At 52.3% G+C, this 230,686-nt stretch carries 211 protein-coding genes, 2 tRNA genes and 1 pseudogene (1 of these 214 running past the window's edge); 80 read left to right on the forward strand and 134 right to left on the reverse strand.

The annotated features are described in order from the left end of the window. Positions 1-696: 696 nt before the first annotated feature. Positions 697-1,437 carry a 23S rRNA (guanosine(2251)-2'-O)-methyltransferase RlmB gene (rlmB, locus tag OCL06_RS07700; RefSeq protein WP_262993191.1) on the reverse strand — a complete coding sequence of 247 codons (741 nt, stop codon included), beginning with the start codon at positions 1,435-1,437 and terminating at the stop codon, positions 697-699. Continuing rightward, the gene (gene rnr, locus OCL06_RS07705; RefSeq protein WP_262993192.1) at positions 1,437-3,755 is read right to left on the reverse strand and encodes a ribonuclease R; all 2,319 of its coding nucleotides are present in this window, start codon (positions 3,753-3,755) and stop codon (positions 1,437-1,439) included. The genes rlmB and rnr overlap by 1 nt, the downstream gene beginning before the upstream one ends. A gap of 268 nt (positions 3,756-4,023) precedes the next feature. Here rnr and OCL06_RS07710 point away from each other — a divergent pair, with 268 nt between their 5' ends. Then, complete coding sequence (locus OCL06_RS07710; RefSeq protein WP_373318458.1) at positions 4,024-4,302, forward strand: PepSY domain-containing protein; 279 nt, start codon at positions 4,024-4,026, stop codon at positions 4,300-4,302. Next, the gene (locus tag OCL06_RS07715) at positions 4,303-4,827 is read left to right on the forward strand and encodes a cytochrome b/b6 domain-containing protein (protein WP_262993193.1); all 525 of its coding nucleotides are present in this window, start codon (positions 4,303-4,305) and stop codon (positions 4,825-4,827) included. A gap of 17 nt (positions 4,828-4,844) precedes the next feature. Here OCL06_RS07715 and OCL06_RS07720 read toward each other — a convergent pair whose 3' ends face one another. The 3 genes from OCL06_RS07720 to OCL06_RS07730 form a co-directional block, all read right to left on the reverse strand. Next, positions 4,845-5,426 (reverse strand): tetratricopeptide repeat protein, encoded by a 582-nt coding sequence (locus OCL06_RS07720; RefSeq protein WP_262993852.1) that lies wholly within the window; start codon positions 5,424-5,426, stop codon positions 4,845-4,847. Positions 5,427-5,539: 113 nt separating this feature from the next. After that, positions 5,540-5,785 (reverse strand): TIGR02647 family protein, encoded by a 246-nt coding sequence (locus OCL06_RS07725; RefSeq protein ID WP_262993194.1) that lies wholly within the window; start codon positions 5,783-5,785, stop codon positions 5,540-5,542. 19 nt (positions 5,786-5,804) lie between these two features. Next, positions 5,805-6,305, reverse strand: coding sequence for a hypothetical protein (locus tag OCL06_RS07730; protein WP_262993195.1), 501 nt, complete (start codon positions 6,303-6,305; stop codon positions 5,805-5,807). A 75-nt stretch (positions 6,306-6,380) separates the two neighbouring features. Here OCL06_RS07730 and ubiD point away from each other — a divergent pair, with 75 nt between their 5' ends. The 9 genes from ubiD to OCL06_RS07775 all read left to right on the forward strand — a co-directional run bounded on the left by ubiD (position 6,381) and on the right by OCL06_RS07775 (position 15,688). Beyond that, positions 6,381-7,865, forward strand: coding sequence for a 4-hydroxy-3-polyprenylbenzoate decarboxylase (gene ubiD / locus OCL06_RS07735; RefSeq protein WP_262993196.1), 1,485 nt, complete (start codon positions 6,381-6,383; stop codon positions 7,863-7,865). Between the two features lie 27 nt (positions 7,866-7,892). After that, positions 7,893-8,588 (forward strand): NAD(P)H-flavin reductase, encoded by a 696-nt coding sequence (gene fre / locus OCL06_RS07740; RefSeq protein WP_262993198.1) that lies wholly within the window; start codon positions 7,893-7,895, stop codon positions 8,586-8,588. Between the two features lie 173 nt (positions 8,589-8,761). Further along, complete coding sequence (locus OCL06_RS07745; RefSeq protein WP_262993200.1) at positions 8,762-10,144, forward strand: M28 family metallopeptidase; 1,383 nt, start codon at positions 8,762-8,764, stop codon at positions 10,142-10,144. Between the two features lie 239 nt (positions 10,145-10,383). Beyond that, positions 10,384-11,385, forward strand: coding sequence for a substrate-binding periplasmic protein (locus OCL06_RS07750; RefSeq protein WP_262993201.1), 1,002 nt, complete (start codon positions 10,384-10,386; stop codon positions 11,383-11,385). Between the two features lie 140 nt (positions 11,386-11,525). After that, complete coding sequence (locus tag OCL06_RS07755; protein ID WP_262993203.1) at positions 11,526-12,227, forward strand: LamG domain-containing protein; 702 nt, start codon at positions 11,526-11,528, stop codon at positions 12,225-12,227. A gap of 157 nt (positions 12,228-12,384) precedes the next feature. Further along, on the forward strand, positions 12,385-12,942 hold the full coding sequence (locus OCL06_RS07760; protein WP_262993204.1) for a GbsR/MarR family transcriptional regulator: 558 nt from the start codon (positions 12,385-12,387) through the stop codon (positions 12,940-12,942). A 10-nt stretch (positions 12,943-12,952) separates the two neighbouring features. Next, complete coding sequence (locus OCL06_RS07765) at positions 12,953-14,314, forward strand: cytochrome ubiquinol oxidase subunit I (RefSeq protein ID WP_262993205.1); 1,362 nt, start codon at positions 12,953-12,955, stop codon at positions 14,312-14,314. A gap of 9 nt (positions 14,315-14,323) precedes the next feature. Further along, entirely contained in the window at positions 14,324-15,334 is a 1,011-nt protein-coding gene (locus OCL06_RS07770; protein WP_262993206.1) for a cytochrome d ubiquinol oxidase subunit II, read from the forward strand. A 198-nt stretch (positions 15,335-15,532) separates the two neighbouring features. Then, on the forward strand, positions 15,533-15,688 hold the full coding sequence (locus OCL06_RS07775; protein ID WP_262993207.1) for a hypothetical protein: 156 nt from the start codon (positions 15,533-15,535) through the stop codon (positions 15,686-15,688). Between the two features lie 67 nt (positions 15,689-15,755). Here OCL06_RS07775 and OCL06_RS07780 read toward each other — a convergent pair whose 3' ends face one another. Both OCL06_RS07780 and OCL06_RS07785 read right to left on the reverse strand, forming a co-directional pair. Next, positions 15,756-16,937 carry an acyl-CoA dehydrogenase gene (locus tag OCL06_RS07780; protein WP_262993208.1) on the reverse strand — a complete coding sequence of 394 codons (1,182 nt, stop codon included), beginning with the start codon at positions 16,935-16,937 and terminating at the stop codon, positions 15,756-15,758. Positions 16,938-17,010: 73 nt separating this feature from the next. Further along, positions 17,011-17,484, reverse strand: a complete 474-nt coding sequence (locus OCL06_RS07785; RefSeq protein WP_262993210.1) for an Lrp/AsnC family transcriptional regulator — start codon at positions 17,482-17,484, stop codon at positions 17,011-17,013. 121 nt (positions 17,485-17,605) lie between these two features. Here OCL06_RS07785 and OCL06_RS07790 point away from each other — a divergent pair, with 121 nt between their 5' ends. Beyond that, complete coding sequence (locus OCL06_RS07790) at positions 17,606-18,586, forward strand: PLP-dependent cysteine synthase family protein (RefSeq protein WP_262993211.1); 981 nt, start codon at positions 17,606-17,608, stop codon at positions 18,584-18,586. On the opposite strand, the gene OCL06_RS07795 is transcribed toward OCL06_RS07790, so the two are convergent. After that, entirely contained in the window at positions 18,583-19,215 is a 633-nt protein-coding gene (locus OCL06_RS07795; protein WP_262993212.1) for a SurA N-terminal domain-containing protein, read from the reverse strand. The two genes, OCL06_RS07790 and OCL06_RS07795, sit on opposite strands and share 4 nt — an antisense overlap. A gap of 239 nt (positions 19,216-19,454) precedes the next feature. On the opposite strand from OCL06_RS07795, the gene OCL06_RS07800 reads away from it, so the two are divergent. Further along, positions 19,455-20,012, forward strand: a complete 558-nt coding sequence (locus tag OCL06_RS07800; protein ID WP_262993213.1) for a P-loop nucleotide/nucleoside kinase family protein — start codon at positions 19,455-19,457, stop codon at positions 20,010-20,012. 40 nt (positions 20,013-20,052) lie between these two features. Here the strand turns inward: OCL06_RS07800 and cspE are convergent, their stop codons facing one another. The 7 genes from cspE to OCL06_RS07835 form a co-directional block, all read right to left on the reverse strand. After that, positions 20,053-20,262 (reverse strand): transcription antiterminator/RNA stability regulator CspE, encoded by a 210-nt coding sequence (cspE, locus tag OCL06_RS07805; protein WP_262993214.1) that lies wholly within the window; start codon positions 20,260-20,262, stop codon positions 20,053-20,055. A 317-nt stretch (positions 20,263-20,579) separates the two neighbouring features. Beyond that, a complete protein-coding gene (gene ubiB / locus OCL06_RS07810) occupies positions 20,580-22,208 on the reverse strand; it encodes a ubiquinone biosynthesis regulatory protein kinase UbiB (RefSeq protein WP_262993215.1) in 1,629 nt (542 codons plus the stop codon). Positions 22,209-22,210: 2 nt separating this feature from the next. Further along, a complete protein-coding gene (locus OCL06_RS07815; RefSeq protein ID WP_262993216.1) occupies positions 22,211-22,852 on the reverse strand; it encodes a ubiquinone biosynthesis accessory factor UbiJ in 642 nt (213 codons plus the stop codon). After that, positions 22,852-23,640, reverse strand: coding sequence for a bifunctional demethylmenaquinone methyltransferase/2-methoxy-6-polyprenyl-1,4-benzoquinol methylase UbiE (gene ubiE / locus OCL06_RS07820; RefSeq protein ID WP_262993217.1), 789 nt, complete (start codon positions 23,638-23,640; stop codon positions 22,852-22,854). The genes OCL06_RS07815 and ubiE overlap by 1 nt, the downstream gene beginning before the upstream one ends. A gap of 94 nt (positions 23,641-23,734) precedes the next feature. Further along, a complete protein-coding gene (locus OCL06_RS07825; RefSeq protein WP_262993218.1) occupies positions 23,735-24,424 on the reverse strand; it encodes a DNA-3-methyladenine glycosylase I in 690 nt (229 codons plus the stop codon). Further along, a complete protein-coding gene (gene prlC / locus OCL06_RS07830; protein WP_262993219.1) occupies positions 24,424-26,460 on the reverse strand; it encodes an oligopeptidase A in 2,037 nt (678 codons plus the stop codon). The genes OCL06_RS07825 and prlC overlap by 1 nt, the downstream gene beginning before the upstream one ends. A gap of 94 nt (positions 26,461-26,554) precedes the next feature. After that, positions 26,555-27,613, reverse strand: a complete 1,059-nt coding sequence (locus OCL06_RS07835) for a hypothetical protein (RefSeq protein WP_262993220.1) — start codon at positions 27,611-27,613, stop codon at positions 26,555-26,557. A gap of 256 nt (positions 27,614-27,869) precedes the next feature. Between OCL06_RS07835 and gorA the strand changes: the two genes are divergently transcribed. Then, positions 27,870-29,219, forward strand: coding sequence for a glutathione-disulfide reductase (gorA, locus tag OCL06_RS07840; protein WP_262993221.1), 1,350 nt, complete (start codon positions 27,870-27,872; stop codon positions 29,217-29,219). Between the two features lie 143 nt (positions 29,220-29,362). Here gorA and OCL06_RS07845 read toward each other — a convergent pair whose 3' ends face one another. Further along, positions 29,363-29,626, reverse strand: coding sequence for a DUF7218 family protein (locus tag OCL06_RS07845; RefSeq protein ID WP_262993222.1), 264 nt, complete (start codon positions 29,624-29,626; stop codon positions 29,363-29,365). Between the two features lie 389 nt (positions 29,627-30,015). On the opposite strand from OCL06_RS07845, the gene OCL06_RS07850 reads away from it, so the two are divergent. Next, positions 30,016-30,654 carry a PEP-CTERM sorting domain-containing protein gene (locus OCL06_RS07850; protein WP_262993223.1) on the forward strand — a complete coding sequence of 213 codons (639 nt, stop codon included), beginning with the start codon at positions 30,016-30,018 and terminating at the stop codon, positions 30,652-30,654. A gap of 101 nt (positions 30,655-30,755) precedes the next feature. On the opposite strand, the gene betT is transcribed toward OCL06_RS07850, so the two are convergent. After that, positions 30,756-32,807: a choline BCCT transporter BetT gene (gene betT / locus OCL06_RS07855; RefSeq protein ID WP_262993224.1), complete on the reverse strand. Its 2,052-nt coding sequence runs from the start codon at positions 32,805-32,807 to the stop codon at positions 30,756-30,758. 608 nt (positions 32,808-33,415) lie between these two features. Between betT and OCL06_RS07860 the strand changes: the two genes are divergently transcribed. After that, the gene (locus OCL06_RS07860; RefSeq protein WP_262993225.1) at positions 33,416-36,742 is read left to right on the forward strand and encodes an amidohydrolase family protein; all 3,327 of its coding nucleotides are present in this window, start codon (positions 33,416-33,418) and stop codon (positions 36,740-36,742) included. 84 nt (positions 36,743-36,826) lie between these two features. Here the strand turns inward: OCL06_RS07860 and OCL06_RS07865 are convergent, their stop codons facing one another. Continuing rightward, positions 36,827-38,371, reverse strand: coding sequence for a hydroxymethylglutaryl-CoA reductase (locus OCL06_RS07865; RefSeq protein ID WP_308446001.1), 1,545 nt, complete (start codon positions 38,369-38,371; stop codon positions 36,827-36,829). Positions 38,372-38,821: 450 nt separating this feature from the next. Between OCL06_RS07865 and OCL06_RS07870 the strand changes: the two genes are divergently transcribed. The 5 genes from OCL06_RS07870 to OCL06_RS07890 all read left to right on the forward strand — a co-directional run bounded on the left by OCL06_RS07870 (position 38,822) and on the right by OCL06_RS07890 (position 43,777). Next, positions 38,822-40,075: an HlyD family secretion protein gene (locus OCL06_RS07870; RefSeq protein ID WP_262993226.1), complete on the forward strand. Its 1,254-nt coding sequence runs from the start codon at positions 38,822-38,824 to the stop codon at positions 40,073-40,075. Positions 40,076-40,077: 2 nt separating this feature from the next. Next, complete coding sequence (locus OCL06_RS07875) at positions 40,078-42,231, forward strand: peptidase domain-containing ABC transporter (protein ID WP_262993227.1); 2,154 nt, start codon at positions 40,078-40,080, stop codon at positions 42,229-42,231. A gap of 16 nt (positions 42,232-42,247) precedes the next feature. Beyond that, the gene (locus OCL06_RS07880) at positions 42,248-42,487 is read left to right on the forward strand and encodes a helix-turn-helix domain-containing protein (protein WP_262993228.1); all 240 of its coding nucleotides are present in this window, start codon (positions 42,248-42,250) and stop codon (positions 42,485-42,487) included. Between the two features lie 130 nt (positions 42,488-42,617). Then, the gene (locus tag OCL06_RS07885) at positions 42,618-42,800 is read left to right on the forward strand and encodes a hypothetical protein (protein ID WP_262993229.1); all 183 of its coding nucleotides are present in this window, start codon (positions 42,618-42,620) and stop codon (positions 42,798-42,800) included. A 44-nt stretch (positions 42,801-42,844) separates the two neighbouring features. Then, positions 42,845-43,777 carry an ATP-grasp domain-containing protein gene (locus OCL06_RS07890; protein WP_262993230.1) on the forward strand — a complete coding sequence of 311 codons (933 nt, stop codon included), beginning with the start codon at positions 42,845-42,847 and terminating at the stop codon, positions 43,775-43,777. 152 nt (positions 43,778-43,929) lie between these two features. Here the strand turns inward: OCL06_RS07890 and hslU are convergent, their stop codons facing one another. The 4 genes from hslU to priA all read right to left on the reverse strand — a co-directional run bounded on the left by hslU (position 43,930) and on the right by priA (position 48,893). Then, entirely contained in the window at positions 43,930-45,258 is a 1,329-nt protein-coding gene (gene hslU / locus OCL06_RS07895; RefSeq protein ID WP_262993231.1) for an ATP-dependent protease ATPase subunit HslU, read from the reverse strand. A gap of 57 nt (positions 45,259-45,315) precedes the next feature. Beyond that, complete coding sequence (gene hslV / locus OCL06_RS07900; RefSeq protein ID WP_262993233.1) at positions 45,316-45,840, reverse strand: ATP-dependent protease subunit HslV; 525 nt, start codon at positions 45,838-45,840, stop codon at positions 45,316-45,318. A gap of 183 nt (positions 45,841-46,023) precedes the next feature. Further along, positions 46,024-46,584: an SPOR domain-containing protein gene (locus OCL06_RS07905; protein ID WP_262993234.1), complete on the reverse strand. Its 561-nt coding sequence runs from the start codon at positions 46,582-46,584 to the stop codon at positions 46,024-46,026. Positions 46,585-46,718: 134 nt separating this feature from the next. After that, positions 46,719-48,893: a primosomal protein N' gene (gene priA, locus OCL06_RS07910; RefSeq protein WP_262993235.1), complete on the reverse strand. Its 2,175-nt coding sequence runs from the start codon at positions 48,891-48,893 to the stop codon at positions 46,719-46,721. A 286-nt stretch (positions 48,894-49,179) separates the two neighbouring features. Between priA and rpmE the strand changes: the two genes are divergently transcribed. Both rpmE and OCL06_RS07920 read left to right on the forward strand, forming a co-directional pair. Then, positions 49,180-49,392, forward strand: a complete 213-nt coding sequence (gene rpmE, locus OCL06_RS07915) for a 50S ribosomal protein L31 (RefSeq protein ID WP_262993236.1) — start codon at positions 49,180-49,182, stop codon at positions 49,390-49,392. A 305-nt stretch (positions 49,393-49,697) separates the two neighbouring features. After that, a complete protein-coding gene (locus OCL06_RS07920; RefSeq protein ID WP_262993237.1) occupies positions 49,698-50,939 on the forward strand; it encodes a malic enzyme-like NAD(P)-binding protein in 1,242 nt (413 codons plus the stop codon). A gap of 41 nt (positions 50,940-50,980) precedes the next feature. Here OCL06_RS07920 and metJ read toward each other — a convergent pair whose 3' ends face one another. Further along, on the reverse strand, positions 50,981-51,310 hold the full coding sequence (gene metJ, locus OCL06_RS07925) for a met regulon transcriptional regulator MetJ (RefSeq protein WP_262993238.1): 330 nt from the start codon (positions 51,308-51,310) through the stop codon (positions 50,981-50,983). Between the two features lie 144 nt (positions 51,311-51,454). On the opposite strand from metJ, the gene metF reads away from it, so the two are divergent. Both metF and OCL06_RS07935 read left to right on the forward strand, forming a co-directional pair. After that, a complete protein-coding gene (gene metF / locus OCL06_RS07930) occupies positions 51,455-52,336 on the forward strand; it encodes a methylenetetrahydrofolate reductase (RefSeq protein WP_262993239.1) in 882 nt (293 codons plus the stop codon). A gap of 312 nt (positions 52,337-52,648) precedes the next feature. Further along, positions 52,649-53,518: a virulence factor BrkB family protein gene (locus OCL06_RS07935; protein WP_262993856.1), complete on the forward strand. Its 870-nt coding sequence runs from the start codon at positions 52,649-52,651 to the stop codon at positions 53,516-53,518. A 46-nt stretch (positions 53,519-53,564) separates the two neighbouring features. Here the strand turns inward: OCL06_RS07935 and OCL06_RS07940 are convergent, their stop codons facing one another. Both OCL06_RS07940 and OCL06_RS07945 read right to left on the reverse strand, forming a co-directional pair. Continuing rightward, a complete protein-coding gene (locus tag OCL06_RS07940; RefSeq protein WP_262993240.1) occupies positions 53,565-54,215 on the reverse strand; it encodes a DUF2959 domain-containing protein in 651 nt (216 codons plus the stop codon). Further along, complete coding sequence (locus OCL06_RS07945) at positions 54,212-54,454, reverse strand: hypothetical protein (protein WP_262993241.1); 243 nt, start codon at positions 54,452-54,454, stop codon at positions 54,212-54,214. Before OCL06_RS07945 ends, OCL06_RS07940 begins: the two co-directional genes overlap by 4 nt. 86 nt (positions 54,455-54,540) lie before the next feature. Here OCL06_RS07945 and pip point away from each other — a divergent pair, with 86 nt between their 5' ends. From pip to purT, 4 genes are all read left to right on the forward strand, one after another. After that, a complete protein-coding gene (gene pip, locus OCL06_RS07950; RefSeq protein WP_262993242.1) occupies positions 54,541-55,518 on the forward strand; it encodes a prolyl aminopeptidase in 978 nt (325 codons plus the stop codon). Next, a complete protein-coding gene (gene dtd, locus OCL06_RS07955) occupies positions 55,515-55,952 on the forward strand; it encodes a D-aminoacyl-tRNA deacylase (RefSeq protein ID WP_262993244.1) in 438 nt (145 codons plus the stop codon). The genes pip and dtd overlap by 4 nt, the downstream gene beginning before the upstream one ends. 89 nt (positions 55,953-56,041) lie before the next feature. After that, positions 56,042-56,956, forward strand: coding sequence for a bifunctional GNAT family N-acetyltransferase/hotdog fold thioesterase (locus OCL06_RS07960; protein ID WP_262993246.1), 915 nt, complete (start codon positions 56,042-56,044; stop codon positions 56,954-56,956). After that, the gene (gene purT, locus OCL06_RS07965; RefSeq protein ID WP_262993248.1) at positions 56,953-58,152 is read left to right on the forward strand and encodes a formate-dependent phosphoribosylglycinamide formyltransferase; all 1,200 of its coding nucleotides are present in this window, start codon (positions 56,953-56,955) and stop codon (positions 58,150-58,152) included. The genes OCL06_RS07960 and purT overlap by 4 nt, the downstream gene beginning before the upstream one ends. A gap of 65 nt (positions 58,153-58,217) precedes the next feature. Here the strand turns inward: purT and rpoH are convergent, their stop codons facing one another. After that, positions 58,218-59,072, reverse strand: a complete 855-nt coding sequence (rpoH, locus tag OCL06_RS07970; protein ID WP_262993249.1) for an RNA polymerase sigma factor RpoH — start codon at positions 59,070-59,072, stop codon at positions 58,218-58,220. A gap of 355 nt (positions 59,073-59,427) precedes the next feature. On the opposite strand from rpoH, the gene OCL06_RS07975 reads away from it, so the two are divergent. After that, a complete protein-coding gene (locus OCL06_RS07975; protein ID WP_262993251.1) occupies positions 59,428-60,654 on the forward strand; it encodes an EAL and HDOD domain-containing protein in 1,227 nt (408 codons plus the stop codon). A 184-nt stretch (positions 60,655-60,838) separates the two neighbouring features. Beyond that, a complete protein-coding gene (locus OCL06_RS07980; RefSeq protein ID WP_262993252.1) occupies positions 60,839-62,080 on the forward strand; it encodes an EAL and HDOD domain-containing protein in 1,242 nt (413 codons plus the stop codon). A gap of 10 nt (positions 62,081-62,090) precedes the next feature. On the opposite strand, the gene ftsX is transcribed toward OCL06_RS07980, so the two are convergent. Genes ftsX through ftsY form a run of 3 tightly spaced genes read right to left on the reverse strand, consistent with a single transcriptional unit; the run spans position 62,091 to position 65,215 of the window. Further along, positions 62,091-63,071 carry a permease-like cell division protein FtsX gene (gene ftsX / locus OCL06_RS07985; protein ID WP_262993253.1) on the reverse strand — a complete coding sequence of 327 codons (981 nt, stop codon included), beginning with the start codon at positions 63,069-63,071 and terminating at the stop codon, positions 62,091-62,093. Beyond that, positions 63,068-63,757 (reverse strand): cell division ATP-binding protein FtsE, encoded by a 690-nt coding sequence (gene ftsE / locus OCL06_RS07990; protein WP_262993255.1) that lies wholly within the window; start codon positions 63,755-63,757, stop codon positions 63,068-63,070. Before ftsE ends, ftsX begins: the two co-directional genes overlap by 4 nt. Before the next feature lie 42 nt (positions 63,758-63,799). Next, positions 63,800-65,215, reverse strand: coding sequence for a signal recognition particle-docking protein FtsY (gene ftsY / locus OCL06_RS07995; protein ID WP_262993256.1), 1,416 nt, complete (start codon positions 65,213-65,215; stop codon positions 63,800-63,802). Between the two features lie 66 nt (positions 65,216-65,281). Here ftsY and rsmD point away from each other — a divergent pair, with 66 nt between their 5' ends. After that, positions 65,282-65,893 carry a 16S rRNA (guanine(966)-N(2))-methyltransferase RsmD gene (gene rsmD, locus OCL06_RS08000; RefSeq protein WP_262993257.1) on the forward strand — a complete coding sequence of 204 codons (612 nt, stop codon included), beginning with the start codon at positions 65,282-65,284 and terminating at the stop codon, positions 65,891-65,893. 12 nt (positions 65,894-65,905) lie between these two features. Here rsmD and OCL06_RS08005 read toward each other — a convergent pair whose 3' ends face one another. Next, entirely contained in the window at positions 65,906-66,490 is a 585-nt protein-coding gene (locus tag OCL06_RS08005) for a YjaG family protein (protein WP_262993857.1), read from the reverse strand. Next, positions 66,490-67,092, reverse strand: coding sequence for a YhgN family NAAT transporter (locus tag OCL06_RS08010; protein ID WP_262993258.1), 603 nt, complete (start codon positions 67,090-67,092; stop codon positions 66,490-66,492). Before OCL06_RS08010 ends, OCL06_RS08005 begins: the two co-directional genes overlap by 1 nt. Positions 67,093-67,296: 204 nt before the next feature. Between OCL06_RS08010 and OCL06_RS08015 the strand changes: the two genes are divergently transcribed. Continuing rightward, a complete protein-coding gene (locus OCL06_RS08015) occupies positions 67,297-67,479 on the forward strand; it encodes a helix-turn-helix domain-containing protein (RefSeq protein WP_262993259.1) in 183 nt (60 codons plus the stop codon). A 32-nt stretch (positions 67,480-67,511) separates the two neighbouring features. Here the strand turns inward: OCL06_RS08015 and pepB are convergent, their stop codons facing one another. Then, positions 67,512-68,795 carry an aminopeptidase PepB gene (pepB, locus tag OCL06_RS08020; protein WP_262993261.1) on the reverse strand — a complete coding sequence of 428 codons (1,284 nt, stop codon included), beginning with the start codon at positions 68,793-68,795 and terminating at the stop codon, positions 67,512-67,514. A gap of 70 nt (positions 68,796-68,865) precedes the next feature. Between pepB and sfsA the strand changes: the two genes are divergently transcribed. From sfsA to panC, 7 genes are all read left to right on the forward strand, one after another. Next, on the forward strand, positions 68,866-69,567 hold the full coding sequence (sfsA, locus tag OCL06_RS08025) for a DNA/RNA nuclease SfsA (RefSeq protein ID WP_262993262.1): 702 nt from the start codon (positions 68,866-68,868) through the stop codon (positions 69,565-69,567). 215 nt (positions 69,568-69,782) lie between these two features. After that, positions 69,783-70,232 (forward strand): RNA polymerase-binding protein DksA, encoded by a 450-nt coding sequence (gene dksA / locus OCL06_RS08030; RefSeq protein WP_262993263.1) that lies wholly within the window; start codon positions 69,783-69,785, stop codon positions 70,230-70,232. Between the two features lie 83 nt (positions 70,233-70,315). Continuing rightward, positions 70,316-71,230, forward strand: a complete 915-nt coding sequence (gene gluQRS / locus OCL06_RS08035) for a tRNA glutamyl-Q(34) synthetase GluQRS (protein WP_308446002.1) — start codon at positions 70,316-70,318, stop codon at positions 71,228-71,230. 102 nt (positions 71,231-71,332) lie between these two features. Beyond that, positions 71,333-72,658 (forward strand): polynucleotide adenylyltransferase PcnB, encoded by a 1,326-nt coding sequence (gene pcnB / locus OCL06_RS08040; protein ID WP_308446008.1) that lies wholly within the window; start codon positions 71,333-71,335, stop codon positions 72,656-72,658. Further along, positions 72,651-73,148 carry a 2-amino-4-hydroxy-6-hydroxymethyldihydropteridine diphosphokinase gene (gene folK / locus OCL06_RS08045; RefSeq protein ID WP_262993265.1) on the forward strand — a complete coding sequence of 166 codons (498 nt, stop codon included), beginning with the start codon at positions 72,651-72,653 and terminating at the stop codon, positions 73,146-73,148. Before pcnB ends, folK begins: the two co-directional genes overlap by 8 nt. Before the next feature lie 53 nt (positions 73,149-73,201). Further along, positions 73,202-73,996 carry a 3-methyl-2-oxobutanoate hydroxymethyltransferase gene (panB, locus tag OCL06_RS08050; RefSeq protein WP_262993267.1) on the forward strand — a complete coding sequence of 265 codons (795 nt, stop codon included), beginning with the start codon at positions 73,202-73,204 and terminating at the stop codon, positions 73,994-73,996. A 3-nt stretch (positions 73,997-73,999) separates the two neighbouring features. Beyond that, positions 74,000-74,860, forward strand: a complete 861-nt coding sequence (gene panC, locus OCL06_RS08055) for a pantoate--beta-alanine ligase (RefSeq protein ID WP_262993269.1) — start codon at positions 74,000-74,002, stop codon at positions 74,858-74,860. Between the two features lie 13 nt (positions 74,861-74,873). Here the strand turns inward: panC and panP are convergent, their stop codons facing one another. After that, positions 74,874-76,511: a pyridoxal-dependent aspartate 1-decarboxylase PanP gene (panP, locus tag OCL06_RS08060; protein ID WP_262993271.1), complete on the reverse strand. Its 1,638-nt coding sequence runs from the start codon at positions 76,509-76,511 to the stop codon at positions 74,874-74,876. A gap of 340 nt (positions 76,512-76,851) precedes the next feature. Between panP and OCL06_RS08065 the strand changes: the two genes are divergently transcribed. Further along, the gene (locus OCL06_RS08065) at positions 76,852-77,571 is read left to right on the forward strand and encodes an EAL domain-containing protein (RefSeq protein WP_262993273.1); all 720 of its coding nucleotides are present in this window, start codon (positions 76,852-76,854) and stop codon (positions 77,569-77,571) included. Positions 77,572-77,587: 16 nt separating this feature from the next. Here the strand turns inward: OCL06_RS08065 and trmB (OCL06_RS08070) are convergent, their stop codons facing one another. Genes trmB (OCL06_RS08070) through OCL06_RS08080 form a run of 3 tightly spaced genes read right to left on the reverse strand, consistent with a single transcriptional unit; the run spans position 77,588 to position 80,020 of the window. After that, positions 77,588-78,265, reverse strand: coding sequence for a tRNA (guanine(46)-N(7))-methyltransferase TrmB (gene trmB / locus OCL06_RS08070; RefSeq protein ID WP_262993275.1), 678 nt, complete (start codon positions 78,263-78,265; stop codon positions 77,588-77,590). After that, a complete protein-coding gene (locus OCL06_RS08075; protein WP_262993278.1) occupies positions 78,265-79,089 on the reverse strand; it encodes an ABC transporter permease in 825 nt (274 codons plus the stop codon). The genes trmB (OCL06_RS08070) and OCL06_RS08075 overlap by 1 nt, the downstream gene beginning before the upstream one ends. A gap of 1 nt (position 79,090) precedes the next feature. Further along, positions 79,091-80,020 carry an ABC transporter ATP-binding protein gene (locus OCL06_RS08080; protein ID WP_262993281.1) on the reverse strand — a complete coding sequence of 310 codons (930 nt, stop codon included), beginning with the start codon at positions 80,018-80,020 and terminating at the stop codon, positions 79,091-79,093. Positions 80,021-80,307: 287 nt separating this feature from the next. Between OCL06_RS08080 and OCL06_RS08085 the strand changes: the two genes are divergently transcribed. After that, entirely contained in the window at positions 80,308-80,907 is a 600-nt protein-coding gene (locus OCL06_RS08085) for a carboxymuconolactone decarboxylase family protein (protein ID WP_262993283.1), read from the forward strand. Here OCL06_RS08085 and pdsO read toward each other — a convergent pair. Then, positions 80,904-81,620: a sortase-associated OmpA-like protein PdsO gene (gene pdsO / locus OCL06_RS08090; RefSeq protein WP_262993285.1), complete on the reverse strand. Its 717-nt coding sequence runs from the start codon at positions 81,618-81,620 to the stop codon at positions 80,904-80,906. The genes OCL06_RS08085 and pdsO overlap by 4 nt on opposite strands. 352 nt (positions 81,621-81,972) lie before the next feature. Between pdsO and pdsR the strand changes: the two genes are divergently transcribed. Both pdsR and pdsS read left to right on the forward strand, forming a co-directional pair. Beyond that, a complete protein-coding gene (gene pdsR, locus OCL06_RS08095) occupies positions 81,973-82,665 on the forward strand; it encodes a proteobacterial dedicated sortase system response regulator (RefSeq protein WP_262993288.1) in 693 nt (230 codons plus the stop codon). A gap of 2 nt (positions 82,666-82,667) precedes the next feature. Beyond that, a complete protein-coding gene (pdsS, locus tag OCL06_RS08100) occupies positions 82,668-84,848 on the forward strand; it encodes a proteobacterial dedicated sortase system histidine kinase (RefSeq protein WP_262993863.1) in 2,181 nt (726 codons plus the stop codon). 136 nt (positions 84,849-84,984) lie between these two features. Here pdsS and OCL06_RS08105 read toward each other — a convergent pair whose 3' ends face one another. After that, positions 84,985-86,055: a CNNM domain-containing protein gene (locus OCL06_RS08105; RefSeq protein ID WP_262993290.1), complete on the reverse strand. Its 1,071-nt coding sequence runs from the start codon at positions 86,053-86,055 to the stop codon at positions 84,985-84,987. Between the two features lie 188 nt (positions 86,056-86,243). On the opposite strand from OCL06_RS08105, the gene OCL06_RS08110 reads away from it, so the two are divergent. After that, entirely contained in the window at positions 86,244-86,939 is a 696-nt protein-coding gene (locus OCL06_RS08110) for an esterase/lipase family protein (protein ID WP_262993292.1), read from the forward strand. 33 nt (positions 86,940-86,972) lie between these two features. On the opposite strand, the gene OCL06_RS08115 is transcribed toward OCL06_RS08110, so the two are convergent. Both OCL06_RS08115 and OCL06_RS08120 read right to left on the reverse strand, forming a co-directional pair. Further along, on the reverse strand, positions 86,973-88,175 hold the full coding sequence (locus tag OCL06_RS08115) for an SO_0444 family Cu/Zn efflux transporter (protein WP_262993294.1): 1,203 nt from the start codon (positions 88,173-88,175) through the stop codon (positions 86,973-86,975). Positions 88,176-88,277: 102 nt separating this feature from the next. Beyond that, positions 88,278-89,948, reverse strand: a complete 1,671-nt coding sequence (locus tag OCL06_RS08120) for a carbon starvation CstA family protein (protein WP_262993296.1) — start codon at positions 89,946-89,948, stop codon at positions 88,278-88,280. A 369-nt stretch (positions 89,949-90,317) separates the two neighbouring features. Here OCL06_RS08120 and OCL06_RS08125 point away from each other — a divergent pair, with 369 nt between their 5' ends. Further along, the gene (locus OCL06_RS08125; protein WP_262993299.1) at positions 90,318-91,163 is read left to right on the forward strand and encodes a VOC family protein; all 846 of its coding nucleotides are present in this window, start codon (positions 90,318-90,320) and stop codon (positions 91,161-91,163) included. 163 nt (positions 91,164-91,326) lie between these two features. Here OCL06_RS08125 and tuf read toward each other — a convergent pair whose 3' ends face one another. The 22 genes from tuf to OCL06_RS08235 all read right to left on the reverse strand — a co-directional run bounded on the left by tuf (position 91,327) and on the right by OCL06_RS08235 (position 118,209). After that, entirely contained in the window at positions 91,327-92,511 is a 1,185-nt protein-coding gene (gene tuf, locus OCL06_RS08130) for an elongation factor Tu (protein ID WP_262992368.1), read from the reverse strand. A 63-nt stretch (positions 92,512-92,574) separates the two neighbouring features. Then, the gene (gene fusA, locus OCL06_RS08135) at positions 92,575-94,677 is read right to left on the reverse strand and encodes an elongation factor G (RefSeq protein WP_262993302.1); all 2,103 of its coding nucleotides are present in this window, start codon (positions 94,675-94,677) and stop codon (positions 92,575-92,577) included. A gap of 27 nt (positions 94,678-94,704) precedes the next feature. Further along, positions 94,705-95,175 carry a 30S ribosomal protein S7 gene (rpsG, locus tag OCL06_RS08140; RefSeq protein WP_262993305.1) on the reverse strand — a complete coding sequence of 157 codons (471 nt, stop codon included), beginning with the start codon at positions 95,173-95,175 and terminating at the stop codon, positions 94,705-94,707. Between the two features lie 76 nt (positions 95,176-95,251). After that, entirely contained in the window at positions 95,252-95,626 is a 375-nt protein-coding gene (gene rpsL, locus OCL06_RS08145) for a 30S ribosomal protein S12 (RefSeq protein WP_014951037.1), read from the reverse strand. Positions 95,627-95,934: 308 nt separating this feature from the next. Continuing rightward, positions 95,935-100,113, reverse strand: coding sequence for a DNA-directed RNA polymerase subunit beta' (gene rpoC, locus OCL06_RS08150; protein ID WP_262993309.1), 4,179 nt, complete (start codon positions 100,111-100,113; stop codon positions 95,935-95,937). Between the two features lie 80 nt (positions 100,114-100,193). After that, on the reverse strand, positions 100,194-104,225 hold the full coding sequence (gene rpoB / locus OCL06_RS08155; RefSeq protein ID WP_262993313.1) for a DNA-directed RNA polymerase subunit beta: 4,032 nt from the start codon (positions 104,223-104,225) through the stop codon (positions 100,194-100,196). 290 nt (positions 104,226-104,515) lie between these two features. Next, the gene (rplL, locus tag OCL06_RS08160; RefSeq protein WP_262993316.1) at positions 104,516-104,890 is read right to left on the reverse strand and encodes a 50S ribosomal protein L7/L12; all 375 of its coding nucleotides are present in this window, start codon (positions 104,888-104,890) and stop codon (positions 104,516-104,518) included. Positions 104,891-104,946: 56 nt separating this feature from the next. Further along, positions 104,947-105,465 carry a 50S ribosomal protein L10 gene (gene rplJ, locus OCL06_RS08165; RefSeq protein ID WP_262993317.1) on the reverse strand — a complete coding sequence of 173 codons (519 nt, stop codon included), beginning with the start codon at positions 105,463-105,465 and terminating at the stop codon, positions 104,947-104,949. Positions 105,466-105,759: 294 nt separating this feature from the next. Next, positions 105,760-106,455, reverse strand: a complete 696-nt coding sequence (gene rplA, locus OCL06_RS08170) for a 50S ribosomal protein L1 (RefSeq protein ID WP_262993320.1) — start codon at positions 106,453-106,455, stop codon at positions 105,760-105,762. A 4-nt stretch (positions 106,456-106,459) separates the two neighbouring features. Then, positions 106,460-106,888: a 50S ribosomal protein L11 gene (gene rplK / locus OCL06_RS08175; protein ID WP_262993322.1), complete on the reverse strand. Its 429-nt coding sequence runs from the start codon at positions 106,886-106,888 to the stop codon at positions 106,460-106,462. Between the two features lie 111 nt (positions 106,889-106,999). After that, positions 107,000-108,157: a serine hydrolase domain-containing protein gene (locus tag OCL06_RS08180; protein WP_262993324.1), complete on the reverse strand. Its 1,158-nt coding sequence runs from the start codon at positions 108,155-108,157 to the stop codon at positions 107,000-107,002. A 239-nt stretch (positions 108,158-108,396) separates the two neighbouring features. Beyond that, positions 108,397-108,945: a transcription termination/antitermination protein NusG gene (nusG, locus tag OCL06_RS08185; protein WP_262993327.1), complete on the reverse strand. Its 549-nt coding sequence runs from the start codon at positions 108,943-108,945 to the stop codon at positions 108,397-108,399. Between the two features lie 3 nt (positions 108,946-108,948). Next, entirely contained in the window at positions 108,949-109,326 is a 378-nt protein-coding gene (gene secE, locus OCL06_RS08190; protein WP_262993329.1) for a preprotein translocase subunit SecE, read from the reverse strand. A gap of 60 nt (positions 109,327-109,386) precedes the next feature. Beyond that, positions 109,387-109,463 (reverse strand) — tRNA-Trp (locus OCL06_RS08195). Between the two features lie 211 nt (positions 109,464-109,674). Then, positions 109,675-111,516: an ABC transporter ATP-binding protein gene (locus OCL06_RS08200; protein ID WP_262993332.1), complete on the reverse strand. Its 1,842-nt coding sequence runs from the start codon at positions 111,514-111,516 to the stop codon at positions 109,675-109,677. A 178-nt stretch (positions 111,517-111,694) separates the two neighbouring features. Beyond that, positions 111,695-112,099 carry an ACT domain-containing protein gene (locus tag OCL06_RS08205; protein ID WP_262993334.1) on the reverse strand — a complete coding sequence of 135 codons (405 nt, stop codon included), beginning with the start codon at positions 112,097-112,099 and terminating at the stop codon, positions 111,695-111,697. 171 nt (positions 112,100-112,270) lie between these two features. Then, positions 112,271-113,647: an ATP-dependent RNA helicase DbpA gene (gene dbpA, locus OCL06_RS08210; RefSeq protein ID WP_262993336.1), complete on the reverse strand. Its 1,377-nt coding sequence runs from the start codon at positions 113,645-113,647 to the stop codon at positions 112,271-112,273. Next, positions 113,648-115,204 carry a substrate-binding periplasmic protein gene (locus OCL06_RS08215; protein WP_262993339.1) on the reverse strand — a complete coding sequence of 519 codons (1,557 nt, stop codon included), beginning with the start codon at positions 115,202-115,204 and terminating at the stop codon, positions 113,648-113,650. A gap of 12 nt (positions 115,205-115,216) precedes the next feature. Then, positions 115,217-116,260 (reverse strand): dihydroorotase, encoded by a 1,044-nt coding sequence (gene pyrC, locus OCL06_RS08220; RefSeq protein ID WP_262993342.1) that lies wholly within the window; start codon positions 116,258-116,260, stop codon positions 115,217-115,219. Between the two features lie 99 nt (positions 116,261-116,359). Continuing rightward, positions 116,360-116,923, reverse strand: a complete 564-nt coding sequence (locus tag OCL06_RS08225) for a PhnA domain-containing protein (protein WP_262993345.1) — start codon at positions 116,921-116,923, stop codon at positions 116,360-116,362. 73 nt (positions 116,924-116,996) lie between these two features. Beyond that, positions 116,997-117,542: a lipocalin family protein gene (locus OCL06_RS08230; protein ID WP_262993348.1), complete on the reverse strand. Its 546-nt coding sequence runs from the start codon at positions 117,540-117,542 to the stop codon at positions 116,997-116,999. Continuing rightward, positions 117,532-118,209 carry a cupin domain-containing protein gene (locus OCL06_RS08235; protein ID WP_262993350.1) on the reverse strand — a complete coding sequence of 226 codons (678 nt, stop codon included), beginning with the start codon at positions 118,207-118,209 and terminating at the stop codon, positions 117,532-117,534. Before OCL06_RS08235 ends, OCL06_RS08230 begins: the two co-directional genes overlap by 11 nt. A 138-nt stretch (positions 118,210-118,347) precedes the next feature. On the opposite strand from OCL06_RS08235, the gene OCL06_RS08240 reads away from it, so the two are divergent. Then, positions 118,348-119,298: an aldo/keto reductase gene (locus OCL06_RS08240; RefSeq protein ID WP_262993865.1), complete on the forward strand. Its 951-nt coding sequence runs from the start codon at positions 118,348-118,350 to the stop codon at positions 119,296-119,298. Beyond that, the gene (gene gloA2, locus OCL06_RS08245; RefSeq protein ID WP_262993352.1) at positions 119,298-119,687 is read left to right on the forward strand and encodes an SMU1112c/YaeR family gloxylase I-like metalloprotein; all 390 of its coding nucleotides are present in this window, start codon (positions 119,298-119,300) and stop codon (positions 119,685-119,687) included. The genes OCL06_RS08240 and gloA2 overlap by 1 nt, the downstream gene beginning before the upstream one ends. A 22-nt stretch (positions 119,688-119,709) precedes the next feature. On the opposite strand, the gene OCL06_RS08250 is transcribed toward gloA2, so the two are convergent. After that, entirely contained in the window at positions 119,710-120,600 is an 891-nt protein-coding gene (locus tag OCL06_RS08250; RefSeq protein WP_262993354.1) for an ROK family protein, read from the reverse strand. Beyond that, on the reverse strand, positions 120,590-121,807 hold the full coding sequence (locus OCL06_RS08255) for an MFS transporter (protein ID WP_262993868.1): 1,218 nt from the start codon (positions 121,805-121,807) through the stop codon (positions 120,590-120,592). The genes OCL06_RS08250 and OCL06_RS08255 overlap by 11 nt, the downstream gene beginning before the upstream one ends. Positions 121,808-122,186: 379 nt before the next feature. On the opposite strand from OCL06_RS08255, the gene OCL06_RS08260 reads away from it, so the two are divergent. Next, on the forward strand, positions 122,187-124,136 hold the full coding sequence (locus tag OCL06_RS08260) for an alpha-amylase family glycosyl hydrolase (protein WP_262993356.1): 1,950 nt from the start codon (positions 122,187-122,189) through the stop codon (positions 124,134-124,136). 246 nt (positions 124,137-124,382) lie between these two features. Beyond that, positions 124,383-124,592 (forward strand): hypothetical protein, encoded by a 210-nt coding sequence (locus tag OCL06_RS08265; RefSeq protein ID WP_262993358.1) that lies wholly within the window; start codon positions 124,383-124,385, stop codon positions 124,590-124,592. A 3-nt stretch (positions 124,593-124,595) separates the two neighbouring features. Here OCL06_RS08265 and folE read toward each other — a convergent pair whose 3' ends face one another. Next, positions 124,596-125,285 carry a GTP cyclohydrolase I FolE gene (gene folE, locus OCL06_RS08270; RefSeq protein WP_262993360.1) on the reverse strand — a complete coding sequence of 230 codons (690 nt, stop codon included), beginning with the start codon at positions 125,283-125,285 and terminating at the stop codon, positions 124,596-124,598. 160 nt (positions 125,286-125,445) lie between these two features. Between folE and folM the strand changes: the two genes are divergently transcribed. The 3 genes from folM (at position 125,446) to OCL06_RS08285 (ending at position 128,200) form a co-directional block, all read left to right on the forward strand. Then, positions 125,446-126,153, forward strand: a complete 708-nt coding sequence (gene folM / locus OCL06_RS08275) for a dihydromonapterin reductase (protein WP_262993362.1) — start codon at positions 125,446-125,448, stop codon at positions 126,151-126,153. Positions 126,154-126,246: 93 nt separating this feature from the next. Further along, on the forward strand, positions 126,247-127,326 hold the full coding sequence (locus OCL06_RS08280; protein ID WP_262993364.1) for an agmatine deiminase family protein: 1,080 nt from the start codon (positions 126,247-126,249) through the stop codon (positions 127,324-127,326). Beyond that, a complete protein-coding gene (locus OCL06_RS08285) occupies positions 127,307-128,200 on the forward strand; it encodes a carbon-nitrogen hydrolase (RefSeq protein ID WP_262993366.1) in 894 nt (297 codons plus the stop codon). Before OCL06_RS08280 ends, OCL06_RS08285 begins: the two co-directional genes overlap by 20 nt. A gap of 69 nt (positions 128,201-128,269) precedes the next feature. Here OCL06_RS08285 and OCL06_RS08290 read toward each other — a convergent pair whose 3' ends face one another. After that, on the reverse strand, positions 128,270-128,467 hold the full coding sequence (locus OCL06_RS08290; RefSeq protein WP_262993368.1) for a hypothetical protein: 198 nt from the start codon (positions 128,465-128,467) through the stop codon (positions 128,270-128,272). A gap of 164 nt (positions 128,468-128,631) precedes the next feature. On the opposite strand from OCL06_RS08290, the gene OCL06_RS08295 reads away from it, so the two are divergent. Continuing rightward, positions 128,632-129,585 (forward strand): sensor domain-containing diguanylate cyclase, encoded by a 954-nt coding sequence (locus OCL06_RS08295; RefSeq protein ID WP_262993372.1) that lies wholly within the window; start codon positions 128,632-128,634, stop codon positions 129,583-129,585. A 52-nt stretch (positions 129,586-129,637) separates the two neighbouring features. On the opposite strand, the gene OCL06_RS08300 is transcribed toward OCL06_RS08295, so the two are convergent. The 3 genes from OCL06_RS08300 to OCL06_RS08310 form a co-directional block, all read right to left on the reverse strand. Further along, positions 129,638-132,250, reverse strand: a complete 2,613-nt coding sequence (locus tag OCL06_RS08300) for a TonB-dependent receptor (RefSeq protein ID WP_373318460.1) — start codon at positions 132,248-132,250, stop codon at positions 129,638-129,640. Positions 132,251-132,525: 275 nt separating this feature from the next. Then, entirely contained in the window at positions 132,526-133,230 is a 705-nt protein-coding gene (pdeM, locus tag OCL06_RS08305; RefSeq protein WP_262993374.1) for a ligase-associated DNA damage response endonuclease PdeM, read from the reverse strand. Continuing rightward, complete coding sequence (locus OCL06_RS08310) at positions 133,214-135,697, reverse strand: ligase-associated DNA damage response DEXH box helicase (protein ID WP_262993377.1); 2,484 nt, start codon at positions 135,695-135,697, stop codon at positions 133,214-133,216. Before OCL06_RS08310 ends, pdeM begins: the two co-directional genes overlap by 17 nt. Before the next feature lie 151 nt (positions 135,698-135,848). On the opposite strand from OCL06_RS08310, the gene OCL06_RS08315 reads away from it, so the two are divergent. After that, complete coding sequence (locus tag OCL06_RS08315) at positions 135,849-136,913, forward strand: ligase-associated DNA damage response exonuclease (RefSeq protein ID WP_262993379.1); 1,065 nt, start codon at positions 135,849-135,851, stop codon at positions 136,911-136,913. Next, complete coding sequence (locus OCL06_RS08320; protein WP_262993381.1) at positions 136,913-138,508, forward strand: cisplatin damage response ATP-dependent DNA ligase; 1,596 nt, start codon at positions 136,913-136,915, stop codon at positions 138,506-138,508. The genes OCL06_RS08315 and OCL06_RS08320 overlap by 1 nt, the downstream gene beginning before the upstream one ends. A 46-nt stretch (positions 138,509-138,554) precedes the next feature. Here OCL06_RS08320 and OCL06_RS08325 read toward each other — a convergent pair whose 3' ends face one another. The 3 genes from OCL06_RS08325 to ubiG form a co-directional block, all read right to left on the reverse strand. After that, positions 138,555-139,214, reverse strand: coding sequence for a glutathione S-transferase family protein (locus tag OCL06_RS08325; RefSeq protein WP_262993384.1), 660 nt, complete (start codon positions 139,212-139,214; stop codon positions 138,555-138,557). Beyond that, entirely contained in the window at positions 139,214-139,822 is a 609-nt protein-coding gene (locus tag OCL06_RS08330) for a glutathione S-transferase family protein (RefSeq protein ID WP_262993387.1), read from the reverse strand. The genes OCL06_RS08325 and OCL06_RS08330 overlap by 1 nt, the downstream gene beginning before the upstream one ends. Before the next feature lie 165 nt (positions 139,823-139,987). Continuing rightward, the gene (gene ubiG / locus OCL06_RS08335; RefSeq protein ID WP_262993390.1) at positions 139,988-140,755 is read right to left on the reverse strand and encodes a bifunctional 2-polyprenyl-6-hydroxyphenol methylase/3-demethylubiquinol 3-O-methyltransferase UbiG; all 768 of its coding nucleotides are present in this window, start codon (positions 140,753-140,755) and stop codon (positions 139,988-139,990) included. Positions 140,756-140,899: 144 nt separating this feature from the next. Between ubiG and OCL06_RS08340 the strand changes: the two genes are divergently transcribed. Next, on the forward strand, positions 140,900-141,262 hold the full coding sequence (locus tag OCL06_RS08340; RefSeq protein ID WP_262993392.1) for a DUF2237 family protein: 363 nt from the start codon (positions 140,900-140,902) through the stop codon (positions 141,260-141,262). On the opposite strand, the gene OCL06_RS08345 is transcribed toward OCL06_RS08340, so the two are convergent. The 14 genes from OCL06_RS08345 to OCL06_RS08410 form a co-directional block, all read right to left on the reverse strand. Then, entirely contained in the window at positions 141,263-142,696 is a 1,434-nt protein-coding gene (locus OCL06_RS08345; RefSeq protein WP_373318461.1) for an aldehyde dehydrogenase family protein, read from the reverse strand. After that, the gene (locus OCL06_RS08350; RefSeq protein WP_262993396.1) at positions 142,693-144,348 is read right to left on the reverse strand and encodes an acetolactate synthase large subunit; all 1,656 of its coding nucleotides are present in this window, start codon (positions 144,346-144,348) and stop codon (positions 142,693-142,695) included. Before OCL06_RS08350 ends, OCL06_RS08345 begins: the two co-directional genes overlap by 4 nt. Before the next feature lie 177 nt (positions 144,349-144,525). After that, positions 144,526-144,978 carry a DUF4112 domain-containing protein gene (locus tag OCL06_RS08355; protein ID WP_262993399.1) on the reverse strand — a complete coding sequence of 151 codons (453 nt, stop codon included), beginning with the start codon at positions 144,976-144,978 and terminating at the stop codon, positions 144,526-144,528. Positions 144,979-144,981: 3 nt separating this feature from the next. After that, positions 144,982-146,061, reverse strand: a complete 1,080-nt coding sequence (gene hemH, locus OCL06_RS08360) for a ferrochelatase (RefSeq protein ID WP_262993401.1) — start codon at positions 146,059-146,061, stop codon at positions 144,982-144,984. A 170-nt stretch (positions 146,062-146,231) separates the two neighbouring features. Then, on the reverse strand, positions 146,232-147,833 hold the full coding sequence (locus OCL06_RS08365) for an AbgT family transporter (protein ID WP_308446003.1): 1,602 nt from the start codon (positions 147,831-147,833) through the stop codon (positions 146,232-146,234). 379 nt (positions 147,834-148,212) lie between these two features. Beyond that, positions 148,213-149,103: a protease modulator HflC gene (gene hflC, locus OCL06_RS08370; protein WP_262993404.1), complete on the reverse strand. Its 891-nt coding sequence runs from the start codon at positions 149,101-149,103 to the stop codon at positions 148,213-148,215. A gap of 6 nt (positions 149,104-149,109) precedes the next feature. Then, positions 149,110-150,258 (reverse strand): FtsH protease activity modulator HflK, encoded by a 1,149-nt coding sequence (hflK, locus tag OCL06_RS08375; protein ID WP_262993407.1) that lies wholly within the window; start codon positions 150,256-150,258, stop codon positions 149,110-149,112. A 77-nt stretch (positions 150,259-150,335) separates the two neighbouring features. Beyond that, positions 150,336-151,625 (reverse strand): ribosome rescue GTPase HflX, encoded by a 1,290-nt coding sequence (gene hflX, locus OCL06_RS08380; RefSeq protein WP_262993409.1) that lies wholly within the window; start codon positions 151,623-151,625, stop codon positions 150,336-150,338. 17 nt (positions 151,626-151,642) lie between these two features. Further along, positions 151,643-151,897, reverse strand: coding sequence for an RNA chaperone Hfq (gene hfq, locus OCL06_RS08385; RefSeq protein WP_262993411.1), 255 nt, complete (start codon positions 151,895-151,897; stop codon positions 151,643-151,645). A gap of 82 nt (positions 151,898-151,979) precedes the next feature. Continuing rightward, positions 151,980-152,915 carry a tRNA (adenosine(37)-N6)-dimethylallyltransferase MiaA gene (miaA, locus tag OCL06_RS08390; protein WP_262993414.1) on the reverse strand — a complete coding sequence of 312 codons (936 nt, stop codon included), beginning with the start codon at positions 152,913-152,915 and terminating at the stop codon, positions 151,980-151,982. Beyond that, a complete protein-coding gene (mutL, locus tag OCL06_RS08395) occupies positions 152,908-154,659 on the reverse strand; it encodes a DNA mismatch repair endonuclease MutL (RefSeq protein WP_262993416.1) in 1,752 nt (583 codons plus the stop codon). The genes miaA and mutL overlap by 8 nt, the downstream gene beginning before the upstream one ends. A gap of 25 nt (positions 154,660-154,684) precedes the next feature. Continuing rightward, positions 154,685-156,016 carry an N-acetylmuramoyl-L-alanine amidase gene (locus OCL06_RS08400; RefSeq protein WP_262993419.1) on the reverse strand — a complete coding sequence of 444 codons (1,332 nt, stop codon included), beginning with the start codon at positions 156,014-156,016 and terminating at the stop codon, positions 154,685-154,687. Positions 156,017-156,064: 48 nt separating this feature from the next. Beyond that, a complete protein-coding gene (gene tsaE, locus OCL06_RS08405; protein ID WP_262993421.1) occupies positions 156,065-156,547 on the reverse strand; it encodes a tRNA (adenosine(37)-N6)-threonylcarbamoyltransferase complex ATPase subunit type 1 TsaE in 483 nt (160 codons plus the stop codon). Positions 156,548-156,582: 35 nt separating this feature from the next. Next, the gene (locus OCL06_RS08410; protein WP_262993423.1) at positions 156,583-158,082 is read right to left on the reverse strand and encodes an NAD(P)H-hydrate dehydratase; all 1,500 of its coding nucleotides are present in this window, start codon (positions 158,080-158,082) and stop codon (positions 156,583-156,585) included. Between the two features lie 6 nt (positions 158,083-158,088). On the opposite strand from OCL06_RS08410, the gene queG reads away from it, so the two are divergent. Next, positions 158,089-159,228 carry a tRNA epoxyqueuosine(34) reductase QueG gene (gene queG / locus OCL06_RS08415; RefSeq protein WP_262993425.1) on the forward strand — a complete coding sequence of 380 codons (1,140 nt, stop codon included), beginning with the start codon at positions 158,089-158,091 and terminating at the stop codon, positions 159,226-159,228. Between the two features lie 16 nt (positions 159,229-159,244). Here the strand turns inward: queG and OCL06_RS08420 are convergent, their stop codons facing one another. From OCL06_RS08420 to nudC, 3 genes are all read right to left on the reverse strand, one after another. Beyond that, entirely contained in the window at positions 159,245-159,856 is a 612-nt protein-coding gene (locus OCL06_RS08420; RefSeq protein ID WP_262993427.1) for a hypothetical protein, read from the reverse strand. Between the two features lie 12 nt (positions 159,857-159,868). Then, positions 159,869-160,963 (reverse strand): uroporphyrinogen decarboxylase, encoded by a 1,095-nt coding sequence (gene hemE, locus OCL06_RS08425; protein ID WP_373318466.1) that lies wholly within the window; start codon positions 160,961-160,963, stop codon positions 159,869-159,871. Positions 160,964-161,309: 346 nt separating this feature from the next. Beyond that, entirely contained in the window at positions 161,310-162,137 is an 828-nt protein-coding gene (gene nudC / locus OCL06_RS08430) for an NAD(+) diphosphatase (protein WP_262993431.1), read from the reverse strand. A gap of 271 nt (positions 162,138-162,408) precedes the next feature. Here nudC and rsd point away from each other — a divergent pair, with 271 nt between their 5' ends. From rsd to OCL06_RS08455, 5 genes are all read left to right on the forward strand, one after another. Next, a complete protein-coding gene (gene rsd, locus OCL06_RS08435; protein ID WP_262993434.1) occupies positions 162,409-162,906 on the forward strand; it encodes a sigma D regulator in 498 nt (165 codons plus the stop codon). 66 nt (positions 162,907-162,972) lie between these two features. After that, the gene (locus OCL06_RS08440) at positions 162,973-163,446 is read left to right on the forward strand and encodes a transcriptional repressor (RefSeq protein WP_262993876.1); all 474 of its coding nucleotides are present in this window, start codon (positions 162,973-162,975) and stop codon (positions 163,444-163,446) included. After that, a complete protein-coding gene (locus tag OCL06_RS08445) occupies positions 163,436-163,900 on the forward strand; it encodes a chemotaxis protein CheX (protein WP_262993437.1) in 465 nt (154 codons plus the stop codon). Before OCL06_RS08440 ends, OCL06_RS08445 begins: the two co-directional genes overlap by 11 nt. After that, on the forward strand, positions 163,890-164,330 hold the full coding sequence (locus OCL06_RS08450; RefSeq protein ID WP_262993439.1) for a secondary thiamine-phosphate synthase enzyme YjbQ: 441 nt from the start codon (positions 163,890-163,892) through the stop codon (positions 164,328-164,330). Before OCL06_RS08445 ends, OCL06_RS08450 begins: the two co-directional genes overlap by 11 nt. 99 nt (positions 164,331-164,429) lie before the next feature. Next, complete coding sequence (locus OCL06_RS08455) at positions 164,430-165,650, forward strand: OmpA family protein (protein WP_262993441.1); 1,221 nt, start codon at positions 164,430-164,432, stop codon at positions 165,648-165,650. A 213-nt stretch (positions 165,651-165,863) separates the two neighbouring features. Here OCL06_RS08455 and dnaB read toward each other — a convergent pair whose 3' ends face one another. The 5 genes from dnaB to OCL06_RS08480 form a co-directional block, all read right to left on the reverse strand. Continuing rightward, positions 165,864-167,255 carry a replicative DNA helicase gene (gene dnaB, locus OCL06_RS08460; RefSeq protein WP_262993443.1) on the reverse strand — a complete coding sequence of 464 codons (1,392 nt, stop codon included), beginning with the start codon at positions 167,253-167,255 and terminating at the stop codon, positions 165,864-165,866. 177 nt (positions 167,256-167,432) lie between these two features. Next, complete coding sequence (locus OCL06_RS08465; RefSeq protein ID WP_262993445.1) at positions 167,433-167,948, reverse strand: hypothetical protein; 516 nt, start codon at positions 167,946-167,948, stop codon at positions 167,433-167,435. A gap of 329 nt (positions 167,949-168,277) precedes the next feature. Beyond that, positions 168,278-169,267, reverse strand: coding sequence for a DUF4097 family beta strand repeat-containing protein (locus OCL06_RS08470; RefSeq protein ID WP_262993447.1), 990 nt, complete (start codon positions 169,265-169,267; stop codon positions 168,278-168,280). A gap of 21 nt (positions 169,268-169,288) precedes the next feature. After that, positions 169,289-169,789 (reverse strand): hypothetical protein, encoded by a 501-nt coding sequence (locus tag OCL06_RS08475; RefSeq protein WP_262993449.1) that lies wholly within the window; start codon positions 169,787-169,789, stop codon positions 169,289-169,291. Next, positions 169,782-170,357 carry an RNA polymerase sigma factor gene (locus OCL06_RS08480; protein WP_262993451.1) on the reverse strand — a complete coding sequence of 192 codons (576 nt, stop codon included), beginning with the start codon at positions 170,355-170,357 and terminating at the stop codon, positions 169,782-169,784. Before OCL06_RS08480 ends, OCL06_RS08475 begins: the two co-directional genes overlap by 8 nt. 87 nt (positions 170,358-170,444) lie before the next feature. Between OCL06_RS08480 and OCL06_RS08485 the strand changes: the two genes are divergently transcribed. Then, positions 170,445-171,146 (forward strand): MOSC domain-containing protein, encoded by a 702-nt coding sequence (locus OCL06_RS08485; protein WP_308446004.1) that lies wholly within the window; start codon positions 170,445-170,447, stop codon positions 171,144-171,146. Between the two features lie 53 nt (positions 171,147-171,199). Here OCL06_RS08485 and rplI read toward each other — a convergent pair whose 3' ends face one another. From rplI to OCL06_RS08545, 12 genes and pseudogenes are all read right to left on the reverse strand, one after another. Next, positions 171,200-171,652, reverse strand: a complete 453-nt coding sequence (gene rplI / locus OCL06_RS08490) for a 50S ribosomal protein L9 (RefSeq protein WP_262993453.1) — start codon at positions 171,650-171,652, stop codon at positions 171,200-171,202. A gap of 26 nt (positions 171,653-171,678) precedes the next feature. Continuing rightward, positions 171,679-171,906, reverse strand: a complete 228-nt coding sequence (gene rpsR / locus OCL06_RS08495; protein WP_012519954.1) for a 30S ribosomal protein S18 — start codon at positions 171,904-171,906, stop codon at positions 171,679-171,681. 11 nt (positions 171,907-171,917) lie between these two features. Next, positions 171,918-172,316 (reverse strand): 30S ribosomal protein S6, encoded by a 399-nt coding sequence (gene rpsF / locus OCL06_RS08500; protein WP_262993455.1) that lies wholly within the window; start codon positions 172,314-172,316, stop codon positions 171,918-171,920. A 143-nt stretch (positions 172,317-172,459) separates the two neighbouring features. Beyond that, entirely contained in the window at positions 172,460-173,362 is a 903-nt protein-coding gene (locus tag OCL06_RS08505; protein WP_262993457.1) for a DMT family transporter, read from the reverse strand. A 127-nt stretch (positions 173,363-173,489) separates the two neighbouring features. Continuing rightward, positions 173,490-174,020, reverse strand: coding sequence for a DsrE family protein (locus tag OCL06_RS08510; RefSeq protein ID WP_262993459.1), 531 nt, complete (start codon positions 174,018-174,020; stop codon positions 173,490-173,492). 85 nt (positions 174,021-174,105) lie between these two features. Then, positions 174,106-174,834, reverse strand: a complete 729-nt coding sequence (locus OCL06_RS08515) for a 3-keto-disaccharide hydrolase (protein WP_262993880.1) — start codon at positions 174,832-174,834, stop codon at positions 174,106-174,108. Between the two features lie 83 nt (positions 174,835-174,917). Then, the gene (locus tag OCL06_RS08520) at positions 174,918-175,532 is read right to left on the reverse strand and encodes a gluconate 2-dehydrogenase subunit 3 family protein (RefSeq protein ID WP_262993461.1); all 615 of its coding nucleotides are present in this window, start codon (positions 175,530-175,532) and stop codon (positions 174,918-174,920) included. Further along, positions 175,532-177,217, reverse strand: a complete 1,686-nt coding sequence (locus OCL06_RS08525; RefSeq protein ID WP_262993463.1) for a GMC oxidoreductase — start codon at positions 177,215-177,217, stop codon at positions 175,532-175,534. The genes OCL06_RS08520 and OCL06_RS08525 overlap by 1 nt, the downstream gene beginning before the upstream one ends. Before the next feature lie 27 nt (positions 177,218-177,244). Further along, positions 177,245-177,415: pseudogene (locus OCL06_RS08530) on the reverse strand (hydroxypyruvate isomerase); the annotation flags it as partial. Positions 177,416-177,433: 18 nt separating this feature from the next. Beyond that, positions 177,434-178,651: a nucleoside permease gene (locus OCL06_RS08535; RefSeq protein WP_262993465.1), complete on the reverse strand. Its 1,218-nt coding sequence runs from the start codon at positions 178,649-178,651 to the stop codon at positions 177,434-177,436. A gap of 25 nt (positions 178,652-178,676) precedes the next feature. Next, positions 178,677-179,729 carry a sugar phosphate isomerase/epimerase family protein gene (locus OCL06_RS08540; RefSeq protein WP_262993467.1) on the reverse strand — a complete coding sequence of 351 codons (1,053 nt, stop codon included), beginning with the start codon at positions 179,727-179,729 and terminating at the stop codon, positions 178,677-178,679. Between the two features lie 9 nt (positions 179,730-179,738). Beyond that, complete coding sequence (locus tag OCL06_RS08545) at positions 179,739-180,902, reverse strand: Gfo/Idh/MocA family protein (protein WP_262993469.1); 1,164 nt, start codon at positions 180,900-180,902, stop codon at positions 179,739-179,741. A 293-nt stretch (positions 180,903-181,195) separates the two neighbouring features. On the opposite strand from OCL06_RS08545, the gene OCL06_RS08550 reads away from it, so the two are divergent. The 3 genes from OCL06_RS08550 to OCL06_RS08560 all read left to right on the forward strand — a co-directional run bounded on the left by OCL06_RS08550 (position 181,196) and on the right by OCL06_RS08560 (position 183,515). After that, a complete protein-coding gene (locus OCL06_RS08550) occupies positions 181,196-182,236 on the forward strand; it encodes a LacI family DNA-binding transcriptional regulator (RefSeq protein WP_262993471.1) in 1,041 nt (346 codons plus the stop codon). Next, positions 182,233-183,081, forward strand: a complete 849-nt coding sequence (locus OCL06_RS08555; RefSeq protein ID WP_373318462.1) for a sugar phosphate isomerase/epimerase family protein — start codon at positions 182,233-182,235, stop codon at positions 183,079-183,081. Before OCL06_RS08550 ends, OCL06_RS08555 begins: the two co-directional genes overlap by 4 nt. Positions 183,082-183,191: 110 nt before the next feature. Next, entirely contained in the window at positions 183,192-183,515 is a 324-nt protein-coding gene (locus tag OCL06_RS08560; protein WP_262993473.1) for a DUF3392 family protein, read from the forward strand. Positions 183,516-183,579: 64 nt separating this feature from the next. Here the strand turns inward: OCL06_RS08560 and acnA are convergent, their stop codons facing one another. Continuing rightward, positions 183,580-186,291: an aconitate hydratase AcnA gene (gene acnA / locus OCL06_RS08565; RefSeq protein ID WP_262993475.1), complete on the reverse strand. Its 2,712-nt coding sequence runs from the start codon at positions 186,289-186,291 to the stop codon at positions 183,580-183,582. A 384-nt stretch (positions 186,292-186,675) separates the two neighbouring features. Between acnA and gpmA the strand changes: the two genes are divergently transcribed. Next, positions 186,676-187,422 carry a 2,3-diphosphoglycerate-dependent phosphoglycerate mutase gene (gpmA, locus tag OCL06_RS08570; RefSeq protein ID WP_262993477.1) on the forward strand — a complete coding sequence of 249 codons (747 nt, stop codon included), beginning with the start codon at positions 186,676-186,678 and terminating at the stop codon, positions 187,420-187,422. An 84-nt stretch (positions 187,423-187,506) separates the two neighbouring features. Here the strand turns inward: gpmA and OCL06_RS08575 are convergent, their stop codons facing one another. Together OCL06_RS08575 and OCL06_RS08580 are read right to left on the reverse strand one after the other, a co-directional pair. Next, positions 187,507-189,897: a carbohydrate binding family 9 domain-containing protein gene (locus OCL06_RS08575; RefSeq protein WP_262993479.1), complete on the reverse strand. Its 2,391-nt coding sequence runs from the start codon at positions 189,895-189,897 to the stop codon at positions 187,507-187,509. A 178-nt stretch (positions 189,898-190,075) separates the two neighbouring features. Further along, positions 190,076-192,355, reverse strand: coding sequence for a TonB-dependent receptor (locus OCL06_RS08580; RefSeq protein ID WP_262993481.1), 2,280 nt, complete (start codon positions 192,353-192,355; stop codon positions 190,076-190,078). Positions 192,356-192,574: 219 nt separating this feature from the next. On the opposite strand from OCL06_RS08580, the gene OCL06_RS08585 reads away from it, so the two are divergent. Continuing rightward, on the forward strand, positions 192,575-193,249 hold the full coding sequence (locus OCL06_RS08585) for a haloacid dehalogenase type II (RefSeq protein WP_262993483.1): 675 nt from the start codon (positions 192,575-192,577) through the stop codon (positions 193,247-193,249). Between the two features lie 30 nt (positions 193,250-193,279). Here OCL06_RS08585 and OCL06_RS08590 read toward each other — a convergent pair whose 3' ends face one another. Further along, entirely contained in the window at positions 193,280-193,516 is a 237-nt protein-coding gene (locus tag OCL06_RS08590; protein ID WP_262993485.1) for a hypothetical protein, read from the reverse strand. Positions 193,517-193,876: 360 nt separating this feature from the next. On the opposite strand from OCL06_RS08590, the gene OCL06_RS08595 reads away from it, so the two are divergent. After that, on the forward strand, positions 193,877-194,263 hold the full coding sequence (locus OCL06_RS08595; RefSeq protein WP_262993487.1) for a hypothetical protein: 387 nt from the start codon (positions 193,877-193,879) through the stop codon (positions 194,261-194,263). Positions 194,264-194,391: 128 nt separating this feature from the next. On the opposite strand, the gene OCL06_RS08600 is transcribed toward OCL06_RS08595, so the two are convergent. From OCL06_RS08600 to OCL06_RS16205, 3 genes are all read right to left on the reverse strand, one after another. Then, positions 194,392-195,060, reverse strand: coding sequence for a PEP-CTERM sorting domain-containing protein (locus OCL06_RS08600; protein ID WP_262993490.1), 669 nt, complete (start codon positions 195,058-195,060; stop codon positions 194,392-194,394). A 717-nt stretch (positions 195,061-195,777) separates the two neighbouring features. Next, on the reverse strand, positions 195,778-196,812 hold the full coding sequence (locus OCL06_RS08605; RefSeq protein ID WP_262993492.1) for a tyrosine-type recombinase/integrase: 1,035 nt from the start codon (positions 196,810-196,812) through the stop codon (positions 195,778-195,780). Then, positions 196,813-197,046, reverse strand: coding sequence for a DUF4224 domain-containing protein (locus OCL06_RS16205; protein WP_373318463.1), 234 nt, complete (start codon positions 197,044-197,046; stop codon positions 196,813-196,815). Positions 197,047-197,899: 853 nt separating this feature from the next. Here OCL06_RS16205 and OCL06_RS08610 point away from each other — a divergent pair. After that, positions 197,900-199,090, forward strand: a complete 1,191-nt coding sequence (locus OCL06_RS08610; protein ID WP_262993494.1) for a nuclease-related domain-containing protein — start codon at positions 197,900-197,902, stop codon at positions 199,088-199,090. A gap of 454 nt (positions 199,091-199,544) precedes the next feature. On the opposite strand, the gene OCL06_RS08615 is transcribed toward OCL06_RS08610, so the two are convergent. The 3 genes from OCL06_RS08615 to OCL06_RS08625 form a co-directional block, all read right to left on the reverse strand. Continuing rightward, on the reverse strand, positions 199,545-199,979 hold the full coding sequence (locus OCL06_RS08615) for a hypothetical protein (RefSeq protein ID WP_262993496.1): 435 nt from the start codon (positions 199,977-199,979) through the stop codon (positions 199,545-199,547). 444 nt (positions 199,980-200,423) lie between these two features. Further along, a complete protein-coding gene (locus tag OCL06_RS08620; RefSeq protein WP_262993498.1) occupies positions 200,424-201,203 on the reverse strand; it encodes a hypothetical protein in 780 nt (259 codons plus the stop codon). 263 nt (positions 201,204-201,466) lie between these two features. Next, positions 201,467-202,336, reverse strand: a complete 870-nt coding sequence (locus OCL06_RS08625; protein ID WP_262993501.1) for a phage integrase N-terminal domain-containing protein — start codon at positions 202,334-202,336, stop codon at positions 201,467-201,469. A 669-nt stretch (positions 202,337-203,005) separates the two neighbouring features. Between OCL06_RS08625 and OCL06_RS08630 the strand changes: the two genes are divergently transcribed. Further along, positions 203,006-203,815: a hypothetical protein gene (locus tag OCL06_RS08630; RefSeq protein WP_262993503.1), complete on the forward strand. Its 810-nt coding sequence runs from the start codon at positions 203,006-203,008 to the stop codon at positions 203,813-203,815. 299 nt (positions 203,816-204,114) lie between these two features. Here OCL06_RS08630 and OCL06_RS08635 read toward each other — a convergent pair whose 3' ends face one another. The 6 genes from OCL06_RS08635 to mutY all read right to left on the reverse strand — a co-directional run bounded on the left by OCL06_RS08635 (position 204,115) and on the right by mutY (position 209,252). Further along, positions 204,115-204,828 (reverse strand): HEPN domain-containing protein, encoded by a 714-nt coding sequence (locus tag OCL06_RS08635; RefSeq protein WP_262993505.1) that lies wholly within the window; start codon positions 204,826-204,828, stop codon positions 204,115-204,117. A gap of 2 nt (positions 204,829-204,830) precedes the next feature. After that, positions 204,831-205,931, reverse strand: a complete 1,101-nt coding sequence (locus OCL06_RS08640; protein WP_262993507.1) for a DUF262 domain-containing protein — start codon at positions 205,929-205,931, stop codon at positions 204,831-204,833. A gap of 176 nt (positions 205,932-206,107) precedes the next feature. After that, positions 206,108-207,415, reverse strand: a complete 1,308-nt coding sequence (locus tag OCL06_RS08645) for a replication initiation protein (protein WP_262993509.1) — start codon at positions 207,413-207,415, stop codon at positions 206,108-206,110. 274 nt (positions 207,416-207,689) lie between these two features. After that, a tRNA-Phe gene (locus OCL06_RS08650) sits at positions 207,690-207,765 on the reverse strand. Between the two features lie 135 nt (positions 207,766-207,900). Further along, the gene (locus tag OCL06_RS08655; RefSeq protein WP_262993511.1) at positions 207,901-208,173 is read right to left on the reverse strand and encodes an oxidative damage protection protein; all 273 of its coding nucleotides are present in this window, start codon (positions 208,171-208,173) and stop codon (positions 207,901-207,903) included. 32 nt (positions 208,174-208,205) lie between these two features. Beyond that, positions 208,206-209,252 (reverse strand): A/G-specific adenine glycosylase, encoded by a 1,047-nt coding sequence (mutY, locus tag OCL06_RS08660; RefSeq protein WP_262993513.1) that lies wholly within the window; start codon positions 209,250-209,252, stop codon positions 208,206-208,208. 82 nt (positions 209,253-209,334) lie between these two features. On the opposite strand from mutY, the gene OCL06_RS08665 reads away from it, so the two are divergent. From OCL06_RS08665 to arcA, 6 genes are all read left to right on the forward strand, one after another. Next, positions 209,335-210,033, forward strand: coding sequence for an alpha/beta fold hydrolase (locus OCL06_RS08665; protein WP_262993515.1), 699 nt, complete (start codon positions 209,335-209,337; stop codon positions 210,031-210,033). Positions 210,034-210,126: 93 nt separating this feature from the next. Continuing rightward, positions 210,127-210,846 carry a tRNA (guanosine(46)-N7)-methyltransferase TrmB gene (gene trmB, locus OCL06_RS08670; protein WP_262993517.1) on the forward strand — a complete coding sequence of 240 codons (720 nt, stop codon included), beginning with the start codon at positions 210,127-210,129 and terminating at the stop codon, positions 210,844-210,846. Then, positions 210,843-211,931: a methyltransferase gene (locus OCL06_RS08675; RefSeq protein WP_262993519.1), complete on the forward strand. Its 1,089-nt coding sequence runs from the start codon at positions 210,843-210,845 to the stop codon at positions 211,929-211,931. Before trmB (OCL06_RS08670) ends, OCL06_RS08675 begins: the two co-directional genes overlap by 4 nt. A gap of 110 nt (positions 211,932-212,041) precedes the next feature. Continuing rightward, complete coding sequence (gene glgA, locus OCL06_RS08680) at positions 212,042-213,469, forward strand: glycogen synthase GlgA (protein WP_262993521.1); 1,428 nt, start codon at positions 212,042-212,044, stop codon at positions 213,467-213,469. A gap of 105 nt (positions 213,470-213,574) precedes the next feature. Further along, the gene (locus OCL06_RS08685; protein ID WP_262993523.1) at positions 213,575-215,206 is read left to right on the forward strand and encodes a sensor histidine kinase; all 1,632 of its coding nucleotides are present in this window, start codon (positions 213,575-213,577) and stop codon (positions 215,204-215,206) included. A 159-nt stretch (positions 215,207-215,365) separates the two neighbouring features. Then, the gene (arcA, locus tag OCL06_RS08690) at positions 215,366-216,073 is read left to right on the forward strand and encodes a two-component system response regulator ArcA (RefSeq protein ID WP_262993525.1); all 708 of its coding nucleotides are present in this window, start codon (positions 215,366-215,368) and stop codon (positions 216,071-216,073) included. A 78-nt stretch (positions 216,074-216,151) separates the two neighbouring features. Here the strand turns inward: arcA and pmbA are convergent, their stop codons facing one another. Beyond that, a complete protein-coding gene (gene pmbA, locus OCL06_RS08695; RefSeq protein ID WP_262993527.1) occupies positions 216,152-217,483 on the reverse strand; it encodes a metalloprotease PmbA in 1,332 nt (443 codons plus the stop codon). Positions 217,484-217,554: 71 nt separating this feature from the next. Between pmbA and yjgA the strand changes: the two genes are divergently transcribed. Then, positions 217,555-218,106: a ribosome biogenesis factor YjgA gene (gene yjgA, locus OCL06_RS08700; RefSeq protein WP_262993529.1), complete on the forward strand. Its 552-nt coding sequence runs from the start codon at positions 217,555-217,557 to the stop codon at positions 218,104-218,106. Further along, the gene (locus tag OCL06_RS08705) at positions 218,106-218,450 is read left to right on the forward strand and encodes a hypothetical protein (protein WP_262993531.1); all 345 of its coding nucleotides are present in this window, start codon (positions 218,106-218,108) and stop codon (positions 218,448-218,450) included. Before yjgA ends, OCL06_RS08705 begins: the two co-directional genes overlap by 1 nt. A 50-nt stretch (positions 218,451-218,500) precedes the next feature. Here OCL06_RS08705 and tldD read toward each other — a convergent pair whose 3' ends face one another. From tldD to OCL06_RS08760, 11 genes are all read right to left on the reverse strand, one after another. Beyond that, a complete protein-coding gene (tldD, locus tag OCL06_RS08710) occupies positions 218,501-219,943 on the reverse strand; it encodes a metalloprotease TldD (protein ID WP_262993533.1) in 1,443 nt (480 codons plus the stop codon). Further along, positions 219,936-220,754 (reverse strand): carbon-nitrogen hydrolase family protein, encoded by an 819-nt coding sequence (locus tag OCL06_RS08715; protein ID WP_262993535.1) that lies wholly within the window; start codon positions 220,752-220,754, stop codon positions 219,936-219,938. The genes tldD and OCL06_RS08715 overlap by 8 nt, the downstream gene beginning before the upstream one ends. Next, the gene (locus OCL06_RS08720) at positions 220,714-224,601 is read right to left on the reverse strand and encodes a YhdP family protein (protein ID WP_262993537.1); all 3,888 of its coding nucleotides are present in this window, start codon (positions 224,599-224,601) and stop codon (positions 220,714-220,716) included. Before OCL06_RS08720 ends, OCL06_RS08715 begins: the two co-directional genes overlap by 41 nt. 16 nt (positions 224,602-224,617) lie before the next feature. Beyond that, positions 224,618-226,084: a ribonuclease G gene (gene rng, locus OCL06_RS08725; protein ID WP_262993539.1), complete on the reverse strand. Its 1,467-nt coding sequence runs from the start codon at positions 226,082-226,084 to the stop codon at positions 224,618-224,620. Further along, positions 226,081-226,665 carry a Maf family protein gene (locus OCL06_RS08730; RefSeq protein WP_262993541.1) on the reverse strand — a complete coding sequence of 195 codons (585 nt, stop codon included), beginning with the start codon at positions 226,663-226,665 and terminating at the stop codon, positions 226,081-226,083. The genes rng and OCL06_RS08730 overlap by 4 nt, the downstream gene beginning before the upstream one ends. A 14-nt stretch (positions 226,666-226,679) precedes the next feature. After that, positions 226,680-227,159: a rod shape-determining protein MreD gene (gene mreD / locus OCL06_RS08735; protein WP_373318467.1), complete on the reverse strand. Its 480-nt coding sequence runs from the start codon at positions 227,157-227,159 to the stop codon at positions 226,680-226,682. Beyond that, positions 227,159-228,043 carry a rod shape-determining protein MreC gene (gene mreC, locus OCL06_RS08740; protein WP_262993545.1) on the reverse strand — a complete coding sequence of 295 codons (885 nt, stop codon included), beginning with the start codon at positions 228,041-228,043 and terminating at the stop codon, positions 227,159-227,161. The genes mreD and mreC overlap by 1 nt, the downstream gene beginning before the upstream one ends. Before the next feature lie 37 nt (positions 228,044-228,080). After that, a complete protein-coding gene (locus OCL06_RS08745; RefSeq protein ID WP_218309325.1) occupies positions 228,081-229,124 on the reverse strand; it encodes a rod shape-determining protein in 1,044 nt (347 codons plus the stop codon). Between the two features lie 210 nt (positions 229,125-229,334). Beyond that, positions 229,335-229,778, reverse strand: a complete 444-nt coding sequence (locus OCL06_RS08750) for a type II secretory pathway component (RefSeq protein WP_262993550.1) — start codon at positions 229,776-229,778, stop codon at positions 229,335-229,337. Beyond that, positions 229,762-230,610 carry a type II secretion system protein gene (locus OCL06_RS08755; RefSeq protein ID WP_262993552.1) on the reverse strand — a complete coding sequence of 283 codons (849 nt, stop codon included), beginning with the start codon at positions 230,608-230,610 and terminating at the stop codon, positions 229,762-229,764. Before OCL06_RS08755 ends, OCL06_RS08750 begins: the two co-directional genes overlap by 17 nt. Further along, positions 230,610-230,686: the final stretch of a prepilin-type N-terminal cleavage/methylation domain-containing protein gene (locus tag OCL06_RS08760; RefSeq protein WP_262993554.1), read on the reverse strand. It continues 475 nt past the right edge of the window; 77 of the gene's 552 nt are visible here — the last part of the coding sequence; its start codon lies off the right edge, out of view; its stop codon occupies positions 230,610-230,612. Before OCL06_RS08760 ends, OCL06_RS08755 begins: the two co-directional genes overlap by 1 nt.

The raw sequence follows: 230,686 nt of genomic DNA on the forward strand, positions 1-230,686 counted from the left end.
TTTCCCCCTGGCTCTCTTAACGGAGCTTAATTAGTTGGGGTATGTTCCTAACAGATATCGACAGGCCGGGTCGCTATTCACCAAAAAAAGTCCACATCCCTGTTATGCTTTTTCGACACGTTACCCGTGTACCTGGACATCTGGTGTTGACTGCTCATTTCTGATGCAGTGCCTTCCATACTACGGAAGCTGGTTCAGAGTAACGTATGCTGAGTTATTACCCGTGTATACAAAATTACTCGTTAATCAATGGGCTACCGTAGCTCCGGACACTGTCAGCTTGGGCTTCTTGCCCGTTAACCAGCCAAACCTACGACGCCTTTATTATTTACATTTATCTATATTATTAAGCGTAGCTGTACAGTATCTGAGCTTTTGTTATAAAAAAACCCCTATTATTAAGCAACGTTAATTCTGAGAAAGGGGAGGCAATAACACCGATCAACTGGTTCACCAGCTCACAGGCCTTATTGCTCATAGGCTGGGGGAAAGAAAATGGAACTTAACAACTTAACAAAACTTATTTTTTAAGAGGATATGTGTTTTATGAACTGCTTAAATTAGCAATATACATCACAACAAAGACTTACAAATAGCAGCAAGTGAGAGACATATTTTGCGGACAAAGATTTACTGAAAAGTAACAGCCGTGTGAGGAGAAACAGGGCAGCAACGCGTTTGCCGCCCTCTAGAAGTTTACTGGCTACGCTGACGAACGATTTCGTACAGGCAGACCCCAGTCGCCACTGAGACGTTCAGACTGGATACTGCGCCCGCCATGGGGAGTTTTACCAGTTCGTCGCAAGTTTCCCGGGTTAGCCGGCGCATGCCCTTCCCTTCTGCGCCCATAACCAGCACGGTGGGACCAGACAGTTTTGCATTGAACACCAGTTGCTCCGCCTCGCCGGCGGTGCCGATTACCCACAGCCCTTCCTGTTGCAAATGCTTCAGGGTGCGCGACAGGTTGGTGACCTGGATCAACGGAATGACCTCCGCGGCGCCACAGGCCACTTTTCTGACCGTGGCGGTGAGGCTGGCTGATTTATCCTTCGGCACAATTACCGCATGCACACCAGCTGCATCGGCGGTGCGCAAACACGCGCCCAAATTGTGCGGGTCGGTCACGCCATCCAGTGCCAGGATCAGCGGCTGCGAGTGAGCCTGCAACACCTTGTCCAAATCGTTTTCGTCCAGCACGCGGGCCGGTTTAGCCCGGGCCACCACCCCCTGGTGCTGTTCGCCTCGGACTTTGTCGTCCAGCACTTTACGCTGACAGAACTGCACACTGACACCAAACCTACGCGCCTGATTGACGATGTTAGTCAGGCGATCATCGGTGCGGCCTTTTAATACAAAAACCTCAATGACCCGTTCCGGCTCATTTTCTAATACCGACTGCATTGCGTGCAGACCGTATAACCATTCCTGTTGTGCCATTAGCGCTTTTTACCTTTATTAGAGGCTGGTTTCTTGCCCTTCGGCGGACCGGACTTTTTACCTGACTTGTCGTTGTTGTCTTTGCGTCGGCGGGGCTTTTTGGCAGTTTTTACCGCCACCTTTTTGCCTGACTGGGCACGTAACGTCTCGCTGTCCAGTACCAGATCTATTTTGCGTTCATCCAGATTTACTGCGGCCACTTTCACATCTACCGCATCACCCAGCCGGTATTGATTGTGCCCCTGATCACCCACCAGCGCCTGTTTCACATCGTCATAACGGTAGTAGTCATCACCCAGTGAGGTAATGTGCACCAGACCATCAATATGGTATTCGGTTAACCGTACGAACAGGCCGAAATTCGTGACTGAGCTCACTACGCCTTCAAATGAGTCACCAACGTGATCCAGCATAAACTCACACTTCAGCCAGTCGGCCACATCCCGGGTGGCATCGTCAGCGCGACGCTCGGTGGTGGAACACTGCTCACCCAGTTGCTCAATTTCTTCCGTGGTATACACCTTCGCGCCTGACACTTTCTGCTTCGGCGGCAGCTTTTTAAGCAAACCTTTTATCGCCCGGTGCACAACCATATCCGGGTAGCGGCGTATGGGCGAGGTAAAGTGAGCGTACGCCTTTAGCGCCAGCCCGAAGTGACCAATATTGTCACCACCGTATACTGCCTGCTTCATTGAGCGCAGCAGCATCGTTTGGATCAATTCCTGGTCGGGACGATTACGGGTTTTGAGCACCACATCGGTGAAATCGGCCGGCATGGCATCTTCGTTAATGCGATGCGGCACACCCACTTCGCCCAGATAACTGGTAAAGGCCGTAAGACGGTCGGCGTCAGGCTTATCATGAATTCGGTAGAGCGCAGGCGCTTCGTGAGTTTCCAGGAACAGGGCCGCACTTACGTTGGCCATGATCATACACTCTTCGATGAGCTTGTGGGCATCGTTGCGCACCACTGGCACAATGTTCTCTATTTTACGCTGGGCGTTAAATACGAACTTGCTTTCCTGGGTTTCAAACTCAATGGCGCCTCGTTGCTGACGGGCTTTTTTCATCGCGCGGTACATATCGTGCAGGTCGCGCAGATGAGGAACATGTTCTGCATAGCGCTCGTGCAGATCTTTGTCGCCTTCGAGAATTTTGCCCACCTTGGTATAGGTTAAACGGGCATGGGAGTTCATTACCCCTTCATAAAACTGGTAGGCGTCCAGTTTGCCCTGTGCAGTAATGGTCATCTCACAGACCATACACAAGCGGTCTACCTGCGGATTCAGCGAGCACAAACCGTTAGACAAGACTTCCGGTAACATGGGAATGACCTGCTCCGGGAAATACACCGAGTTACCGCGGTTTTGCGCTTCAGTATCCAGGGCCGTGCCGGGACGTACATAATGACTTACATCAGCAATGGCTACCCACAGCTGCCAGCCACCCTCATCCAGCGGTTCACAGAACACGGCATCATCAAAGTCACGGGCATCTTCACCATCAATGGTCACCAGCGGCAGCTGACGCAAGTCAACCCGTCCTTCTTTGGCTTCTTCCGGTACTTCTTCGGTGAGGTCTTTGACCTGACGGGTCACGGCTTTCGGCCACTGGTGGGGAATATCGAAGGTGCGCAGTGCCATATCAATTTCCATACCCGGCGCCATATGCTCACCGAGTACTTCAACAATTTTGCCCACCGGATTAATTTTGCGACGGGGACGCTGCACCAGTTCAACCACCACCACCTGGCCCATTCTGGCGCCGTTAGTGTGTTCGGGTGGGATCACAATCTCATGGTTAATGCGGCTGTCATCAGGAATAACTACCGCCATGCCCTCTTCCGTAAAGTAACGACCCACTATCGGCTCGCTGCGCGGCGTGATCACCTGAGTGATAAAGGCTTCTTTACGGCCCCGGCGGTCGGTGCCACTTTCCCGGGCTTCGACGATGTCGTCATGCAAAAACAATTGCATTTGGCCGCCGCTGATAAATAAATCGCCACTGCGATCTTCAGGGCGCAGGAAACCGAAGCCGTCGCGGTGGCCGATAATCCGGCCCCGGATCAATTCGTCCTGGTTTTGAACTACGTACTTTTTCTGACGGGTAAACTGCAACTGACCTTCTCTTTCCATGGCCCGGAGTCGTCGTTGGATGCCAATACGGTGGTCTTCTTCATGGGCATCTACGGCAGCACAAATTTCAAGAAAAGACAGTGGCTTATCATGCTCCTTCAGTACGCTAAGCAGATACTCTCGGCTGGCCACGGGATTGTCGTATTTTTCTTTTTCGCGCTGATAATGCGGGTCGTCACTCATGGAAAATTATTAGTTCCTTGTATTGCTGTTCAGATGCATCTGTATTGACAGATACCTTAATATTACCGCCAGTATAACAGTTAAATACTACAAAATATTTGCAGTCGTTACGATTCTGTGGGTTTTACGCACAAATTCGGCTTTGGATTACCCTGAATACCGGACAATACCAGCACTCAGCCCCCTAATTTTGCAAAAACTGTTGAACCAATATCACGAATGCTGCCACTATTAACACTCATCTGTAAGCAACCTGAAAGGAAAAGCAATGGGTATTAAGCATGTAGGAATGGCAGTAATCGCGGCAGCAACAATGTCAGGCTGTAGTGTGGAATCAGGTACTCAATGTACCACCGCGCCTGAGTCACAGTGGATGGATCAGACTGAATTTCAGGCTCAGCTGAAAAGCGACGGCTACACGATTAATGAATTTGTGGTAACCGATGGCAACTGCTATGAAATTTACGGCATGGATTCTGAAAACAAGAAAGTTGAAATTTACTTCAACCCGGTAGATGGCAGCATAGTGAAGAGTGAGTCACACTAAATGAGTAGCCGTGACATCAGGCTGTGGGACGGCGTAGTTCGCACGTGTCACTGGTTGCTGGTCACGGCCTTTGTGGCAAATTACTTTATCGTAGAACCCGGCGATCTGATTCATGAGATCGCCGGCTATGGTGCCGCTGCCATTATATTGGTGCGCATTTGCTGGGGTCTGCGTGACACTGGCTATGCCAGCTTTGCCACTGTCGATGTGTCGGCACAGGCGCTGCAGCAGCACCTCAATCAGCTCAGACTACGACGTGTCCCGCCCGACCACGGCCACAATCCGTTTGGTTGGTTAATGATTTTTGCCGTTATTGTGCTGTTTCTGGCGCTGGCGGTTACCGGCTTTATGATGCAGGAAATAGATGCTTTCTGGGGCAATCAGACCCTGGAATGGATACACGCTACCCTGGCACATGTCCTGTACGGCGCGGTCCTTATCCACGTGGCTGCAGTAGTACTAACGCAATGGTGGGGCCGGGTCTCTCTCATCCGCCCGATGATTACCGGCAGGCGCCCGCGTTAGCCTAGCTGAAATCATGCCTACTCGGTGGGTTTACGTGCCGCCCGCACCGCTTTCGGGTGCATCAGCTTTTCTAACTCTGTGAGATAGCCCGCAATTTTAGCATGCTGTTGTTTATCACTGGTCACCGCATTATATAACCAGCGGTAGGCATCTTCGTAGTCATACGGACTCCCGTAGCCCTCCAGAAATAATTCCGCCAGCTGCATCTTTGCTTGCAGGTTATTCAGCGCCGCGGCTTCACGTAAATAAACCACCGCCCGCTTTTTGTCTTCCTGTACCAGTGTGCCGCTAGCATAGTAGCGTCCCAGTTGTTCCAGTGCCGCGGCCAGCCCCTGATTGGCGGCGTCACGCATAAAGCTGATGCCGCGCTCCGGCGCTTCATCCACGCACACCCCCCAGGCCAGCATATCGCCCCATAAAAACTGATACGCAGGCACCCGTAGTACTTCGGCGCGAGCTTCAATATCCTGCACCAGCTGACAGCGATCTTCCACGACCCGGTTCAGGTGCGTGTTGCTGTTGATCATATTGATCAGTTCATCCTGTGAATACAGTTGTACGGCGCGGATTTCCTGCGCATTTAATGTGTGGCTGAACATGCTTATTGCAGTCGCCACAATCAGAGAGAGTCGAATATAGGGCATATCAGTCTGTCAGTAGATTAACGGGAACGTACCCTTAGTTTATCGGCGCGGTGCCGGAAAACTGAAGACTAATTCAGCTTCATCGACAGCGCCATTTGTATGTGGCGGGCGTGCTCGGCTATATCGATACCTAAGTCGGTAAGATAACCGCCATCCGGCTGGGTAATAAGACCCTTGGCATATAAGCGCTCAGCAGCATGCACCATACTCTGTGTCGCATCATGATGAATTTTAAGTCCCTGCATCAGACTTTTTTGTGGAAACTTTAAAATGAGGTTTAATTCTGCGGTCATTTCGTCATCAAATTGCTTCATGCTTCCACCCTAGGCAACGTTAATTAATTTTTCTGGAATAAATTCCTGTGAACAGGGTCCGCCAATTTTTTTGATCGGCGTTTTTCACCTGCCAGTGTTGTATCACACTCCCATTTTCCTCCGCCGTCCAGCTAATTTTATGAATTAGTGCGTTCACTGAAGTACCAGTCTGGCCGCGCAATACCATCGCACCATCAGTCATTCCGCCGCTCAGGTCAAGGCGCAACCCGGTTTTGTCACCCCATACCTGGTGCCACTTACCGGTAGTTTTGTCATACATGGTGATGCTGGAACCATACGGACCATCAGCATTAGTGTACCGTTCCGTAACCACGCACCCGTTATAGTCTTTTTCAATCAGGTTAGTACCCGCTTGCTTGCCATCAGGGGTCGTGACCGTCCATTCTCCCAGCCAGAAATCGAACGCCTGATACGCAGATGCACTGCAGGCACCGGTGGGCGCTGCAATCACCTTGGCAGCCAGCAGAGTCAGTATTATCCCGGCAATGAAGTTTTTCATGAGCGTCTGATCGCAGTACGCCTCTACATGGTATAATCTACCCAAAAGAGTAGTCCGCGGACCCTGCCCAAGCAAATGAAATATAAAGATTTACGCGACTTTATCCAGCAACTGGAAGCACGTGGTGAGCTGAAACGCATCACCCACACAATCGATACAGATCTGGAAATGACAGAAATCGCTGACCGCACCCTGCGTGCCGGCGGCCCTGCGCTGTTGTTTGAAAATCCGAAAGATCATGACATGCCGGTGCTGGCCAACTTATTCGGCACCCCTACCCGGGTGGCCCTCGGCATGGGTCAGGAATCTGTGACGGCACTTCGGGAAGTGGGCAAACTGCTTGCTTACCTGAAAGAACCCGAGCCCCCCAAGGGGCTGAAAGACTTATGGGATAAGCTGCCTGTGTTTAAGCAGGTGATGAACATGCCGGCGAAAACTGTCAGAAAAGCGCCCTGTCAGGATGTCATTCTCAGCGGGGATGAGGTGGACCTGAGCAAGATCCCCGTCCAGCGCTGCTGGCCGGGCGATGCGGCGCCGTTAATTACCTGGGGCCTGACTGTCACCCGCGGTCCGCATAAGAAACGTCAGAACCTTGGCATCTATCGCCAGCAGGTCATTGCCAAGAACAAAATTATTATGCGCTGGCTGTCTCACCGCGGTGGCGCACTGGATTTTCGGGAATGGTGCCAGATGCATCCCGGCGAACCGTACCCGGTTTCGGTGGCCTTAGGGGCTGACCCAGCTACTATATTAGGCGCCGTTACGCCGGTGCCCGATACGTTGTCTGAGTATGCGTTTGCCGGACTGCTGCGTGGCGATAAAACGGAAGTGGTGAAGTCAGTCAGTAACGACTTGCAGGTCCCGGCCAGTGCCGAGATTGTGCTGGAAGGATATATTGCGCAGGATGAAACCGCACCAGAAGGCCCTTATGGTGATCATACCGGTTACTACAACGAGGTAGATGACTTTCCGGTGATGACAGTGACCCATATTACGCACCGCAAAAACCCCATTTATCATTCCACCTATACCGGACGGCCACCGGATGAGCCGGCGATTCTGGGCGTGGCACTCAACGAAGTCTTCGTGCCTATTCTGCAAAAACAGTTCCCGGAAATTGTGGACTTCTACCTGCCGCCAGAAGGGTGTTCTTATCGTATGGCCGTGGTCACCATGAAGAAACAATACCCCGGGCATGCCAAACGGGTAATGATGGGCGTCTGGTCTTTTTTACGTCAGTTCATGTACACCAAGTTTGTCATAGTATGTGACGACGACGTCAATGCCCGTGACTGGAATGACGTGATCTGGGCCATTACTACCCGCATGGATCCGGCGCGCGACACGACGCTGGTCGAGAACACCCCTATCGATTATCTGGACTTTGCCTCACCGGTGTCCGGGCTGGGCTCAAAGATGGGTATGGATGCGACCAATAAAATGCCGGGCGAAACTGACCGCGAGTGGGGCACCCCTATTGTTATGGACGAGGCCGTAAAACAGCGTGTGGATGACATCTGGGATGAGCTTGGTATCATGGACGATTCTGCCGATAACTAGCAGCTAACTGGTAAAAGAAGAGATTACATGTCAGAAATTGAATGTCAGGTCACGCAAATAACGCCACTGACAGACACAGTGTACAAAGTCGAACTGGCGCCGGCCTTTCCGGTGTCTTTCAAAGCCGGGCAGTATGTACTGGTACACATGGGCGAAAACGACAAACGCCCCTTCTCCATTGCGAATGCCGCCTGGGACAACGACCGTATTGAGCTGCATATCGGTGCTGATGAGGGCAATGCCTATGCCACCGAAGTATTGCAGCGGATGCGCGAAGATGGCGCTATCCGGCTGAGCGGCGGACACGGCGAAGCTTATCTCCAGCCTAACGGGCAGCCCATTGTACTGATCGCCGGTGGCACGGGCTTCTCTTATACCTGGTCGATATTGCAGGAGTATCTGCACAGCGATCACCGTGCTCCCGTGACCCTGTACTGGGGCGGCCGTCACAGTGAAGACTTGTACCTGAACGACGAACTGACTGCCCTGGCAAACGAGCATGAGCATTTCACCTATGTGCCGGTAGTGGAATTTGCCAGAGACGAGTGGAATGGCCGGACTGGCTGGGTACACCACGCGGTGATTGCTGATCACACCGACTTCTCTGCTATGCAAGTCTACGTAGCCGGACGTTTTGAAATGGCCAAGGTAGTACGTGAAGATCTGACTCCCCGTGGTATGCAAAAAGACCGTCTGTTCGGCGACGCATTCGCGTTTATTTAAGCCGTCCTCATCACTCAGGCGGGTACAGGTTTGTCGCTACCCGCTGTTATTGCTTTCCATTTAGTTTGCATATTCTTTCTTCGACAGGATGTCGAATCGCCACGCTGACTTCGATTGTCGTTCCCTGCCGATTACCCTAACTTATACAGTCTTGGTAACAAACGGTCTGAATTATGAAATTTAGTAAACGTCTCGCCTTACTGGCGTTGACCGCCCTTTCCCTGTCCTATTCTCTGGCTTACGCTGATACGCCTAAAGCCGGTGACCAGCAGGCTATTCACGATATTGTGGCAGATATTTCCGCACAGCGGATCGAGCAGGACATCACCACACTGGTGAACTTTGGCACCCGCCATACCCTGTCAGAAACAGAATCAGACAGCCGCGGTATCGGCGCAGCCAGACGATGGATTAAACAGGAATTTGAGAAGATATCTGCCCAATGCGGCGGTTGTCTTAAGGTGTACTTTCAGTCGCAGGTCATCAGCGGCGAAAAACGCATTCCCAATCCGACGGACGTGGTCAGTGTCATCGCGGTTCAGCGCGGCACCACCGACCCTGATCGCTACGTCATCATGTCAGGTGACATTGACTCACGGGTGTCTGACGTGATGGATGCCACCTCCGATGCCCCCGGCGCAAATGATAACGCCTCGGGCGTGGCCGGCACCCTGGAAGCGGCACGGGTACTGACTCAGCACAAATTTAATGGCTCAATTGTATATGCTGCCCTGGCCGGCGAGGAACAGGGGCTGTTCGGCGGCAAGATAATGGCCGCGCAGGCAAAGGATGATGGCTGGCGCATCAAAGCTGTACTGAATAACGATATGATCGGCAATATTGAAGGCATAAATGGTGTGATTAATAACACCACCGCGCGAATCTTTGCCGAAGGCACACGGGTCACTGAAAGTGAGCAGGAAGCGCGCATGCGGCGTTTTACCGGCGGCGAAGTTGACAGTCCCAGCCGTAACCTGGCCCGCTATATTGACCGCATTGCCGATGAGTTCATTCCGAACCTGGATACCATGGTGATTTACCGGCTGGATCGCTACGGCCGTGGCGGCCATCACCGCCCGTTTAACGACCTCGGGTACCCGGGCATTCGCATTATGGAAACCAACGAGAACTATAACCGCCAGCATCAGGATCTGCGTACCGAAAACGGTATTAAGTACGGCGATACGCTTGACGGGGTAAATTTCGAGTACGCCGCGAAACTGACTTCATTAAATGCCGCCACACTGGCGAGCATGGCGTGGGCACCAAATCCCCCGGTAAACGTTGATATAAAGGGCGCGGTACAACCCTCTACCACACTGTCCTGGGATGCCCTGGATAGCGAACAGAACCCGCAACTGGCAGGATATAAAGTTTACTGGCGTCACACGGATGCCCCGCAGTGGGAATTCAGTCGATACGTGGGTAACGTCACCGAAGCCACGCTGGAAAACATTGTAATTGATAACTACTTTTTCGGTGTTGCCAGCGTCAGCAAAGACGGCTATGAAAGTCCGGTGGTTTACCCCGGCCCTGCCGGGAGCTTTGGCGAATAAACCCTGTTTTGCAGCTGCAACACCGCAGCTGCAGTCATTCCTCTGAGTTATATGACCTCGCAGAGATCGCGAGCTTTGTCACCTCTGGGCTCCGCGACTTTCATTCGGTGTTGCCTCAGTCCACCTCAACATTTACACCGTCCAGCTTCGCATTCTGTGGAAACAGGCAGACTCGGTTGTTTTCATGTAAGCTGAAGTGAGCACTAAAAATTTTACTCCTCACCACAAGAGAGCCTTATATGGGAAAGTTGGTTGCCGCGTTGAAAACTCTGGCCAGTGTATTACTGATCAGTGCAGTACATTTCATGCCGGCCCACGCCGTCACTCTGGGTGCTTCCCCCCTTGCTACCTACATCGATGATGAGGGAGAACCCGCCAGACTCAATGCCATCATGCAGGAAGCATTTTCCCGCATGGCAACTGAGCTTGAGCTTACCGTAATGCGCCGGGCCTTTTTAGGCAGCGGGCTGTTGTCTGGCAAACTGGACGGTGAGTATGCATTTCAGGATCTGGACAGTCAGCATGACAAGTTTGTTTACTCTGAGCCATACCTACCGCTTTACCTTTACGCCACCAGTAAATCGCAGAGCGTGACAGAAATTCGGCTTATACCGCATCTGCAAGATAGCCGGGTGGCGATAGAAAACCGTTTTGGTAATACCGACCGCTTCCGGTTACTCAAGGACATTAAATGGTCGCGTAACCCCACTACCTATGACGCGTTCCGGCAGCTGGCCGATGAACGGGCCCCTTACCTTATTTCTACCCGGTTGCTAATCGATGAGCTGAACCGGCTACTGCGGGATGACGGCGAAGAGCTCCTGCATTTTTCAGCCGCACCGCTAATCAGCTCCGGGCTGCGCATTTCTTTGAGCAAGAAGCTTCCTGATGCACAACAAACCATCGCCAGCTTCAACGAGACAATCGCGCAAATGCATAAGGACGGCACGTTCAATCAGCTACTGGGCGTAGCCTGGTTAAGCAAAGATATTGATGGTGACGGTACCGCTGAATACATTAGCTCTGCAGATGTGGCTCATGCGAAGATTGAACCTGGCATACTTGCGCTGGCTTTCTCACTGGACGGAGTACCGGCCAACGACAGTTCTGCGTTCATTATCGACGGCACCCGTTACGCCGACTGGCAGGCAGCAGCCGGTGCCCTTGCGGAAGTCACCCCTTCACTGCGCCCCAGCCTGTTAGATCCGGAAGTGTACAAGCGTATGATCAGACGCTGGTAAGCACCTTTCACTATTTATAACGTCAGAAAAATTTACAACCGCCTCGGAAGCTCATTTAATTACTATAAATATCAGCAACTTAAAAGTGGCCCGTTAGTTGCTTTAGTTTGGAGGATAACAATGAGACTTGAGGTAGTGATATGAAATTTTTAAAAGGGATTCTTTACTTAGGGCTGCTTTGCTCAGCAATGACTACAAACGCCGCGTTGCTGACTAGTTCAGATAGCTCGCTGGCCTTTTGGTATGATAACGATATTAACAACCGTGGCGGCATTGCCCTGGCCAACAACCAACTGTTAGGTACCATTAACCCTTACACGACTAATGCATTTACAGTGAGTTTTCACCTCAATATAACGGGCGCAAGAAGTGGCTGGTCGAGTATCTTGCATGTAGGTAATACTAATTTCCAACGGTGGCCTGGATTCTGGTTAACTCCCGGTAACACTGGTCTGCATTCCAGAATGAGTACCAGCTCAAGTTGGAACAATGGGTTCGCCGACACCGCGCCCTTACCTATAGGTCCCAACGCATGGACTCATGTAGCCATGATTGATGATGGTAGCGCCCTCAAACTTTATCTTAACGGAAGCTTATTTCAGACTATTGACGGCAGTGGCACGCCGTATAGCCCCAGTGGTCCCATTAATGTATATGCAGGCGACCCCTGGTATAATCCATCGTTGGGCTCGATCGACGATATTCGAATCTATAATCGTGCCGTCCAATTAAACGAGCTTCGAGTGACCCCTGCACAAGTACCAGCACCTGCATCTCTGGCGCTGTTCCTCCTTGGGGTAGCAGGAATCTCACTGAATAGACTAAATAGAAAACCTCTCTAACGGCCTTACGCGCCCTTTAATCTAAGCTACACACATCGCCTTTCTGCGGCGAGGTGTGTAGTTTATCCCACCTCATTTCCATATATCTTTAATTGACCCATGCTCGGTTTCACATTAAACTTTCACTAATTTCTGAAACTTCAATATGGTCAGCAATATGAAAATGACACCCCTTATTACCTCCGCCGTGATGCACTTTGGTGAAATGGGCAGCCGCTGGGGATTTAACCGCACTGTGGGTCAGATGCTGGCCTTAATTGCGCTTAACGAAGACCCGATTACGGCTCAGGAAATAGCCGATGCGCTGAATATTTCACGGGGCAACGTGAGTATGGGCCTTAAGGAGTTGCAGTCCTGGCGATTAATCAAAACGCAGATTGTCCCCGGTGAGCGTAAGGACTTTTTCGTGCCGGCCGGTTCAATTTGGGAATTGGCAAACCGCGTATTTGAGGAAAGAAAGAAGCGGGAAATTGATCCAACCTTGAGTTTATTACGTGACTTACTACTCGACACGCCGTCGAACAGCAATGAGGAACATGCACAGCAAACGCTGGCCGAGATACACGACTTGCTTGAGTCAGTCACGGCGTGGTCTCAGGAGTTGCAAACACTCGGTCCCGAAAAACTTAACACGTTGATGAAGCTGGGTGCCAGCGTGGGACGCATTCTTGAGTTTAAGGACAAACTAGTACCCGGTAAGACTACCGCTAATTGAGGAGGCCGTTGTGGACGCGTTTTTGTTGTCACGTTTACAGTTTGCGTTGAATATCAGTTTTCACATTCTGTTTCCTACCATCACCATGGCGCTGGCGTGGTTTTTGTTTTATTTCAAAATCCGCTCAGACACCACCGACAACCCGGTATGGATGCGTATGTATCGTTTCTGGGTACGGGTATTTGCGTTAACCTTCGCATTGGGTGTGGTGAGCGGGGTTACCATGTCTTTTCAGTTTGGGACCAACTGGCCGGGATTCATGGAAAAAGTCGGCAATGTGGCAGGCCCGTTACTGGGGTACGAGGTGCTGACCGCCTTTTTCCTGGAAGCCACTTTTCTCGGTATCATGCTGTTTGGCATCCGCAAGGTCCCAAACTGGGTGCATACCCTGGCTACGCTTATTGTGGCGGTGGGCACCAGCACCTCGGCATTCTGGATCCTGTCACTAAATAGCTGGATGCACACCCCGCAAGGCCATGAGGTAATCGACGGCGTAGTGTTTGCCAAAGACTGGAGCCAGATTATATTCAACCCGTCGTTCCCCTATCGCTTTGTCCATATGATGCTGGCGTCAGGGTTAACGGCCAGCTTTCTGATTGCCGGGCTGTCGGCGTACCGCATGTTAAAAGGTGATACCAAGGAAGCACCTAAGAAGTCTCTGAAAGTGGCGACCTACACGGCGGCTATTCTCATTCCTCTGCAAATATTTGCTGGCGACATGCACGGTCTGAATACCCTTAAACACCAGCCTCAGAAGGTTGCGGCGATGGAAGGGCTGTGGGACACAACCGAAGGTGCCCCGTTACTGTTATTTGCGATACCGGATGAGGACGCTCGGGAAAACCACTTCGAGCTGGCCATTCCCGGCGGGGCCAGCTTTATTCTTACTCATGATCTGCAAGGCGAAGTGCAGGGTCTGAATGACTTTAAGGGGAAGCACCCGCCAGTAGCTCAGGTGTTTTATAGCTTCCGGGTTATGATCGGCGTGGGGCTGTTGATGTTACTGGTGTCGTGGACCGCATCATTCATGCTATGGCGGCGAGGAGAGCTGCCATTGTGGATGAAAAAAGTCCTTGCCGGCATGGCTTTCAGTGGCTGGATTGCCACACTGGCGGGATGGTACGTGACCGAAATCGGCCGTCAGCCTTATTTGGTCACCGGAGTATTAAAAACCGCCGATGCTGTCACCGGGCTCCCCACCGGCAATGTGGTCTTTTCCTTCACCTTGTACGCCATCATTTATGCCGTGTTGCTGGTGTCTTATATGGCTACATTAATGCTGATGTGTCGCCGGGCCGTGGAGCTGGAGGAAATTACCAGCGAGGAGCGGGAAAAAGCGAAAGCCAGCAGAATGTCACCTGCCAATACCTAAGAGGTCACTATGCCATTTGAAAGTTTATCTGCAGAAACACTGGGGGATATCTATATTGGCCTGCTGGGCTTAGCCGTTTTGCTGTACGCAATTCTCGACGGCTACGACCTGGGTGTAGGGGTATTGTTGCCACCGCGGGAAGAAAAGTTCCGGGACGATATGATTGCCTCTATTGGCCCCTACTGGGATGCCAATGAAACCTGGCTTGTGCTGGCGGTGGGCTTGCTGTTATTTGCGTTTCCGGAAGCGCACAGCGCGTTTCTGCAAACTCTGTATATTCCTGCCACCCTCATGTTGATCGGGCTTATACTGCGCGGGGTGTCCTTTGACTTTCGCGCGAAGGTAGCCCAGGTTAAAAAGCGCAGCTGGGATCTCTCGTTTAAGTGGGGTTCGCTGCTTACCACGCTGGCCCAGGGATATATGCTGGGGATTTTTGTCACAGGCTTGCGAACTGACATATGGGCACAGGGGTTCGCACTGCTATCCGCACTCGGAGTGACCGCCGCATATGCGTTTATCGGCGCCTGCTGGCTTATCATGAAAGCCGAGAATCAGTTGCAGGAGAAAGCTTTCACCTGGGCGCGCCGTGGTTTGGTGGTTTTGGCGGCAGGTATTATCGGTGTGAGTATTGCCAACCTCACCCTGCATGACGATGTCCGCGCATTGTGGCTAAGTGCCCCCTGGGGCTATGCGCTAATGGCTATTCCCCTCACCTGTTTTACCTTATTGGTGTTGTGTGCCGTGGTGCTGAAAAAGCTGCCCCATGCTGACGGTCACGGTGAGTGGCTGCCGTTTTTGATAGCGCTGTTGGTGTTTGTACTGTCTTTCAGTGCATTTGCTATCAGTTATTATCCGTATGTGATCCCCGGGCAAATGACGGTGATGGATGCACTGAGCGACGCAAACTCGTTACGCTTCTTGCTGGTGGGGACCGTGATTGTGGTGCCCTGCATTCTGGCCTACACAGCCATGGTGTATAAGATATTTGCCGGCAAGTCAGAGAAGCTTAGTTATTACTGATGCGTGTGAAGATGACGGTATATGGCTAAGGGTGGGCGATTACTGCTTAGAACATTTTCTGCTCGAATTGATCTCTTTTATAGCTATTGCTGTATTTATTAGAAGAATCATCGTTTTAACCACATAATTACACATTAGACATATTTGTGTAATAAAGCTATGATGAATGAGGGTAATTCTAAGGAGGAGAAGACGCTCATGAATATTATTTCAAAAACTTTTTCACGCTTTTTCGAGCGCGCCCACCCTTATACTGTCGCGTTTTATCTGGGCAGAAAGAATACGCAGCGCATACTGGATTGTAAGATTAAGAAAAAATCTAAGCTTCAGCCAGAACAAGAAGACAAGAAATAACACTTTATAGTGAGGAAAAAATCAGGCCACGGCCTGATTTTTTTTGTTTCTGAACACCGTGTCCCCCTTAGAAAAACGCCTGCAGGCCGGTTTGCGCCCGCCCCAGGATCAACCCATGAACATCGTACGTCCCTTCATAGGTATTTACCGTCTCTAAATTGATCATGTGCCGCATGATATGGAACTCATCGCTGATCCCATTTCCGCCATGCATGTCACGGGACTGCCGGGCTATATCAAGTGCTTTACCGCAGTTGTTGCGTTTTATTAAGGAAATCATGGTGGGGTCGAACGCCTTGCTGTCGATAAGCCGGCCTACACGTAGTGCGCCCTGTAAACCTAACGCGATTTCGGTTTGCATATTGGCCAGCTTGGTCTGAAATAACTGCGTTTGTGCCAACGGCTTATTAAACTGTTTGCGGTCCAACCCATATTGACGCGCGGCATGCCAGCAGAATTCTGCCGCTCCCATTGCCCCCCACGCAATACCATAGCGAGCCAGATTCAGGCAGCTAAACGGACCCTTAAGACCTCTGCCACCAGGCAACACGTTTTCCTCGGGCACGAATACACTGTCCATAACAATTTCACCAGTAATAGAAGCCCGCAGGGATAACTTGCCGCTAATTTCCGGGGCAGTAAGACCGGCCATACCTTTTTCCAGCACAAAACCGGTAATACGATCGTCCTCAGCCTGATTCTTAGCCCACACTACAAACACATCCGCCACCGGCGAATTGGTGATCCACATTTTTGAGCCAGTCAGACGATAACCGCCGTCCACTTTCACCGCGCGGGTTTTCATTGCCGCCGGATCAGAGCCGGCATCCGGCTCGGTCAGTCCGAAGCAGCCTATCCATTCACCACTGGCCAGCTTTGGCAGATACTTCTGCTTCTGCGCATCGCTGCCAAACTTATGGATGGGATGCATAACCAGCGAGGACTGCACGCTCATAGCACTGCGGTAACCGCTATCGACGCGCTCCACTTCCCGGGCAATCAGGCCATAAGACACATAGTTCACGCCGGCGCTGCCAAACCCGTCGATGGTGGCGCCCAGCAGACCCATCTCACCAAACTGACGCATAATACCGGTGTCGAACTGCCCCTTGCGGTTCGCATTAATGATGCCCGGCATTAAGGCGTTCTGGCAAAAGTCATGGGCAGAATCACGAACCATACGCTCTTCTTCAGAGAGTTGGTCATTCAGCAGAAGGATATCATCCCAGTGGCTGGCGACATCAGACATGTTTCTTTCCTTCAATCCTGAGTTAACCTGAGTGTATCACAGCTTCAGATACGACATGGTTAGCTGGCGCTGCTTACAGATGGGTGAGCGGCACCGCAGTGTCGTACTTTATCTGCTCCATGGCAAAACTGGAGGTAACGTCCTGCAAATCAATGCCGTTTACCAGCCGCTTATAGAAATGGTCAAAACTTGCCATATCGGGGACCAGAACTTTCAACAGATAATCGTATTCACCGGACATCCGGTAAAACTCAACCACCTCTTCAAACGCCCCCGCATGGCGGGCAAAGTCCGCTAACCACCTGCCATCGTGCCGCGCTGCTTTCACCTGCACAATCACCGTGGTAGCCAGACCCAGTTTCTGAGCGTTGAGAAGTGCGACCCGCCGGGTAATAAACCCTTCACTTTGTAAGCGTTGTAAGCGCCGCCAACAGGGGGTTTGGGTCAGTCCCACTTGCTCTGCCAGTTCCGAAAGGGGCACATCGGCGTCCTGCTGTACCGAACACAATATTTTCTTATCTATGCTATCAAGAGCATTTTTTTTCATGTTTATCACTACTGCGCATTAATTTTCTAATACTAGCCAGCATAACCGGTAAATTTAGCAGTGTCATGCCACTCTCACAGCGCACAATAAAGTCACAGAAAACCAATAATGATATTTACGTATGTTTGACACCCTACAAACCGGCAGTGTGCACTTCCCTGCCCGAATATATGATGGTATTGATGAAACCATTGGCCATACCCCACTGGTGGCACTCAACCGCATGGCTAAACAACGCGGTTTTGTCGGCCGCATTCTGGCTAAAGTGGAATACATGAACCCGGCAGGCTCGGTTAAAGACCGCCCGGCCGCCGCCATGCTCCATCGCCTTATGGCGAGTCCGGACTTCACCGCCCGCACCGAGCTGATTGAAGCAACCTCGGGAAACAATGGCGTAGCCTGTGCCTGGCTGTGTGCACTGTACGGCATACCACTTACTATTGTTATTCCGGAACATATGTCAGTAGAGCGCCAGCAACTTATTCGGTTGTATGGAGCTAAGCTCGTTACTACCCCGAAATCGCTGGGCACCAAAGGCGCGATTGATGAGGCGGCCCGCAGGGTAGCGGCCAACCCGCACGCGCTGTCACTGGATCAGTTCGCCAACCCCGCAAATCCCGAGGCTCATATTCAGACTACCGCGCAGGAACTGCTCCATGACACGCAGGGCAATATTGATGTGTTGGTGGCCGGCGTAGGCACGGGGGGCACGATCAGTGGCCTCGCCGAGGCCTTGAAGCCCTCGTGTCCGTGGCTTGAAGTGGTCGCTGTGGAGCCTGCTCGCTGCCCGGTTCTCAGTGAAGGCCGGGCCGGGGTTCATAATATTCAGGGGTTAAGCTCGGGGCACGTGCCGAAGGTACTTAATCAGCAATGTTACCATCGGGTGCTGACGGTGGACGACGATGAAGCCATAGCCGAGGCCCGTGCGCTGGCGCGAACCGAAGGTTTGGCGGTGGGGATTTCATCAGGTGCCACCTTTGCAGTAGCTGCCCGGCTGGCTGCAGATGAACGCTACCGCAACAAGCACATAGTCATTATATTAGCCGACAGTGCCCAGCGGTACTTTTCTACCCCATTATTTGCTAGCGAGGCCAGTAGCTAATTCAGCCACCAGGGGGAAGAGAAGTCCACCTGCTCTGGTGGTAATTCAAATGAAAACGGCGGCTCGAACGCCTCCCAGAATACCGCCTGATAACTCTCCTGCAATATTTCGAAGTGGCCCTGCTGCTGATACTGCTTCAGTAACTTTTCGTAGGCGCCGGCAGGTAGCTGCGGGTTACCCTGCTGAAAAATTACGGCACCGCCAAACTCAGCGTATAAGGCCTTATCAATCAGCCACTTTTGAACCTGAGTTTCGGCAACCTCCCGCAATGAATGGTCTTCCTTACCGGCGTCGGGCGCCACCTGCATATCCGCCGAAAAACGCACCAGAAAGCGCGTAACCAATTGGTCGGACGCCCGTATTTCATGCTTATCTGCATAGTCCTGTAACACGGCTTCCACAATTTTGTCGGCTAAGGCGCCATGCCGGTAAATCGCCAGCGCCATGTCTTTCGATATAGAATGCGCCCGTGCGATGTCACTGAGTTGTTGCCGGTTTGGGCTGATGTCGGCCTCAGTCACCGGCTCGCCAAATAAGGTCGCCACCTGGGTTTGCTGGGCCTGTGCAACGCCACCGAGTAGCCAGCCAATCACTAGCAAGGCTGCATAAATGGGTCCGTTTTTAAGCACCTTCGTACTCCTTCCTTGTTACTTCGTGCCCACATTGCCCTATAACGTTATTAATAACACACTGAAAATCTGACATTATTATTCGTGGCATATTTCTCCCCTGAAGCTATCAGACTGATATATCGAACAATGGTTCACATTCGTGTAACGCGCCAGCTCGCCCAGTCGGGGTAGCGCACTGATGTCAGTCTGCCCACGTACTGGTACACTCATTACACGATAGCGCAACAGGGAAAGCAATGTATAAACACGGTATTTGGCTGGTGACTGGCTTGCCCGGGACCGGAAAGTCCACCTGGTCGGCGCATTTGGCCCACCGACTGCACGCCTGTCTGATTGATATTGATCACCATTTTTCGCCGGTAGTCAGTGCAGGGTTACAGCTGGCAGGTAACCCCAAAGACGATCGCGACTCGCCCGAATTTAAAGCCGCCTTTCGTGAGCCTATCTACCAAGCCATGTATGCCATGGCAGCTGATAATGTGAGGCATACCCCGGTAGTGATGAATGGCCCGTTTAGCCGTGAGTTACAATGTCCGGACTGGCATGCACAACTTACTGAACGATTTAATGCCGCGGTGGAAGTGATTTATTTGCACTGCCCGTCCAGGCTTCGCTTAACCCGGTTGCAGGCACGGGGCGCGGACAGGGATCGTCAGAAACTGATTAATTGGGAGCGGTATTCTGATCCGCAGGAAGACTTGCAGATCCCGGCGTGTAAGCACGCACGAGTAGATACTGGAGAAATAACAAAGGAATTATGGGTGGAACAGATACTAAAAGGGATGGGGGTGTAGCAAATAAAAACGGCGACTAATGTCGCCGTTTTTTGAATCTTTAGATAGCTTGCACGTTAGCAGCCTGAAGACCTTTTTGACCTTCTTCTACATCAAACTCAACGCGCTGACCTTCTGGAAGGGTTTTGTAACCGTCAGACTGGATAGCACGGAAATGAACGAAAACGTCCTTGCCGCCGTTATCCTGAGTTAGAAAACCATAACCTTTATCAGCGTTAAACCACTTAACGGTGCCTGTAACTTTAGACATGTCGTATAGACCTCAAATAGCAAATCAAATGCGCAAATGCGCGTGTAACTGTGTCTTTAATTGAAGCATGTTATTTGGGTCTTACTTACGAAAGGGGCAAACGTCTTACAACAAATCACAAAGTAACTTGCGTGGTTTTACATCCTGCAAATAAACAATAATCACGTCTTCAAAAAGACCTGTGACCCGAAGGCCATGTCCACTATACCACTGTGAGTACAGAATGATACAAATATTAGGCGCTTACCCGTGTTTATCCGTAAATATTCACACAACTGTCATATAACAATCTGCCAGACAGAAATGTGAATAAGTACTTACTGCCCCTTCTTCCAAGCGAGATACCAGCAGCCAACACCCAGCACTGCACTGCTGGCAGGAAATGCCCAGTGTAGCGCGTACGCGGGCAGGATCCCGGCCAGAATTACCCCGGTCGCACCAACAATACTCAAGTGGGTGGACTGGATTGACTTCGACTGCAACTCAATCATCTTCTGGTGGGTACGCTGTTGCTGCAACGGAATACGTTTGAGTTGCACCAGACTGTCGTGCAACAGGTCCGGCATCTCCGGCAGCTTTTCCGACCAGAATGGCAGATTTGCGTGCACCTTTTTGAGCATCGCCGTCACGCCTACCTGCTCACGCATCCAGTTTTCCAAAAAGGGCTTGGCGGTTTTCCACAAATCGAGTTGTGGGTACAACTGCCTGCCCAGGCCTTCAATATAAAGCAGGGTTTTCTGTAGCAGCACTAACTGTGGCTGCACCTCCATGTTGAATCGCCGGGCGGTATTAAACAACTGCAACAACACGTTGCCGAACGAGATTTCGGCCAGCGGTTTCTGGAAAATTGGCTCACACACGGTGCGGATGGCCATTTCGAATTCATCGATATTGGTGTCCGCCGGTACCCAGCCCGAGTCGGCATGCAACTGCGCCACCTTACGGTAGTCCCGGTTGAAGAACGCAATAAAGTTTTCCGCCAGGTAACGTTTGTCGTCCTTATTAAGCGTACCCACTATACCGAAATCAATCGCTATATACTGAGGGTTTGACGGGTTCTCGGTGGCCACGAAAATATTACCCGGATGCATATCGGCATGGAAGAAACTGTCCCGGAATACCTGGGTAAAGAACACCTCTACGCCGCGCTCCGCCAGCACCTTCATATTGGTTTTCTGCGCCAGCAAGGCATCAATGTTGGAGATAGGCAAACCATAGATGCGTTCCATCACCAACACGTTGTGGCGGCAATAGTCACTATAAATTTCCGGAACATACAGCGCATCCGACCCTTCAAAATTGCGGCGCAACTGAATACCGTTAGCCGACTCCCGTAGCAGGTCGAGCTCATCCACAATGGTCTTCTGGTACTCTTTAACCACTTCCACCGGGCGCAGGCGTTTGCCATCAGGCAACCATTTTTGCAGCACCTTGGCGAGGGTGTACAGCAGATCCATATCGGCATCTATGGTCACACGGATATCCGGCCTGAGTACTTTCACCACTACGTCTTGATTGGTGTGACGGAGTTTTGCGGCATGGACCTGGGCAATCGAGGCCGAAGCCAGCGGCTCGGAATGGAACTCACTGAACAGCTCATCCAGGCTGTGCAGGCCCAGTGAGGTTTTAATAATACCTTCTGCAAGATCACTGGGGAAAGGCCGCACTTTGTCCTGCAATAACGCCAGTTCATTGGCGATAGCCGGCGCCAGCAGGTCCCGCCGGGTTGACAGCATTTGGCCAAACTTGATGAATACGGGCCCCAGAGACTGCAAGGCAAGAGTGAGACGTTCACCGGCGTTATGGTGCTTGTGTTTATTACGGATCCAGAAAATCAGATGACGGGCGAGCCGGGCGTACCAGGGCATCCAGCGTTTCGGGATCAGCTCGTCAATACCATGCTGCAACAGCACTTTGTTTATCTTATACAACCTGACAATGCGCATGTTTATCTCTTCGTGAGTCGCTGTTCCAGTTTTTCCAGCCTGCTTTCAGCGCGGGCTACGTCGTCGCGCAGTGTGCTGACACTGTCGTTAAAGTGCATCACGGCCAGGCGGTGGGCGGCCAGCTGCTTCTCTTCTACTACCGCGTTACCCAGTGTCCGTGAAAACGTGCCTAACAAGCTGCTTACCCGCTCATGGACCTGGCGGCCAGTGGTGAAAGCCTGGTGGGCAATGACATCATTGGTAACCTGCGCCAGTTGGTCTTCCCAGTCAATATCCAGCTGCTGAAACAACGCACTGACCTGCTGGGCGATTTGCAGCTCGCCATCTACTGTCAGTTTTTGTTGCTGAATAAGCCGGGTGAGCTGACTGGTTTGCTGGAGTTCCGGCAACACGCTTAAGGAGGTTTGTATGCAACAATCTTTTTCAGTAAGTGCAGCAACCACCTCGGCGGGCGCTTCGTGCACGGCGTGTACGTCCACCTGCTCAGAAAAGCTGAGGCTCAGGCCAAATGGCAAAGGCGCCACAAAAGCCGTCAGACGGGCGCCAGACAACGCCTGTAGTCGGGCTGCGGAGTCCGGGTCGAGGGGCAATACGCGGTTAATCGCCTGTTCCAGCGTGGCGGTTAGCAGAGCACTGGCAGGCATTAAAACTTATAACCCCGGTGTAAGGCCACGATACCACCGGTGAGGTTCTGGTAGTCACACTGCTCAAAACCGGCCTGTTCGAACATCCCTTTCAGCGTCTCCTGATCAGGGTGCATACGGATGCTTTCGGCCAGGTACTGATAGCTGTCGGCATCGTTTGCCACCAGCTGCCCCATTTTCGGCAACACATGGAATGAATACATGTCATACAGCTTGCTGAGCTGCTCACTGGTTGGCTTAGAAAACTCCAGTACCAGTAAGCGTCCGCCGGGCTTAAGAACCCGGAATATAGAGTTCAGCGCGTTTTGCTTTTCGGTCACGTTACGCAACCCGAATGCCATGGTCACAATGTCAAAATGATTGTCAGGGAACGGCAATGCTTCTGCGTCAGCCTGTACGTAATCAATATTGCTGATAAGCCCACGATCACGCAGCTTATCCCGCCCTACTTTGAGCATCGACAAATTAATATCCGCTAGGGTTACTGAGCCCGTCGGCCCCACCAGACGGGAAAACTTGGCCGTAAGATCCCCGGTGCCGCCGGCGATATCGAGCACCTTATGGCCGGCGCGGGCGCCCGCGCAGTCGATAGTGTAGCGCTTCCATAAACGGTGCACGCCCATCGACATAAAGTCGTTCATAATGTCGTATTTAGCGGCAACAGAATCAAACACGTTGGCCACCAGCGACGCTTTTTGCGTTTTCTCTACCTGGCTGAACCCAAAGTCGGTTTTTTCCTGTTCTGTCTGTGCTGCCTTGACAGGCGTTGACGGTGCATTGTCGCTCATGGCTGTCCTGTGTTGAAAATGCGCTTATTGGAGAAGTGTAACGAAATAAGGCGGACAGCAACAGCGCTTTGCCATCCATAGGTAAACTAACTAATCAGGTCTCGCGGCGGTTTACGCCCCAGCTGAGGGCCAGGATCATGCTTAACTGAGCCAGCGGCCTGCCGCTTTGCTGCTGCCAGCTATCAAACTGGCCCGCTATAGTATCCAGGCTACGCTTCGTTTGCAGGCCGCCGTGGATGAGATCCTGTTTGCGGAAGTAATCTTCTACGTCCTGCGACAGCAAGAACGTATCTATCCCCAGCGAGCGTAGGGCGTAGGGGCCGGTATTACCACCCAGCCGGGCGCCCCGCTTTTTGAGAAACTGCCACAGCTGCACCACATCGCCGCCCTGAAACTCGGCCGCAAACGCGCCGAAGCTGCCATGCTCCCGTGCCACGTCTTTAATCATGATAGCGTTATCGCGCACCGTCATGACCTTCTTATAATTGCGCACGATGCGCTTATCCGAGGCTTTCTGCTCCAGCATTTCATCGGACATCAGCAGCACTTTTTCGATATCGAAACCAAAAAATACGGTTTCAAATTCAGGCCACTTCTTCTCAATTACCCGCCACACAAAGCCGGACTGGAATACCTTTTTGGTAAACGCGGCCAGCATTCTGTCATCCGGAATGGCTTTAACCTGCCCGGGTGTGAGCGTGGCAGGCAGCATGGCTTCCACCATGTCCGGCCCCCCTTTGCGCTCACAGGCCCGGGCGTAGATGGTGTCAAAGGTCTCCGCCATTAGCTGTGAATACCACTGTGTCTGAGTAATGCATCCACCTGTGGCTCCCGGCCACGGAATGCCACAAACAAGGCCATTGGCTCACGGCTGCCGCCCATTTCCAGAATATTCTGCAAAAAGTCCTTGCCGGTTTCCCGGTTGAAGATGCCATCTTCTTCAAAGCGGCTAAACGCATCCGAAGACAACACTTCCGCCCACTTATAACTGTAATAGCCGGCCGCGTAGCCGCCTGCGAAGATATGCCCGAAACTGTGCTGAAAGCGGTTGAATGAAGGTGGTGTCAGCACGGCCACTTCATCACGCACTTCATCCAGTGTTTGTTGTACATCGACACTGGCACCGTCACGCTGGTGCAACAGGAAGTCGAACAGACTGAACTCCAGCTGACGGGCCATCTGCATGGCCGACTGGAAGTTTTTGGCAGCCAGCATTCGCTCCAGCAGATCGCCGGGTAACGGGTCGCCGGTTTCGTAATGGCCGGAAATAAAGTTCAGAGCTTCTTCTTCCCAGCACCAGTTTTCCAGAAACTGGCTGGGTAACTCTACTGCATCCCAGGGCACCCCATTGATACCGGACACGCCCGCCACCGACATCTTGGTAAGCATGTGATGAATACCGTGACCAAACTCATGGAACAGCGTAACCACTTCATCATGGGTAAACAACGCAGGCTTGTCGCCCACCGGCGCATTGAAGTTACAGGTCAGGTAGGCCACCGGCAGCTGGATATCGCCATTGGGGAGCTTACGGCGTACGCGGCACTCGTCCATCCATGCGCCGCCCCGTTTTTTCTCACGGGCATATAAATCCAGATAGAAGCTGCCCCGCATTACATCGGCGCTGTCGGTAATCGTGAAGTAGCGCACGTCCTCATGCCAGGTATCGATGCCGGGCTGTTCGACAATTGACAACCCGTACAGTCGATGCACTACCTCGAACAGGCCTGACAACACTTTGTCTTCAGGGAAATAGGGGCGCAGCATTTCATCAGAAATAGTGTATTTTTCCTGTTTCAGCTTTTCGCTGTAATAAGGCACATCCCAGGCGGCCAGCTTGTCCACGCCATGCTGCTCACGGGCAAACGCCTGCACATCCTGCAGATCCTGTTCTGCCTGGGGGCGGGATTTGGCCGCCAGATCGCGCAGAAATTCCACTACTTGTTGGGGGGACTCGGCCATCTTGGTGGCCAGTGAGCTTTCTGCATAGCTGTCGAAATCCAGCATCTGCGCCGCTTCGGTACGCAGGGCCAGAATTTCTTTTATAATATCGGTGTTGTCCCATTTACCGGCGTTTGGCCCCTGATCAGAAGCGCGGGTACTGTAGGCCCGATACATTTCTTCACGCAGCTCGCGGTTATCGGCATACAGCATCACCGGCAGATAGGACGGAATATCCAGCGTAAACAACCAGCCCTGCAGGTCTTTCTGACGCGCGGCTTGCGCAGCTGCATCCCGGGCCGAGTCAGGCAAGCCAGCCAGTTCGGTTTCGTCGGTGATATGTTTCGTCCACCCCATGGTAGCGTCCATCACATTGTTACTGAAAGTAGACGATAATTCGCTGAGGCGGGCCTGAATTTCGGCATAGCGCTTTTTCTTATCGTCAGGCAACGCCACCCCTGACAGGGTAAAATCACGAATGGTGTCAGAGATGTGCTTTTGCTGCTCCTCTGACAGGTCAGCATATTCATCACTGGCTTTCAGCGCCTTATAGGCGTTGTAAAGCCCTTCATGCTGCCCCACCCAGGTACCATATTCGGATAACAGGGGCAGGCAACTGTCATGGGCCTCACGCAGGGCATCACTGCTTACCACAGAATTCATGTGTGATACTGGTGACCACATTTTACTGAGGTTGTCATCCACCTCTTCGATGGCCATTACTACTTTGTCGTAAGTGAACTCCCCTGAGGCCACTACTTCTTCGATTGTCGCCTTGCAGCGGGCAATCGCAGACTCGATGGCTGGCTTGATTTGCTCGGGAGTGATGCCTGAAAAAATCGGCAGGCCGTCGGTTTGTTCAATAGCAGTTGCTGTCATTCGGTTCTCACTTTATTTACGTTATGCAGTGAATGTAAGGATGGGCAGACCCAAAAACAAGGTCTGTACGACGGAATGGCCTGGCTCGCTCACTCTACCAGCGGTATTGTGTTTCCACCCGCAGCCGCACCGCCTGGGCATCCGGCCCTTCCAGCAGTTGCAGGTAACTGAATCGTGCGCCCCACCACCAGTGATCCTGCAGCGCATAGCGCGCCCGCATATCCAGCCCGCGGTAATTATGTGTCGTCAGCCGGCCCGTGGCATTCTGGGCAAATTCGGCAATCACGCCGTGCCGCTCCACCCGCAGCAGTCTTATGTATGCCTGCCAGTCATTCGCCACCTTGAGGGCGCCATAGCGGGCTTCCAGCGCGACACTGCTGCGATCGTCCCGGGACGCGTCAGTCACCTCATCCGGTAATGCTAAGGCGTAACCGGCATCCAGCCCAACCCGCCAGCTGTGATGTTGCAGGTAGGCACTTAAGCGCAGCGAGGTATGCGCGATATCGGTATCGCGACAGGCAAACCGGCACTGCGCGTCACCCGTGTAATGCACCAGCCAGGGCGCTAACTGCCACTGCCAGTTGCCCTCACGGCCGGTCAGCACCCCCTGTAGAGCGGCCAGTTCGCCGACGGTATTGGCGTTGCCATCCAGTGGCGCCACGGCCATTCCGATCACTGAGAACCGGTCCGTCACTTTGAACTGCCCACTTACCCCTATCGGGTTAAGGTCCCGGTCCCAGAACACATCAGTAACGTTGTTAAGTTGCCAGGGCAATTTACCCAGTCGTACCCGGGTAGTGTCCTGCTGATATTCCGCATAGGCCTGGGAGACGTAAACGTCGGCGTCGGGCGACGGCTGGTCCGTAAACCGGTACACCGTCATGGCAGGCACGTTTTGCTGGTTCTTCAAGCCGGTACTTAACCGTACCCGGTAGTGCCAGGAGGGTAAGAGCTGCCCCTGCACGCCGGCATGCCCAACCAGCCTTACCCGCTCCCGATCGACCACACCGGTTGTATTTATATCATTTTCATACCTAAGCAGCACCGACGCAAAGGGATCTACTGTGAGTGCATCAAATGCAGCTCCCGCCGCACTCGATACCATGCCAATTCCACTGGCTAACGCCAGGCTCCACCACACTACAAGGCGCATGCCTTTATCCCGCTATAAATTTTGGCGCAGTGTACGACCAGTCCGAAAATTGCGCAATTAGGATTTTGGATAATTTGCAGGGTTATTCAGGCCTTAACTAACGGCGATTTATCCTTACAGGTGGGCAGGCTGACGCCGGACAAACGGTGAACACAATCCGCTGTACCAGAGTACAAGTAGCATCCGTTAATTTTGTACCCCCATTTTATTCGTGCCAGAATGCAATGAGGAAGCAACCAGAGTAGATATCAGCCATATGAAAGAATTCGATTATATTTGTATTGGTGGCGGCAGTGGTGGCATTGCCTCGGCCAACCGGGCAGCAAAACACGGTAAACGGGCGGCCATTATTGAAGCTAAGCACGTTGGCGGAACCTGTGTGAATGTAGGGTGTGTCCCTAAAAAAGCCATGTGGTACGGCGCGCAGGTCGCAGAATCTATTCACCGCTATGCTGATGACTACGGCTTTGATGTGCGGGTAGACAACTTCAGCTGGGAACGCTTGGTCGCCAGCCGTGAGGCATACATTCAGCGCATCCATGCCTCTTATGACAAGGTATTGGCTGCCAACGAAGTGACCTTAATAAAAGGTTATGCCCGGTTTGTGGACGACCACACTGTGGAAGTCGATGGCGAGCACTACACCGCCAGCCACATTACCATAGCCACCGGCGGTCACCCGGTGATCCCAGACATTGAAGGCGCCCAATTCGGTATCGATTCCGATGGTTTCTTTGCACTTAATGACCAGCCTAAATCTGCAGTAGTGGTGGGCGCGGGTTACATCGGCGTGGAATTGGCCGGGGTGCTGGACAGCCTGGGTACCGACACGCACCTGGTGGTGCGCAAACACGCACCGCTGCGTAACTTTGACCCGCTTATTCACGAAACCCTGGTCGATCTTATTAATCAGGAAGGCCCTAAACTGCATACCTTCGCCTCAGTGGACAAAGTGGAAAAAGTGGCTGACAAGCATCTGAAGGTTCATCTGAGTAATGGTGAAACTATCGATACCGAGTGCCTTATCTGGGCTATTGGTCGTGCCCCGTCTACCGGCGATATTGGTCTTGAAAACACCGGTGTGGAACTGAATGACAAGGGTCAGGTCAAGGTAGATAAATACCAGAATACCACCGCGAAAGGCATTTACGCAGTGGGCGACATAACCGGGCATGCGGAGCTGACACCGGTAGCGATTAAAGCGGGACGCCTGCTGAGCGAGCGGCTGTTTAACGGCCAGGAAGATGCCCACCTTGATTATTCGATGATCCCCACGGTGGTGTTTAGTCACCCGCCCATCGGCACCATTGGTTTATCTGAGCCCGAGGCCAAGGCCGAGTATGGTGAAGAGGCTGTGAAGGTGTATACCTCCTCGTTTGCGTCTATGTTCTCTGCGGTTACCCGTCATCGTCAGGCGACGAAGATGAAAATTGTCTGTGTGGGTGAGAATGAAAAAGTGGTCGGACTGCACGGCATCGGGCACGGCATGGATGAAATTCTGCAAGGCTTTGGTGTGGCGCTGAAAATGGGTGCAACGAAAGCCGATCTGGATGCCTGTGTGGCTATTCACCCCACCAGCGCGGAAGAGTTTGTCACCATGACATAGACACTGCCCGCCCAGCGCCGGCTTGATCCGGTTGCCCGGGCGGCAATCCGTGTTCTTATCCTGGCCGGCTTCTTCTGTCTGACGCCGGCGGGTTTACACAAACTGGCAGCGCCCGGCGCCTGCCAGTTTTTTAAAGTCAGGCGTTAGTGATTGCGCAATGCATCTATCAGTTCATCTTTGCTCATATTGGAGCGACCCTCTATGCCTACGTCTTTGGCTTTATCGTAAAGCTCGTCTTTGGTCCATTTCTCGTATTTGTGGTGTTTGCCGCCTTTCTTTGAGGGATGCTGGCTGTCGTTAGCCTGCGCATTGGCAATTCTGGCCGCTTTCTCTTTGCTATAGCCCTTATCACGTAAGTCTTCATAGGTACTGTCATCTTTTATCTGGTTGCCATGATCTTTTGCCATCTCGTCCCTCCTCTCAATTAAATAAAAGGTGTCCGCGCGACGCAGCCGCGCATGTGTACTCTGGTACATTAATTAATCAGATTTAGTTTAGTCAGCGCCTCACTACACCAAGAGACAGGCAGGGAGTTTTATTCGCAGCGACGCTGTAACCTTTACAATTTATTATAATTTTTACAGACACTTAGCTTAAAACGCCCCACGCACAGCTATAACGCTACCTCAACAGGATGCCCGGCCTGGCTATACCCCTTGCCATGCCTGCCATACAAAATGTTAATGACAGGTTAAGGGCCTAAGGTGTGGTTATTGCTTACCCATCTGACCGGTTTCAGAAGCGTCACAGGAAGCCGGATTATTCGGAGATTCAAACAAATAAGTAAGGAATAACCATGTTGAAAAAAGTAGCAACCTACTCTGCCCTGGTGGCCTCAAGCTATCTTATGGCAGCAACCAGTCAGGCCGGTATCATCTCGTCAGTAAGCACAAACGACACCTCGGCTTCTTACACGCTCAATGAAGAATCGCTGATGAACGGATCATCGGCATTTTCAGATAGTGGCGAGACCTGGTTGTCTGTCCCGGAGTACCTGATGGGTGCGGACTACATTGAAACCGCGCAAACCGACAACAGCAACAGCGACCTGGAAGTCTCGGTCAGCTTTAACGGTGATGGCACCCTTTATTTCTTCCACGCCGATGAACTGGACCTGCCAGCGTGGGCGAGCAGTGCGTTTGCCGATACCGGCGATTCCATCACGCTGACGGGCCCGGTAGCCGGTTCATACAGTGTTTATTCTATGATGGTCTCTTCCGACTCTGATTTCACGTTCCTGGACAACGATCCTGATACCACCAACAGCGGTTTAATGTATGGCATTGCCGCAGTGGGTGATGGCTCTGGGAATACAGGCGGTGACAATGGTGGTGATAATGGTGGCGCTAACGAAGTATCTGCCCCCGCCACGTTTGCATTATTTTCATTAGGTCTTGCCGGCCTCATGTCACATCGCCGCAGCAACCATAAATAGCCTGCGCACTACACAGAAAAACGCCGTGACCATTACCGGGCACGGCGTTTTTTTATGGGTAAGAGAAAGTGGTCGCGCGGCGTCAGGCCGCGCGATACTGCTTACTCATTTTGCGGCTTGAACAGGGCCACGTCAGCACCTGGCTGTGAGCGCTGCGCATGCAGAAAGTGCATATGCCGCTCGAAGTGTTCAAGAATGTCAGCAATAACCTGAGCTTTGGAGTAACCCATCAGATCATAGCCTTGCCCCCCTTCGACCAGCATCACTTCAACGCGATAGTAACGATCACCGCCCTTCGCCGAACGGGTGGCAAATGAAGGCATGAGATGACGACTGGGGCGTAGCTCGTAGTAGAAGTCCTGCGCGCTGTGTAAATCCACCCGCAACGACAGATAATCGCCGGTGGTGTCGTCTCTGTCCACCAGGGCTACGGTGAGATCCCGGGCTTCCAGTTCCTGTTTCACATCTTCCATGGCCGGTTTGGCTACCCCGTCAAGAAACTGATGACACTGTTTCTCATTTGGAAAGCTTACCGCGCGCTGCAACCGTTCTGTCCAGTTCTGCGCCGCCTCGTCAGCATGTGGGTGAACCGGCAGGTTAGTGTCGATGCTCTGCTGCTTGAGACTTTCCACCCGTAGCGCTTTATACAAGCCCACCATCATCACGCACAGGACAAAGGCAAACGGCAACCCGGTGACCACCACGGCACTTTGCAATGCGGTTAACCCGTCGGCCAGTAACAGCGCAATGGTCAGCAGACCAATGATACTGGCCCACATAATGCGCATCCATGATGGCGCGTCACTGTACGGGTCTTTGAGAATTGACGTAAGGTTAGACAACACCAGCGAGCCGGAGTCACCGGAGGTCACAAAGAACACGAAGGCCAGAATACTTACCACGATGGTGGTTAGCCCGGCCCAGGGGAAGCGTTCCAGGAACATATAGATAGCAGAGCCGGGATTATTCATGGCTTGCTCACCGAATTCCTGGGCGCCGGACATGACCATCTCAATGGCGCTGTTACCCATAATGGACATCCACACAATCATGAAGGTCAGTGGCAGAATCAGGGTGCCGGCCACGAACTCTGCAATGGTACGGCCACGGGATATCCGCGCCAGGAATAAGCCTACGAACGGACCCCAGGCAATCCACCAGGCCCAGAAAAACAGGGTCCAGCCATTCAGCCAGTCAGTAGGTGGATCAAAGGCATAGGTTTCAAATGACAGGGCGATAAAGCCCGAGAAATAATCACCAATGTTGGTAACCAGCGCATTTAACAGGAAGCGGGTTTCGCCCACAAACAGCACGAACAACATGAGCAGGATAGCCAGCACCATGTTGAACTCCGATAGCCGACGGATGCCTTTTTCAACCCCGGTAACGGCCGATATTGCGGCAAATACAATCACCACTATCGCCAGTGCAATTTGCGTTGTCAGCCCCTCGGGAATGCCGAACACATGATTGAGGCCGTAATTAAGCTGGATTAACCCTATCCCTAAACTGGTGGCCAGGCCGAAGACCGTCCCTAACACAGCAGCAATATCCACCGTATGTCCGATTGGGCCATAGATGCGTTTACCAATTAGCGGATACAGCGCAGAACGAATGGCCAGCGGCAGCCCGTGGCGGTAGCTGAAAAATGCCAGCGTCATGCCGACCAGGGTATATACCCCCCACCCGGATAAGCCCCAGTGGAATAAGGTAAGCTCAATAGCGTTGCGGGCGGCCGCTGCTTCCGTGCCCATCGCCACAGGCGGCGCAAGGAATTGCGTCACTGGCTCAACCACACAGAAGAACAACAAGTCGATACCGATACCGGCAGCAAACAACATGGCTGCCCAGGTGAGCACATGAAACTCCGGTCGGGTGTGATCCTGCCCCAGGCGTATTTTTCCCCATGGCGACAGCGCGACCACTATGACAAATAGCAGATACGCCACCACAGCGATAAAATAGAACCAGCCAAACGATGAAGAGATCCAGCCAAGGGCCTGACCTATCACGCTGCTGGCACTTTCAGTAAAGAACATTGCCCACAAGGCAAACACGGTAATTCCAATTACCGAGCCGTAGAAGGGGATAGGATTGACGAGCACTTTCTCCTCGTCGCTATCCGCTAGCGTTTTATCATTATTTTCCGACATCGCATAATCCTCGTTAGATTTTGCTGCGTTTTTTTACTTAACACGCCCAACACAGGTATTCGCACACTTTCTATGCATAGCTACCCGCCACACGGTTAACTGAGTATAGAAAACAAACGAAATTTGTATAAAGCGAACAAAGGGTAAGAAGAAATATTTATTAGCCAGGGACCTGCAGTAAAGGGATAACTCCGGCCCCCCCTGACTACGTTGTAGCAATGGCGTTGCAAGTGACGGTCACTGTCTGATGCGTGGGTTTTACTACCACGTAAAATGCATCGTTCACCCCATTCCATGCCGCCTCGCCAGTAACATATTATTAATGTTTAAGGTCTGTACGCAGGTTAAGTGCTATTTGGATTGTTTTAGGAAGAAGATACCTGTTTTGTTCGGACACTCCTCGCCAGAATTATAACTTGTTGGTATGGTTATCGGTTGTTACACCTCATCCTGCCCTCCACTCGTCACAACCAGCCCGCGGCTAATCGTTTTTCTGCTCGCATTTACCGGTAATTCCTTTACGATGACAACCATTTGTAGCAGAAATGTTACTAACCGCGCGGGTGACGCCGGCGAAGCATTAATCTATTAGAAGTTGGATTCCTACCATGATAACTACTCCAAAAACGCTGCTTGCGGCAGCAATAATGGGCCTGACATTTGGCCCGGCCACTGCTGTCGCGCAGGAAACCACCAGCTCAACTGACTACAACACGGAAGAATGGGATGTCCTGAATCCCCCGTTTGCGCTGAATGAAGTGACCATTAATACCAACGAAACCACCTGGTCCAGCCTGGATATCGCGCCATCCGGCGACTACATAGTGTTTGATATGCTGGGCGATCTATACCGGGTACCGGTGGATGGCGGCGATGCATCGCCACTCACTCAGGACTTTGCCTGGAATATCCACCCGGCCATTTCGCCCGACGGTAATCACATTGCTTTTATCTCCGATCGGGGGGGCGTATCGAACGTCTGGGTAATGGACAGCAACGGTGAAAATCTGCGCCAGGTGACCAAAGAAAAGAATAATCTTATTCACTCCCCGAAATGGAGTCCGGACGGTGAGTATCTGGTGGTTACCAAAGGCATTATGTCCAGCCGCAGTATTCCGGCCGGGGAAATCTGGATGTATCACCGCAATGGCGGGGATGGCCTGCAAATTAAAGCACGGGTGAACGGTAAGCGTGACCAGCAAAACATCACCGACCCGGCATTCTCACCTGACGGCAAATATATTTATTACACTCAGAATACCGTACCGGGCAGCCAATTCGAATATAACCGGGATCCGCTTGAAGGCATTTTTGCCATCACCCGCTTCGATCGTGAAACCGGCGAAGAAGAACGCTATATCAGCGGCACAGGCGGTGCGGTAGTCCCCACGCCTTCTCCGGATGGCAAGTACGTGGCGTTTGTGCGCCGGGTGAAAGACCGCACAGGGTTGTTCATTAAAGACGTAGAAGCCGGTACCGAAACTCCGCTTACCCTTGCGCTTGAGCGGGATATGCAGGAAGGCTTTGGTACCGAAGGCTATTTTGCCTATTTTGACTGGATGCCAGACTCCTCCGCGATTGTGTACTGGACCGGCGGTAAATTCCATAAGACCTCGCTAGCGGATAAGACCGTGTCAGCTATAGACGTGGAGGTAGAGGCCACGCTTCAGTATGCCGATGCTTTGCGGTTTGACGTCGATGTTGCGCCCGACAAAGTTGATGTGCGCATGATCCGCTGGTCACAGGCTTCGCCTGACGGCAACAGCGTGTTGTTCCAGGCACTGGGTAAGCTGTATATCCGGGATCTGAAATCAGGCAAAGTTCGCCGCCTGACCAGTCAGGACAGTCACGATGAGTACTATCCTCGCTACTCTAATGATGGAAAATCCATTGTGTACACTACCTGGAACGATCAGGAACTGGGCAGTGTACGCGTCATTCCGGCGTCCGGCGGCACCAGCAAAGTGATTACCTCGCAGCCTGGTCATTATATTGAGCCGGCATTTGCCACTGACGGCAGCAAAGTGGTTTACCGTAAGTTTACCGGTGGCTATTTGCTGGATCCGAAATATTCAGTGGATCCTGGCCTGTATGTCACCGATCTGGCCACGGGTGAAACCGAGCGGGTAGCGAAAAGCGGCCGCAATGCCCACTTTGCCGGCGACAACAGCCGGGTATTTTTCACCGAATCAGTAGGTGGCACGCCTTACCCGGAAACCCAGCTCAGCAGTGTAAACCTGCAAGGCAATGATAAACGCACTCACCTTTATGGCGGTGATGAAGTCAGTGAGTATCGCCTTTCCCATGACAAGCAATGGGTGGCGTTTGTTCATCAGTTCAACACCTACGTGGCACCGTTTGTTGAGAACGGCAAGAAGATTACGGTAGGCCCGAAAATGACCTCTTTGCCGGTGACGCAGCTGTCGGCCCGCGCCGGTGAGTACCTTACCTGGTCGGCGGACAATCAGCGGGTGGGCTGGTTCCATGGCCCGTATTACTTTGAACGCAGTCTGCAGGACGCCTTTGCCTTTGTCGACGGTAGCCCTGAAACCCTGCCCGAACCGGAAGACAAAGGGCTCGACCTGTCTTTTGAGGTGGATGCCGACAAGCCTTCTGGCTACAAGGCGTTAATTGGTGGTCAGGTTGTCACCATGCGTGACGCTGACAATATGCAGGAAATTATTGATGACGGGGTGGTCCTGATTAAGGACAACCGCATTGAAGCCGTGGGTAAAGTGGGCGAAGTGACCATTCCGGACACCGCCATGCGCATCGATACCAGCGGTAAAACCATCGTGCCGGGGCTGGTCGATACTCATGCCCACGGCGCCCAGGGCCGCAATGAGATTATCCCTAACCAGAACTGGAGCCAGTATTCCAATTTAGCCTTCGGGGTAACCACTATTCATGATCCTTCGAATGACACCACTGAAATCTTTGCCGCCTCCGAGCTGCAGCGTGCCGGTGATATTGTTGCTCCGCGCATCTACTCCACCGGCAAAATCCTGTACGGCGCCGAGGCGCTCGGCTACAAAGCCATTATCGACAACTACGACGATGCCTATTTCCATGTGCAGCGTCTGAAAGACAGCGGTGCTATTTCGGTAAAAAGCTATAACCAGCCCCGTCGTGACCAGCGCCAGCAGGTGCTGTGGGCCGCCAGCAATCAGGACATGATGGTAGTGCCTGAGGGCGGCGGTAAGTACCAGCAGAATATCTCTATGCTGGTAGACGGCCATACCGGACTGGAGCACAGCCTGCCTATCCCCCGCGGGTATGATGATCTTACCCAGCTATGGAAAGCCACCGACTTCGGCTATACCCCCACCTTCGTGGTGTCGTATGGCGGCATGATGGGTGAAGAGTACTTCTATGACCGTACCGAAGTGTGGAAGAACCCACGTCTGCTGCGCTACACCCCGTCGTTCATTCTGGACAAACGGGCCATTCGCCGGCCTACTGCCCCGGATAACCAGTACAACCACCAGAACGTGGCCAGCTACGCCAAAACTCTGCGCGATAATGGCGTGAGCGTCCATATTGGTGCTCACGGCCAACGTGAAGGGCTGGCGGCCCACTGGGAAATATGGATCATGGAACAGGGTGGCTTCACTCCGTGGGAAGCATTACGGGGCGCGACCATCGACGGTGCCAGCCACTTGGGCATGGGCGATGATATCGGCAGTATCGAAAAAGGTAAGCTGGCCGACCTGGTCGTGATGGATGGTGAGGTACTGAACAACCTGCGACGCAGCGAGTACGTTGAGTACACGGTGATCAATGGTCGGGTATATGAAGCTGCCACCATGAATGAGGTAGGCAGCAAAACCGAGCGTAAGCCGTTCTTCTTCGAAAAGGATAATGCCACCTTTATGCCACAGGATACTGCTGTAGAAGTGGAAGCGAAGGCCCATAAGTATCACTGGGAGCATTAATTCGCTGGCGCCATACCGGCACCGCAATAATTAAAAAAGGCCGCAGGGGAAACCCGGCGGCCTTTTTTTGTAGTAACTACGCCGTTAGCGGTTACGGCCGTACTGTTCGTGAGAGGACACCCAGTCAGAGGACGAAATAGCCGACGCCAGCGAAATCTCGCCGGCCAGGGCTACCGCGCCGACGATCTCAGCAAACTTGAGCACCCGGTCGCGGCCATAACAATCCATCAGTTCCAGGCATTCCCGCTGCGTACCAATACCAGTACCTCCGCCATAAGTGGCAACGATTAACGACGGAATGGTAATAGACAGATACAGATCGCCTTCGTCGGTAAGCTCAGAGTACAAAATGGCCGCTGACGATTCCGAAACATTTGCCACATCCTGACCAGTGGCAATAAACATTGCGGTGATCCCGTTGGGCGAATGCAACCCGGTATTATTCACCCCGGATAAAAACGAGCCCACCCCTGCCACTCGTCCGTGGTAATCAATTTGCTTGGGATCGACCCGCATTACTTTAAGCAGATGCTCACGCTTGATGGTAGCTTCAGCGGTCACCCGCTTACCCCGGGTACGCATAATATTAATTTGCGAGGCTTTTTTATCGGTGGCGAAATTCGATTCCAGATAAAAATTCTCGATACCCTCGTAATGGTCCAGGATCCAGCCACACGCTGCGAAGGTAGCCCGTCCCACCATATTTTGGCCGGCCGCATCGCCGGTTCGGTAGTTGAAGCGCAAAAACGCAAACTTGTTCGACAGGTAGTGATCGATATAGGTGAGCTTGGCCACACTCGACGTGGCTTCGGCCTCTTCGCGGATTACCCCTATGTTCTCTTTCACCCAGGCCACAAAGTCTCTGGCTTTGCGGGCATCGGAAAAGACAAATACCGGTGCGCGCTGCATGGCGTCATCCACCACCGTCGATTTCACGCCGCCACTCATATTCAGTAATTTCATACCGCGGTTATACGAAGCCACCAGCGTGCCTTCGGTAGTGGCCAGTGGCACCACAAACTCGCCGTTAGCATACTCGCCGTCAATTTTAAGTGGCCCGGCGATGCCAATAGGCACCTGCGCCACCCCAATGAAGTGCTCGATGTTCCCTTTCAGTTCGTTCGGATCTATCGAGTACTTGCCGACGTGATCGATACGGCCACCAGTCTGACTCTCAAAGTATGCCTGGCGCTTTTTAATGATATCCGGGCCGTAGTCATCGTGGGCATCACGGGGAATATGCACGTCCTTGTCTGACGGTTCGGTCACGTTATCCACCACATCGAATTTCAGCTTACCGAACGGCGAAGCCACAAAGGAAATGCCAATCTTGCGCTTTTCCGGGCTGACTGATTCATCGATTTGTAAGTACACGGTGATTACTTGCTTCAAATCGAAGGGGGTTTCCCCCGCCGCATTTAACTCGCTGACACTCAATAACGTGTCCCGGCCTACCTGCAGAGTAATTTTATCTTCCGGGATCTTTTCGCCATCCAGGGAAATCCACTTGAGTTCTTTTAAAGTGGCATCCTTTAAGCGGTTCTTCAGCATAAACGACAGACCGTCCTCCGTTTTCGTCAGGCTGCCGTGGGTATATAGCTGTTTTAACAAAATGCTGGGTACAAACATGCGGGTTCCTTCACTGCTTTTTATCGTTGCTCGAATATGAACTTTTTATCTCCGTGATGAATGTTATAGCACAGTCTTTACACAACTGCGGCCTTTGATGGCCTTCTGATAACCGGTATAAACTTGGCTTATTTACCTTCGCTAAGTGCTGAAAATGCACACCGCCTCCCACTTTCAAAAATGCGCCAGCCGCTTTAAATAACGGGTCATGCCCTGTGCCCCGTGGGCTCCAGAAGTTACTGGCCGCGGCAAAATTGTCGTTCATCGCAGGCCAGCCTAATTTAAATTCCGTCAGCAAGGATGACTGACATTACTCAGTGGGTACCCGGCCAGCAACCAAAAGGAGGCGTCAGGGATTACGATGCCAGGGATTGGACAGTCTGCATGGAAGAGACAGGCCGGGTACCACATTGAGCCCTATTTCACTTACTCAGGATTTGCCCGAACACTATGCGCAATACGTTATTTCGGCCCCAGGCAATTGAGCATCAGCGCCAGCGTCTGACAGGATCGGTGCTGATTACACCCAGCCTGCCCGCTCAGGTGATTACACTGCTGCTGTTGATATGGCTTGCGGTGGTGGTCATGTTTCTCGCCACTCAGCAGTTTAGCCGCAAAGAAACCGTGAACGGCTGGCTTGAGCCTGCCGGTGGTGCGTTGCGTGTGCATGCGGCGGGCAACGGTGGCCAGATCAGCGAGATACTGGTACGGGAAGGCCAGCAAGTCAGTGCGGGCACTCCGCTGGTAAAACTGAACACTGCCACCAGCAGCACCCATGCAAAATCAATGGAACACACGTTACTCGAAGAATATCAGGCTCAGTTGAACCGGGTAGAGGCACGCCTGCAACGCAGTGAACAACGCCACACGGAGCAACAGGAAAGTCTTCGCCAAACTATAAACTCCTATCAAAGCGACCTCGCCCAGCTTACTAGGCTACTGGAGTTGGCCAATGAGCGGCTTGCGCTCGCGCAGGCCCAACACCGACAACTGGCACCGCTGGTCGCTGAGGGGTTGGCGCCCCAGCAGGACCTGCAGACGCTGACCGCCAGTCAACTGCAAATTCAGCAAGAGTTACACCAGCTGCAACGAGACGTACGACGCAGTCAGCAGGCCTTACATGACAATCAGGCACAGCTACGTCAGTTACCCCGCCAACACCTGGATGCGACTGCTTCATTACTGGATGACCAAAGTACCCTCCGTCAACACATTGCCAGGCTGGAAGCGGCCGCCGAGGGGCTCATCCGGGCGCCCATCGATGGGGTGATAAGCTCGCTCACTGCCCATGTCGGTCAGTTCACCCAGGCCGGGGTGCCGTTGATGACGCTGCTGCCACAAGGCACCGATCTGGAAGCGAGATTGCTGGTGCCGGTGCGGGCGGCAGGGTTTGTAAATGAAGGACAGGCGCTCACCATTCGCTACGATGCGTTTCCTTACCAGAAGTTTGGCATGCAGGCAGGCGCAATCCGCACCTTTTCCGCGGCTGTGGTGTTACCCGGCGACCTGCGTGATGCACCGGTGACGGTAAATGAGCCCGCCTATCTGGCCCGTGCCGTGCTCGCCAGCAAACACCTGGCGGCTTATGGTAAACCCGTCGCACTCCGGCCCGGTATGACGTTTACCGCCGACGTCCAACTCAGCGAGCGGACGCTGGCTGAATGGCTGTTTGAGCCGCTGTATTCACTGGCCGGGAGACTATAATTGTGAACACACTGTCCCCTTCTCTGCCCGCCCTCGCACTGCCTTTACGTCTGCGTCGGTCGGTCCCCGTGATATATCAAAGCGAAACCGCAGAATGCGGCTTAGCCTGCCTGTGTATGGTGGCGAACTTCCATGGAGCCGGCCTGGATATGACCAGCCTGCGCCAAACCTACGGGGTCTCCCAGCGCGGCGCTACTCTGAAAAACCTGATGGATATCGCCACAGCTCTTGGCCTTTCTGCACGTGCACTGAAAGCCGAGCCAGCCGATTTAAAGCAACTGCAGTTGCCGGCCGTCCTGCACTGGGATTTACAGCACTTTGTGGTATTAACCAGGGTGACCAGACAAGGTGTCACCCTGCACGACCCCGCAGTAGGCGAACGTAAACTGGACTGGGAGGCGGTTGACCGGCACTTTTCCGGGGTCGCCCTTGAGGTGCAGCCCGCCAGTGATTTTCAGCCAGCCCCTGCCTCTCCCCGTCTGTCGTTCCGTTACTTCTGGCAACGCATCACCGGACTGAAACGGGCACTGGCTGTACTGCTGGTGTTATCCGTGTTGTTACAGGTGTTCTCGATTGCTTCGCCTTACTATATGCAGACGGTGATCGACGATGTATTACTGCGCCAGCAACAGGATTTACTGATGGTGCTGGCCCTCGGTTTTGGCTTACTGCTGTGTGTGGAAACCTTTACCAGCGTGGTCCGCCGGCTGGTCATTTTGTCTGTCTCTTCCCGGCTGCAATTGCAAATGTCGGCCAACGTGTTCCAGCATCTGCTAAAGCTGCCGCTGGATTATTTCGCGAAACGGCACGTGGGCGATATTGTGTCCCGCTTTGGCTCGCTGGCTAAAATCCGTGAGTTTCTTACGACCGGACTGGTCACTGCGGTGCTCGACGGTGTGATGGCTCTCGTGACACTGGTGGTCATGGCCATATATTCACCGCTCCTAACCTGGGTTGTGTGTGGGTTTGTGGTGTTGTACGTACTGAGCCGAATAGCGTTAACGCCGGTTCTCCGTAAGTTAACCGCACAACGCATCGACATGGCGGCGAAAGAACAAAGCCATTTCATAGAGTCGGTCCGGGCTATTCAGCCGGTGCGTATTTTTAACCAGGAGGGGCGGCGACAAAATCAGTGGCAGAACCGGCTGGTGTCTACCCTCAATACCGATATCCGGCTGGGGAAGTGGGATATTGGTGCCTCTACGCTTAATCAACTGCTGTTCGGCCTGGAGAATATCGTCATCATCTATCTGGCCGCCACACTGGTCATGGCCAATACGTTTTCAGTGGGTATGCTGTATGCGTTTATCGCGTATAAGAGCCGCTTCACGTCATCGGTAGACAGCCTGGTGACCCATGTTATTGAATTCAGCATGCTGCGGGTACACTTCGAGCGGTTGGCAGACATGGTTTTCACGCCCACTGAGCCCCGCCAGGAGGGCACCGCAACGCTGCCCTCCTGTGCCACCGCCGAAGGCACGTTGCAGGTGTCCCAACTGGCATTTCAATACAGCGCCGCTGATAAACCGGTTTTCGAGCATGTCTCCTTCACCGTGCCCCAAGGTTCACTCATTGCCATTGTGGGGGCCAGCGGTACCGGCAAATCCACACTGCTCAAGTGCATGATGGGGTTATTCGCGCCTTCCCACGGCACCGTTACGCTGAACGGCAACTCGGTATTCGGCACCCATTGGTACCGGGCACATGTCGCGTCAGTGATGCAGGACGACTGTTGCCTGGCCGGAACGATTGCCGACAACATCGGCTGCTTTGAGGAAGCCATCGATCTGGACCGAATGGTGGCGGCCGCGCGCATGGCCTGTATTCACGACGACATACTGCGTATGCCAATGCAGTATCAGACGCTGGTAGGTGACATGGGCAGTGCGCTGAGCGGTGGCCAGTTACAGCGGGTGCTGCTGGCCCGCGCGCTCTATCGCCAGCCCGCGATCCTGTTTCTTGATGAAGCCAGCAGCCATCTAGATGTGGCTAACGAACAGGCTATTAATGCCAACCTGCGGGCACTGAATATTACCCGCATTATCGTGGCCCACCGGCCGCAAACCATCGCCATGGCCGACACGGTTTACTCGCTGACGTCAGAAGGACTGACGTTGGTACCACCCCACACCGGCAACCCGCCGGAACCATCATAATGTAAGGAAAACACCTATGTCTGATATTGCACCGCTGGATGAAAAACTCACCCACTTGTCGAAACGGGAGCTCCAGGTAGCTCATAAGATAATGGAAGGCCTGCCCAATAAAATCATTGCGTCGCAGTTATTTATTAGTGAGCGCACGGTAAAGTTTCACTGTGCCAATATTTACCGGAAATTGGCCATCCGCAACCGTTCGGCACTGATGGCGAGGTATTTTCGCCTGCTTTACCAGCCGGTGAGCCCGGTATAACCCCGTTACCTGAAGCACCGGCGGTATGCGATTCCCGCCCCCGGTACAGGCGACAACTTATTTGAATCACGTAAACTGACTTATCACTGCAATGGATGCAGTGTGACTAAACCACTACAAGGAATGTACTATGAACAAGCAAGCTACCCTATCAGAACTGACCGACATGGACCCGCAACACGTCAGCGGCGGACAGATCCCGTTCCCTCTGCCCGGCGCGCCAACCATGCCACTGCAGCCGGTCACCCCGCCGGTATATATTACGCTCGCCATTGGTGAGGGTGGTGGCGATTTACCTGATATGCTGTCCTGATAGCGGAAGACAGGCGCCGACACACGGCGCCTGTGCATCTACTTATGAAAAATGTCGTATTGCTGGGACAAGCCAGCGACCCCCAAATTCAGCACCTGCACCGTGCCATTGAACACACCCGGTATACCCCCTGGGTAGTAGATACCGGCTTGTTTGGCGGCCAGTTACAACTAAGCTATGACCCCGGTTACGATGACGGCATGCTGCATATCAATGACCAGACCGTGCCGTTTTCACAAATTACTGCCGCCTACTGGCATTTGTATGCCACACCGCACAACTGTCAGTCAGACGACGCCTTTGCCAGTCAGGTCGCGCGGGAGCAGGCCGGTACCCTGCAAAGCTTTTTTCTGTTTAAAGAGATCCGCTGGGTAAACGGAATTGAAGCCATTCGCGGCCATCAGTGTAAGCCAGTGCAACTCAGTCTGGCGCGCCGACTGGGCGCCACCATACCGGATTCATACATTGGCAATGAACGCCGGATAGCCAGAGCGTTTGCGCACCACTACCCCAACGTGATCCTCAAGCCCGTACGCGGTGGCCAGACGGCCCGGTTATTGTCAGAAGAAGAGCGCACCCCCGCTGCGCTGATGGCATTGCTGGATAGGACACCGGGCACACTGCAGGAATACATACCCGGCACCAACGTACGCAGTTATGTATTCGGTACGGATGTAGTCAGCGTCCAGATAGATGCCAGCACAGTGGACTTCCGGGATGATCCTGACGTGACCATACTCAACACGCCCACCCCGAAACCGGTGCAAACCCTGGCCAGTCGCATATGTCGTGGATTTGGCATGGCCTGGTGTGCCATTGACTGGCGCCGCCGGCCCGATGGCTGCTACTTTTTTCTGGAGGCTAACCCCTGCCCGTATTTTCTCGCTGTAGAGGCAAAGACCGGCGCGGATCTGACCGGCCGTTTACTGGCGTTATTGCTACCCGACCAGGCAACTATGCAAACACAGCAGTCGTAATCCGCCCTGCTACGCGACAACAGCAGGTGTGGCCAGCGACAAATAAGTGAGTGTGTCGATATCACTTTGCGTCTGAATGATGACCATAAAAAAGCCGCCTGTGCATAGGCGGCTTTGAATAATGTGGCAGTATGTCTGCCAGTTTTTGGGTGTTACAGAATGAAGCGCGACAAGTCTTCGTCGTCTACCAGAGATTCCAGATGCTTATTCACGTAATCCATATCGATAGAGAACGACTCACCGGCTTTCTCGGAGGCATCATAAGAAATATCTTCCATCAAGCGCTCCAGCACCGTGTGCAGACGACGAGCACCGATGTTTTCGGTCCGCTCATTCACCTGCCAGGCAGCCTCGGCAATACGCTGAATACCGGTGTCGGTGAAGGTCACGTCCACCCCTTCGGTTTTCATCAGTGCGGTATACTGTTCGGTGAGTGATGCACTGGGCTCGGTAAGAATACGTTTGAAGTCTTCCACTTTCAGCGCCGCCAGTTCTACCCGGATAGGTAACCGTCCCTGCAACTCAGGGATCAGGTCTGAAGGCTTGCTCATCTGGAATGCACCAGAGGCAATAAACAGAATATGGTCGGTCTTCACCATGCCGTGTTTAGTCGACACCGTCGAGCCTTCCACCAGCGGTAGCAAATCCCGCTGCACACCTTCACGGGACACATCACCGCTCTGGTTACCTTCCCGTTTGCAGATTTTATCAATTTCATCCACAAACACGATGCCATGCTGCTCTACCGCTTCAATGGCTTTTTCTTTCAGATCTTCCTGATTGACCAGGCGCGCCGCTTCTTCTTCAATCAGCAGCTTCATTGCCTCTTTTATTTTCAGCTTCTTTTTCTTGGTCTGCGAACCGGACAGATTCTGGAACATGCCCTGCAGCTGGTTGGTCATCTCTTCCATACCCGGCGGAGCCATGATCTCTACGCCCATCTGCTGCTGTGCCACATCGATTTCAATCTCTTTGTCATCGAGCTGACCTTCCCGCAGTTTTTTGCGGAAATTCTGGCGGGTACCGCGATCTTCCACCTCTTCCTTTTTGCCCCAGGCGTCTTCAGGCGGCGGCAGTAAAACATCCAGAATGCGCTCTTCCGCAGCTTCTTCAGCACGGAACTTCACCTTCTGCATTTCCTGCTCTTTGGTCATTTTCACGGCAATATCCACCAGGTCGCGGATAATGGTTTCGACTTCCTTACCCACATAGCCCACTTCGGTAAATTTGGTGGCTTCTACCTTGATAAACGGCGCATTGGCCAGTTTCGCCAGACGCCGGGCAATTTCGGTTTTACCGACCCCGGTGGGTCCAATCATGAGGATATTTTTTGGTGTTACTTCCTGACGCAGCGTTTCGTCCAGCTGCATGCGGCGCCAGCGGTTACGCAGTGCAATAGACACGGCGCGTTTCGCTTGTTGCTGACCGATAATGTGTCGGTCTAGCTCATGAACAATTTCACGTGGAGTCATTTCAGACATGGAAAACCCTTTTCTTGATAGGTGCCTGACGGCACACCGACAGCCCATGGCTGACGGTTAATAATCTAGTGTCTCGACGGTTTGGCACTGGTTGGTATATACGCAGATATCACCCGCAATGCCCAAACTTTTCTCTGCGATATCTTTAGCCGACAGTTCGGTATTGGCCAGCAATGCCGTGGCCGCGGCCTGGGCATACGGACCGCCCGAGCCGATAGCAATCAAATCGTTTTCCGGCTGCACCACATCACCGTTACCGGTAATAATGAAAGACGCGGTCTCGTCAGCTACTGCCAACAATGCCTCTAAACGACGTAATGCCCGATCGGTGCGCCAGTCTTTCGCCAGTTCTACGGCCGCTTTGGTCAAATGACCCTGATGGGCTTCCAGTTTTGACTCAAACCGTTCGAACAAGGTGAAGGCGTCGGCGGTGCCCCCGGCAAACCCGGCCAACACTTTGTTGTGGTAAAGACGGCGAACTTTCTTGGCGTTACCCTTCATCACGGTATTGCCCAGCGATACCTGGCCATCACCGGCGATCACCACCTGATTGTCTCTTCTCACTGATACGATAGTAGTCACGTATACTCCCGTTAACTTGGGTTTGCACCCGAAGGTGTAAAGGATTGATGAAAACGAAATGGGGCGGGCGGGATAGTTTTCAAGTGCTGGCGCCAGACATTTATGCCCGGCCTGCCAGTACCTGATGAATTCAGGAAAGAAAATGCAGTTTTCTGCGCTGCCCACAGGCAGCACAGACAGGGATCAGAGGTTCCAGTACCAGATTTGGCAGGTGGAAATATTAACTTTACGCAGGCTGTGTTTGGCGCGCTCGGCATCGCGCTTCGCGTCGAACGGGCCGAGGATCACCCGAAACCAGTCGCCATTGCTGCCACTGCTTGGCCGGATTTGGGCTTCTAAACCCTGAAACGCGATCTTGGCTTTCATTTCTTCGGCCTGCGCCCGGGTGCGGAATGAGGCGCATTGCATCAGATAGCGTTTGTCTGATTTTTCCTGCTCCGCCACGTCTACTTCCACTTCATAGCCGGGCAGGGTTTTGATGTATTCCCACTCTTCTTCAGGCAGTTCCGGCAACTCATCCTCGGCGGGCGCCACTGAACGGGTAACCGGAGCATCCGGCTGGGTATCGGCGGCGTCCTTGATGGACCACAGGAACACCGCAAAGCCAATGAGCAGAAGAATGACAATCGCCAGCTTCACCCGTGCATAGGGCGTAATAGGATTACCTTTCGCTGGCTTCCTGCGTTTCGGTTGTTGTTTTTTCTGCGGCGCGCGGCCACGAGAGACATAATCACGTTGTGCCATAAACGGCGTACTTTCCACTACTTAATTTGAGACTTCAGCGACCCCACGGCCATCACTGACCCTGTTCGCAACACTGTGCTCAGTGTACCCGCATTCAGAGAGAAATGCTGCTTAGTTTATACCCGAAAATACGCTTAACTGAAATCAGTGGGGTCAATATCCACCGACCACCGCACCCGGTTAGCCAGCCGGTGACTGGCAAAGTATGGCATGGCCAGGCGCAACGCATCGTGCAGGGGTTTTCGCCGGTCATGCTGGCATACCAGCATAAACCGGAATCGTCCCTGCCGCTTTTCCATCAGCGTGGGCATGGGCCCGATCAGTGTTACCGAGCCGTCCTGTTGCAACACCGTACGACAAGCCATCAGGTAATCATATGCCTGCCGACCGTCGGTGGCTTCCGCGCGAATTACAATCTGACTGGTGAACGGCGGTAAGGCGGCCATCTGGCGCTCTGCCAGCGCCTGACGCGCAAAGTGGCCGTAGCCATTGTGTACCAGATCCTGCAGTAAGGGATGATCCGGGTTGTGGGTTTGCAACCACATTTCCCCGGGTTTACTGGCCCGCCCGGCCCGACCTGCCAGCTGTGTTACCAGCTGAGCCAGCTTTTCCGCAGCCCGGAAGTCGGCACTGAAGAGCGCACCGTCACAATCCAGTACCACGACCAGTGTGACGTGAGGAAAATGGTGCCCTTTCGAAAGAATTTGAGTGCCAATTAATATCTGATATTCCCTGGCGTTCACTTTTTGCAGGGTATCCTGCAGCTTGTCTTTGCCGCGCACCGAATCGCTGTCTATACGCACCTGCGCCACATGGGGAAATAAGGTGGCCAGCCCGGACTCTACCTGTTCGGTACCGACCCCGCTGGTTACCAGCTCCTGACTCCCACAGCTCTCACAGCGACCGGGGATGGGCCGGGTAGCGGCACAATGATGGCACTGCATGCGGTTAAAGCTGCGATGCACGGTAAACGGCCGCTCGCAGCGCTGACAGGTTTCCGTCGCTCCGCAATGGTGACATAACAAGGCAGGCGCGAACCCCCGGCGATTGACAAACACCAGGACCTGATTGCCCTGTTGTAAATGCTGACGCATGACCGTGAGCAAGCCTTCGGCAATGCCGTGACGCAACGGCTGATCACGAATGTCGAGTACATGCTGGCGGGTGGACTGGGCGCCACCGGCACGCCGGGTGAGCTGCAAGTGATGATAACGGCCGGCCAGGGCATTATTGAGGGTTTCCAGCGATGGGGTCGCGGTCCCCATTACCAGCGGGATCTGCGCGTCTTTGGCACGCAGCACGGCTAAATCCCGGGCATGGTAACGCAACCCGTCCTGTTGCTTGAAAGACTCGTCATGCTCTTCATCGACTATCAGCATGCCGGGGCGCTTCAGGGGAGTAAAAATGGCCGAACGGGTCCCTATGATAATACCCAGCTCACCTTCCCGTGCCTGCTGCCACACTTTGAGCCTGGCGGTATCGGTGAGTTGTGAGTGCAGCACGCCGACGGCAATCCCGAAGCGGTTTTCGAAACGCCGGACAGTTTGTGGCGTCAGACCTATTTCCGGCACCAGGATCAGCACTTGTTTGCCATCCCGCAGTACCGGCTCGATGGCCTGCAGATACACTTCGGTTTTGCCGCTACCGGTCACCCCTTCTAATAAAAAGCTGGCGAAGGCGTGACGCTGGCTGGATATGGCTGCAATGGCTACGGCCTGCTCTTTATCTGGTACCGGCGCACCCTGGACGTGCAGCGCGTCAACAAAATGAAATGGGCGGGGTTGCCAGGGTTGGCGGACTTCTTCTATCAGCGATTTGTCTGCCAGTGATTTTACCACTGCCGCTGAATAGGCGCTGGTAACGTCGCTGCGAGGCTGCGACTGTTCACGCAGCCAAGCCAGACAGGCCTGCTGTTTAGGCGCCCGTTGCAATTCGCTCAGTGAGCAGTTCTGCCCTTCTGTGGTAGCGGTGAGCAAGACAATATCATCCGGAGTAGCCCGCTCCCCTTTACGCAGCAGTACGGGCAATACGGTATGTAATACCTCACCGGGCGCATGATGATAGTACTGCGACAACCAGCGGCACAATGTCAGTAGCGAGGCGTCCAGTACCGGGGTGGTATCCAGCACCGTGGACACCGCTTTGAGCTTATCGGATTCCGTAGGCGCCGCTTCTCCCATCACAATCCCCACCAACTGGCGATTGCCGAACGGCACTTTCACCCGCACACCGGCCGGTAGCACGGTATCGCAGGTGTAGGTGAAGGTTTGTCGAAGCGGAACCGGCACCGCCACATCAATAAGCGCCATGCTATGCACAAGCTCCTTGTTCGCCAGTGAAAAATATCCAGGGCACAGATAATTCAGGCATTGTAACTGCTGATCGACGCGCAAGAATAGTCAATCCTGCGAAGCCCTGATTTTAGTGGCTCTGATCAGGTTAATAAACACACAAACCGCTTGATCCCGGCGGCAAGTTACATTAATATGCGCCGCTCTTTACGGCAAGGCCATGCTGCCTTGCACTAATTATTAGTTGCGTATGGTGTTCAGCTTCGGGCTGGATAGCGATACGGCCTTATGACTGAGGTAACCCATGAAACAAGGTATTCACCCCGATTACGCGGAAATTACTGCAAACTGCTCTTGCGGTAACACCATTAAAGTTCGTTCTACACTGGGTAAAGACGTGAACCTGGATGTTTGTTCAGCTTGTCACCCTTTCTATACTGGTAAGCAACGTAACGTTGACACCGGTGGCCGTGTAGACCGCTTTAAGAAACGCTTCGGTGCTCTGGGCAAAAAGTAAGTCCGGCTTCCGAATCCAAAAAGCGCCGCATGGCGCTTTTTTTGTGCCTGCAATTCCTGACCGAACAAAGCTTACTCCCCCATCATCCTGCGCTATGCTGACTATTTCCTGTGCACTCTGGAGGTACCGGTCAGTTGTCGTTAAATTAACTATGCACAACCTGATCAGATATGTACTGCATTAAGGGCTGTGATAAAGTTGCGCGAAAAAGCAACGACAAAAGCGTTATGCTTAGGTCAACAGCCCTTTGACAACAACATCGTCAAGTCTAACCTCAAACCCTACACTGAAGGACACTTGCAATAATGTCAGATTTTAGACAACGCGCCCTCGACTACCACGAAAAGCCCACTCCCGGGAAAATTCGCGTAGAACTGTCCAAGCCGGCCGAAGGCGTGGATGACCTGGCCCTGGCGTATAGCCCTGGCGTCGCCGAACCTGTGCGCGAAATTGCCAACGACCCGGATGCCGCTTACCGGTATACCGCGAAAGGAAATATGGTGGCGGTTATCAGCAACGGCACTGCTATTCTGGGACTGGGGAACCTGGGGCCGCTCGCCTCCAAGCCCGTCATGGAAGGCAAGGCACTACTGTTTAAGCGCTTTGCAGGTTTGGACGCCATCGACATCGAAGTTAAGCACCGTACCACCGAAGAGTTTATTAATACCGTCGCCAATATCGCAGATACCTTTGGTGGTATTAATCTGGAAGACATCAAGGCCCCTGAGTGTTTCGAAATAGAGCAGGAGCTGATTAAACGCTGCCGTATTCCGGTATTCCATGACGATCAGCATGGTACTGCTATTGTCACCGCAGCCGGCATGCTCAACGCGTTGGAAATTCAGGGTAAAACCATCGAAGATGCGAAAATTGTGTGCATGGGCGCGGGTGCCGCGGCCGTTGCCTGCATGGAGCTATTAATAAAATGTGGCGCCCAGCGCGAAAAAATTTATATGCTGGACCGCAAAGGCGTGATCCACACCCGCCGCGACGACCTCACTGAGCACAAAGCCCTGTTTGCTAACAACACCGACAAGCGAACCCTGGACGATGTGATGGACGGGGCCGATATCTTCGTGGGCGTATCAGGACCCGATTTATTGCCACCGGAAACGTTACGGTTAATGGCCGACAATCCCATTGTGTTTGCCTGTTCCAACCCCGATCCGGAGATCAAACCGGAACTGGCCCATGACGTACGCAGCGACCTGATTATGGCCACCGGGCGTTCGGATTATCCGAACCAGGTGAACAATGTATTGTGTTTCCCGTTTATCTTCCGTGGGGCACTGGATGTTCGCGCAACAGCGATAAATGATGAAATGAAGGTTGCGGCTGTGGAAGCCATTCGGGAAATTTCCAAAGAACCGGTTCCGGATGAAGTACTTAAAGCCAGCAAAAGCGAATCACTGACATTTGGTAAGCACTACATCATCCCCAAACCGATGGATCCCCGTTTGTGTAGCCGCATCGCCAAAGCTGTGGCGCAGGCAGCGCTGGACTCAGGGGTAGCGCGACTGGACACGCTCCCTGCCAGTTACAAATAATACCAGCCTCAGGCGGGGGTAGTTATCCGCCGCCTGCGGCCCTACATTTCCTGTTCTTCTTCCTGCTCTTGCGGGTCCATACCCATGGCTTCAATAATTTTCCGTGCCTCTTCGGGGATGCGATTCGGATTGTCTTTACGCAGGTCGTCATCGTTAGGCAACGGCTGCCCCGTGAAAGCGTGTAAAAAAGCTTCACACAATAACTCAGAGTTAGTGGCGTGACGTAAATTGTTAATTTGCCGACGGGTACGTTCGTCAGTTAATACCTTCAGTACATTGATAGGGATAGAAACAGTGACCTTTTTCACTTGCTCACTTTTCTTACCATGTTCTGCGTAGGGATGAATATACTTTCCGTTCCAATCTGCCATTAGAATTCTCAGACTACTTTTTTATGTTATGAACAGAAATTCTAAACAATGTACAGAAAAGGTCAATTGAGCAGTGTAAACCTCTTGACGTCTAGACATATATCACATAGTTTGGACGTCTAAACGTCTACAAGGGTTGCTACTATGGTTTCATACGCACAGGGCATCGATGCACTGAACCAATCGCTTTCTGAACTTCGCGATATTGATGTGTCATTTGAGTTTTTTCCGCCTAAGTCTGAGCAGATGGAAAAAACACTGTGGAAGTCGGTAGAGCGACTGGCTCCCCTCAAGCCCAGCTATATGTCGGTGACATATGGCGCCAACAGCGGCGAACGTGATCGCACCCATGATGTAGTAAAACGTATCCATCAGCAAACTGGTGTGTCTGCGGCTCCGCACCTGACCTGTGTGGATGCGTCAAAAGAAGAACTGAGACAGATAGCCCAGGATTACTGGAATTCCGGGATCCGCCGCATCGTCGCGCTGCGGGGCGACTTGCCTCCCGGCGTGGATAAAACGGAAATGTATGCCTCAGACCTGGTGGCGCTGTTGAAAGACGTTGCCGACTTCGATGTATCGGTAGCGGCCTACCCTGAAAAGCACCCCGAAGCACCCAATGCTCAATTCGATCTGCTTAATTTGAAGCGCAAGGCAGAAGCAGGGGCCAGTGAGGCTATTACACAGTTTTTCTTTGATACCAGCCTGTTCCTGCGTTTTCGCGATCGCGCCGCCGCAGCCGGTATCGATCTGGATATCGTGCCGGGGATCCTGCCCGTCACTAATTACCAGACCCTGGTCAAGTTTGCCGGATTCACCAATGTTCATGTGCCGGGCTGGTTACATAAAATGTACGACGGACTGGATACGGATGACCAGACCACCCGTAACCTGATTGGTGCCAACATTGCCATGGAGCAGGTAAAAGTACTGGCCAAAGAAGGCGTAAAGCACTTTCATTTCTATACTTTGAACCGCAGTGAACTGAGCTACGCAATTTGCCATATGCTGGGACTGCGCGCTTAAGTCTCCGGGCAGGTACCCCGAGGTTTAGCCCAACCTAGCGGCAGACAACCAGTAAACTTCTCTCTATTGTCTGCCCGCTTTCCTCGCAGCCAGGCCAGCTTCCACTGCGCCCCAGTGATGAAATTCGCGTACCCAACCCTCCCAGTTTTGCGCATAGCCGGCCAGTCAATTACGGCTGGCGCTATCGCCCGCCAGTCAGAAAAACAGTCAGACGAAATCGGAAAACGCGTTGCTGATTAGCAACATGGGGTATACCATCAAGCTGGTATGGAACAGAAAAACTGACGGGAGTGAAGGGTGAGTACAAACCGACTGGTGGCAGCCTGGAAGCAGGCGCAACCGCATGTAGGCAATTTTGGGAAGATTTTTGTTGCGCGCTGCCAGCAGGACAACATTACCATTTCCGCCGGCCACCTGGCTTATGTCACCCTCCTGTCGCTGGTCCCGTTTATCATGGTGACCTTCACCATCATGTCGGCCTTTCCCGCGTTTGCATCAGTACGGGGCAAGCTCGAATATTTTATCTTTAATAATTTTGTACCCACTGCCAGTGACGTCGTGCACGAATATATGACGCAGTTTGTGGGCAATGCCAAGGAAATGGGCGCCATCGGTATTTTATCCCTGCTGGTAGTGGCGCTGTTGCTGATCTCCAATATCGATAAAACCCTGAACCGTATCTGGCGTACCCAGAGTGATCGACCGCTGGTTTATACCTTTGCGATTTACTGGATGGTCATCACGCTCACACCCCTGTTAATAGGCTCCAGTGTGGTGGTCAGCTCCTATCTGGTAGGCATTGCCAACTTTGCCGAAGAATATACGCCCGGCTTAGGCACGTTTTTACTGAGTATGGTACCCACCGTCGCCACCATGCTGGCGTTCGTGATCCTTTATATGGTGGTACCCAACCGCCGGGTAAACGGCTATCACGCCCTCGCCGGTGCCTTTCTGGCCACACTGGCGTTTGAAGGTACGAAGAAAGGTTTTGCCCTGTATGTCACTAACTTCCCGTCTTACGAGCTGATATACGGTGCCCTGGCCGTGGTGCCCATCTTATTTCTGTGGGTGTATTTGTCGTGGGTGGTGGTCTTGTTGGGTGCGGAATTTACCTGTTCTCTGGCAGATACGTTTGAAGACAAGCGGGCGCAGGATGCCCCGCGTAAAGTTCCTCAGGAATAGCAGCCAGGCGGGGACGTTGCCGACGGCGACGCCGTCGGCAGACAATTTAACTTTTTAATGAGTCGATAAAGGCATCCGATTCAGCAATTGCCGCATTCATTTCGCGGATAAGTTGTTGAATGTCACCTTCAATTTCACTGAATTCGCCTTGTAGCGCACCAATGGCACTGGCATTGAGGTTGTGCTTCAGGTACAGCACATTATCCTGAAACGCCCGCAGGATAGGTTCCATACGGCCTTCAGCCTTACGCATGGCCGTGATCATGGTTTCATAACGCCGCCGGGTATCCCGCAGTTTGTTTTCACTGTCGCGACGCAGCGACGCATTCTGGTATTTCTCCAGCTCATTTTCCCACTCATCAAACAGCGCTTCTGCCACACTTTCCACTTTGTCGATGCGGGCATTCACATTTTGGGCAGCCGCTTTACTGTCTTCGAACTCATCGTTAAGCCGGTTGTAAATCTCTTCCAGTTCGCCGCCATCAAAATTAATCAGCGCACTGAACTCTTCGAGGGCCGAGCTGAATTGCTCCTGAGCATCTTCCTGTGAATCTTTGGCATTCTCAACACGGTCTACCAGAATATCCCGTTTTTCGACGCCTACCTTTTCCCAGGCAGCGTAATAAGCTGACTGACAGCCACTGAGACTCACCGCTGACACAGACAGCAAGCAAAATAGAAGGGGGGTAAATTTCATAACGATTCCCTGCCGCGAAAACGTGCGGCACTAATAATTGACCAGATGTGAAGAATTACGCCTAATGGCCAGAAAACGATCGCCAGCACCACGGTAGCGGCCAGCGCATAACTGACACCCACCGTAACAAAGAAGAACAACGCACCTAGAATACGCCCCTGTACGAGGTGCCCTAAGCCCGGGATAAAAAAGTTACAGATTGCAGCAATAACGTTGCCACCGGATCCCTGTCCAGACATATTAACTTCCTCGCATTTAGACTCAGAATATGATTCATTATGTAAACTAAACTAAAAAACTCAGTCACACAACGTACTGAAATAAAATGAAACGACTTTATCCTGACATTGGATGTTCTGATGATGGTTACCTGGAAACCGGTGATGGTCATACACTGTATTATGAGGTAAGCGGCAACCCGGACGGCATCCCGGTATTGTATCTGCACGGTGGTCCGGGGGCCGGACTGTCACCAAACTACAAACGTTTTTTTGATGCTAACCGCTACCGGATTATTGGCTTCGAACAGCGCGGCTGTGGTCGTTCAAAACCCTTTGGTAACCTTGAAAACAATACTACCGCCCATAGCCTGGCCGACATACAGCGGCTGCGACGGCACCTGAATATCGACCAATGGGTGGTATTCGGCGGCTCCTGGGGGGCGACGCTGGCGTTGTTAGCGGCGATAGACCAGCCGGAGACTGTGCAGGCGCTTATCCTGCGCGGCGTGTTTCTGGGTCGTCAGCAGGACCGGGACTGGTTTCTTTGCCCTGACGGGGGCGGCGCGCAATTTTTCCCGGAGTATTACGAACAGTTTGTCAGCCGGGTGCCTCCTCCCGTCACCACGGAAGCCATCTGTGCGCACTATCAGCAGGAGTTTGCAGGCAACAGTGATGTCAGCCGGCTCGCCGCCCTGAAACGCTGGTATGTATGGGAAGAACGGTTGTCGCGGGTAAATTTACCACCGGGCACCGGCGATATTACCGCCCACTACCCGATCCCGCTGATGACCAGTCTGGCAAAACTCGAATGCCACTACCTCGCTAACCACTGTTTTATTGCCGAAAATTTCATTCTTGATAACCTGCACCGCATCGCCCATATTCCGGGCACCATCGTCCACGGGCGTTACGATATGATCTGTAAATCTGATGCAGCCTATCAGCTGCACAAATCATGGGAATGCAGCGACCTGCTGATTGTCCCCGAAGCGGGACACAGCACGTCCGAACCGGGTATTGCCTATGCGTTGTGCCGCGCCACCCGGGACATGTCACGATTTATACGGGAACAGAAGAAATGATTGGATTGGTACAGCGGGTATCGCAGGCAGCCGTGGCTGTTGAAGGTGAACAAATTGCGCACATCGGTAAGGGCATGCTGGTATTGCTGGGTGTGGAGCGGGAAGATGGCCAGCCGCAGATTGACAAACTGGCGAAGAAAATCAGCCAATACCGTATGTTCAGTGATGACGCTGGCAAGATGAACCTGAATGTTCAGCAGATAGAAGGCAAGGTGCTGGTAGTCTCCCAGTTTACGCTGGTGGCTGACACCCAAAAAGGCAACCGTCCCGGCTTTTCCCGGGGCGCCACCCCCGCCCATGGTGAGCAATGTTATTACGATTTTATTGCAGCGCTTAAAAACCTGGGGGTGCCGGTGGAAACCGGCAGGTTTGGCGCGGATATGCAGGTTTCGCTGGTCAATGATGGCCCGGTGACCTTTCAGTTCCAGATCTAACTCACCGCAGTCATTCAAGAATTTCCCTTGTGGGGCGACGCGCCTTGCGTTTAAATGGAGATTGATTCACTAACACAGAGCGCCTTGTTGTGTTCAAAGTTGTTACCCCAAAAACCGAGCAGGAATTCGACGCCTATTTCCACTTTCGCTGGGAGTATCTGCGTCAGCCATGGAATTTCCCGCCTGGTTCAGAAAAAGATGAATATGAGCAGGTGGCTGAGCATCGCATGATTGTCGATGGTCAAAACCAGGTGGTGGCCTGTGGCCGGGTGCACATGAATACCGCCGAAGAAGCACAGATTCGCCATATCGCCGTGCACGCTGATCACCAGCGTAAAGGCCTCGGTCAGATGATGCTAGATGCGCTGGAAAACGTGGCCCGTGAACAGGGTGCAATCCGGGCGGTAACCAACAGCCGCGAAGGGTCTATTCCATTTTTCACCGGCTGCGGGTTTGTGGTAGAACGGGAAGCGCCCAACGAACTGGGTCTGCTGAAGCGTCAGCAGATGGTAAAGAAGCTGGCCATAACGGACGCCCTGGTACTACACCCCAAGTGGTGTCAGCAGCTGCAGCAGACCTGGTCCGATACTATCCCCATCACCGAACATATGGGAATAAAACTGCATCAGTACACTGGCCGGACGCTGGAAACCCGGGCCTCACTGAATAAAAACATTAATGTGCACGGCACCATGTTTGCGGGCAGTATTTTTTCACTGGCTACCCTCACCGGATGGGGGATGTTATATCTGCAACTGAAAGAGCGGCAACTCGACGGTGACATTGTGCTGGGCGATGGTGACATCCACTACCACAAACCCATCACCATGAAACCGCGCGCGGTGTGCAACATTGAAAGCTTATCCGGCAAGTATGCCCTGCTGGAAAAGCGCAAGAAATCCCGCTTTACTATCCACGTTGAAATTCTCGATGACGACAAGCCCGTGGCGGAGTTTAAAGGCGTGTATTACGTACTGCCACCCACCGCTAAGGAACCCACATGAGCACTCTCGGCACGCCGTTTACCAGTTCTGCCACCCGCATTTTATTGCTCGGCAGTGGTGAGCTGGGCAAAGAGTTCGCCATCGAATGTCAGCGACTGGGTTGTGAAGTAATCGCCTGTGACAATTATCCTCACGCCCCGGCTATGCAGGTGGCCGACCAGGCGAAAGTATTCTCTATGCTTGATGCAGCCGCGCTGCGTGCCGCCGTTGAAGAGGTGCAGCCTGACTTCATTGTGCCTGAGGTAGAAGCCATCGCCACTGACGTGCTGGTGGAGATGGAACAGAAAGGGTTTTGTGTGGTGCCCAGTGCAGAAGCTACCCGGCTCACCATGAACCGTGAAGGTATTCGTACGCTGGCCGCCGAAGTACTGAACCTGCCCACCTCTGATTATCGCTTTGCCAACGACTACAGCAGCTTCTGTAATGCGGTAACCAGTGTGGGTTATCCCTGTTATGTAAAACCCATAATGAGCTCCTCCGGTAAGGGACAAAGCAAAGTCGATAACCCGGAACAACTGCGTGAAGCCTGGGAGTACGCCCAACACGGCGGCCGGGCCGGTGCCGGCAAAGTCATTGTTGAGGCGCAGGTAACATACGACTATGAAATTACGTTGCTGACCACCCGCACCCGGGAAGGCACGGTGTTTTGCGCGCCTATCGGACATGTTCAGCAAGACGGCGACTATCAGCATTCCTGGCAACCTCAGCCTATGTCGCAACCTGCCATGGATGAGGCGCAACGCATAGCGGCCACTGTCACCGAGGCACTAGGCGGCTACGGTCTGTTTGGCGTCGAGTTATTTGTCAGTGGCGATAAAGTGATCTTCAGTGAAGTGTCCCCCCGTCCCCATGACACAGGGATGGTCACCCTGATTTCTCAGAACCTCTCAGAGTTTGCCTTGCACGCCAGGGCGATACTAGGGTTGCCGGTGCCCACCGTGACCTGCGAAAGTCCCAGTGCGTCGGCCGTCATTACCGCTCATGGCCACAGCCAGAATCTGAAATATCACGAGCTGGCAGCGGCATTGAGTCAGCCGCATACTGAGTTACGGTTGTTTGGCAAGCCAGCGGTGTCCGGCAGTCGCCGTATGGGAGTCGCACTGGCCAAAGCCATGACCATTGAACAGGCTATTGAGAAAGCCACCCGCGCCGCTGCGACGGTGCGCATCGAACTCGCCGATAACGACCCATCATAAACTAACCAGCCAGACACAAAAAAAGCGCCAACCGGCGCTTTTTTTCTATTCGTGACCCGAAACTATCAGGCGGTCATGGCTGCCTGCAGTTTTTTCATGGCATTTTTCTCTATCTGACGAACACGCTCTGCCGACACTTCATATTTATCAGCCAGGTCCTGCAACGTAATTTTCCGATCGGCCAGCCAGCGGGTTTCAATAATGTGCTGACTCCGTTCGTCCAGCGTTTTGATGGCTGAATACAAGCGCTTCGAGGCGTTTGAATCCCAGTCGGAATTAATCACGTCCATTTCGACGTCAGTGGTTTTATCTTCCAGAAACTGGACCGGTGCGAAGTTGCTGTTGTCATCATCATCAGCGCCTAAATCGAAGGCCTGATCCTGACTACTCATCCGCGCTTCCATTTGCAGCACTTCTTTTGTGCTTACGCCCAGCTCATCCGCCACTTTCTGTACTTCATCATGGGTAAACCAGCCCAGACGCTTCTTTGCTTTGCGTAAATTGAAAAACAGTTTACGCTGAGCTTTGGTGGTGGCCACCTTCACAATTCGCCAGTTTTTCAGTACGAACTCATGGATTTCAGCTTTTATCCAGTGCACAGCAAAAGATACCAGACGTACACCCACAGCCGGGTCGAAGCGTTTTACCGCTTTCATCAGGCCGATGTTACCTTCCTGAATCAGATCCGCTTGTGGCAATCCGTAACCTGAATATGACTTGGCAATATGCACAACAAAGCGCAGATGGGACATTACCAGCTTGCGCGCGGCTTCCAGGTCTTCATCTTCACGTAATCGAATAGCCAGTTCACGCTCTTCATCAGCGCTCAGCATATCAATGCTGCTCACAGCCTGAATGTAGCCTTCAATGCTACCGCTGTGAGGCACCGACAGGGCCAAAGATTGCATGTTATTGCTCATATTCACCTCTTTAATTAAGCGCACCATTTTACCAAATAGCCAGCGCGCTTGCGAGTCCTTTTCATTTTACAGACCTTACTCGCAAACAGTCTATATAGCGACGAAAATCTTCAGATCAAGACTGCCCTGAATTGAAAAAGTTCATTTTAATCGAAAACAATACGTGCAAATATAGGACGAAGATTATACTAAATCAGTAATTAATCGTGGCGTCGACAATTTTGTTAATAAATACGCCGACTACGTGCCATAATGTGACGAGTCACGGGATAATAGCCTGTCAGAGTATCGCCCAGGACGCTGCGTAAGACGGTATCCTGAAACATATAATAATAAGCTTGTTACAGAGGATGTAATGTTCGCATACGTTGCCCGACAGCCCATTTTCGACATCAATCGCAAGGTGCACGCCTATGAGATCCTGTTTCGTGATGGCGAGCAAAACTGCTTCCCGGACATCGCGCCCGATGAAGCGACCTCAAAAATCCTGACCTCTACTCATCTGAGCCTGGGGATTGAGGAAATCACCAATAACAAGCCGGCCTTCATTAATTTCCACCGCGACACCCTGATGTTTCGCTTCCCCACTTCCCTCGACCCGTCTGCGGTAGTCATTGAAATCGTCGAAACGGTGGACGTAGACGACAAACTGGTGGCGGCCTGCCAGCAAATCAGCGAAATGGGCTATAAGCTGGCGCTGGACGATTATGACACCAGCGGCAAATGGGATCCTTTTCTGCCCTATGTCAGTGTGATTAAAATAGACATCACCACCGTCGATCACGCCACTATCCGGGACGTGGTACCGCTGCTTCAAAAGCAAAATATTAAGCTAGTCGCAGAGCGCATCGAAACCTACGAGGAATTTAACACCTTCAAAGACATGGGCTTCGATTACTTTCAGGGGTACTTTTTTGCGCGGCCGGAAATTGTCCGTCATCGCAAGCTGGGTGCCAGCAAACTGGCCATGCTGGAACTTATTGCGGCCAGTTCGTCTGAAAAACTCGATTTTGCGAAACTCAGCGCCATCATTGAACGGGACCCGTCGCTTACCTACTTGTTACTGCGCTTTATTAACAACCCACTGTTTAACAAGCGCCATCAAATCAGTTCACTGAAACACGCACTTAATTACATGGGCGAAGTGGAAGTGAAAAAATTTGTGGCCTTGCTGGCGCTGGCGAATCTCAGTGACGGTCAGCCCAGTGAGTTGATGCAGATGTCGCTGTTGCGTGCCAAATTCTGTGAACTGGTTTCTCTCGAACTACATTTAGAAGAGAACCCCCCTACCGGCTTTCTCACCGGCCTGTTGTCGATGATGGACGCCATGATGGAACAGGACATGGAAGGGCTGATGCAAAAAGTGCCAGTGGCCGATGAAGTAAAAGATGCGCTGTGCGGCCGCCAGAACCTGTTGTTCGATTGTCTGGCCGTAGTCCAGCATATCGAGCACGGCAACTGGGCGGGTATAAAGCGGTTTTCAGCTAAACACCAGTTAAAGCAGACGCTGGTTCATCACTTTTATAACGAAGCAATAAAGTGGGCCAGAGCCATGCATAGCAGTGTAAATTCAGATGGCTGATACGTTCGTCGGCACCGGCAACGACCGTTAAGTTGCCAGGGAGAGTGATCTCCTGTGAACGTTACCGACTACAATTTTACTGTGCGGTAAAGGTAACTGCCTGCCGCAGGCATGGCTGTGACCATTACGCGCCCATTGCCAAAAACAATAATAACTTTAACCTGTGAAGGATAACCCAGGCCCCATGTTCGCTTTTATTGCCCGTCAACCGATTCTGGACCGTGACAAAGATGTGTTTGCCTACGAACTGCTGTTTCGTGACGGCAATAACGGGACGTTTCCTGACATCGACAGCGACAAAGCTAAATATATCGCCAGTCAGTTTCATACCCTGGGACTGGATGATATCAGTGGCGAGAAGAAATCATTTATCAGCTTTAACGCAGATACGCTGATATCCCGCTTTCCGACAACGCTCAATCCGGAAACCGTGGTGGTTGAGCTGGATGAAAACCCTTGTCTGCAAAAAGGCTTGCTGGACGCCTGTCAGCATATCAAACAGCTGGGCTTCAAGCTGGCTATCGATGATCCGCTGATGATGAGTGGCCAGCACGAAATCTTCCCGCTTATTGATATTCTTAAAGTGGATGTCACCAAAGCCCGCTTTGACGTTATTGAAAAGAACATTCCCCGCTTTCTTGACTCAGAAATCAAGTTGGTTGCCGAGCAGGTCGAAAACCACAGTGACTTTACCACCTGTCGGGACCTGGGCTTCGACTTTTTCCAGGGCTACTTCTTTGCCACCCCGGAAGCCCGCATTCAGAGGCAGTTGCCAGCTTCGAAAATGAATCTGGTAGAGCTGATGGGGGAGAGCTCAAGCAGTCACTTTGATTTAGCCCGCATCAGTCAGATTGTGGAGCGTGACGCAGCGCTGAGCTTTTTATTACTGAAATTCATTAATAACCCCACCATCAACAAGCGCTACCAAATCACGTCGTTGAAACACGCGCTGGCCTACATGGGTGAGGTGGAAATTAAGAAGTTTATTGCGCTGTTATCATTGGCCAGTCTGGGTGACGATAAGCCGCTGGAGCTTATCCACATGTCGCTGGTCAGAGCCAAGTTTTATGATTTACTGGCACAGGAACGGGGACTTAAAAACGACCCACCAATTGGCTTTTTAATTGGCTTGTTTTCGTTACTCGATGCGCTGCTCGACCAGTCGATGCCTGATGTACTCAAGCAGTTACCGCTCAGCGAAGACGTCAATACCGCCTTATTAGGCAAGTCCGCCGAGTTTAACCATTACCACACGTTGGTCAGAGCCTTTGAAAGTGCGTTATGGCTGAATGTCATCAAGCAGTCACGGGCGCTGAACATTGACCAGAAACAACTACACGGGCTGTATAATCAGGCCATTTCATGGGCAAACGGCGTACGCAATACGATCTCGTCGTATTTCCCCCGCCCGGTGATCAAGAGCTAAGTAAACAGGGTTACCTTGGCTCTATCTCCCGGACATGCCGTTGCACCGAGATCATAGAGCCCACCAGTCCCAGTAACACCGACAGCCCGAGCATGCCGAACAGCGCCCCGCCGGTCAGGCCGGTAATCGTAAAGTCTTTCTGGTAGAGGGCCGCAAAAGCCTGAATGCTACTGTCCATCCACCACAAAATCAGTATCACAGCTACCCAGGCAATTAAGCCCCCCAGCAAACCATACCAAAACCCCGTGTACAGGAAGGGCCGGTGAATAAAGGCATCGGTGGCACCCACCAGCTTCATCACCAGAATTTCATCCCGCTTATTGGAGATGTTCAGCCGGATGGTATTGCCAATGATCAGCACCACGGCCACAAATAGCAGTAAGCCAATCAGGGTGACCAGGTCACGCACAATATCCAGCAGCGCGTAGAGGCGTTCCAGCCACTCAATATCCAGTTTGCCGATATCCACTTCCCGCTGCTGCTTGAGTTTATCCAGCAGTAATTGTGCTGCCTGAGGCGTAGCGTGCTTGTCGGTAGGAGTCACCAGCACCACATCCGGCAACGGATTACTTTCCAGATAAGCAATGGCATCGCCTAAACCGGATAAGTGCTGAAACTCTTGTAACGCCTCGTCGGCCGGAATGAAGGTCAGGTTATCGACTTCGGGCCAGGTAGACAGTCGGGTAAGTAATTGCTGGGCACCGGCGGCGGAGGTGTTTTGCTTGAGAAATAAGGAGATCTCAGACGCCTGCTCCCAACCCGCACTGATTTTCTCAGTGTTCTTTACCATGATATACAGCGTGCTTGGTAAGGTGATACTCAGCCCGAGCACACCGATAGTCATAATGGAGGCCGCCGGCTGACGCCATAACTCACCGAGACTGCCCAGCGCCTGTCTGACATGACTGATAAAAAATGCAAGTACCGACTGCACCAGCCCCACTCTGGCGTCACTCGCGCCATGGGAACGGCCCTTAAAAAGCAGACTCATGACCACGCCTCCCCGTCAGCTTCCGATAAACCGTCTGTTATCATCTGGCCCTGACGCAGGGTGAGCGTGCGGTATTTCATCCGCGCGATCAGTCCCAGGTCATGGGTCGCGATGAACACCGACACGCCGGCCTGATTGAAGTCTTCAAACAGACGAATGATTTCCATTGATAATTTGGGATCCAGGTTACCGGTAGGTTCATCGGCCAGTAACAGCGGCGGCTTGTTCACCACCGCGCGGGCAATGCCCACTCGTTGCTGCTCGCCGCCGGACAGCATAATTGGCAAGTTACGGGCTTTATCCCGTAAGCCCACCATTTCCAGTGCCGCATGTACCCGTTTGGTGGTCTCTTTGTGGGTATAGCCTTCAATAACCAGTGGCAGTGCCACGTTATCAAACACGGTTTTATCCATCAGCAACTGATGGCTTTGAAATATCATGCCGATGTCACGGCGGATATAAGCAATCTGACGACGGGAAATCTTATTAAGATCATGACCATTAATCAGCACCCGGCCCACCGTCGGGCGTTCCATAATACTGATTAATTTCAGCAACGTACTCTTACCGGCGCCGGAATGTCCGGTCAGAAAGGCCATCTCCCCGGGCTGGATATGAAAATTAACCTTACTGAGCGCGCGCTGGCCCCCGGGATACGTTTTGCTTACCTGCTCGAATTTGATCATATCCTGGTCCTGCTGTGATCACCGGGGCGACGTGAGTTATTATTATTGGTCTTTATCGGACTCGCTGAACAAGGCATCAATGAACTGCGCGCTATCAAATGTACGCAAATCGTCAATGCTCTCCCCTACCCCTATGTAGCGAATAGGAATGCCGAATTTGTCGGCAATGGAAAAGATTACCCCACCTTTTGCGGTACCGTCCAATTTAGTTAGCGTGATACCCGTCAGACCTACCGCTTCGTTAAACAGCTTCGCCTGACTGACCGCATTCTGGCCGGTGCCCGCATCCAGGGTCAGCATTACTTCATGGGGGGCATTCGGGTTAACTTTCTTCATCACCCGAACCACTTTTTTCAGCTCTTCCATCAGGTTATTTTTATTTTGCAGCCGTCCGGCCGTATCGGCAATTAACACGTCCATTTTCCGAGACTTGGCGGCTTCCAGTGCATCATAAAGCACCGACGCACTATCTGAACCGGTAGGCTGGGCGATAACCGGAATACTGTTACGCTCGCCCCAAACCTGAAGCTGCTCTACGGCTGCGGCACGGAAGGTATCCCCCGCCGCCAGCATGACCCGTTTACCGTCCTGCTGGAACTGCTTAGCCAGCTTCCCGATAGTGGTGGTTTTACCGACGCCATTGACGCCCACCATCAGAATGACAAATGGTCCTTCCTGACTATCGTGTTCGTTCATCACATCAGGCAGCGGCTGATCTACCTGTTGCAGCATTTCACCCATTTGCCCTTTCAGGATTTCCACCAGCGCTTCGGCGTCTTTTAACTGCTTACGGTGAGCACTGTCGGTGAGCTGGCGGATAATTTTCTGGGTAGTGTCCATCCCCACATCGGCTACCAGCAGCTGAGTTTCCAAATCCTCGTACAGCTCATCATCAATGGCTTTACCCTTAAACAGACTGACAAAACCACTGCCAAGGTTAGCTTTAGTCCGCGACAGGCTGGCTTTAAGGCGCCCGAACAGAGACGGCTTCTTATTTTCAGTCGGGGGTTGCTCAGCAGGTTCAGCAGCCGGGACCACTTCTTCTTCCGGCGCTGGCGCGACTGGTTCTGCCGTTACCTCTGCGTCTGCAGGCGTGACCGATTCAGTGCGGGTAACTGCTGGCGTCTCAGCCGGCGCAGGGACCTCGTCTTCCTCCACCACACTGCCCTGAGCCACCGCTGGCGTGTCCGCCGGTTCCGCGGGGGCCACGGTGACGTCAGACTCTGTAGCCTGGTCGTCTTCCCGGGTAGGTGTTGCTGTTTGCGGCTCAGACTCGCGGGTCGCCTCATCAGCGTGCGTCTCTTCGACAGGCTCCTGAGATGCGGGAATATCCCGCGCTTGTTGCAAGTCTTCCGGCAGCGACTCTGCCTGCTCCGTCGTAGATTGAGCAGGTTGTTCGTCTTTGGTAGATTTATCGGTGTGCTTGTTCTTGCTGAACCAGCCAAAAAGTTTCGACATTGTGAGGACAAATCCTTATAAAAACAGAGCAAATTCGGCTAAACTGGCCGGCTATTGTAAGCAGCCATGATAGCATTGTCAGCCATTATGAAGCGAGTTTCTCAGTCATCCCGAAAGGCCTCGTCAAAAGTGGGCCAAATACGTATTATTGCCGGCCAGTGGCGGGGGCGTAAGTTACCTGTTGCCGATGTGCAGGGTCTTCGTCCCACCACCGACAGAAACAAGGAAACCCTGTTTAACTGGCTTATGCATGATCTGCATGATGCACGCTGCCTGGACGTATTCGCAGGTAGCGGGAGTCTGGGCCTGGAAGCGCTGTCACGGTACGCCGCATTTTGCCAGTTCTTTGAGCAGGACCGCCGGGCTGCGACCACACTCACCAACAATTTGCAGACGCTTAACGCCGAGGGCAGTGTTCTGCAGGGCGATGCACTGGCCTATTTACAGCAAAAACCGGCTTCGCCGTTCAATATAGTGTTTGTAGACCCGCCCTTCGGGCAGCAACTGATTAATCCGGCGTTACAGGCTCTGTGCGACAAGGAGTGGGTGACAGCCGGCAGTCTGGTGTATGTGGAACACGAGCCCGATGCGCCGGCAGTCAGTTTCCCGGTGCCGGTGAACTGCCGTAAAACCAAGCGCCTGAATCAGCTTCACTACCACCTCTTTGAAATCAGCTGAGGCACTGCGGGTTTAGGCGCTGAGGTCTATGCCAATGTTTGAAATGCCTTCGTCTAACGCCAGCGTGCGCAGCTCAGCCGCGGTTGCCGCCGGCTTACTGCCACTTTCCACGCACTCCAGCAGCGCATGCTGTGTCGCTATTTCAAATTGCATCAGCGGGTGGTCCCTGACGGTATCATCTGTGGCTTCGCCGCTGGCAAGCAAATACGCCTCCACACTGCCCTGAGATAGCTTGCTTACCACTACGGCACCCTGTAAGTCATCCTGCCTGACCAGATTGATGGTAGCCGCCAGTGCAATGGCAGCATCAATGGCGGGATAAACACCAAAGTTATCGTAATCGCTGGTATCCGGAGTCAGGGCTTCCACTTTTTCCAGCTGCACCGCAAAGTTAATTTTGCTGCGGGGCGCGCACACCGATTCCCAGATGAGGTCCAGACTGTTACGACAGGTCTTGCCGTCATCATATTCCGTCAGCTCACAAAAAAGCTGGTAATTCGGCAGCATGCGTTCCAGCAGCGCTGCGCTGAATGCGACCGCACGCCATCCTTCTAAGGCGCGCACCCGGGCAAAGGTGGTTAATTTTTGTTGTGCCATCATAGCGCTCCGGCAGTATGTGTGAAGTAATTAGCGACACCATCCAGAAACATCTGAATAGCAATCATGACCAGGATCATACCCATCAGGCGTTCCATGGCAATCAGACCCCGCTCACCCAGCAACCGGTGAAAGCCACTTGAGAACATCAGGATCACTGCACTCACCAGCCAGGAAGCGCCTAGGGCAATCGACCAGTCCACCATGCGATCCGGGTTTTGGTTAGACATCAGGATCAGTGCCGCCAGGGTAGAGGGGCCGGCAATCATGGGAATAGCCAGGGGCACTAGGAAGGGCTCTTCGCCCACCGCCAGGCCACTGGGATTTCCGGACTGCGGAAAAATCATTTTCACAGCTATCAGAAACAGGATTATCCCGCCGGCAATACTCACCGTTTCCTGTTGTACATTAAGAAAGTCCAGCACAGCCTGCCCGCTAAACAGGAACAGGAACAGAATAGCCAGTGCAAATAAGAGTTCACGCACCAGGATAAACCGTCGGCGTTTGGGTTCGATACTTTTCAGCACGGACATAAACACGGGCAAATTACCCAGCGGATCCATGATTAAAAACAACATGACGGCGGCGGACCATGTATCCATTGTAAGTACTCACTCCTGCTATTCTTATTGTGGTGCTGATATTGTGTAAATCACATCTCGGACCCGCAGTAACGGTTCAGTAATTCGGACGCGTACGATTGGGCGACACTGGCGTCCGCCTTCGTATCGGGGCCTGCGAAAATGCTCGCAAATTGTCGCATTTACGCTTAAATTTTACTATCAACAATAATAAGGAAGCGCTAAATGAGCTTTATGACAGTGAAAGAAGTGGCCTCATTTTTAGACATTCAGGAAGTCAGAGTGGAGCGGCTGGAACGGGAAAGTTTACTTATTTCGAAAGAAAAGGATGTTGACGGCAAGCCTTTGTTCGATCGCACAGACGTTGAGAACTATAAAACCCTGGCGGAACGACTAGGCGGTTTGTAACGGGCAGCGCTACTGCGCTGCCCCGGTGTCACTTAGTGGTCCATGACCATGCGGGCAATACTCTTGACCCCCGCGGCTGAGGCACCCACCGGCATTTCAGCACTGCCATTGCCATGGTAAGCGGCTGCCAGGTCAAGATGAACCCAGCCGGTACCGTCCGGATTAACGAAGCGGGCCAGGAAGCCTGCGGCATTCGAGGCACCACCACCGCCGCCGCCTTTTTGCGGCCGGCTGTTAGCGGTATCGGCAAAGGCCGATGGGCAGCGATCCTTATGCCATTGCTCTAAGGGTAAAGGCCAGAACCGCTCACCTTCGGCTGCTGCTGAAGCCAGCATCTTATTACGCGCGTCCTCGTCCATGCTGAATACCGCATGGTAGTCAGAGCCCATGGCAACCACGGCCGCGCCGGTCAGGGTGGCGGCATCAATAATCAGCGGCGCACCGGTTTCAGTTGCCCGCATCAGGCCATCGGCCAGCACCAGACGACCCTCTGCATCAGTGTTTACCACCTCCACAGTCACACCATTTTTGTACGTCAGTACATCGCCTAGTTTGTAGGCGTGACCGGAAATCAGGTTTTCGGCGCAGCATAAAATCAGCTTAATGCGCTTATTCGTGCCTTTCATGATGGCCAGCCCCAGTGCTCCGGTCACCGTAGCCGCGCCGCCCATGTCACACTTCATATCCAGCATGCCTTCACTGCTTTTAATACTGTAGCCGCCGCTGTCAAAGGTAATGCCTTTGCCCACCAATACCGCATCTACCGGTGCGCTGTCACTGCCTGACGGGTTGTAGTCCACTTCCAGCATGACTGGCGGACGCACACTGCCGCGGCCCACATTATAAATGCCGATCCAACCGGCCTTCTGTAAATCTTCACCGACCGTCATCTCGATACTGACATGGTCACCACCCAACTCTTTTATCCAGTTACCGGCGCGGCGGGCAAGGTTTTCCGGCGACAGATCTTCCGGGGTGTCATTGACCAGCTGGCGGGTAAACAGCATGGCCGCGTAATCCCGCTCCAGGTCGGCTTTATCTTCGGTATCCGCCCAGTTAATGGCGGCCGGATTACGGGCACGGGTAAAGCTCATAGCAAACGCCCATTGCTGCTCTTTGGTCCAATCACCGCCCAGGGTAGCGGCCGGAATATTCAGGCTGTCCAGCTTCCGGGCTGCCTGTTGTATCACCCGCAGCGGATCACGGGTTTCAGCTAAATGAATGGTGGCGCCGGCTTTATCAAAAGTGAGGCGATTATTTTCGCCCCAGTAATCAGCCGCTTTTTCCTGTGTCAGGGTGACGGTAAATTCGGTCATAACAAATGCTTCCTCACTTGGTACACTAGCGCCCATTGGCTAGTTTTTTTGCTTATACGAATGGGTGAATATGCAGTTCAGCAGCCCGCTGCTTCGCGGCACTTTAATAAAACGCTACAAACGCTTTTTGGCCGACATTGTACTGGACGACGGGCGTACTATCACCGCGCACTGCCCTAACACCGGTGCGATGACAGGCTGTGCCGAGCCGGGGTTTACCGCCTGGGTCAGTCAGTCTGATAATCCTAAACGGAAACTCGGCTTCACCTGGGAACTGGCCCAGACTCCAGCGGGTCACTTTATCGGTATTAACACCCACAATGCCAATAAGTTGGTAGCGGAAGCACTAAATAACAAGGCCTTGCCGCAATTTAAACATATCAGCCGCTGGCGAGCGGAGGTTACTCCCCCTGGCGCAGAAAGCCGCTTTGACTTCGCGCTGGCAGAGGATGACACCACCCATTATATGGAAGTGAAATCGGTGACTCTGGCACGGCAGTCACAGGGCTATTTTCCTGATGCAGTGACGGCCCGGGGCGCGAAACATTGCCTGGAGCTCGCCCGACTGGCAAATACTGGTATCCCCACTACACTATTATTCTGTGTGCAGCACAGTGGAGTGAAAAGTGTGCAACCAGCCAGTGACATTGATCCAAAATACGCCGACGCACTATCCATTGCGGCGAACGCAGGTGTTCAGATACTGGCCGTGGCGTGTGAAATTAACGAACAAAAAGTCGTCATAAATCAATCACTCCCACTTATTTTGTAAAAAATAAGTTGATTTTTTTGCTGTTAACGCCATATTTGCGCCTTGTTTTGCCTTTGCGGTGCCCGTGGGGTACCAAAAATTGCGCGTGCCGTTGCCCAGTATTGGCGCGCATTAGAAAGGTTACTGAGACACCGCGTTGCCTGTCCGGGTCGATTCTGTTATAGATACCGGCTTAGCCAGACATGATGGGTGTCGTAGTGAAGGAGATGTGGCACATGCCAACAGGAAAAGAAGCGAAATCCCTGGGACTATTAGCGTTAGCCGGACTGGAGCCATACCAGCCTAAAGCTGACGAAGAGTATATGAATGAGCCGCAAACGGAACATTTCCGTTTGCTATTGAAAGCATGGCGTAATCAGCTTCGGGAAGAAGTCGATCGCACTGTGACGCACATGAAAGACGAAGCCGCGAACTTCCCTGACCCTGTAGACCGGGCTGCCCAGGAAGAAGAGTTTAGTCTTGAGTTGCGCACCCGCGACCGCGAGCGCAAGCTCATTAAAAAGATTGAAAAAACCCTGAAGCGTATTGAAGAAGATGATTTCGGGTTCTGCGATCAGTGCGGTATCGAAATTGGTATCCGTCGTCTGGAAGCACGTCCCACAGCCGATCTGTGCATTGACTGCAAAACCATGGCGGAAATCAAAGAAAAGCAAATGCAAGGCTAGCTCACCCGCCTTGTCTGTAAGCAAACCTGCCTGGTGTAACATCGCAGGTTTGCTTTTTGTTCCTGCCAAACCCGGCGTTTAGCATGTCTAACCTGCACTCTTATACCGGCAGATTTGCCCCTTCCCCTTCTGGTCCGCTTCACTTTGGTTCTTTACTTGCCGCCCTGGCGAGTTATCTGGATGCGCGCGCACATCATGGTCGCTGGCTGGTTAGGATAGAAGACATTGACGCGCCACGGTGCGTTCCCGGCGCTGCTGACGATATCCTGCGTACGCTCGACACCTATGGCTTGCACTGGCAGGGCGAAGTTATGTATCAGTCTGCCCAGCTGCCCCGTTATCAGGCGGCGGTGGACGAACTGCTCGCATCAGGCTTAGCCTACTATTGCACCTGTACCCGGAAGATGATCAAAGCCCTGGGCGGGGTTTACCCGGGCACCTGCCGTCATCGGCATCACCAGGGCGATGCACCATCGTCGATCCGCATTATGCTGACCGAGCCGGTGCAACAGTTTGACGACCGTATCCAGGGCACAACCCGGATCAATGCCCCACATGCGCTGGAAGACACTATTATAAAACGGCGTGACGGCCTGTTCGCGTACAATCTGGTGGTGGTGCTGGACGACCATGCTCAACAGGTAACACACATTGTACGTGGCTCAGACCTGCTTGACACCACGGCCACACACCTTAGTCTGGGGCGCCTGTTAGGGCATGCGCCGCCACGCTATGCGCATATTCCGGTGGCATCTGTGACGCCGGGGCGTAAACTGAGTAAACAAAACCATGCGGCGGCGTTGCCAAAAGACTCCGTGACAGGCACCCTGCTCAAAGCCATGCAGTTGCTGGGATTACCCATCGACAACCAGCTTTATTATGGCACCCGGGATGAGGTGTTGAGCTGGGCGATTACACACTGGGACACAAAATTGGTACCCAAAAACGGCGAAATTATTGTCGATAGTCACGAATCCACTTATCATAGCGAGCCTTAACCTATTCGGGGAGTAAACATCATCATTAATCGCGTGTTCAAATCGGTAAAAGGCGTGTTCAGCCGGGACAAATCGTCTGACCAGGAAATTCAGGGGGTAGTGATCCCACGTGCCGAACACGGTATTTCCCGTGACGATATCAGTGACAATGCCCTGAAGGTACTTTACCGACTGAACAAAGCGGGCTTCCAGGCATACCTTGTGGGCGGCTGCGTACGCGATCTGATGTTAGGTTTGCACCCCAAAGATTTTGATGTGGTCACCGACGCTACCCCAGAACAGATCAAAGGGCTATTCAGAAACTGTCGCCTGATTGGCCGCCGGTTCCGCCTGGCCCATATTGTCTTTGGTCGGGAAATTATTGAAGTCGCCACCTTCCGCGGCCACCATGCCGATGGCGGCAACGAAGATCCCGACGGCAACGATAAGAAAGCGCTGGGTAAGCAGGATGAACACGGTCAGCTGCTCCGCGACAACGTCTTCGGCAGCATCGAAGAAGATGCTGAGCGTCGCGACTTTACGTTTAATGCCATGTATTACAGCGTGGCAGATTTCGCGGTGACTGATTTCGCCAACGGCATAGATGCTATCCAGAAACGGGAAGTACGCCTGATTGGCGACCCCGAAACCCGCTACCGTGAAGATCCGGTACGGATGCTGCGCGCCGTCCGCTTTGCCGTCAAGCTGAATATGACCATCAGCAAGCCCACGGCCACACCTATTAAGTCGCTGGCACATCTGCTGGGCAACATTCCTGCGGCTCGTTTATTTGAAGAAACCCTCAAACTGTTTTTGTCTGGTCAGGGCGAAGCCACCTTTTTGATGTTGCGTGAATACGGTTTACTTACGCCTTTGTTTCCGCAACTTGAGTCGCTAATCCGTGATGAAAACAGCCGCGAAATGCAGTTCATCCGGGCGGTACTGCGCAACACAGATGACCGCATCAATAATGACCAACGGGTAACGCCCGCGTTCCTGTATGCCGCCCTGTTGTGGTACCCACTGGAAGAACAGAGTCAGAAACTGCAGGCCGAGTCCGGGCTTAATGCCCATGATGCGCTGAACATTGCCATGGGCGAAGTCATCAGCCGCCAAACCAAGCACATTATGATCCCGAAGCGTTTCTCCACCGTGATGCGCGATATCTGGATCCTGCAGCAACGGTTGCCTAAACGCTTTGGTCGTCGCGCCTTCCAGCTGCTCACCCATCCGAAATTCCGGGCAGGTTACGATTTTCTGGCCGTACGTGGGCAGATAGAGGGTGGCGAAGTGCTGGAGCTGGCCGACTGGTGGACCCAGTTCCAGCAGGCCGACAACGGTAAACAGAAACAGATGCTGAAAACCCTGCGCCAGCGCGAGGGCGGCGATAAACCTAAACCGCGCCGACGCCGTCGCAAGAGCCCTAACAAGCAAGCCGATCATGACTAAAGAGCACGCATATATCGGGCTGGGCAGCAATCAGGGCGAATCACAATCGTTAGTGCAAGACGCATTGAACGCAATAGGTGCGCTGGACGATACCCGTTTGCTGCAAACGTCTTCTTTGTACACCAGTTCGCCCATGGGTCCGCAGGATCAACCGGATTACCTCAATGCGGTATGCCTGATTGAGACTGCGCTGAGTCCCCACGCCTTACTAAAAGCGCTACAAAAAATAGAACAGCAACATGGCCGGGTGCGTAAAGCTGAACGATGGGGGCCACGTACTCTGGATTTAGATATATTACTGTATGGGGCACATACAGTGGATAGCGCGGATCTCACCATACCCCATTACGGCATGGCCGAGCGGGAGTTTGTAATGGTACCCTTGTTTGAAATTGCACCTACCATGGTTATGCCTGACGGCAAACCGATTGCACAGTGGGTAGCCAATTGCAGCCTGGACGGCCTGCGCCGTCAGCGCGCTTCCAATTAATGTCGAAATCCGTATAGTTCGCTCTTCAACCTACCGACACTGGGATAGTTGCTATGAAAACCGTCACGGTCTCTGGCTTACTTGCCAAAAAACAAGCCGGTGAAAAAATTACCGCACTGACTGCCTACGATGCCAGTTTTGCAAAAATGTTCGATGAACAAGGCATTGACGCCATGCTGATTGGCGACTCGCTGGGCATGGTGTTACAAGGTGAGGCTGACACCCTGCCGGTTACGGTAGAAGATATCGCCTATCACACCCGGGCGGTGCGCCGGGGTACTCAGCGAGCGTTTGTACTCGCCGATATGCCCTTCATGAGCTACAGCACGCCCCCTTACGCTTACCGTAACGCCGCTACCCTGATGGCAGCGGGCGCCAGCATGGTAAAACTGGAAGGTGGCAGCTGGCTGGCAGAAACCGTCACCGGGCTGGTGCAGCGGGGCGTACCGGTATGTGCGCATCTGGGCCTCACCCCACAGTCGGTCCACGTGTTTGGTGGGTTTAAAGTGCAGGGACGTGAACAGGACAAAGCCGATACCCTGCTTAAGGAGGCGCTGGCGTTACAGGAAGCCGGTGCTCAGTTGCTGGTGCTGGAATGCGTACCGGCTGCGCTGGGTAAAGCGGTGGCAGACAAGCTGACCATTCCGGTGATCGGCATCGGTGCCGGCAAAGACACTGACGGTCAGATCCTGGTGATGCACGACATGTTCGGCATCAGCGCCAACTATATGCCGAAGTTTTCAAAAAATTATCTGGCAGAAACCGGCGATATGCGCAAGGCCGTAAAAAAATATATCGACGACGTTCACGCCGGCGAATTCCCTTCTGCCGCCCACAGCTTTGAATAAACTATGCAGCTCTATACCGACATACCCTCACTGCGCGATTGTCGCGCACAATGGCACCGCGACGGTCTGAATGTAGGCTTTGTCCCCACCATGGGCAACCTGCATGACGGTCACCTGAAACTGGTGCGAGAGGCCAAGCGCTACTGCGATAAAGTGGTGGTCAGTATCTTCGTCAACCCCATGCAGTTTGGGGCAAATGAAGATTTAGATGCGTATCCCCGCACCCTGGATGAAGATCGGGAAAAGTTAGCGGCCCTCGAGGTCGATGGCTTGTTCCTGCCCACCGTAGCCACCATGTATCCCAAAGGCTTGGCTGAACAGACATTTGTGGAGGTGCCCGGCATTTCCGACATGGTTTGTGGAGCCAGCCGCCCGGGTCACTTCCGGGGTGTGGCCACGGTGGTCACCAAGCTGTTTAATATGGTACAGCCGGATCATGCGTTTTTTGGCGAGAAAGATTATCAGCAGTTGCAGGTCATTCGAGCGCTGGCAGAAGATTTGTCGCTGCCGGTGACTATTCACGGTGTGCCGACTGAGCGTGAAACCTCGGGACTGGCGCTCAGCTCCCGCAATGGCTACCTGACAGCAGAACAACGCACTACCGCGCCTGCCCTGTACAAACACATGCGTGCGTTGGCTACAGAACTGGCCCACGGCGATCGTAATTATGCCGGGTTAAGCGAAAAATACACTGCGGCACTGAATGCCAGCGGCTTTACTACCGACTATGTGGAAATACGCAACGCGGTGAATCTGGCACCGGCCACCCGTGACGATAACGAACTGGTGGTACTGATAGCCGCATTTTTGGGCCGCACCCGCCTGATTGATAATACCCGGGTGACGGTTACCGGCTCAGACTAAGCCAGTAGCGCGGCTACCCGCGAGAGGCTTCGGTCAGCGGGCTATCCTGGTTAACCAGTGCCTGCCAGTCGCTGGTTTGCTTGGCCAGCAGGTGTTGTTCGGCCAGTATTGCGGCTAAGTCGTTGTGGGTGGTGAGTGGGTTGGCCAGTACAACCCGAAATACGGTAATCGACTGGTCAGGATAATCCGGGGCTTCCAGACGGGTCCGGGAAACAAACGATTTCCCCGCTTCCCGTTGTTGTTTCTGTACCTTTACCACCAGCTTATCGACTTTCTCATTGAGCGCTTCCCGCGTGTGTTTATCCACCTTGCCCAGTGCTTCCTGAACACTATCCGGACATACCCGGTAAGTAAGTAATGACAAACGCGGAGAAGTAACCAGTTCGAAATCCGGATGGCGGCTGATCATGTCCGCAAAGGTGCGGGCTTTTTCAATGCTTTGATCAATAAGCAGCTCGTAACCCCTACGGCCAAATATGTGCAAGGAGGCATACACCATCATGGCCATGCCGTTGCGAGAGCCTTCCAGGGTAGTCGCCCCCAGATCTTTGGAGCCTTCCCGTAAAATATACTGAGCGTGATGACGCACGGTATTGGCGTCTTCAGCGTCTTTAAACAAGGCCATGCCCGCGCCCATTGGCACGTACATTTGTTTATGAGCGTCGATGGTCACCGAGTCGGCCCGTTCGATGCCCTGTAAGCGGTGGCGATACCGCTTGGAAAACAGCGTGGCGCCACCCCAGGCCGCGTCCACATGGAACCAGCAACCCAGCTCTTTAGCTACGTCGGCCAGTTCATCAAGGGGGTCGACATGTCCGGTTTCAGTGGTACCGCCAATCCCGACGATAGCCAGCAATTTGTTGCCTTGCTCCTGATAGCGCTTGCCTGCGGCCAGTGCTTCTTCCGGGCGCAGGGTCTGCTCCGGGCACGGCAGCGCCAGCAACTGATCGCGGCCAATGCCGAGGGCATCTACCGACTTTGATAACGAGTAGTGACCCCGCTTCGAACACATTACGCCAACATTGTTAACGTCATACGCGCGGTAGGCAGCAGGGAGTCCCGCCCGGGCGACGCCGGCAAAGCCCGGCTTCGGACCCAGCATCTTATTTCTGGCTACCCACAGGGCAGTAATATTCGCCACGGTGCCGCCTGAGCAAAACGCTCCCAGCGCATGTCGGGCACTGTGCAGGTGCTCAGTGTAATAACTATCCGGACGGTCATAAATGAGGTTGTGCATCATACCCAGCACCTGGCGCTCCAGGGGAGTAAATGCCTTGGATGTCTCGATCTTTACCAGGTTCTGATTCAGTCCCACCAACAGTTTAGCCAGCGGCAGATGAAAGTAAGGTAACGCCGAGGTCATATGACCAATAAACGTAGGCGAGTAGGTGTTTACCGAATGCGCCACCAGTTTATCCAGCAGCGTTTCCGCATGCGAAGACACAAACTCCGGCGACTCGGGAACTTTGGGATCAGAAAAATCCTGCTCGATTTCTTCCAGCGAGGTCTTTTTGGTCACCACATGCTGAGACAGAAAATCCAGAATATTGTCTGAAAGATGCTGCTCAATCTGGGCCAGTTTGGAGTCTTTGTGCTCAGGTTTGGTAAAAACCCGAAACAAGTGCTGCAGACTAACTTGCGCTTCACCCACTCAACACACCTCATTAATTGCTGACGATGTTAGTCAGTCTGACTAACGTTGCCGGCTTGCATTTTGCCACCGATGAACGAATTGACAGGCGTTTGGTAAACTTAGCAGCCGTCTTACAAAGAGGCGAACTTTACCTCAGAACAGCCCTGACGCCAAGATCCATTCACCTGTTGCCACCACAAAGTGACCCGGACCGGCCATAGTACACCGTATTTTACTGTTCTGCAGGAGGCAGCGACTAATTTTAAGGGACGGATGAGACGCAGTACCCGTGTTCCTGTATTGGTATTTCCCTTGCCTCTGCTATAGTCACTATATTGGGAACTCAGGAACATGGACCATGCCTATACGAGAGGTCACCGAGGGCGTAGCGCTCGATAATATCGTACCGTATTTTCAGCCCATTCTGGATTTACAGAACCAGCGCGTGTGGCGATACGAGTGCCTGGCACGGCTAATCACACAAAGTGATAAAACATTTTTACCCAGCGAATTTCTGTATCTACTGGAACGTAACAACCACGTGCATGAGCTTACCGAAACCATGTTTTGCCAGAGTGCAAAATATTTTGAGGAAGTGAACATGCCCTGGAATATCAATCTGGATGCCACCGATCTTGCCAACAATACGTTAACGCAGAAACTGATGGCCCATTTAGCCAATTACCCCAATGCACACCGGGTCAGCGTCGAGGTCAGTGCCAGTACCGCCATGAAAAACCTGCGCCAGCTGGAGACCTTTCTTGATCGCAGCCTGCATAGTGGTCTCGGCGTGTTCATTGATAACGTAGGAAACTCACCGGGCAATATTAAGACCCTGTTGAATCTGCCCATTCGGGGGATAAAGCTGGCCGGTGGTCTCATTCGTCACTATGGCGCGCACAGTGAAGTCAGGGAATTTGTCGATAATGTGCTGACGCTGTCCCATGAGCGTAGCATCAGTGTGGTAGCGGAGCACATAGAGACCGAAGCAGAGCTGGAACAGGTGCGACAGTTACCCATTCGCTATGCGCAGGGCTATTTGTTCAGCAGGCCGGCGCCCACTCCCACCCGGCACTAGCGAGCGGGTTCGCCGCTCACTCGCTTTCTTCCGGCTGACAGGTCAGTTTCCAACAGGTCTGGCCGCTACGCTGATACTTTCGTTCAAACGGGGTAAAGGCGTCGTCATCGCGCACTTCGCTGAGTGTGGAGGCCAGCCCGTAATGGGCGCTGGCCTGCGCAAACTCCATCAGATACAGCGGCCAGTTGCTGCGTACCTCAACGTAAGGACACAGAGCCATCAGATCAGCCATGGCGGCACAGGCATACCAGCGCTTCTGAATGTGTGCACGTTTAGGGTAAGGGTTCGGATAAAGCAGATAATGCCGGGCCACTGTCCAGTCAGACTGGCGCAGTAACCGCCAGAAGTCATTGACATCGGCGCGGATCACCCGGTAGTTGTCGCAACCGGCCGCGTAGCTGGTATGTTTATCGACTCGTTGGGCGGACTTGTCCAAACCCAGTATACGGTAATCAGGAAACTGTTCCGCCAGCCGTGCCGTGCTCTCTCCTACCCCGCAGCATGAGTCCAGAATGAGCGGGCCGCGGTAATCTCCCAGCCACGCACAGGCTTCGTCGAACGCTGCCTGCGTATGTGCACCGATCGGCTTTTTATTTTCAGCCTGTTGGTAGCGCAGTACCAGCTCATCGAGTTTTTCGTGGATCCCGGTCTGGTTAGTGGTGATACTGCGTGAATTACCGCCTTCCCCGCTCATCAGCTACGAATTCCCTTGCCGGTTTTAAGCAGGTAGTAAGCTACACTGAACAGCAGCGCGTTAAAGCCCACCAATAGCGTCAGCGAAACCACAATCCCGACATCAGACACGCCCAGGAAGCCATAACGGAAACCATTCACCATATACACAATGGGGTTTGCTTTACTGACCCACTGCCAGAACTCCGGCAACAGGGTAAGCGAATAAAATACGCCCCCCAGGTAGGTCAGTGGCGTCAGCACAAAGGTGGGCACCATACTTATGTCGTCAAAGGTTTTTGCGAACACCGCATTAATTAACCCCGCTGTGGCAAACAGGGTGGAGGTCAGAATGAGCGTGACCACGATCACTGCCAGATTGTGAATTTGCACATCCACAAAGAACAACGAGACCAGTGTGACAATAATACCGATGAGTATGGCCCGGGCCACACCGCCCCCGACATACCCCAGAATAATCACCGTGGTAGGCACGGGCGCCACCAGCAGCTCTTCAACGTTACGCTGAAACTTGGCACTGAAGAACGAGGACGACACATTCGAGTAGGAGTTGGTGATTACCGACATCATGATTAAGCCGGGGACAATGAATTCCATATAGGTAAAGCCGCCCATCTGGCCAATCCGATCCCCTATCAGGCTACCGAATATAATGAAATACAGGCTCATGGTAATGGCCGGTGGTACCAGTGTCTGAACCCAGATGCGCAGGAACCGGGTACATTCTTTTATCCAGATGGTAGTCAGCGCTACCCAGTTCTGGGCAAACCAGCCTTTACTGTCGGCGTGCTGGGCCGGCTGTGAATCAGTGTTTGGTTGTGACATTTTACGCCTCCTTCAATGCGGCTTCGGCGTCTTCAACAAGTCGCACAAATAACTCTTCCAGACGGTTTGCTTTATTACGCATACTCAGCACCTGGATCCCCTGCTCAGTGAGCTGAGTAAAGACCGGGTTGAGCCCCTCTGATTTTTCTACATCTACCTCCAGCGTATGCGCATCAACCAGTCGGTATTCGAACCCGTTCAGGCTAGGCTGAGACTGGGTCTCACTGATGTCTAATATAAAGGTTTCGATGTTCAGTTTGGCTAACAGTGACTTCATACTGGTGTTTTCGACAATTTGCCCTTTGTTAATGATGGCAATATTGCGGCACAGCATTTCCGCCTCTTCCAGATAGTGGGTGGTGAGAATAATGGTAATGCCCTGACGGTTAATCTCTTTTAAGAAGCCCCACATGGAACGGCGAATTTCGATATCCACACCGGCTGTGGGCTCATCCAGGATCAGGAGACGGGGCTCGTGCATTAGTGCTCTGGCAATCATTAAGCGACGCTTCATGCCGCCGGACAGCTCCCGCGCCCGGGCATCCCGTTTTTCCCACAGATCCAGCTGGGCAAGATATTTTTTGGCCCGCTCTTTAGCCAGGTCGCGGGGCACCCCGTAATAGCCAGCCTGATTCAGGACAATCTGCAACACGGTTTCAAACTGGTTGAAGTTAAATTCTTGAGGCACCAGGCCGATGCAGGCTTTCGCCGCTTCTTTTTCAGTGTGCAGGTCGTAACCAAACACTTTAGCCTGACCCGCAGTGGGGTTCACCAGCGAACTGATTATGCCGATGGTGGTGGACTTACCTGCGCCATTCGGCCCAAGCAGTGCGAAGAAGTCACCCTCTTCTACCGTGAGGTCGACACCTTTAAGCGCTTGCACGCCACCTTTATAGGTCTTGGCTAACCCCGAAATATCTAATGCTTTCATTCACAAACCTGTAGATGTGTTACTGAACGTCGTAATGCCTACGTACCGGTTGCTTTATTGACCAGTTTCGCAGCGCTATGCAGCCAGACAGAAAATTTGTCGTGTGTAAGTGCGACCGAACTGCCGGTTTTCAACCCCACCGGCCCGGATGACTGGCATGGCCCTGACGGGGGATGTTATCCCTGACAGGACTGGGCTACACTGGGTTACCGTGGTCGGGCGCAGTCTGTCTCTGACAGGCCTGACAAAAACAACAATAACCGACTTTCCACGACAGCGAGGACATTATGGCACATTTATCCCCCCTTCCGGCAGACACCACCGACGAACTGGCAGACGATTTCGCCGTGTTTATCGATATTCTGGGCTTTGTGCCCAATAGCCTGCTCACCATGCAGCGCCGCCCAGAGATGGTAAAAGGGTTTGCGGCGCTGACCCGCGGCGTGATGGCACCGGACAGCACGGTCGATCTTGGCTTTAAACGACTGCTTGCGCATTTTGCCAGCCGCGCCGCCGGCTGCCAGTACTGTGAAGCACATTCGCTGATTGCCGCGGGCCTACATGGCGTGAGCGATGAGAAGGTCGCTGCGGTGTGGGAGTATCAGACCCATCCGGCATACACTGAGGCAGAGCGGGTGGCGTTAGACTTTGCGCTGGCGGCAGGCAGCGTACCGAATCAGGTCGATGACGCGTTAATGGCCAGAATGAAGGCGCACTGGGATGAAGGCCAGATTGTGGAAATTCTGGGAGCTGTAAGCCTGTATGGTTTTCTTAACCGCTGGAATGATTCGCTGGCTACAGAGCTGGAGTCCACCCCCGCCGAGCTCGGCCGACGCGTGCTGAGCAAGGGAGGATGGACAGGGGGTAAACATGTGTCGTCGGATTAACGCTGAGCGGTAAGGGTTTCGCCTTCCTCAGCAATGTGGAGTACTACGCGGCGGTCAAAGAACGTGTCCTCATAGGATTCTGCCCGGCTCTCCTGTTCGCCCACCGCCACGGTGAGGATCTGGTTGGCCGCCACACCCTGACCGGTGAGATACTTTTTCACGCTCAGTGCACGCTGCATGGACAATGCCTGGTTAAATGCAGCATCCCCACGGTTATCGGCATGCCCGGTTAGTCTGATGGTCAGGCTGGGATGTTGTGTGAGTGACTTAGCGATACGGTCAAGCTGCCCCTCAAACTCAGGCTCAATGGTCACAGAGCCGGTTTTAAACTGCACACTGCTCTCCAACGCCAGCACTTTATACTCTGGCTCAGCCTGGTAATTCACCCGGGTGAGACGGGCTTGCTGCTGCATGCCGGCAAGTTCATCATGCATCGCAAATAACGCTTCCTGGGTTTCGTTTAATGCTTCGCGGGACGCGGCCAGCTCAGCATTTTGTACCTGGTCATTGCCAATCATGGCGCCGAACACCGCCGCTACGATCGCGCCGGCCGGACCGGCAATGATGGTGCCGACCACCGCGCCGGTCCCCAGCCCGATAGCCACTTCTTTGTCGCCGCGGGTGGTCTCCTTAGCCGCCGCAGCAGGCATGGATAACGCCACTGAAAGCAGGCCGGCAGTCAGTAAAGAGTGGGAAGATTTTATTTGCAACATGTTAACGCTCCTGAGAAAAAGGCACTGCACACCGGGTTAATGTGTGTGCAGTGCAACGGGTCTATGGAAGGTATTACACAGGGCAATTGCGTCTTGTTGATGTGAAGGTTAAGGCAATACGATGAACAAACCGGGCGCTTTATGACACATTCAGGCCACCAATCCATCCTTTATAGCGTGGCAATAGGTGACGGGCGCCTGTCAGCGAATGCTCAAGAGGTGTAATCGTGCCGGGTCACCTCGAAAGATTGTGGCAGAATAGTGGCATCATTCTGGATTTTATGCCGAACTCAGGCGGGCAGGATGACTCTTAAGGTATAGTGTCGGCACAATAAGACGTGAAGGAAGTAGCATGCCAAGAACCATCGCCTTAGTCGAAGACGATCCGGCCATCCGCGAAAATTACGTGGCGGCGCTGAAGAATCAGGGTTATGAAGTAAACGCGTTTGCCGACCGGCCCAGTGCCTCGGCGGCGTTTGCGCAGACATTACCTGATCTGGCTATTATCGACATTGGATTACAGGAGGAGATGGAAGGCGGGTTTGTACTCTGTCAGCAACTACGTCAACTCTCCCAGTCGCTGCCCATTATTTTCTTTACCGCCCGGGACAATGACGTGGATACCATCAGTGGCCTGCGCATGGGTGCTGATGATTACCTGACCAAAGACATCAGTATGGCACATCTGCTGGCCCGGATAGCGGCGCTGTTTCGGCGTACGGATCTGCTGGCTGCACCTAAGCAACAGAGTGAACAGGTGCGGGTGGGCCACTTGCAGGTAGATGTCAGCCGCATGACCGTCAGCTGGAAAGGCCAGCCGGTGGCGTTGACAGTCACCGAGTTCTGGATGCTCCACGCCTTAATCAAACACCCCGGCCATGTCAAAAGTCGTCAGCAACTGATGGATGAGTCCCGAATGGTGGTCGATGACACCACTATCACCTCACATATCAAGCGCATGCGCAAAAAATTCCTTCAGCTCGATGACACCTTCGATCATATAGATACCGTGTACGGTATGGGCTACCGCTGGCAAAATCACTGATGATGCGTGTGCGTTTTTCTATTCGTTTACAGCTCTTGCTGTTGTCGCTGTTCCTGTTTGCTATCCCCTGGCTGGGTTATAAGTATGTGTGGGAGCTGGAGCAGTATCTGAGAACCGGTCAGGAGCAGACCATGGTGGGCACCGCACGCGCGGTTGCCACGGCATTGCATGAGCGTCCGGCTCTGTTTGACAGTCAGTCGTCGTATTTACAAACCGTCAGGCCAGGCACCGACTTATACGCAGCCCCGATTGACGCCCCTGTCCGGCTTGATGGGGAACTCACCGACTGGCAGCAGTTCACACCGCTGGCGCAACAGTATGGTGACGGGCAGGTGGTGAACTGGTTTCAGTCTACTTTCCCGCGTCCACCGGTTAGTCTGTCGTTTCAGCACATGGTCGGTCGCTATGGACAGTATCTGTATGCCATGTTTGCCGTTACCGACGATCGGGTTGTGTGGCGTGGTAAGAATAGCCTGAGCATCGACCGAAGTGATCACTTACTCATTGGACTGACGACAGACAGTGGCAAGCTCCAGCGCTTTATTATTGCGCCGTTCGACGCCGGTTGGGTGAACGCCTACCGGCTGGATGACGACTTAAGCCGCTACCGTGCCGCCGACAACGAACTGCGGATCCAGGGGCGCTGGGTGCGCACGGAAGACGGCTACAACATTGAGTTGCGCTTCCCCCTGGAAATGACGTCCGGCGCACTGGCCTTCGCCGTAGTGGACGTAGATGACCCGGCGAGCCGTACGAAGCAGTATGCCATTGGTACCGCCAACCCCAACACTTCAGATGGTCTGGGCACAGTAGTCACGCCGTCTCCGGAAATAGAGCGCATACTGGCAGGCCTTAAATACGCCGACTCCCGGGTTTGGGTAGTCGATAAACATAAGCGGGTGCTGGCCAGAGCGGGCGACCTGCAATCGTCGGCTGGGTTTCGAACCCGCCAGCGCCCTGCCAGCGAGAATTCCTGGTGGCGCTGGATTGAACAGACCTGGTTGCTGCCCCTGTACTATCACATTCTGACTAAACCCCCGGCAGAGTTTGTGGATGACATGGCCGATGCCTACGCGCTGGCAGGCAAAGATATTACGGCTGCGCTCAACGGTGAGCCCGACTCCCTGTGGCGTCTGACCCCCGATAATAAGGCCGTGGTGTTATCTGCGGCCTATCCTATTTACATTGATGACACTGTCATGGGCGCGGTGGTGGTCGAACAGACTACCCACGGCATCCGCACCCTGCGAAACCGGGCCCTGGAAGAGTTGTTTCACGTTATTTTGGCGGTGATGCTGTTGGGCACTGCCGGCCTGCTATTGTTTGCAAACCGCATTTCGTCACGCATTCGCAAACTACGGGACGACACCGAAGCGGTGATTGACGATAACGGAAAAATTGTCGGCACACTGGCGCCGGCCAGACAACGGGATGAAATTGGTGATCTCTCCCGGGCCTTTGCAGATGTGCTCTCCCGTCTGCAGCAATACAATTCATACCTGGAAAATATGGCCTCGCGACTGTCCCATGAACTGCGCACCCCTATCGCCGTAGTGAAGTCCTCACTGGATACCCTCGCACAGGTAGATGACCGCCTGGAGCAGGCTGTCTTCGTACAGCGTGCGCAAACCGGTATCAGCCGGTTAAGTACAATTCTGAACAGCATGAGTGAAGCCACCCGGCTGGAGCATGCCATTGCCCAGGAAGACATTGAAACCTTTGATGTCACCAAGGTGCTGTCGGGGTGTGTGGCCGGATACCAATACGCCTACGCAAACCGGCCCTTTCAGCTGAAAGGAGCTGAAGAACCGATGCTGATAAAAGGGTCTCCGGAACTGTTTGCACAAATGCTGGATAAAATTGTGGCCAATGCTACTGAGTTCAGTAACACCCAGGACAGTATCGTGCTAAACGCGTGGCGTGATGGCAAGTCAGCGCACGTAAGTGTGACCAATTCCGGCCCCACCCTGCCCGATGGCATGAAAAGTCAGTTGTTACAGTCCATGGTATCGGTACGTCCCGAGGGCAGTCGTCAGCAGGAAACCGCCCATCCGCACCTGGGACTGGGGTTGTATATTGCCAATATGATAGCCCAGTTTCATAAGGGTAGCCTGACGCTGAACAACCTGCCTGACAATACCGGCGTATGTGTGGTCATTACCCTGCCACTGAGCGCACCCTAACCCTGATTCTGTTTGCCGGCTGACCAGCATGCCTGAGGTCAGTGGCGAGTTACGCACCAACAGCACCCATCATTTAGGTATGTGGAAAAGCTTACTGGCTGAAGTGCCAGAATAGGGTCCCTTGGGCCTGCCCGGCTTACCCGCCTTTCAGCGCATCATCCGGCGCATTTTTCACCATCATCCGCTCGCGACGACGGTTCATCATTTTGGCCAGCCGGCGCATACTGACGGTGGCGTCTTTCTCATCGACAATATCCACTCCCAACAGCCGCTCCAGTAAATCTTCCAGCGTGATCACGCCCTCCAGGCCACCGTACTCATCCACTACCAGCAACATATGCACCCGCTTATTCAGGAAGTGTTCGAAGGTGCCTGACAGCGGCATACTCCCCAGTATAGTCACCATGTCTTTTGCATACTCACTGAGTGGCTTATCGGTATTGCCCCGGGCCTGGGCTACCAGCAAGTCAGATCGCATGACATAGCCGGTGACCTCTTCAGAGTCATTGTCGGCGTAGACCGGAATACGGGAGTATTCAATGTGGGCATGTTTATGAAAGAACGCTTCTACCGACATTGTTTCCGGTACCGAAAACATGGCTGTGCGGTGGGTGATGGCATCTTTTACCTTAAATTCATGCAGGGTCAGCAAACTCTGCAGGAATGCCGCTTCATGGTTGGCCAGTTGCCCTTCCTGACTGGATAATTCGGCCATGGCCTGGAGTTCGTTTCGGCTGAGACCGCGCAGCGGGCTGTCTTCTTTAAAGCCCCGGGTAAGCAGCTCGGACATGACCACAAACGGCTTTAGCACCATGGTCAGGTATTTAAGGAAATAGGCAGTGACCGGTGCCAGCGCACGCCAGTATGTGGCGCCCAGTGTTTTGGGGATGATCTCAGAGAAAATCAGGATGAGCAGGGTCAGTACGGCAGAAATCACGCCCAGATAGGCGTCGCCGAATACCGCTGCCGCCTGAGCACCTGCGCCTGCGGCCCCCATGGTATGGGCAATTGTATTCAGGGTAAGAATGGCAGACAAGGGACTGTTTATATTATCGGTCAGGCGACGTAGTAACGCACCGCTGGGGCGCTTTTCTTTTTCCAGCACCGAAATATAGGCTGACGACACACTAAGAATGACCGCCTCGGCAATAGAGCAAAGAAATGAAAAGCCCAGTGCAATAAGCACGTACACAATCAATAAAAACATGGATCCCTTTTCGCTGTCAGCGATAACTGAGTGAATGTCTATTATGGGGGACTGAGCGGGATGTACAAGTCCAGTACGTCGAAAAGCGTTGATTCCCTTTCCCTGTTACAGCACCAAAGTACTATGGAGAGAACCCGCTGTAGCACCTAGCCTTGTTAACAAGTTTATAACAACACCCAAGGTGGTCTATGCGCACTCTGTTACGTTGCCTAATTATAACCCTATTACTGACTGCAACCAGTCATGTTTACGCGCAGTGTCGTGATCCTGTGGTGCTGGTGCATGGCAATACGGCCACCCCGGCGAGCTGGGATAACACGGTGGCGGCGTTAACGGCAGCGGGCTACCGCAGCAGCGATATATACCTGCCTGACTGGGGCTCTAAAGCATGTGCAGCATGCAATAATCACTACGGTAGCGAAGAAACGCCAGTGCGCCAGGCTATCAGTGATGCCATTAATGCGTCCTGCAGTGGTCAGATTGATGTCATCGGCCATTCCATGGGGGTGACGCTGGCAGCGCAACAAATTGATAAGCTTGCCGCCGCCAGTTACGTCGATGCGTTCATTGGCGTGGCCGGTGCGGCCCGCGGTCTGTGGAGTTGCGGTGTGTACCCGTATAATGTCTGGAGCAGTACCTGTGGCTACTATGGCCTGTCAGTACAGAGCCCGTTTCTGGACAGCGTGTACGGCGTAGCGTTAGGTGACCGGGTATACTCAATAAAAAGTTATATGGACCAGATTGTCTGCAGCACCGGGACCTGCACGGTAGGCGGCATTCACAGCAGCCGGCTGTGGAACGAAGATGCCTCCTTCACCTATGCACTGGGTCACTTTGGCTTACAAACCGATACCAGCAACAAACAGGTGCAATTGCTGGATTAGCAGTGAGTGCACCGCTCATTCAGCAGACGCTGCTTACGAGCAGCAGTCCTGCTGATTCGCCGGGGTCCTGCGAGCTATCCGTTGCCACACGTTACGCATCATAAGCGCCATTAGCATCACCGCACTGAGCGCATACACCGTTTGCCAGGTTGCTGAATGAAGATGACCGGCGGCAGAGCCAATGATGTACTGCTGCCATTGCAGGGCGTCTGCCAGCCAGTTCAGGGCGTAGCCGCTGACCATGCTCATGCTCACCACGGCAAATAAATACAGCGCTAGGGTACGTCTGCCCATCTCCTGATAAATCATGCCCATGGTGGAGATATTGGTGGCCGGTCCGGCCATCAGGAATACCAGGATCGCCCCGGGGGAAAGCCCGGCTGCCAGAAACCCTACCGCTAGAGGCGTCGAGGCGGTGGCACAGATATACATCGGGATCCCTACCAGCGCCATCACCAGCATCGCCAGAAAGCCGTCGCCCCATTGCGTAAGAAAGTCGGCGGGCACCCAGGTTTTTATCGCAGCCGCCAATGCCAGGCCTACCAGTAACCACACGATGATGTCGTCCAGCAAATTGCCAGTAGCATAGTTAAATACATCAGCCAGTTTGCGCTGTATACCACGCCCCCTGCCGTCCTCTGCTGAGCCACAACACGCTGCGTCTGACTCGCTGGCAGGCGGCCGGGGCGCGCAGCAATCACGTTGCTGCTCGGCTTGAGCCTGACCTGCACTGTCGCAGCATGTGTCTGCGGCTCCTGGGCTCACCCGGGGCTGACTGCCTTCGCAACAACCAGGGGGCTGGGGTTGTTTGGCTGAGCGTTCAGCGCCGCCAAATAAGCGTACCAGTACGCCTGCATAGACAGCACTGAGCACGGCGACCACTGGTCGCACTACGGCGAATACCGGACCTAATAACGCATAGGATACTGAAACACTGTCTACACCAGTTTCAGGGGTGGAGACCAGAAAGGAGACCGTGGCCGGTTTGGATGCCCCGCTTCTGCGCAGCCCCACCGCGGCAGGAATGACACCGCAGGAACACAGGGGCAGCGGAGCACCAATCACCGCGGCTTTGCCGATAGCAGAGAAGCTGGCACTTCCCATGTGCTTTTGCAAAACAGACACAGGAACCCATTCGTGCATTACACCGGCCACGAATAAGCCCAATAACAGCCAGGGTGCCGATTCAATAAAAAGCGCAAGAAAGTTGTTCAGTAACAGCGCCAGGTCAGCCATACGTCTCCGGATAATGATAACTAAGCGGGGGATATTGTAACAGAGATGAACGGGGAAAATCGCCACTGCGCGCTGTTCCGCAGTGGCGATTGCGATGATTACTTAATTAGATTCACTCCGGCGGAACCGCGCGATCACAGACCAGGCTTCCAGCATAACCAATACCGATACTACCAGTACTATCGCATCCAGAAATACCAGCAAGTAGTTTTCCGCCAGCCAGTATTCCTTGAGCTTAATAAGACCGGCAAAGAACGCCATAACCAGCACGAACAGCATGGGGATGAGGGTATATCGGGCTGGGCGTTTCATTTTAATCAGCATTACCGAGACGACCAGCAGTGTCAGACTGGCCAGGATCTGATTGGTGGATCCAAATAACGGCCAGATAATCATCCCGCCACTGCCTGACGCACCGCCGGCACCAAACGCCAGCAACAGACAACTGCCCACCGCCACAAACGTCGCTACCAGACCTTTTTTCAGCGCCTTAATATTATAAATCTCACCCCATTCCTGGATGATATAGCGCTGCAGACGCACGCCCGAGTCCATGGTGGTTCCCGCGAACAGCACCACCATGACTGCCAGAATGGTGGAAGAAAACTCCACCGGCAATCCCCAGCCTTGCTGAATAAGATTAGCACCGCCGGTAATAAAGGCATCGACACTCCCTGCGCCCAGGTGGCTGTAAATCTCATGCCATTCCTGGGGCGAAGCCGCCAGCGCTACTCCACTTACGGCCACAATGGTAATGAGAGCTAATGAGCCCTCGCCCACTGCACCCAGATACCCTACAAAGCGGACATCGGTTTCTTTATTTAGCTGTTTGGAACTGGTTCCCGACGACACAATGCCGTGAAAACCGGACACGGCGCCACAGGCAATGGTGACAAACAACAACGGGATGATACTGGGGGTATCCATGGCTGTCTGGGTATTGAATGCCGGGGCGGTAATATCGGGCATGGCGAAGAATACCGCGCCGTAGAGCAAAAACAATCCGACCAACAGCTGCATACCATTGATGAAATCGCGGGGTTGCAACAGCATCCACACCGGCAGTAATGAGGCGATTGCCGCATAGATAAACAGAATAATAATCCAGTTGGCCGTATCAGCCAGTCCAAACATGGACTCTGGCAAGCTCAGCGGAATGTAACTGCCTGCATAGACAGAGGCATAAAGCACCAGTATTCCCACCATACACAGCGGGATAAGGGCAAAATTGCGTTTCAGTAACTGTCCGATAATGAGCGCCACTGCGATAGCCGTCCAGGCCGGGAACACGGCGGTGGGTTGTGAAACGAAAGAGTTGGCGATAACCACCCCAAATACGGCATTGACCATCAGCAACACCAGGAAAACCACAATCATAAACAGTGCGCGGGAGCGCTTGCCGATAACGCTTTCGCTCAGGGCACCCATGGACTTACCTTTATGCCGGACACTGGCCCACAGGGCGCCCATATCATGGACACCGGCAAATAAGATTGTACCCAGCACGACCCATAATACCGCCGGTACCCAGCCCCAGTATACCGCAATGGCCGGGCCTACAATGGGCGCTGCACCCGCGACTGAGGTAAAATGGTGACCCCACAACACCACCTTATTGGTAGGCACATAATCTTTGCCATCCTGAAGTTCATGGGCGGGCGTGGTAAAGCTGTCATCGAGTTTAAAGATACGGGCAGCAATAAACTTCGAGTAGACAAACCAGCCCAACAGCATGCCGGCAATACCCAGAAGAACAATTGTAATTGACTGCATAGTTATCGTCCGTTTTGTTTGTTAGCGATTAGATTAACGAATTCACTGATGCCAGGTGGCAGCCAGCGCGTGTATGTCGCCCGGTGAACACTCACCGTGGCGCAATGAATACTGCACGCAGTAAGCCCGCTATTACATCATGGCCGGGCTAAGCTGGTCGAGCTTATCAGACAAAAGTCGTAGTAGGTATTAGCCGGTAAAGTGGTAGTGCCAGTAGTGGCATCTCGCACCCGCAGTACGCCACCCGTTTCTCAGGGCATAGGTATAACATCTGCCAAACCTGTTTGCTTCCCCCACCCGCAACGACACGTCCCTGAACATACTCTATAGTTTTGTATAAGTTTGCTCCCGATCTCACAGGAAGATGACATGAAAATAATGGTTATGGTGCGCTCCACTGCCGCCTCTGAAGCGGGCACCCCTCCCACCGCGAAAATCGTCAGCGACATGAATGTATTCAATGAAAAATTACGCGAGGCTGGGGTGTTACAGCACGCAGAAGGTCTGCGCCCCAGTGAACAGGGTGTTCGGGTAGCCATTGATGGCGGCGACCGCCGGGTGGTGCACGGCCCTTTTCAGCCAGCTGATGCGCTTATTGCCGGCTACTGGGTATGGGAAGTTACTGACATGGACGAGGCGCTAGACTGGATCAATCAAAGCCCGGTGCCCATGGACGAACCCTGTATAGTAGAGCTCAGACTCTGTGAAACCACAGAAGACTTTGCCGGCATTGAAGATGCCGAAAACACGCAGAAGAACGAGGGCGAGCACGCTTACTCCCGAGCGATGCGCAACGCCACTAGCAACCCCTACCTGTTTTACGATGGCTGCTGTGAAGCGGCATTTGACTATTATGAACAGCATCTGGGTGCTGTGCGGGGTGAGTTAAACCGTTTTGCCGATAGCCCGGAGTCTTTTCCGGAAGGCATGCTACCCGATAACTACGACCAAAAAATTATGCATGCAGAATGCACTGTGGGTGATACCACTATCTACGCCTGTGACGGCGGTGGCAAAGATGGGCCTATCAGCGGCATGAGCCTGGCAGTGACCGTGGCCGATATGGACATTGCTACACGGGCGTTTAACGCACTGGCTCACGACGGGAACATTCTGATGCCCTTACAACCTGCATTTTGGTCGCCGTTATTCGGGCAGGTAAAGGATGCATTTGGCGTCACCTGGATGATAATGGTAGCTGGCCGGCCTGAGTAGCTGTAACAGATAAAACGCCATGGCTACTGGCTGGCAGAACTCAGGCTGAAACAGCCACCAAGGGACACGGCGATAATGTACCGGAACCGCCCGATACATTGCTACAGACATAAAAAAAGGCCACCGAAGTGACCTTTTTCTTGTTAAGTGCTAATCAGCGATATTATTCGATGATTTTGGCTACAACACCAGCACCTACTGTACGACCACCTTCACGGATTGCGAAGCGCAGACCTTCGTCCATCGCGATAGGCGCAATCAGTTCAACTTCGAACTTCAGGTTGTCGCCAGGCATTACCATTTCAACGCCTTCTGGCAGTTGAACAGCACCGGTCACGTCAGTTGTACGGAAGTAGAACTGTGGACGGTAGCCTTTAAAGAATGGCGTGTGACGGCCACCTTCGTCTTTGCTCAGTACGTATACTTCTGCTTCGAACTTAGTGTGAGGCGTGATTGAGCCTGGCTTCGCCAGTACCTGACCACGTTCAACTTCATCACGCTTAGTACCACGCAGCAGAACACCAACGTTCTCACCAGCACGGCCTTCGTCAAGCAGCTTACGGAACATTTCAACGCCGGTACAAGTTGTCTTGGTAGTGTCTTTCATACCAACGATTTCAACTTCTTCACCAACCTTGATGATACCCTGCTCTACACGACCAGTTACAACAGTACCACGGCCTGAGATTGAGAATACGTCTTCGATAGGCAGGATGAACGGCTTATCAATGGCACGCTCTGGCTCTGGAATGTATGAATCCAGTGCTTCGCCCAGCTCGATGATTTTCTTTTCCCACTCGGCGTCGCCTTCCAGTGCTTTCAGAGCAGAACCCTGAACTACTGGCAGGTCATCACCTGGGAAGTCGTACTCGCTTAACAGCTCACGTACTTCCATTTCTACCAGCTCAAGCAGCTCTTCATCATCTACCATGTCACATTTGTTCATGAATACGATGATGTAAGGTACGCCTACCTGACGACCCAGCAGGATGTGCTCACGAGTCTGAGGCATAGGACCGTCAGTCGCGGCAACTACCAGGATCGCGCCGTCCATCTGTGCGGCACCGGTGATCATGTTTTTAACGTAGTCAGCGTGTCCAGGACAGTCTACGTGCGCGTAGTGGCGAGTAGGAGTGTCATATTCTACGTGTGAAGTAGAGATGGTGATACCACGTGCTTTTTCTTCAGGCGCGTTATCGATTTGATCGAATGCCTGAGCTGAACCACCGTAAGTCTTAGACAGAACTGTAGTGATTGCTGCAGTCAGCGTGGTTTTACCGTGGTCAACGTGGCCGATTGTACCCACGTTTACGTGGGGTTTCGTACGTTCAAACTTTTCTTTTGCCATTTTTCTCGCTTCCTAAGTTAAAAGTCCGACCCAATATAGACCGGACCGAACCTTCATTAAGATTTAGATTCTTGCTTCAATAATAGCTTGCGCCACATTGTTCGGCGCCTCGGAATAATTGAAGAACTCCATTGAGTAAGATGCTCTGCCCTGGGTTTGTGAACGCAGATCAGTAGCATACCCAAACATTTCTGAAAGTGGCACTTTGGCACGAATAATCTTAATGCCTGCCACACCTTCATCCATTCCTTCGATCATGCCGCGACGACGATTCAGGTCACCTACGACATCACCCATCCAGTCTTCAGGAGTCGTTACTTCAACTTTCATCATAGGTTCAAGCAGGACCGGATTTGCTTCCGAGCAGCCTTGCTTAAAGCCCATTGAGCCGGCGATCTTAAACGCCATTTCAGAAGAGTCAACATCATGGTATGAACCATCGAACAGCGTTACCTTGACATCAAGTACCGGGTAACCTGCAACCACACCGTTTTGTAGCTGCTCCTGAATTCCTTTATCTACCGCCGGGATGAATTCCTTCGGAACTACACCACCCACGATATCGTTAACAAATTCGTAGCCTGCGCCTTCTTCCTGTGGCTCAATACGAAGCCACACATGGCCATACTGACCACGGCCGCCAGACTGACGAACAAATTTGCCTTCCACTTCCACTTTCTTGCGGATAGTTTCGCGGTATGCAACCTGTGGTTTACCCACGTTACATTCCACTTTAAATTCCCGCTTCATGCGATCGACAATGATGTCGAGGTGAAGTTCACCCATTCCGGAAATGATTGTCTGACCTGACTCTTCGTCAGTCTTCACATGGAAGGACGGGTCTTCGGCAGCCAGCTTACTCAGGGCCATGCCCATCTTCTCCTGGTCAGCCTGCGACTTTGGCTCTACCGCAATCGCAATCACCGGATCCGGAAACTCCATACGCTCCAGCGTAATGATATTGTTGGGGTCGCACAGGGTGTCACCGGTGGTGACATCCTTCAGACCAATTGCCGCTGCGATGTCGCCAGCACGAACTTCCTTAAGCTCGGCGCGATCTTTCGAGTGCATCTGTACAATACGACCAAAACGTTCCCGTTTGCCTTTTACCGGGTTGTATACGGTATCACCGGTATTCACCACGCCAGAGTAACAGCGGAAAAAGGTGAGCGTGCCCACAAACGGGTCGGTGGCAATCTTAAACGCCAGCGCTGAAAACGGTTCGTTATCGTCGGCATGACGCTCGGCTTCGGTTTCATTTTTGTCGTCGAGTACGCCGGTTATCGCCTTCACTTCTGTAGGCGATGGCAAATACTCAACCACGGCATCCAGTACCGCTTGTACGCCTTTGTTTTTAAAGGCACTGCCACACAGGGCCAGTACAATTTCGTTATTCAGGGTACGGATACGTAATCCCTGACGGATTTCCTCTTCGCTCAGCTCCTGGCCGTCGATGTACTTGTCCATCAGTTCTTCGGAGGCTTCCGCAGCAGCTTCTACCATTTCTGAACGGTACTGCTCGGCTTTCTCCCGGTATTCTTCTGGAATTTCTTCATAGGTAAACGTCATACCCATGTCTTCCGCGTTCCAGTTAATCGCCTTCATTTTCAGCAGGTCGATTACGCCACGAAAGTCTTCTTCAGTGCCAATGTTCAGTTGGATCGGAACACAGGTGGCACCTAAACGCTTGCGGATTTGGCCCACAACACGCTCAAAATCGGCGCCTGCCCGGTCCATCTTATTGACGAAAACCAGACGAGGCACCTCATATTTGTCAGCCTGTCGCCAGACTGTCTCTGATTGAGGCTCAACCCCGGAAGACCCACAAAAGACGACAACAGCGCCGTCCAGCACACGCAGGGAACGTTCAACTTCAATGGTGAAGTCTACGTGTCCTGGTGTATCGATGATATTAATACGATGCTGGTCGAATTGCTGCTGCATTCCAGACCAGAAGCAAGTTGTGGCGGCAGAGGTAATAGTTATCCCCCGCTCCTGTTCCTGCTCCATCCAGTCCATGGTGGCTGCGCCATCATGCACTTCACCTATTTTATGTGACAAGCCCGTGTAAAACAGAACACGTTCCGTGGTTGTGGTTTTACCCGCATCCACGTGTGCCACAATACCAATATTACGATAACGCTCAATTGAGGTCTTGCGAGGCATACGTCTCTCTCAGTTATTAAACGTTGATTACCAACGGTAGTGTGCAAACGCTTTGTTTGCTTCGGCCATACGGTGCACGTCTTCACGCTTCTTAACCGCAGAACCTTTGTTGTCAGCTGCATCTAACATTTCAGCAGCCAGGCGCTGAGCCATTGACTTTTCACCACGTTTACGAGCAGCGTCTACCATCCAACGCATACCCAGGGCGTTACGACGTACTGGACGTACTTCTACTGGTACCTGATAAGTAGAACCACCTACACGACGAGACTTAACCTCTACGGTAGGACGGATGTTGTCCAGCGCATCTTCAAACACATCCAGGTGTGCCTTGCCGGTTTTTTCAGCAACAATATCAAGCGCACCGTAAACGATTCGTTCAGCGACTGACTTTTTGCCGTCGAGCATTACGACATTCATGAATTTCGCAAGCAGCTGTGAACCATATTTTGGTTCTGGTAGGATTTTACGTTGACCTACGACTCTTCTTCTTGGCATCTTCTATTCTCCGTATGAATTCAGGGAATCCCCAAAACTCTAATTACTTCAGTTTGGCCTTACTAACGGAGAACCGTTAAGACTTAGGCTTCTTCGCGCCGTACTTAGAACGGGCTTGTTTACGATCGTTAACACCTGCGCAGTCAAGCGTGCCGCGAACTGTGTGATAACGAACACCTGGCAGATCTTTAACACGACCGCCACGGATTAATACAACACTGTGCTCTTGCAGGTTGTGGCCTTCACCACCGATGTATGAAGAAACTTCAAAACCGTTGGTCAAACGCACACGACATACTTTACGCAGTGCAGAGTTTGGTTTCTTTGGCGTAGTAGTATATACACGAGTACATACACCACGTCTTTGCGGACAAGCTTGCAGGGCAGCAACGTTGCTTTTTTCAACGGGCTTTCTGCGAGGCTTGCGCACTAACTGGTTAACTGTTGCCATTAACTAGCTCCTGATTAAAAACTACAAAAACCCGAGACATGTGTCCGGGTCCATTTATGCGATAATTCGCTGTTATCCAACACTGTGCTCGTCAGTATTGGCCAGACTTTAATGCAAAAAACCGCGCCCTGTTTCTGCTGTCTTTTCAGACTAACCAAAAATCGGGTCGCGGAATATTAATGATCAAAGCCTTACCTGTCAAGCTGTACAAACCATAACCAGTCAATTTACTGACGGCTGCTGGCAACTTAACCGGTCATTCCCGGAGGAACAGGTAAGCGGGGCAGCCAGGCTACCCCGCTATATACTTACTCGTCAGTAGATTGTTCGCCGCTGGCGTCAGCATTCAATGCTTCAGTCAGGGCCTGTTCGGCTTCGGCAGCCGATACTGACATTTCTTCGATCTCTTCTTTGCGCTTCTGGGCACGACGCTCGTGATAAGCGAAACCGGTACCGGCCGGGATCAGACGTCCCACGATAACGTTTTCTTTCAGACCACGCAGGTCATCTTCTTTACCCTGTACTGCCGCTTCGGTCAGTACCCGCGTTGTTTCCTGGAACGAAGCCGCAGAAATGAACGACTCAGTAGACAGCGACGCTTTAGTGATACCCAGTAACTGAGTTTCATACTCGGCGCCCATCTTGCCATGACGTTCAAGTTCACGGTTAGCCACTTTCACGTGGGCTACCTCAACCTGCTCCCCTTCCAGGAACTGGCTGTCGCCAGGGTGTGTGATGATGCACTTACGCAGCATTTGGCGGATAACCACTTCAATGTGCTTGTCGTTAATCTTAACACCCTGCAGGCGGTAAACTTCCTGTACTTCGTTCACGATGTAGTTGGACACCGCGCTGATACCACGCAAACGCAGGATATCGTGTGGTGACTCTGGACCGTCGGCGATAACTTCGCCTTTTTCCACTTTCTCACCTTCGAACACGTTAAGCTGACGCCACTTAGGAATCATCTCTTCGTAAGCATCACCCTCTGCAGGTGTGATTACCAGGCGCTTCTTACCTTTGGTCTCTTTACCAAAGCCAATGGTACCTGAGATTTCCGCCAGAATGGCCGGCTCTTTTGGCTTACGCGCTTCGAACAGGTCAGCAACCCGTGGCAGACCACCGGTAATATCCCGTGTCTTCGAGCTTTCCTGCGGAATACGTGCCAGTACATCACCTTCGTTAGCCATCTTGCCGTCAGAGGCTTCAATGGTGGTAAAGCTGGGCAGACGAATTTCCTGCAGACCGAACTCGTCGCTCTCCAGAATAAGCTTAGGCTCTTTAGCGTTAACCTTGGCCAGGTCTTTCACCACGATACGGGTCAGACCGGTCAGCTCATCCTGCTGCATTTCGGTGTTCGAGTCGTCAACATCGGCAAAGCTGATCTTCGCTTTACGCTCAGTGATGATGGGGTGACTATGCGGGTCCCAGTTCGCGACAACATCGCCGGCAGACACTGCTGCGCCGTCATCCACGGTCAGGATCGCACCGTAAGGCACTTTATAGCGCTCTTTCTCACGGCCCTGATCGTCAATCATTGTCAGTTCGGTTGAACGTGAAACGATAACCACTTTGTCGTCAGAGTTACGCACATATTTAGCGTTATGCAGCTTCAGACTACCGGTGGTTTTCACCTGTACACTGTTCTCTGCGGACGCCCGTGATGCCGCACCACCGATGTGGAACGTACGCATGGTGAGCTGGGTACCCGGCTCACCGATTGATTGCGCCGCAATAACACCCACAGACTCACCGCTGCCAACCATGTGGCCACGGGCAAGGTCACGACCGTAACATTTCGCACACACGCCGTAGTCATTATCGCAGGTGATAACAGAGCGAACCTTAATCTGATCAACAGAGTTGGCTTCCAGCATGTCTACCATGGCTTCGTCGAGCATCACGTTACGTTCTGCCAGAACTTCGTCAGTCCCCGGCTTCAGTACGTCTTCGCACACAACACGACCCAGTACACGCTCACGCAACGGTTCAACAACATCACCACCTTCAATCAGCGGCGCCATGTCAACACCTTCAAAGGTGCCACAGTCGACATTGGTAATAACCAAATCCTGCGCGACGTCTACCAGACGACGTGTCAGGTAACCCGAGTTCGCTGTTTTCAGTGCCGTATCGGCCAGACCTTTACGGGCACCGTGAGTAGAGATGAAGTACTGGAGTACGTTCAGACCTTCACGGAAGTTAGCGGTAATCGGCGTTTCGATGATCGAGCCATCTGGCTTAGCCATCAGACCACGCATCCCGGCCAGCTGACGAATCTGAGCCGCACTACCCCGTGCGCCAGAGTCGGCCATCATATACACCGAGTTGAACGATTGCTGCTCTTCCTCTTCGCCATCTTTGTTGATAACGATGTCAGTCTTCAGGTTGTCCATCATGGCCTTAGCAACTTTTTCGTTGGCATTTGACCAGATATCGATAACCTTGTTGTAACGCTCACCCGCTGTTACCAGACCGTTCTGGAACTGTTCCTGAATCTCGATAACTTCGGCTTCAGCAGCTTCCACGATGTCTTTCTTTGCAGCCGGGATAACCATGTCATCAATACCTACTGACGCACCCGCAATCATTGCGTAGTGGAAACCAGAGTACATGATTTGGTCGGCAGCGATTACTGTGTCTTTCAGACCCAGGGCACGGTAACACTCGTTAAGCAGTTTCGAGATCTGCTTCTTACCCATAGACTGGTTGATCAAATCAAACGGCAGGCCTTTAGGCAGGATCAGTGAGAAGATGGCACGACCTACGGTAGTGTCAGTCAGCGTCACTTTTTCAGTTTTGGTGCCGTCTTCTGCAACGTCGAATTCAGTGATACGCACTTTTACCCGCGAGTGCAGTTCAGCATTACCGGTACGGTACGCTTTTTCCGCTTCGTTCGGGCTGGTGAATACCATGCCTTCGCCTACACCGTTTATTTTCTCACGGGTAAGGTAATACAGACCCAATACAACGTCCTGTGAAGGTACGATAATGGGTTCACCGTTCGCCGGTGACAGAATGTTGTTAGTCGACATCATCAGCGCGCGGGCTTCCAGCTGCGCTTCAATTGTCAGAGGTACGTGAACCGCCATTTGGTCACCGTCGAAGTCGGCGTTATAAGCCGCACAAACCAACGGGTGAAGCTGAATGGCTTTACCTTCAATAAGGGTAGGTTCAAATGCCTGGATACCCAGTCTGTGCAGCGTAGGTGCACGGTTCAGCAGTACCGGGTGTTCACGGATAACTTCGTCCAGAACGTCCCATACTTCCGGCGCTTCGCGCTCTACCAGTTTCTTCGCTGCTTTGATGGTAGTGGCCAGGCCACGTCCTTCAAGCTTGCCGTAAATAAACGGTTTGAACAGCTCAAGTGCCATTTTCTTCGGCAGACCACACTGGTGCAGACGTAGCGTCGGACCAACGGTGATTACAGAACGGCCTGAGTAGTCAACACGTTTACCCAGCAGGTTCTGACGGAAACGACCTTGCTTACCTTTGATCATATCGGCCAAAGATTTCAGTGGACGCTTGTTCGAACCGGTAATTGCACGGCCGCGACGACCGTTGTCCAGCAGCGCATCAACGGCTTCCTGCAACATACGCTTTTCGTTACGTACGATGATGTCAGGGGCAGCCAGGTCGAGCAGACGCTTCAGACGGTTGTTACGGTTGATAACACGACGATACAGATCGTTCAGATCGGATGTGGCGAAACGGCCACCGTCCAGCGGTACCAACGGACGTAAGTCTGGCGGCAGAACCGGCAGCACTGTCATGATCATCCACTCTGGCTTGTTGCCAGACTGTTGGAATGACTCAAGCAGTTTCAGACGCTTAGTGATCTTCTTACGCTTGGTTTCTGAGTTGATGCTGGGCAGCTCTTCACGCATGGCAGCAACATCGGCGTCCACGTCCAGTACTTTCAGCAGGTCAAATACCGCTTCGGCACCCATCTTGGCGTCGAACTCATCGCCATGCTCTTCCAGTGAATCCAGGTATTCTTCTTCACCCAGCAATTGACCGCGCTCAAGCGTAGTCAGACCAGGTTCAGTTACCACATAAGATTCGAAATACAGCACACGTTCAATATCACGCAGCGTCATGTCCAGCATCAGACCGATACGAGACGGCAGTGATTTCAGGAACCAGATGTGCGCAACCGGGCTGGCCAGTTCGATGTGACCCATACGCTCACGACGTACTTTAGTCAGTGTAACTTCAACGCCACACTTCTCACAGATTACACCGCGGTGCTTCAGGCGCTTATATTTGCCACAAAGACACTCATAGTCTTTTACCGGGCCAAAGATACGCGCACAGAACAACCCGTCACGCTCTGGCTTGAACGTACGGTAGTTAATGGTTTCAGGCTTCTTTACTTCACCGAATGACCATGATCGGATCATGTCAGGCGAAGACAGACCAATTCGAATATTATCGAATTCTTCGGTCTTATTTTGTTGCTTTAGAAACTTTAATAAGTCTTTCACATTACTCTCCCAGCGGAGTCAGTCTCTAGAACCCGGCTCGAAAGCCGGGCCATCTTAGTCAATACGTGGCGATTGCCGTGTTACTTTTTCTCTTCCAGCTCGATGTTAATACCCAGCGAGCGGATCTCTTTAAGCAATACGTTGAAGGATTCAGGCATGCCTGGCTCCATTCTGTGATCACCATCGACGATGTTCTTGTACATTTTGGTACGGCCGTTCACGTCGTCCGATTTCACTGTCAGCATTTCCTGCAGTGTGTAAGCCGCGCCGTATGCTTCCAGTGCCCACACTTCCATCTCACCGAAGCGCTGGCCACCGAACTGTGCTTTACCACCCAGAGGTTGTTGAGTAACCAGACTGTACGAACCGGTAGAACGGGCGTGCATCTTGTCATCAACCAAGTGGTTCAGTTTCAGCATGTACATGTAACCCACGGTTACCGGACGTTCAAATGCGCGGCCGGTACGACCGTCAAACATGGTGATCTGACCGCTTTCTGGTAGATCTGCCAGTTTCAGCATTTCTTTAATTTCCGATTCCCGGGCACCGTCGAAGACTGGCGTCGCCACTGGAACACCTTTACGCAGGTTGTTCGCCAGGCGCTTAATCTCATGATCCGAGAAGCTGTCAATGTCAACTTCCTGGTGATTCTCGCCCAACTCGTAAACTTCTTTAAGGAAGTTACGCAGTTTCGCCATTTCTTCCTGCTCTTTGAGCATGCGGTCGATCTTCACACCGATACCATGGGCAGCCATACCCAAATGGGTTTCCAGAATCTGACCGATGTTCATCCGCGAAGGTACACCCAGCGGGTTCAACACGATATCGACTGGTGTGCCATGTTCATCGTAAGGCATGTCTTCAACAGGCTGGATAGTCGAGATAACACCTTTGTTACCGTGACGACCGGCCATTTTGTCGCCTGGTTGAATGTGGCGTTTAACCGCCAGATAAACCTTAACGATTTTCAGTACGCCTGGTGCCAGATCATCACCCTGGGTGATCTTGCGACGTTTGATTTCGAACTTCTTATCAAACGCTTCCTTGGTTTCGGCGTGCTGGTCAGCAATCTGATCCAGCTCTAACTGCGCATCTTCGTCTTTCAGCGTGATCTCAAACCACTTCTCGCGTGGCAGACCTTCAAGCTTAGACTCTTCAATGCCGTTGCGAGTCAATGTGTTCTTGGCACGGGCAAAGATGCCGTCAGCCAGGATATTGAACTCGTCAGACAGGTCTTTCTTAACCTGACGCAGCTGCATGTCTTCGATTTCCAGCGCGCGCTTGTCTTTTTCAACACCGTCGCGGGTAAACACCTGAACATCAATTACCGTACCGTGTACCGAGTTAGGTACGCGCAGTGAGGTATCTTTAACATCAGATGCTTTTTCACCGAAGATTGCTCTTAACAGTTTCTCTTCTGGTGTCAGCTGGGTTTCGCCTTTAGGCGTTACCTTACCTACCAGAATGTCACCGCCTTTCACTTCCGCACCGATGTAAACAACACCAGATTCATCCAGTTTGCTCAGTGCAGACTCACCCACGTTAGGAATATCAGAAGAAATCTCTTCCGGACCTAATTTGGTATCCCGGGCAATACAGCTCAGTTCCTGAATGTGAATAGTAGTGAAGCGGTCTTCCTGAGCAACACGCTCAGAAATAAGGATTGAATCCTCAAAGTTGTAACCATTCCACGGCATGAATGCGATACGCATGTTCTGACCCAGTGCCAGGTCACCTAAATCCGTAGACGGACCGTCGGCCAGCACGTCACCAGTAACAATCGGGTCGCCAACACTACAGGTAGGCTTCTGATTGATACAGGTGTTCTGGTTAGAACGGGTGTACTTGGTCAGGTTGTAGATATCGATACCGGCTTCACCTGCCAGCATTTCATCTTCATTTACCTTGATAACAATACGGCTGGCATCTACGTAATCAACCGTACCGCCACGTTTCGCTACCACAGTCACACCAGAGTCAACCGCAATGGTACGTTCCATACCTGTACCTACCAGCGGCTTGTCTGCACGCAGTGTAGGAACGGCCTGACGTTGCATGTTGGCACCCATCAGTGCACGGTTAGCATCATCGTGTTCCAGGAACGGAATAATACTGGCCGCGATCGACACAATTTGTTGTGGCGACACGTCCATGTATTTGATGTCTTCTTTTGGCATCAGCGTGGTTTCACCACGGTGACGACACGGAATCAGGTCATCGACCAGTTCACCGCCTTCGGTCAGGGCAATGTTTGCCTGTGCGATAGCGTACTGACCTTCTTCGATGGCTGACAGGTAATCGATTTCTTCGGTAACCACGCCGTCTACGATACGACGGAACGGAGTTTCCAGGAAACCAAAGTCATTGGTACGCGCGAAGCTCGCCAATGAGTTGATCAGACCGATGTTCGGACCTTCCGGTGTTTCGATTGGGCACAGACGACCATAGTGAGTCGGGTGTACGTCTCGTACCTCAAAGCCTGCACGTTCACGGGTAAGACCACCCGGACCTAATGCCGAAATACGACGCTTGTGCGTGACTTCTGACAGCGGGTTGTTCTGGTCCATAAACTGTGACAGCTGTGATGAACCGAAGAACTCTTTAACGGCAGCAGAAATTGGCTTGGCGTTGATCAGATCCTGCGGCATGGTGTTATCCAGGTCACCCAGGCTCAGGCGCTCTTTAACAGCACGCTCAACACGAACCAGACCTACACGGAACTGGTTTTCAGCCATTTCACCGACAGAGCGGATACGACGGTTACCCAAGTGGTCGATATCGTCCACTTCGTCTTTACCGTCACGGATTTCGATCAGCTGCTTCATGACTGCCACGATATCATCGCGGTCTAACGTACCACTGCCAATCAGCTCTTCACGGCCAAGACGACGGTTGAACTTCATTCGGCCTACTGACGACAGGTCATACCGTTCTTCTGAGAAGAACAGGTTGTCGAACAGCGTTTCCGCAGCGTCTTTTGTTGGCGGCTCGCCAGGACGCATCATGCGGTAGATTTCTACTAACGCTTCCAGACGGTTAGTGCTGGAGTCGATACGCAGCGTATCGGAAATGTAGGAACCGTGATCCAGTTCGTTAATGTACAGCGTTTCGAATTCTTTGATTCCGGCCTGGCTCAGTTCTGCCAGAGTTTCCAGAGTCAGCTCATCGTTCGCATTAACGATAACTTCACCGGTGTCTTCGTTCACGTAAGTCGCGGCGAATACACGGCCAATCAGGTACTCTGCCGGCACTTCCAGTTCGGTGATGCCAGCTTTTTCCAGACTGCGAGTATGACGCGCTGAAATACGACGACCGGTTTCCACCAGGACGTTGCCTTCGGCATCCATGATGTCGAACTGGGCAGTTTCACCACGCAGGCGATCCGGCACCACTTCCATCATTACACGGTCTTTATCTATACGTACCTGAACTTTCTCGAAGAACATCTCAAGGATTTCTTCGGTAGTCATTTCCAGTGCACGCAGAATAATAGTGGCAGGCAGCTTACGACGACGGTCGATACGTACGAACAGGTTATCTTTCGGGTCGAACTCGAAATCTAACCATGAACCACGGTATGGAATAACCCGCGCGTTATACAGCACTTTACCTGACGAGTGGGTTTTACCCTTGTCATGGTCAAAGAACACACCTGGAGAACGGTGCAGTTGCGACACAATTACCCGCTCAGTTCCATTGATGACGAACGTACCGTTCTCGGTCATCAGTGGAATTTCGCCCATGTACACTTCTTGTTCTTTAATGTCTTTTACGGTACCTGGGGCGGCTTCTTTGTCAAACAGGACCAACCGCAGTTTTACTCTTAGTGGAGCTGAATATGTGACGCCGCGAATCTGACATTCTTTGACGTCGAATACAGGCTCACCCAGACGGTAACTAACATACTGTAGTTCTGAGTTGCCTGAATAGCTTTTGATGGGGAATACTGAACGGAAAGCTGCTTCCAGACCGTATTGTCCATCTGAATCGATTTCAATAAATTTTTTGAAGGAATCAAGCTGAATTGAAAGAAGGTATGGAATTTCCAATACCTGTGGGCGTTTGCCAAAATCCTTACGGATGCGTTTCTTTTCGCTATAAGAGTAAACCATGGGTTCCTCAGCCTGCTGATTTATGACCCAACCTGCCGTTCGATATGTGTTAAACAAATACCAAACAACAAACTTCCACGACCCTTTTCCGGGCAATTCAACCAGCATACAACAAAATTTAACCAATTATTAGTTAACTTGTTGGTTTACTGCTTTTTTTATGAATTACCGGGTGCGCATTTGATAGTACAGTAAAGGGTTAAAAACTGTACACCCTACAGCGCAAAAAGGCTGGTGGTCAATAATAACCACCAGCCTTGCCGTCTCAGGCAGGTAATCTGAATGTCAGATTACTTGATTTCTACTTCAGCGCCAGCTTCTTCAAGCTGCTTCTTCAGCTCTTCTGCTTCTTCTTTGCTTACGCCTTCTTTGATAGCTTTAGGAGCAGATTCAACTACTTCTTTCGCTTCTTTCAGGCCAAGACCAGTTGCGCCGCGAACTGCTTTGATTACCGCAACTTTGTTGCCACCGAATGAAGTCATTACAACGTCAAATTCAGTTTGCTCTTCAGCAGCAGCAGCTTCGCCGCCAGCAACTGGAGCAGCAGCAACGGCTGCAGTAGCTTCTACGCCGAACTTTTCTTCAGCTGCTTCGATAAGCTCAACCAGTTCCATAACTGGCATTTCAGCAATCGCGTTCAAGATATCTTCTTTGGTTAGAGCCATTTCTCTAAACTCCTGGGTTTAATAAGTTAAAAAATTCAATATGCCAAAAACGAAAATTACTTTTCGTCTTTGATCGCCGCCAATACACGCACAAATTTGGTAGGTACTTCGTTGATTGTCTGAACGAATTTGCCAACCGGTGCTTTGAAGGTTGCAAGCAGTTTTGCAAGCGCTTCGTCGCGGGTCGGAAGTGACGCCACTGCATCCAGTTTTTCTGGACCAAGTAGACCACTACCAATAGACAGTGCAGTAACTTTCAGCTTATCGTTTTGCTTCCCAAAGTCTTTAAACAGACGCGCTGCACCGCCCGGTGCATCGATTGAGAAACCGTAGATAAGCGGACCTGTTAAGGCGCTATCCAAGTCTGCAAATTTGCTGTCTGCCAGCGCGCGCTTTGCCAGTGTGTTACGTACTACTTTCAGGTAGACGCCTTGTTCACGGGCCTTAACACGCAGGTCAGTCAGTTCTGCAACTTCCATCCCACGGTATTCAGCGACGGCAACGGATAGAGCGCGAGATGCAACATCGGAAACCTCTGCTACAATCTCTTTTTTTGCTGCTAAACCTAGTGCCACTGAGTTCACCTCTTTGTATCTGACGTTGGTTGCGAATCCTCGCTTCCGCAGTCAGGGTTCACAGATTGATATCGCCAACTCGCGCTGGTGATACCGCTCTACGGTGTTTGTTACCCCAGAGAGTCTGAGTCAAACCACCGTCTGCGCAGGCTGTTGGATTAAGTTACGCATTGAATGTAAAAGTTCTCTTACCTCTTTTACTGCGTAACACCTGCGGTCTTGGACGGGAGCTGTGTCAACACAGCTCCAACCCATAACCTTTAAGAGAAACCGGTGAGTATCACCGATTGGGAATTACTGGCCTACGCTGGCTTTATCAAGTGCAATACCGGCACCCATAGTGGTGCTCAGGCTTACTTTCTTGATGTAAGTGCCTTTCGCAGAAGAAGGCTTGGCTTTCTTCAGTGCTTCAAGCAGCGCTTCCAGGTTTTCCTGAATTTGGTTTGCTTCAAAAGCAATCTTACCAATGCTGGCGTGAATGATGCCGTTCTTGTCGTTTCTGTAACGAACCTGACCCGCTTTTGCATTTTTAACTGCAGTCGCTACGTCTGGTGTAACAGTACCCGTTTTCGGGTTTGGCATCAGGCCGCGAGGACCTAAGATTTGACCCAGTTGACCAACAACACGCATCGCGTCAGGGCTGGCAACCACTACGTCAAAATTCATTTCGCCTTTCTTAACCTGTTCTGCCAGGTCTTCCATGCCGACTACGTCAGCACCGGCTTCTTTCGCTGCATCAGCGTTGGCACCCTGAGTGAACACTGCAACGCGAACGTCTTTACCAGTACCATTTGGCAGTACGGTAGCACCACGTACGTTCTGGTCAGATTTCTTCGCATCGATACCCAGGTTAACGGCTACGTCAACGCTTTCTGCGAACTTGGCAGTGGCCAGTTCTTTCAGCAGCGCTACGGCTTCGTTAATTTCGTATTCTTTAGTCGCGTCTACTTTGTCGCGGATCAGGCGAGCGCGTTTCGTTAATTTAGCCATTCGATTAGTCCTCTACGTTCAAGCCCATTGAGCGAGCAGAACCCGCAATAGTGCGTACTGCTGCGTCCAGATCAGCGGCTGTCAGGTCCGGCTCTTTTGTCTTGGCAATTTCTTCCAATTGAGCACGGGTAACAGTACCCACTTTCTCAGTGTTAGGACGGCCTGAACCACTCTTAACTCCCGCAGCTTTTTTCAGCAGGAAAGAGGCCGGAGGCGTTTTAGTTACGAATGTGAAAGAACGATCTTCGTATACCGTGATTTCTACTGGTACCGGAGCGCCTTTTTCCAGGCTTTCTGTTTTCGCGTTGAACGCTTTACAGAATTCCATGATGTTCACACCATGCTGACCCAGTGCAGGACCAACTGGTGGACTAGGGTTTGCAGCGCCTGCTGCAACCTGAAGCTTAATTAAGCCAGTTACTTTTTTAGCCATTTTACTAACTCTCGTGTTTGGGTCTAACGCCTCGCAAATATCGAGAATATTTGCTCTAACGGCTCCCCGTTCCGTTGAAAAGGGCGCGTAATGTACAACAAATAGGCACCCTTAGCAAGCCTTGCAATGGGTTATTTTTGACATTCCGGCATTTGCTGCTACCGCCTCTTCTAAGAAAGCTCTGGCCAGCGGTGACTTAACTATTTCAGCCTTCGTCAGACTATTGGCCCAATAAAGACTTTCAGTGTTAGCCAGCACAATCAATGTCAGCTTTCGATCCGGGATACGCAAATACATGGCTGAATAGCCATGTTCAGGATCCCAGCCACTGTGCCACATCAGCGTTTCCTGTTGGTACTTTTCAAAATACCAGCCGTAGCCGTAAGGTGCCGCGCTGCCATCTTCAAAGGCAGGCCAGGCAGACAGCTTATTCGTGACTTCATCGGGCAACAGGGTTCCCAACATGACATGACGTTCAAATTTCACCAGGTCGTTAATGGTGGATACGACCCCAGCGCCGCCAGCAATGTGCTTCTCAGGTTGCGGGAGTTTTTGTCGCTCGCCGTTAGCATTTACCCTGAATCCATCCGCTATTTGTTGCAACACGCCTGCTTTAGCGGGGTCCCACATACTGGCCATTGTTTTGTTCATGCCTGCCGGTGTGAGTATATAGGATTCAATCAGTTGCCCGAGCCGGTTGTGGCGCCCTTCGACTGCATCCACGCCTTCTCCCAGCTTATGCTCCAGGTGTCTGGACAAGCGGGAATACAAAATAGGGTTGTACATAAACGTGGTGCCAGGCACGGCGTTGGTTTGATGTTTGAGGATATGTTCTATCGTAATCTCCCGGCTACACGTCATGCCTTTTGCAAACGGGATTTCGGTACTGGCCAGCCAGGTACACAAACTCTGAAAATTTGGTGTCTTATGTGCTTTTTCTGACAGCGCTACCTTGCCCTCATGTTCCAGCAATAAGTAAGTCAGGCCCACGAAGGGTTTTGTTACCGAGGCTATCCAGAACGGTGTATCAAGGCTAACGGGGATTTCATTATTGGCTTCGCTGTAACCGCGGGTATATGACCATACAATCTGACCCTCCTTTACGACCGCGGCTGCCATACCCGGCATGCCATTTTCTTTGGCATGTTGTTCAAAGGTGGTTTCTAAGTCACTCCATTTTCCACCCCGGTCGCTGGCAGTCTGGTTAGCACCAAACGCATTCAGACTCATTAGCAGCAACAATATTGGGGTCAAAATTTGCAGATACATGGTGTTACTAAAGTCAGATTAAGACGCTCTAAGCTACGCAACCGGCAAGCGCAGAGCAAGTGGTTATTTTGTAAGCAGATGTAATGACGGGTATAAAGCGAGCCCTACCCGACCGGGGTGGTAATGACGGTCAACCCTCTCGCTAAGGTTTGTCAGTGATGGAACATTCTGGTTCGCGCTGGCTGGCAGACACAAAAAAAGCGGCCGAAGCCGCTTTCCGATATTACTTAAAATGGGGCTTAGCCCTTTTCGACCTGACCGAATTCCAGGTCCACCGGGGTAGAACGACCGAAAATAAGCACCGATACTTTTACGCGGCTCTTTTCGTAATCCACTTCTTCCACCACGCCGTTGAAGTCGGCAAATGGCCCATCGGTAACCCGAACCACTTCGCCTGGTTCGAACAGGGTTTTTGGTCTTGGCTTATCCACCGACTCTTCCAGCCGGTTCAGAATAGCGTCAGCTTCTTTCTGTGAAATTGGCATAGGGCGATCAGATGAACCACCAATGAAGCCAAGTACACGGGGAACGCTTTTCACCAGGTGCCATGAATCTTCGTTCATCGCCATTTCTACCAGTACATAGCCTGGGTAGAACTTGCGCTCTGACTTACGCTTCTGACCCGCGCGCATTTCAACCACTTCCTCAGTCGGTACCAGTACCTGACCAAAGTAGTCTTCCATATTGTGCATCTTGATGTATTCAAGAAGGGTCTTTTTTACCCGTGATTCGTACTGTGAATAAGCCTGTACCACGTACCATCTTTTTTTCACTTCTTCTTCAGACATACGTTACGCTCCTATTCCAGTCACAAAACTAACCAATCGCACCATGATGCCATCGATGCCCCACAATATTAGGGCCATTACCAGTGTAGCAGCCAGTACAATCAGCGTCGTCTGATTAGCTTCCTGACGCGTTGGCCATACTACCTTGCGTACTTCCATACGCGAGTCTTTGGCAAAGTTCAGAAACGTGCTGCCCTTCTCTGTGGTGGCGGCAATAAACCCGGCTATTACCACTACTACTACGGCTACCAGCGCACGATACAGTACGGAAATTTCCCCGTAAACTGTGTTGGCGGTAACCAGGCCTGCCAGTAATGCAAAGACTACCAGCCATTTGAACATGTCCAGTGGATTGGACTGTTTTTCCGTTTTTTCGCTCATGTCACGATCCTAGCACTACAGCGTCGTTTGAAATTTACCGCTCACCGGCAAACAATAATCTGGCAGGGGTGGAGGGACTCGAACCCCCAACCATCGGTTTTGGAGACCGCTGTTCTACCAATTCGAACTACACCCCTTTAGTGTCATCAACGATGACAAAATACACTTACACTGCCCTTGTGATAGTAGCGTCATTTCTGAGGAAAGTGCGGTATCGCAAGGGAGGGAGGCGTATTATACTTAACCGCCCTTGAGATACAAGCGCTTTATGGTAAGCACATTGGCCGGATACGTATGCGGGGTGTGCCATTACAACAGTCAGCTGACCCCGCTTTTCTGGGAGTTACCCTACTCCACGCCGATAAATCCACCGGTCTGGTGGGCCCATAACTTAGCGTATATGCCATTTTTTGCCACCAGTTCACTGTGGGTGCCAGCTTCCACAATCTTGCCTTTATCCAACACCAAAAGACGGTCCATCTGGGCAATGGTCGACAACCGGTGGGCAATGGCCAGTACCGTTTTATTTTCCATCACGGTATTCAGGCATTGCTGAATGGCGGACTCTACTTCCGAGTCCAGCGCCGATGTGGCTTCATCGAGGATCAGAATAGGGGCATCCTTTAACAGTACCCTGGCAATGGCAATACGCTGACGTTGCCCGCCAGAAAGCTTCACGCCCCGCTCGCCAACGTGAGCGTCGTAGCCTGTGCGCCCTTCGTTGTCTGACAGCGATAAAATAAACTCATGCGCTTCGGCTTGCTTGGCTGCGGCAATCATTTCTTCTTCGGTGGCATTGGTGCGCCCGTACACGATGTTATCCCGTACCGACCGATGCATCAGCGACGTATCCTGCGTTACCATGGATATTCGCGCCCGCAGTTCTTCCTGAGGCACATCGGTAATCCGTTGATCGTCCAGCAGAATATCGCCTTGCTGGGCGTCGTAAAAGCGCATCAGCAAATTGACCAGCGTCGATTTACCGGCGCCGGAACGGCCCACCAGTCCGACTTTCTCACCGGGTTTAATCTGAATATTCAGGTTGTCGAACACTTTAATTGGGGTCGCGTCGCTGCCCGCGTAGGCAAAGTGCACATCGCGGAAAGTAATGCCGCCCCCCCGTACCTTCAGCGGTTGGGCGCTGGTTTTGTCGGTGACACTGACGGGTTGGGCCAACGTATTAATCCCGTCCTGTACCGTCCCCAGGTTCTCAAACAATGCTGTTACCTCCCACATGATCCAGTGGGACATGCCATTCAAACGCAGACACAGACTGATAGCCACGGCGATATCTCCTGGCGAGACGATATTGTGCATCCACAGGTACACTGACATGGCCCCCACAGAGAAAATCAGTATGGCGTTGGCCATTTCCACACAAAATTCCAGTACCGTGACCAGGCGCATCTGGGGATAGACGGTAGACAGGAAGCGACCCATACTCTCGCGGGCATAGTCCGCTTCACGCTGGCTGTGGGAGAACAGTTTGACGGTGGTGATGTTAGTGTAACTGTCTACAATACGCCCGGTCATGATGGAACGGGCATCGGCCTGCCGTTGCGAGACCTGCTTGAGCCTGGGTACCAGTACTTTAAGAATGCCTACATACACAAAAAACCACACGATGAGCGGTGCAGCCAGCCGCCAGTCGGTGCTGAATATCAACACCACCATGGAGATGAAGTAGACGCTGATATACACCATCAGATCGAGTAACTTCATTACGGTTTCCCGCACTGACAGCGCGGTCTGCATGACCTTGGTGGCCACCCGCCCGGCAAATTCGTTCTGGAAGAAACTCAGGCTTTGCCCCAACAAATAGCGATGCGCCTGCCAACGTATTCGCATGGGGTAATTCCCAAGCAAAGACTGGCGGGAGAATAACGATCGCAACAATATAAAACCGGGGATCAGCACCAGCACGGTGAAGCCCATCAACACCAGCGTCAGCTTTTCCTGTTGCAGGAACGTGGCACGGTCATGTTCTGAAAACCAGTCGACCATCTGTCCAAGGAAACCGAATAAGGCGACTTCCAGCACCGCCACGATGGCACTGAGCAACGACACGACCAGGATAATTTTCCACATACCCTGCGTGTAATACCGGCAGAATGCCAGCATACCACTGGGTGGCTGGGTAGGCGTGGCATCGGGAAAAGGCTGGGTGAGGCGTTCAAAAAAAGAAAACATGGCGTCCCGCTATGACTGATAAAAAATAAATAAGACCGGCTAGCCTGACGTCGTACCCTACCCCGGTATCATACAGAATCTCATCCGGCGTAGCGCTGCAACTTCTTTATACCGGCATGCCCACGGAAAGGTTTGCGTGCGATGCTTTCGTAGGACGATACCGCACAATGTCGGCAGGTTAGCGTTCCACCTGCAAACTGGCCAGGGCGGCTACCGCATCGTCTGCCCGATGGGCCGGTACAAAAATATGATCATGATAATAGGCGGCTACAACATTGGCACTGATCCCTTCGTGGGTCAGTACCGCTGACATGGCGGCTGTCATGCCAACCGCTTCCAGACTGGAATGCACCTCACAGGTGATACACCGGAAGGTGCCTTCATAAGACAGCTGATGCTTGTCGGCATACTCCTGCTGAACAATCAGAGTGGTGCCTTCCCGCTCGCGGAACATACCCTTAATGTCATCAACCCGGCAATCTGGCATGTCAGTGGGATCCACGGTGACAAACACATAAGTAGGGGTATCCAAAACGGGCATAAGATTATGTAACAACGTCGATAAGGCGTCTTCACCCGACATTCTGTTCTCCTGAGCTGGTATAATACAACCCCGCCCGGACTCCGACAGTCCGGTATCCGGGGACTGTTATCAGGCGCTGAGTACGCGCTGCTGCGGGGGGGATTAAGATGTTTCGCTGACCTCTGAAATTATCATAGCCGCGGCATACAGGCAATGTGCATGCCGCATCGGCTACAGGCATTTTGCCCGGATCCGTTTCCCTTTAATTTTGCCTTCCCTGAACAGCTTCATAGCCCGTTTTACACTGCGTAACTTAATGGCTACGTAGCTTTGGCTGCTTTGTACCTTGATATTGCCAATATCTTCACCCGGAATATCGGCATCTTTGGTTAAGGCGCCTACCAGGTCTCCGGGCCGTAATTTCTGCTTCTTACCCGCATTCAGCACGATACAATTGTAATCCGGCTGCACAATACGATTCTTATGGAACCGTAACGCCTGCGCCCCTTTTTCGGGAATGGCAGTGGTAAACATAGCCGTGATCTTCTTCCAGTGACCCACATCCGGTGGCGTAAGCAGGGTGATGGCGATGCCCTGCTTGCCCGCACGGGCGGTCCTGCCGATACGGTGTACGTGCGCTTCGGGCTCTTCGCTTACGGTGTAGTTGATAACACAGGCCACATCTTCTATATCCAGCCCGCGTGCGGCCACATCGGTTGCCACGAGGACGTTCATGGCATCACTGGAAAAGCGCATCAATACGTCCGTTCGCGCCTGCTGTTCCATTTCCCCCTGCAACCCTCCGGCGTTAAAGCCTTCATCTATGAGCTCGTCAACCACTTCCATGACGTCTTTGCGCGTATTACAAAACACAATTGCACTGGCCGGCTGGTAGTGAGTAAGCACCGCTTTCAGCGTCTGCAAACGGGTATGGGGCAGCGTTTCGTACGCCACTTGCTCGATATCCGGTGTGTGGCTTTGTTCAGCGGTGACATCCACCTGCACCGCATCGCGCAAATAAGCTTGGGCTACCGCCTCGACGGCCGGCGTGTAGGTGGCCGACATCAGCAAGGTCTGCACCGTGTCCGGCACCTTGGCGAAGATCACCGCCAAATCGTCTTCGAAGCCCATATCCAGCATTCTGTCTGCTTCATCCAGCACCCGGCACTTCAGCGTATTGAGAATAAGCCGTCGACGCTGGACATGATCCATGATGCGCCCCGGGGTGCCCACGATGATATGGCCGCCGTGTTTAAGTGACTGGATCTGCGGGCCCATGGGCTGACCACCACACAGGGTCAGCACTTTCAGGTTGGGAATATAGCGGGCGGCCATGCGCACTTGCTCGGCCACCTGTTCTGCCAACTCCCGGGTGGGACACAGGATTAGGGCCTGGGGATGAGGTTCGCGGGTATCCACAGCCTGAATACAAGGGATAGCGAAGGCCAGGGTTTTACCGCTCCCCGTCTGCGCCTGGGCCATCACGTCCTGCCCCGTTAACGAAGCAGGCAGCGAGGCTTTTTGCACCGGTGATAATGTGTGTATGCCATTGTCTTTCAGGGCGCGGGCGATGTCGGCGTGCACCGCCAGACCTTCGAAATCACTCAATTATTCGTCCTTATTCCATAAATTTACCACGCCTTCATCGACGTGTTGTTCAAGGTTGTGTCGTTGGCGCATTTGTTGTGACCAGGCGCTGACCCAGCGCTGAAAACCCGCTGACGACTTTACATTTCGTGCAGAGCGTTTGAGACGTTCTGCCAGGATTGGATTAGTGTCTGCCTTAGAGAGCACCACATAGGTTTCTACTGCCTGATAATTGTATACCCGGGAGATATCAGTACATTTGCGCTTTAACTGTTCACACCCCAGGCGTACGGCAAAACGTGAACCAAACAGATAATCGGCATCGCCTTTCAGCAACGCGTCTACCACCTCCGGCCAACTGTCATAGGCCAGGGTTTTTAACCCGGCCTGGCGGGCCACAACAGCCCGAAAGTCATTTCGCAGCACCGCCACCACGGCAGTCTCGGCCACATCGTTCAGCGACTCGATGGCCTGTTCCCGGGTGCTGAAAAGTCCATGCCGGTTGCGGGTTATGGGAGTTATCCAGTGAAAAAGGTGTTCCCGTTCTGGGGTTCGCGCAACCGGAAAAGCCACCACGTTGGGGTGACGGGCGGACTCACGCAACACCCGCTCCCAGGGCGCAGTAAGAATAGGCTGTTTTACCTTTGCCTCACTGAGGATCGCTTTTACTAAGTCAGCGGCATAGCCGGTGACCTCAGTCCCCTTGTCCTGCTCACTGAAATAAGGCACATCTGCAGCAATCACCCACAAATTATCGGCCGCCAGTTCCAACGGACGGGTAAAGCTTATTACGCCATCCTGCACTGCGACCGAAATCTTTCTATCCTTCAGCTGTGAAACGGTACGGTGTACCAGCTCCTCGAATTCATTACTGGCTTTGTACCGCGCCGCTGCCTCGGTCAACTGCACTGCCAGCGCCGCATTGCCGGGGTGCTTTTTGAGCGCCAGATAGTTGTATGATGTGCTCCAGTCTACGATGGGGACCAACCCCGAGCAGCTGAGTTGTGCCTGCTCGCATACCATGTGTAACCCAATATGTGTAAAGAAAACACCATCCACACTGCCACTCAGCACGGCCTCAATCGCCTCGCTCCAGGTATCAAACGCCACCACCCGGCTGCGGGAGTTGTCTTTTGCCAGCGCAAAACGATAGTCCTTCCTGACGGTGGCGATGCTCTCTACGTCGGACAAGCCCACATTATCCCGGGCAGCTACCGGATGCAGACGTGGCACAAACAGCGCTATGTGACTGGCGGTGAGGGGCGTAATCCAGTGATAATTGTGCTCATTGTCCGGGGTTCTGGGAATGGATGCGGCCAGCAAGGTGGGATCACTGGCCTGGGCGTGTGCCACGGCGCTGAAGGGGACATCCTCCAGCCTGACCTGCAGGCCCGCTGCAGCCGCGATCCCCGTGACTGCCTCCACATTAAAGCCGCCAGCCTGTTCTTCATTAAATGTATTGAATATGGGTACCGGCGCAACCGCCAGCCCAACCTCATCAACCGGCTGCGCGCTAACCTTGTGGGCGATCACTGCCACAAACAGCACTATCCATGCGCTCAAGGTTTTACTTCTCACAAGTGGGCTCCATCAGACAAGGGGGGTATCCAGTTTCCATGCAAGGGTTTGCCCGGCATAAAACGGCACAATATCGGTGCCGTCTGGCAGGGCTACGGTCTCCGGCACCTGCCAGTCCTGTCTGACCAGGGTGATGGTGCCTGTATTACGCGGCAAGCCATAAAAGTCCGGTCCGTTTTCACTGGCAAACGCTTCCAGGTGTGTCAATGCACCCAGCTGGTCAAAAATCTCAGCATACAGTTCAATAGCACTCCAGGCACTGTAACAGCCGGCACACCCACAAGCGTTCTCTTTCTTGTGGCGGGCGTGAGGGGCGGAGTCGGTGCCGAGGAAAAACTTACGGTTGCCGCTGGCTACTACCTCCTGCAACGCTTGTTGGTGGGTATTGCGTTTGAGCACCGGCAAACAGTAATTATGTGGCCGGACGCCCCCTACCAGTAAGTCGTTGCGATTCAACAGCAGGTGTTGAGGAGTAATTGTCGCGGCTACATTATCACTGGCCTCCACTACGAACTGTGCTGCGTCCGCTGTCGTGATATGTTCAAACACCACTTTCAAACCGGGAAATGCCGCTACAATAGGCGCCAGCTTCTGTTCAATAAACAGCTTTTCACGGTCGAATATATCTACATGGTTATCGGTCACCTCTCCGTGGATCAGTAACAATAAACCTTCTTCCTGCATGGTCTCAAACACCGGATAGAGGGCTTCAATTCCCGACACCGCAGCGTCAGAATTGGTGGTCGCGCCAGCCGGATACAACTTACAGGCGACTACGCCGGCGGCTTTGGCTTCGCGGATATCTTCGGGCGTGGTGGCGTTGGTCAGGTATAAGGTCATTAGCGGTTCAAACTGACTGCCCTCTGGACGTGCATCCAGAATGCGCTGTTTATACGCCATCGCCAGTTGTGCGTTGGTAACCGGCGGCACCAGATTCGGCATAGCAATGCCGCGGGCGAAACAACGCGCAGTGGCAGGCACTGTCTCTGGCAGCATGTCGTCATCGCGAAAATGGAGGTGCCAGTCGTCCGGCGTTCTGAGAGTTAACGTCTGCATGAAATCTCGCTCTATTCTTTACTTACTGATTTATTTTTCTAACCAAGCCAGACTGGCGTTATTATAACCACTGGCCGGCTGCTGAGTGCATTAAATTTGCTAACTTTTCTTGGTATACGCTGCGGTAATCACGATGCGCGTGCCATTCACCCGACCTTCTATCTGCGCCGGATTGTCGGTCAGACCGATATTCCGGACGGCGGTCCCCCGCTTCGCATTGAACGTCGCGCCTTTCACCGGCAGATCTTTAATGAGGTGCACTGTGTCACCGGCCTGTAAGGGGGTGCCGTTATTATCCAGGGTCGGCGCTCTGCTGGCGTCCGCCAGACCCGCTTCAGCAAGGTTACGCACGCCGTCATCCAGGTAAACTATATCCAGTAAGTCCTGTGCCCACGGCTCTCCAGACAGTCGCGTTAACATTCGATATGCCTCAGCCTGAACACCCATTACCGGGGACCAGATAGCGTCATTCAGACAGTGCCAGTGATTAACATCAGTGATATCACCCGAACTCATCTGGCTGCGACAGGTGTCACAGGCCAAAAATACGGTGTCGGTATCTTCGGTAGCTGCAGCGCTAACCGTGTGTAATTGCAGCTCCTGCGGTTGACCACACATTTCACAGGCACCATTTGCCCGCGTGACGACTCTTTCTTCCAGCACCCTTTCTGCCTCATTACGTTATTTCTGGCAGTATACCATGCCGCAAACGAAGCTGCCGCCAACGATTAACCAGTCACTTGCTTACCGGCGGATCCTGCTGGTCTACATAAATAAGCTCGTCCACGGGATAGCCTTTTTGTGCGGCGAAAGCCACCAGCTCTTGTACTACCGGCTCAGGTAATTGCGGGGTGCGTGACAGGATCCATAAATAATCTTTATCCGGCCCGGTCACCAGCGCGTGTTGATAGTTGTCATCGAGCTGCATAACGATATAGCTGGCATAGAAGGGGCCGAAAAATGAAACTTTCAGGTGGCCGGTGTTGCTGTCGTTCACAAAGAATGCCTTGCCATTGGCCTCTTCCCAGGCACTTTCTGCCTGATTGAACCCACGGTTCGTGACCGTGATGCCGCCTTCTTCCCGGGGGCGGTATTCAGCGGTCACGTGGGACAGACCTTCCTCAAACGAATGTGGCAACCGGGCTATTTCGTACCACTTGCCCAGGTAGCGCGGTAATTCAAAACTGGTTACCGGCTGGACATTGTCAGGTTTGCCGGTACACCCCAACAACCCCAGGCTCATCAGGCAAACACATAAAAACCACGGCAGTCTAATTGGCATAATTTTCCTCCAGATGTAATAAGTGACCGGTTTTAAATAACAGGGTGGCGCCTGCAGGTCCGGCGTGTAGAAAGCGTGCGTCGTGACTGGCAAATCGCAACCAGCTGAGTGCCGGGTAAGGTTGGTCTGCTAACCGCAGCTCCCCCTCAAGCACCAGAATCTCTCTGCCACTGGCGGTGTGCGTAAAATCCCACTGGGTGTTGGGCGCCAGAGTAACCAGGGTCGTTACCTCCCGGTGAAACTGATGTAACGGAAACACTTGTTCATCATTGTTTTTACCCTGCTGCCAGCCGAGCTGCTCACGCTGCAGCACTAACTGACGGTTATCACCTTCCCGGAAATAACACAGTTTTACAAACAGCGTGCAGCCAGAGTCGGAATAGGGACTGTGGGCGGTGCCAGGGGGATTACGAAAATAACTGCCAGCCGGATAGTTGCCCGTCTCATCACTGAATACCCCGTCAATCACATAGATTTCCTCGCCCCCGGTGTGGACATGCTCGCTGAAAACCGAGCCGGGTTCGTATTTCACGATGGACGTAGCCCGGCCGCTTTCAGCACTCTCCCGTTCGAGTTTTTTACGCCACACTCCTGCCATGGGTGAGGCTTCCCACTCGAGCTGATTAACGTTGATACTCACGCTCTCAGAATAATTCTGGTTCAGCACATTACTACCCCTTCCTTACAAACTCATTCGTGCGCCCCATTCTCCCTGAACTGCCTATAGGCTTTCCCCCGAGAACGACGCTTATGCTAGGCTGTCCGGTAATTTTAGATAATAAATACCCCACGGACACCTGTTATGATGAAAAACACGTTTTCAAATGCCAGCCAGCTCGTATATGGCTGTATGGGATTAGGCGGTAGCTGGGACGATAGCCAGCTCACTGCCGCCCACATAAAACAGGCTCGCACTGTTATCGATACTGCCTTTGAGCAGGGTATTACAGTATTCGACCATGCCGATATTTATACCCTGGGTAAAGCTGAGTCGGTGTTTGGCCAGGCATTGAAAGAAGCGCCTTCCATGCGCGACGATATGATCTTGCAGTCAAAATGTGCCATACGCTTTGCCGATGAACTTGGACCAAAACGCTATGACTTTTCAGCACACTGGGTCACTGAGTCGGTCGACAACAGTCTGCAGCGCTTAGGCATCTCTCACCTTGATATACTACTGTTGCACCGTCCCGATCCATTAATGGAACTGGACGAACTCTGCACCACCCTGATGCAACTGCAACAACAGGGCAAAATACGGCATGTGGGCGTGTCGAATATGAACAGTCACCAGATTGCTTATCTGCAAAGTGCGCTGGATACCCCCATTGTGGCCAATCAGCTTGAGATGAGCCTGGGCTTTCGTGACTGGCTTGAAGACGGTATCACCACAGGTAGTCCGGCTAACCGGCAAATGGGCTATGCGCCGGGTACGCTGGAATATTGCATGCAAAACAAGGTACAGCTTCAGGCATGGGGCAGCCTTGCCCAGGGCCGCTTTAGCGGGGGTCAGGCGCAAGACAGCACCGACAGTGCCGTGCAGCAGCTGGTCGCCAGACTGGCCAGTGAGTATGAAACAACACCAGAAGCCGTTGTGTTGGGCTGGCTGATGCGTCACCCGGCAAACATTCAGCCGGTAATTGGCACCACCAACCCGGACCGTATTGCCGCCTGTGCCAGAGCCACCGATATTATACTTTCCAGAGAGCACTGGTATTTGTTACTGGAAACCGTTCGCGGCGAGGAAGTGCCCTGATGAATACACTGGCAGGTATCCACCATGTGGCCGTGATCTGCAGCGATTATCCGGTGTCGAAACATTTCTACACCCATATTCTGGGTCTGACTGTACTCGATGAGAATTATCGTGAAGCACGGCAGTCGTATAAATGCGATCTGCGCTTACCCGACGGCACGCAACTGGAGTTGTTTTCGTTTCCTGGCGCTCCGCAGCGGCCTTCAAGACCTGAAGCACAAGGCTTGCGTCACCTGGCATTCCGGGTGGCTGACCTGGATGAAGCTATTGCGCACCTGGCCGATCACGGCGTTAGCTGTGAGCCGGTGCGGGTAGATGAGTACACCAGTAAGCGCTTTACGTTCTTTGCCGACCCCGACGGGCTCCCGTTGGAGCTCTACGAAGCCTGACCGCACGGATTGCAGGCCGTGGTTACTGACCGGCCTGCAACAACGCCAGTGCGCCAAACAGCCCTGAGCGCGTCCCCAGCCCTGGGAGAACCAGTATGTCCTCCAGCGACGTACCGGCAGGGAATACAATGTAATCGTTGAGTGACTGCCGGGTTTGCGCAATTATTTTGTCCAGTAAGCCCGGGGTTTCCATCACCCCACCGCCGAAGACAATTTTTTCAGCACTTAACGTCACTAACAGATTATGACTAAATTGTGCCACCACCTGCGCGAAGCCATCCCAGGCGGGATGGGTGTCGCCAAAGGTATGGGCAGGCTGTTGCCAGATTTTGCCTAACGCCGTGCCCGACACCAGCCCCTCCACACAGTTAGCATGAAAGGGACAGGTTCCTGCCTGACCAGCGGGCGGTGTTACCAGCATATGGCCCATTTCCGGGTGTACCAGCCCCTGCACCGGCGCACCGTTTACCACCAGTCCACCGCCGACCCCGGTGCCAATCGTGACATAAACCGCCACCCGGGCCTGCTGTGCCGCACCCCATTGGTATTCCGCCAATGCGGCGGCGTTAACATCAGTATCGATAACCACTTCACACTGCAAGGCATCAGTAAAGTAGTCAGTCAACGGCGTGTGGCTCCAGTGGGGCTTAGGCGTTTTCGTAATACTGCCAAACTGCGGCGATGCGCGGTTGAGATCCAACGGCCCGAAGCTGGCAATCCCCATCCGCGTAAATGCATAGCCTGCTTCACGCTGTTGCCTGAAAAAGGCGACACATGCGGACAGGGTTTCATCCGGGGTGGTGGTGGGCACGCGTAGCTCAGCAATAATCTGTCGCTCGTCAGTGACTATTGCACAGTTAAACTTAGTACCGCCGGCCTCAATGACCGCAAAGTAAGAGTTGTTAGCTGCCATATTCTGAAGCCTCAATTTCAGTTAACCGGGTTTCGGTCGGATTGCGCAGGTAGTTATACACCAGTCCCACAAACAGAATGGCCGCAAACACCGTCGCTACAATGAAACCGTATTTTGCATCGCCACCCATACTGTCACTGACCACCCCCATAATGAACGGTCCGGAGGCCGCACCTGCGGCAGTGAAAAAGAGGATAACGCCCGCCACACTGCCATGCTGATGTCGGGGGAAGCAGCTGATCCCTTTGGAGTTAAACGTGGGGTATATCACCGACATAAAAATGCCGCTTAACGGGAACAGGTACAAGGCCACCTGCTTGCCCCCGACCAACCCCAGGGCAAAGCACACCACAATGGCCCCACTGAATAACATCAATACCAGGGCCCAGTTAAAATGCGACATCATCCAGATCCCCACAAAGCGGCCCGCCGCCCGCAGGATAAAAAACGCGGTCACCGAGTAAATGGCCAGCGTTTGCGCCATGCCCTCTGAGTAACAGTCATAGGTTGCCCGCAGTGTGGTCGCGTCACATACCAGGTAGCTGGGCATCCACACGTAGATTGCGCTTTCCGCGGCGACATACAGAAATGCCCCCACAGAAAAACCCAATGCATAGGGGTTTTTAATCAGTGTCAGGCTTTTCAGTAACGACACTTTTTCGACGTCGTGCTTATGTGAACGCACATAACTGGGATAACGCACCGACAACGCCACCACGATGAGTAACGTACATACGCCGCCGGCAATCACATACAGCCACTGCCACGCCACGCCCTGATGAATAAGATAGGCCACAATTAATGGTCCAATGATTGCGCCCACGCCGAAAAACGCCTCGGCACCGTTCATGGTCGCGGTGTGTTGGCGGGTGGAGCTGGAAATATCACCGATAAGCGCCAGCGCTCCGGTTTTAAATACCCCCACGGCAATCCCGGACAAGGTCATCAGACTAACGATAAACACGAAGTCGTTGGCAATAAGGAAGCTGTAGCAAGCAACTCCGAATACGGCAAGGCCAAGAATGATGGTTGGTTTGCGGCCCATCTTATCGGCCAGAAAGCCCAGTAGCAGCCCCGACATGGCAATCCCCAACATGGGTAGTGAGTGCATCAGACTCGCCTGGGCATTTGTCACCGAAAACGCCACTTTTACTTCTTTTATGATTTCGCCCACTGAGTCTGATGTCATCGCAAACATCATAAACATCAGGTAGGTCAGCCAGCGTATTAACTGACTGTTTGACTGGGTATTACTCATGCTCGTGTCCTGTCCTGTCCTGAGGGGTGTGGGGTAGCGCTCGTTACCATTCATTAACACGGCGTACCGCCACACTCTTTATTACACTACATTAACAACAATTCCTGCACACCCAGCTCATCAGCGTTACACATCCCGGCTAATATCAAGCGTACAGACCTTTAAAATAAGGCTCTCAACGATTATTAGAGAATTTATTTGAAATTCCTACTTAATCGTTTAAGATAAAAAAATTAACAGAATAGAAATATCGTGTAAACCTATTTCGCCTGCTTTTTTGTTAACAATTGCACCATTTATTTTTACCCAGCCTGCACGGGAGCGCACAATGAACTACTCTGCTGACAGTCAGCGTTGTCTGGAACGCATTTTAAGCAACCTTGATTTGGGAGGCTTATCTAAAAAAGATGCCTCGCTGTTCACCAAGCGGCTGCGCTGCCATTTTCCCGAGCTTTTTCAACTTTACACTGCTATCTACGGTCACCAGTATGACTGTCACTGGCACCTTCATCATTTAGTGGAAGTATTGATGCAAGGGGTGCAATCGCGCAAACCCGCGCTGAAGAAGCTGGACGTGCAACGCGAGCGAGACAGTAACTGGTATCTTGACGAGAACCAGGTAGGGATGGCCTGCTATGTGGATCTCATGGGCCCCACATTACGGGATCTCAAAGATAAAATTCCTTACTACCGTGAATTGGGCATCACCTATCTGCATCTTATGCCGCTGTATGATGCCCCTGCCGGTGACAGTGATGGCGGATATGCGGTATCAAATTACCGTAAGGTAAACCCCCAACTGGGCAGTATGACGGACCTGCGTGATCTGGCCGTGGCGTTGCAGGAAGCTGGTATCAATTTGGTTCTGGACTTTGTATTTAACCATACCTCCGATGAACACCCCTGGGCTAAAGCCGCACTGGCCGGCGACCGTGACCATCAGAATTTTTACTACACCTTTGACGACCGGACATTGCCCGACCAGTATGAACAGAATCTGCGGGAAATTTTCCCGCAGGTACGCCGGGGCAGCTTCACCTATAACGACACTATGCAGAAGTGGGTATGGACCACGTTCAACAGCTTCCAGTGGGATCTGAACTACGCTAACCCGGCGGTATTTAATGCTATCACTGAAGAAATGTTGTTTCTGGCGAACGTCGGCAGTGCCGCATTGCGGCTGGACGCGCTGGCGTTTATCTGGAAAGAAATGGGCACCAACTGCGAAAATCAGCCGAAAGCCCATACCCTTATTCAGGCATTTAACCGCTGCCTGCAAATAGTGGCTCCCGCGGTGGTGTTTAAGTCTGAAGCCATTGTCCACCCGGATGAAGTGGTCAAGTACATTCACAAGGACGAATGTCAGTTATCCTACAACCCATTATTGATGGCGCTGCTGTGGAACAGCTTGGCTACCCGCAAAACCCGTTTACTAACCCGCTCTATGCAAAAGAGTTTTACTATCCCTAACGATTGTACCTGGGTGAATTATGTCCGTTGTCATGACGATATTGGCTGGACGTTTGATGATGCTGTTGCCCAGGACCTTGGCATTAACCCCTATGACCACCGCTACTTCCTGAACCAGTTTTATACCGGCAGATTCGATGGCTCGTTTGCCAATGGGGTGCCGTTTGCAGAAAATCCATCGAATGGGGATTGCCGGGTCTGTGGCTCACTGGCGTCGCTGTGTGGACTGGAAGCCGCGCTGGCCAGTAAGGACCAGCGTGCCATCGATGAAGCTGTCAGCCGAATGCTGTTGATGTACGGGATCACCTTTAGTATCGGCGGGATCCCGCTTATCTATTCCAGTGATGAGCTGGGATTGTTAAACGACTACAGCTACCGCGAGGACGAAAACAAGTGTCATGATGACCGCTGGGTAAACCGCATTGCAGTCACCAATGAGCATGTGGATCTGGTGATGAACGATAGCACCTCTGAGCTAACGCTACAGCAGCAGACTCAGCTTCGGGTTTTCAGAGGATTGAAAGCGATGCTGGACGTACGCCGTCAGCATCGGGTGTTTGGCCCTGCGGCCACCCAGATCCTTGATACCGGTAACGTGCATTGCTTTGCGTTTGTCAGACAGCATGATGAAGGTCAACACTTGCTGGTGATAGCCAATTTCAGTGAGGCTGTACAACAAATTAACGGCGAGATTTTGAATGCACTTGGCCACCAGTCCTGCCAGGACCTGTTATCCGGTGCCAGATTGCAGGGCGACGAACCCCAGCTGACGCTGATGCCTTATCAGCAATGCTGGTGGCAGGCTTAATACTTTTCCAGAGGTGCTGCCCTTGGCGTCGGGTGTCCCGGCAGCACTTTTTTTTTTAAACATCTCTTCGATGCCCTGTTCCCCATACCTTCATTGTCGAATTCATACTTTGGTATGAGGGCAGAAAAAAACGCGCTAGTTATAATCCAATAACGCGTCAGCGGCTTATCCATTACAGCACTAGCCTTTCTGCGCGCAAGCGTGAGGTTGCAGGATGCACTCACCAGTAACTCTCAAGGATTATTTATGACGGCAAAGCGTGACTTAGAATATCTCTGCCCTCACTGCGGCCATGTTAATGCCATAGCAGAACACGCCGTGCGTGACATGTACAAAGAGCAATACACCGAGTGTGTACACTGTCGGCAGCAATTGGAAATTGTCCCGGCATGCGGGATTGGCGATCAGATCAATCTGGTCGTGTCAGTTGCGGCGCAGGATACACCGCAACGGTAAGGATTACGGTTTTGAGAAAAACTCGCGACGCAAATCTTTGTCTGCCAGGAATTGACCGCCCAGCGCAGATGTCCGTGTGTATGAACTGGTGTCCCGAATGCCGCGTGCTTTTACGCAATAGTGGGTCGCATTAATCGACACCGCCACGTCCTCAGTACCCGCCAGCGTTTGCAATGCAACCAGCACCTGTTGGGTTAATCGCTCCTGCACCTGCGGGCGCTGCGCGAAGAACCCCACCAAGCGGTTAAGTTTAGACAGGCCAATCACGGTATCCTTCGGGATATAGGCAATATCAGCCACACCATCAATGGTCACAAAATGATGCTCACAGGTCGATGTCAGACTGATATCCGAAACCTGCACCGGCTCCAGGATCTGCATTTTATTTTCAATTTGGGTAATTTTTGGGAAACGCTTGTAATCCAGCCCGCCAAAAAGCTCACTTACATACATTTTGGCTATCCGGTCTGGGGTATCCGCTAAACTGTCATCAGTAAGATCCAGTCCCAGGGTGTTCATAACATCCTGCATTGCTACCGCGATACGCTTGCGTTTCTGATCGTCAGACAAGCCGGTCTCCACCATCGGCGTTTCCAGCCCTCTGGCTACCAGCGCATCGCGTACCATGCGCGCTTCCGGAGAAATTGATGGGTTCAGTGCATCACGCACCACTACCGCTTCATTTGCTAACATTGACACTTCCGTCTTTACTGCTTGATTCCAGCCAATACGTTTTCAACCGAAAGGCGGGATTACTAATGATAACTATATGACATAATCTTAATAATGCACATTCGAACTCGTTATAAGCAATGCGCGTAACCATCAGATTATTATCGACAGGAGAATCCGTTTGAGCCACCCCGTGTTAATTACCGGAGCCAGCCAGCGCCTTGGCCTGGCTATTGCCAACGACTTACTCTCGCGATCTGTCCCCGTCATTATCACCTATCGAACACCGAAGCCAGCTGTCACCCAGCTTGAAGCGGACGGGGCGTCCACAATTCAGGCGGATTTTAGCACTGCACAAGGTATTGATCGAGCAATCGATGCAATTCAGGCAGCAACGTCAGGTTTACGGGCCATTATTCATAATGCGTCTGATTGGGAGCCTGAATCAGAACACCGCGATTACCAGTCTTTGATTGAAACAATGATGCAGGTGCATGCTATCGCGCCTTACCGGCTCAACCTGGCGCTACAGTCGCTTCTGCAGGGCCAGGGGAGCACCACCGACATTATTCATATGACCGATTATGTCCAACTGACCGGCAGTCAGAAGCACGTGGCGTACTCTGCCAGCAAGGCCGCGCTGCATAATCTAACCCTGTCATTTGCGAAAATGCTCGCCCCCGACGTGAAAGTGAATAGCATCGCCCCTGCCCTGCTCATGTTTAATGATGATGACCCCCAAGCGTACCGGGATAAAGCGCGTAAAAAATCATTGCTGGAAACGGTGCCGGGTGCGCAGGAGGCAGTAAAAGCGGTCAATTACCTGTTAAGCAGCGATTACATGACCGGCCAGACACTTCATCTGGATGGCGGCAGACACCTGAAATAATGTTCTTGTACGAACACATTCGACAAGAATTGTTTTGGTTGTGTTATTGATGCTCGCTATACTTTGCGCCATTGCCGTTTAGCGAGATTTTCAATGCAAACTACCCGAATGCTGTTACCTGAATGGGTGCATGTGGATGCGGTGTTACTGGCCTGGCCACACGCCGACACTGACTGGGCGCCATGGCTGGAGCCGGCCCGCGCCACTTACCTGAACCTGATTGCTGCCATTAACCGCTACCATGCGGGTGTCATCATCTTGTGCGCACCAGAAGATGTTGAGCAATTGCAGCAACAATTGCCGGCATCAGCCAGCGTGTTGATAGTGCCGGCTAACTATAATGACACCTGGATACGGGATTATGGTTTTCTGTCCTGTGGCAGTCTGATGTCAGACGACAGCACCTGTACTCCGGTTGAGTTCAGCTTTAATGGCTGGGGACAAAAGTTCGTTGCGGCAGACGATAATCAGGTTAACCAGAAATACCTGGCGGGTATGTGCAAATCACTGCTACGCAGCAGCCCGGTGGTGGCGGAAGGCGGCGCACTGGAAATCGATGATCATGGCCGGCTACTGACTACGGCGCAGTGTCTGCTGAACCCTAAGCGCAATGGCGAGATGTCCCTGGACGCCTATCGTGAGACGTTTACAGAAATGTTGGGGTGCCGGGAAGTTATTGTGCTTGAAAACGGCCACCTCGAAGGTGACGATACAGACGGTCATATCGACACGCTGGTAAGGTTTACCCCCGACAACGGTCTGGTCATTCAGGCCGCCGACAATCGCCCTGATGACAGTCACTACCCCAGCTTGCGCGCGCTGTGCGAGGAATGTGCCCGGCAGTTACCGGAACATCATCAGTATCGTCTACCCTTACCCGATATGCGTAACAGTGCCGGAGAACGGCTACCTGCGTCCTATGCCAACTTCCTGATCTGCAACCGCGCCATCCTGCTCCCCGTCTATGGGCAGCCGGAAGATGCGCAGGCCATAGAAATTTTAAAGAACGCTTACCCCAATCACGTTGTCGAACCTATCGATTGCGCGGTACTGGTCCAGCAATTTGGCAGTTTGCACTGCATTTCCATGCAAGTACCCGGCAATACTTTGAAAGATGACGTTTTACATGCACTGAAAAAAGGAGTGTCTATCTATGCAATCAACCTCGCTTAAGGTGGGTCTGGTGCAACAGGCTGTTGCAGACAACGACAAAGCCACTAACTGGCAAAAGAGTGCTGAGCAAATTGCCAGCCTGGCCGCCGAGGGCTGTGAATGTATTTTATTGCAGGAGCTGCACAGCACGCTGTATTTTTGTCAGCAGGAAGACACCGATGCCTTTGATTTAGCCGAGCCCATCCCTGGCCCGGCCACCGATTTCTTTGGTGAACTGGCCGCTAAACACAATATTGTGCTGGTCACCTCGCTGTTTGAAAAGCGGGGCTCGGGCTTGTATCACAACACTGCTGTTGTGTTTGACCGCAGCAAAGAAATTGCGGGTAAGTATCGCAAGATGCACATACCGGACGACCCGGGTTTTTACGAAAAGTTTTACTTTACCCCCGGCGATATGGGCTTCACACCTATTCAAACCAGTATCGGAAAACTGGGGGTGCTGGTGTGCTGGGATCAGTGGTATCCCGAAGCGGCCCGCCTGATGGCCATGGCCGGTGCCGATTTACTCTTTTATCCCACGGCTATCGGCTGGGACATGCGTGATGACGAGGACGAACGAGCACGTCAGTTTGGCGCCTGGCAAACTATCCAGCGCGCTCACGCGGTGGCCAACTCGGTGCCGGTCATTGTAGCTAATCGTACTGGTTTCGAGGCCTCGCCGGTAGCAGGCGACCCGGGTATTCAGTTCTGGGGACAAAGCTTTATTACCGGCCCTCAGGGAGAAATCCTGGCGCAGGCGGACAGCGACAGTGAACAAACCCTGTCTGTAGAGCTGGATATGTCGCGTACCGAAGCGGTAAAGCGGATCTGGCCTTATTTCCGTGACCGCCGTATCGACGCGTACGACGAACTGACTAAACGCTGGCGCGACTAATACCTATGCCCCGGATATCCGGGGCTTTTTATATACGCCAGTATCGAGACTTACTGGTAGCCAGGTTAATCAGGGTTTCGCCGGCGCGTCTTTTAGCATGTTGATAATATTCTGGTTGCCGTTCACCTCGGCAAGATCAATCAGATAGCTCTTTTGTAGTTCATCCAGTACCTGGTCGGTCAGTAACTGTTTCACCCGGTTTTCCTCGCCATTGGCAATCGCCGTTTTGATGGCTTCCATATTGGCAATTTCATGCTGCATTGACATACATTATCCTCCTGAGCTGGATTGTTTGCGTTCCCTACGTTTGGCTGCAGGTAAAAACCACTCACCCGCCAAGCCCGATTACTGCTTTCTACATACTTTGTCTAATTGAAGGATCACGAAGACGTGTTATACCTTCCTACAGATAAATAACCGGACGTACCATTGTGATCACCCCTTTATTCCCTGAATCGGAAAATGCCCGTTTGGAAACCCTGCGCGCACTAAAAATTCTCGACACCGCACCAGAAGAACGCTTCGACCGAATTACCCGCATGGCAAAAAGAATGTTTGGCGTACCCATCTCTCTGGTCAGCCTGGTGGATAGCGAGCGCCAGTGGTTTAAATCCGCCCAGGGACTCGATGCTTCAGAAACTCCCCGCAACGTGTCATTTTGCGGGCACGCTATTCTGGGCGATGACCTGTTTTATATTCCCAATGCACTCGACGATAAACGCTTTTACGACAACCCGTTAGTGGTGAATGCACCGGAAATTCGCTTCTATGCAGGTAGCCCTTTAAAAGCCGCCAACGGTCATAAGGTGGGTACACTCTGCCTGATCGACAGTAAACCTCATGAACTGGACGAAGAAGATAAGCTGCTGCTAAAAGATTTGGGCGCGATGGTGGAGCAGGAAATTGCAGCGATGCAGCTGGCGACCATGGATGAGCTGACGCACATCTCTAACCGCCGGGGTTTTAACACACTGGCCACCCATGCACTTTCAATGTGCCGGCGAAACGACATCAGTGCCACTGCACTGCTGTTCGACCTCAACAAATTTAAGCCTATTAACGACACCTTTGGTCATGCTGAAGGCGACCGGGCACTGAAAACCTTTGCTGATTTACTGAAGCAGGTATTCCGTGATTCGGACGTATTTGCCCGCATCGGTGGCGATGAATTTGCTGCCTTGCTCACCGGCACGTCAGAAAGTGAAGCGCATGTGGTCATCGAGCGGTTCCGGAACGCGGTCAGTACTTATAACAAAAAAGCAAAGCGTGGTTATGACATTGAATTCAGCGTGGGCACGGCTGAATATATACCCGATGACACGGTAGAAACGTTACTGGATCGCGCCGACAGCGCCATGTATTCGAATAAACGTAAAGAACGCTGAAACCCATAAAAAAAGGCCCCGAAAGGGGCCTTGTGCTTAAGTAAAGGTACGTTTAGAAGCGGTAGTTCGCTTGCACGTACATGAAGCGCCCTTGCCCGCTATGCACGGTGTTCACGAAACCATAGAAGTCGTGATGACTGTACGGCGGCTCTTCGTTGAACAGGTTAGTGGCACCAAATGTGAGGGTGGTGTCTTCCAGACCCATATAAGTAACCGTGGCATCTACCGTGGTCCATGCATCTACCGTTTTGTCACCAAAGCCTGCATCTGCATCGCCAGAGAACTCACCCACGTAGTTCACCATCAGGGAAGCAGCCAGGTCGTCCTGCGCCCAGTCCATGCTGGCTGTCCAGCGAACTTCCGGTTGCTCGAAATCACCGGCTTCTGCATTCAGCCGCACACCACCGTCCGCGCCCGGACGAAACTCTTCATACTCCAGTACATAGTTCATGATAAAGCCGAACCCGAACTGCCCGTACGAAGATTCCAGGCTGTAGTTTACATCCATATCCAGACCCGATGTTTCCAGATCACCCAGGTTTTGGAATGAATCGAAAACCCTTACAACCTCACCCGGGTCGCCTTCAATACCAGTAGGGAGCCGCTCTACTACATCAGGGTCGCCCCCAAATGTGCTAAACACAAACTGCGTATCGGCATCAATAATATTTTCGATGTCATAGCTGTAATAATCTAGCGAGATATCCAGGTTTTCAGTGAATTCATAAATTACACCCAGGTTGTAGCTGCTTGATTCTTCAGGCTCCAAATCCGGATTACCTTCGAATACCGCAGTGTATTCCATAGGATCACAGGCCAGGCCAACGGCGTCACAACGAACCGTATCTACCAGGTTCGGTGATTCATCGGTACGCCCCAGACCAATCTGGTGCAGCGACGGCGCGCGGAATGCGGTGCCGTAAGAACCACGAATAGACAAGGTGTCGGTAGGTGTCCACAGGAAAGAAACTTTCGGATCGGTAGTAGTACCGAAATCGCTGTAGTCTTCATAACGCACGGCCAGCTGAACTTCCAAATCTGGCATCAGTGGCACCCCTAACTCAGCAAATAACGCCGTGCTGTCGCGCGAGCCATTCGCCTGAGTGGCCTCTGTACCAAACACTTCGCCGCGCAGGAACTGATCATCCGGGTTATCACTGATCGTCTCTTCACGGTAGGTCGCGCCCACTGCCAGCATCATGTCGCCCGCGTCCAGACGCGCAACCGGCCCTGACGTTACAAAGTTAAGCGCACGGTTGGTAGATTTACCCACCCGTGTGGTGGTCGTTTCAATGAAGTCCAGTGCTTCCTGGCTGTTCTGAGAGGGTTCAAACGGGTTCCACAGTTCGCTGTCGATAGCTTCCTGAGTCCGGCGAGAATTAGGGAAGCCGTCCACGCCCCGCTCCACTGACTCACTCTTGATGTAGTTATATGCTAATTCCCAGGTCCAGCGGTCCCATTGTCCTTCGAAGCCCAGAATGGTGCGGTAGTAATCCGAATCTACACGCTTTTCCCGGTTGCCAATGTCCACCGTGCGGCGACGCATGGTCAGGTCTTCTCCGAAGAACGGATGAGTAGGGTCGTCGGCAAACGGATGGAAGGCATTATCACCGGCCATGAACAGCTCATTGAAGCTGGGGCTGCCTGCACCCCGGACAATTGATTTGGAGTTCTGTCCGTTCAGCTCTACAAAGGCGCTCAGGTCAGGGTTAATTTCATAACGCCCCATGTAGTTAAAGCTGAAACGCTCAGCATCCGGGATCATCGTCATATGCGGCGCATAATCATATCGGCACAGAGTATTAACACGGTCAATTTGGTCTGCCGGACAGGAATCCTGACCAAACTCGTCAATAATCCGGTTGGTAGGATCAGCACGTAATGCGATAGTACCGGGAATGCCCGATGAACTGCGGAAATCTACCGCATCTGGGTCATTGGGACGCAACGCGGCCTGGTTTGCAGAACGTGAGTAGTCTCTGTCGGAGTACATGATTTCTTCACGGTCGAAGTAATCCAGGATAAAGGTATGGCTGGATTTCTCGCCGGTATTACCAAATACCAGGCTGATATTCTGCTCTTCACCGCCACCATCGGCGGTATCGCCGTATTTAGCTGAAACCTCAAAACCATCAAAGTCGTCTTTGAGGATAATATTGATTACCCCGGCAATGGCATCAGAGCCGTAGGTTGCAGACGCGCCGTCTTTCAGAATATCTACCCGCTTAATGGCGGCCAGTGGAATGTTATTGATATCCACGAAGGCTGTATCGATCCCTTTTGCAAAAGGCGAGACCGATACCCGGCGACCGTTCACCAGGATCAGCGTAGAGTCTGCACCCAGACCCCGCAGTGAGACGCTTGAACCACCGTTGGCAGTATCGTCAGAACTGTTGCCCTGGGTAGAGAATGTGCCCTGTCCGGAGATAGGCAGTTTTGCAAATAGTCCAATCAGGTCAGTGACACCAGTATCCGCGATGTCGCCAGCATCCAAAGAAGTGATAGGTGACGGACCTTCCATATCGGTACGGCGGATGTGCGAGCCCGTTACCTGGATTTTTTCGATGGACTTGCCCTCATCCTGTGCAACCACAGGCTGAGCACTGAGCGCCATTCCCACCGCCATTGCCGGAACGGCAAGGCGAAATGCGTGCTTGTGAATCATTGTATTTCCCTTTTTTGTATTTTCTTTACTTGTTGTTATGTCCTGCGCAGGTAACAGCTCCGCGTCGGCGTGATGTCTCAAAGACGATATTGTCTCTTCACTGCCACAGGGAGCTACTATTCAAACGCTGGTTAAACTTATAGACAAATGTAAATATAAAATCCACTACGGAAGTTGTAAGATTATTTTAGTTGTGAAGTATTTTCGTTAAGCACGCTAGAGATGCGGGTACAAGTTGTCGATAGGGAGTTACCCCTATCCAGTGGGGATATTAATTATTTCGATGGAAAGATTCGTTGGTCATACAGCAGAAAAGCGCGCCGTCTGGCAGGAGGTGCCAATGCCAGCAACACCTCATGGTCAATGTCCAGTCCGCCGGTGTACTGACCAAACGCCGGCATAATGAATAGGGTCGGGGTAGCAAGAAAACACGGCCCGCGATAACGGTGGCGCTGAACGGTGCGTTTACATTTCGGATGAAAGTGACCAATAACCTGATGTGGTGCGCCAGCCACAGGTTCGTGTGCAAACAACACCTCCTCGATAGTGAGGGTGGGACAAGACCTTCCACCCAGTGCAGCGGGAATAACCGGGTCGTGATTACCCTGCACCCACACCCAGTCCGCCACCTTCTTTTGCATGCTCGCCAGCGTGTCTCTGGTTGCTTCAGTCATGCGGGCAAAGCTGTGTTTGTCATGAAAACTGTCGCCCAGGCATATCAGCCTGGCAGGCTGATAATCCGCCACCAGCTTTTGCAATCTATCCAGCGTGGCAAGGGTATCAAGCTGGGGTAACGGGTTGCCGAAGCTGTGCAGGAAGCTGGCTTTCTCCAGATGCAGATCACTGACCACCAGCGTATCATGACCGGGCAGATACGCACTGCCGCGGGCGTCCAGCAATATGGTCAGTGCCGCCAACTTTGCGGGCAGCAACTGGCCTCTGCTATGTTGAGTATTCAGCCAGTCAGTCGTGATTGCCACTAAGCAGTGCCCTCACATCATCCAGCATGGTTTCGGCTTCCGCATACAAATCGGCCTGCTCCATAATAGAATGGGCGCCGGCGCCTTTTACCTGCTCGCTGCGCACATCCAGTACAATGGGGATGGCCATGGGCGAGACTTTCGGTAAGTTGATTAACCGGGTGCGGCCTACAAACCGAATGAGTGTGTCTGCCAGACGGCGCAAATCCAGCAGTTCCCGCTCGGCATCAGCCCGCGCCACGGCCAGTAGCACATGATCGGGATCGTGCTCCCGCAAGGTGTCGTAAATTAAATCGGTAGAAAACGTCACCTGCTTCATGGTTTTCTGACTACTGTGATAGCGCTGTTCGGTTAAGCCGCTGACCACGGCTACCTGCCGGAACGAGCGTTTAAGCATGGGCGCCTGTAACATCCAGTCTTCCAGTTCGTCACCCAAAATATCGGGCTGAAACAGTGCATCAAGCTGATTAGGCGACACCGGATTGACGCTGCATACTGACAAGCCATAGTCGGTCACACTGAAACTCAGTGGCTTAATGCCGTACTTTTCCATGCGCCGGGTAAGCAACATGCCCAGGGTCTGGTTGGCTTTGCGCCCTTCAAAGGTATAGTACAGCGTATACCAGGCCTCACGGTAAGGAAACTGCTCCACCTGCACGTTGCCCGGCTGAGGGATTTGAGAAAAATCCTGCTGCAATGATAACCACTCCTGCACCTGTGCCGGTAACTCCCGCCACCGTGCAGGGGTCGCCAGAATGTGCCGCACCCCGTCAGCAAGAAACGTAGACAGGGGCAACTGACCACCTGCATAGCTGGGAATTTTCGGCTCACCGCCTTTGGCTGCACGGGCGTGCACCTGCATATCGCGAATGGCTTCAAACCTCAACACCTCGCCGGCAAACAGGAAGGTGTCTCCGGCCACCAGCTGCGACGCAAAGTATTCTTCCACTTCACCAATAATCTTACCCTGATTACCCCGCCGAATGCGTTTCACCTTGAGACGTCCGGACTCCACGATGGTACCGATATTTTGCCGGTGACGCTGGATAACCCGCTTATCTGCGGGCGCAAACCGGCCATCGTCTGACGGCACCAGACGCTGGTAGCGGGCGTACCCCCGCAATGCATGACCACCATCCACGGTAAACTGCCACAGTTTATCAAAAGTTTCCCGGTCGGTGCCCTGATAAGGTGCCGCCTCAAGGATTAACGCATACAGATTGTCCGCCGTGTCCGGTGCGCTGCACAAACAGTTGAGAATAAATTGGGGCAAAATATCCAGTGCGCCGGACTGCGGCTTGTCGCCATCCAGCTGCCCCTGCTCAATGGCATCCAGCGCCGCCTGACACTCCAGCGCCTCAAAGCGGTTCGCCGGCACCAGTAACGCACGACTGGGCTCATCCATACGGTGATTGGCCCGCCCTATGCGCTGCAACAACCGGCTGACGCCTTTTGGCGCACCCACCTGAATAACCTGATCCACATCGCCCCAGTCAATTCCCAGCTCCAGAGCCGAGGTACACACGATGGCGCGTAACGCCCCCTGAGCCATCAGACTTTCGGTTTTACGGCGCTGCTCCTTACTCAACGAACCATGGTACAGCGCAATCGGATGAGCGGCTTTGTTCTGCTCCCACACCATTTGAAACAGCAGTTCCGCCTGAGCGCGGGTATTGACGAACACCAGTGTCGTGGCGGCCGCACAGATAGCCTGATAAATATCGTCTATGGCATAACGGGCCATAAACCCGCCGAATGGCATACGGGCGTCGGTTTTGAGCAAGGTAATCACGGGTTTAACCGTGGCCGGCACCTGCAGGATCCCAGCCGGGTCGTCGGTACCTCCCAGCCAGGCAGCCAGCAGTTCAGGCCAGGCTATGGTAGCTGACAATCCCACCCGCTGGCAGTGAGGGGACAAACTCTGTAAGCGAGCGAGAGCCAGCGCGGTAAAGTCGCCCCGTTTATTGGCCACCAAACTGTGCACCTCATCAACTATCACCCGTTTCACGTTACCAAATATGCGATCGGCATCGGCGTAACTTAGCATCAGCATGAGCGATTCGGGTGTAGTAAGCAGTAAATTTGGCGGTCGCTTTCGCTGTCGCTGGCGTTTGTGCGAGGGCGTATCGCCGGTGCGGGTTTCTACGCTGATCGGCAAGTCCATCTCTTCTACTGGGGCTAGCAGGTTACGATGAATATCCTGCGTTAACGCTTTTAGCGGTGATATGTATAGCGTATGCAGGCCTTCCTGCGGCTGTTCAGCCAGCTCCGTGAGCGACGGCAGGAAGCCGGACAGGGTCTTGCCGGCCCCGGTGGGCGCAATTAGCAGCGTAGACCGTTCGGTTTTACTCCGCGACAGCATGGTGTGCTGATAGTCACGCAACTGCCAGCCTCGCGAGGCAAACCAGCGCGCAAAGCGGGCCGGTAACACGTTGGATGGGCCTGTTACTGGTGGCGAAGCAGGCATTGGGTAGGGCGGATTCCAGATTTCATAGCCTTGATATACGCAAGGCCAGCGTTAACAGATTGCTGGCAGGGAGATGGCACTACCATGAAAGATTCGAAAACGGTGTTTACAACCAAACGCCGTTGTCATGCGTAGCAAGCAGACACTTACTATGCTGTTTACCGCAACGGGTTCAGATAACGGAGGCCAGGTGCACCCCAGTGAATGGATAACCGTGAACGACACCGGGCTGTATTGTCAGCCCGCAGACACCTATATCGACCCCATGGTGCCGGTGGCGCAGGCCATCATTACCCACGGTCATGCCGACCATGCACGGGCCGGACATCAGCGGGTGTACGCTACCCCCACCACAATACGTATTATGACCACCCGCTACGGTGACGACATGGCTGAGCAGCACTACCCGCTGACGTACCGTGAGTCTGTTTCACTGGGCGACCCGGATGATCCGGTGAAGCTGACATTCTACCCGGCGGGACATATCGCCGGTTCGGCGCAGGCCCTGCTTGAGTACAGAGGTGGGCGAATTGTAATTTCTGGCGATTATAAGCGGCGGCCCGACCCCACCTGCGAACCCTTCGAAGTGGTGCCCTGCGATGTGTTCATCACTGAAGCCACGTTTGGCCTCCCGGTGTTTCGCCACCCGCCAATCGAGCGGGAAATTCAGAAGCTGCTGCATTCCCTTAGTGTGTTCCCTCAACGTTGCCACCTGGTCGGTACCTATGCGCTAGGCAAGTGTCAGCGGGTGATCCTGGCCCTGCGTGACGCCGGCTATCACAAACCGGTTTATTTGCACGGCGCATTACTGAAACTGTGCGAACTCTATCAGACCCTGGGGGTATCACTGGGCACGCTGATCCCGGTTAGCGAAGTGGAAGACAAACAATCTCTGGCCGGGGAGGTGGTGCTGGCGCCCCCTTCCGCACTGGCTGACCGCTGGTCCCGCGCGCTGCCGGACCCGCGTACTGTAATGGCCTCAGGCTGGATGCAAATCCGTGCTCGCGCACGTCAACGTCAGGCCGAGCTGCCATTAATTATCTCGGATCATTGTGACTGGCCGGAATTACTGCAAACACTCCGGGAAGTGGATGCACCTGAAGTCTGGGTAACCCACGGACGTGAAGATGCCCTTATCTATCAGGCCTCGCAGATGGGCTATCAGGCCAAAGCGCTGTCGCTGCTGAGGTTTGACGACGAAGATGAGCCTGCCTGATGCACGCATTCAGCGAACTCCTCGACCAGCTTTACTTTACCGCCGGCAATAACGCCAAAGCCGCGATTATTACAGACTACCTGGCTCACACCCCCGATCCGGACCGGGGGTGGGCCATAGCGGCGCTGGCCGGCACCCTTAAGTTCGACTTTTTCAAACGCAACACGGTGAAAAAGCTGATGCTGGAACGGGTGGACCCCGAACTGTTTGCCCTGAGCTATGACTATGTTGGTGAGATGAGCGAGACCGTGGCCCACCTGTGGCCGCAAACCTCTTCCAGTGAACAGGACGCGCTGCCGTCGCTGGCAGAAGTGGTGGAACAATTTCAGCAATGCAGTCGCAACACCGTGGGGAAGCTGCTGGCCGGGTACCTGGACAGTATGACCGCCGCACAGCGCTGGGCGCTGATTAAACTTGGTACCCGGGGCCTGCGGGTAGGAGTGTCAGCCCGCACCATAAAGCATATTTTAGCCAGTTACGGAAATGTGGATGTAGCAGAGGTAGAAGCCATTTGGCATGGTGTAGCGCCCCCCTATACCTCACTGCTGGCCTGGCTCGAAGGGCGTGCCGACAAACCGGATATCCGCGGGGAAGTCACCTTTCATCCAGTTATGCTGTCCCACCCACTCACTGACGGTGACCTTAACAGCTGGTCACCGGCGGACTGGCAGGTGGAGCACAAATATGACGGCATTCGGGTTCAGCTGGTGTCTACCAACAAGGGAAAAGCCCTATTCAGCCGTACCGGAGACGATATCAGTAGCGCGTTTCCGGATGTGCTTGAAGGGCTGACATCCCACGGGGTAGTAGACGGCGAGTTGCTTATCATGCACGGTACCCGGGTAGATACGTTTAACACACTGCAACAGCGCTTAAACCGCAAGTCCCCCACCAAAAAACTGCTGGCCGAGTATCCGGCGGGCATCATATTGTACGACATTTTGATCCAGGGCGAAGACAGCGTGACTGAACAGCCACTCAGTCATCGCCGTAAGGTGCTTGAAACCTGGTTGTGCGAGCAAAACGCCAGCCATTTACATATCTCGCCAACGCTCGCTGTGGACAGTCTGGAGGAGCTGAATGACCAGTATGCGCGAGCATCTGAGGATGTGGCAGTAGAAGGGTTAATGCTAAAACGGCGTGCCAGCCAGTATGTGGCGGGCCGACCTAAGGGGCAATGGTATAAATGGAAACGACAGCCGAAGCTGGTCGATGCCGTGATCATGTACGCCCAACGCGGTCACGGCAAGCGTTCCAGCTTTTATTCAGACTTTACCTTCGGCGCCTGGCAGGGAGACCAGTTATTGCCCATAGGCAAAGCCTATTCCGGGTTTACCGATGACGAACTCAAAAAACTCGACAACTGGGTGCGCCGGCATACCGTAGGCCGTTTTGGACCGGTCAAAGAAGTTAAGAAGGAACTGGTGATTGAAGTCGCCTTCGATGCTGTGCATCCGTCCACCCGACATAAATCGGGTATTGCCCTGCGCTTTCCTCGCTTTCACCGCATCCGCTGGGACAAGCCCGCGCGGGAAGCCGATTCACTGGACACCGTAAAAGCACTCATTGATACACCAGCATCACGCAAATCCTAACGCACGCCCTCTACGCTTCGCGCTCGTCCCAGATTCATAGCAGGGATCAGCGGGTCACCACGCGGCTGGCACCGCGCAGTAACGCTTCTTGGTCTATTTTATGGGGGATGGCCACCCCTCTGCGAGCCGCCGGGCGAGCTTCAATACTGTTTTTCCATCGCCGCAGATTATCCAATCCGTCAATACTGACCCCTGACCAGGCGTAAGTTCTTACCCAGCACCAGTTGGCCATATCGGCAATACTGTAGCTGCCTGCCAGATAGTCCCGGTCTGCCAGGTGTGTATCGAGCACCGTAAACAGCCGGCGTACCTCATTATGATAGCGGTCGATAGCCACAGGGATCCGTTCGTCCAGATAACGGTGAAATACGTTGGCCTGGCCCATCATGGGTCCTACTCCTCCTATCTGAAACATCAGCCACTGAATAGCCTCACTGCGTTTCAGAGGATCGTCAGGCAAAAACTGACCCGTTTTCTCGGCCAGATATAGCAAGATGGCACCTGACTCAAACACCGCATGGTTGTGGTTATCATGATCGACAATGACCGGAATACGCCCGTTAGGGTTCAATGCTTTAAACCCGGGTGTATGTTGTTGCCCTTCCATGAGATTGACGGCTTCGGTCCGGTAGGCCAGCCCCATCTCTTCCAGGGCCACCGAGGCTTTCCAGCCATTAGGCGTTGCGGCGGTGTACAGGGTAATCATCAGGCCTGCGCACTCTCACGCTGGCTTACCCGGGCATACCATTCGTGCAGGTTGCGGTGTTGCTCCTGCAGACGAATATCCACTACCCGGCCAAAATCAATGGCGCACAGCGCGGTTATATCAGCGATGCTGAATGCGGGACCGGCAATGAAGTCATTTAATTCAAGACGACGCTCCAGAATATTCAGGTATTTCGACGCATTGATACCTGCTTCTTTACCGTACTCAGGCACCGGCGTCATACGGTCTTTAAAATACCCGGTAGTGTGCTGAAAGCACATGCCGATTTGCAGCAACAGCGCCATTTCAACCTGCCGCTGCCACATAGCAATGGTGGCTTTTTCCAGGGGCAGTGTGCCAAGTAACGGCGGATCGGGGTGCAGGGCTTCAAAATAGGTACAGATGGCGTCGGTTTCTGCGATACAGGTGCCGTCATCCAGCTCCAGCACAGGCACTTTTCCCAGCGGGTTTCTGGCCCGCATTTCTGCGGTGAGGTTTTCACCTTTGAGAATATCTACTTGCTGGTATTCCATGGGAATGCCTTTTTCTGCCAGAAACATGCGCACTCGTCGGGGATTGGGGGCGGTTTTGGTTTCGTATATTTTCATGGGCGCTCCGTCGGCCTTGCCTGCTTTGATTTTCAGCGCCCATCCCCCACTAATCCACGGGACAGGGACGCATTTCTAATTCAGCATAAGCTGACAAAGGGCCGGGTGCAAATCACCACAGATTTGCAATAACTATCAGCAGGCTGAATGCCGGCTCAGGTGGCGTCAGTCGACCGCTGCCTGTTTGCGGTAACCTTGCAGGAAATTAACGGCGGTACTGCGGGTACAGCGCCAGTTACGGGTAAAGGGATTCATCGCCATGCCCGTTTCATGGCACAGCGTGAGCGCCTCGCCGGTCCAGCTATTCAGCTCGGTGGGTTTGACAAATTTGCGCCAGTCGTGGGTTCCCACGGGCAAGTAGCGCATGACATATTCGGCCCCGACGATTGCCACCACGAAACTTCTCAGGGTACGGTTCAGCGTGGCCAGAAACAGTAACCCGCCGGGTTTGACCATGGCGGCGCACTGCCTGATCAGCGCGGCCTGGTCCGGAACATGTTCCACCACTTCGGCGTTAATCACAATGTCGAACTGGCGCTGTGTCGCAGCCATGTCGTCGGCCAGCATATGCATATATTCAATGTCCAGTCCCTGCGACCGGGCGTGCCGTTTAGCCACCTCCACACTGGTGGCGCTGGCGTCGATGCCCGTCACGCGGGCGCCACGTCTGGCCAGCGGCTCGCAAATCAGGCCGCCGCCTGAGCCCACGTCTAACACATGTTTCCCCCGCAGCAGCGCACTGTTGTCGGGGCGCTTCAGCTCCCGGGATAACACCGTTAAGATCTCTGCTACTCTGGCATTATTAAATTCCAGTGCGGTCTGATATTTGCCGTCTGGATCCCACCAAGACTCAGCCAGTGCGTCGAAACGCGCAATTTCTTCATCAGACTTGTTGTGTGGGGCCGGTTTACTTAAGCGACTTTTATCTAACATAGAGACCTCATTACAATGCCAGCTTATGCGGCATAACGGACACGGATGGTGGCTCCGTAAACTCAGATCCGTGTCTGACAGAGGTGGATACACCGATTTCGTACTATGATACGGTGAACAGAAGGTAAAGATCCGGGGAGAACTATGGCGAATGCAAAAAACGTGTACGGACAGCCCCTGCAGCTGTGTTGCGGCAACGGCGGATTCACCCGCGAGGGGTTCTGTTATGTGCCCCACGGTGATGTGGGAAACCACAGCGTGTGTGCGGTTGTCGATGAAGCTTTTTTAGCCTTTTCCAATAGCATGGGGAACGATCTCACCACCCCTCGTCCTGAGTTCGCGTTCGCCGGCCTTGCGCCAGGAGATCGCTGGTGTTTGTGTGCAGCACGATGGATGCAGGCCTATGAGGCTGGGGTGGCGCCAAATGTAAACCTGGCTGCCACCCACGAAAAGGCGCTGGATATTATTCCGCTGGCTATTCTGGAGCTATACGCCCTGCCCGCGTAGTTACGCTTTATGCGGGTTGCGGATAACCAGTAAGCGGGTCTCCATCATATCCTCGATGGCATAGCGGATCCCCTCCCGGCCGAGACCAGAATCTTTGACCCCGCCATAGGGCATATTATCTACCCGCCAGCTGGGTACATCGCCAATAATTACGCCGCCCACATCCAGCTCGTCCCAGGCCTGTTGGGCTTTATAGATGTCACGTGTGAAGACGCCAGCCTGCAGGCCATAGCGGCTGTTGTTGACTTCTTTGAGCGCTGCGCTGTAGTCATCGAAGGGGATCAGCACGGATAAGGGACCAAAGGCCTCTTCGGCACTGGCATCACAGCTGGCCGGCACGTTTTCCATCACGGTGGCCTGTAACATAGCGCCGTCCCGTTCGCCGCCACACAGGATATCGCCCCCCGCACTGGCGGCTTCTTTGATCCAGGTTTCCAGCCGCTCGGCCTCACCCTCTGAAATCATCGGGCCAATAAAGGTGTCTTTATCAGACGGGTCCCCGGACACCAGATTTTTTACCCGTTCCACATAGCGCTGCTTAAACTCATCGTAAATTTTGCTGTGCACCAGCAGGCGCTGCACACTGATACAACTCTGCCCGGATTGATAATACGCACCAATGATGATGCGGTTAATGGCATCTTCAATATCGGCATCCTCGTCCACCACACAGGCGGCATTACCACCCAGTTCGAGTACCACAGGCTTCTTGCCGGCTTTAGCTTTCAGTGCCCAGCCCACATCTGGCGAGCCGGTAAAGCTTAGTAGTTTCAGGCGATCATCAGTGGTGAACAGATCAGCACCGTCCCGGCTACAGGGCAATATAGAGAATGCGCCTTTAGGTAAGTCGGTTTCTGCCAGCACTTCACCGATAATCAGTGCGCCTATTGGGGTTTTTGAGGCAGGCTTGAGTACAAAGGTACAGCCTGCTGCGATGGCCGGCGCCACCTTATGTGCTGCCAGATTCAGCGGGAAGTTAAACGGCGAGATAAACGAGCAGGGGCCAATAGGCACCTTTTTGGTCATACCCTGGTAGCCTTTCGCCCGTGAGGATATCTCCAGGTTAATCACTTCACCATTTATGCGTACCGATTCTTCCGAAGCAATCCGGAAGGTATCAATTAGCCGGGTGACTTCGCCTTTCGCATCGTTAATCGGCTTACCCGCTTCAATACACAGTGCGTCAGCCAGTTCATCGGCACGTTCTTCAAAGCGCTTCACACAATGGTCCAGCACAGCCTGACGCTCATAGGGCGTGGTTGCCGCCATGGCGCTTTGCGCACGCTCGGCGGCGGCAATGGCCTGGTCAATCACGTCAGCATCGGCCATGGCTACCCGGGTAGCCACCTCGCCGGTGTATTTGTTGGTCACATCCAAATCAGTATTGGCAAACACGGCTTCACTTGCCAGGTAATAGGGATAGCTATCCTTCATGATTTGTCTCCTTGCAGTTGTTGGCTGAGTTTGCGGATAGTACGGTTAAGGGTTTCATCGTTCATACTATAGTCCACCGGGCAATCCACCACATGCACGCCCGGGGTATCCAGACAATTTTGTACAATGGGCATTAACGCATCAGTGGCATCAACCCGCCAGCCCTGGGCACCATAGCTTTCTGCGTATTTCACAAAGTCAGGGTTGCCATAGTCCAGCCCGAAGTTATCAAAGTGCATATGACTCTGTTTCCACTTAATCATGCCATAGGCATCGTCACGCAGTATGACAACCACCAGATCCAGCCCCAGTCTGACAGCAGTTTCCAGTTCCTGACTGTTCATCATAAACCCGCCGTCACCGCACACACTGAGCACTTTACATTCGGGGTTAACCAGTTTGGCTGCGATGGCTGACGGCAAACCTGCTCCCATGGAGGCCAGGGCATTATCCAGCAACAGGGTGTTCGGCATATATGCCGGATAGTTGCGGGCAAACCAGATTTTGTAGACGCCGTTATCCAGCGTCACAATGCCGTCTTCGGGCATGACTTTGCGGATATCTTTAACAAAACGCTCTGGCAGAATCGGGAAACGGTTATCGTTTTCCGCCTCGTCACGATGCTTCACATAGGCTTCGTGCACATCCAGATAGAAATCCAGTTTCCAGTCCGGTTGAGGCGTAATACCCTCTTTGATTTGCCAGACGCTGTTGGCGATGTCGCCCACCACTTCCAGCTGCGGGAAGTACACAGGATCCACGGCGGCAGGTTCAAAGTTGATGTGAATCACCTGCATGCCGTCGTGGTGCATGAAAAACGGCGGTTTTTCCACGACATCGTGACCCACATTGATGATCAGGTCGGCGCGGGAGATGGCCTGATGCACAAAATCGCCATCAGACAGCGCGGTATTGCCGACAAAGAGCTTATCACGCTCGTCGAGCACCCCTTTACCCATCTGGGTAGTGATAAACGGGATGCCGGTTTTATCGACAAATTCGCGCAGCATTTTGGCCGTCAGTTTACGGTTAGCGCCGGCGCCTATCAGGATCACCGGTGACGTGGCCTCCTGAATCATATCGATGGCTTTGTTGATCGCTTTGTATTCCGCAATGGGGCGACGGGCCATACTCTGTTTAAGCAGCGGCTGACTGGTATCTTCCGCAGCAATATCTTCAGGCAGTTCAATATGTACCGCCCCCGGGCGTTCTTCATGCGCCACTCTGAAGGCTTCTCTGACCACCGAGGGTATACGGTCACCACTGACGACCTGCGTGGTGTATTTGGTAATTGGCCGCATCATATCGACCGCATCGATAACCTGAAAACGGCCCTGCTTACTGGTTTTGATGGGTTTCTGGCCGGTAACCATCAGCATGGGCATGGCGCCCAACTGTGCATACGCAGCGGGCGTGACCAGGTTAGTGGCGCCGGGGCCTAAGGTAGATAAGCATACTGCCACTTTGCCGGTCAGGCGTCCGTAGGTCGCCGCCATAAAGCCTGCACCTTGTTCATGGCGGGTAAGCACCAGCTTGATATTGGATGTACGCAGTGACTCCAGCAGGTCGAGATTTTCTTCGCCGGGAATGCCGAAGATGTATTCCACACCTTCTGCTTCGAGGGCCTTTACAAAAAGATCTGAGGCTTTCATTGCAGTAAACACTCCTTTTTACACGCGCTTGAAAAGATAAAGCTCAGTGTCACCCGCTGTGGGGAATGCACTGAAATAAGAAACACACGCGTTATTTGCTTAGTATCCGTACGGGAAGCTATGCCTTTTCGTTTACCCCCAAACTAAAAAGCCAGTGTAAACACTGGCTTTTATTCGCTACTCACGTTGTTCCCGCTCGGCTTCGGCAAGCTTTTCCTCCCACCTTACCAGCTTCTGCTGGGTTGCACTGTCTACCCGGGCTTTGTTTTCTTCTACCCACCAGCGTTCCATCAGGCGTACATTCTTCTGATTGGCCTTATAGAAAATATCCACCACATCACCCACCACAGGGATAAAGCCCAGCCCGAAGTCGATGGCGGCGTTTCGTACCATACTGGTAAGTAACGGTTTGGGCACGCCCATACTTTTGGCCAGCCAGATAATACGAAATGACGCACCGAGCATCAGGGCATCACCGGCACCCGGGATCAGGCCAATCAGGGAATCCAGACCCACCCGAATCGGAATGATTGGCAGCTTTACGGCTGTATCCAGCAAGTTGGCCATTTTCTGCGCTTTTCGCAGCGCTGCTGGCGCCTGCACCTCATTATTCCCTGTGTCGTGTTTCACCCGTTACTCCTTCGCTCCCTGAGCGCGGGCCAGTGCGGCCCGCTCCTGACTGTTATGGTCGATACGCCAGCCTGCTAAATTTTGCTCAACTAACGTGTGTAAAAAGTGAATGTGGGCATCGTCATCATTCAGCGCGGCAATATATTCATAACGCTCGCCACCCGCTTGCATAAAGTATTCACGGTTTTCTTCACCAATTTCTTCTATCGTTTCCAGACAATCGGCCGAGAACCCCGGGCAAAATACCTGCACGGCTTTAACGCCCTGCGCCGGTAATGCTTTGAGCGTATGGTCGGTGTAGGGTTTTAACCATTCTTCCTGTCCAAAGCGTGACTGGAAGGTGGTCATGTAGTCGTCTGGTCCCAGTCCCAGTGCCTCGGCAAGGAGTCGCGATGTTTTATGGCATTCGCAGTGATACGGGTCGCCATTTAACAGATACCGTTTGGGGATACCGTGATAGGAAAACAGCAGTTTATCGGCACGGCCTTCGGTAGCCCAGTGCGCACGGATCTTGTCAGCCATGGCGTTTATATAACCCGCCTCGTCATGGTAATGGTTGATAAACCGCAACTCCGGGATCCAGCGCCGTGAGGTGAAATCTTTAGCCAGTGCATCGAATGTCGACGCCGTGGTAGACGCGCAGTATTGCGGATACAGCGGGAGCACCACCAATTTCCGTACACCCTTTTCCAGCATCCGGTCCAGCGCAGACTTGATCGACGGGTTCCCATAGCGCATGGCATAGTCTACCACCACGTCATCGCCGTGGGTTTCAGCCAGCCGCGCCGCCAGCTTACGGTGCTGGGCTTTGGTAATAGTTAACAGTGGCGAGCCTTCTTCTGTCCATACCGTTTTGTACGCCTCTGCCGAACGTTTCGGCCGGATATTCAGGATCACGAAATTGAGAATACACCACCACAGGGCACGCGGCACTTCCACCACCCGGGGGTCGGACAGAAACTCACGTAAATAAGGTTTGAGCGCGGCCTTGGTGGGGCTCTCGGGCGTCCCCAGGTTGGTTATCAGCACGCCCAGCTTATCGGCTTGTGCGTGGGTAAAATTGGGACTGCCTTGATACTTCATAGTTGCCTGTTGTGATAAGTAAATAGAAGAAACTTAAGCGTTAGTATACTGAATACTCAGTGGTTTTGATCGTCCATAGCTTTAATTATTGTTCATCTGGCTGGCATTGCTGAGTGTCAGTGTCTACCTTTTACGGATATAAAAAAACGGCCCGCAGGCCGTTTTTGTTATCAGGGTTGGTAGTAGGTCGCCGCACCAGGGCCCACCGGCATACCGAGCAGGAACACCCAGGTGAAGAACAGCAAGGTCCAGCCCAGGATAAATACCATAGAATACGGCAGCATCATGGCAATGAGCGTACCCATGCCTAAGTTTTTCTGATACCTCGCGGCCATGGCCAGGATCAGACCGAAATAGCTCATCATGGGTGAGATAACGTTCGTTACCGAGTCACCAATACGGTATGCCGCCTGGATCACCTCTGGGGCATAGCCTATCAGCATCAGCATAGGTACGAAGATAGGTGCTGTTACTGCCCATTGCGCAGACGCACTGCCCAGCGACAGGTTAACCACCCCACACATCAGAATAAACAGGATGAACACCGAGGGACCGTCCAGGCCTACGGCCTGCAACATAGCCGCCCCTTTCACCGCCAGCACGGTGCCAAGGTTCGTCCATTTGAAGAAGGCTACAAACTGTGCAGCAAAAAATACCAGCGTAATGTACAAGCCCATGGCGCCCATGCTCTTGGACATGGCATCAATAATGTCGCGGTCGTTCTTCATGGTGCCGGCCACACGGCCATACACAAAGCCCGGGATCGCAAAGGTAATAAAGATAAAGGCCACAATCCCTTTCAGAAACGGCGAACCCGCCACTTCACCGGTTTCCGGGTGACGTAAGATACCGTTCTCAGGTACTACCGTAAGCGCCAGTACGCCACACACCGCCACAAACGCCAGACCTGCCATCTTCAGCGCTTTCTTTTCCTGCGCTGTCGGCGCTTCCATAGACTGCTTTTCCAGCTCTACAGATGCGTCCTCTTCATTAAATTTGCCAAGCCGCGGCTCAACAATCTTTTCCGTCACCAGGGCGCCCATTGTGGCCACCACAAAGGTACTGATGAACATGAAGTACCAGTTGACCTCCGGACCTACGCTGTAGTCCGGGTCAATCATATGCGCGGCGGCTTCGGTGATCCCCGATAACAGCGGATCCACGGTACCCAGCAGCAGGTTCGCGCTGTAACCGGCGGAAACACCGGCAAATGCAGCCGCCAGGCCTGCCAGCGGGTGACGTCCTAATGAATGGAATATCATGGCGGCCAGTGGAATTAATACCACGTAACCTAATTCTGAGGCGGTGTTAGACACGATACCGGCAAATACTATAGCGAAGGTCACCACCCGCTTTGAGGCGTTCATGACCAGAGCCCGCATAGCGGCAGACAGCAAGCCTGAATGTTCGGCCACCGACACACCCAGCAAGGCGACTAACACGGTGCCCAGTGGCGCGAAGCCGGTAAAGTTAGTGACCAGGCCGGTCACAATACGTTGTAAGCCTTCGGCACTCATCAGTGAGATGACTTCAATCATGCCATCAGCGTCACGGCCTTTCGCGCCTTCCGGGCGGGGATCGGCCACGGCAATATCAAAGTAACCCAGTATCCCACTGAGCAGAACGATAAATACCGATAGCATTGCGAACAGGGTAACCGGATGCGGTAACAGATTACCCAGCCACTCGACGGTGGCCAAAAAGCGTGAAAACAGACCGCCCTGTTGGGGTTCCTGGGGCCTGTCCTCTGTGTTTACATTTTCAGAAGCCAAAACTTTCTCTCTGTGGTTAACGGATCCGGTCAGTAACAGGGTCTCATGAATACGGGCAAGGCCCGTCCTGCACAGCGCAGGTAAACGGATGCGCCTGCGCCAAAACCGGATCTCAACTACTTAAGCGGCGCAATTCTACCTGATTCTGGGGTTGTTTTGCAGTCGGACGCTGAATAATTCGACGGTGGATGTAAAGCAAAGGTAAATAGTTGTAACCTTCGGCAAAGCGTCGCCACCGATTTCGGACGGAGCATAGGCCGGTTTCCTCACGTCCCTCCTTCACTGAGCGGTTCCTGTCGGCGCGTTAAACCATCCCCTGGACATAAAAAAAGCCGGTCTGAGACCGGCTTTTTACTGTGTTGTTTTTTAGTGTTATCACTTACTGGTCGGAACGACCACCTTTAGCATTCATATACCGGAAGAACTCGCTGTCCGGCTCCACAACCAGGATATCCTGCTTGCTGTTGAAGCTCTGTTTATACGCGTCCATGCTACGCAGGAAGCTATAAAACTCAGGGTTTTGTGAATACGCATCAGCGTAAATTTCTGCAGCCAGTGCATCACCTTCACCACGCACCTGACGCAGGTTACGTTCGGCGTCGGCCAGCATAACGGTGACTTTCGCATCGATGTCCGCTTTGATCACTTCCGCCTGTTCCTGACCTTCTGAACGGTGCTCCCGGGCCACCGCGGCACGTTCTGCACGCATGCGCTGGAAGATGGAGTTGCTGACTTCGGTAGGCAGGTTAATTTGCTTAACCCGCACATCCACAATCGCAATGCCCAGCTCGTTAGACGAGGTAGAAGCCTGCTTCATTGCCTGGTCCATCAACGCCGTACGTTCACCGGAAACAATCTGCGAAATAGTACGGGTACCGAATTCAGAACGCAGTCCGTTGTTCACTTTCTGCTTTAACAGCGCTTCTGCCTGCAACTTATTGCCGCCGGTAGACAGGTAATAAGTGGCAAAATCTTCAATACGCCATTTCACATAAGAATCAACGATCAGGTCTTTTTTCTCCGCCGTTACAAAGCGATCAGCCTGGTCATCCAGAGTCTGGATACGGGCTGGCAACTTTTTAACCGAGTCAATAAACGGTATTTTAAAGTGCAGGCCAGGTTCAAAGACCACGGTTTCACCGCTGGCTTCATCGCGCTGAACTTTACCAAACTGAATGACAATGGCGCGCTCACCCTCTCTCACCTGAAACAGTGAGCCGGTGGCCAGCACAGCCAGAATTACCAGGATAATAATCGATAAATTTTTCATGCGTTATTATCTCCCTTCCCGTGAACTGCCACCGCGTAAACCAGGTGACGGATTGGAGTTACGGTTGCGCTGCATATTGTCATTATTTTGATTTTGAAGCCCTTCCAGTGAGTTGCGACTCGCTTTCGTCGCGCTGCCTGACTGGCGTTCCATGATTTTATCCAGCGGCAAGTACATCATGCTGTTGCCATTCTGGCTGTCCACCAGGATTTTGCTGGTGTTGCTGAACACCTCTTCCATGGTTTCCAGGTAAATCCGTTCGCGGGTAACTGTTGGCGCGCGTTCATACTGGGGCAGTAGCTCAGAGAACCGGGCGACTTCACCCTGCGCTTCCAGAATGACTCGCTCTTTGTAAGCCTGGGCTTCTTCGTTCATACGATTCACCTGACCACGGGCGCGGGGTTCAATTTCCCGGGCGTAGGCTTCGGCTTCACGGATGAAGCGCTGCTCATCTTCCTGTGCGGAAATAGCGTCATCAAACGCATCTTTCACCTGATCCGGTGGCCGCGCGTCACGGAAGTTCATATCTACAATAGATACGCCCATGTTGTAGGGTTCCAGAATAGCCTGAAGCTCTTCCCATACACGTTGACGGGTTACTTCACGACCATCCGTCAGCACATCGTCCATAGTAGAGTGACCTACTACGTAGCGAATGGCACTGTCCAGCGCCTGGCTCAGGCTGGTTTCCGGATTTTCCACGGCAAAGGTCCAGCGATACGGGTCAACAATACGGTATTGCATCTCCATCTGAACCTGCACCACGTTTTCATCTTCTGTCAGCATTGAACCTGAAGACGACTGATCGCGAATAGACTGCACGTCTACCGGCACCACTGAGTCAACAAAGGTGGGTGCCCAACGCAGGCCCGGCTCAACCTGTTCGTGATAATCACCAAACCGCAGTACAACCCCGCGCTCAGCTTCACGAATGGTATAAAACCCGCTGATAAACCAGATAATGACCAACAGGCCAACCAGTATACCTGCACCAATGCCACCCAGGTTCTTACCTGAGCCGCCATTGCCGCCCTTCTTTCCGAATTTACCGAAGAGATTTTTGAACACATCGTCCAAATCCGGGGGCCCCTGATCGCGACCACCACGGTTCTTCCAGGGGTCATTATTATTGCCACCCGGCTCATTCCAAGCCATGCTGATACTCCATAAATGATTAATAATTCTTCTTATCGAAGCTGCTACGTCGTTGCATTATCCGTAATGTATAGCAATCAGTGACGTACCACAAAGTTCGACAAACCTTCATCCAGCCTTTTTTCCAGACGGTTCCAGTCTGCAGATGGCATACGCACATCTACAACCCAGTCGCCATCGTCGTCGTATGATTCGTTGGATATACAATTGAGCTCATACAGCACCCCGATCAGGTTGCTCTGAGCCGGTGGTATCCGCAGCGTGTAGCTTACCATGCTTTGCGCCAGACATTCTGTCAATGCCTCGCTCAGCAGTTGCGTACCTTCGCCAGTCTGAGCTGATAACCACACACGAATCGGGACACCGTCTTCGTTTCTGTCTATACGCGGTGCGACGTCGTCGAGTTTATCAATTTTATTACAGATAACGAGTTGTTGTATGTCACCTGCCTCAATTTCGTCCAGTACGTCGTTTACTTCGTCCATGGTTTCCCGGTAACCGGCATCGGCTACATCCACCACGTGCAGTAACAAGTCGGCTTCCTGCGTTTCCTGTAGTGTGGCTTTGAACGCTGCCACCAGGTCATGGGGCAAATGACGAATAAAACCAACGGTGTCAGCCAGGATTGCCGGGCCCACGTCTTGCAACTCCAGCTTACGTAGCGTGGGGTCCAGCGTCGCGAACAGCTGATCGGCAGCATATACGTGGGCATTGGTTATGGTATTGAACAAGGTCGATTTCCCGGCGTTGGTGTAACCCACCAACGAGACCGTAGGAATTTCCGCCCGCTTGCGCGACCGGCGGCCCTGCTCACGCTGCCGCTGCACCTTTTCTAGCCGCCGCAGAATAGATTTTATCCGCCCCCGCAATAAGCGACGGTCAGTTTCCAGCTGGGTTTCACCTGGTCCACGCAGCCCGATCCCGCCTTTCTGTCTCTCGAGGTGGGTCCAGCCGCGGATAAGGCGGGTAGAAATGTGCCGTAATTGCGCGAGCTCAACCTGTAGCTTACCTTCGTGCGTACGGGCGCGTTGCGCGAAAATATCGAGAATAAGACCAGTGCGGTCCAATACCCGGCATTTACATACGGATTCGAGGTTACGCTCTTGTGACGGCGACAATGAATGATTGAAGATCACCACATTGGCGTCATGGGCTTTGACTGCCGCTGCAATTTCTTCAGCTTTTCCGGAACCAACGAAATACTTAGCCTGCGGGGCGTTGCGCGATGTGGTAAGCACATCCACCGCATTCACCCCGGCAGAAGATACCAGCAATTCTAGCTCTGCCAGATCTTCCTTACTGTTTTCGTCAGTAAAGTTTACATGAACGAGTATCGCCTGTTCACCGGCCTCATAACGGTCAAACAAGCTGTGTACCTTTCTGTTTATTCACTTTTAGTATTTTCTGTATCTCCTTGGGTAGCGCTCGGCATTGTAATTGCTCTGGCTGGGACAACCGTAGAGATGGCATGTTTATATACCATCTGGCTCACTGTGTTTTTCAACAGAATGACAAACTGGTCAAATGATTCTACCTGACCCTGAAGTTTAATTCCGTTAACCAGGTAGATAGACACAGGAATACGTTCCTTTCGTAACGCATTTAAAAATGGGTCTTGTAATGATTGCCCTTTAGCCATTTGAAATCCTTAGTTTTTATTATTTCAGTAACGAACAATGCTGCTTGCTACCGCGCGTCTAATATATATCACACTGTTTATATTAAAGTGTGACTTTTGCTGTAATTTTAGTCAAATTATCTTTAGCAAATGTGTCAAGCCAGGTTGCCCCTTGCCATCCACGCAGCCAGGTTAACTGCCGCTTGGCTAATTGGCGGGTAGCAATAATACCCCGCTCGCGCATTTCCGCATAGCTAATTTGCCCATCCAGATACTGCCATGCCTGTCGGTATCCCACAGAGCGTATAGAGGGTAAATCCTCATGCAGATCACCCCGGCGGTGAAGTTTTTCCACCTCGGCAATAAATCCACTCGCCAGCATCTGGTCAAATCGTTCGGCAATACGCTGGTGTAACACCGCGCGTTCTTCGGGGGCAATCACAAACTGTGCAATGTCGTATGGACACTGTTGCCCCTTTTCCTGTTGCCACGCCGTCAGCGTTTTACCGGTACTGCGGTACACTTCCAGTGCCCGCGTGATGCGTTGTGGATCATTAGGATGTATTCTGTTCCCACTGACCGTATCAACGTCACAAAGTTCCGCATGCAATGCCTGCCAACCGCGTTCTATGGATTCCTTTTCTATCTGCGCACGAATTGCTTCGTCAGACTTAGGTAATGGCGAAATTCCATTTATCAAGGCATTGAAGTACATCATTGTTCCGCCCACCAACACCGGCACCCGGCCACGGCTATGAATTTCGCCAATCAACCGCACCGCATCAGCGACAAACTCTGCCACAGAATACGACTCCGAGGGGTCCAATGTGTCAATCAGCCAGTGCGGAACCGCCGCCTGCTCTTCCCCAGTTGGCTTGGCCGTGCCAATGTCCATGCCCCGATACACCAGCGCGGAATCGACACTGATAATCTCGCAATCTACCTGGTCAGCCAGTTGTAATGCCAGCCCGGTTTTACCTGAGGCGGTTGGCCCCATAATTGCCACCACGGGCGCTGCATCTTTTGTGCCACTAGCCATTATCTTGTTCCATAAATGCGCATACTGTTTCTGCAGTGCGGACTTTACCAAACTCAGTTATCCATTCCCACTGGTCCGCCACCGCCTGCGCATCAAACCACTGCCACACAGCGGTCATGACGGCGTCGTCCTGTTCGCTGACGACTTTCGCCAGTGCCGCAATGATGTCTGCCCGACTGGCTACCTCTGCATCCACCAGCGCGCTAAACCACGCCAGCCAGGGCCAGTGACGGGTGCCTGCGGGCACCTGTTGTAAGCGTATTTTGCCGGCTACCCTGTCCACCGCTAAATTCACTTCGGCCAGCGCCCGCAGGGTCGTGTCGGTTACCTGGCTGGCGGTTATCGATACGGGCATTAATAGTGGCTGCGAGGTGCTAGCCCCGCTAAGCGTTTCGGTAAGCCAGGGACGGGCCAGGTCGTGGACCTGCAGTAAAATAACCTGCTGGTCACGGGCATATAACCGCGACGACGGGCTTATGGTTAATGCAGAGCGACTCGATGAGGGAGTTTGCAACGTGTCGCCAGTTGGCGTCATCAATTGCTGATAGTTGGTCTGGGACTGACGGTCGCTTACCTGCCGCGACGGTGATGACATGCCGCCGCGGGGTCCGGCACTATGACCCGCCCCGTGCTGCGGCGGGCTCATGCGTGGCGTGCGGCTGGCAGCGGGTGCGTCCGGTATGCTCGACAGCGGACGTATGTAGTCGTGGGTCACAGGGCTCTCTGCGGCACCCGCTGATGCATAGTCTGACTGGGGCTGCAGAGCATCAGCCACCGTTTTACTGATAAAATCATGCACCAGACGGCTCTGCTGGAAGCGTACCTCGTGTTTGGCCGGATGCACATTCACGTCTACATCACTTGGGGGAACCGTAAGGTATACTACAAACGCCGGTTGCTCGACGGTGCCCCAGGCTGACTCATAGGCCTGACGGATGGCATGCAAAATCAGTTTATCGCGCATCCCCCTGCCGTTGACAAAGCTGAACTGACAATCGGTACTGCTACGCAGCACATGCTCATTGCCAAGCCACGCCTCCAGCGTTATGCCATGGTATTCACTGTGACAGTACACCGCATTGCGAACAAATTTTTGTCCGGCCACTGCCGCGATACGGGCGGCAAAATCTGTTTTATCCACGGCCAGAAAACGGCGCATGACCTTGTCGTTATGCCGCAAAATAAACGTGACTTCAGGATGGCTGAGGGCAATGCGCCGGATTACATCATCGATATGCTGAAACTCGGTTTTTTCGGCACGCAGGAATTTGCGGCGGGCGGGTGTATTGTAGAACAGATCCGCTACATCAATGGTAGTGCCATCGGGGTGGGCGACCGGATTCAGCTTTACTGCCATCTCCCGGCCTTCACAGTGGGCCTGCCAGGCTTGCGCCTGGCTGGCCGGCTTTGAAGTAAGGGTCAGCCGGCTGACCGAGCTGATACTGGCCAGCGCCTCGCCCCGAAAACCCAGCGAAAGAATTTGTTCCAGATCATCCAGCGTACTTATTTTACTGGTGGCATGGCGACTGAGCGCCAGCTCCAGCTCCTGCTTATCAATGCCGCAACCATTGTCGCGCAATCGAATACGCTTGTGCCCGCCCTTTTCAATATCAATTTCAATTTTGCTGGCACCGGCGTCCAGGCTGTTTTCAACCAGCTCTTTCACCACCGATGCGGGACGTTCTACCACTTCCCCCGCGGCAATCTGGTTGGCCAGCCGGGGCGGCAAGAGTTGTATTGGCAAGACGGTATCCGTTATTTGTGGGTTGTCAGGTACTGGGAATGGTCAGCACCTGACCAATCTGTACCACATCGTTACGCAGGTTATTGGCTTCTTTAATGCTGCTGACTTTGACGTTGTAGCGTTGTGCCAGCAAGGATAAAGACTCGCCGCTGCGGACCTTGTGTGTGCGGTTGCGTTCTTTCTGGGCCGCCCAAAGCGTCCCGTCCGGCGGTACCTGGCGGAAATAGCGCTTGGCGGCGCCAAAAATAGAGTTTGCCAGCCGCTCCCGGTATGCCGCCCAGTTAAGGTTTTTCTCTTCCTGGGGATTGGAAATAAAGCCTACCTCAACCAGAATCGACGGAATATCCGGGGCGGTCAATACTGCCAGGCTGGCCGCCTGCGGTCTTTTCTTATGCATTTTCGTGACTTTACCCAGTTCCTGAATAACTTTGTTACTTAGATCGTAACTGGCTGCCATGCTGTGATCCATCGACAACCCCAGAATAGTTTCAGCCAGATAGCGCTCACTGGCTTTGTCGGTGATTACTTCAGCAGCACCACCCAGTAACTGAGAGTGTTGTTCAGTGCGCTCCATCCAGCGGCCTAACTCGGTATCTGCACGACCGGTAGAAAGCACCCATACCGAGCCTCCCCGAGGCTGCGGCTGATGAAACGCGTCGGCGTGAATAGACACCAGCAAATCCGCCTTTTGCTGCCGCGCAATGGCCGGGCGTTTATTCAGTGAAACATAATAGTCACCGGAGCGGGTCATGATGGCGCGCATCCCCGGCTCCCGGTTTATCCGTGCTTCCAGCTTTTTCGCGACGCTTAGCGTAATATGCTTTTCGTAGGTGCCAGACGGGCCGATTGAGCCCGGATCCTCGCCGCCATGGCCGGCATCAATGGCAATAATAATATCCCGGTCACGCTGGTTGCTGAGACTGTCTTTAACTACCTCTGACTGATTACGCGACGACGAGTTAACAGTGTCTTCCAAATCGATGACCAGACGGTGTCCATAGGGTTTGGTGGGTGTCATGGCGAACAGATTAGGAGAGGCTTTGCGGGTCATATCAATCACCACCCGGGCCGACTGATTATTCTTCGGGGTGGAGTAACGCACCCGGCGCACCAGTTCGCCGCTCTTATCGATAGCCGGTAAGTCAGCGCTGTCGGAGGTATTGGCCAGGTCAATCACCAACCGCTCAGGGTTAGAGAGGGTGAAATAGGTAAACTCAGGTGCCTGCTCGAGATCCAGTACCACCCGGGTACTGCCCGGCGATGGCCACACCCGCACGCCATCGATGGCATTTTGTGCCGCATGCACGGCCAGGCTCACCAGCCACAGGCAGCTGATGGAAATCAATACGCGTATCATGCTTTGCCTTTTTGCTCTTCTCATGGTCGCCTTAAGGCCAATGTGGAACTATATGCGCTTACAGTGCTGCAAACATTTACTGCCGTGCAGAGTCTTGGCCTGCACCTGAAAACGCCGCCCCTCACCTTCTATGGCTATACTAATCACTAAATCTGCGGATGCCAAGCAGCCCGCGCCCTTTTCCGCCCACTCCACCAGACACAGCGTTTTATCGCTAAAATAATCCCGAATTCCCATGAATTCGAGTTCTTCCGGATCGGCAAGCCGGTATAAGTCAAAGTGGTACACTGAGACCGCATCCAGCTCATAGGGTTCAACCAGGGTATAGGTAGGGCTTTTCACGGCACCTGTGTGACCCAGAGACTGAATAAAATGACGGCTAAAAGTGGTTTTGCCGGCGCCAAGATCGCCTTCAAGGTAGATCACTGACGATGCGGGTAACAACCCCCGCATCGCTTGTGCAAGGTCCCGGGCCAGCGCCCGGGTATCATCTTCAGAGGCGGCAAAAAATGTGCTGTGTGGGTACGACATGACAGTTATTCTCTACAACTCGGGCCACGCGGACGCTATTGATTAATCAGGGCGCGTACCGCTTCAAACAAATCACTGGCTATCATACCACGTTGTCCGTATAGCCGGGCCACTTCGTCACCGGCTTTTGCATGCAGCGTCACACCATATTTGGCCGCCATGTCCCGATCCAGTCCCTGGGCCAGCAACGCCCCTAAAATGCCGCTGAGCACATCACCGCTACCCGCTGTAGCCATACCGGGGTTGCCATGGCGGCACACCCAGGTTTGTTCTTCGTTATCAATGATCGTACCCGCCCCCTTCAATACACTGGTGGCATGAAAGCGCTGGGCGCACTGTCGGGCATAGTTAAAGCGCTCGGTTTCCACGTCTTCCACAGACACGCCCAGTAACCGCGCGGCTTCGCCAGCGTGAGGCGTTAATATACACTCATCCAGGGTGAATGCCGTGGCCTGTTTACCCAGCAAATTCAGCGCGTCGGCATCGATGACCACGGGCTTATTTTCAGCCTGACAATGCTTAAGTGTGGTGGCAAAAGTCTCCTGAGCCCACTCATCCTGACCGAGCCCCGGCCCAATCACCACACAGGTGGCCCATTCCAGCGCTTCGTCGAGGTCCTGGTCCGCCACCATAAGTTCCGGGCGGCCGGCACTCACCTGTATGGTAGACGCCTCATGGACATACACCCTCACCATACCAGCGCCACTTCGTAGTGCTGCTTCACTGCTTAGCCGAATAGCGCCTGCGGTGCCCCGGTTTCCGCCCACACAGAGCAAGCGGCCATAGGTGCCCTTGTGGGAATGTATATCCCGGGGTCCCATGCCACCAAACTGCTGTATATCCAGCAAACTCGCACACGGCTTTGCCAGTTGACTGAAGGCTTTACCAATTCCCAGATCATCGAATGCCAGCTTGCCACAGGATTGTTTGCCTGCGCCGGTGGTCAGCCCGGGTTTTATGCCCACAAACGTCACCGTAACATCAGCCTGTATACAACGTCCCAACGACTGCCCTGTGTCCGCATCCAGGCCGGAGGGGACATCTATACTCACCACCGGCTTGTCCGACTGATTAACCGTATCAATAATGTCGGCAAATTCATTGCGGATATAACTGTTAATGCCAGTGCCCAGTAAGGCGTCCACCACTACCTCCGCTTTTTCCAGCAAGGCTTCACTGAAAGGGTGTATGGCGCCACCACTGGCACGCCAACGGCGCTGGGCCTCGCCGGCATCACCGCTCAGTTCCCGTTCAGGCTCGACGGCACAGACGTACACCTGCTTGCCCGCCTCGCGGGCATGGGTGGCAGTAATATATCCGTCACCGGCATTATTTCCCTGCCCCACCAGCACCAGAAAAACCTCGGTATTTGGCAGCAAATCCTGGCACTGACTGAACACGGCTTTGCCGGCACGCTGCATGAGGGTAAACATGTCGCAGCCGCTTTGCCCGGCGGCGGTCTGCTCGTTTTCCCTGACCTGATCGGCGCGATAAAGTTTGTATGGTAAACTTGCGGTGAGTTGAGTATCTAGCATGAGCGTATGTCCAGTTTACAGTCAGTCGATTTAGTACGATTTACAGACGATATCAAGGCTTGGGGGCGGGCGCTAGGCTTTCAGCACGTTGGCGTGAGCGATATTGATTTAGGTCGCCATGAACAGTACCTGCAGCGCTGGCTGGAAAATGGCTACCACGGCGATATGCAATTTATGCAAGCCCATGGCACCAAGCGTTCCCGCCCCGAAGAACTGGTACCCGGCACGGTGCGGGTAATTTCTGTGCGCATGGATTATTTACCGCCGGATGCGTCCTTTGCCCGTAACCTGTCCGACGGGAGCCTGGGCTATATCAGCCGGTATGCGCTGGGCAGAGATTATCACAAGGTACTGCGCAAGCGACTCAAACAGCTCGGCGACAAAATCACCGCAGCACTGGCAGACACTGCCTTTCGGCCGTTTGTGGACTCGGCCCCGGTACTGGAGCACGCCATTGCAGAGAAAGCCGGGGTGGGCTGGACCGGTAAACATTCGCTGACGTTATCCAAAGAGGCCGGCTCGTGGTTTTTTCTGGGCGAGTTATTTATCAATTTACCCTTACCCACAGACACTCCGGTAGAAGAAGGCTGCGGCAGCTGCACCGCCTGCATGACCATCTGTCCCACCCAGGCCATTGTGGCACCCTATACGGTTGATGCCAGAAAATGTATTTCCTATTTAACCATTGAGCACGACGGAGAAATTCCGGAGGTATATCGCAAAGCAATGGGCAACCGCATCTATGGGTGTGATGACTGCCAGCTGATATGCCCGTGGAACCGGTATGCCGATATCACCCGCGAGTCCGACTTTCATCCTCGCCAGGTATTACATGGCCAATCATTACTGACGTTATTCAGCTGGGATGAAGCCACCTTTCTTCACAACACAGAAGGTTCACCCATTCGCCGGATTGGGTTTGATAAGTGGCAGCGCAATATTGCGGTAGCGCTGGGTAATGCCCCCTATGACGAAGCGGTCGTCACCGCTCTGCGGGAGGCGTTGCCACATGCCACGGCGTTGGTACGCCCGCACATCGAATGGGCGCTGGCGCAACATCATGATAAGAAATCGCAGGATGGACAAAGCCGCCAGTTACAGCGGCTTACCCGGGCTGTTACGAAAGGGTTGCCCCGGGACGCGTAAGCGCCGGCCATTCAAGCTAACGGCGTAGTTCGGTAAGAAAATAGGTGTGCTGGTTGTGCTGGGACGTATAGGTTTTTATGGTTGCTTGCCGCCAATCCGGCTGCTCTTTGAGGCCACCTAATAGTTTCCCCCACTGTTCCGAATCACCGTCTGATTCGCCAATCAGCAGACAGCGTGTCTGCTCGCAATGCATGGCATGAAACGCTACCTGACCGGCGCTGGCATGATCCGCAAAGTAACGCGCGAGCCGCCCGCGGGTGGTGAGATCGGCTTCACCGGTGGTCAGCCATTCGCTGCCATCCTCACTCAGAGGCACCCTTATCTGGCTGGCGTCAGGGTTAGCCTGACGAATGCGCCGCACAGTGTCTGCCACAGCCTGTATCTGTAACGGCGCTGAACCAGAATAGGAAGCCACGGGCGCGCGATCTGCCGGGCGGGCAGCACTCGCTGACGCCACCACCGGCACAGCGGTCAACGCCTCATCGAGAGCCTCAATGGAGTTATCTGACAAGGTGTCCTGTGGTACCTGTACAGACGGACTGTCTGCCAGTTTGGCGCGGTAATATCCAAACTGGTAGCCCGCGATCCCTATAAATATGACTAACGGAAGCAAGTGCCAGGTTTTCATAAGTGGTCGTAGTTATTCCTGGTGATACTGTCGGCTCAGCTCATGCACCGCTTTGACGAATACGCCAGCGTTCTCCGGCGGTACATCCAGGTGGATACCGTGGCCCAGATTAAATACATGCCCGCTGCCGTTACCATAACGTTGCAGGATAGTCGCCACTTCTTCACGAATACGTTCGGGCGAGGCATACAGCATGGAGGGGTCCATATTACCTTGCAGGGCAACTCTGTCGCCGATACGCGCCCGGGCTTCGTCGAGATTAGTCGTCCAGTCCAGACCCACTGCATCACAGCCGGTGTCGGCAATAGATTCCAGCCACTGCCCACCATTTTTGGTAAATAAGGTAACCGGTACCCGACGGCCATCCGCCTCCCGGGTCAGGCCATCAACAATTTTGGCCATGTATTGCAACGAAAATTCCTGATAGTCCCGTGGGGACAAGACGCCGCCCCAGGTATCAAATATCATCACTGATTGCGCGCCTGCGGCTATCTGGGCATTCAGGTAACTGATCACGGAGTCGGCCAGTTTATCCAGCAGCAGGTGCAGCGCCTGCGGGTCCGCAAACGCCATCTTCTTGATTTTTGTGAAGGCTTTACTTGTGCCACCCTCCACCATATAGGTGGCCAGTGTCCATGGACTGCCAGAAAAACCGATGAGGGGCACCTCACCTTTTAACTCCCGGCGAATAGTGCGAACGGCATTCATCACGTACTGCAATTCGCCCTCGGGATCAGGGATCCCTATTTTTTCTACGTCGGCGCGGCAGGTAATGGGATTACGGAAACGCGGGCCTTCGCCGGTTTCGAAATACAGGCCCAGCCCCATCGCATCCGGGATGGTAAGGATATCGGAGAACAAAATAGCCGCATCCAACTCAAACCGACGCAATGGCTGCAAGGTAACCTCACAGGCCAGTTCGGCATTTTTGCACAATGACATAAAATCACCGGCTTCCGCCCGCGTTGCCTTGTACTCAGGTAAATAACGGCCCGCCTGGCGCATCATCCACACTGGTGTGGCATCTACCGGCTGCTTGCTGAGCGCACGCAGGTACCGGTCGTTTTTTAATGGTGGGCGCTGGGGGTTCGCTGGAGTTGTCGACATCATATCCTCTGCTAAAATCGCTTACCTGATTCGGTGTGGCCGGAGTATATCAATAATCTCAGTCATTGGCGCGAAAAGCACAGCTTATAGCGGTGAAAATCCCTCCGACTGGCAGTCCTTAGACCTATCTTGGCTATTTAGATCACCTCCCCCATTTCCCTTTAAGGGTCTCAAAAAATGCGACAGTATGAAAAATTTACACGATGAACGGAAATTGAGCTTGCGGGATTAGTTAGTGTTTGCTACTTTTAAAACCAGCAAAGACAAAGAAGCCCGCCTACGGGACCGAACGTTAACTATTAAAACCCTGCACCTTGCAGGGTTTTTTGTTATGGGCGACCGGATATCAGGAAAGCTGCTTTATAACCGCATCGATTAATTGCCCGGCAATGGACAGCTTAGGAGGCGTGTCCGGCAGCGCGTCGAGTGAAAACCATTGGGCATCGTCAATTTCATGTTCGTCACACACAATGTTTCCGCCGTCATATTCAGCCAGGTAACCGACCATCAGAGAGTGGGGAAAGGGCCACGGCTGACTGCCGAAATATTGCAGGTTTTTCACCCGCACACCGACTTCCTCGAATACTTCCCGATGAACCGCCTGTTCCAGGCTTTCACCGCTTTCCACAAAACCGGCAAGTGTAGAATACATGTTAGTTTCGCGATGGCGCACGCCGCGGGCCAGTAAGATCCGTTCATTGTCGTGAATGGCCACAATAATGCAGGGCGACACCCGCGGGTAACAGCGATGCTGACACTGTTGGCACTGCATGGCCATCTCCCAGTCTATCTTGTGCATTGCGCTGCCACACTGACCACAGAAGCGGTGGGTACGCAGAAAATGAACATACTGCCAGGCACGACCGACCACACTGAATGCGCCCACCGGCGTGTTCATCAACACGTTGCGCAGTGACACCTCTTCCCACTCGTCGCTGTCTACCGCTTCCGCCCCCATATCCACGACAAACGTGGGCTGCTCTTCCTGAAGATGCGCTTCCAGGGGCGTTAACTGGTAAACGTCCTGCTGATAGGCTGCTAAAAATGGTAACGACGAAGCATCGGTCACCGGGGGTTGTGTATCACCACTGGCTACCAGTAATTTACTGCGGGAAAAAATAAGCCAGCGGGCAGCACCTTGTTTCAGCTGGTGCGAGGGGACCTTTTTCATCATAGCGTTCACCTTTACGTGCCCTGCCGGTGCGACCCGTTGTCGCGACCTCGTGACTCTGCCGGTAAGCTTACCGATCCTGGTCTCCGCACACAATAACCTGCCCGTGGTCAGATATGCCCGCGCAGGTGCCTGGCTGCATAATGCTGTGTGCATAGACACGCAGGGCTTTTGGCCAAGCCGGGACGTGCTGCATTTGTACTGTGTCTTTGCGGTGTTATACTGAAATTATTAAACCAGCACAGCCCCGTATAGGGTAATCAGGCAACTACGCATGTTAAATCAACTGGAACAGGTTAAAGGAAAGTGGGGGGGCCAGCTGGCTACCATAGACAACTGGTTGCAGGCTCGCCAACGGTTACTTATCCAGTACTGTGAACTGGCCGGCCTGGCTCACCACGACCATCAAAATGGTAAGCAAGCTAACCCGCTTCCGGACCCGGCCGCTATTGATGCATTTTGCGAGGCCATGATGGACTACATGTCAGCCGGGCACTTCGAAGTGTACGATATGCTGGTCAGCGATGACGCACAGGGAAAAGCCCTGAAACAACAGCTTTATCCGGATATAGCTACCACCACAGACAGCGCTCTGGCCTTCAACGATACATACACCGATGTGGTGTCAGAGCAGCAGGCTGCGGCGTTTGACAGTCATTTACAGGCGCTGGGAGAAACCCTGGAGGCACGCTTCGCGCTTGAAGACCAACTGATTGCACACATGTACGAGACGCAGAAGCGCAAAGCGCCCGCAGAGGCCGATTCTCAATGACCCTGCGTTGTCTTCGGGTCAGGTATGACTCGTCGGGCATTGATAACATTAAATGGTAGTTTGTTGATGAACAATGCGACACTAATCAGTAAAGCCCGCGCCTATTGCGAGCAGCGCAATGCACGTTTCACACCGTTGCGGGAAAAAGTATATCAAATCCTCTTAAGCAAGCATGGGCCCATGGGGGCCTATGAATTGCTAGATGCGCTCAAGGAAACCGAGTCCGGAGCGAAACCGGCGACAGTTTACCGGGCGCTGGATTTTCTTCTCGACTTTGGCTTTATTCACAGGCTGGAGTCCACAAACGCGTTTGTTGCCTGTTATCATTTCGGCTGTCACCATCCGGTACAGTTCCTTATTTGCGACAGTTGCGGTGACGTAGCAGAAATTCAGTCTGAAGGGTTAAAAGAGACCCTGGACAAACAAGCTAAAGCGCATGGCTTTAGTGTATCGAAACAAACTATTGAAGCACACGGACTGTGTGCGGATTGTCAGGAAACAGATGTGCCTGTTTCAAAGGAGTCATCTCATGAATGCTGATTTCGTTAACCCTTTTATTAGCGGGTTACTGAATGTGATGGAAACTATGGCGCAGACCAAACTCACCCCGGGCAAGCCCAAACGCAAGCAAAGCGATATCGCGAAAGGTGATGTAAGTGGTCTTATCGGTATGGTGGGTCCAGAGGTAAGAGGCTCAATGTCGATTACCTTTGACGAGCAGCTGGCATTGACCATTATGCAGCGCATGGTAGGTGAGCGTCCGCCTAAAATTGATGCCGAAGTGGGTGACATGGTGGGTGAGGTAACCAACATGATTTGCGGGAATGCTAAACGTGATTTAGCCGAGCGCGGTTATGAATTTGGCATGGCTACCCCTATCGTAGTCTCCGGAAAGCAACATAGCATCAGTCACCAGGTTGATGGTGCTAAGATAATCCTGCCGTTTATGTGTGATGAAGGGCTGGCTCATTTGGAAATCTGTTTTGACAAATAATCCTTTCTGGCATTCTGACACTATAACCCTGCGCCCTTATCCTCGGGGCTTTCACCTGATTACCGATGAAATCATAGGTGCCTTGCCGCAGATACGCGAAGTAGAAGTCGGCCTGTTGCACCTCTGGTTACAACACACCAGCGCCAGCCTGACCATCAATGAAAATGCCGATCCGTCAGTCAGAACTGATCTCGAATCCTACTTTAACCATACTGTAAGAGAAGATTCTTCTTACTTTATTCACACTTATGAAGGTAGCGATGATATGCCAGCGCATATTAAATCGAGTATGATGGGATGCGAGGTCACCTTGCCAATTCAGCAAGGTGAGCTTCAATTAGGTACGTGGCAGGGAATAATTCTTGGCGAACACCGTAATCAGGGAGGCGCCCGCCGTATCGTTGCAACCCTACAGGGCATGGCCCGGTAAACTCGAAACTATTGCCTGCGCAGTATTATGGCATGAAGTGTGCTTAAGCTCGCATTATCAAAAATTTGGTAATCACTCAACGTTATACAGGATGTGACTATGAAAAAAACATTTACTTTAGCTGCACTCTCACTGGCTGTGCTGTCTGCAAACAGCTATGCACAGGAGTCTTCCACCCCGGCTTACGACAATTGGATTGGGTTATTTGGTACCAAATACAACGTTGACGTTGAGCGTCCGCTCCCGAACGGTAATTACGAAGAAGGTGAAGGCTTCGGTATGGAAGCTGGCTTCCGCTTTACCCAAAGCTGGGCTGCCCGTCTGGAATATACCGCCCTGGAACTGGACTACCTGGATTTTAATGGCTCTGACCGTGATGACAGTGGTCACATGATTGGTGCAGATGCTATGTGGTTTATGCCTGACGATTGGTGGTATCTGTTTGCCGGTGTGAAGCACCAGAACATGAACGACACCACGACCCTGGGTAATATCGGTATTGGTAAGCACTGGGACATCAGCGAAAAGGTTAAGTTAATCACCGAAGTAGCCGCTTATGAAGATTTCGGCGAAGACTACAACGATTACAGCTTTAAGCTGGGTCTGGCGGTAACTATTGGTAATAACGATACCTCGCGCCCTGCCACCCCACGCGACAGCGACAATGACGGTGTAGTAGACGGCCGTGATCAGTGCCCTAACACACCAGCCGGTGTAACCGTGGATGCCCGTGGTTGTGAAGTTAAATCGATGGACAGCGACAACGATGGCGTTATGGACAGCAAAGACCAGTGTCCTAATACGGCGGCCGGCGTTGAAGTAGATGCCCGTGGCTGTGAAGTTAAAATGAAGGACAGCGATAACGATGGCGTCGCTGACCAAAACGACAAGTGTGCTGATACGCCAGCAGGCAACGAAGTGAACAGCGATGGCTGCACAGTATTTGACGAAGAAGAAGTGTCAATTACCCTGCGCGTACTGTTCGACAGCGAAAGCTCTGTAGTTAAGCAACCTAACGACCCTGAGATCCGTGAGTTTGCTAACTTCATGAAGCAATATCCTGAAACCACGGCAACCATTGAAGGTCACACTTCTGCGCCAGGTACAGAGTCGTACAACATGCAATTGTCACAGGCCCGTGCCGATGCATTCCGCGATGTACTGGTTAATCGTTACGACATCGATGAAAGCCGTCTGAGCACTGTAGGCTATGGCGAGACACAGCTGCTTGATGAAGGCAACGATGCCGAAGCGCACCGTGTTAACCGCCGTATCTCAGTAACTGTAAGCGGTACAGCGAAGGTTCCGGAGAAGCGTTAATCGCTGACTGAAACAACCCGAAAGGCGCCGTGAGGCGCCTTTTTTATTGCGGCAGTGATAATTGATTTGCACGGATACTGTTACGGCGTCATCGCAGGATAATAATGACCCGTGGCGAAAACCAAAAAAGTGTTTGAGGCAGGTATTAGTTACATCATAGTCGTGCTGCGTAGCTGATATTCAGCGAGCAGCAATTATAGTGACCACGCCTGGTTAGTAAGCGTCATCCATCGCCGGACCGGCATAGTTATCGAAGCGCGAGAATTGGCCCTGGAAGGTAAGCCGACTGGTACCGATGGGACCGTTACGCTGCTTACCAATAATAATTTCGGCAATGCCCTTATCTTCACTGTTTTCGTGATACACCTCATCACGGTATATAAACATGATTAAGTCGGCATCCTGCTCGATAGAGCCGGATTCACGCAAGTCTGAGTTGACCGGCCGTTTATCCGCACGTTGTTCCAGTGTTCGGTTAAGCTGGGATAGCGCTACCACCGGGACTTCCAGCTCTTTCGCCAGTGCCTTCAGTGAGCGTGAAATTTCCGCAATCTCTAACGTCCGGTTGTCACTTAGTGACGGCACCCGCATCAACTGCAGGTAATCGATCATAATCATACTGATGCCGCCCCGCTCGCGCGCCAGCTTACGGGCACGGCTACGCACATCCATAGGAGTGAGACCGGAAGAGTCATCCACAAACAGGTTATCGCTGTCTTTCAGCATGGCCATGGTGTTGGAGATACGAGCCCAGTCTTCGTCGTCTAGCTGCGCTGTACGGATTTTTGTCTGGTCAACCCGGCTCAGTGACGCCAGCATACGCATCATGATTTGTTCTGACGGCATTTCCAGTGAGAACACCAAGACCGGCTTCTCTTCTGCCATCATGGCATTTTCTACCAGGTTCATGGCAAAAGTGGTTTTACCCATTGAAGGTCGGGCGGCCACGATGATGAGGTCTGAGGGCTGCAATCCACTGGTTTTTTTATCCAGATCAGTGAACCCCGTGGTAACCCCGGTAACCTCTTTGTTGGTTTTAATTAACGCTTCCAGCCGGTCGATGGTTTTACCCAGGACCGACTCTACGTTACGGGGGCCTTCATTATCGCCGGTGCGCTTTTCGGCAATTTCAAATACCCGGCTTTCAGCAAAGTCGAGAATATCGGCGCTGTCACGGCCTTCCGGATTGTAGCCAACTTCAGCAATTTCGTGGGCGACGCCAATCAACTCACGGGTTACCGCCCGCTCACTGATAATTTTCGCGTACGCCACCACGTTGGCAGAACTGGGCGTATTTTTTGCCAGCTCGCCAAGGTATGCAAAGCCGCCGGCGTCGTCCAGCTCATCATGCTTTTCCAGTTGCTCCGACACGGTGATGAGATCCACCGGCAGGTTGTCGCCCAGCAAACGCATAATGGCGCGGAAGATAATTTGGTGAGAACGGTTGTAGAAGTCTGACTCGGTAACCAGTTCGGCCACTTTATCCCAGCTTTCAGGATCAATAAGCATACTGCCAAGCACAGACTGCTCCGCCTCAATGCTATGAGGAGGCACTTTAAGCTTTTCAATATTTTTATCTTTAGGGGCCTGGGACGCGTCTTTCACAACTACCAAACTACTTAATTAAACGGCCAGATATTATGCGCTATTTGCGCCGCAATTGCAGTATTCGAGCGAAAAAATCTGTGGCAGAGAATGCTGTGACGGTAAGCCCGGACAGTTCTGATCCGAGCCGGGAAATGAGGGGGGCAGCCCTCTTAGCTTCGGGACTGACCAGGGTAATTAAATCGCGCCTCGCACGTCAGCGGGCAACGCTTCTGGTACAGACTGCAGTGGCTTGCTCTTCTCAAGACGCAGAAAGACACCGTTCCACGCCACATAAGCAGCCTGATTATTCTGATACAACAGGGTTTGGCCGGGCACGCTGGCATCCGACTCACAGGTAATTCTTACCTGGGTGACCGGACCGGCGTGGAAGTCCAGATGACGTAGATCCACACGGTAGGTTTTTTCTACACTGGCTTCATCCAGGGTTTCCTCGGTGTACTTGGGAAGCAGGCAGCCATTCTGAGCCAGTTGGGCGCGATCAGGCTGGTAGCTGAAGGTTTTACCCAGCCACAGCGTAACATCGTCATGGCTAACCGTGGTGGTTGCAGCTCGGGCACTGTCTGTGACGACCCAGGTGCCCTCAATAGACTGCGCACCACCGACCCCACAGCCGGCCAACAGCCCTGCCGCGATACCTGTAAGTGCCAGACGTGACACGCACTTGCGTAAAAATCTCGACCCTGTCTTCATTGCTATCTCCTTCCGGCGGTATTACGCCGCCTGTTCTGTGGTCGCGTAAGTAGCAGGCTGTGCCTGTACAACCTCGCACAGGGGCGGTGCACTGGGCAGCGAATTAAGCCTAAGGGGTACGATAGTATACCCTGCTACAGAACGGCCTTAGACGTGCCCTGCGGGCACGGGGGCGTTACTTTATTTATCACTACCACCGATAAAGCTAAATATGTGCCAATGTTTACTTTATTCCCGCAAAAGGAGATTGGTGGCGGACATTACAATTATGTAGGGAAGGAAGAAGAGTATGCCAAAGCCCGTTTTACACGGGCTTTGGCAAAGGGAGGTTACTGGCGGTGGGTAGTTAGTTTAACCCGTCCACTGACCGTGGAAATATCAACACTGGCGTCACCGCCCTGGTTGGCAAATTTCAGCCAGCGGCTGGGTCCGTATTTGGCTTTCTGCATTTTGTCGGACGTAAGATCGTTAATAATATTCCCGCCGGCATGGGCCTCAATATTAAATCGCGCTGAAACATTTGGCTGAAAGGCCAGGTTCAGACTGCCGCCCACTGACGACGCCCGCACATCGCCATTGTTGTTGAGCGTCAGGCTGGCGTCTACTCTGCCGTTGACCGTTTCTATGCGCAGTTCAGAGACGGCCTGCATAGTAAGTTCAATATCACCATTAACGGTTTCTACACCGACGTCAGGACTGCTGGTGATCACATCGATGTCACCATTCACGGAGTCGAAACGGGCGTCACTATCACCGGTGTGATTGCCGCTGATATCACCGTTTACAGTTTCTACATTAATGTCTCCGGATACATCCTCAAGCGTTATATCCCCATTGACCGCTTCCAGCTTTACTCTGCCGGCCAGCGACCGGGCACGAATATCACCATTGACCACGTCGGTACGCACCGAATGAGTGAGGTCCGTGAGCGTGACATCGGCGTTAATGGTTTCATACGTCACCTGTGCGCCATGAGGAACATAAATGGTCAGTTCATCCCCGTCATGGCTGGCCCAGTCCCGCCAGTCGCGGTTACGCCGCCGGGTTTCCACTTTAATTACCACCGCATTACCATTCTTCTCGAAGATAAATTCTTCGGTCTGCTCGCCCAACTCTCCGGTGACCCTGATTTCCGCTTTGTCCCAGCCGATGATATCCGCGGACCCGTTCATATGTTCTACTTCCACAAACGGCGCGTCGCTGGTTTGCAGGGTTTTGTCCACCTTCTCTCCGGCCACTACCGCACTACTTAGCGCTAACAGGCCAATGCTCAACAGGGACCGGCCCGAAAAGGCCATTGCTTGAATTACTGATGTCATTTTGTCACTCACCTATTGAAGTTAAATTTGTTGCCATTGCGGCGCATGTACCCGTTCTATGAGGGTAATTTGTTGTTGGTGGACCTGTTGCAACATGCGCAGCAAGGCCCCGTTATTTGGATCTTCTTTTAACGCCGCTTTAATCGCGCTGGCAGCCTCGTCCAGTTCAGCAAGCTGCGCCTCCCAATTCTCCGTCATCGCCGGCGCGTCGGTGTACTGCACCAGCAACGCCTGCTTCTGCTGTTCATGCTGATTACTCAACGCCTTTACCAGGGCCTGCCCGGTTGGGTGGTCAGTAGCCGGTACCGACGTCTGCTGAATGCCATACCAGCTGAGGCTCACAACAAGGGCCACACTGGCTGCAACAGCCGCCAAGCGGCGGTGGCGATTCTGGGGCACAGTACCGGTGTCGTGTTGGTGTTCTATACCTAATTCAATTCCACGCCATAAGTCTCGCTGCGGGGCTTTTTCTTTCGCCAGATCATGCAGCTGCTGGTTCAATTGCTGTTCGAATTTACTCATCGGTATACCCCATCCACTCTTTCAGCAGGTGTTTGGCACGGTGAAACTGTGCCTTACTCGACCCCACTGCCATATTCAGCATGTTGGCTATCTCCTCATGCCGGTAACCTTCAATTGCATGGAGCACAAACACCATGCGGGCCCGTTCAGGTAAACGCACTATGTACGCCTCCAGGTCTACATCGCCAGCCGAACCTTCTGCTGTATGATGCTCGGCAGCACTGCCTTCTATATTGAACATACGGTGTACCCAGCCCCGCTGCTTGCGCATGTAACTCACGGTGATATTCGCGGTCACACTATGCAGCCAGGTGGAGAATTTACTTTTGGCATTATAATTATCCAGCTTACGCCACAACTGAATAAACACTTCCTGGGTCGCATCTTCAGCTAACCCCTGATCAGCCGTCAGCCGATAACTCAGGGCATGTACGCGCCCCACATAGCGGTCATACAATTGCCGGTAAGCCTGTTTATCACCGGCCTGCGCTGCTTCAATCAACGCCTGCTCACGCGCCATTGTAAACGTGTCCTGTGCATCTACTACGCTACGGTGCGTTGTCTCCATGGACTCTCATTACCTGTCTGTCAGCCAGCTAAGGGGCTTATTGTTGTTCTTAAGAGGTTAGTCGTAGCCTAAGCTACAAAGGTTTAAATGCGAAAAGTTTTTTTGTCGGCCATTCACTGGCATCATAGTCGTACCCTTGTTGTTCAGGACAGACCCATGCATATCGATGCCTTATACGCCGGCAAACCTGCCCCATTCGGCCCCCGTGGTGCGCCAAGCAGCATCAGAAAAACACCGCGCGATAGCCTTACCGTTTATACCCACGGCACCGCCGAGGACGAACAGGGCAACAAGAAGCTACACGGCGGTCCGGAAAAAGTGCTGCACCACTTTAGTCTCGCCAGCTACGCCACATTGCGCGAGCACTTCCCCGAGGTCGATTTTGCGCGAGGCAGCATTGGCGAAAATCTGACAGTGCCCGGTATGCATGACGATGCAATTTATATCGGTGATGTGTGGCAGCTCGGTGAGGTGCAGGTACAGGTAAGCGCCCCACGGGCACCCTGTAATAAAATTTCCCACCGCTATGGAGTAAAAAATCTCGACCGTTTTGTTGGCAGTGCTGGCATTACCGGATGGTATTACAGGGTAATCACACCGGGCCAGATTAAGGTGGGTGACGCAGTGCGCAGACTCTCCCGGGAAACAGACACGGTGTCAGTACAGGCGCTGATGCGCTGTGTGTATAACAAAACCGATACCGAATCAGCCCGTCGCTATGCTCAATTGGCCGTTCTGGATGATGAATGGAGAGAAAAATGTGAGCGGGTAGCCAGTCGTCAGACATAAAAAAACCGCTGCGTGTCGGCAGCGGCTTTTTCTGTCATTACAAAGCGGCGCGATTACGCTTCTTTGATAATGATAACCTTGATAGAGGTGACTACATCAGAGTGCAGTTGCAGGTCGATGTCATACTCGCCTGTTTCACGCAGTGTACCAGTAGGCAGTTTAACTTCTGACTTTTCTACTTCTACACCTGCCGCGTTAATCGCGTCAGCGATATCGCGGGTACCGACAGAACCGAACAGCTTGCCTTCTTCGCCAGCAGGTGAAGCAATAGTAACTTCGCCCAGCGCGCGGATTTTCTCGGCACGAGCTTCAGCAGTCTGCAGCTCTTGAGCAATCTTCGCTTCCAGTTCGGCACGACGTGCTTCGAACTTCTCGATGTTGTCTTTAGTTGCAGGTACTGCTTTACCCTGTGGGAAAAGGAAGTTACGTGCAAAACCTGATTTTACATTAACCTGGTCGCCCAGACCGCCAAGGTTGGCGATTTTATCTAGTAGGATGATATCCATCTATGCTACCCCTTAAACTTCGCCAATTACTTATGTGAATCAGTGTACGGAAGCAGTGCAAGGAAACGTGCACGCTTGATCGCAGAAGACAGCTGACGCTGATACTTTGCGCTCGTACCAGTGATACGGCTAGGGACGATCTTACCGCTCTCAGTGATATAGTTCTTCAGAGTAGCGATATCTTTATAATCAATTTCAGTCACACCTTCTGCAGTGAAACGGCAGAACTTACGACGTCTGAAAAAACGAGCCATGGGTATTCTCCTTAAGCGTTGTCTTCAGTGGTTTCAGTTTTCTTTTCTGCACGCTCTGTACGAGGAGCAGAATCATCACGACGCTCACGACGCTCTTCTTTCATCATCGGAGAAGGCTCAGTTACTACGTCTTTAGTGCGCATAACCAGGTTACGCAGGATGACATCGTTGAAGCGGAAAGCATTTTCCAGTTCGTCAACCGCTTCAGCCGTAGCTTCAGCATTGATAAGAACATAGTGTGCTTTATGCAGCTTCTCGATTGGGTATGCCAGTTGACGACGGCCCCAATCTTCTAAACGATGAATCTGACCACCGTCTTGCTTCAGGATTGTGGTATAACGCTCGATCATACCAGGTACTTGTTCACTCTGATCAGGGTGAACCATAAATACGATTTCGTAATGACGCATTAAACGCTCCTTACGGTTGTAGCCTCGGCAGTACAGCCACTCTGCATAGAGACAAGGAACTAGGTTTGGTTGGCTGTAAGGGCGCGCATTATACGCACACAATTGCCGCTGCACAAGTAGTAAGCAGGTATTTTATACAGCGGTTAATGAGTGGCACCGTTGCCGGTAGAAACCAGCACCGCCACACCCAGTAATGCCGCCAGCGACCAGATAAGCACCCGCCACGTAAAGCGCTCCCCCATTATCCAGGCCACCCCCAGGCTCATAATGGCACTGGTGGCGATAAGCGTCTGCACGACGGCGGCCTTGGCATGGGCAAACGCCAGCATTTGCAGAAAAATCGCTGCGGTGGTACCCAGCAGCGTGGCGATGACAAATGTGGGCCATAGTTTACCCGCTGACGGGGCGACCACATCGCCTTGTCTGGGTAGCAGTCGGGTGCGGGTTGCCACGATGAGCAGGGCCACCAGCACCAGACCACCAATCAGCCGGTACATTGCGGCGCTGGCTGCATCAATATCACCCCCGACCAGAATATCGCGGCTGATAACGGCACCAATGGCCTGGCATATGGCCGCGCCCACACCAAACAGATATCCGCTCGATGCTACAATATGCGTGGCGCTGCGCTTGTTGCTCTTGATGACCATGTCCACTGAAAACAAAATCATGCCCACGCCCAGCCATTGCTGCCAAGTGATCCACTCCGCAATCCAGGCCATGGCAAGCAGCGCGGTGAAGATGGGGGCCAGGGTTTCCGCCACCAGTACCGCCTGACTGTCACCAATGCTGGTGAGCGCCTTGAAGAACAGTGTATCGCCGATGCCAATGCCGATCACACCGCTCAACAGCAACCACAGTAAGGTGTCTGTACTAACCGACTGCGCGGGCGACAGCCACAGGGTCACCCCCAGCAGCAACACCACTGAAATGAGCCCCTTCCAGAAATTCATGGCCAGCGGTGAGAAAACCTGACCACTCCCCCGAAACAAGCGGGCGGCAATGGCCCAGCATAAAGCGGTGCCCAGGGCGGCGAATATTCCCATGCGAATTTCCGGTTAATCAGTTAATAGTGAATAAGTGACGTTATGCGCCGGCAGGCGGTAGCGCTGCCGGGCAGAAAAGCGCGCTAGTGTAGCCAGTGATGGCCGTTACGCGCAACCTAAAGGCGGGTTAAAACGGATTAAGTGTATAGCCGTGCTGTTGCAGCAGCGCATGGGCGGTCATGGCTGAGAGCGACAGCGCCACGCCATCAATCAGCATATCCCGAGACAAACCGTGCCCCATAAACGACTGGCCACACATTATCACTGTGACATTATGCTCAAGCAGGGCCTTAACCAGCTGAATATTGGCATTTACTCCCTGCTGCTTTTGTTTGTAGGCCTGGGGTTTGAGTAAATCCAGACTCGCGCCGCCATGCACCACTAACGCAACCTGAATATTGTCTTTGGGGATCCCGTTGGCCACATGCATATTGATAAACCGGGCCACAGAATCGAATTGCTGGTTCACCTTGCCGGGCTCTGCGGCTGATACGGCATCAAACGCCACTTTAAGGCGCGTTGATGACTCCATTTCCACGCCGGGTACCGCTGCATGTTTACCGTATTCCGTGAACACCGGTCCCGCCACAAAGTCGCTTCGATCCGCGCTGGCCTCCCAGCTGCACACCAGCATTAAAATACTTATGAATCGCCACATAATTGTTCCCTGATTGCTGTTGTTGGCGTTATAGCATCATGACCGGATTACCCGTGCAAGGGGTATTTGCACGGGCAATATCCTGTTAAAGCTCCCGCACCCAGATATTTCTGAAACTCACCGGGTTTGAGTGGTCTTGCAATTGCAGTGGCGCACAACCATGGGCGGTGTAGGACGGCGCGCCAATCCATTCGGTTTTGCCTTGCACCTCGGCGTGATGTTGTATAACCACGCCATTATGCAGCACGGTGACGTAGGCAGGCTCTATCAGCTTATCACCCTCAAATTCCGGCGCAGTAAACAGGATATCGTAGGTTTGCCATTCGCCCGGTGCACGCATGGCGTTGACCAGCGGGATGTGCTGCTTATAGATTGCGCCCGCCTGGCCATTCGGGTACGTCTTGTTATTGTAGGAGTCCAGGATTTGCACTTCATAGCGCTGTTGCAGAAATACTCCACTGTTATTGCGTTGCTGGCCGTCCAGCCCGGTGACATCCGTCGGTGTTTTCCATTCAAGATGCAGTTGTATATCGCAGAACGCTTGCTTGGTAGCGATATCGCCGGTGCCGGGCTGCACAGTAAGCACACCGTCCTGCACGGTCCAGTTGGCCGGTCCACCTTTCACTGATTCCCAGGCCGTCAGGTCGTTACCACCGAACAGCACCACGGCGTCGGAGGGTGGCTGACCGGGTTTGGCTTTCACCACAGGCGGCACCGGCTCCCAGACTTCGGTTTTCGCAGCTTGCTGCTCCCGGGTTAACTCACGGTTTTCATCAGCCACCGCAGGTTGTGTGATACTGAATGCGCCGATCATCATACCGGCAATGGCGAATGTTGAACGTGTCATGGTCGCTCCATTATAAGCTCTACTGAAAAAGGTTGGTTGAATGGCTCTCATCACGTGGCCCAGGCCTTATCACCCTTTTTATAGGGCAGGTCCCCATCGTAATAACCGGGCACGGCGACGTAGCGCAGCACTTTTTTCGCTCCGGTTTCCGAGGTAAAAAAGGCGTACAGAGTGAGCTGCTTAATAAGCGAAAAGGCGTGGGGCAACGGCAAGTCGGTACCTGGCTCGCGGCTACTGGGCTTGTCTCTGACCACGTAGGTCGTGCCCTGCTTCGCATTAAAAGCCAGCGCCTCTTCATTCAGCGTGGTCAACAAGGCAGTCCGCTCGTCACTGCTTAGTAGCAAAAAGGGCTTACCGAAGTCAGCCTTTGCTCGGATATCGATGTCTTGCAGGCCTTGCCGGAACTGTTTGCGTTGTGCCTTGGTGTAGCAGTCTGCCGCAATCACGGCCATGGTCGCACCTACATTAGCGGCTTTCGCGCCCGGCGTGTCGGTCTGGGGCAATATGACTTCAGCCACTTCATTCATAAACGCCACATCGTCTTTACTGAAGGGTGTGTCGGAAAGTGGCACCGGTGGAATTTTTTCATAGCCCAGCGCCGGGGCACCGACCATGGCGGTGCCGGTGGCCAGCATGATCATCTTTAATAAGTCACGACGTTCCACTAGATGTTCCTCCGCTTAAGTTCTTCTACGGCATGCCTGGCGGCTCTGGCCGTCAGTGCCATATAGGTCAGCGAGGGATTCACACACGAGCCCGATGTCATGGCAGCACCGTCGGTCACATACACGTTCGGTGCATCCCACACCTGATTATGTGCGTTGAGTACCGAGGTTTTCGGATCGCGCCCCATTCGGGCCGTGCCCATTTCGTGGATACCCATACCCGGCGCGTAATCGGCTTCGTAGCCCTGTACGTTTTTAATTCCGGCCGCCTCAAACATAGCAACTGCATCCTGTTGCATGTCCTTGCGCATCCGTATTTCGTTTTCTTTAATTTCCACATCCATGGCCAGCACCGGCAGGCCCCACTTATCGGTGACTTTGTGGTTAAGGTAAATCCGGTTGCTGTGTTCGGGCAGCATTTCACCGAAAGCAGTCATGCCAATCTGCCAGCTACCCGGCTCGCTGATGGCGTCTTTGAATTCGCCGCCAATTCCCAGTTCGGCCACCTCACGGCGCCAGCCCTGACGACTGGCAGACCCCTGATAACCAAACCCGCGCAGGTAATCACGTTTATCATCCCCCCAGTTACGGAAGCGAGGCACATAAAAACCGGTGGGCCGGCGGCCATAATGGTACTTGTCATCATAACCTTCCACTTCAGCCCAGGCGCCCACTCGAAAGTGGTGGTCCATGACGTTATGTCCCAGCTCGCCGCTGCTGCTACCCAGCCCGCCTTCCCATACGTCGGTAGCAGAGTTCATTAACAGCCAGGCGGAATTCAGTGCCGAGGCGTTTACAAAGATAATCTTGCTGTTAAAAACATAGGTTTCGTTGGTTTCAGCATCAATTACTTCCACACCCGTTGCCCGTTTGCGATCTTTGTCGTACAGGATTTCTTTTACGATTGAAAAAGGTCGCAACGTCAGATTGCCGGTTTTCATGGCCGCAGGCAGCGTCGATGACTGGGTACTGAAATAGCCGCCGTAGGGGCATCCATGCCAGCACTTGCTGCGGTACTGACAGCTCACCCTGCCTTCCTCGGGCTTAGACTGGGTCATGTTGGAGGTGCGTCCGGGGATGAGGTGCCGTTTTCCCCCGAAAGCCTTTTGAATTCGTGCGGCGACGTCTTTTTCCACACAGTTGAGCGGCATAGCGGGCTGGTACTGGCCGTCTGGCAAGACATCGAGACCATCGCGGTTGCCGCTGATCCCGGCAAAACGTTCTACATAATCATACCAGGGCGCTAAATCCTCATAGCGAATAGGCCAATCCACAGCAATGCCTTCTTTAGCATTCGCTTCAAAGTCGGCCTTATTCAGGCGGTAGCTTTGCCGTCCCCACAACAGTGAGCGCCCACCCACATGATAGCTGCGAAACCAGTCGAAGCGCTTCTCCTCGACATACGGGTTATGTTGATCACTGGCCCACATACCCAGGGTAGACTCATTAAGCGGATAATCCCGTTTGAGAACCGGGTATTGCTCTTTCATCAACTGGGTGGGCATATCACGGTGAGGGTAGTCCCAGGCTTCCTTTTGTGCATTGTGGTAATCCTTTACGTGTTCAATGTTTTTGCCACGCTCCAGCATTAGCACTTTAAGACCCTGTTCAGTCAGCTCTTTGGCTGCCCAGCCGCCGCTTATTCCCGACCCGACCACAATCGCATCGTAGGTGTTATTCGCCATGCTTAGTCCCCTTCAGCACGTAATTATTCAGACGTCACAAAGCTGTATCGCTTCCCTTAGTGATTCAGCTTTGCCTGTCGGTGTAGGCGGCGTAGGAATAAACTCCTGCGCCAAATACCCTTTAAAACCAGTATTTACGATAGCCCGGGCAATCGCCGGATAGTTAAGCTCCTGGTTAGCGCCAATTTCATGTCCTGAACCCACGGACGTCGTGTTTCATTTTGCATCCGGACTGACCTTCTCACCTTTAAATAACAAGACAAACAGCACCAGCACCACCGCGGCGAAACCCGCCGGATACAACCAGATGTCGGCCCAGCTATGACCCGCATCCAGCGTGTAGGTATCAGTGATTTTCCCGGCGACCCAAAAACCTATCAGCATACCCACGCCGTACGTGGCCAGAGTGATGAGGCCCTGGGCAGCACTTTTAACCGCTTTACCCGCCTTGGCGTCGGTGTAGATTTGTCCGGACACGAAAAAGAAGTCGTAACAAATGCCGTGCAGTGCGATGCCTACGATAAGCAGTGCGATGCCTTCGTCTGCATTGCCATAAGCAAACAGCACATACCTCAGCACCCAGGCTGCCATACCGATTAATAAGGTAAGCTTGATGCCGAACCGGTTAAGAAACACCGGCAGCGCGAGCATAAAGACCACTTCAGATACTTGCCCGAGCGTCATTTTGCCGGTCGCATTCTCAACGCCAATTTCAGTCAGAAACGGATTGGCATTCTGGTAGTAAAACGCCAGTGGAATACAAATCATCACCGAGGAAGCGAAGAACACCGCAAAGTTACGATCTTTCAACAGCGCCAGCGCGTCAATGCCAAGCACTGCCTTCAGTCCGCTCTGGGTGTGGTTGTTTTTGGGTGGCGTGGCCGGCAGGGTAAAACTGAACAGACCTAACACCAGCGATGCGCCTGCACCTAACAGGAAAGTATTTTTCAGCATGCCCTGTGCGATGGCATCGCTGGCGTCCCAGGAAAACACATAACTGATCACCAGACCGGCAACTATCCAGCCCACGGTGCCCCATACCCGAATTTTACCGAACTCTTTCGCCGGGTCCTGCATCTGGCCGAATGACACCGAATTGACCAGCGCTAGGGTGGGCATATAGGCAATCATGTAGGCCAGTACAAACGGATAAAACTGGGTAAAATCCTGCGCCTGATACAGCATATACATGCATACTGCGCCCACCAGGTGAAGCACACCCAGAATGCGCTCAGCATTAAAATAGCGATCGGCAATCAGGCCAATAATAAACGGCGCAATAATGGCGCCCCATGACTGGGTAGAAAATGCCATCCCTATCTGCCCGCCCGAAGCAGACAGGGTATTTGCCAGATAAGTGCCCAGGGTGACAAACCATCCTCCCCAGATAAAAAACTGGAGAAACATCATAATGCTGAGACGAAGCGGTATCATACTGTTGTCCTTATGCGGCTAAGGGTTAGTCCGTTAAGCCTAAAATACGCCGGTTGCGCTCAGAGCTGCTGCTGTTTCCGGCAAAGTCATCAAACGCTTTGTCAGCCCGGGTGATCAGATGCTGTGCGATAAACGGCGCCCCTTCGGCCGCTCCTTGTGCTGAATCTTTCAAACAACACTCCCATTCCAGCACTGCCCAACCGTCAAACCCGTACTGAGTCAACTTGCTGAATATGGCGTTAAAATCTATCTGGCCGTCGCCCAGTGAACGGAACCGCCCCGGCCGGTCAACCCAGTCCTGATAACCGCCGTAGATACCGGAACGACCGTCCGGATTGAATTCTGCGTCTTTTACATGGAAGGCTTTGATCCGCGAATGGTAACGGTCAATAAAGGCCAGGTAGTCGAGTTGCTGCAACACAAAATGGCTGGGGTCGAACAGAATATTCGCGCGGGGATGCTGGTCCACGGCGTCAAGAAAACGCTCGAAGCTGGCGCCGTCGTGTAAGTCTTCCCCCGGGTGAAGCTCGTAACACACATCCACGCCCGCCTCATCAAACGCATCCAGAATAGGTCGCCAGCGCGCGGCCAGCTCTTTAAAGCCTTCTTCCACCAGACCGGGCGGACGCTGTGGCCAGGGATACATCAGATGCCACATCAATGCCCCTGAAAAAGTTGCATGACTGCGCAGCCCCAACCGCTGACTGGCTTTCGCAGCACATTTTAGCTGGTTCACGGCCCACTCGGTTCGCGCCGCCGGGTTGCCGCGCAGCGACGCTGGCGCAAACCCATCAAATAATTCATCGTAGGCCGGATGTACCGCCACCAGCTGGCCCTGTAAATGCGTCGACAGCTCGGTGATAGCCACGCCTGCGTTCTCACACATCGCTTTAATCTCGTCGCAGTATTGCTGGCTGTCTGCCGCTTTTTCGAGATCGAAGAGCGCACCGGTGGGCACCTGAATTCCCTTATAACCCAGTGAGGCTGCCCAGGTTGCCATGTTTTCCAGTGTATCGAACGGGGATTCATCGCCGGCGAACTGAGCCAGAAATATTGCCGGTCCTTTGATATCAGTCATACAGGTTCCTTAAGGTTGCGTGGTGGTAGGGACGGTATGCCACTTGGTATCGCTGTCTGCGCCGGCAAGCATGGTGTCAATAAACGCCATGCCCCGCCGGCCTTCATGGATCCCCGGTACGCCCGCAGCAGTATGGGTGTCGCCATTGCGAATCGCCTTCGCAAAATCGGTGTACAGGTTGGCCATCGCTTCCAGGTAACCTTCTGGGTGCCCGCCCGGAATACGACAGCGGCCTATTGCCGCGTCACACAAGCCGGGCTGCCCCAGTCCCGCGCGCAGCACCTGGTATGGCTGCCCTACCGGCCGGTAAATAAGCGAGTTAGGCTCCATCTGGTGCCATTCCAGCCCGCCCTTGTCACCAAACACACGTATTTTTAGCGCGTTTTCTTCACCCGCGCAGACCTGACTGGCGATCAGCACACCGCTGGCACCTTTGTCGGTTTGCAAAAACGCTGCGCCATCGTCGTCCAGCTGCCGCCCGGGTACCACCGTACGCAAATCGACATTCAGTTTGACGATGAGATCGTCCAGTACAAACTCAGCCAGACCAAACGCATGGGTGCCTATATCACCCATGCAGCCGCTGCCGCCTGCCTGTGCCGGATCGGTGCGCCAGGAGGCTTGTTTGTTATGCTGCTCTTCCGGTGCCGACAACCAACCCTGCGGGTACTCCACAAATACTTTGCGCACTTCACCAATAGCCCCACTGGCCACCATGTGGCGAGCCTGCCAAATCATGGGGTAACCAAGATAGGTGTGTGCCAGTCCATACAGGCAGCCAGACCCGGCCAGTACATCGGCCAGCTCATTCACTTCTGATAAGGAGACCGCCGCGGGCTTCTCACAGAACACATGGAAACCTTGTTTCAGCGCACTTTTCGATACCGGCACATGCAGGTGATTGGGGGTCACGATCACCACCACTTCCATGCGGCTGTCTGCCGGCAAACTGGCTTCCTGGGTCAACATAGATTCCCAGCTGCTGTAGGTGCGTTGCTCGTTCAGGCCCAGACTTTGCGCGGTACGCCTGTTGTTGTCTTCATCGCGACTGAAAGCACCGCATACTAATTCGTAATGACCATCGAGCGCGGCAGCGTGCCGATGCACGGCACCAATAAACGCGCCTTCCCCGCCGCCGATCATTCCCATTCTGATTTTCTTTGTGACTGGCATATCAGGCCTCTGTCGTAGTAATTACAACGCGCCACGTAATTGGCTTGTTGCAGATTTGTAACTTATTTAACCAATGTAACGGATTACATTTTACAATGTCAATGGCATTTCCGCTCAACATGTCTTGTAACCGCCATAAGTGTGGCATTAGCTTTGTAGAAATGTTAACAGACCATCTGATTTTAGGCATGAATCTCACTTTTTGCTGGTAATTCTGCTTATCCGCGGTATTATTTTTGATATAAATGTTAACGGTTACATTTGTAATCCACAGTCTAGCGGTGGCGTATACCATGCCTAATATTCGAGAGGTTGCTGAGTACGCAGGGGTCTCAGTGGCGACAGTATCCAGAACTTTACAACAACCTGAACGGGTGTCGCCAAAAACCCGCTCCAGAGTAATGGAAGCTGTGCAGGCCACCGGCTACAAACCCAATTTGATGGCGGTAAAATTCCGTTCAGGGAAAACCCACAATCTGGTGGTGTTAGTACCCACCGTGGCAAATGTTTTCTTTGCCCGGGTTATCAGCGGCATGCAGGAAGCTGCGGCGGAACAGGGTTATGCATTGTTACTTGCTAACACCATGGGCGACAGCCGGGTGGAAGAGGATTATGCCAAGATGGTGCAAACATCACAGGCTGACGGCCTGATCCAGTTACGCGCGTTTAACCCCTTTGATGACGCCATGGCGAATGCGCAGGGACTGTTGCCAATGGTGAATGCCTGTGAAGTGCTTGATGCGGTGCCCTGCCCTACGGTCACGCTGGACAACCGCGCGGCGGCGCGGGCGATGACCGAGCACCTACTGTCACTAGGGCATACCCGTATTGCCATGATCAAAGGCCCGCAAGCGAGCCCGCTCACCCGTGAACGTCTGGCGGGATACCGCGACGCGCTGACTAGCGCCGGAATATGCTACGACGATGCATTATTGTTTCCGGGTGATTTTACACTCAGTGCAGGTTATCAGGCCGCAGGCTCAATTTTGAAATCCCGGGAACGGTCGACTGCGGTTTTTTGTGAAAACGATGAAACCGCAATGGGCGCTATGCAACACTTCAAGCAAGCGGGGTTGCGGGTACCTGAGGATATCTCTGTAGCCGGCTTTGATGATATAGCCTTTGCCGCATACTGCGATCCCCCCCTGACCACCATTGCGCAACCCGCTGAAGAGTTTGGTCGCACTGCGGTATCTCAGCTACTAGACGTGTTAAGCGGCAGAACCCGGCGCGCGCCTAAGATAATCATTCCGTTCGATCTCGTGGTCAGGCAAAGCACCGGGCCTGCACCCGATACCACTCATTCCAGCCATATTAAGGAGGTTGCGTCATGACCCATACTCGTTCACGCCGCCAGTTTGTGAAAGGCGCGCTGGGGGTTTCTATGCTTACACTATTACCCGCCAGCCTGAAGGCTGGACCTGCAGGCCGTAAGCCGGTTGGTTTGCAGCTTTACACACTGCGGGAGATGATGAAGGTGAGTGTGCCCGCCACCCTGAAACTGGTTGCGGCAGTGGGTTACAGCGATCTGGAGTTTGCCGGATATTTTGGCCACTCTGCAAAGGACATTCGCTCTCTGCTTGATGACGAAGGGCTTAGCGCCCCGGCGGCCCATGTGCCGCTTGATACGCTTGCCACTAAGCTCGATGTTGTTATAGAGGATGCCCTCACAGTAGGTCACAAATACATTGTCATGCCGTATCTGACCGACGAACAACGGGGTAGTGGCATAACGCCCTATTACCGGCTGGCAGCAAACCTGAATCGCTGGGGCGAGCAACTTAAACAGGCTGGTCTGCAACTGGCCTATCATAACCATGACTTTGAATTCGCCACCCTCGACGGCGAGCAGCCATTTCAGGTGTTATTGAAAGAAACCGACGCCAACCTGATGAAAATGGAGCTGGATCTGTACTGGACCGCCAAGGCAAAGCAAGATCCCCTTGCGCTATTTGCCGCCCACCCGGGCCGCTTCCCGTTATGGCATGTAAAAGATATGGCCAGTGACGGCGGCTTTGCTGATGTGGGAAGCGGCAACATTGACTTTGCACCTATCTTTGCCCGGGCCAGCCAGGCGGGTTTGCAGTATCCGTTTGTCGAGCGGGACCATACCGATGACAAGCTGACCACTATCCAGCGTAGCTATAAAGCCCTGTCATCACTGGTAGGTAACCGGTAAGCCGACCTTTTCCGGGGCGGCTCAGTGCTTGTGCACTACGCTGACTCGCAGGTAAACTACGCCCAATTTCCTGATGGTCGCTGTTGCGGCCAATGGCAGTAGGAGCGGGTATGATTGCGGTGTTAGGCCAGCTGAGCCAGTGGTTGTCTCAGTACTATTCTGAATTAAGTCTGATGCTGATGGCCACCATTCTGGTGGTGTACGGCGATGTGATAAACAAGCATGTGAAAAGGGTGGTGTCGTCGTGGCATTTTACGCTGCGTACGCTGGCGTTCGTGCTGTTGTGTGCGTTCGGCTACGGGTTCATGACCCTTTATGGCGCGCCGTTCGTGCTGCATATTATAAAGTACCTGCCCTGGCACCTGCAGGGTATTGGTTTTATAGCCGCCTTTGTGCTGATTGGCGCATTGGCTGAGCGCCGGCGCTACATCTAGCGGATTACCACACAGACATAAAAAAGCCGGGCTCACGCGCCCGGCTTGCTTATTACTGTAGCGGTTATTTTTTCAGGTATTCCCGGATCACATAATGCAGAATACCGCCATGCTCGAAGTACGTGAACTCATTCGCGGTATCGATGCGCACGTCCATCATGACCTGCTTGGTGTCACCGTCGTCCGAGGTAATAGTTACCTCAACTTCTTTCTGCCCTTTCCCGACGGCAGCTACTGAGAAGCGTTCGTCGCCGCGGATATCCAGCGAGTCGGCGCTGTCACCAGGCTTAAACTGCAGTGGCAATATTCCCATCCCAATCAGATTGGAGCGGTGAATACGCTCATAGCTTTCTGCCATTACGGCTTTTACGCCCATCAGCGACGGCCCTTTCGCTGCCCAGTCCCGGCTTGACCCGGTACCGTACTCCTTGCCGCCTATTACTACAGCAGGAACCTCATCCTGCATGTAGCGCATGGCTGCATGGAAGATAGACATACCGTCACCGCTGGGGAAGTGCGTGGTGGCACTGCCCGTGGTGCCCGGTGCCAGCTGATTTTTCAGCCTGACATTGGCAAAGGTGCCCCGCATCATGACTTCATGGTTACCCCGACGAGAGCCATAAGAGTTGAAGTCTTTCGGATCCACGCCCTGCTCCTGCAGGTACTCGCCAGCCGGACTTTCCGGCGCTATCGCCCCCGCCGGAGAGATATGGTCGGTAGTAATGGAGTCACCCACTTTCACCAGGCAGCGCGCATTATCAATGGATTTAAGCGCCGCAGGCGTGTCGCCCATATCCTTAAAGAATGGCGGATGTTTAATGTAGGTCGACTTAGGCCAGTCATACACGGACGTAGTCGACACATCCAGGTTATTCCAGATCTCGTTACCTTTGAATACGTCCGCATATTTAGTTTTAAACAGATCGCCGGTCACAAACTCGCGTACTTTCGACTGAATTTCATCTTCAGTAGGCCAGATATCCTTCAGATACACCGGCTTGCCGTCTTTACTCTGTCCTATAGGCTCCGACGTGATATCCACTTTCATGTTGCCGGCCAGCGCATAGGCTACTACCAGCGGCGGCGAGGCCAGATAGTTGGCGGCTACGTCAGGGTGAATACGCCCTTCGAAGTTACGGTTGCCTGATAATACTGAGGTGACCGTTAACTTGGCTTTGCGTACCGCATCGGTAATGGGATCAGGCAGCGGACCAGAATTACCGATACAGGTAGTACAGCCGTAGCCCACCAGGTTAAAGCCAAGTTTTTCCAGCGGCTCCATCAGGCCGGCGTCTTCCAGGTACTGAGTGACCACCTGCGAGCCAGGGGCCAGCGAGGTTTTTACCCAGGGTTTGCGTACCAGTCCCAGTTCCACGGCTTTTTGCGCTACCAGACCGGCACCCACCAGCACCGACGGGTTAGACGTGTTGGTACAGCTGGTGATAGCCGCGATGACAATGGCACCGTCTTCCAGATGGAACTGGCTGCCATTGTAATCCACATACGAATCGTGTTCTTCGTCCAGCTCAGGTGCCGTGCCACCTTCGGCGACAAATTTCGACTCCTCGTCCAGCGTTTTCACATCAATTTGCGAACGATACCAGTCGGTAAACGCACCTGCGGCCTTGGTCAGCGGAATGCGATCCTGTGGACGTTTAGGCCCGGCAATGGATGGCACCACCTCACCCAGATCAAGCTCCAGTGTTTCGTGGTAAGTGGCATCCTTGGTACTGTCGTCGTGCCACAAGCCGGCAGATTTGGTGTATTCCTCTACCAGTTTGATTTGTTTCTCATCGCGGCCTGTCAGGTTCAGGTAATCCAGTGCCACACTGTCCACCGGGAAAATACCGCAGGTTGCGCCATATTCTGGCGCCATGTTGGCGATGGTGGCCCGGTCTGCCGTGGTCAGGTACTTCAGCCCCGGTCCGTAAAACTCAACAAATTTGCCAACCACACCGTGTTCTCGCAGTTGCTCGGTAATGGTTAATACCATATCGGTGGCGGTTACGCCGGCGGGTAATTTTCCTGACAGACGGAAGCCCACCACTTTCGGTAACAGCATGGTCACCGGCTGCCCCAGCATGGCCGCTTCCGCTTCGATACCGCCAACACCCCAGCCTAAAATCCCCAGGCCGTTGATCATGGTGGTGTGAGAGTCAGTACCTACCAGGGTATCCGGGTACACGTAGGTGGTATCGCCTTCCTGCTTGGTAAAGGCGCAACGAGCCAGGTATTCAAGGTTCACCTGATGCACAATGCCGCGACCTGGTGGCACCACTTTGAAGTTATCAAAGGAGGACTGCCCCCACTTCAAAAACTGGTAGCGTTCCCGGTTTCGTTGAATTTCAATGTCGGTGTTCTTTTCGAAAGAGTCTTCATTGGCAAAATAATCCACCATCACCGAGTGGTCGATAACCAGCTCTACCGGGTTCAGTGGATTAATCGCCTGCGCGTCGCCTCCCAGAGAGTCCACGGCGTCCCGCATGGCCGCCAAATCCACGATGGCGGGCACCCCGGTAAAGTCCTGCAATATAACCCGGGCCGGCACAAAGGAGATTTCCTGCTCGCTGTCGTCACTGGTATCCCACTTCGCTACGTGGTCAATATCGGCGCTGTCCACGAACTCTTCGTGCTCATGCCGTAACAGGTTTTCCAGTAATATCTTGATGCAGAATGGCAGGCGCCCGAGGTCGTATTTCTGAGCTACCTGGTCGAAGCTGATGGCTTTATACTCATTGCCACCCACACTGAGCTTAGAATAAGATTGATATTTCACGCGTTCGTCATCCTTTTACTTGTTGCAGAGTTAATGCGCCAACCTCGTTTGGTGCCGAAATAGGCGTACTTTTAACCAGTGTATACGCCTGCAATCTAAAAAAAAGTTCACCTGACGGGATAAGCCGTTTCAACCTTTTGTCTAAAGCCTGTCAAACGGGCCAGAGCCCGTGTGATCTTTTTTATTTTTACCGGAGCCCCTCAGCGGTAATCTGCTCTGTTTTGCATCAGTTGCTAAAGGTGGCTGGTATAACCTGCCGGGCCGTGCTGGATTTTTCAGAGCGTATCGAAGATGATATGCTCCACAACATAGACGGCGGGGCCACAGCAGGCGCCGTGCGTGCAGCAGACTTTTCATCAACTCCTACCTACAGGTAATTTAACTATGTATAAACTGGTACTTATTCGTCATGGCGAAAGTCAGTGGAATCTGGAAAACCGTTTCACCGGCTGGCACGATGTGGACTTAACTGACACAGGTGTCGCGCAGGCTACTACTGCGGGCCAACTGATGAAAGAAGCTGGCTTCGAGTTTGATTTGGCTTACACCTCGGTACTGCTGCGCGCTATTAAAACGCTGAATATCGCTTTGGATGAAATGGGTCAGCACTACATTCCGGTAGAGCGGCACTGGCGTTTGAACGAGCGTCATTACGGCGCCCTGACTGGTTTGAACAAAGCAGAAACCGCCGAGAAGCACGGTGAAGAACAGGTAAAAATCTGGCGTCGTAGCTTTGATGTACCGCCACCGGCCGTAGAAATGGACAGCGAGCACTTCCCGGGCCATGACCGTCGCTACAGCCAGATAGACCCGGATATTTTGCCTCGCGGTGAAAGCCTGAAACTGACTATCGATCGGGTACTGCCGTTCTGGCACGATCAGATCCGTCCTGCCATTCAGGCTGGTAAGCGCATCATTATTGCCGCTCATGGCAACAGCCTGCGCGCACTGGTGAAATACTTAGATGGTATGTCAGATGACGAAGTGCTGAATCTGAATATTCCCACGGGTGTGCCGCTGGTTTACGAACTGGACGAAAACATGAAGCCCATCTCAAAAGAATACCTGGGCGATGCTGACTCTGTAAAAGCCATGATGGACGCGGTTGCCAAGCAAGGCAGCAAGCAATAGTAACGCGGGTTACTGACTAGCAAAAAAGGGCCAACAGGCCCTTTTTTAATGCCGGCAATCACCGGTGAAAGTTCGTAGCAACGGCTACTGTAACCACGCGTAACTGAACTTCATAAATACCGACTTCTCGGTTTCTTTCAGTTCCTGAAGCGGTGCTTCCTGAAATCCTGAACTGGCCATCCCGACAAAAAACTTGGTCAGCGGATTAAGTTTATATGAGTACAGTAATTGCACACCCAACGACCGGGTAAGCGGTTCAACTTCGGCGTCGTAATTATCCGGGTTACGATGAATATTGTTATACGCCACAATTAAGCGCAGATACTGTCGTGCATCAAACTGGTACGTCACACGCATATCACTGAGCCGGGCGGTAAATAACTGCGCGCCGTCCACATCAAGGTTGCTGTAGGTATGGCGCAACCGAACCTGTGCATGTTTACCAATATTCATATCCAACCGGGATTCGGTATACAACTGGTCGCCAAGCCGGTTATTGGCAAAATCGACCTGGTCACCTACCCGAATGAAGTTGCTGACATAGATGATCGGACTGGGCCGGGCTTCCATGTACAAACTGGTAGAGTCTTCTTCAAACATGGTGGCATTGTTGGTCACTGTGAGTACGGAAGGATCGAACCGCAACCCCAGGCGTTCCCGCTTTACATGGCCAATTTCCACAAAGGACTGCATGGTGCCACGGACGCTCAAGTACGCTTCCGCTTCACGCTCCAACAACTCGCCGGCATCGTTGTGGGTGATATCCCAGTCGCCACTTAACAGTATACGATTCCACCAGCTGTCATTATTCCACCACCGGTAGCCGCCCCCAATCACGCTGCGGTGAAAGTCGGCTTTGGTTTCAAAGCCCAGGTCGGCGCGAAAATCTTTGTAGTTGGCGTATTGGTCGGCCCGGAAGAACCAGTCGCGCTCATCATGGCGATAATTCACCCGCCATGATTTGCCGGTAAAGGCGTCATCTTTGCGGGTTCGCAGGGCAGTTTCACTGGAGTCTTCGCTGTTGGTACAGTCGTTGTCGCAAAAGTCCTGATAAAGCGTAATCGGGTACTGGGTATTAGAAACCACAAACTGGGCGCGCAGGGTGTCCTGCGGCGTGAGGCGATACTTCGCGTCCACCCCGGTCACATAGTTATGGTATTCATCCGCTTCCCGCAGCGTAGACACCATGCCGATAGACAAATCATTGCTCACATCATAACGGTAACGCAGGGCGGCGTTTACCGTATCACTGTCCAGCTCTGCCACGCTGGAGCTCAGGTTGCCCGGAACAATAAAGCGGGTCACCTGATCATCCGCCACAAACGCCCCAAAGGTGTGTTTCCCGCTCTGACCGGTTAGCTTTGCGCCATAGTCTGGCGTCGCGATATTGCGGGTGTACACCAGCCGCTGGTTACTGGTGAAATAGCCGGCGTTTTCCACAAAGAAAGGCCGCCGTTCATCGAAAAATAATGAGAAGGTATTATTAATGCTAACCTGCGCTACATCGGACTCAACTTGCGAGAAGTCAGGGTTGAGGGTAGCCTGCAATGACATCTGCGGGGTGATGCCCCATTTCACATCTAATCCGACTTCCCGGGCGTCGGTGTCCTGCCATCCTTCATCGGTGAACGGGTCACGGGTTTTTCCTTTGCCCAGCACCAGGGTAGGCACAATCGCCAGGTTATTTCCCTGCGTGGCGCGCTCAAACCCCCGCACCTCGCCCATCTGGCATAGTGCACAGGCGTTGTCTCTGTCCAGCGGCATGTTGGACAGACGCATGCGGTCTTCGCGGGGGTACATACGCACAAATTCGGCACCCCAGGTTTTCGGTTGTGAGCTCTCTTCGAAATTCAGTACCCGTAGTGGAATCGCCATTTCCACCACATAGCCTGTGTCAGTAATGGTGCCGGCAGACTCCCAGATGGCGTTCCAGCTGTCACTTTCCTGGCCGGTCATTTCGTTTTCGATAGAGTCGGCCTGCACGCCCAGCGGGTTGGCAAAAAACTGATAGGCCAGGCGCTCATTATTGAAGGTATCCAGCTTCACCCCTACCAGGTCATTACTCCAGATACGGTCACGATCCCGGTAGAAGGCACGGATGGCAGTGGGGTCTGGGTCCTGAGCGATAAACGCGACATGCAGCATATCGCCGTTTTCAAATATCTTAACCTCAGTTTTCACCGGGCTGGCGGTGTTTTCATAAGGGCGGGTGACAAAATCCAGTGTCACAGAATTCGCCTGCTGCCACTGTGGTTCGTCAAGAATTCCGTCCACCACAGTGCCGCCTTCCACAAAAGGTATAAAGGTAGCGGCATCGGTTTCACCGGCGAACGCTACTTTGCCTGAACCCGGCTCGTCTTTCTGTTCAATTTCAGGCCGCTCCGCCTGAGGCTCCCCGGGTTCCGTTACCGGGTTTGCCACTGCTGCTCCCAGCCAGCAAGCCAGAAGCGCGGTAGCTACGCGTTTGTACATCATATAACCCTGTCATTATTGTTGTTATATTTTCGCAGCGGATTGTGCCATAAAGCACACAGCGAAGTACCACAACTCGACAGAGTTACTAAAAGGTGCGTTTACTTGTTATTAACAGCATAAAAAATAACAAAAAGCCCGCATTAAGCGGGCTTTGTCGTTAGCTATCGGACGTCAGGACTTAGTATAAGTCGAACGTTTTCGTGAAGCGCAGACCAAACTCACTGCGGTCATTGCTGCGTACGATCCCTACGTAACCGTTTTGCGCCAGACGGCCCTGGTCGTAGATTTCATTGAGTACGTTCTTACCGTACAGACTGACAGACCAGTCACCGGCAGCCGGCTCATAAACCACACTGAAGCCCACCATTTCACGTGAATCGATCATCTCGTATTCGTTAAACGACGATTGTCCCTGCATCTCACCTCGGAACGAGTAATCGGCGTTTAAGGTAACTAAATCACCGTTTTCCAGTTCGATAAAGTAGCTCGGAGCGATCATCACGGTCCAGCGCGGTGTCAGGGCCGGTGAATCACCTTCGCCGATACCGATAACATTCTCGTCCACTTCAGCAATTTCGGCATCCAGATAACCTACTGCAGTCCGCAATATGAAGTTGTCAGAGATATCGATAGTGCCTTCCAGCTCAATACCCTGAGCTTCTGACTTACCTGCGTTCTCCACAATGGTTACGAACCCGCCACCTGACTGTGGGTCAGAATAAGGCAGAGCAAGGTCGGTATATTCAGTATGGAACAGAGCTGCCATGAAGGAGACCCGATCCGCAACCTTACCTTTTAAACCCATTTCGTAGTTAATGGCAGTGGTTTCGTCAAACGACACGAACTGCTGTGGGCCACCAAATGGTCGCGGCGGGAAACCACCGGTCTGGTAGCCTTTCTGGATAGTGGCGTACACATTCATGTCACGGCTAAGTTTATAGGCCGTGTTTACGTCCCAGGTAACTTCGCTGAAGTCTGCTTCACGGTATGCCCGCTCGCCACCGAACGAGGGGAACAGCGCATTGGCTTCTTTTTCGTCACGGGAGTAACGCAGACCACCGCCTACCGACAGCTTTTCAGTCAGGCTATAAGATACGTTGGCATACGCAGCGTACGCATTGGTTTCCTGCTCCAGGTCAAAATAACCGTAACCACCACAGAAACCACACACATCTGTCACCGGTGTTACACCGTCATTCAGCAGACCATCCGGTACATTGAACGGACTGAATACCCACGGACCTGATTTGGTATTGCCGTCTTCGTTGAAGTAGTACAGGCCGGAAACGAAGTCAAAGTTCTCGTAGGCACCGTTAACTTGCAGTTCCAGCGACGACTGGTCGGCTTCACCGGTTTCCGGGAATTCAGACAGGTTCAGCGGCGAGGCGTCATCATCCAGACCCCCTTCGTATTCTGACGAACGGGTGCTGGCAATAATCTTCACATCAATATTGCGGCTGGCTGCCCATTGTGCCGTAACAGCAGCGCCCCAGCCCGAGTACTCGGTAGACTCAATACCGGCCACGGTGGTACCCAGGTCGTCAGGGTCGTCCGGGATCAGCGACGGGTCGAGCAGATAAAACTCACCGTCATTAATGCTGAAATTAGTCGGGCGGTCATCAGTAAACTCAATGGTATATGGCGACTGACCTGATTCGTTTTCTACAAAATCAAACGCGGCAGTCACTGAGAAATCGTTAGTGAACTGGTACTTGGCAGCAACACGGCCACTGTACTCTTGCTCTTCACCAATCTCTTTTTCTGGGTTGGTCAGATTAACCGCCTCACCCACACCGTCACGACGCTTAAAAGAGCCGGTGGCTGATACACTGAAATCGTCAGTGATATCAGAGTTTACATACACGTCTGTGGCCAGGCGTCCTCGGGTACCTACCCGCGCTGAGACCGTGGCAATATCCTGATCGCCCGGCTGCTTGGTAATAATATTTACCGCGCCACCCAGGGTATTACGGCCATACAGCGTACCTTGTGGGCCACGCAGTACTTCCACACGCTGAATATTGGGCAGCGACATGTTCGCGCCCATCTGACGGCCAAGGTATACGCCATCCAGGTAAACACCAACACCTGGGTCGGTGGTGATAATGTGATCCTGCAGACCAATACCACGGATAAACACCGACGCGTGACCGGTATTCCCTACACCATAGCGGCTGATATTCAGATTCGGTACGTATTTGCCTACATCGTCAAGGTTGGTGACGTTGGTGTCGTCAATCAAACCTTCCCCAATAGAAGAAACCGCAGTGGGTGTTTCATAAATGCTTTCTGTGCGCTTCCGAGCGGTTACCAATACTTTTTCAACGTCCGTTTCTTTAACTTCTTGCTCGGTTTCCTGAGCCAGAGCGGTAGGACTCAGCAGTGCTGCGATTACGGCCGCCAGTAAAGACGCGCGCGCAGGCAGACCGTTTCGCAGTGAGGGCGAAATGACACTCATTAGGGTTTCTCCGTCGTTTTTTTGCAGATTTTATGACGTGTTGTGAACACGGACGTGCTGATGCACTGGTTGGGCGGCGAGTATAGCGAAAAAAGAGTAAATGTGAAGCATTGTTAAACAATCTTTGACTAATTATTGTAAATGCCTTGCAACTGAACAGTGATCTGACATCCGTCGCCACCGTTATGAAATTACCCTGTTCAATAATATTGAGTTGCTATGATCCGTAAACCTCAGACCCTGTTCTTTGATGTCAACGAAACCCTGCTGGACATGAATGCTGTGCGCGAAGCCGTCGGTAATGCGCTTGGCGATGAAAATCTGGTACCCGTTTGGTTTTCCACGCTACTGCATTATTCGCTGGTAGAAATGGCCACCGACAGCTTTCACGACTTCGCCGAAATCGGCGCCGCGGCGCTGGTGATGACGGCGAACGCTAACGGCAAGACGCTTGAACTAGCTGACGCGCAAGACATTATCACCGAACCGATGACGAGCCTGCCACCCCACGAGGACGTAGCGGAGGGACTAGAGGCATTACGTAACGAAGGCTTTCAGTTAGTGGCGCTGTCCAATTCCGCCGCCCAAGGGTTGGATAAGCAGCTGCGCTACGCCGGGGTTTATACGCAATTTGATAAGGTATTAAGTGTGCAGAATATTCGCACTTACAAGCCCTACCCCAAAGTGTATGAATGGGCAATGGAGCAAGCTGGCGTGACGCCCTCGCAGGCGATGATGATTGCCGCTCATGGGTGGGATATTATGGGCGCCGCTGCATGTGGCATGCAAACGGCGTTTGTTTCACGGCCGGGTAAAATGCCGTATCCGCTGGCGCCTGCCCCCAATCTGGAGGTAGCAAGCCTGCCAGAGTTACTGACCAAGCTCACTGTGTGAGCGCACCACCCGGCTTCAGGTCTGACTGACTTAGTTAGTGGTCAGGCCTTTCGACGAACAAGAACGTTTCTTGCTTTCCAGTGCTTTTAACTGCTTTTTGAGCCACTCGCCCTGAATAGAAGATTTGGTTTCTTTCAGCTCTTTGCTCACCCGGCTAATTTCTTTATTCACGCCACTACAGGCACCCGGCGACGGGTTGAAAGTGTTGGCAAATAGCGACGGTGAAGCGACCAGCATACCAATCGCGAGTAGAGTACGTGATTTCATAAATGCCCCCATGCATTTCCATATTATTTAATTTTGCGACAACGGAGAACCTAGTGTGGATGTGTCGCATTCAATAGCGTGACTATAGCATTCCGTGCTGTGTTGACAGGTGCCTGATGACATACCTAAGAATGATTTGTCACTCACTTTTTGCCATTCATAAGCGCCAACTGCCGAGCAGGATCACCGCTGTTGATGCGAACACAAGGTGCGGCTTTTGCAAGGCTCTTGCCAGATACGCTGCGTTGCTGAAAACACACCGGCGGCCAGTGACCTGGCAGTGCTACCGAAAACACAGAACTCGGGCTACACTACTGTGAACTTTGTGGCTTTAGCTTAACTTTAACAAGAGGAAATACTATGCGCTGGATGGTGGGAATTTTTGCACTAACCCTTATGGCAGGATGTGCCACGCTGCCTACACCAACCGACGTGGACAACGCCGACTATGGTCCTTTTCCCGAAAACTATGAACAGATAGTCCGGGACTATTATCAGCAGGAACTCCGTGACCCTGATGCCACCCGCTATAAACAAATCGATGAACCGGTACGCTACTGGCTGGGCAATGAGCTGGATGACGTATATTACGGTTATCTGGTGTGCGTAACACTGAACACCAAAAACCTGTTCGGCGGCTACAAGGGCTATCAGACCGATGGGTTGATGATCCACGATGGTGAAGTGGTCAAACACGTAGAAGGCGAATGGTGGGGTAAGGAAATTTGCCCGGCGACCGCGAAGTAACTGCTTGTAAGTCTGGCACCGATTCAGTCGGTGCTTTTTATTCCCCGGATCAAAAAAGCCCCGCAAGTGCGAGGCTTTGAAGAGTGAGGTCTGCAAGTTAAGCAAAAAATCACTCTTTTGGCTCAAATTTAATTTTTTCTGCGTTTAGTCAATCCTATACCCATCAACCCGAGCCCAGCAAGGGCGATAGTTGCAGGACTCGAAACTGATACACTTGCAGGCGCTGCCGAGTAAGATACTTTTTCAAAGCCATAACCGACCTGATGATGCCTCCCGAACCTATCTGTATATTTGAAAGATAGCTGACCAGGGTTATGTTCTGGAAAAGTTAAAGTATCCGTAAACCTTAGGTGATTAAATCTTATGCCAAGCTGATCTAATCCATTACTCGTAATTTGACGAAACGCGTACTCTGAGTTACTCGAGTCGTACCTTCTCCCACCATCTTCAGTCAGTTTATTTATTTCAAAAACTGACTCAAATGTCCTGATATCAATATCGCTCATCATGGGATAATGCCCCGCCGCGTAATCATCACAGGAAAAAGTCACATACTTACTGCAATGAGTAGTTTTTTCTCCGTTATTGTGTAATACGGTAATAAACTCATGGGTATCATTGAAGGTAGCGGTAAACGTTACTAAATCACCAACCCCATTGGCTAGATAGCTTCCTTTTGCTTCTGTTATCCGGTATTGATACGTCTCAGTTATAAGAGCCGCATCTGCAGCCCCAACAAAAGCTGATACAGCTAGCAATATTGAACAACTTAGTTTTTTATTTATATTAAACTTCATAAAAAATCCGTTTTATAATTAATACAACTGCCATTTATTAGTGGCTATTAGATTAGGCTTTCAATACGCCCGTTAAAATAATATCAGTAAATTTATACGCCAATCAATTTTCCGTTGGTTAAAAGTATTAACTTGTGACGTTATTTAATTTATGAAAGTGAAAAATAAAGCACTATGTTTTCAACTCAGTCCAGCATACTGAATAAAAATCAACCACCACATTAATCTATTATCCTTTACCTCCTTTTGTGGAAAAGGAATATGTAAAATCTGTATTGAGCAAAAACCCGGCCCTTTGTCTGAACTGCAAGCACGCCCCTCGAATGAGAGGCTTTCAAGAATGGCCCTAAAGCGGGATCGCAACGTGCCAGGCACTGGCACCGACACGATGGTGCTGTTTATTCACCCGGAATAAAAAAGCCCCGCAAGTGCGAGGCTTCTAAGAATAATGCCCTGAGGCGGGTTGGTAACGCGCCACGCAGCAGCATAGCACGGCCGGTGCTTTTTATTCCCCGGATCAAAAAAGCCCCGAACATTTCTGTTCAGGGCTTCTAAGAATGGTGCCTCGACCCGGGATCGAACCAGGGACACGCGGATTTTCAATCCACCTTTTCGTGACAACAAACCATTGTTATTCCTAACCTTTCTGAAAAATATTTCCTAAAATAAATTCGCTAAAAGTTAGTGATTTATTTAGTTAAGCTAGTTTTCACTTAACTACAAAAGCTTTGGGTCTATCTTAATATTTGGCATTACGTCTTCATAACCTTTTCGGTAACTGCGCAATGTTGTTGTGGCGCTACTGTGACCCATCAGTCGCCTCGCATCTTCCAGGTTGGCACAATTAGTTGCTGCCATCGCACGAATGTCTCGCTCTTTGAAAGATTGTTTTAATTTACCTGACTTTAGTGCTTTTTGCATGCTTTTATACCACATAGTTCGAAAACCATCTGGCGTATAGGGCCTACCGTTCTGATTAGGGAAAAAGTGGCATTTCCCATGCGGCTCACGACCGCCTCTCTCATTAGCTTTGTCGAGTATATTTTCAACAAGGGCTGAAAATTCCTTTCCGGCCCTGAAACATGTTTTGTATTGAGTTTTGGATGTTTGAACAAATAAACCTACTTTATCCTTCCAGTTCTCGGATGAGAGACGGAGCATATCGCTCTGGCGCAATCCTGTGCATACCTTAAGGTCTATGTAAGTCTTCATCCAATCTGGGCAAAACTCTTTGAAAGCATTCAACTCAGACATCAGTACTAATCTGTCGCTGACGTTTTCGGGATGAAACTGCAAGTTTTGCGCTGGGTTCTCATTATGCTCAATTACCCCCCATCTTACAGCAGCTCCATACATTGAACGGAGCAACGCTACGGTTCTGTTGGCGTCAATTGGCGTGTTTCTTCGGTAGTACAAGTATGATTGGATATCCCGAGTTTTTAACTCTGCAATGTCAAAGTCTCCAAAAGCATCCAAGAGTTTTTTCGCTCTGCCGACGTTAGTTTTGTGCGTCGTTTCTGCTCGGTAAGGAGAAACTTCCAACATATAGCGATGAATCATATCGGCTACTGAAGTAGATGAATTTAATGTGTTTTCAACTAGCACATAGTATTTTTGGATCGCCTCAGACTGCTCTTTTCCTAAGTTCACATCCCCGCCAGTGGCCTGCCGTAAATAAAACGTCTGTCCCTTTTTGTTATAGTACATCCCTTGCGGCAAGTTTCGATTCACAGCATTTCTTTTTCTCGGCATTTATAACTCTCCCGTTGTCATTCGCCTTATTAGATTAGTGCGAGCGGACTCACTTTGCTTGTGCGAAGACTGGCTGTAATATCGGGATTCAATCCATTGGCGCACAACAATAGGCTTACCGATTGCGTTTAGCTCATATGGAATCTTCATTCGTATAAGCTGCTCTATCTGCTTCCCTCTTTGCTTCCTGCCCGTAATCTCTACTAGTTCTTCGCTGGTAAGGACAAAGCTCATTGTTCACCTCTCGCTATAACAAGAAACGCTCCTAAAATACGTTTCAACTTCTGTACTTTTTGTTAGGTTACAACGTATTTTTCTTAGCGAACGCGATAGAAAAAATAAAGTGGGCCAGGCTTTTACTGAGCTTGATAAATTTGTACATGTACAAATTTTTTGTCCACTCTAAACTAAAGAAGAGAGTGTCAAAAACTACATGAAAATTTTTGGCTTTAGGTTTACATTGGGAGAAAGCTTCTAATCGTTTTAGAGGCCCGGTGAGTCTTGTAAGTGACGAAGGAGAATACCGGCCTCCTTCTCCAGATACAGTGAGAATGGGCAGAACATGAATGGTAATCAATTAGTTCTATGGTGCGGGTTAACAGTTATTGTCGTATTTCTACTATACGAAACATTCATTGCGAAGCCACGCAAGAAGAAAGACGATTAGCTGTGATAACTCCTAAGCAAACTGACATCAGTGCTGCAAACGCCAGGCTTTTCGTCCATCAATTGCGTAGGTACGACCTTCCTGATCTACGGATGCCGCTTTTTCTTTTTACCTATAGCTGAAGCTCAGCACTAGGCAATCTTTCTGGCCATTTTAAATATGGTAACGACGTGTAATACGGCTATTCAGATCTTTTACCTGGGAACGTCCGATTCACCATGCAGTAATACGCGAGATTTAAATGCAACCTGAAGTAAAGGTTAAGTAAGGTTATACACATTCATATTTACCAGTATGAACAACAAGAGCGTGATAAGGCCCGACTTAGTACCAACAAGAAGTTAAAAGCTAACAGAAGCGTCAATTAAGACGCTCCCAACCTTACGCCATTTGCGCTAAGGTTTGGTGCAAGGATAAGTTATGCATATACCGAGTGAAAGAGTGAGTGCAGAAATGCGCTCGGAACAAGCATCCCTTTGGATAGTTCCAGCTAATGAAGGTACGGAAATTGCGGTGCTGTTAAAGGCACCGACTCCCTCACTAAAAGCAATAATTTCAGGATGCAAGATAGATATCCTTATTGGTTTGAAGGAAACTGTATTGTGCAGTGGTGTCCATATATATGACGTACCTGACTCTCCTTTATTAATTTCTGGTGTTCAAAGGCATCAAGAAGAGCACACTGCTCTATCGCGATTGTTAACTGAGAGAAGCTCCACTTTTTTCTTATTTAACGAAATGGACATTTGCGTTGGGTGGTCAAGCTTTTCTATTGACTCAAAATCATCTCAAGATTTTGAGTCACTAATTATTGATATAGATAGGTTATATACAGGCCCATTTGACAAAAAAGCTTCACAAATACTGGACTGCTTCTGCTTTACTCTAGATAAATCAGTGACTTATAAAAATACTACTGCTATCCCTGTAGAGTCTGCGGAGCCAGAGTTCGAGCAATGGCACTCAACGAATAATACCTTCATTCGTAGCAACGAATCGCAGTCAATTAAACTGAGCGACGAAGATGAGGGCGAGATATTTGAACGTTTAATTTGGGCAAGTCTGGTATCTGTATTTCCATTTGCACTATACAAATCTCCAATCGTAGAAATCGGGGAAGGGCAGCGAGAACTGACTGATATCCTAGCTTTCCATGAATATGGTAGCCTTCTTATTGAGGCCAAGGATATGTCTATTTTGGGCGCAGGCTTTGATAGAACGCTAGAAAGAAGGGGGAAAGGTGTCCAGAAACAAGTAAAAAAAGCAATTAAGCAGCTTGTAGGGTCATCAAAAGCCCTTAGCCGAGGTGAAAAAGTCTTTGATACTCAGGGCAATGAGATAAAACCTGAGAGAGCGCAGCCCGCACATTGTATTGTTCTTGTCACAGAACTCGACCATAGTGGTGACTGGAGTGATGTTTATATAGAAAAGATCAAAGCCGCTAAAGAAACCAAAAATTTTTTTCATGTTCTCGATTTACAAGAGTTTATAATGATTCTCAAAGGAAGTTCTGGTAGGCCCGAGGTTGTTGAATACCATCTTATAGAACGTTTTAAACTTTTTACTTCTAACGGTAGCATCAACATTAGAAGTCCACATGCGCCTAGCTAATGGCACCAAGTGCGCAGTGGCATAGTGAATTTAGCCACTTCAGAGATGCGTGCAGAATACCTGAGTTAGGCAATTTCTCTCCGTTACTTGGCTAGGTCAGTCCATTTGGATCGTGCTAGTCATCGACTGCATTTTGCTCTTTTTGTCCATTAATTCTAGATAAGTGATGGCCGTTAGGCTTGGTCTAGCTCCAATTACTGAATTCTCAGACTGTGCATGAGTCAGCACGTTAGAAATGGCGTTTACAATCGATATAGCTTTAACCTGTTTATCCCTCCATACCTTTATTTTCTGCAGAAAGCTTGCCCAGCTGAGAAGCACTCTCTACAATTTGTACATGTACAAATTTCCCGTTCTTTAATTCGCACTTCCGACTTCGAGTACCTGATTAGCATTAGCTCTCTATTTATATTGGCTTGCGGTACGCCTTCTAACTAATAACTACTCTCTAAACTTAAAATAATCTGTGAAAAAGTAGCTTGTCCAGCCAAAACTCTTCGTCATTTAGAACCCTTATATCCTGGGCACTATGCTTTGACACCCACTTGCTAGTGCCTAATACTTCAAATCGACGAATCTGATAAAGAATCTGTATTTTCACTGGTGCATCACAGCAACGTAGATTCTCAAAGCTTTGCTCTACATAACTCTTTTGAACATTAGTGGCATCAATTTCAATTGCAACCACGGGATTCCTCTGGCTGTCGAGAAGCACCCAATCAACATATGCAAACCCACTGGGGTTGGTACTTTTTTTAATCTTGTATTCTAAAATTGGAAATAATCCAGCTTCTAGAGCACGTCGACGGATGAGCTCGCCAGTTTCGTGGATTGTCATCATACCAGGTTTAAACTTTGAACTTAGGAATGGTTTATTTGCACTAATCAATGGGGCCTCTCCATAATCATTCTACAGTTAGTACGGACATTAGCGCCTAACCAGGCTGTGTGCCTTTCGTTATAAGTGGTGCTCACCGATAAGCCAAGGTTTACCGGTACTTTTCCAAGAGTCCATTAAACTGCAAGTGTTTAAACACATAACTAAAAACTAGAAGGACGCAAGTTCTCAATACAGATGCAATTATTCGCTTTTTATTGGCTGACTTTGGAAGCTGATACTCAATAAGCAGTACCGCACAATAATACACAGCCGCACAGCAAGTTGCATAAAAGATAAACACTTATTAATTTTTCGTTTTTCTGATCGCCGTTATCTTCTATTGGTACAAAAAATACTTCAATTTAATAAACGCGATAAATCTGGAAAATGAAGATGAGCACGCTACTAGCTTTCTTATTTCAGTCTTGCCCGAAGGATGTAAGTGATATCAACTTACGCGCTGGTTTGCTCGTTTTGGTAAAAGAATACAAATGACTCGCCGTCAACTTCCACCAGTATTTCAAATGCAGTGTATTCATTGATGTCTGGACTGACGCCCAGCCGAACACACTCCATATGTTGAGGTTCGACAATTGTGGGTCGTATGTAGTCATGAAGATCACGCAGCGCAGCTCTTTCCGAGTCATCAAGATCATTTAAAAGTCTATCAAATATTTCATTGGTTTTTTGTTTGTATCGGCTGAGCTTTTCAAGATCTGTGGAAGTCTTAGTGGCGATTGATGTGTATTCTAATTCGGCTACATAACTTCCACCACTTCTTACATTGACTATACCGTAATCGTAACTAGTCGTAGTATGTTGAGACGCAGCCACATTTGCTAATGTCATCAAAGCTTTAAAAAACTTGGCAGAGTATTTCTGGTAGCGATGGTGAGACGCAACAATGTCTTTCATCTCAAGTAATGTCCAAGGAGCTATCACCCCACCTTTCGTCTGAAACTTCACGGCAGACCGGTCAAACCCTATTGCCTTTTCACTATGCTCATTCACTATGCACATAGTGAAATATGGATGCGAGTTTCCGATCCTATCAGCATCGGCAAACCCCATACCGACTTCAACATAGCCCTTCCTTTCTCCCATACCATAAGCTCCGTTCTTTTTAACTATAGATTGTGAGGGCATAGGGATAGCGCTAAAACGATATGACGGCCCAGTAGCACAGGCGCTTAAAAAGCTCGAAACTAAGAGCAATAAAATCCATTTTTTCATATAAAGTCCTTTGATAACTAAATCAAATTAACGGCAAATACTTTAATCTGCAAGTGTTGGTCGGATTCATTTGAAGTCTTAAGTCGCACCGTCACCATATGGTCCCCTCTTAATAAATGAACGAACCCACTAACAAGACTTTTTGTACATGTACAAAAAGCACGGGTGGAAACTAAACACATTTCTTATTTACAGCCTCATCCCTGTCTTTTTTGTTATAGTTTTCGCGTTGAACCATACTGGCCTTCCAAAGAAGAGGGCAGCTAACTACCGATATATTGAGCAACAACGCTTAGGCGTTCGTGCCCCAATTCGCGAGATATGATTTGTCTGACATCATGATCAAGGGACTTCTGAACCGGCGACATTTCATTTCTTCTTACCCCCCCGTTTATTGGGGCTCTGCTGCCCATCAACTCTTCATATCGCATTTGGGCATAGCAGTGCCGCAAACCATGTGTTTTACTAACTCCAACCTTTGCTGTGACATATTCGAACCGTTTCATCTGCTGAACATATTTGAGGTTGTGAGGAATAAGGGAGCCCCCCTTGGCGATAGACTTCGCAAACTGTAATACTGCCCGCTGTTTGTCAGTTCTGATGTCCAAAGCTCTGGGCCTTCCTCCTTTGCACCAACTCCCTTTTAGTACAAGTTGCAGGCCTCTGTCGGCAAGTTCTGGGATTATCTTGATACATTCTTCACGGCGAAGCCCAAAAGCTTCTTGTAGAAGTAGCGAAGCCCGAATTCTTTTGTCACTTACTTTATCAAGCTCCACCCCCTTTAAATTTCTTGCTTTGGTTTCGGTAGGTATTAGTGAGCGTCGATCGATCCCAAGCTGATCATTTGACCGAGGCACAATTCCTTTTTTACCTACCTGTTCAGCCCACCAACGCAGGTGTGACATTCGATTTTTTATAGTTCCCGGTGAAAGTGCCTGGCGTTGCCAGGTACTAACTAAATGTGTGACATGCTTAGGCTTTAAACTCTTTGGCGAGCTCAGTTTGTAGCCATCATTTTTCAGTTGTCGCCCAATTTGCTGCAAAATCTTGTGTCGCGCAGCTTTTGTTCCATGCGAGCCAGCACGGGACTCGATACATAATTTATGAAGTTGATAGGTTAATGTATGTGCCAAAACCAGTACCCTTATTGATAGTGAACCGTGGAAACAAACGAAGCTCTAACTCAGTTGTTTAGTGTTTAAGGCCAATTCACTGCTTGAGTAAGACAGTGAAGTCCATTTATGGCGCGGGCCATTCGTTAGTAAGTCTGTAAGACTTTTCAGAAGCGCTAAGCTTTCTGAAACTTTCTTTATTGCTGCTGCAATCTTCAATGCGCGATGCGCGGCCACGGTGACATTTAAAGAGTGTCATTCTCTTTGTTAAGAGGTGTATTTCCTCATTGATGTAACTTTCTCCTGTTCTGCGAAACCGTCATGGTTCGCTTCGAATTTCATGGTTAGTTTAACGGTCATAACCCGTCTGTAACTTCGCAAAAAAAAAGAAAGTTTGAGCGATACCTTTACAGGATACGGGCAAGGCTGCATTAGCCGCCTCTGTCACTACCCACTACGTGATGTAGTGACAGAGGAACGTACGGTGAGCGCGCTGGTCTGCTATTACTGAGTCGAATTGTGATATAGGCGGGATTGCTTTTTTATATCTCTGTGACTGCGGGCGAACAGTACTTTGAATCTACTCACCACGCGGATGCGGTTTATAAACTTCAGATATTGCTAGCTCACTCCCTGGGCTTTAGGGTATGTTCTGTCAACAGGAAACCATATACAGCATAAGAACATGCAATGAAGTTTGTTTTCGCAGTTTTTCTTATACTCTTGTCATTAAACGCAAAAAGTTCTCTTATTGAAATAAATGCTACTGGCTACATTAGCCAAGTCGACCCAATATTCGATCCGTTAGTTTCAATTTATGAACCAGCTTCCATCACCTTCAGGTATGCGCCACTAACGGTTCAAAGGTCGAGTGAATTTGAACCAGACCGATACTTTTATTATCTGGGAATGCTGGCTTACTCATTGCAATTTGGCGATATTCAAGTAGTTGGTAACGGCGGACGTTTAGAGGTAAGTAACGACTTTACCGTGAGAAGTAATGGCCATGTAGATCGCATCATTGTGCAGAAGGGGGGCGTGGGCGATACGACTTCCGACAGCTTATTTTCCAATTTTGATATTACACATATTTCAGCAGGCTTAACTTTCTATGATTATGACGGCCAGGCTATCAACAACGGCAAGATACCAATGATCTTTCCTGAACTGTCACTATTTGAAACAATCTCGAGCACGATACAAATTAACATCGACGATGGAGAGTTCGATTGGCTGCCTATGTTTGCAAGAATGACTGTGGTAAACATTAGTTACGTCAATACCAACTCTGCACTTACTGTGAACGAACCTAGCGGGCTATTGTTAGTGTGCTTCGGTCACATTGCTCTACCACTAATGAAAACTTGGAAGCGTAACTTACAATTATTGGGCTTTATGCAGGTAATCGTATTGAAACGTTCAAAAGTAAATTTTGGCGAAAATCGCCAAAATTTTGAATCGGTTATTATGGTTGCTCATCGGTCAGAAACCTCACCATAATGACTCGTTACGGTCGATTTCATTCGCTACTGGGTTTTGCCTATGCACGTAACTGGCATTATGTTAAAAAGCGTGGGTTTTGACGCACTTTCAGGTAATGGAAATTTCAGATGGGTCATGCGAAATCTATCATCTCGAGAAAGTTTGTTTGTACATGTACCGACCCAAATGCATTGAGTTCCGCACTTGATTTATCGGCTTCCCTCTCCCTGAGTTAAGGATATACATTAGAGGACTTTCCTAAGGTTTAGGTAAATAGGTATGAATGTTAATAAATAAAACTAAAAAAGGGGTTATACTTACATTAAATCAGTTTTCCAACACTCCTCTCCACTCACAGAAACAACTTTTGAGTAAAGTACTTTATCAATCGAATGAACAAAGCGACTTATATTCTCTGAGTGCTTTTTTACATCGGAGTGAGTCAAGTCTGGTATAGGATGCTCATGAGATATTTGAGTTCGGACATCTGAAAAAGAGTTTAGTATAGACTTAAAGTCTCTTTTCCCTTTCCTTCCACACTCATCAAATATATTTAAAATCCCAAACCTATAAAAAAGATCAATTAAGTTACTCTTTGATGGATATTTTTTATCATCTATCAAATTACCGACATCCATTATACTGTTTACATCAGCATGATCCAAGAAACACTCGTTCAGGGCATTTATTTCGGATAAATTTTTTATCGTCTCTTTTTCTCCTTTCGCACGGCTGATGTAGCCTTGAAAAGTGGGAGTGAGCTTCTTAATCCTAATTAGTGAAATAAGATTCTCTGGAAGATTAAAAGCTTTTTTATCATTGATCTTGAGTAAGTATACCCAATCATCCAACACAGTCTTAACATACTGCTCAAGCGCCGCTGAAGTCTGAAATACTAAATTTCTGTATACACACTGGGCAACCTCATTTGGAACTTTATTTTTTTTTAATGACACGTACTTGGCGCTTCTAGTTAATCCACGTGCAGCGCTATCAAATTCTTTTCTGGAGAAACTTTTTTTATACGGCACACTTACAACTCTTTCTTCAGGAATTCTTGAAATGTATTTATACGATAATTTACAGATGCGGTAGCACTTGTGCCTGACGTGATAGCTGATTTAAACTTTTCCGCATTAATAAGTTCTGCATAATTCCTGAGGAAGTTATCTTTGTCTAAAGATTCCACTTGTTCCAGTGTTACCCCCAATTTTGAAACACCAACCATCACAGCATCAAACAATGCAGAATTCACATTTCTTACAGAAGGTTTTAAATCCTCGTCGATTAGTTTAAATGAAATATCGCCAAAAAGGTAATCTACAACTTCGACTGTCCTGTAGAAATTACTTTTCCATTTTAGAGATTGATCTTCATCAATATTTTGAAACTCAGAACTGAATTCATTAAGAAAACTCTTTAATGGCTTTTTATATTTTGACTGACTATATAAAAAAGCGAAATACCTTAATAAAAGCTCTGATCCCTTCATTCTCTTATCATTTCTATGCCCACTTATTCTCTTCCAAGTTTTTTCGTTGCCTAACTCATCAATTAACTTCATCAATGGACCATGGAAGACGCCATGCCTCACTTCTTGAGGATTTAGTTGAACTGCACCGGTATTGATCCTTTCGAATACATCAAATTTAATCTGAGGGTGTGTTTCTTTTAGAATTGTGATGCAGCGTAGCGTTCTATGCTGGATGTGCCTTCTAAATCTAGGGTCCAAATCTGAAAACAGAGATCCATCTAGTTCTGGATATGCTGTAAGTCCCTGGAGAGGGAACTTGTCATCTAGAAATAGATTAATTGATGTGAGTCTCTGATTACCGTCGATTACAGATAAACGCTCATCTTTCTCTTGATTAAGATATATTACCGGTATAGGACATTGGATGATAAGAGACTCTATTAGTCTAGATGCCTGTGCTCTGTTCCAGACATATTCACGTTGAAAGTCTGGAATAATTATCGCCTTCTCTTTCAATTGACTTGTCAGCGTTGCGATCGAAAAATCGTAGGTTTCGGTAAGTAACCTTCTCTTTTCTGGAGGTATGTCAACGATGGATACCTCATCGTCCGAATCTTCAATAGGAAATAGCTTATCTGCTAAACTCTTTTGCTTTGCCATGTAAAGGTATGTCCAATGTTAATTGCTTGTACCTGTTTAGAGTATCATCAAAAACGTATTCTTGCTTTTAAAGCATTCGCGTGTTTTTACTACACTCCCCGTGTGTCTATCAGCAAGATGAGAAATGGGCTAGGCTGTTGTGTAGCATCTACATTAACGCTTGATATAAAAGTACATCAATCACAACACCAGTAAAGGTAATTGTTACCTTCATGGTTGGCTTTAGTATGTCCTAAGCTTAGCGAACCGTCTGGACTCTCATTTGTTGTTATGGATTTCACTACTGTGTCCTCAGTGCTTAACCTAAGACTAGGTATCTGATGTGCACCGAATTTAACAGTTTTTCGAAAAAGTGATTTTAAAGGAATGATGTTAGAGTTCGCTGCCTGATTTATAGATGTTTTGTACTTTGCTACTGTTTGGCGAGAAAGTCCCGCGTTTTTAGCAATGTCAACGAGTGAGAGACGAGCTCCCTTCTTTAACAAGCGCTCTGCAGCATGCCGTACTTTTTCGGCAGATGAACTCGATCTGATCTCTGCGGTTCGAAGTGACGAAAGACGTCTTTTTTCCCTTGTAGAAAGATCGGAGCGAGAAAAAAGATTCATTACCCCTCTCACACGTCCGCTACCTGTGTACTTGTTCCAAGTCCAGGTGCTAATGGACTTTACGGTTGCTTTCACCTGAGAGATGGTAAGGTTGGCGTTAAATCCCCTCTCTCCAAATGTATTCTTCTCTTTCGCGTAAACTAGGAGCTCAGCCTCAAAATTAGGTAGAGTGCTATTTTTTCTGAAGTCTTTAACGATATTGTAGGCGTATCGTCGAACCTCATCAAAAAGCAGACAGTGACGAGAGGCATCGTTCGAGTAATCGACTAGCTTTGTTTCGGTAAAATAATTGGTGCATTCTAGCTCTATCGAGTCGGCGAGCTCACCTAATTCGTAAACGTGATCATGTATATCCCAGGTCCTCCATTCGGGATGTCCTGGGGTTTTGACAACTCGTTTTCCGAACGGTGTAAAAGCAGGATCGTTTCCTATTCGTTGCCCCATAGCTTTGTAAACCGACCTCATATAGTCCTGAGGATGCTTTCTCGCCTTTTCACTGGTACACACTGGAACAATGGCATAAAACAGGTGACAGCCGCCTACCGTCTGTTTTTCATCAGGCCTAGGCTTTTTTGAAACTACGATATTAGGTTCTGGTAGCCCAGCAGCCTCCCAGTAGAATTGCGGGAATATCTCTCTTGCTCGAGCGGCATTCGGATCGTCAATATCGAAGACAAGCCACGAAACCATATCTGCTCTATTCACCTGCATGTAAGGCTGGCGAACAGCGTATTCAGCAGGCTTCTGATCAACGCTTGTTTTATTATTGCTGCACCTTGGGTAATAAGGCGCTTTCTTTAGGATTCGATTAAGGTTGGACTTAGGGTCCGAATAGCCTATTTCTTCTGCGTAGTCATCTATTCTGCGTGCTGCGGTCAATTATCTTTCGACAACCGGAAATACAAACAGACTACCCTCGCCTTTCTGTGGACAAAGGGAAGCCGTTAGGCTAAATTAGCCTTAAATCTGATGTGATTTACTAATCGAAGAAAAAGTGCGCCAACACTTTCTTCTCAAAGACCGCGTTTATACGCGGTTTTTTTGTTTGCGATACCGGAAGATGTCGCCTCCAAGTTGGGGCGAATTTATTGTGGGAACGAATCGGGAAAGTAGGAATAAAAAAGCCCCGAACACTGTTCGAGGCTAGGAATAATGGTGCCTCGACCCGGGATCGAACCAGGGACACGCGGATTTTCAATCCGCTGCTCTACCAACTGAGCTATCGAGGCGAAACTGTTTGCGTTACAGGTAATAACCCGTTGCGCTGTGGGTGCGTATTAAACGGATTTCACTGCCCTAAGTCAACCGCTTTTTGAGGATTTTTATTCAACTGCGCGATGTTTGCACAATATGGGCTAGATCGCTCAGCTTTTAGGCGGCACATAGCCTTCAATGGTCGGCTCTTTGCCTTCGAACAGATAAGCCTGCATTTGCGCTTCAAGAAACTGGCGGGCGCTGGGCTCCATCATATTCAGCTTATTTTCGTTGATCAGCATGGTTTGTTTTTTCTGCCACTCGGCCCACGCCTCTTTTGAAATATTGTCGAAAATCTTTTTGCCCAGTTCACCGGGATACAGCTGAAAATCCAGGCCTTCGGCGTCTTTTTGCAACCGCTGACAAAATACTGTTCTGCTCATATACGTAATACCTTATTGGTTAGACACCCGGTCTACAGGACCGTGGCTATCTGTTTAATAATTTTCTGCGTGGGCGCTGCCAGCCCCACTGTAACGGGTTGATCGATATCAAACCAGCGCTCTGCCCGTTCGGCCACCTGTTGTAACGGTGCCGCCCCACTCATGGCCAGTACCGGCTCAATATCCAGATGAAAGTGGCTGAAGGTGTGTCTGAACGGCGTTAACGGTAGCCACTGACAATCGTCGATACCCATGGCGCGTAACGTCTGTGCAGCCTGCTCCCGGTTGTCACACTCAAGAAACCCGTATAAACCGCCCCATAACCCTTCCGCCGGTCGCTGACGTAAGTATACCTGACGCCCGAATGCCGGCACCACCATCAACGTATTGCGCACCGGCAGCGTTTTTTTCGGCTTCTTACCGGGAAACTCGGACTGTGTGCCCTGTGCGTATGCCAGACAGTCGGCCTGTAACGGGCAGTGATCGCAATGAGGCTTGCTGCGGGTACACACCATGGCTCCCAGGTCCATCATGGCCTGCGTATAGTGGTGACATCGCGTGGCAGGCGTGTGCTGTTCCGCGTGAGCCCACAGCTGGTTTTCTACTTTTTTCACACCCGGCCACCCGCCGACCGCATAATAGCGGGCCAATACGCGTTTCACATTACCATCCAGAATAGGATGAGACTGGTGCAATGACAGCGACAACACCGCCCCCGCGGTAGAACGGCCTATGCCCGGCAGTGCCATGACCTCGTCCAGCGTCTCAGGAAACTGACCGTTGTGTTCATCGCGAATGCGTTGCGCGGCCTTATGCAAATTGCGGGCGCGGGCATAATAGCCAAGTCCGGTCCATAAATGCAGAACGTCATCCTGGGGAGCATCCGCCAGTGCCACTACATCCGGGAATGCTTGCATAAACCGTTCAAAATAAGGGATCACCGTGGCAACCTGAGTTTGCTGCAACATAATTTCCGACACCCACACTTTGTACGGGGGGACATCCTGTTGCCATGGCAGGTGCTTACGGCCATGCTCATCAAACCAGGCGAGAACGCGACGGGCAAAGGAATCTGACATCTTTACAACTACATCAACACAAAGAAAATAAGGCGGGTATGTTACCATGCCGCCATTCAATTTAGGTTAAATGGGGTTCACCATGGCGCAACTTCCGGTTTTATTCTTACCCGGCACATTATGTGACGAACGGGTGTGGCTGCCTGTATGGCGCCAGCTGACACTCTCCCAGCGTCGCTACATTCCATTACAATGGGCCAGCACACTGGATGACATGCTGATGCTGACCGGTGATAGAGTATTGCCCGATGAAAAGGTACACCTGGTGGGTTTTTCCATGGGCGGTTATGTCGCCGCGCAGTGGACGCTGGCTAATCCGCAACAGGTCGCGTCACTCACCCTGATAGGATTTAACCCGGATGGGTTTTCAGCCGCCGAACTCAACCGCCGCCAGCAACTGGTAAAAGCGCTGAAAGCCGGTCAGTTCGACCCCGCCAGCCCGAATTACCTCAATCGCTTTGTGCATGCCTCGTTACCCGGTGACAGCGCCGTGCGACAAACCATCATCGATATGAGTAATGATTTAGGCAAAAGCACCCTGCTGGCGCACACCCAGTCCACTACACCCCGTGAGGCCCTCACCCGCCAGCTCAGCCAGGCGAAATTCCCGGTTCATCTGATAGCTGCTGAAGCCGATGAAATCGCGCCATTAGCCGACATACAACAGGCGGCTGATGGATTGCATCCAAAGAGCTTTAAAACCCTCACCGACACCGCGCATATGATGCCACTGGAAGCGCCAGAAGCCGTGGCTGCCCTGCTGGCGGAGACAGTGCAATAATGCATAAAATTGCAGCGAAACGATTGCATTCACCCGGATAGACTGGATAATGCCGCACCAGTTAAAAAACACCCAATTCAGATAGGCATTGCAATGGGCCAATTTAAAAATCAGGCGGAAGCGGAAGCTGCCGGCGTTTACATCAGTAAAGTCAAAAGCTACGTGAAGCGTGAAGGCCGGCTGACCAAAGGTCAGGCACGGGCGCTGGAGCTATACTGGCCAACCATGGGAATTGAATATCAGGATCAACCGCTGAACCTGACCGAGGTATTTGGCCGGGAAGCGCCAGTGGTGCTGGAAATTGGCTTTGGTATGGGTAAATCACTGGTAGAAATGGCCCATGCCGCCCCTGAACTCAACTTTATTGGTATTGAAGTACACCGTCCGGGCGTAGGCGCCTGCCTTGCTGAAGCCGGTGAGTTAGGGCTTACCAACCTCCGAGTTATGGAGCATGATGCGGTAGAAGTACTGAAACACATGATCCCCGATGAAGGTCTGCACCGTTTGCAACTGTATTTCCCCGATCCCTGGCACAAGAAGCGTCATCACAAACGCCGTATTGTGCAGCCGGAATTTGTGGAAACGGTACGCAGTAAACTGCACATTGGCGGCTTTTTGCACATGGCCACCGACTGGGAGCAGTACGCCGAACATATGGCAGAAGTGATGAAGCAGGTGCCGGGCTATACCAATACTGCGGCCGAAGGCGATTACGTCCCCCGCCCTGATTACCGCCCCATCACCAAGTTTGAAACCCGCGGCCAGAAGCTGGGTCACGGCGTCTGGGACTTAATCTTCGAGCGCACACAATGATACTGAGCCCACAAAGCCAACTGCTGGAACGCAATCTCGACATCTTCGAACAGGGCGAGTGGTTGCTGGTTAATCCCAGCGATGCGTATTTCACCGACGCTCTCACTCACCGCTCTCTCACCGTGTTGCATCAGTATTTCGATGTATTTGCTGAAAGCGTACGGGTGATCCCGTCGGTGACATTCGACAGCCGGGATGTAAGTACCACAGTTAATGGCTTTGAATGTGAGCAACAGGTGGGCCAGCACCGGCATGTGTTTACGCCCTTCACGCAATGGCATGACCAGTTTTCTGATGTCATGGTTTCCCTGCCCAAAGCCAAGGCGCAGTTTCAGATGCTGCTTCGCATGGCTGCCGGTGCAGTCAAGCCAGGCGGACGTATCCATGTAGTAGGCGAAAACAAAGGCGGCATTAAAAGTGCCGCAAAACTCATGCAACAGTATGGGGCCACCCAAAAGGTCGACTCGGCCCGGCATTGCAGCTTGTTAACCACAGAGGTTAACGAGCCACACCTGCCGTTTGAACCGGAAGCCTGGGAAGACGCGCAGGATTACGAAGCCAATGGCCAACGCTGGCACGTGGTCTCTATGCCAGGTGTGTTTAGCCATGGCGAGCTCGATAACGGCACCCGCATGTTGCTGGATAAGCTGTCCACGACCCTTCGTGGTCACGTGATGGACTTCGCCTGTGGCGCCGGCGTAGTGGGCTGCTACCTGAAAACCTGTTACCCACATCTGCAGTTATCCATGCTGGATGTGAGCGCCATGGCACTGTATTGCACGTCGCGCACCTTGCAGGCCAACGAACAGACCGCCACCCTGATTGCAGCAAACGGGCTTAACGGCGTTGAGACGAACGTGGATCATGTGGTCACCAACCCGCCTTTCCATACCGGCATTAAAACTGATTACTCGGTGACTAAGCGGTTTATCAGCGATACGTCACGGATCCTAAGCCGTAACGGCAGCCTGCAGCTAGTGGCTAACCGTTTTTTACCCTACCCGGGGCTGCTGGCAGAACAATTCAACCAGGTCCATACTGTAGCTCAGGACACACAATTTTCGGTTTATTTAGCTACCCGCTGATGCAAATTTGCGCATCGGTGTGGTAACTTAATCAGGCAGTGGTCCCGCGCGTCCACTGGCTGACTATTGCCCTGCGCTCCCCTATGAGGCTGTGACAACGAGGTGACACCGTGAAAATCGTATTTGCCATATCGGAAGTGGAAGAGCTGGTTAAAACCGGTGGCCTGGCCGATGTGGGTAAAGCCCTGCCCCTGGCACTGCAGCGTGCCGGTCAACACGTATCCATTGTGATGCCGTATTACCGGGCTATCGCCAATGAGCATCAGTTAACCACTGTTTGTGAACGTCAGACGTTATTTGCTGAAAGCCAGGTCTATCATTTTGACGTACGTCACATGGAGTGGCACGGCATTAACGTGTATTTCGTGGATTATCCCGAATACTTCGACCGCGAAGGCCTTTACGCTAATTCGTTTGAAGCCTTTAACGACAACGGGGAACGCTTCAGTTTTTTCAGTGGCGCCGTATTGCAAACGCTGCAAGCGGTGGATGTACAACCAGATGTTATTCACTGTCATGACTGGCATGCCGCGATGTTGCCATTTTTGATGGCGTACGACAGATCCGGCTTCTTCTCAAACACGCGCTCGGTATTCACTATTCACAATGCGGCGTTTCAGGGTGTGAACCGACTGGAAGATATTCCATATCTGCGCCACCATCCGGGGATTTTGTCTCAGGTGCATGGCGGCTACGTCAATATGCTGCAGTCAGGCATTGAGTTTGCCCATAAGGTGACCACTGTCAGCCCCAATTATGCCCTTGAGTTGCTGACAAATCTGGGCAGTCATGGCCTGCATGATCGTCTGGTTACCCGGCAGGATGACCTCAGTGGTATTCTCAACGGTTGCGATTACACCCAGTGGAACCCGGCCACCGACAAGTTTCTGCCAGAAAATTACAGCGCCGACAACCTGCATCCTAAGACTGCCTGTAAGCGTAAGCTGCAGGACGCCTCCGGGCTGCCGGACAAGCCCGATGTGCCGCTACTGGGCATGGTCTGCCGGCTCACAGAGCAAAAAGGGTTCGGGTATTTGCTGCCAATTCTGGATGAACTGATGATGCACAACCTGCAGGTGGTCATTGTCGGCACTGGCGATCCGGAAGTATGTATGGATTTAGGCGAGTTTGCGCAGCTACACCCCACTCAGTTTGCGTTCATTAATGGCTTTTCATCGGAACACGCGCACTGGGTAGAGGCGGGCGCCGATTTCTTCCTGATGCCCTCCCAGTTTGAGCCTTGTGGATTAAACCAGATGTATTCACTGGCCTACGGCACAATTCCGATTGTGCGGGCCGTCGGCGGTCTGAAAGACACCGTGATTGACTACAGTCAGGGCGACCGCGCAACCGGTTTTACCTTCGATGCCCCAACCCCGGACGCCTTACTGAACTGTATCCGTCGCGCGCTGCTGTTTTACTATGAGCATCCGGCCCAGTTCCGTGAAATGCAGGTGCGCGGCATGCATACCCGCTTTACCTGGGATAAGGCTGCACAAGATTATCTCGCCCTGTATCAGAGCATGTTCAACGACTAAGTCAGACACAAAGCGGTGCCTTATCGCTTTGTGCTTTTCTTTTAGTGTGACTTGCGCCAGTATAAGCAAATAAGACAGCGAATATATAATATTAATAAGCGTAACATGACCGCACCGATGGTAAGGCTCTCAATCAGGAGCTTGTTTTTATGGGTAGTAATGGCCATCGTCACAATCACGCTGGTCATTTCTTCCGGACTCTCTATTTATTCGCAGGTGAATGCTTACGAAGAAGAGATCATCAATCATGTGGAAACGCTCACCGAACTCGTCGCCAGCAATGCGGAAATGTACATTGAGGACGGTGACGAATTTGCCACTACCACCAAGCTCAACAGCCTGAATGTCGCCCCGATTGTTCTGAACGTCAACGTGTACCGGTTTGCTACCGATCCCGACACCCGTTTTACGCTGTTCGCCAGCTACAATAAACCCGGTCAGGCGCTGGCCCGCCCCGAAGAACTCGATAGTGAGTACACCCGGCTACGCGGCAATTATATTGAAGTGGTACGTAAAGTTCGCGGCAATACTAACCTCAATGAAGTATTAGGTTATATCTTTCTGCGCGCCTCCGCAGAAGGCCTGCAGGAGCAGATAGGCAGTACGATTTTAATTAACCTGACGGTCATGCTGCTGATGATGCTGGTCAGCTTCCTGCTGGCTTTACGTCTGCAACGGGTCATTACTGACCCCATAGAGGACTTAGCAGACTTCCTGCAGCGTATTTCCCGTCAGCGCGACTATGGCGCCCGCTCCCGGAGTAGCAACGTGCGCGAACTGGCCATCTTGTCTGAAGCCGTTAACGTCATGCTGATGCGTATTCAGGAATATGTACAAAAACAACAGAAGGCTGAAGAGCAGCACCGTAAACTGAACGCCAGTCTGGAAGATATGGTAAGCCAGCGCACCGTGGCGCTGAAAGACGCTAACCAGGAACTTATCCAGACCCTGGAGAAATTGCACCAGTTCCAGCGCCAGATTGTTCAGAATGAGAAGATGGCGTCGCTGGGTGATATGGTGGCCGGGGTGGCCCATGAAGTTAATACCCCTATCGGGCTGGGCGTAACCGCCTCTACGATGATGCTCGACAGACTGGCGAACATTCAGAAAGAATTTGAAAGTAAAACGCTGAAAGCCAGCACCATGTCTAAATTCCTGGCCGAGAGTCAGGAAAACCTGAATATCATTTACCGTAACCTGAATCGTGCCGCAGAGCTGATTTCCAGCTTCAAACAAGTGGCGGTGGATCAAAGCAGCGAAAACAGCCGATCTTTTTGCTTTGCCCAGCTGGTTAATGAGATACTGTTATCTTTGCGGCCCCGCCTGAAAAAAGTCGGTCATAACATCAACATTGAGGTCGATCCTACCCTCACCGTTGAAAGCAAAGCCGGCCCAATTAATCAGATACTGATTAATCTCATTATGAACTCGATTATTCATGGGTTCGAAGGCATTGATGATGGCAATATCGACATTTGCGCGGAACTGATGGCCGGCAATAAATTAAAAATTGTCTACCGTGATGACGGCAAGGGAATTCCTCCGGATATTAGGAAACGAATTTTCGATCCGTTTGTCACAACTAAGCGAGGACAAGGCGGCTCCGGATTAGGGATGCATCTTGTCTACAACCTGGTAACCCAGGCGCTTAACGGGTCCATTTCACTTACCAGTGAAGAAGGCCACGGAGTAGAGTTTATCATTGTATTCCCGGTTGCCGGCGCAAACTCCGCTTAGCAGCCAGTCGGGCTGACCCCCGACGTCCTTGAATTTTACTCGCGAACCCCTATACCTAGAGAAGCGCAAATTAATGCCGGGGATATATTTCCCTGATTATCAGTACTATACTTTACCGATAGATTGCTTAAACCGATTGAAATAAGAGTGTGATACCCCATGCAGACGCCAAATGTGTTAATTGTTGAAGATGAAGTGGTAACCCGTACCACGCTAAAAAGTTTATTTGAGGCTGAGGGCTACAATGTATTTGAAGCCGAAAACGGCAGTGAAATGCATGATTTTTTCGAAAATCACACCATCAATCTGGTTATCATGGATATTAACCTGCCAGGCAAGAACGGCCTGATCCTGGCGCGTGAAGTCCGCGACCGTAAAAATGTAGGCCTGATCTTCCTGACCGGTCGCGACAATGACGTCGATCGTATTTTGGGGCTGGAAATTGGCGCCGACGATTACCTGACCAAGCCATTCAACCCCCGTGAACTGACTATCCGCGCCCGTAACTTACTGTCGCGCACCACCAGCTCGGCGGAAGACGACGACTTACCCAGCCGCGTCAGCTTCAATGGCTGGACACTTGACGGTGACAGCCGCTCGCTGATTTCACCCAGCGGCCATGAGTTCCGTTTACCCCGCTCTGAATTTCGTGCGTTGCACCTGTTTCTGAGCAATCCTGGTAAAATTCTCACCCGGGAACAGCTTATTATGGAAATGACCGGCCGCGAACTGCGCCCGAATGACCGCACTGTCGATGTCACCATCCGTCGTATTCGTAAGCACTTTGAGTCGGAGCCAAGCGATGAAGAGTTGATTGTGACTATTCACGGCGAGGGCTACCGTTTCTGTGGCTCTGTAGATGGCTAACGTCGCTACTTAGCAATCGGGTAATAAAAAAACGCAGCCGCCAGGCTGCGTTTTTTATGCGCTTAACTTAGCAGCGAATTAGCTGCCGGCAATCCGCATTTCGTTAATTAGCACCGAGCCAGTGTGGACACTGCCACGGGTATCCTGCGTAGCGCCGATGGCCTGAATGCCGGCAAACATATCTTTCAGATTGCCCGCGATGGTCACTTCATGAACCGGATACTGAATCACGCCGTTTTCTACCCAGAAGCCGGCCGCACCGCGCGAGTAATCGCCGGTAACCACGTTCACGCCCTGCCCCATTAACTCGGTAACCAGCAACCCGGTGCCCATTGTCTTTAAGAGTTCAGCATCACTCTGACCGGTATTGCCCACCAGCCAGTTATGAATGCCACCGGCGTGCCCGTTGCTTTTGGTATTCAGCTTGCGGGCAGAGTAAGTGGTATACAGATAAGTGGCCAGGGCACCGTTATCCACAATAGTCATATCGCGGGTGGCTACGCCTTCATTGTCAAAGTTGGAGCTGGCCAGCGCACCTTTAAGCCGCGGCTTTTCTTCTACTGTCAGCCATTCTGGAAATACCTGCTGGCCCAGCTTATCTAATAAAAAGCTGGAACGACGATACAGGTTGCCGCCGCTGATTGCGCTGACGTAATGTCCAAACAAACTTGAGGCCAGGTCCCGGTGCATCAGCACTGGCACTTTGGCGGTCTGAATTTTACGTGCGCCTAACCGCGCCACCGTGTTTTCAGCCGCTTCTTCGCCCACCTGTACCGGTGACAGTAAATCGCTGGCCTTACGACTGACGGTATAGGCGTAATCCCGTTGCATATCATCGTTATCGCCGCCAATCACCATACAGCTCAGGCTGTAACGGCTGCTGGGGTAACCGGCATTAATACCGTGCGTGTTGCCATATACCCGCATGCCCAGATTCGCGTTGTAGGATGCCCCATCGGAGTTGGTAATACGCTTATCATAATCCATAGCCGCCGACTCGGTTTCGATGGCCATTTTAATGGCGTGCTCAGTATCCAGTTGTTCAGGATGATACAGGTCGAGATCAGGGAACTCGGTGGCCATCAGCTCGGCGTCAGCCAACCCGGTGCAGGGATCCTCACTGGTATAACGGGCGATATCTACCGCTTTTTCCACCGCCAGTGTCAGCGCTTCTTTGCTGAGATCAGCGGTAGAGGCACTGCCTTTATGCTTTCCTACATACACGCTGATACCCAGACCGCCGTCATTGGTAAATTCAACATTTTCGACTTCGCGCATGCGGGACGATACGGCAATCCCCTGCACTTTTGACATGCTCGCCTCGGCCTGTGTGGCGCCTTTTTGTTTGGCCAGTTTGAGTACGTCGTCAACGATGGTTTGAATGTCTGCTACCTGCTGGTCAATCTGCATAGTAAGTTTCGCTGTCCAAGTCTGTCTGTGATGGTTACAATTTAGAGAAGTGTAACACTTATGAGTTCCAAATGAGCGATAACAAGCCCCAATCTGCCGAAGAAAACCGCTTCGGCGACCTCGAGCCACACGCTGCTGAAGAAATCAGTAAAACTGAGCTGAAGCGCCAGTCTGCCGAGCTACAAAAGCTGGGGCAGGCACTGACTGACTTGTCAGCCGCCCACCTCGACACCATACCGATGGACGAGGAGCTGCAGGAAGCCGTGCTTATCGCACGCAAAATTAACAAGAAGAAAGACGGTTACCGCCGTCAGCTGCAGTTCATTGGCAAGCTGCTCCGCCAGCGGGACGTGAGCGACATTCAAGCCGCCATGGCCCAGCTGACGAACAAACACCAGCAAGCCAACGCCGAATTCCACGCGCTTGAAAAAGCCCGTGACGCAATTATTCAGGAAGGCGACCCGGCTATTCAGCGTCTGCTGGAGAGTCACCCGACACTGGAACGTCAGAAGTTACGTCAGTATCACCGACAAATTCAGAAAGAGCGGAGCAATAATGCGCCGCCCAAGGCATTTCGTGAGCTGTTTCAATATTTGAAAGACAACGTACAGGGACAGACGTAATGGATATCAAAGCCTACATAGACTATTTCAGTGAGATAGCAGACTTACCCCGTGAGCGGCAATTTACCCTACTGGAACAGGCCCAGCAGCATGCTGCGAAGCGTTCATTTCTGTTTCGTACTGGCTGGCTGGAGCTATTCGCGCCAGGGCTGTGTATAGGCCTGCTGGCGGGACTGGTATACCTGTTTACCAACAGCTCACCGTGGCTTTATCTGGCTGCTGCGGTAGTGGGGCTGTTACTGGCGCGGGTGCTGATTAAGGAGCACCTGAACGCGAACATGCGAAAGGGGCTGCACATTGCCCTGCGTACGCGGGCTAAAGAAAAGAGAACGCCGCGCCACTGAGCCGGTGCGCTGGCCACAAAAAAAGGCTTCCGAAGAAGCCTTTTTTGCTATCAGGCGGTACCGCCGACGGTGAGTTCGTCAATTTTCAACGTGGGCTGCCCCACGCCGACCGGGACGCTCTGACCATCTTTACCACAGACGCCCACACCCTTATCCAGCGCGACATCATTTCCAATCATGGATATTTTCTGCATGACTTCAGGGCCATTGCCAATCAGCGTGGCGCCTTTAACCGGTGCAGTAATTTTTCCATTTTCAATCAGGTATGCCTCGGCACTGGAGAACACAAATTTTCCTGACGTGATATCCACCTGACCGCCGGCAAAATTCGGCGCGTAGATACCTTTATCAATGCTGGCAATAATTTCTGCCGGATCGTGCTGGCCAGCCAGCATATAAGTATTGGTCATGCGCGGCATAGGCAGATGCGCATAAGACTCCCGGCGGCCATTACCGGTCGCCTTCACGCCCATCAGCCGCGCATTCATCTTATCCTGCATGTAGCCAGTCAATATGCCATCTTCTATCAGCACGTTACGCTGGGTGGGGGTGCCTTCATCATCCACCGACAGTGATCCGCGGCGGTCTGCCAGGGTGCCATCGTCCACCACTGTGACGCCTTTGGCAGCCACCCGTTCGCCCATCCGGCCGCTGAAAGTAGACGCGCCTTTGCGGTTGAAGTCACCTTCCAGGCCGTGGCCCACGGCTTCGTGCAACAACACACCAGGCCACCCATTACCCAGTACCACCGGCATGGTGCCGGCAGGAGACGCTACAGCCTGCATATTTACCCGCGCCATGTGCAGCGCATCGTCGGCAAGCTGCTCGTAGTAGGGTTTACCGTTGTCATCCTGAGTAAAGAAGGAATACGCGTAACGACCACCGGCTCCGGCGCTGCCCCGTTCACGGCGATCACCGTTCTCCAGCAACACCGAGCAATTCAGGCGCACCAGCGGGCGCACATCGGTGGCCAGGGTGCCGTCGCTGGCCGCCACCAGCACTTCTTCGTACACGCCACTCAGACTGACCACTACCTGATTAATCCCGGGCTCCTGACGGCGAATATACCCGTCTACGGTTTTCAGTAAGGCGATCTTCTCCGCATCCTGCATAGCCAGAATCGGATTGTCTGACTGATAACGTGCCGGATAACTGCCTCGTTGCAGCGAGGCCACTTTTGCACTGCCGCCTTCCGGCGCGATGGTACGTGCCGCTTTACAGGCGTCCGCCAGTGCGTCAGGGTTGATGTCATCTGAATACGCAAAGCCGGTTTTCTCGCCGCTGATGGCACGCACACCTACCCCGCGTTCAATGTTGTAACTGCCCTCTTTGATGATCCCATCTTCCAGCACCCAGCTTTCGTGCTGGCTCGACTGGAAGTATAAATCGGCAAAGTCGGTATCGTGACGGTGGATTTGACCCAGCGCCTTCTCCAGTGCCTGAGTGTCCAGTCCGGAATCGGTAAGTAGGTGGCGTTCAACGTTATTAGACAAAATGACTCCTGAATCGGTTATGTGCTTGCACGGGAATGTTTTGTTTCAGCTCCTCCCGCTCACTAATATCTACCTGGCACCGGGCAATGCCCGTTGCTTCGCCCAGCTCCGCCAGAGTATCGCCCCACGGAGAGTAAATGACACTATGACCAAAGGTTTCGCGACCGTTTGCATGGACGCCGGTTTGATTCGCGGCGACCACAAAACATTGCTTTTCAATGGCGCGGGCACGAACCAGAGTATGCCAGTGGGCCTCGCCGGTATGTTGTGTAAAGGCAGCAGGCAACACCAGTATGTCTATGTCGCCCATGGCTTCAAACAACCCGGGAAAGCGTACATCATAACACACCGCCAGCCCGATTTTGCCAATTGGTGTGTCGGCCACCACTACGTGCTCACCGGGCTTGGTAAACCGGGATTCCTGATACGACCCGGTACTGTCATTCACTGACACATCGAACAGGTGAATTTTCTGATATGCGGCAACGCGCTCTCCTTCCGGGCCATACAACAGACAGGAAGCCGCGAACTTATCCGTTTCATCTGACTGCATCGGAAAGGTGCCGGATACCATATAGCACTGGTGCTCTCGGGCCAGCTCTGACAAACGTTGCTGAATAATCCCCTGGTCCTGTTCTTCTGCTATCGCCAGTTGATCGCGGTCACGACAACCAAACCGGGCGAAACACTCGGGCAGCACCACGAGCCTGTCCTTGTGGGGTTCCAGTTGGGCCAGATGCGTGGCTACCGCATCCAGGTTCTCCTGCACATCAGGCGTCGATGTCATTTGTATCGCTACCAGCTCTACCATCCCGCACCTCCATATTAAATCGTTGTAAATCATCCTCGTTCAGCGGCGCACCCTGCTCCTGGGCAGGCGGTGTGGCTTTGGCAGGCAACTCAATGTCTTTGCTGTCTCTGCCAATCTCGTTGATCACCGGCTCACTGATGGTGCCGGTAACGTGGTAATTCACGTTCGAAATCACTTTTGCCGAGGTAAGCACCTGATCAATAGCAAGTGCCGCCAGCGCCGTCTGTGGTGTGGCTAAAAAGTACACCAGGAAGGGAAGATTCCCTGTAACGTTGGGCGCGAACGACACGTTGTAGTTCAATTTTTTTGCCACCAGGTCGGTGTAACCCTGAATTTCTATCTCACCCGCGCCACCGTCAATTTCGGTGTCATCGGTGAACGCTTTACCATCGGTTATGGTCAGCGAACCACCCATCTCGTCGTAGAAAAACCCTTTGGCAAACACATCCCTAAAATCCAGGCTCAGTTTCCGCACCAGCGAGTTCAGGCTGAATAAAGTGAAAATTCGTGAGCCCTGATCGCTGATTTCCGTGAGGTAGCCATCGGTCAGTCCCCAGTGGATATCGCCCGTAACCGATGCCAGGGTGAAATCCATTGGCGACTGCGGCCAGTGAAGGTCGAAGTCGATGTCGGCTTCGGAATCTTTGATACCTGAGTCGATACCGTACTCACTTAACATCGCCCCCACATCGTCACTGCGTAGGGTGCCGGTCATATGTGTTTGGTTAACATGGTTGTTGAACAGCCACTTACCGCTGGCCAGCAGGGTGCCGTGCCGGCCCTCGGCTTTCGCCTGACGGACAATCATGCCATCGGGTGCCCGGGTCACATCCAGGGTGACCTCCCCTAAATCCCGGCCCAATAAGCTACACTGCTGACAATGAAAGTAGACGGGCGGCAAGGTATCTGCATTCCAGCTTTGCGCTGTGGCATCTTCATTACTTTCCCACTGTGCCAGGCTCAGGTAGTCCGCTTCAATTTCGATACCTCGCTGCAGCCATTGGTCATAGAGGTTGATCGTGGCTCTGGCCTGCTCAGCATTTACATCCAGTAGCCAGTTGTTGTTTACCTGTTTGGCGGTCACTGCCACATCGTTAAGGGTCTGGCCGGCGAATGTCAATTCACCGGTGTTGGCAAAAATCCGCTCCGGCACGCCAAACAAGCCGCCCTCACCCTCACTACTGCCACCAATCAGCATCTCGATAGTTTTATACCAGCTGCCCACATCAATTTTATCCAGCACGGCAGAAATACTGAATCCCACGCCTAAGCCGACGAAATCAGAATTACCCAGGGCCAGATGCGCACGGGAAAACTGGAACTCCTGATGAGGCAGAATGCCGTCGAACCGCACTTGTTCACCCAGACTGGCCGCAATGGTCGAGGTGTGCTGGTTTCCTTCGCTGCTGACACTGAGCATCATCGGCTGACCCGCCTGCTTATTAAATGGCGCAGGTAGTGCCGACCCAATACCGGTTAACGGTGCGGTAACCGTGGCAGTGTAGGAGAATCCGTCCTTGGGGATCTGCAGGCTGACCTGTGCCTGCCAGTCGCTTTCCCCGCCCAGATAATTGCCCAGCGCCGGGTTAAAGCGGTTACTCAGCGGTGCCACCGACCATTTCCCCTGTAAGCCCAGCGCAACCATATAGCGGTCATCTTCGCCGTAGCCATCCATTTCCAGCGTCACCGGCTGCTCAAGCAATTTTGCCTGCAGGCCGGAAAACTCCACCTTGTCGTTATTAAAGTGAATGTCGCCGCTAGCCTGCGTAAATGCCATCTGTGTGGGGACCACGTAGATATTGTTATCGTTCAGCGTTGCCGTGCCACGGGCTATGGGTTTATCCCCGTTAAAAGGGATAGCCAGCGACAGTGACGTAGTGAGATCGCCGGTTACCTGAAGGCTGTCGGTCAACAGGCTGCCTAACGAGTCCCGCAGCATGGAGTTCACCATCAGTGCCGTCACGTCTTCGGCACTGCCTGTGCCGGTTGCATCAATGGTCAGGGTGGACGACGCACTCAGCGTGGGTATTTCCGCCCGCATGTTTGTCACATCCACCTGTTGCAGTTTTCCACTGCAACTGGCAATTACCAGGCCGTCATTTTCAAACTTCAGTGATAAGTCCAGCGCTGTCAGGCCGGGCCAGTCGGGGGAGAACTGAAAATCGGCATCGCTGATCCCCACAATGGCCTGAAAGATGCCGCTGTTGTCGGTAAAGGGAAAGTCACTGGCCTGGCCATCCCAGAGAATACGGGCATGTTCGATATTGCCCTCGCCTACGAACGCATCCCGCAAATACGCGGTGGTTTTCTCTCCCATCAGTGGCTCAGGCAGCAGATTGCCTACTTCATTCAGTGCCAGCGGATTAACCTGGGTGATACTTTGCAGCGCCCCTGACTGCACGTCATAGCGTGCTTGCTGGTGTAAGGAAAGTTTATTGGTTTCCAGCGACAGGTTTGGTGTTTCCACCCACCACGCGCGCTCATCTCCTTCCCCCGCGGCATACACATAAATATCGGCACTCAGCTTATCCACGCTCAGGTTATCACTAAGCAGGTTGTCGGTTTCCAGCGTGCTGTTGTGACTGGCCAGACGAATACTGCCTTGATTGTGAGACCAGTACACATCCACATCCAGTGACGATAAGCCCGGAATGAGCTCTGCCTGCGACCAGGATACATCCAGTAACTTAGCCGCGACGGCGGGTCCGGCCGGTGTCCACTGTAACTGCAGCGTGGCCAGCTGCCCCTCGGGCTGCATAGCATCTACCTGCGCTACGCTGGTATCGGAGCTGAACAGTGGCAGCAGCATAGAAAACGGATTGATAGCCACCGGCTTCACCGTATTCAGCAACAGTTCGCCATCAGGAGACAGCTTCCCCACTAAATCAGTCACTAACGTCTGCCGGTTGGAGTCCAGAATGAGCTGATCGACCCGTAAGTTCCAGTCATCGTTCACCGGTAAGGCCTGAATACTCCCGCCACGGACCCCGGTATACACCGCGTTGCCGGTTTCGCCGCTCCATTCCAGCAAGCTGCGCTCGAAGTTCACGTGCACCCGGCTTAACGCACTGTTTTTTACTTCACTCCAGACTTCGAAGTTGGCCCGGCTTTGCGAGAGTGGCCGCTGAATTTTCAGCCACTCGCTGACCCACGGCGAAATATCCAAATCTTCTGCTTTCGCATAGAAGAGACCCTCGAGATTGTCCTTGTCACCGTAAAGGTCGAGAAGAAACGAGGCCGAATTACTGGAGACATCCCGCACCTGAATAGATCCGCGCCCCTGGTGGCGGTTGCCCTGGTTAATCCACGACAAGGCTTCCAGGTCAAAGGTCTGGGGTTTACCGTTACGGGTGAGCGTTACCTCTCCCTGATGCAGAGAAAACTGCTGGAGCTGTTCAAGAAACAAATGCTGCAGGGCGTCGACTACCGGGTAATCACTGTCCGATGCCCCTTCCAGACGTTCGGCGTCAATATCAAGTTTCAGACCTACCAGTTCGAAGCGCCGGGAGGAAACCACTTGCTGGGCCAGCGAGGACCAGAAATCCAGCTCTACATACACTTCATCGATTTCCAGCGCGACCGGCGAGGAGGCGCTTTTGGCCAGTTCAACCTTATTCAGTACTACGCTGGGACCGTTGCTTTGCCATACGGCGTGGACACTGTTTATCGACAGGTCTACCCCGTAACGCTGGTTTACGTAGTCTTCAAGCAGGTATTTTTTGTGCTCTATATGGGGCAGTGCGTAGCGCATGACGCTGAGCAATACAGCAAACAGCACCAGCAGTGCGGCCAGGGTCAGCCACAACTTTTTAACCAGCCAGGTTGTCACTGTGCTTAGTTTAGTCACCTTTCGCCTTCTATCGTCACATCATGACTACGTCGTATTTATCCTGGTTGTACAGGGGTTCGGTCTGCACTTTGATTTGCTTTGAAACGAAGACTTCCAGTTCCGCCAGCATGTGTGATTCTTCGCCCATCAGCGCTTCCGACACTTTGGGAGAGGCATAGACCACGAACTTATCGGCATCGTACGCCCGGTTCACCCGCACGATTTCACGCATGATTTCAAAACAGATGGTTTCTACGGTTTTCACCGTGCCCCGCCCCTTGCACACCGGGCACTCACCGCACAGGATATGTTCCAGGCTTTCGCGGGTGCGCTTGCGGGTCATTTCAATCAGACCCAGCGCCGTAAAGCCATGGATATTGATTTTGGCGCGGTCTTTACTGGTGGCAACCTCCAGACTATGTAAGACCCGTCGTTTATGATCCGGTTCCACCATATCGATGAAATCAATAAGGATCATGCCACCCAGATTCCGCAACCGTAGCTGCCTGGCGATAGCCGCCGTGGCTTCGGTATTGGTGTTGAAGATGGTTTCTTCCAGATTACGGTGCCCTACAAACGCACCGGTATTAATATCAATGGTGGTCATGGCCTCGGTCTGATCGATAATCAGGTAGCCGCCGGATTTCAAATCTACCCGCCGTTCCAGGGCGCGCTGCCCTTCGTTTTCCACATCGTAAAGGTCAAAGATGGGACGGTCACCGCGGTAGTATTCCAGCTTGCCGTTCATCTCCGGCACGTACTCTTTGGTGAATTCATCCAGCTCCTGATAGGAGAGCTTGGAGTCAATGCGGATCCGGTCGAGCTCGGTGCCGACAAAGTCCCGCAGCACCCGCCGGGCCAGCGGTAAATCTTCGTACAGGACATTGGACTTGCGCTTTTTCAGACGTGACTGAATTTTATTCCACAACCGGCGTAAAAACTCCGCATCCTGGGTAAGTTCCCGTTTACTGACGCCCTCGGCGGCGGTACGTAAGATAAACCCACCTGCTTCGTCACAAAGTTCCTGGACCAGGGCTTTCAGACGATCCCGCTCAGTTTCATCTTCGATGCGCTGGGAGACACCCACGTGGGTCACGCTGGGCATAAATACCAGGTAACGTGACGGGATGGTGATATCTGTGGTCAACCGGGCGCCTTTGGTGCCAATGGGATCTTTGACCACCTGAACCACAATATCCTGACCGTCTCTGACCAGCTCACGGATATCCTGCTTTTCAATGTGACTGGCCGAGACCTCTTCTACTACCTCATTGTGGATCACAATGTCGGAGGCGTGCAGAAATGCCGCTTTATCCAGCCCGATGTCGACAAAGGCCGCTTGCATACCGGGCAGCACCCGGGACACTTTGCCGCGATAGATATTCCCCACCAGGCCACGCTTGGTGTGCCGCTCAACATGAATTTCCTGCAGAATGCCGTTTTCTATCAGAGCAACACGGGATTCCGATGGTGTGACGTTTATCAGCAGTTCTGCACTCACAACTGTACTCCAAAGCGTGATAGTAAGAGCCGGGTTTCATAGAGTGGCAGGCCGACCACAGCGCTGGCACTGCCTTCGATAGCTTTAACAAACTGTCCGCCAATGCCCTGGATAGCATAGCTACCGGCTTTGTCTGACGGTTCACCCGTCTGCCAGTAGCGCACAATATCCTCATCGGTAAGGGGAGCAAATTCCACCTTGGTCCGAATACATTCGGTAACCTCTTCGTTGCAGTCACGGGCACTGATGGCCGTAAGCACATCATGCGTACGTCCTGAGAGAGCCTGCAGCATACGCCGGCTGTCGGCCAAATCCCGGGGTTTGCCCAGGCTTTCGCCATCCAGGGCAATTAACGTATCGGAGGCCAGTACCACATGGTTTGTCTGCTCGTCGTCATCCAGCAAAGCAAACGCTGCCCGGGCTTTTTCGCTGGCCAGCCGGGTCACCTGCGTGAGCGGGCTTTCCTCACCCTGCCGGGATTCATCGATGTCCACCGGTCTGACCGTATGCGCAATGCCTAGCTGGTTGAGTAAGGCTGTGCGGCGGGGTGACGCCGAGGCCAGTATGAGCGATTTTGACATTCCACACTCCTGATTCAGGTTACACGCAGCTGGCGTCTTGCTTTACGCAAAATCCAAAAGATCCAGGGCCACAATACCATTGACGTGAGCACCGGCCATAAATAGGCAAACTGAAAGTATACGTCGGTCAGCAAATGCTGTAGCCAGAACACCACTAAATGATACAAGGCGCTGAGCAAGCCGATAATGATGGCCTGCTGCCACACAGAGTAGTTGCGCAGACGCTGATAATTCGCTGCCAGTACATACACGGAGACGCTCAGCGCCAGACTGTGGATGCCCAGCGCCGTACCCAGCAGAATATCCAGGGCGATGCCACACAGAAAGGCAATGCCCACATTGACCCGGTGGGGAAGTGCCATGGCCCAGTAAGCCAGCACAATCAGCACCCAGTCAGGACGATACATATCAACCTGAATGGGTAGCGGCATGATTTGCAGCACCAGCGCGATGATAATACTAAAGAAAATAGCGTAATGACGGGTTTTTACTATCACGGCGAGTCCTCTTGCGCGGTGTCGCTGACCGGCGCGGTGGTGTTTTCTGACTTGGACTCATTCTCATGTGGCCATAACAGCAACATGTAACGCAACCGATTTAACCGCGCCAGCGGCCGTGCTTTAACACGGGCAAACGGGCGGCTTTCATCACGCACCACTTCGGTCACCCGCGCTACCGGATAGCCTTCCGGAAACACCTTGCCGAGACCGGAAGACATCAGCAAATCACCTTCCCTCACATCCACACTATGCGGCACATGCTCCAGAAACAGCTCGTCCAGCGACCCACTGCCGGCGGCAATAAAACGAATATTATTGCGCACCGAGCGCACCGGAATGGCGTGGGTGAGATCCGATATCAGCAGCACCCGGCTATTGGTGGTGCCGACTTCCATCACCTGCCCCACAATTCCGCGGTCATCCAGCACCGATTGTGACATGTACACGCCATCGATAGCGCCTTTGTTAATCACCACCTGCTGGCTAAACGGATTATTATCTACCGCCATCAGTTCACCCACCATGCGCCGCACCTGCGGTCTCACTGGGGCATCGAGTAACTGACGTAATTGCGCGTTCTCACTTTCCAGGATTTCAAAGCGTTGCAGCCGCTCGCTCATTTTTACCACCTGGTTGGTGAGGCGCTTGTTTTCTTCTATCAGATGTTGCTGCGAGGTGAGACGTTCCGCGGATTCGCTTAACAGTACACTGGGCAAATTGGCCAGGTATTGCAGCGGGCTCATAAATGAATTCAGATAGACACGGGTTGACTTAAAGCCGTCCAGCTTGTGGTCGACAAAAATCAACAAAACCGACAGGGCTACTGCGAGCGCAAGTCGGTTATTCAGTGAGGGGCCACGAGTGAAAATGGTATCCATATTGGAAAAAAGGGCGACTTAATGTCGCCCTGTCCTGTTATTCGTAGCTAAACAGGTCGCCGCCGTGAAGGTCGATCATATCAAACGCTTTACCACCACCACGCGCAACACACGTTAACGGATCATCCGCGATGACCACCGGGATCCCGGTTTCTTCCATTAACAGTCGGTCTAAGTCTTTCAGCAGTGCACCACCGCCGGTCAGTACCATGCCCCGCTCAGAAATATCGGAGGCTAACTCAGGTGGCGATTGTTCAAGGGCAACCATAACGGCAGACACGATGCCCGTCAGTGGCTCCTGCAGCGCTTCCAGAATTTCATTCGAGTTGAGAATAAACCCACGCGGTACGCCCTCTGCCAGGTTCCGGCCACGCACTTCAATTTCGCGCACTTCCTCGCCCGGATAGGCCGCACCAATTTCATGTTTGATGCGCTCGGCGGTGGCTTCGCCAATCAGCGAGCCAAAGTTACGGCGAATATAATTAATAATGGCTTCATCGAATTTATCACCACCAATACGCACCGAGGAAGAATACACCACACCGTTCAGTGAGATAATCGCGACTTCGGTGGTACCGCCACCAATATCAACCACCATAGAGCCGGTGGCTTCTGATACCGGCAGGCCGGCACCGATGGCCGCGGCCATGGGTTCGTCAATCAGATACACTTCCCGGGCGCCAGCACCCAGTGCGGATTCTTTAATTGCGCGACGCTCTACCTGGGTCGACCCACAGGGTACACAAACCAACACGCGCGGACTCGGGCGCAGAAAATTGTTGTCATGTACCTGTTTGATGAAATGCTGAAGCATCTTTTCGGTCACGTAGAAGTCGGCAATAACACCGTCTTTCATGGGCCGAATAGCGCGAATATTGCCAGGCGTACGGCCGAGCATCCGTTTGGCTTCAGCCCCTACTGCCGCCACGCTCTTAGGGCCGGCAGCACGCTCCTGGCGAATCGCAACCACGGATGGCTCGTTCAGAACGATGCCCTGATCTTTTACGTAAATCAGCGTGTTGGCGGTTCCGAGGTCGATGGACAAGTCATTAGAGAACATGCCTCGAAGCTTTTTAAACATGAAGAGTTAATTCCTGTAACTGTGCTCACGCGCGAGCTGGAGATGAATGAATAGCGCATGCAGCGTGAAGTCGATGGTCGTTCACACACTTTAACAATGGGGGCTATTTTCAGCAAGTAAACAGCCGCGCTAAGGCAATAAAAATAGGTGTTTTTTTCAAATATCGTCAGGTGTTCTAAACAGCACCCCAAAAGGCGTAGAAATAGCCGGTTACTGAGGCACGAATTCACTGTCGGTGACGGTATGACTAACCCAGCCGTCACGGGTCTGGCACTGGCCGGTACTTTCTAACCGGTACAGGTGATAATTCACGCCCCCGTTATCCACCACCGTCGTGGTGCATCGCGCCTGATAACTGCACAACTGCAGGCCGTGGATATTCGTGAAACTGGCCGAACTATTAATGGTGGTGTTGCAGGTGGCGGGGGAAGCGCCAATCGGCAGCGCGGTAGCCGCAATATGACCCAGGCCACTGCGTGCCGCCATGTGCGCGCGGGTGCCGACCACATCATGCACGACCGATTGCGAGGCCGATGAGATCATAGTGACCAGCGTAATGCCCAGCAACGATAGCACAATAATCACAAACAACGACATCACCAGCATGCTGCCGCTCTGACGGGCCTTCGGATGGTAATTACCGGCGGTAGCCAAGACGTACCTCCCTATGCCAGTTCAGAGTTTCCTGGTCCTGCTGAACCTGCAGTCTCAGTTGCACCGCAGCGTCACGTTCCGCGGTCGCGGGAATGTAAACAAAGGGGTCACTAGCCGAGGCACCCAGAGACGGATTAGCTGATAAGGTGTTGACGACATTGGTGGTCAGTCGGGGGTAGGACAGACTGCCACTGGCCTGGGTAGTCCCTATGTCATTGTCAAAGCGAACCAGGGTATTGTTAAGTACACAGTAGTTCACTGAGCCATCCACGAAGTAGAGTTTGGAATCAGGCGACTCTCCCGCAAAGGCACTATTGACAGTTATCTGGATTATGTCGTCGCTGTCATCGCGGGTAGCACAGCTTCCGTCGCCATCGTCGTGACACTGGGTTATTTCCTGAACCTTGTTATTGGATGCGTTATACACATCGGCGCTCGATTCAGGGTTTACCACCATAGCGGTGCCTGGCTGCACCACATATACGTTACCCCGGGCATCTACCGGAAATACAGCATCCACCACGGTGTCGGTACTGGGCTGAAGGGGAAGGTTGGTATAATGCGTCGAAAACAGGGCCGGCACGAACTCAATGCAATGCTGGCTGGCGTTCCCGCCTATTCGCACGCTTCCCGGTACCGCCGCTTGTAACTCCCGGGCCATTCTTTCAATCGCGAATCGTGAGGACGTTAACAGTTTGTCGCGGGTTACAACATCAATATACACCTGCATGGAGCTACTGACAAAGCTCCCTGTCCCCACGCCGACGATGCCTAACACGAGGATTACCGCCACCAGTTCAATCAGTGTAAAGCCGGTATTTTTACTTCCCATCAGTGATTCCACCTGTGGGCTGTAAATGAAATAGCTTCATTGAGGGGCGTAGTCACCGTGACGCTGACCAACTTAA

The organism is Alteromonas salexigens (assembly GCF_025628895.1).
In the GTDB taxonomy this organism is placed as follows: Bacteria; Pseudomonadota; Gammaproteobacteria; order Enterobacterales; family Alteromonadaceae; genus Alteromonas; species Alteromonas salexigens.

Excerpts from the sequence above, each read along its gene's own strand:
- rlmB (WP_262993191.1), bottom strand. The coding sequence starts at position 1,437 with ATGGCACAACAGGAATGGTTATACGGTCTGCACGCAATGCAGTCGGTA.
- rnr (WP_262993192.1), bottom strand. The coding sequence starts at position 3,755 with ATGAGTGACGACCCGCATTATCAGCGCGAAAAAGAAAAATACGACAAT.
- OCL06_RS07710 (WP_373318458.1), top strand. The coding sequence starts at position 4,024 with ATGGGTATTAAGCATGTAGGAATGGCAGTAATCGCGGCAGCAACAATG.
- OCL06_RS07715 (WP_262993193.1), top strand. The coding sequence starts at position 4,303 with ATGAGTAGCCGTGACATCAGGCTGTGGGACGGCGTAGTTCGCACGTGT.
- OCL06_RS07720 (WP_262993852.1), bottom strand. The coding sequence starts at position 5,426 with ATGTTCAGCCACACATTAAATGCGCAGGAAATCCGCGCCGTACAACTG.
- OCL06_RS07725 (WP_262993194.1), bottom strand. The coding sequence starts at position 5,785 with ATGAAGCAATTTGATGACGAAATGACCGCAGAATTAAACCTCATTTTA.
- OCL06_RS07730 (WP_262993195.1), bottom strand. The coding sequence starts at position 6,305 with ATGAAAAACTTCATTGCCGGGATAATACTGACTCTGCTGGCTGCCAAG.
- ubiD (WP_262993196.1), top strand. The coding sequence starts at position 6,381 with ATGAAATATAAAGATTTACGCGACTTTATCCAGCAACTGGAAGCACGT.
- fre (WP_262993198.1), top strand. The coding sequence starts at position 7,893 with ATGTCAGAAATTGAATGTCAGGTCACGCAAATAACGCCACTGACAGAC.
- OCL06_RS07745 (WP_262993200.1), top strand. The coding sequence starts at position 8,762 with ATGAAATTTAGTAAACGTCTCGCCTTACTGGCGTTGACCGCCCTTTCC.
- OCL06_RS07750 (WP_262993201.1), top strand. The coding sequence starts at position 10,384 with ATGGGAAAGTTGGTTGCCGCGTTGAAAACTCTGGCCAGTGTATTACTG.
- OCL06_RS07755 (WP_262993203.1), top strand. The coding sequence starts at position 11,526 with ATGAAATTTTTAAAAGGGATTCTTTACTTAGGGCTGCTTTGCTCAGCA.
- OCL06_RS07760 (WP_262993204.1), top strand. The coding sequence starts at position 12,385 with ATGAAAATGACACCCCTTATTACCTCCGCCGTGATGCACTTTGGTGAA.
- OCL06_RS07770 (WP_262993206.1), top strand. The coding sequence starts at position 14,324 with ATGCCATTTGAAAGTTTATCTGCAGAAACACTGGGGGATATCTATATT.
- OCL06_RS07775 (WP_262993207.1), top strand. The coding sequence starts at position 15,533 with ATGAATATTATTTCAAAAACTTTTTCACGCTTTTTCGAGCGCGCCCAC.
- OCL06_RS07780 (WP_262993208.1), bottom strand. The coding sequence starts at position 16,937 with ATGTCTGATGTCGCCAGCCACTGGGATGATATCCTTCTGCTGAATGAC.
- OCL06_RS07785 (WP_262993210.1), bottom strand. The coding sequence starts at position 17,484 with ATGAAAAAAAATGCTCTTGATAGCATAGATAAGAAAATATTGTGTTCG.
- OCL06_RS07790 (WP_262993211.1), top strand. The coding sequence starts at position 17,606 with ATGTTTGACACCCTACAAACCGGCAGTGTGCACTTCCCTGCCCGAATA.
- OCL06_RS07800 (WP_262993213.1), top strand. The coding sequence starts at position 19,455 with ATGTATAAACACGGTATTTGGCTGGTGACTGGCTTGCCCGGGACCGGA.
- cspE (WP_262993214.1), bottom strand. The coding sequence starts at position 20,262 with ATGTCTAAAGTTACAGGCACCGTTAAGTGGTTTAACGCTGATAAAGGT.
- ubiB (WP_262993215.1), bottom strand. The coding sequence starts at position 22,208 with ATGCGCATTGTCAGGTTGTATAAGATAAACAAAGTGCTGTTGCAGCAT.
- OCL06_RS07815 (WP_262993216.1), bottom strand. The coding sequence starts at position 22,852 with ATGCCTGCCAGTGCTCTGCTAACCGCCACGCTGGAACAGGCGATTAAC.
- ubiE (WP_262993217.1), bottom strand. The coding sequence starts at position 23,640 with ATGAGCGACAATGCACCGTCAACGCCTGTCAAGGCAGCACAGACAGAA.
- OCL06_RS07825 (WP_262993218.1), bottom strand. The coding sequence starts at position 24,424 with ATGGCGGAGACCTTTGACACCATCTACGCCCGGGCCTGTGAGCGCAAA.
- prlC (WP_262993219.1), bottom strand. The coding sequence starts at position 26,460 with ATGACAGCAACTGCTATTGAACAAACCGACGGCCTGCCGATTTTTTCA.
- OCL06_RS07835 (WP_262993220.1), bottom strand. The coding sequence starts at position 27,613 with ATGCGCCTTGTAGTGTGGTGGAGCCTGGCGTTAGCCAGTGGAATTGGC.
- gorA (WP_262993221.1), top strand. The coding sequence starts at position 27,870 with ATGAAAGAATTCGATTATATTTGTATTGGTGGCGGCAGTGGTGGCATT.
- OCL06_RS07845 (WP_262993222.1), bottom strand. The coding sequence starts at position 29,626 with ATGGCAAAAGATCATGGCAACCAGATAAAAGATGACAGTACCTATGAA.
- OCL06_RS07850 (WP_262993223.1), top strand. The coding sequence starts at position 30,016 with ATGTTGAAAAAAGTAGCAACCTACTCTGCCCTGGTGGCCTCAAGCTAT.
- betT (WP_262993224.1), bottom strand. The coding sequence starts at position 32,807 with ATGTCGGAAAATAATGATAAAACGCTAGCGGATAGCGACGAGGAGAAA.
- OCL06_RS07860 (WP_262993225.1), top strand. The coding sequence starts at position 33,416 with ATGATAACTACTCCAAAAACGCTGCTTGCGGCAGCAATAATGGGCCTG.
- OCL06_RS07865 (WP_308446001.1), bottom strand. The coding sequence starts at position 38,371 with ATGTTTGTACCCAGCATTTTGTTAAAACAGCTATATACCCACGGCAGC.
- OCL06_RS07870 (WP_262993226.1), top strand. The coding sequence starts at position 38,822 with ATGCGCAATACGTTATTTCGGCCCCAGGCAATTGAGCATCAGCGCCAG.
- OCL06_RS07880 (WP_262993228.1), top strand. The coding sequence starts at position 42,248 with ATGTCTGATATTGCACCGCTGGATGAAAAACTCACCCACTTGTCGAAA.
- OCL06_RS07885 (WP_262993229.1), top strand. The coding sequence starts at position 42,618 with ATGAACAAGCAAGCTACCCTATCAGAACTGACCGACATGGACCCGCAA.
- OCL06_RS07890 (WP_262993230.1), top strand. The coding sequence starts at position 42,845 with ATGAAAAATGTCGTATTGCTGGGACAAGCCAGCGACCCCCAAATTCAG.
- hslU (WP_262993231.1), bottom strand. The coding sequence starts at position 45,258 with ATGTCTGAAATGACTCCACGTGAAATTGTTCATGAGCTAGACCGACAC.
- OCL06_RS07905 (WP_262993234.1), bottom strand. The coding sequence starts at position 46,584 with ATGGCACAACGTGATTATGTCTCTCGTGGCCGCGCGCCGCAGAAAAAA.
- priA (WP_262993235.1), bottom strand. The coding sequence starts at position 48,893 with ATGGCGCTTATTGATGTGGCGGTGCCGGTTCCGCTTCGACAAACCTTC.
- rpmE (WP_262993236.1), top strand. The coding sequence starts at position 49,180 with ATGAAACAAGGTATTCACCCCGATTACGCGGAAATTACTGCAAACTGC.
- OCL06_RS07920 (WP_262993237.1), top strand. The coding sequence starts at position 49,698 with ATGTCAGATTTTAGACAACGCGCCCTCGACTACCACGAAAAGCCCACT.
- metJ (WP_262993238.1), bottom strand. The coding sequence starts at position 51,310 with ATGGCAGATTGGAACGGAAAGTATATTCATCCCTACGCAGAACATGGT.
- metF (WP_262993239.1), top strand. The coding sequence starts at position 51,455 with ATGGTTTCATACGCACAGGGCATCGATGCACTGAACCAATCGCTTTCT.
- OCL06_RS07940 (WP_262993240.1), bottom strand. The coding sequence starts at position 54,215 with ATGAAATTTACCCCCCTTCTATTTTGCTTGCTGTCTGTGTCAGCGGTG.
- OCL06_RS07945 (WP_262993241.1), bottom strand. The coding sequence starts at position 54,454 with ATGTCTGGACAGGGATCCGGTGGCAACGTTATTGCTGCAATCTGTAAC.
- pip (WP_262993242.1), top strand. The coding sequence starts at position 54,541 with ATGAAACGACTTTATCCTGACATTGGATGTTCTGATGATGGTTACCTG.
- dtd (WP_262993244.1), top strand. The coding sequence starts at position 55,515 with ATGATTGGATTGGTACAGCGGGTATCGCAGGCAGCCGTGGCTGTTGAA.
- purT (WP_262993248.1), top strand. The coding sequence starts at position 56,953 with ATGAGCACTCTCGGCACGCCGTTTACCAGTTCTGCCACCCGCATTTTA.
- rpoH (WP_262993249.1), bottom strand. The coding sequence starts at position 59,072 with ATGAGCAATAACATGCAATCTTTGGCCCTGTCGGTGCCTCACAGCGGT.
- OCL06_RS07975 (WP_262993251.1), top strand. The coding sequence starts at position 59,428 with ATGTTCGCATACGTTGCCCGACAGCCCATTTTCGACATCAATCGCAAG.
- OCL06_RS07980 (WP_262993252.1), top strand. The coding sequence starts at position 60,839 with ATGTTCGCTTTTATTGCCCGTCAACCGATTCTGGACCGTGACAAAGAT.
- ftsX (WP_262993253.1), bottom strand. The coding sequence starts at position 63,071 with ATGAGTCTGCTTTTTAAGGGCCGTTCCCATGGCGCGAGTGACGCCAGA.
- ftsE (WP_262993255.1), bottom strand. The coding sequence starts at position 63,757 with ATGATCAAATTCGAGCAGGTAAGCAAAACGTATCCCGGGGGCCAGCGC.
- ftsY (WP_262993256.1), bottom strand. The coding sequence starts at position 65,215 with ATGTCGAAACTTTTTGGCTGGTTCAGCAAGAACAAGCACACCGATAAA.
- rsmD (WP_262993257.1), top strand. The coding sequence starts at position 65,282 with ATGATAGCATTGTCAGCCATTATGAAGCGAGTTTCTCAGTCATCCCGA.
- OCL06_RS08005 (WP_262993857.1), bottom strand. The coding sequence starts at position 66,490 with ATGGCACAACAAAAATTAACCACCTTTGCCCGGGTGCGCGCCTTAGAA.
- OCL06_RS08010 (WP_262993258.1), bottom strand. The coding sequence starts at position 67,092 with ATGGATACATGGTCCGCCGCCGTCATGTTGTTTTTAATCATGGATCCG.
- OCL06_RS08015 (WP_262993259.1), top strand. The coding sequence starts at position 67,297 with ATGAGCTTTATGACAGTGAAAGAAGTGGCCTCATTTTTAGACATTCAG.
- pepB (WP_262993261.1), bottom strand. The coding sequence starts at position 68,795 with ATGACCGAATTTACCGTCACCCTGACACAGGAAAAAGCGGCTGATTAC.
- sfsA (WP_262993262.1), top strand. The coding sequence starts at position 68,866 with ATGCAGTTCAGCAGCCCGCTGCTTCGCGGCACTTTAATAAAACGCTAC.
- dksA (WP_262993263.1), top strand. The coding sequence starts at position 69,783 with ATGCCAACAGGAAAAGAAGCGAAATCCCTGGGACTATTAGCGTTAGCC.
- gluQRS (WP_308446002.1), top strand. The coding sequence starts at position 70,316 with ATGTCTAACCTGCACTCTTATACCGGCAGATTTGCCCCTTCCCCTTCT.
- folK (WP_262993265.1), top strand. The coding sequence starts at position 72,651 with ATGACTAAAGAGCACGCATATATCGGGCTGGGCAGCAATCAGGGCGAA.
- panB (WP_262993267.1), top strand. The coding sequence starts at position 73,202 with ATGAAAACCGTCACGGTCTCTGGCTTACTTGCCAAAAAACAAGCCGGT.
- panC (WP_262993269.1), top strand. The coding sequence starts at position 74,000 with ATGCAGCTCTATACCGACATACCCTCACTGCGCGATTGTCGCGCACAA.
- OCL06_RS08065 (WP_262993273.1), top strand. The coding sequence starts at position 76,852 with ATGCCTATACGAGAGGTCACCGAGGGCGTAGCGCTCGATAATATCGTA.
- trmB (WP_262993275.1), bottom strand. The coding sequence starts at position 78,265 with ATGAGCGGGGAAGGCGGTAATTCACGCAGTATCACCACTAACCAGACC.
- OCL06_RS08075 (WP_262993278.1), bottom strand. The coding sequence starts at position 79,089 with ATGTCACAACCAAACACTGATTCACAGCCGGCCCAGCACGCCGACAGT.
- OCL06_RS08080 (WP_262993281.1), bottom strand. The coding sequence starts at position 80,020 with ATGAAAGCATTAGATATTTCGGGGTTAGCCAAGACCTATAAAGGTGGC.
- OCL06_RS08085 (WP_262993283.1), top strand. The coding sequence starts at position 80,308 with ATGGCACATTTATCCCCCCTTCCGGCAGACACCACCGACGAACTGGCA.
- pdsO (WP_262993285.1), bottom strand. The coding sequence starts at position 81,620 with ATGTTGCAAATAAAATCTTCCCACTCTTTACTGACTGCCGGCCTGCTT.
- pdsR (WP_262993288.1), top strand. The coding sequence starts at position 81,973 with ATGCCAAGAACCATCGCCTTAGTCGAAGACGATCCGGCCATCCGCGAA.
- pdsS (WP_262993863.1), top strand. The coding sequence starts at position 82,668 with ATGCGTGTGCGTTTTTCTATTCGTTTACAGCTCTTGCTGTTGTCGCTG.
- OCL06_RS08105 (WP_262993290.1), bottom strand. The coding sequence starts at position 86,055 with ATGTTTTTATTGATTGTGTACGTGCTTATTGCACTGGGCTTTTCATTT.
- OCL06_RS08110 (WP_262993292.1), top strand. The coding sequence starts at position 86,244 with ATGCGCACTCTGTTACGTTGCCTAATTATAACCCTATTACTGACTGCA.
- OCL06_RS08115 (WP_262993294.1), bottom strand. The coding sequence starts at position 88,175 with ATGGCTGACCTGGCGCTGTTACTGAACAACTTTCTTGCGCTTTTTATT.
- OCL06_RS08120 (WP_262993296.1), bottom strand. The coding sequence starts at position 89,948 with ATGCAGTCAATTACAATTGTTCTTCTGGGTATTGCCGGCATGCTGTTG.
- OCL06_RS08125 (WP_262993299.1), top strand. The coding sequence starts at position 90,318 with ATGAAAATAATGGTTATGGTGCGCTCCACTGCCGCCTCTGAAGCGGGC.
- tuf (WP_262992368.1), bottom strand. The coding sequence starts at position 92,511 with ATGGCAAAAGAAAAGTTTGAACGTACGAAACCCCACGTAAACGTGGGT.
- fusA (WP_262993302.1), bottom strand. The coding sequence starts at position 94,677 with ATGCCTCGCAAGACCTCAATTGAGCGTTATCGTAATATTGGTATTGTG.
- rpsG (WP_262993305.1), bottom strand. The coding sequence starts at position 95,175 with ATGCCAAGAAGAAGAGTCGTAGGTCAACGTAAAATCCTACCAGAACCA.
- rpsL (WP_014951037.1), bottom strand. The coding sequence starts at position 95,626 with ATGGCAACAGTTAACCAGTTAGTGCGCAAGCCTCGCAGAAAGCCCGTT.
- rpoB (WP_262993313.1), bottom strand. The coding sequence starts at position 104,225 with ATGGTTTACTCTTATAGCGAAAAGAAACGCATCCGTAAGGATTTTGGC.
- rplL (WP_262993316.1), bottom strand. The coding sequence starts at position 104,890 with ATGGCTCTAACCAAAGAAGATATCTTGAACGCGATTGCTGAAATGCCA.
- rplA (WP_262993320.1), bottom strand. The coding sequence starts at position 106,455 with ATGGCTAAATTAACGAAACGCGCTCGCCTGATCCGCGACAAAGTAGAC.
- rplK (WP_262993322.1), bottom strand. The coding sequence starts at position 106,888 with ATGGCTAAAAAAGTAACTGGCTTAATTAAGCTTCAGGTTGCAGCAGGC.
- OCL06_RS08180 (WP_262993324.1), bottom strand. The coding sequence starts at position 108,157 with ATGTATCTGCAAATTTTGACCCCAATATTGTTGCTGCTAATGAGTCTG.
- nusG (WP_262993327.1), bottom strand. The coding sequence starts at position 108,945 with ATGTCTGAAGAAGAAGTGAAAAAAAGATGGTACGTGGTACAGGCTTAT.
- secE (WP_262993329.1), bottom strand. The coding sequence starts at position 109,326 with ATGAGCGAAAAAACGGAAAAACAGTCCAATCCACTGGACATGTTCAAA.
- OCL06_RS08200 (WP_262993332.1), bottom strand. The coding sequence starts at position 111,516 with ATGTTTTCTTTTTTTGAACGCCTCACCCAGCCTTTTCCCGATGCCACG.
- OCL06_RS08205 (WP_262993334.1), bottom strand. The coding sequence starts at position 112,099 with ATGTCGGGTGAAGACGCCTTATCGACGTTGTTACATAATCTTATGCCC.
- pyrC (WP_262993342.1), bottom strand. The coding sequence starts at position 116,260 with ATGCAGACGTTAACTCTCAGAACGCCGGACGACTGGCACCTCCATTTT.
- OCL06_RS08230 (WP_262993348.1), bottom strand. The coding sequence starts at position 117,542 with ATGCCAATTAGACTGCCGTGGTTTTTATGTGTTTGCCTGATGAGCCTG.
- OCL06_RS08240 (WP_262993865.1), top strand. The coding sequence starts at position 118,348 with ATGAAAAACACGTTTTCAAATGCCAGCCAGCTCGTATATGGCTGTATG.
- gloA2 (WP_262993352.1), top strand. The coding sequence starts at position 119,298 with ATGAATACACTGGCAGGTATCCACCATGTGGCCGTGATCTGCAGCGAT.
- OCL06_RS08250 (WP_262993354.1), bottom strand. The coding sequence starts at position 120,600 with ATGGCAGCTAACAACTCTTACTTTGCGGTCATTGAGGCCGGCGGTACT.
- OCL06_RS08255 (WP_262993868.1), bottom strand. The coding sequence starts at position 121,807 with ATGTTTATGATGTTTGCGATGACATCAGACTCAGTGGGCGAAATCATA.
- OCL06_RS08260 (WP_262993356.1), top strand. The coding sequence starts at position 122,187 with ATGAACTACTCTGCTGACAGTCAGCGTTGTCTGGAACGCATTTTAAGC.
- OCL06_RS08265 (WP_262993358.1), top strand. The coding sequence starts at position 124,383 with ATGACGGCAAAGCGTGACTTAGAATATCTCTGCCCTCACTGCGGCCAT.
- folE (WP_262993360.1), bottom strand. The coding sequence starts at position 125,285 with ATGTTAGCAAATGAAGCGGTAGTGGTGCGTGATGCACTGAACCCATCA.
- OCL06_RS08280 (WP_262993364.1), top strand. The coding sequence starts at position 126,247 with ATGCAAACTACCCGAATGCTGTTACCTGAATGGGTGCATGTGGATGCG.
- OCL06_RS08285 (WP_262993366.1), top strand. The coding sequence starts at position 127,307 with ATGCAATCAACCTCGCTTAAGGTGGGTCTGGTGCAACAGGCTGTTGCA.
- OCL06_RS08290 (WP_262993368.1), bottom strand. The coding sequence starts at position 128,467 with ATGTCAATGCAGCATGAAATTGCCAATATGGAAGCCATCAAAACGGCG.
- OCL06_RS08300 (WP_373318460.1), bottom strand. The coding sequence starts at position 132,250 with ATGATTCACAAGCACGCATTTCGCCTTGCCGTTCCGGCAATGGCGGTG.
- OCL06_RS08310 (WP_262993377.1), bottom strand. The coding sequence starts at position 135,697 with ATGCCTGCTTCGCCACCAGTAACAGGCCCATCCAACGTGTTACCGGCC.
- OCL06_RS08315 (WP_262993379.1), top strand. The coding sequence starts at position 135,849 with ATGCTGTTTACCGCAACGGGTTCAGATAACGGAGGCCAGGTGCACCCC.
- OCL06_RS08320 (WP_262993381.1), top strand. The coding sequence starts at position 136,913 with ATGCACGCATTCAGCGAACTCCTCGACCAGCTTTACTTTACCGCCGGC.
- OCL06_RS08325 (WP_262993384.1), bottom strand. The coding sequence starts at position 139,214 with ATGATTACCCTGTACACCGCCGCAACGCCTAATGGCTGGAAAGCCTCG.
- OCL06_RS08330 (WP_262993387.1), bottom strand. The coding sequence starts at position 139,822 with ATGAAAATATACGAAACCAAAACCGCCCCCAATCCCCGACGAGTGCGC.
- ubiG (WP_262993390.1), bottom strand. The coding sequence starts at position 140,755 with ATGTTAGATAAAAGTCGCTTAAGTAAACCGGCCCCACACAACAAGTCT.
- OCL06_RS08340 (WP_262993392.1), top strand. The coding sequence starts at position 140,900 with ATGGCGAATGCAAAAAACGTGTACGGACAGCCCCTGCAGCTGTGTTGC.
- OCL06_RS08345 (WP_373318461.1), bottom strand. The coding sequence starts at position 142,696 with ATGAAGGATAGCTATCCCTATTACCTGGCAAGTGAAGCCGTGTTTGCC.
- OCL06_RS08350 (WP_262993396.1), bottom strand. The coding sequence starts at position 144,348 with ATGAAAGCCTCAGATCTTTTTGTAAAGGCCCTCGAAGCAGAAGGTGTG.
- hemH (WP_262993401.1), bottom strand. The coding sequence starts at position 146,061 with ATGAAGTATCAAGGCAGTCCCAATTTTACCCACGCACAAGCCGATAAG.
- hflC (WP_262993404.1), bottom strand. The coding sequence starts at position 149,103 with ATGAAAAATTTATCGATTATTATCCTGGTAATTCTGGCTGTGCTGGCC.
- hflK (WP_262993407.1), bottom strand. The coding sequence starts at position 150,258 with ATGGCTTGGAATGAGCCGGGTGGCAATAATAATGACCCCTGGAAGAAC.
- hfq (WP_262993411.1), bottom strand. The coding sequence starts at position 151,897 with ATGGCTAAAGGGCAATCATTACAAGACCCATTTTTAAATGCGTTACGA.
- miaA (WP_262993414.1), bottom strand. The coding sequence starts at position 152,915 with ATGGCTAGTGGCACAAAAGATGCAGCGCCCGTGGTGGCAATTATGGGG.
- OCL06_RS08400 (WP_262993419.1), bottom strand. The coding sequence starts at position 156,016 with ATGATACGCGTATTGATTTCCATCAGCTGCCTGTGGCTGGTGAGCCTG.
- tsaE (WP_262993421.1), bottom strand. The coding sequence starts at position 156,547 with ATGTCGTACCCACACAGCACATTTTTTGCCGCCTCTGAAGATGATACC.
- OCL06_RS08410 (WP_262993423.1), bottom strand. The coding sequence starts at position 158,082 with ATGCTAGATACTCAACTCACCGCAAGTTTACCATACAAACTTTATCGC.
- queG (WP_262993425.1), top strand. The coding sequence starts at position 158,089 with ATGTCCAGTTTACAGTCAGTCGATTTAGTACGATTTACAGACGATATC.
- OCL06_RS08420 (WP_262993427.1), bottom strand. The coding sequence starts at position 159,856 with ATGAAAACCTGGCACTTGCTTCCGTTAGTCATATTTATAGGGATCGCG.
- hemE (WP_373318466.1), bottom strand. The coding sequence starts at position 160,963 with ATGTCGACAACTCCAGCGAACCCCCAGCGCCCACCATTAAAAAACGAC.
- nudC (WP_262993431.1), bottom strand. The coding sequence starts at position 162,137 with ATGATGAAAAAGGTCCCCTCGCACCAGCTGAAACAAGGTGCTGCCCGC.
- rsd (WP_262993434.1), top strand. The coding sequence starts at position 162,409 with ATGTTAAATCAACTGGAACAGGTTAAAGGAAAGTGGGGGGGCCAGCTG.
- OCL06_RS08440 (WP_262993876.1), top strand. The coding sequence starts at position 162,973 with ATGAACAATGCGACACTAATCAGTAAAGCCCGCGCCTATTGCGAGCAG.
- OCL06_RS08445 (WP_262993437.1), top strand. The coding sequence starts at position 163,436 with ATGAATGCTGATTTCGTTAACCCTTTTATTAGCGGGTTACTGAATGTG.
- OCL06_RS08455 (WP_262993441.1), top strand. The coding sequence starts at position 164,430 with ATGAAAAAAACATTTACTTTAGCTGCACTCTCACTGGCTGTGCTGTCT.
- OCL06_RS08465 (WP_262993445.1), bottom strand. The coding sequence starts at position 167,948 with ATGAAGACAGGGTCGAGATTTTTACGCAAGTGCGTGTCACGTCTGGCA.
- OCL06_RS08470 (WP_262993447.1), bottom strand. The coding sequence starts at position 169,267 with ATGACATCAGTAATTCAAGCAATGGCCTTTTCGGGCCGGTCCCTGTTG.
- OCL06_RS08475 (WP_262993449.1), bottom strand. The coding sequence starts at position 169,789 with ATGAGTAAATTCGAACAGCAATTGAACCAGCAGCTGCATGATCTGGCG.
- OCL06_RS08480 (WP_262993451.1), bottom strand. The coding sequence starts at position 170,357 with ATGGAGACAACGCACCGTAGCGTAGTAGATGCACAGGACACGTTTACA.
- OCL06_RS08485 (WP_308446004.1), top strand. The coding sequence starts at position 170,445 with ATGCGAAAAGTTTTTTTGTCGGCCATTCACTGGCATCATAGTCGTACC.
- rplI (WP_262993453.1), bottom strand. The coding sequence starts at position 171,652 with ATGGATATCATCCTACTAGATAAAATCGCCAACCTTGGCGGTCTGGGC.
- rpsR (WP_012519954.1), bottom strand. The coding sequence starts at position 171,906 with ATGGCTCGTTTTTTCAGACGTCGTAAGTTCTGCCGTTTCACTGCAGAA.
- rpsF (WP_262993455.1), bottom strand. The coding sequence starts at position 172,316 with ATGCGTCATTACGAAATCGTATTTATGGTTCACCCTGATCAGAGTGAA.
- OCL06_RS08505 (WP_262993457.1), bottom strand. The coding sequence starts at position 173,362 with ATGGGAATATTCGCCGCCCTGGGCACCGCTTTATGCTGGGCCATTGCC.
- OCL06_RS08510 (WP_262993459.1), bottom strand. The coding sequence starts at position 174,020 with ATGTGGCGATTCATAAGTATTTTAATGCTGGTGTGCAGCTGGGAGGCC.
- OCL06_RS08515 (WP_262993880.1), bottom strand. The coding sequence starts at position 174,834 with ATGATCGGCGCATTCAGTATCACACAACCTGCGGTGGCTGATGAAAAC.
- OCL06_RS08525 (WP_262993463.1), bottom strand. The coding sequence starts at position 177,217 with ATGGCGAATAACACCTACGATGCGATTGTGGTCGGGTCGGGAATAAGC.
- OCL06_RS08535 (WP_262993465.1), bottom strand. The coding sequence starts at position 178,651 with ATGATACCGCTTCGTCTCAGCATTATGATGTTTCTCCAGTTTTTTATC.
- OCL06_RS08540 (WP_262993467.1), bottom strand. The coding sequence starts at position 179,729 with ATGACTGATATCAAAGGACCGGCAATATTTCTGGCTCAGTTCGCCGGC.
- OCL06_RS08545 (WP_262993469.1), bottom strand. The coding sequence starts at position 180,902 with ATGCCAGTCACAAAGAAAATCAGAATGGGAATGATCGGCGGCGGGGAA.
- OCL06_RS08550 (WP_262993471.1), top strand. The coding sequence starts at position 181,196 with ATGCCTAATATTCGAGAGGTTGCTGAGTACGCAGGGGTCTCAGTGGCG.
- OCL06_RS08555 (WP_373318462.1), top strand. The coding sequence starts at position 182,233 with ATGACCCATACTCGTTCACGCCGCCAGTTTGTGAAAGGCGCGCTGGGG.
- OCL06_RS08560 (WP_262993473.1), top strand. The coding sequence starts at position 183,192 with ATGATTGCGGTGTTAGGCCAGCTGAGCCAGTGGTTGTCTCAGTACTAT.
- gpmA (WP_262993477.1), top strand. The coding sequence starts at position 186,676 with ATGTATAAACTGGTACTTATTCGTCATGGCGAAAGTCAGTGGAATCTG.
- OCL06_RS08575 (WP_262993479.1), bottom strand. The coding sequence starts at position 189,897 with ATGATGTACAAACGCGTAGCTACCGCGCTTCTGGCTTGCTGGCTGGGA.
- OCL06_RS08580 (WP_262993481.1), bottom strand. The coding sequence starts at position 192,355 with ATGAGTGTCATTTCGCCCTCACTGCGAAACGGTCTGCCTGCGCGCGCG.
- OCL06_RS08585 (WP_262993483.1), top strand. The coding sequence starts at position 192,575 with ATGATCCGTAAACCTCAGACCCTGTTCTTTGATGTCAACGAAACCCTG.
- OCL06_RS08590 (WP_262993485.1), bottom strand. The coding sequence starts at position 193,516 with ATGAAATCACGTACTCTACTCGCGATTGGTATGCTGGTCGCTTCACCG.
- OCL06_RS08595 (WP_262993487.1), top strand. The coding sequence starts at position 193,877 with ATGCGCTGGATGGTGGGAATTTTTGCACTAACCCTTATGGCAGGATGT.
- OCL06_RS08600 (WP_262993490.1), bottom strand. The coding sequence starts at position 195,060 with ATGAAGTTTAATATAAATAAAAAACTAAGTTGTTCAATATTGCTAGCT.
- OCL06_RS08605 (WP_262993492.1), bottom strand. The coding sequence starts at position 196,812 with ATGCCGAGAAAAAGAAATGCTGTGAATCGAAACTTGCCGCAAGGGATG.
- OCL06_RS16205 (WP_373318463.1), bottom strand. The coding sequence starts at position 197,046 with ATGAGCTTTGTCCTTACCAGCGAAGAACTAGTAGAGATTACGGGCAGG.
- OCL06_RS08610 (WP_262993494.1), top strand. The coding sequence starts at position 197,900 with ATGCATATACCGAGTGAAAGAGTGAGTGCAGAAATGCGCTCGGAACAA.
- OCL06_RS08620 (WP_262993498.1), bottom strand. The coding sequence starts at position 201,203 with ATGAAAAAATGGATTTTATTGCTCTTAGTTTCGAGCTTTTTAAGCGCC.
- OCL06_RS08630 (WP_262993503.1), top strand. The coding sequence starts at position 203,006 with ATGAAGTTTGTTTTCGCAGTTTTTCTTATACTCTTGTCATTAAACGCA.
- OCL06_RS08640 (WP_262993507.1), bottom strand. The coding sequence starts at position 205,931 with ATGGCAAAGCAAAAGAGTTTAGCAGATAAGCTATTTCCTATTGAAGAT.
- OCL06_RS08655 (WP_262993511.1), bottom strand. The coding sequence starts at position 208,173 with ATGAGCAGAACAGTATTTTGTCAGCGGTTGCAAAAAGACGCCGAAGGC.
- mutY (WP_262993513.1), bottom strand. The coding sequence starts at position 209,252 with ATGTCAGATTCCTTTGCCCGTCGCGTTCTCGCCTGGTTTGATGAGCAT.
- OCL06_RS08665 (WP_262993515.1), top strand. The coding sequence starts at position 209,335 with ATGGCGCAACTTCCGGTTTTATTCTTACCCGGCACATTATGTGACGAA.
- trmB (WP_262993517.1), top strand. The coding sequence starts at position 210,127 with ATGGGCCAATTTAAAAATCAGGCGGAAGCGGAAGCTGCCGGCGTTTAC.
- OCL06_RS08675 (WP_262993519.1), top strand. The coding sequence starts at position 210,843 with ATGATACTGAGCCCACAAAGCCAACTGCTGGAACGCAATCTCGACATC.
- OCL06_RS08685 (WP_262993523.1), top strand. The coding sequence starts at position 213,575 with ATGACCGCACCGATGGTAAGGCTCTCAATCAGGAGCTTGTTTTTATGG.
- arcA (WP_262993525.1), top strand. The coding sequence starts at position 215,366 with ATGCAGACGCCAAATGTGTTAATTGTTGAAGATGAAGTGGTAACCCGT.
- pmbA (WP_262993527.1), bottom strand. The coding sequence starts at position 217,483 with ATGCAGATTGACCAGCAGGTAGCAGACATTCAAACCATCGTTGACGAC.
- yjgA (WP_262993529.1), top strand. The coding sequence starts at position 217,555 with ATGAGCGATAACAAGCCCCAATCTGCCGAAGAAAACCGCTTCGGCGAC.
- OCL06_RS08705 (WP_262993531.1), top strand. The coding sequence starts at position 218,106 with ATGGATATCAAAGCCTACATAGACTATTTCAGTGAGATAGCAGACTTA.
- OCL06_RS08715 (WP_262993535.1), bottom strand. The coding sequence starts at position 220,754 with ATGGTAGAGCTGGTAGCGATACAAATGACATCGACGCCTGATGTGCAG.
- OCL06_RS08730 (WP_262993541.1), bottom strand. The coding sequence starts at position 226,665 with ATGTCAAAATCGCTCATACTGGCCTCGGCGTCACCCCGCCGCACAGCC.
- mreC (WP_262993545.1), bottom strand. The coding sequence starts at position 228,043 with ATGGATACCATTTTCACTCGTGGCCCCTCACTGAATAACCGACTTGCG.
- OCL06_RS08745 (WP_218309325.1), bottom strand. The coding sequence starts at position 229,124 with ATGTTTAAAAAGCTTCGAGGCATGTTCTCTAATGACTTGTCCATCGAC.
- OCL06_RS08755 (WP_262993552.1), bottom strand. The coding sequence starts at position 230,610 with ATGGGAAGTAAAAATACCGGCTTTACACTGATTGAACTGGTGGCGGTA.